This window comes from Pseudomonas sp. Pso3 (genome assembly GCF_055393275.1).
Genome location: NZ_AP043687.1, coordinates 1329877 through 1549870 on the forward strand (window position 1 = coordinate 1329877; position 219994 = coordinate 1549870).

Below are 219994 nucleotides of genomic sequence, written 5' to 3' on the forward strand. Positions count from 1 at the left end.
GGTGTCGAAGTCCGGGCAGCTGGCCGCCGCGGCGAAGGGCACGGGCTGGCCCTGCGCATCCGGTCGGTGGGCATCGAAATAGGCGTAGGACGAGGGATTGGCCACCACGTATCTCAGGCGAATGCCCTGGGCGGCGAGGGCCTGCTCGCCCTGGCCGAGCACGGCGTAGCGCTGCACCACCTGGCCACCGCCGGAATGTCCGGCGATCACCACCTCCTGCAGATTGGGTAGCAGCCGACGCTCCGCCAGGCGGGCGAGCAGGGCATCGAACACCGCGAAGCTGCTCAGCGGCTGCGGACCCAGGGCGGGCTCGCCGCCCATCCAGGCATTGCCCTGCCAGCGCAGCAGGGTGTCCGGCAGCCGATGACGCTGGATGTCCGCTTCATTGAGGAATTGCGGGGCGATCACCAGGGTGTCCGCCGTGGCGCCGGCCGCTGCCGTGGCCGTTTCGCCGGAGCGGAAATAGGTCGCGGCATTGCGCAGCCGGCCATGCACGATCACCAGGGCGCGGCGGATTTCCGGATGGGGCCGGTCCCAGTCGGTGGACAGCTGCAGCGCGGCCTGCGCCTGGCCGATCGGCAGCCGGTCGCTGACGATACGGGCGACCCCCTCATGGGGCGCCGCCAGGGCGGAGCCCCAGGCCAGGGCCAGGCACAGCGCGAGCAGGCGACGCATCGGGTATCTCCCGCTAGAGGTCAGAGCGCCTTGGCGGCGAAGGTGTCGCAGCTCTCCACCTTGCCACTGTCGAAGCCGGTGCGGAACCACTTGACCCGCTGCGCGGAGCTGCCGTGGGTAAAGGAATCCGGTACCACGCGGCCCTGGGACTGGCGTTGCAGGCGATCATCGCCAATGGCGTTGGCGGCGTTCAGCGCCTTCTCCAAGTCCCCCGGCTCCAGCCAGTTCAGCCGCTGCTGGGCGTCGTTGGCCCAGACCCCGGCATAGCAGTCGGCCTGCAGTTCCAGGCGTACCGACAACCCGGTGGCACCCTCGGTGGGAATGCCACGGCGGCGCGCCGCTTCCATCTTGCTGGTGGTACCGGTGAGGTTCTGCACATGGTGGCCGACCTCGTGGGCGATCACATAGGCACGGGCGAAGTCGCCGTCGGCGCCGAAACGCTGCTGCAGTTCCTGGAAGAAGGTCAGGTCCAGGTAGACCTTGCTGTCCACCGGGCAATAGAAGGGACCGCTGGCCGCGGTGGCGCCGCCGCAACCGGATTGCACCTGGCCGTTGAACAGCACCAGCTTGGGCGGCTGATATTGCTCGCCATGGGCCTGGAAGATGCGCGTCCAGGTGTTTTCGGTCTCGCCCAGCACCACGCGGACGAAGTCCACCTGGCGATTGTCGGCCGGGGCAGTGGTCTCCTGCTGGCTCGGCGCGCTCTGGCCGCTGAGGCTGATCAGGTTGCCGAGGATCTGCGTCGGACTCTGGCCGCTGAGCAGGCCGAACACCACCACCAGGGCCACGCCACCCAGGCCGAGGCCGCCGCCGATCTTCATGCCGCGTCCACCGCTGGCCTGTTGCACGTTGTCGCTACGTTGTCCCTTGTCCCACTGCATGGCGGCCGCCTCGTGATTGTCGTTATCGCTTGCTTCTACCCGAAAAGTGTCTGCGCTCGGTGATGCTTCGTTGAAAAGCCCTTCGGAATGCTCATTTACCGCTCGTAAATTCCGCTTCCTCAGGACTTTTCGCCTCGCCTGACCTTCGCTCGACGACTTTTCGGACAGAAGCTAGGACCGCGGGGCGCGCCAAAAATGCGTTACCGGAAATGACAACGCCCGCGACGGGCGCGGGCGTTGTCGGCGGAGCGGAACGCGGAATCAGGCCGCGGTCTGGCCCTGCTTGAGGCTCTGCATGTCGATCACGAAGCGGTACTTCACATCGCTCTTGAGCATGCGCTCATAGGCTTCGTTGATGTCCTGGATGGCGATCTGCTCGATGTCCGAGACGATGCCGTGCTTGGCGCAGAAGTCCAGCATCTCCTGGGTCTCGCGGATGCCACCGATGAGCGAACCGGCCAGCTGGCGGCGCTTCATCACCAGGTTGAAGACGCTGGGCGCCGGGTGTGGCTCGGCGGGTACGCCGACCAGGGTCATGGTGCCGTCCCACTTCAGCAGGGTGAGGAAGGCATCCAGGTTGTGCGGCGCGGCCACGGTGTTGAGGATGAAGTCGAAGCTGTTCGCGTGCGCGGCCATCTCGTCTTCGTTCTTCGATACCACCACCTCGTCGGCGCCCAGGCGCAGGGCGTCGTCCTTCTTGCCTGCGCTGGTGGTGAAGAGCACCACGTGGGCACCCATGGCATGGGCGATCTTGACGCCCATGTGGCCGAGGCCACCCAGGCCGACGATGCCGACCTTCTTGCCCGGGCCGACCTTCCAGTGGGCCAGCGGCGAGTAGGTGGTGATGCCGGCGCACAGCAGCGGCGCCACGGCGGCCAGGTTCTCGGTGTGGCTCACCTTGAGCACGAACTTCTCGTTGACCACGATGTGGTCGGAGTAGCCGCCCTGGGTGTTTTCGCTGCCACCGTAGAGGTTGCCGTTGTAGGTGCCGGTGAAGCCGTTCTCGCAGTAGGACTCTTCACCGGCGTCACAGGGGGCGCAGTGCTGGCAGCTGTCGACCATGCAGCCGACGCCGACGGTGTCGCCGACCTTGAAGTTCTTCACGTGGGCACCGACCGCGGTCACCTTGCCGACGATCTCGTGACCGGGCACGGACGGGTACAGGGTGTTGTTCCACTCGTTGCGGGCAGTGTGCAGGTCGGAATGGCAGACGCCGCAGAAGAGGATGTCGATCTGCACGTCGTGGGCGCCGGGTTCGCGCCGCTCGAAGGAGAAGGGCGCCAGGGGCTGGTCGGCGGACTGGGCAGCGTAGCCTTGGGCTTGGCTCATGAGATACCTCATCTAGGTGGTGGAACTGAGTGGTGGAGCAGGGCGGCCAGGTTGGCCTGGCCCGGTGACAAACCGTCGATCCTGCTGAGCCAGAGCCGACGGCACCAATCGATCGTCTCGATAATCGTCATGCCGCCCATCGATGGAACTCAGGGGCGAGCGGGCGTACGAGGGTTTACGACCGGGGTGCCCGAGCGGATGTTCCCTTCCGTGGCGCGGCAGTCGGGGCCACTGGTCGAGCGGTCGTGGCTAGCGCGAAAGCTTCGGCGACACCGTGGGCAGCAGGCGACTGGCCAGGTGCTCCAGCAGCAGCCGGACCCGCGGCAGACTCTCGCGACTGCGCGGCCACACCAGGTTGATCGGCGAGCCCTCGACGCCGTGCTCGGGCAGCACGTCCACCAGGGCGCCGCTGGCCAGGTGCGTGGCGATCAGCCAGGTCGGCAACTGGGCGATGCCATGCCCGGCCAGGGCGGCCAGCACCTCGCCTTCGCCATCACCCACCACCAGCCGCGGCTGGAAGATCCAGCGTTCGCTGTCGCCCGGCTGTTCGCCGCGCAGCTGCCAGGGGCTGATCAGGCCATCGGCCTGGCGAAAGCCGATGCACTGGTGATCGACCAGCTCGGCCGGAGTCCGGGGGCGGCCGTGCTGGGCGAGATAGGCCGGGGCGGCGCAGAAGACCTGGCGCTGGGTACCGAGGAAGCGATGCCCCAGGCTGGCCGGCCAGGCGTCGGAGCCGCCGATGCGCACCAGGATGTCGATGCCCTCGTGGACCGGATCGACGAAGCGATCCGACAGCGACAGATCCGGTTGCAACAGCGGATAGCGGTGCAGCAGTTCCAGGATCAGCGGCAGCACATGCAGGCGGCCATAGGAGGCGGGCAGGTCGATGCGCACCCGGCCGTGGGGCTCGCCGTCCTGGGCGGCCAGGCCCACTTCGGCCTGCTCCAGCTCGGCCAGTACCCCGGTGCAGGTGCGATAGAAGCGGGTGCCGGCTTCGGTCAGGCTCAGCCGGCGGGTGGTGCGCTGGAACAGCCGCACGCCCAGCCGGCTTTCCAGCCGGGCCACGCTCTTGCCGACGGCCGAACCGGTGAGATTGAGGCGCTCGCCAGCCGCCGTGAAGCTGCCGAGATCGGCCACGGTGACGAAGACGTCGAGGCCCTTGAGGCGTTCGGAGGAATACAAGGCGGGCTCCCGATTGCGGAATCTGATTCCGATTAAAAAGGAATTTATACCCAGGATACACCGTTAATTCTCCAATAGGCTGGAATCAACCCTGAGACAAGGCACTCCCTTATCTACAGCGCCTGCGACCGCCGCAGGCCGTCTCCCATCCCTATCTGGAGGTTTCATGCGCAAGGGCACCGCTCTCATCGTCGGCGTGACCGGCATTTCCGGCTACAACCTGGCCAATACCCTGGTCGCCTCGGGCTGGACCGTCTACGGTCTGGCGCGCAAGCCGGTGGCGCAGGAAGGCGTCATCCCGGTCGCCGCCGACCTGCTCGACGCCGAGTCCACCCGCCAGGCGCTGGCCGGCCTGCCGATCAGCCATGTGTTCTTCTGCACCTGGACCCGTCGCGCTACCGAGAAGGAAAACGTCGAGGCCAATGGCGCCATGATGGACAACCTCTGCCAGGCCCTGGACGGCGCGCCGCTCGAGCACCTGGCCCTGGTGACCGGCACCAAGCACTACCTGGGTTCCTTCGAGGAATACGGCAGCGGCAAGGCCGAGACGCCCTTCCGCGAAAGCGAGCCGCGCCAGGCCGGCGCCAACTTCTACTACACCCTGGAAGACATCCTCTTCGCCGCCGCCGAGCGCCATGGCTTCGGCTGGAGCGTGCACCGCTCCCACAGCATGATCGGCCAGGCCAAGGGTACCAACGCCATGAACATGGGCCTGACCCTGGCGGTCTACGCCTCCCTGTGCAAGGCCACCGGCCAGCCCTTCGTCTTCCCCGGTTCCCGTACCCAGTGGGACGGCATCACCGACGTCACCGACGCCGGCCTGCTCGCCGAGCAACTGGAATGGGCCGCCCTGGCGCCGGCCGCGCGCAACCAGGCGTTCAACACCGTCAACGGCGACGTCTTCCGCTGGCGTTGGCTGTGGGGCGAGATCGCCGCCTTCTTCGACCTGGAGCCGGCGCACTATCCCGAGCAGCCCATGCCGCTGGAAGCGCGGATGAAGGACGTGGCCCCGGCGCAGTGGCGCAAGCTCGCCGAGGAGCACGACCTGGTGGAAGCCGACGTCGACAAGCTGGCCTCCTGGTGGCACAGCGACGCCGACCTGGGCCGCGAGATCGAGTGCCTCAACGACATGACCAAGAGCCGCGACCTGGGCTTCTTCGGCTATCGCGACACCCGGGCGAGCTTTCTCGACCTCTTCACCCGGCTGCGGGCCCAGCGCCTGATTCCCTGAGCCGCTCTGGATCGCCGGTCCCCGTGAACGGGGGCGGCTGGCGGTTTTCAGAGGTTGCACGCGGGGCGCAGAATGCGAACTCTTCTCGCAGGATGCGCCCCCATGCTCGACTCTCTCGTTGCCCTCGTTCCCGCCTTCAGCCCGCTGGACTGGCTTTTCATCGAAGCCATCGTGGTCCTGGCCTATCTGATCTTTGGCGTCGCCGGCTTCGGCAGCGCCCTGGTCGCCGGTCCCTTGCTCACCAGCTGGATGCCGCTGTCACGCATCGTGCCCCTGCTGGTGATGCTGGATTTCCTCGCCTCCTTCCACAATTGGCTGCCGGATCGCCGCGCCATTGCCGAACGTGAACTCAGGCGCCTGCTGCCCATGCTGCTGCTCGGCGCGGCCCTGGGCACCTACCTGCTGATGCGCACCGATGCCCGGTTGCTGATGCTCTGGCTGGGGCTCTTCGTGGTGGCCTATTCCACCTACAGCCTGTTCAGTCCCAAGGGCTTTCGCCAACTGGCGCCGGCCTGGTCGATCCCGGCGGGCGGGGTAGGGGGCCTGTGCGGCGCCCTGTTCGGCAGTGGCGGTTTCCTCTATGCGCTCTATCTGAATGGCCGCCTGGAAGACAAGAACGCCATCCGCGGCACCCAGAGTTTCCTCATCGGCTGCAGTGCCTCCATCCGCATCGTCCTGCTGCTGATCGCCGGCGCCTACAGCGATGGCAGCCTGCTGCTCCTGGCGGTTTGCCTGCTGCCCGCCATGCTGCTCGGCGGCTGGATCGGCCGTCACCTGCAACGGCGCCTGTCGCGCGAACGCTTCACCCGCCTGGTGACCTGGCTGGTGCTGGTGTCGGGCGTGACCCTGATCGGGCGGTATCTGGCGGGGTAACCAACGAGCCTACGGTGGTCCGCTATCGAGTTTGGCGTTGTGATGATCGCGGCCATGCCGGTGCGCCGTAGCGACCGCTCCTACAGTGACCGGTGACTCCGTAGGAGCGGCCCATGGCCGCGATGCTCTCAGACGCCGTAGCCTGGTAGGGTGGAAAACCGCGTAGCGTTTTCCACGCGACGCTGCCACCTCGGGAACTCCCAAGCCGATCCACCTCTCCGCTCTACAACACCCGTGGCGGAGATCCCCCATGCTCACCTCCATCCAGGCCGGCGTCCTAGACGTCGCCTACCAGGTCCAGGGCCCGGACGCCGGCCATCCGGTCCTGCTGCTGCATGGCTTTCCCTATGACATCCACGCCTACGCCGAGGTGGCCGATGAACTGGCCGCCGCTGGCTGCCGCGTCCATGTGCCCTTTCTGCGCGGCTATGGCGCGACCCGCTACCTGAGCGCCGACACCCCGCGCTCCGGCCAACAGGCCGCCCTGGCCCATGACGTCCTGGCACTGCTCGACGCCCTGGGCCTGGAACGGGCGACCCTGGCCGGTTACGACTGGGGTGGTCGCGCGGCGGGTATCGTCGCCGCCCTCTGGCCCGAGCGGGTCGCAGGGCTGGTGCTGGGCGACGGCTATCCGATCCAGGACATCGCCCGCGCCGCGACCCAGCCTGCCGAACCGGCGGCGGAGCTGCGCTATTGGTACCAGTACTACTTCCATAGCGAGCGAGGTCGCGCCGGACTGGCGAAACATCGCCGCGAATTCTGTCGACTGCTCTGGTCGCTGTGGTCACCCAGCTGGCGCTTCAGCGACGCCACCTACGCCCTTACCGCCGCGGCCTTCGACAATCCCGATTTCGTCGACACCGTGATCCACTCCTATCGCCACCGCTACGGCCTGGCCCCGGACGACCCGGCCTATGCCGAGACCGAGCGCCGGCTCGCCGCTCAGCCACCCATCCGCGTGCCCACCACGGTATTGGCCGGTGCCGACGATGGGGTCACTGCGGTGCAGGATGAAGCCGAGGTAGCGCAGCACTTCAGCGGACCCTTCCGCTACGAGGTGCTGCCCGGCTGCGGCCATAACATCCCCCAGGAAGCCCCCGCCGCCTTCGCCGCCGCGGTAAGGGAGCGCTTGCCGTAGGTTGGGTTGAGACAGCTTCATCGTCGAAGTCCAACAGCGTTCAAGCCTGGACAATGTCGGGCTTCGCTGCGCTCAACCCAACCTACGAGGCGTGCGCCGCTTTTCCTCCCTCTCCCTCTGGGAGAGGGCTGGGGCGAGAGTGCAGGTTGTCGGGCTTCGCTGCGCTCAACCCAACCTACGAGGCGTGCGCCGCTTTTCCCCCTCTCCCTCTGGGAGAGGGCTGGGGTGAGGGTGCAGGTTGTCGGGCTTCGCTGCGTTCAACCCAACCTACGAGGAGTGCGCCGCTTTTCCCCCTCTCCCTCTGGGAGAGGGCTGGGGTGAGGGTGCAGTTGTCGGATTTCGCTGCGCCCAACAGAGCGCTACGTAGGGTGGATAACGGCGCAGCCTTATCCACGCGATCCACGCGCCCCCAAGCCTACCGCCCCAGCACCTCCGGATTGGCCAGGCCGGTCGGTTCGCCGCTGAAGAAGCCCACCAGGTTGGCGAAGGCCTCGCCGAAATAGAGCTCGTAGCTGTGCTTTTCCACGTAGCCCAGGTGCGGGGTGCAGAGCACCTGGGGGTGGGCGAGCAGGGGATCGTCCGGCGCCACCGGTTCCTGCTCGAAGACATCCAGCGCTGCCTGGCCAGGGTGGCCCAATTCCAGCGCCGTGAGCAGGGCACCGGGTTCGATCAGGCCGGCGCGGGCGGTGTTGACCAGCAGGGCGCTCTTCTTCATCCGCGCCAGGTCCTCGGCGCGCACGCAGCCGCGGCTGCGCTCGCTGTATCTGAGATGCAGGCTGATGACATCGGCCTCGGCGAAAAAGGCCTCCTGGCTGGTCGCCGCGCGATGGCCGTCGGCTTCGGCGCGGGCGCGCGAGGCCTCGCTGCCCCAGGCCAGCACCGGCATGCCGAAGGCCTGGCCGTAGCGCGCCAGGCGCTGGCCGATCTTGCCGTAGCCCCAGATGCCGAGGATCTGCCCGTCCAGTCGTTCGCCCAGATTGACCTGCCAGCGCCCGGCATAGAGGGCGTCGATGGCCGGCTTGAGCTTGCGGCGGGCCATGAGGATCAGCGTCCAGGTCAACTCGGCGGTGGAGACCGGCGAGCCACTGCCTTCGCACACCGCCACGCCCTGGCGGGTGCAGGCGGCCACGTCGAGGTGGGCGGTGGCCTTGCCGGTCTGGCTGATCAGCTTGAGCCGCGGCAGGTGCGCCAGCAGCTCGGCGTCGATGCGGGTGCGCTCGCGGGTCAGCACCAGGGCATCGGCATCGCGGAAACGCTCCACCAGCACCCTGGGATCGCGTTCGGCGTCGTGATAGAGCGTCACCTGATGCCCGGCGCGCTGGAGCAGGGGATAGCAATCCAGGGTTTCGACGACGTGCTGGTAGTCGTCCGGGATGACGATATGCATGGCGAGCTCCGTTGTTGTTCTGGATCGCCAGTGGAGCACCTGCGGGGTCGTCCGACAAGATGGGGCGCAACGGTGGACGAAGCTGTGCCCTTGTCCACCCTACCCGTAGCCTGGAAAACCGCGCAGCGTTTTCCGGGACGAGCCCTAGTAGGGAATCACCAGCGGCGTACCCGCCAGGGGATTCTCGATCACCGCGCATTTGAGGCCGTACAGCGCCTCGATCAACTCGGGGCTGACGATCTCCGCCGGCGGGCCCTCGGCGAGGATGCGGCCGGCGCGCAGGGCGATGATGTGGTCGGCGTAGCGACAGGCCTGGTTGAGGTCGTGCAGCACCGCCACCAGGGTGCGGCCGCCTTCGCGGTTGAGGCGGCAGAGCAGCTCCATCAGCTCCACCTGGTGGGCGATGTCGAGAAAGGTGGTGGGTTCGTCGAGCAGCAGCAGCGGGGTCTCCTGGGCCAGTGCCAGGGCGATCCAGACGCGCTGGCGCTGACCGCCTGACAGACTGTCCACCGCCCGCTCGGCCAGCTCCAGGGTGTTGGTGGCTTCCAGGGCGTGCAGCACCGCGCGCTCGTCGGCATCGGTCCAGCCGGCGAAGGCCTGGCGATGGGGATGGCGCCCGCGCGCCACCAGATCGCTGACCAGGATGTCGTCCGGCGCCACCGCGCTCTGCGGCAGCAGACCGATGCGGCGGGCCACCTCGCGGGTCGGCAGGTCCTGGATCAGCCGGCCATCCAGGCGTACCTCGCCGGCACTGGGACGGATCAGTCGCGCCAGGCTGCGCAGCAGGGTCGACTTGCCACAGCCATTGGGGCCGATGATCACGGTGAAGCGGCCATCGGGCAGCTGCACATCGAGGTCGGCGCAGATCGGCTGGCCGCCGTAGCCGACGGTGAGAACGTGGGCGGCGAGGCGACTGGAAGGGGCGTCTTGGCTCATGAGGTCCGCCGCCATTCGCGGCTCAGCAAAAAGATCAGATAGAGGCCACCCAGGGCGCCGGTCAGCAAGCCGACCGGAATCTGGAAGGGCGCCAGCAGCCGCTGGGCCAGCAGGTCGGCCAGGGCGGTGAGGCAGGCGCCGAGCAGGGCGGGGGCGAGGATGCCGAGATCGGCGCTGCGGGTCAGGCGCCGGGCCAGCTGGGGCGCCGCCAGGGCGACGAAGCCGATGGGACCGGCGGTGGCGATGGCCAGGGCGGCCAGGGCCACGGCGACCGCCAGCAGCAGATTCTGGCTGGGCAGCACGGCCAGGCCCAGGGCCCGGGCCAGGTCGTCGCCCAGCTCCAGCAGGCGCAGCCGCCGCGCCAGCCAGGCGGCCAGCGGCAGGAGCAGCAGGCAGCCGGCGAGCAGGGTCAGGGTGCGACTCCAGGTCAGCATGTCCAGGCTGCCGAACAGCCAGAGCCGGGCCTCCTGGGCTTCGTCCAGTTCGGCGCGGGTCAGCAGGTATTCGTTGAGCGAGGCGAGCAGGGCGCTGACGGCGATGCCCAGCAGGATCATCCGCTCGCCGCGGATCCCCGCCAGGGCCGCGAGGCCCGCTACCAGTACCGCGGCCAGCAGTCCGCCGCCGAGGGCACCCAGCATCAGCGCCGCGCCGCCCAGTTGCAGCCAGAGCAGGGTGATCAGGGCGCCACTGGCCGAGCCGACGGTGAAGCCCACCAGGTCCGGACTGGCCAGGGGATTGCGCGCCAGGCGCTGGAAGATGGCGCCGCTGGCGCCCAGGGCGGCGCCGACGCCAAAGGCCGCTAGCAGCCGCGGCAGGCGCAGATCCAGCAGGATCAGACTGGCCAGGGCATCGCCCCGGCCGAGCAGGGTGACCGCCACCCGGTGCGGTGCCGGGGCGAAGGCGCCGCCGGTGAGGGTCAGGGCGCAGATGCCGATGGCCGCCAGCAGGAGCAGCAACAGGCAGGCCTTGAAGCGCGCCGAGCGGCGGGGGGCGAAGCGATGACGACTCAAGGGCGCACCCGCCGGGCGGAACGGATGATCAGCGCGAGCAGCACCGGGGTACCGAGCAGGGCGCAGACGATCCCGGCTTCCAGCTCGCCTGGCAGGGCCACGCGGCGGCCCAGGGTGTCGGCCAGCAACAACAGATTGGCGCCGGCCAGGGGCGCCAGGGTCAGGATCCAGCGCCAGTCGGCGCCCACCAGCAGGCGCAGGGCATGGGGCACCACCAGGCCGAGAAAGCCGATGGGTCCGGCCACCGCGGTGGCGGCGCCGCACAGCAGCACGATGGCGACGAAGGCCAGCAGCCGCAGTTGCCCGGGGCGGGCGCCCAGGGCGCGACCCAGGTCGTCGCCCAGCGCCAGGGCATTGAGACGGCTGCCCAGGGGCAGACCCAGCGCCAGGCCGATCAGCAGCAACGGCAGGATGCCGAGGGCGCCGCCCGGCGTCTGGCCGCTCAGGGCGCCCACCGCCCAGAAGCGGTAGCTGTCGAACACCGCGCTGTCGAACAGGGTGATGATGCCGGTGCAGGCGTTGAGGCTGGCGCTGAGGGCGATACCGGCCAGGATCAACCGTATGGGCTGACCACGGGCCGGGGCACTGCCACCGAGCAGATAGACCAGGCCGGCGGCCAGGGCCGCTCCCAGCAGGGCACAGGCCAGGCGCGTCGGGGCATCGTCCAGCCCCACCAGCGACAACCCGGCCACCACGGCGAAGGCCGCCCCGGCATTGATCCCCAGCAATCCGGGATCGGCCAGCGGATTGCGCGTCAGCGCCTGCATCAGGGCACCGGCCAGGCCCAGGGCGGCGCCTACCAGCAGTCCGAGCAGGGTGCGCGGCAGGCGCAGCTGCCAGAGCACCACGGCGTCGGTAGAGTCATCGGGCGCGACGAGCAGGTGCAGGATCTGCGCCGCCGACAGCGACCGCGCCCCTATGCCCAGACTCGCCACCACCGCCAGCGCCAGGACGATCAGCAGCAGGACCAGTACCAGGCCACCGCGGGTCGCGGATGCTCGTTGCGCCAGAGGCGCGGGGCGGACCGGCGCGGTCATGTCACCCCCAGGGCGCTGGCGACCGTGCTGAGCACCTGGCGCGCGGCGAGGGGGCCGGCGTTGAGATAGAAGGCGTCGGTGTCCACGCGGATGGCTCGGGAATTGCTCACCGCAGTGAGCCGTAGCCACAGCGGCTGTCGCGCCAGGCTGGCCAGGGCGGTGCCCTGCTCGGCATAGAACAGCCAGTCGGCGTCGGCCAGGTCCAGCAACTCGGCGCTGACATCCCGCGAGGTGCCCTTGAAGCGCTGCGCCGCCGGACGGGTCATGCCCATGGCTTGCAGCAGTCCGCCGGCAAAGGAATCGGCCCCCATCAGGCGCAGTCGCGCGCCGCTGGAAAACAGCAGGGAGGCGGAGGGCGGCTGGGCGCCGAAGCGCTGCGCCAGGCCGGCCAGCTCAAGATCCAGGTCCGCCAGCAGGCGCTCGGCCTGCTGGCGACGGCCCAGGGCATCGGCCAGCAGCAGGAAATCCGGTCGCCAGTTGCCGCCGGTGCCGCGCGCCACCACCGTGGGGGCGATGCGCGAGAACAGCTCCAGCCCGCCGGCCTTGAGCACGGTGCGATTGAGCACGATCAGATCCGGCGCGAGGCGCGCCAGGGCTTCCAGATCCGGTGCCTGACGACTGCCCAGATCGACCATGGCCTCCAGCTCCGGCGCGCGATTGGCGAGGGCAGTGTGCAAATAGCCGGGCGCCAGTTCGCGATTGTCCACCCGGGTGGTGCCCGCCGGGATCACGCCCAGGCTCAGGGCGGCGTCCAGCTGGCCGGTGGAGATCACGGCCACCCGCTGGGGTTGGCGCGGGATCAGGGTGCTGCCCACCACATGCTCCACCTGCCGCGGAAAGTCGCCATCAACGACCGCTGCACGCGCGAACACCCGACCGGACAGGCCGGCGAGCAGGACGGTACCGGTGGCGAAGTGCAGAAGGGTGCGGCGATCGAGCATGAGGGGGACTGGCTGAAGACGGAAAGAGGCCCGCCAGGCGGGCCGAGGCCCCGTGGCGGGGCGGCTAGGATAGAGCATCAGCACCTGGCTGACATCCGCTGTCCATTGCCTCTTTCCGGCTCAGGGCGATTTTCTTCGCCCGCTCTCGGCGGTGCTGTCGCCTCCATCGTTCCGAGCCGCCAGATCGCGCGAAAGCCAAGGGACCCCGACGTCTGGGCAGGCAGGGATCCCGCGGCCGGGCGCCGGGCCCTAGCTGCCTATGCCGCGCGGACCGGCGGACACCGTACCGGCCACGTCCTGCAGATCCTGGATGCCCACCAGTTGGATCAGCGAATCGGCGGCGTCGATCTGACCGGTATCGCCCACGTTATGCAGAACGTAGGTGTCCGAGCCATAGTGAAAGACCGCGGCACGCTCGTTGTAGGCCATGGATTGCGCCACCTGTTGCAGTGCGCCGTACAGGCTGGTGGCGCCCTTCAGAGCCGCATCCTCCACCGTGGTGACCGCCTCGGGTTTCTGGATCGAAAAACCGAAGATGAGCTGGTCTTCACTGGCCTGGTAGTCGGTAATCGTTACGTGGTTGGCCGCCAGAGAGCGATTGGCGGCGGCGCTGCTGCTGCCATCGAAGTTGGCCAACGTGCCGTTGCCCAGGGTGTCGACGATGAGGTAGTCCCGGCCTTCACCCAGGGTGATGGTAGCGCCGTGACCGTAGTTGCCCCTTACGGTGGCATTGTGCGCCGCGACGCCCTTTTCGATGGACAGGTCGATGGAGTCTCCACCCGCACCGGCGTTGATGACCATATCGGCCTGCTGGATGTAGGCCGAGATATCGTCCCCACCGGCACCCGTGTCTATCGTCAACGGCTTCACCCTGGAATTGCCGAGCGCGGCGACGCTGTCCAACTCCGCTGCGGCGATGGTGCTGACATAGAGAAAATCGCCCGCGCTACCGGTCGTTACCGTCTTGAGAAAGGCGCTCTCGCTACGCACGTCGGGGCCATCGGTTCTGTAGGCATTGGTCAGGTCGATGAACAGGCCAACGGTGGACTGGGAGCCGTCGAACGTCTGCAGCCCGTCGAAGTTGCTCAGGTCGACGTGAGACCACAGGTTGAGGTCATTGGTGGGCACATCGGTGAGGCTGACGGTCAGCTTGGCAATGCTCGAATCCAGCGAGGTGTCTCCCGGTGTGGTGCCGCGGGTATGGCCATCCAGGAGCGTTCGTTGCTCTTCGTAGTGACCGATGAGGCTCACTTCATTCAACGTCGAGCCTGCCGTGTAGTGCGGGCCGTTGGCGTCGAAGGTCTTGGCGAAACCGACCTTGGCCGCGGCGGCGTTGATGTCGAGGGTAAGGCGCGGCTGGTTCTGGAAAGCGTAGTAGCTGACGCCGTCGAAGGTACCGGCCGGCGTGGCGGGTACGGCGGCCTGGGCTGCCCTGGCAAAGGCGGCGGATGGATTGGAGAGGGTCTGGCCAGCGTCTAGCGGATGTTGCTTGGCAGTCATGGCGTTCATCCTTGGTGAAAGTCAGGTTGAGCGCTCGCTGAACTTGCTCAGAAGAGCAAACGACTTGAACAAACGAACGTGGGCTGGACAGTGCCTGCCTTTCCACGCTCCGTCAGTGAACCATGCCTCATTCGTTGGCGCTGAAAGACGTTGCCGGGAGGGGGCATCGCACCTCTCAGCCCTCGGCCTGTTTCGCACGCTGAGGGCTAAGAGGTAGACGTATTCCCTGGATCAGAAGCTCACGCTGGCACTCAACCGCGCCGTCCGCGGCTCGCCTACTGCCACCTGCAGCGGGCTGTTGGCGCTCGATGGGTAGTACTGCTTGTCGAACAGGTTGTCGACGTTGAGCTGCAGGCGGGTCTGGTAGCCGGTCACCGGCAGGTCCCAGCGCAGGAAGGCGTCGGCCACGGTGTAGCTGCTCATGTAGAAGCTGTTGGCCGCATCGCCGGCGCGCTCGCCGACGTAGCGCGCGCCACCGCCGAGGTGCCAGCCACCCAGGTTGGACGGCACCAGCAGGTGGTGGGTCAGGTAGAGGCTGCCGCTGTGCTTGGGCGCCTGCGTCAGGCGATTGCCCTCGTTGCTGGGATCGTCGAGCACCTCGGTGTGATCGTAGGCATAGGTGGCGACGACGTCCCAGCGCTCGGCCAGGCGACCGGTGAGATCCACTTCCACGCCACGCGAGCCGACCTTGCCGGCGGCTTCGCCAATAGTCAGGCCGCGCTCGGTACGAGTGGTGACCACGTTCTTTTTCTCGATGTCATAGAGCGCGACGTTCAGGTTCAGCCCCGGCGCCAGGTCATACTTGGCGCCTACCTCGAAGCTGCGGCCTTCTTCGGGATCGAAAGTAGTACCCAGGTCGTCCACCGTGGTGTTGGGGACGAACGAGCGGCTGTAATTGCCATACAGCGATAGATCGTCGGTGGCCTTGAATACTAGTCCGGCCAGCGGTGTCACTGCGTGATCGCGCTTGTCCAGGTTGACCACATGGGGTGCCAAACCCTGAGCCGCGTACTGGTCGAACTGTTGATAGCGCCCGCCGAGGACCAGGATCCAGCGGTCGTTGAGGTGCCAGTTGTCCTTGAAGTACAGGGAGGTCGAGTCGAGGTCGCTATCCTGGTTGCTCTGCGTCGGACTGAGATCGCTCGGCGGCGCCAGGTTGCCATAGACGGGCGCATTGATATTGATGTTTCGCCGCGTGTTGGTGTTGCGATAGGTCTTGCCGCGGTACTGGCTGTTCTCTTCGTGGTCGATGCCTACCAGCAGCTCATGACGTTGGCCAAACACTTCCTGACTGCCGATGAAGTCCCAACTGGTGTACTGGGTCTCGTAGTCGTAGTGGGCGCCATTGGCCGCCCGCAGCAGGTTGCCATTGGCGGCTAGAGAGGCTGGCTGAGCGAAGTCCAGGCTGTACCTGTCATTGTTCCAGGCGTAGATCAGCCGCGTCTTCCAGTCGTCACTGAGCTGGTACTCGAAACGAGCACTGGCCGTCTCGGTGATGCCTTTGGTCTGGGCCCATTTCTCGTCGAGGCGCTTGTCGTAGCTGGCGCTGCTGGGATGCCCATTGACGAACACCGTCCCCCGATCCACCGGGCCGGTGTAATCATTGTAGGAATAGGCCAGCGTCAGGCTGGCGCGCTCGCCGGTCCAGGACAGCGACGGCGCCACCAGGGTGTGCTGATCCACCCCGTAGTTGCGCCAGTAGTCCTCGCTCTGCCGCTCGGCGATCAGCCGATAGGCGAAGCCGCTGTCGCCCAGGGGGCCGGTGGTGTCGACGCCGAGATTGCCGCCGCCCTCGCTGTAGGCCGAGCCGCTCAGGGTGGTGCGCTGTTGATACTGCGGCTGTTTGCTGACCACGTTGATCAGGCCGCCCGGCTCCAGGGCGCCATAGAGCAGAGAGGCGGGGCCCTTCAGAACTTCCACACGCTCGGCGGTGGCGTCGAAGTTATGCGACAGATTCGAGCGCACCCCGTCGCGGAAGATGGAGCCGTCGGCGTTGGTGCCGAAGCCGCGTTTGACGAAGGCGTCCTTGGTCCCAGCCAGGGTGTTGCTCTGGGTCACGCCGCTGACGAATTTCGAGGCATCGTCCAGGGTCCGCACCTCGTAGTCCTGGATCAGCTGCGGAGTCACGGTCTGCACCGACTGCGCCTCTTCCCTGATCGGCACATCGCTCTTGCTCGCGGTCGAGGCCCGGGTCGCGCGATAGCCCTGGTCGGCCTCGGTAGCCGGAGCGGAAATGTCCATGGGCGCGAGGCTGGCGTTTTCCGCGGCCAGCAGGCCCGAACTGGTCGCCAGGGCCAGGGTGCTGAAGGCGAAGGGCGCGAAACGGCGAAGGGCTCTGGGCGGCGTGTTCAAGGGCGTTCTCGGAAGGGGCGGGAAAAGTGGCGGCGATTCTATGTTGATAGTCATTCTCACGTAAATCGAATCCTCTTACCGTTGGTGTCCAGGTCCGTTGCCGCCCATCCCCAAGCACAGGTATAATGTCGCGCTCCTAAATTTTCCCGCCCGGGAGCGCCCGCCATGCTGCGCATCAGCCAAGAAGCCCTGACGTTCGACGACGTTCTCCTCATCCCCGGCTATTCGGATGTCCTGCCGAAAGACGTCAGTCTCAAGACCCGCCTGACCCGTGGCATCGAGCTGAACATTCCCCTGGTGTCCGCCGCCATGGACACCGTGACCGAGTCCCGTCTGGCCATCGCCATGGCCCAGGAAGGCGGCATCGGCATCATCCACAAGAACATGACCGTCGAGCAGCAGGCCGCGGAAGTCCGCAAGGTCAAGCGCTTCGAGGCCGGCGTGGTGAAGGACCCCATCACCATCGACGCCGACGCCAGCGTGCGCGACCTGTTCGACCTGACCCGTATGCACAACATCTCCGGCGTCCCGGTGCTGTCCGGTCGTGACCTGGTCGGTATCGTCACCTCCCGCGACGTGCGCTTCGAGACCCGTCTCGATGTGCCGGTGCGCGAAGTCATGACCCCCAAGGATCGCCTGGTCACCGTGCGCGAAGGCGCCGACAAGCAGGAAGTCCGCGAGCTGCTGCACAAGCACCGCATCGAGAAGGTGCTGATCGTCGACGAAGCCTTCGCCCTCAAGGGCATGATGACCGTCAAGGACATCGAAAAGGCCAAGGCCTACCCCAACGCCAGCAAGGACGACGCCGGTAGCCTGCGCGTCGGCGCAGCCGTCGGTACCGGTGCCGAGACCCCCGAGCGCGTGGCCGCCCTGGTCGCCGCCGGCGTCGACGTCATCGTGGTCGACACCGCCCACGGTCACTCCAAGGGCGTGATCGAGCGCGTGCGCTGGGTCAAGGAGACCTATCCGCAGGTCCAGGTCATCGGCGGCAACATCGCCACCGCCGAAGCCGCCAAGGCCCTGGCTGACGCCGGCGCCGACGCGGTCAAGGTCGGTATCGGCCCGGGCTCCATCTGCACCACCCGCATCGTCGCCGGTGTCGGCGTGCCGCAGATCTCCGCCATCGCCAACGTCGCCGCCGCCCTCGAAGGCACCGGCGTCCCGCTGATCGCCGACGGCGGCATCCGCTTCTCCGGTGACCTGTCCAAGGCCATCGTCGCCGGTGGCTACTGCGTGATGATGGGCTCCATGTTCGCCGGTACCGAAGAGGCCCCGGGCGAGGTCGAGCTGTTCCAGGGCCGCTCCTACAAGTCCTACCGCGGCATGGGCTCCCTGGGCGCCATGTCCCAGACCCAGGGCTCCAGCGACCGCTACTTCCAGGATTCCGCCTCCGGCGCCGAGAAGCTGGTCCCCGAAGGCATCGAAGGCCGCGTCCCCTACAAGGGCCCGCTGGCGGCGATCATCCACCAGCTGATGGGCGGCCTGCGCGCCTCCATGGGCTACACCGGTTGCGCCACCGTCGAGCAGATGCGTACCAAGCCGCAGTTCGTGCGCATCACCGGCGCCGGCATGGCCGAATCCCACGTCCACGACGTGCAGATCACCAAGGAAGCGCCCAACTACCGCGTGGGCTGATTTCCAACCTGTTTCTACGTTGCGATTCGGGGCTGTCTAGACAGCCCCGAATCGTCTGAACCTAGCGCTATCGAGACCTGGCCATGTCCCAAGACATCCACGCCCACCGCATCCTCATCCTCGACTTCGGCTCCCAGTACACCCAGCTCATCGCCCGCCGCGTGCGCGAACTGGGCGTCTATTGCGAGCTGCACCCCTTCGACATGGACGACGCCGACATCCGTGCCTTCGCTCCGCGCGGCATCATCCTCGCCGGTGGTCCCGAGTCGGTCCATGAGGCTGGCAGCCCCCGCGCACCCAAGGCGGTGTTCGACCTGGGCGTGCCCCTGTTCGGCATCTGCTACGGCATGCAGACCATGGCCGAGCAGCTCGGCGGCAAGGTCGAAGGCTCCAACATCCGTGAATTCGGCTATGCCAAGGTCGACGTGGTCGGCAAGAGCCGCCTGCTCGAAGGCATCGAAGACCACATCGACGACGACGGCGTGCTCGGCCTGGACGTCTGGATGAGCCATGGCGACAAGGTCGGCAAGCTGCCGGACGGCTTCCACATCGTCGCCAGCACCCCCAGCTGCGCCATCGCCGCCATGGGTGACGACGAGCGCGGCTGGTACGGCGTGCAGTTCCACCCCGAGGTGACCCATACCAAGCAGGGCGGTCGCATCCTCTCGCGCTTCCTCAAGGACATCTGCGGCTGCGAAGCCCTCTGGACCCCGGCCAACATCGTCGAGGACGCCATCGCCCAGGTGCGCGCCCAGGTCGGCAGCGCCAACGTGCTGCTGGGCCTCTCCGGCGGCGTCGACTCCTCCGTGGTCGCAGCCCTGCTGCACAAGGCCATCGGCGACCAGCTGACCTGCGTCTTCGTCGACAACGGCCTGCTGCGCCTGCACGAGGGTGACCAGGTGATGGCCATGTTCGCCGAGAACATGGGCGTCAAGGTGATCCGCTCCAATTCCGAGCAGCGCTTCCTGACCAACCTGGAAGGCGAAGCCGACCCGGAGAAGAAGCGCAAGATCATCGGCCGCACCTTCATCGACGTCTTCGACGCCGAAGCCAGCAAGCTGGACAACATCAAGTTCCTGGCCCAGGGCACCATCTATCCCGACGTCATCGAGTCGGCCGGCGCCAAGACCGGCAAGGCCCACGTCATCAAGTCCCACCACAACGTCGGCGGCCTGCCCGAGGAGATGAACCTCAAGCTGGTCGAGCCGCTGCGCGAACTGTTCAAGGACGAAGTACGCAAGATCGGCCTGGAACTGGGCCTGCCTTACGACATGGTCTATCGCCACCCCTTCCCCGGTCCGGGCCTGGGCGTGCGCATCCTCGGTGAAGTGAAGAAGGAATACGCCGACCTGCTGCGCCGCGCCGACGACATCTTCATCAGCGAACTGCGCAAGGCCGACTGGTACCACAAGGTCAGCCAGGCCTTCGTCGTCTTCCAGCCGGTGAAATCCGTTGGCGTGGTCGGCGACGGCCGCCGCTACGCCTGGGTCGTTGCTCTGCGCGCGGTGGAAACCATCGACTTCATGACCGCCCGCTGGGCCCATTTGCCCTACGAGCTGCTGGAAAAGGTCTCCAACCGCATCATCAACGAAATCGACGGCATCTCCCGCGTCACCTACGACGTCTCGAGCAAGCCGCCGGCGACGATTGAGTGGGAGTGATCCCGCGGCCGGTATAGACCGGTGCGTTTAGCAGAAAAAACAAAAGCCCGCGTAATTGCGGGCTTTTGGTTTTTTGATGAGGGTGAATCCTGACCGTCATTCATGACCGACCGCTAGCGGTTGGTCAGCACCAAAGGAAAGGGCGATTATCCGTCGAACGCTCCGCAGAAGGCCTAGGCGCTTACGTGGAAAATTGCATCTGACGTGACCAGCCATTTGCCTCGGATGTGACTAGCGCACGGGTAGGTCTTGACCGGCAGGAATCGACCCAAAGCAGACATTAACACTCATGACGTCGGCAAATCCGAAGCAGTGAATCATGTCATGTTTCTTATGTCTGTTTTCTCCGTTTCCGCATGTCCAAAGGTGACACCAAATCGGCCAGATAGCTCTTTTCTGCCTTTGGGTGTCAATGCAAGTGCTCGGCTATCGAGGTCTTGGATAACCCATTTGCGGTTCAACACTGTCTGAAGCAAAGCTGCTCCAAGCGCACCGCCCAAATGAGGGCGCCGCATGCTCCAGTCCAGACACGAACAAGCGAACATGCGCCGCTGTGCCTTTACTTTCGCTATTTCGATATCCAAACCAAGAATTGCTGCTTCGCCGCAGTCAGTCAGTTGATACGCACGGTCATCAGCGTCAGCGCTGGTCAACCAACCTGACTCGATGAAGTGATCATGCAGACGCACTGCCAAGGTTCCGGCCATGTGGTCATAGCACGTACGCGCAAACTGCAATCGGTTAGGAGCGGTTGATACAAACCTCGGGTTCACGGATTGGCCAACCACCATAAGGGCTTCAAGAGCTTGTGCCACTTGTATGTCCGCCAGACTGTAATAACGATGCCGTCCCTGCGTGTGCAGCTTGAGCAACCCGTCCTCTTTGAGTCTCGCCAAGTGCGCGCTTGCGGTGGACGCGCTTACGTCGGCGATGACGGCCATTTCGGTACTGGTTCGCGCGTGACCATCCATAAGCGAGCAAAGCATTTTCGTCCTCGCAGGTTCGGCAATAGCGCCGGCGATCCGAGAAAGGGCAAGCTCATTACCTCGGCAATCCATATTTCGTTCCTGAGCGAATCGTCAGTGTGGAAAGTAGCCGATAGTAACCGTTCTTTGTGAACCGGACTTGCAAATGACGCCGTTTGAAGCAGCCACCCATGGCGATCCCTATAGTTACTACGCCCTCCTCAGGCAACAGAAAGCATTGTTTTTCGATGCAGATCTTGGTTTATGGATTGCAAGTGGGGCCGAAGCGGTCGAGGCCGTTCTGGAGAGCCCCGATTGTCGGGTGCGCCCCCTGCACGAGCCAATTCCTCCCGCCATTGCACAAGGCGCCGCCGGAGATGTTTTTGGTCGGTTGATGCGTATGAATGAAGGCGCTCGACATAGGTGCCCGAGGATGGTGATTGAGCCCGCACTAGCATCTATCGAGATGAAAGGTATTGCCGACATGGTGGCACGTGTGGTCACGACCCTTGGTGATTCCCTCAAAACTACAGACGAATTGATGTTCACGTTGCCGGCTTGCGTGGTTGCTTCGTTGATTGGGCTGCCATCTTCCCGCATGCAAGAAGTCGCAAAGCTGACACGGGATTTTGTGGCCTGCCTGTCGCCACTAAGTGATGAAGCGCAGATCAACGAAGCTCATTCTGGTGCGACCCAGTTAAGCCGAATATTCAGCGTGCTGCTGCGCGACGATAGTAGTGAAAGTCTTTTTTTGGCTCGCATCCGCAGCGAGAGCAAGGCCATTGAATGGGCAGACGAGGAAGCGCTGATTGCCAATCTGATCGGCTTGATGTCTCAGACCTGCGAAGCGACTGCAGGCTTGATTGGCAACACGCTTGTGGCGCTCCACCGAAATCCAGACCTGATTGGACACGGACAGCCTGCGCGGAGCCTCGTTGGAGACCTGGTGGCTGAGGTAGCGCGCTACGATTCGCCGGTGCAAAACACCCGGCGATTCGTTGCAAAGCGGTGCACTGTTGGCGATACCATCCTGGAGGCGGGTGATACTGTTCTGGTGTTACTCGCTTCAGCAAACCGGGATCCCAGCCTGAACCCAGACCCCGATAGCTTCTTGCTCAAGCGAAGCCACAGACGAGCCTTTAGCTTCGGCTCAGGGCGACATGAATGCCCAGGTCAGCAACTGGCGTTGACGATCGCCTCTGAAGCGATATTGGAGTGGTTGCAACGTCAGCCTTCTTCCGCTGTTCGATTGGATAGATGGAGCTATTTGCCGTCGCTGAATGGGCGCATTCCTAAATTTTATCTCGCCGAGGAGGCCCGGTGATGATCGCTGTTATTTTTGAAGCCTGGCCACGCGAAGGGCAATACCAGCGTTACCTTGACCTCGCCGCTGAACTGAAACCATTACTGGCCGAGTTGGATGGCTTCATCTCTGTAGAGCGTTTCCAAAGCCTGAGTGAGCCAGAAAAAGTACTATCACTGTCATTTTGGCGTGACGAAGAAGCTGTCCAACGATGGCGCGGCCTTGAGTTGCATCGTGCGGCCCAATCAGCAGGCCGCGAGCAGGTTTTCAACGACTACCATCTGCGAATTGCCCACGTGGTACGAGACTACAGTCTTGAAGACCGGACCCAAGCGCCGCGCGATAGTAGGAAAGCTCATACCTGATCGTTTCCATTCCGCAAACCGTGCAACGCAAACGGGTGATGTGCTGAGTCCAAAGGGGCTACACCGTTTGCTTTTTGGCCCTATTTTCATGGCGGGAAGTGTCTGCACCTGGCCGATTGCGGCTCGTTGCCACCGGCTGCAATCGGCCAAAAGCGGACGTCTATTCTTCAGGCAATTACGAGCCGGCAGACCAATCGGCCGCCCCTCGCCTGAGGCGCCGATCGAGCGCAACGCAATCAAGTCGTTAAGGCTGGACAGTGTTCGGCGCGGACGGGCGTTCGCTCATTTTCTTGAAGATCAATGGCATCGCTTCTGCATTCAAAGCTTCCATGTCGACCAGACGTAACGACTTCACCATCGCCAACGTCGAGCTCTTATACTTCTGGAAATGGGGCGATTTTATATGCGCATCGTAAGCATCGTGGCTCGCATAAATTTCCAGAATCCTGATGAGCGTCGGATTGTCCTTTTCTGCGGTCGGAAAAATGCAAAGAACCCCGGGCTCGAGGCGCATGGAGACTTCGGCCTCTTCGTTCAAGATGCGCTGATATTCTTCCAGGTGCTGATTGAATATCTCGATTTCGGAGATCCTGACAAGCATTTTTGGCTCCTGTGCATAAAGATCACCCAACGGTAGCAGTGCGACCAAAACGACGAATAGAAAGATTGCTACGCTGCGGCGCTCCAGGAATAGACTCGACATAATCTGCTTCCAGCTTCGTTTTTTCCAACGAGCACAACGGGTCATGCATGAATCTTCCGTCTACAACGAAGGATTGCTCGCGCAAACGCGCATCTAGTAGCCAAGCGGCTTGATCTCCCGAATGTATTCGAGCAAAAGCTTCAGCCCCGTCGGCAGTTGCCGGCGACTTGAATAATAGATGTGGAATCCCTCTGCCAGCGGGGCCCATTCAGTAAGCACCAGACGAAGCCGCCCAGCGTTCACATAGGGCGCAACCAAAGGCTCCGGGAAATACATCAAGCCTGCCCCGCCCAGCACTGCGACCAACCCGGTCTCCGCTTGATCGACTGTCACGGAGGTCGGCACGGTGATCTGCAGCGCTTCTCCATCGCGCTCCAACTCCCATCGATAAACCCGGTCGTCGCCCAGACGGTTGCTAATGCAGCGATGGTTGAGCAGATCGTCCGGGTGTGAAGGGGAGCCATTGCGCTCCAAATAATCAGGAGACGCCGCAATAACCCAGCGGATGTCGGCCGACAGCCGCCGTGCCACCATATCCTCAGGCACCGTGCCGCCATACCGAATGCCGGCATCAAAACCCGCGTCGGTCACGTCAACCAGGCGATTGCTAGCCACGATATCGAGTTCGACGTCGGGATAGCGGTCCATGAAGCCGGGCAGGATCGGCGCAAGGAGCAGATTGGCCGCCTCGACAGCTGCATTGATTCGAATCCGTCCGCTAGGGGTGTCGCGAAACCGGTTGAGCGTTTCCAGAGCCTCATCGATAGCTTCGAGCGGCTGACCGATCGCTTCGATGAGCGCCTCCCCTGCCGTTGTCAGCGTAACGCTCTTGGTGGTCCGGTTGAGCAGTCGGACCCCAAGCCTGCTTTCCAGTCCCTTCAACGCATGGCTCAGTGCCGATGCGCTGACGCCAATCTCGACAGCCGCGCGGCTGAAGCTGCGATGGCGGGCAATGGTCCGGAAGTAAATCAGATCGGCAACATCAGCACGCTGGGTTTGCATAAAGGCCTTCCAAATCGAGGGTGTCTAGCTTGGCGCTCCGATCGGGGTATTCGCTCTGACAAATCTTCGGTCCGGGTCCCGCCGGGCGAAGCCCTTGAGTCGGTGAGCCATTAAACCGCCTCATTACAACGTCTGCTCATGAGAATTTCTCACAAGTCTGTGCAAGAGCAACCCGCTAATTCAGTCCCATGACGCGCGCTATCGTTGTTCACCTGCGTCAACCGGAGCAAAGGGCTCCGACGGGCGCCATCACGTCATGGAGCAAATGCATGGATTACACGCATCTCGGCCGAACAGGTCTCCAGGTCAGTCGCCTGTGCCTAGGCACCATGAATTTCGGCGACGTCTCCAACGAGACGACGAGCCATCGCATCCTCGACGAAGCGGTCGAGGCAGGCATCAATTTCATCGATACGGCCGACGTCTACGGGACGGAACAATCACCGAACATCCCGCAAGGCTCTGGCCTTTCCGAAAAGATCATCGGCCGCTGGCTTGAACAGGGCGGCCGACGTGATCGCATCGTCTTGGCCACCAAGGTCTATCAGCCCATGGGGCCGGGGCCGAACGATCGGCGGTTGTCGGCCTACCACATCCGCAAAGCATGCGAGGACAGCCTGCGTCGGCTGAAGACGGACCACATCGACGTTTACCAGATGCACCACATCGACCGTCACACGCCCTGGGAAGAGATCTGGCAAGCCATGGAGATTCTCGTCCAGCAGGGCAAGGTTCTCTATATCGGCAGCAGCAATTTTGCTGGCTGGGATATTGCCACCGCGCAGTCGATGGCCAGTGCGCGCAACTTCCTTGGGCTGGTGGCAGAGCAAAGCCTCTACAACCTGGCAGCCCGAACGGTGGAGTTGGAAGTGATTCCCGCCTGCAGACATTTCGGACTCGGCCTCATTCCGTGGAGCCCTCTTGCCGGCGGCCTGCTAGGCGGTGTTTTAAAAAAGGCCACCGGCGGCCGGCGCGCAAGAGTCGCGTTCACGAGCCTCATCGAACACCATCGGGTGCAGTTGGAAGCGTTCGAAAGCCTCTGTGAGGACTTGGGCGAGGCTCCCGCGGATATCGCGCTGGCCTGGCTGCTGCGCAACCCCGTCGTCACCGCCCCGCTGATCGGCCCCCGCACCGTGGAGCAACTTCAGGACGCGCTGCGTGCGACGACGATCACAGTGTCAGAAGACACCGTGCGTTGCCTGGAAGAAATTTGGCCGGGCCCCGGCGGAGAGGCGCCTCAGGCCTACGCCTGGTAGCCCTTTTCCATCCCACATGACACTGGGACCTTTAAGCTTATGAGTGAACACATTTCCGGCACTTTCTCCTCTGACGATTCGGTGTCCATGGATCGTCGCCATTTCATCGTTACTGGAACCAGCTTGCTGCTGGCGGCAAGCGCGTTCTGGAGGCCTGAAAATGCCTTAGCACAAACGATAAGTATCAGGAGCGGCAGCGCGCTATCAGCTGGAGTCCCCGTTGAGGAGCAGATCATGGGCACGCGTAGACTCGGCTCGCTGGAAGTCTCCAGCATGGGACTTGGATGCCTGCCGATGGTGGGCTACTACGGCGGAGGTCCACGCGACCGCAAAGCGATGGTCTCGCTCATCCGCGCCGCTTTTGAACAGGGGGTCACGTTCTTCGATACCGCCGAGGTCTACGGCCCCTACCTGAGTGAAAAGTTCGTCGGCGAAGCCTTGGGCCCCATCCGTGATCAGGTGGTGATCGCTACTAAGTTCGGCTTCGGCGTCGACGAAGGCCGACCCACAACGCTCAATAGCCGCCCTGAGCATATTCGCCGGGCCGTAGACGGTTCGTTGAAACGCCTGAAGACGGACCGAATCGATCTTCTATACCAGCATCGCCCCGATCCCAGCGTGCCGATCGAGGACGTAGCGGGTACGGTGAAGGAGCTGATCCAGGCAGGCAAGGTTACGCACTGGGGCCTCTCAGAGGCCAGTGCCACTACCATCCGCCGAGCCCACGCAGTGCTCCCTGTCACTGCCGTTCAGAGCGAATACGCCCTGTGGTGGCGGGAGCCGGAAAGTCAGATATTCCCGACGCTGGAGGAGCTGGGAATTGGCTTTGTTCCCTACTGCCCAACTGCTCGGAGCTTTCTTGCCGGTGCAGTCAACCCAAGCCAGCGTTTCGACAAGACTGATCGCCGGCATAACCTGCCGCGTTTCCAGCCCGACGCCCTGGCAGCCAACATGCCGCTTCTACATTTCGCACGGGGCTGGGCTCAGCGCAAGAACACCACCTGTGCCCAGTTCGCCCTCGCCTGGGTCATGGCCCAGCGTCCGTGGATCGTACCGATCCCTGGGACCACTCAATATCCGCATTTAATCGAGAACATTGGGGCGACCAAGACCCAACTGACGGCTGACGAATTGCAGGAGATCAACGCGAGCCTGGCTCACATCTCCATGCATGGCGGCCGCGCCGACCCGTACACCGAGAGCCAGTTCGACCACAGCTAACTATTCACTACGGGGCCTATATCCGGCTGTGAAGGGCCCGACAAACGTGAAATACCCGTCTCATTTGGCGCAGACGGCAATTTTCATTGTTTAAACGCCTTCACCCTGCCGACAGCCCCCGTATCACATACCACGCAATTGCAGGATCAGCTCCAGATCTGATCAATCACGCAATCCCTTATTTGGAGATAACTAGCATGAGTAAGAAAATTGTCGATGTTGTCCTGTGCGGAGCGGCCATGCAGGCTGCCGTTGCAAATGCCTCTGAGCCTGCAACTGTAGTTGCAAACACGCAACAGATCAGCCGTGCCGGGGCGCAGGCGTCGATAGCAGGTCCAGAGCAGTACTTTACGGGACGCGTACGGATCGATCCGGTCTGGCCGATCGACGATCAGATCAATGCCTCTGGTGGACTCGTCACCTTTGAGCCAGGTGCGCGTTCGGCCTGGCACACCCATCCGGCAGGCCAGCGGCTGGTAGTCACCTCCGGGGTTGGGTTGGTCCAGGAATGGGGCAAGCCGGTTCAGCTAATTCGTCCTGGCGATGTGGTCTGGTGCCCAGCGGGCATCAAGCATTGGCATGGCGCCGCACCCGGCACCGCTATGACCCACTTGGCGGTTACCGGCTCGGTAGATGGGAAAAATGTCGAATGGATGGAGAAAGTTACCGATGAACAGTACAACGCCGACCGGGCTGATTAACCCGTCCTGGGCGGCCCGCGTACTTGGGACTGCACTCTGCCTGGTTTGCGCACTGGGCTTCGTAACACAGACATTGGCTGCACAGGAGAACCAATCCATGGCCGATAACCAAACATTAACCCTTCACAGCAAAACGCTCGATAATCGTCAGCAAAGCATCGTTCCCATTGCCGCCTTCGCGGCAGCCGGCGATATTGCTGGTCTGAACCGCGCGATCAATCAAGCGCTTGATAACAGCCTGACCGTCAGCGAGGCACGCGAGGTACTGATCCAGTTGTACGCCTACGCAGGCTTTCCTCGTAGCCTAAATGCCCTGGGCGAGTTGATGAAAGTGGTACAAGCTCGCAGACAACAAGGAATCATGGACCAACCCGGGCGCGAACCCACCAAATCGATTCCAAAAGGCGATAATTTGCTGGCAGTCGGAACTACAAACCAAACCAGATTATCTGGCGGACCCGTCGAAGGTGCATTATTCGACTTTGCTCCAGTCGCTAATGAATACTTACGCACCCACCTTTTTGGCGATATATTCGAACGCGATAATTTGGACTGGCAAAGCCGGGAAATCGCCACCATCGCGATGCTTTCTGCGCTGGAAGGCGTGGCGCCGCAACTGCAAGCTCATATACGTATCGCAATTAACACTGGGGTAACTCCGCATCAACTCCTCCATCTTAATCAGGTGCTGTCCGAACACGTCAGCGCCGATGCATCGCGGCGTGCCAGCGACGCATTGGAGCTGTATATGGACGTGCAGTAGACGCGCTCCGCTTTGCCTGAGGCCAGAAGATTAATGGGGCTTTGCAATGTTCACTCCTCGATTAGAAATGTAGTCTTATAGGGCAGCTTTGGGTCGGTAGCGGTCGCTTGTCGACATGCGCTTCTTGCCGCCAGCGGCCACGGAATGATCAAAATGAAGTGGCATGAGTGCCTACGTAAACCCAGGCGAAGCAAGGTGTTGCGGGATTAAAGTTGTGAGCAGACGTGGCTGAACCAGCGGTCGCTGCTTGAATATGAGCTCGCGTCGCACCTGATACCCCCGCGAGTCAAACCGCCAACACCTCAGCCAACTGCTCCCCTTCCAACCACCCCCTAATATCACTCGCCCGCATGGGCTTGGCGAACAGATAACCTTGCGCCCTGGTACAACCAAGATTCTTCAGCGCACCCAGTTCCGCAGCCGTCTCCACCCCTTCCACGATGCATTCCAGCTGCATGTCCTGGCACAGGGCGATTAGGGATTTGACGATCTTGAAGCTGGCCGGGTCGAGGTGGAGGTTGGTGACGAAGGTGCGGTCCACCTTGAGTTTGGTCAGGGGTAGGGCGTGGATCTGGCTCAGGCTGGAATAGCCGGTGCCGAAGTCGTCGAGGGAGATGCCGCAGCCCAGTTCGCGGAAGCGGCTGATGGCGCGCTGGGTCTGGGGCAGGTCCTGGATGGCGGCGGTTTCGGTGATCTCCAGGTCGAGGCAGGCCGGGTCGAAGGGGCTGCGCTTGATCAGTTCGACGATCTGCTGGGCGGCTTCCTCGGAGGCACAGTCGTGGGCGGAGAGGTTGAAGGCCAGGCGGATGCCTGCAGGCCAGCGCGCGGCGGCGTTCAGGGCCTTGTTCAGCAGGGGCAGGGTGAGGCGATTGACCATGCCGACGCGCTCGGCGGTGGCGATGAAATCACCCGGCGGGACGTTGCCCAGCTCCGGGCTTTCCCAGCGGGCCAGGGCCTCGAAGGCCACGGTCTGCTTGCTGTGGATGTCCACGATGGGCTGGAAGACCATGTAGAACTCGCGCTCCAGGTCAGCCCGGCGCAGGGCCTGTTCGGTCAGGCCTTCGCGATTGAGCTGCTGGCGATGGGCGGTGCTGAACAGGCAGGCCGTGCCGGGGCGGTGGCGCTTGCTCTGGTACAGGGCGTAGTCGGCGTATTCATAGACGTCCGTGGCAGAAAAGGCCTGGTCGGGAAAGGTCGCGAGGCCTAGCGAGCCACTGATCTGGATGGGCAGGTCCACCAGTAGGAAGGGCTCGCGCAGGCTGACGCAGACCCTTTCGCCAAAGGCCCGCAGCTGCTCATCGTTCAGGACCCCGGTGATGATCAGGCTGAATTCGTCGCCGCCCAGGCGGGCCAGGTGGACGTCTTCGCCCAGCAGCGTGCTCAGGCGCTGGCCGACCTGATGGAGCAGCCGGTCGCCCACGCTATGGCCATAGAGATCGTTGACCGGCTTGAAGCCGTCCAGGTCGATCAGGCCCACGGCCAGGCGGGTCCCCTGGGCGCGCGCGTCGGCCAGCAGCGTATCGAGGCGGGAGAAGAATTGCCGCCGATTGGCCAGGCCGGTCAGGCTGTCCTGGTTGGCCAGCTTGAGATTTTCCTCGCTGAGTTTCGCCGTCTGCGCCTGCATGTTCACCAGGCGGGTGAAGTCGCCGTACTGCGCCTTGAGGATGACCAGCATGGCGATGGACACCAGCAGGACGTCGATCGCCGTGGCCACGAAGGTGCTGATGGTGGTGGAGGCGAAGAACACCACGAAGGCCGTGTTGACCACGGCGGTGGTGGCCAGGGCCGCGGGCAGCAGGTGCATCATGCAGAAGATGCAGCCGATCACGGTGATCGCCATGTAGAAGCCCACATGCGCCTGGGTATAGCTGTCGCCATAGGGAAACAGCGCCAGCGCCCAGGCGGTGAAGGCCGAGGCCACGAAGGGCGCCAGCCGGTTGGTGCGCTTCAGGGCCGTGAGCATCTGCGTCGGGCTGCGCGGCTGATTGCGCGTGCGGAACCATTCGGCCGCCCGGATCACACCGAACAGCGTCATGATCAGCGGGCAGTAGAGCACCAGCCAGCGTGGCGCGACGGCATAGTGGGTGCCGGCCAGCATCAGGGTGTTGGTCAGCAAGATGAAGTACATCATCGGCAGCTGGCGCGACAGCGCAAGGTATTGCGCCTTGACCAGGCCAGGATTGTCCCTGGGCACGGACATCAGGGCGCGCACGCCGAGCAGGAGTCTCTTCATCGGGCAGGGCTCTGAAAATACGACCAGGTAATAGCTTGCACGGAATATCCTTTCCAGCCTGGGCGGCGCAGGGCTAAGGCTGCGCTCATGAGAGGCTGTCGGCTGGCGCCAGGAATTCTGCAATCTTTACGACTAGTGGCACCTGGGCAGCAGAGCGGGGGCGCCGCGCGGAAAACTGCGGTGCGCAGGCGTTGGCGGGGCGCAGTAAAAAGCCCGCCAGTTGGCGGGCTTTTTCAGGTGCGCAGTTCCTAACCCAGCTTGGTCAGCAAGGCGTCTGCCGCGGCTTCCGAGCTGGCCGGATTCTGGCCGGTGACCAGGTTGCCGTCCTCGACCACGAACTCGCCCCAGTCCGGGCCCTTCTCGTAGCGGGCGCCGAGCTTCTTCAGTTCGTCTTCCACCAGGAAGGGCACCACGTCGGTGAGTTGCACGCCGGCTTCTTCGCTGTTGGTGAAGCCGGTGACGGTACGGCCCTTGACCAGCGGGGTGCCATCGGCGGCCTTGACGTGACGCAGCACGCCGGGGGCGTGGCAGACCAGCCCGAAGGGCTTGTTGGCCTGGGCGAAGGCTTCGAGCAGGGCGATGGAGTCGCGGGATTCGGCGAGGTCCCAGAGCGGGCCGTGGCCGCCGGGATAGAAGACGCTGTCGTAGTCCTCGGCCTGCACCTCGGCGAGCTTGACGGTGCTGGCCAGCGCCTGCTGTGCCTCGGGGTCGTTCTTGAAGCGTTCGGTGGACTCGGTCTGGGCGTCGGCGGCGTCGCTCTTGGGATCCAGCGGCGGTTGGCCGCCGGCGGGGGAGGCCAGGGTGATCTCGGCACCGGCGTCCTTGAAGACGTAGTAGGGAGCAGCGAATTCTTCCAGCCAGAAGCCGGTTTTCTTGCCGGTGTCGCCGAGCTGGTCATGGGAGGTCAGGACCATCAGGATCTTCATCTCGGTTTCCTCTTGCACGCGGGGTGGGTGTGGTTAGACAGACCCCGGATGCGTCCGGCTAGTGCCCCTGAGAGGCCAGCGCTGGGAACCAGCGCTCGCTGCCCTGCCCGGAGGAAGGAGCAGGGCAGCGTAGGGGATCAGCCCCAGTTGCCGATGCCGCGCTCGCCAGCGGCGACGGTGGAGGCCACGTCGGTGAGGTCGTGCGTACCCACCAGCTGGATCAAGGAGTCCGAGGCGTCGATCTGGCCGCGGTCGCTGCCGTCATGGAAGACGTAGGTGTCCTTGCCATAGTGGAAGACCGCAGCGTGCGCGTCGCCGGTGGTGTTCTGGACCACCTGCTGCAGGGCGGCATAGAGGCTGGTCGCGCCCTTGAGTGTGGCGTCCGCCACGGTGGTGACCGCCGAATCCACGAACAGCGAGGAGCCGAAGACGATCTGGTCATCCTTGGCGTTGTAGTCGGTCACGGTCACGTGGTTGGCTGCCAGGGAGCGGTTGGCGGCGGCGCTATTGGAACCGTCGAAGTTGACCAGGCTGGAGGTGAGCAGGCTGAGGGTGTCTCGGCCTTCACCCAGGGTGACGGTGGCGCCATGGCCATAGTTGCCGCGTACGGTGGCGTTGTGGGCAGCCACCCCTTCGGTGAACAGCAGGTCGACGAAATCGTTGCCTGCACCGGCCTTGATGACGATGTCGGCCTGCTGGATATGGGCACCGATCTGGTCGTTGCCGGCGCCGCTGTCGACGGTAAGGGTCTTGACCCGGCAGTTGCTCAGGGCGGCCACGCTGTCGAGTTCCGGCGCGGCGATGGTGCTGACCTGGAGCAGGTCGTTGCCGCTGCCAGTGGTCACGCTCTTGAGGAAGGCGCTCTGGCTGGAATAGAGGTGATCCAGGCCGTGCTCGTAGCCATTGAGGAAGTCGATCGACAGTCCGGCGGTGGACTTTGAGCCGTCGAAGGTCTGCAGGCCGTCGAAGTTGTCCAGGGTGATAATGTCGCCTTCGTGGAACTGGTTGTCAGCGGTGTCGGTGAGGCTGACGGTGAGCTTGGTGATGCTCGAATCCAGGGTGCTGTCGCTGGCGGTGGCGCCGCGGGTATGGCCGTCGAGGCGCGTCAGCTGGCCTTCCCAGTGACCGGTCAGGGTCAGTTCGTTCAGGGTCGAGCCGGCCGCGTAGTGGGGGCCCTTGGCATCGAAGGTCTTGGCGAAGCCGACGTATTCGGGGGTGGCGTTGATGTCGAGGGTCAGCCGCGGCTGGCTCTGGAAGGCGTAGTAGGTGACGCCGTCAGAGATGCCGGCCGGCTTGGCGGGCGCGGCGGCCAGCGGCGCCTTGGTGGTGGCGGCGGCGGTGAACAGGGGGGCAGCGGAGTCCAGGGGATTCTTGTAGGTCATTGCGGTCATCCTTAATGCATGTCAGGCCTTGCGCTCGCTGGACACGTTCTCGCGCAGGGCAAGACGTTTCACACAGCTGAACGTCACGCCGACAGTGCCTAGCTTTCCACGGACCTACAGCGAACCACGCCGCAATTTCATCGGGCCACTAGTGGGATGCCGCTAAACGGTAGTGCGCTAAAAGTTCAATAGACAGACGATTAAGGCGACCAATAGCGCGATCAGCACCGGTGACCAGCGGGTGCGCAAGAGCAGCGCCAGGGCCAGGGCCGCCAGGACGACATCTGTCAGGCTGCGGATCGCCCCCGTCCACACCGGATCGTAGAGCGCCGCGAGCAGCAGACCGACCACCCCGGCGTTGAGTCCGGTCAGCAGGCGTTGCCAGCCGGGGTGCTGGCGCAGCGTCTGCCAGAAAGGTAGGGCCGCGAGCAGCAGCAGGGCGCCGGGCAGAAAGATCAGCAGGGTCCAGAACAGGCCATTGAGCCAGGCGGGCAGGGCCGCGGGTACCAGGGTCCCCAGGTAGGCGGCAAAGGTGAACAGCGGGCCGGGCACCGCCTGGGCTAGGCCGTAGCCGGCCATGATCTGGCTATCACTGACCAGGCCGCTGGGCACCACCACCGCCTGCAGCAGCGGCAGCACCACATGGCCGCCGCCGAATACCAGGGCGCCGGCGCGATAGACACCCGCGGCCAGGTTGTCCCAGACGGGTAAGAGCAGCAGCGGCAGCAGGAACAGGAGCAGTGCGACGACACCCAGGCGCCGGGAGGTTCCCGTTTGCAGGCTCGGGGCCGGCGGCGTGGCGGCGGGTGCCAGGGCCAGGCGTCCGACCAGGGCGGCCAGACCCAGGCCCAGCAGCTGGCCCACCGAACCGGGCAGCCAGAGCGCCAGGCCGGCGGCGACCAGCGCCAGGATGCGGCGCGAGGTATCCGGGCACAGGCTGCGGCCCATGCTCCAGACCGCCTGGGCCACCACCGCCACGGCAAAGACCTTGAGCCCATGCACCGCGCCCGAGTCGGCCAATCCCGGAAAGTGGGCGAGGCCCAGGGCGAACAGGATCAGCAGCAGGGCGGAGGGCAGGGTGAAACCCAGCCAGGCCGCCAGCAGACCCCAGCCACCGGCGCGCCCCAGGCCCAGGGCCATGCCGACCTGGCTGCTGGTCGGACCGGGCAGCAGCTGGCAGAGCGCGACCAGCTCGGCATAGGCGGCTTCGTCCAGCCACTGGCGCCGCGTGACGAAGGCCTGGCGGAAATAGCCCAGGTGGGCGATGGGGCCGCCAAAGCTGGTGCAGCCCAGGCGCAGGAAGATCAGGAAGACCTGCCAGGCGCTGTCCTTATCGCGGGCGATGTCGCGCATGGCGGCCCCGATCAGCCGCGCGGCGCCGCAGAGGGAACTACTACCTCGCCATCCTCCTTGACGAAGGGACCGCGCTGCGGCTCGGGCAGGATCTCCAGTACCCGTTCCGAGGGCCGGCAGAGGCGGGTACCCAGGGGGGTCACCACGATGGGTCGATTGATCAGCAGGGGATGCTGCAGCATGGCGGCGATCAGGGCCGCGTCATCCAGCTGCGGATCGTCCAGGCCCAGCTCGGCGTAGGGCGTACCCTTCTGGCGCAGCAGCTCGCGCACCGGCATGCCCAGGTCGGCGATCAGCCGCTCCAGCTGCGCCTGGTCGGGCGGTGTTTCCAGGTAGTGGATGACCGTCGGCTCGACGCCGCTGTTGCGAATCAGGCCCAGCACGTTGCGCGAGGTGCCGCAGGCGGGGTTGTGGTAGATCGTGATGGTGCTGTTCATGGACGGTCTCGACGGTGGGAAGCGGCACCCCGTTCGTACCAGCCACGCGAGCCGTTCACCAGGCGCACGACCAGCAGCATCAGCGGTACCTCGATAAGAACGCCTACCACGGTAGCCAGGGCGGCGCCCGAGTGGAAGCCGAACAGGCTGATGGCGGCGGCCACCGCCAGTTCGAAGAAGTTGCTGGCGCCGATCAGCGCCGAGGGACAGGCCACGCTGTGGCTCTCGCCCACCAGGCGATTCAGCCAGTAGGCCAGGGCCGAATTGAACAGCACCTGGATCAGGATGGGCACGGCGAGCAGGGCGATCACCAGCGGCTGCGCCAGGATGGCCTCGCCCTGGAAGGCGAACAGCAGCACCAGGGTCGCCAGCAGGGCGGCCATCGAGAGAGGGCCCAGACGGGCCAGGGTACGCTCGAAGGCGGCCTGACCCTGGCGCAGCAGCGCCCGCCGCCAGAGCTGGGCGAGGATCACCGGCAGCACCAGGTAGAGAACCACCGAGAGCAGCAGCGTGGCCCAGGGCACCGTGATCGACGACAGGCCCAGCAACAGGCCGACGATGGGGGCGAAGGCGAAGATCATCAGGGTGTCGTTCAGCGCGACCTGGGACAGGGTGAACAGCGGATCGCCCTGGGTGAGTCGACTCCAGACGAAGACCATGGCGGTGCAGGGCGCCGCTGCCAGCAGGATGAGCCCGGCGATGTAGCTGTCCAGCTGCTCCGTCGGCAGCCAGGGCGCGAAGAGCTCGCGAATGAACAGCCAGGCGAGCAGCGCCATGGAGAAGGGCTTGACCGCCCAGTTGACGAACAGGGTGACGCCGATCCCGCGCCAGTGCTGGCGCACCTGGCCGAGGGCGCTGAAATCCACCTTAAGCAGCATCGGCACGATCATGATCCAGATCAGCAGGCCGACCGGCAGATTGACCTGGGCCACCTCGATCCGGCCGATAGCGCGGAACAGGCCCGGAGCCAGCTGGCCAAGGGCGATGCCGGCGAGGATGCAGAGCGCGACCCAGAGGCTGAGATAACGCTCGAAGGTGTTCATGGCGGGTGCTGCCGGGGGGCAGGCGGGGGGACTGTGCATGGCGGGCCTGGTCTTGTGGTTGGCGGTGGAGGGACGGAGGTCAGCAGGAGCAGCGCGGCGGTGCGCTGACCGCGCAGTCGCTGCCGGCGCAACAGTGCTCGGTCAGGTAACCGAGCAGGGCGTTCATCTGGTCATAGGCCGCGCGATAGATGAGATTGCGGCCCTGCTGTTCCACCGAAACCAGACCGGCATTGGCCAGTTCCTTGAGGTGGAAGGAGAGATTGCTACGGGCTACCTCGAGCTGATCGGCCAACTGGCTGGGGGTAAGGCCGATCGTGCCCGCGACCACCAGGGCGCGGAAGACCTTCAGGCGCTGGGCGTGGGCGAGGGCGGCGAGGGCGGAAACGGCAAGCTCTTCATTCATGGTTCAATAGTACAAGGATCGTTGAATCATTGAATGATAGGGCGTGGTGGGCGTCTGGTCGAGCCCCTATCAGCGGCGCAGCTGTCGCAACGCTTCCAGTACCTGCTGCAGCGGGCGACTCAGGGGTTTGTCGCGGCGCAGCACCAGGGCCAGGGTGCGGGTCAGGGGCGGCGTCAGTGACTGGACCTGTAGTCCGTGGCGATGGTGCTCGGTGGCCACGGCGATGCCGGGCACCAGGCTGTAGCCGAGGCCGGCGGCCACCAGTTCCTTGAGCGCTTCGATGCTGCCCAGCTCCATCACCGGTCGACTGGCCTGGCCGGCGCGGCGAAACCAGTCGTCGATCAGCAGCCGGGTGCTGCTGCCGGTCTCGAAGGCCAGCAGCGGCGTCTCGGCCAGGTCGGCTGGCGCCAGCGCGCGCGCTGGCAGGGGACTGGCGGGGGGCAGTAGGGCGACGAAGGCATCCTCCAGCAGGGGTTCCACCTGCAGGTTGCGACCGCTGGCGGGCAGGGTGACCAGGCCCAGGTCGAGGCGGTTGTCTTCCACCGCCCGCAGGACGTCCAGGGTGTTGCCGGTGCTGACCCGCACATCCAGCTGCGGAAAGCGCTGGCGCAACTGGCCCAGCAGTGGCGGCAGGAGATGGATGCAGGCGGTGGCGCCGGTACCGATGGCGACCCGGCCGGCGACCTTCTCGCCATGGCTGGCCAGGGCCTGTAGGGCCTGGTCCACCGCGGTCTGGATCCGTTCGGCGTGATCCAGCAGCAGACGGCCCGCGGCGGTGGGCTTGAGACCGCGCCCCAGGCGCTCCAGCAGCTTGAGACCCAGGCGTCGCTCCAGCTGGCGGATCTGCAGGCTGACCGCCGGCTGGCTCAGCCCCAGGCGATCGGCCGCGGCGGAAAAGCTGCCGGTGGCGACGACCTGGACGAAGGTCTCCAGCTGAGTGAGGTTGAGGTCGGCCATGCCAAGGTTTCGCTTATACCGGTGATAACCGAGCATAGCTTTATCTTTGGCTGGCCGTCCCGGCATGATCGCCCTATCGATCCCGTGAATGGACCTCTCCCGTGAACACCGCTCTGCTGTTGCGCGATGCCACCCCTGCCGATCTGCCGGCCATCCAGGCCATCTATGCCCCGCATGTCCTGCATGGCTGCGCCAGCTTCGAGCTGGAACCTCCGGACCTGGCCGAGCTGGGCCGCCGCCTGGCCGCGGTGCGCCAGGTCGGGCTGCCTTACCGGGTGGCCGAGCTGGAGGGCGAGGTGGTCGGCTATGCCTATGCGGTGCTCTATCGCCCGCGCCCGGCCTATCGCCACACCGCGGAAGACTCGGTGTACGTGCGCGACGGCCTGGGCGGCCAGGGCATTGGCCGCCGCCTGCTGGAAGAGATCGTCGCGGCCTGCACGGCAGCGGGCTTTCGCCAGCTGGTGGCGGTGATCGGCGACAGCGCCAACCAGGGCTCCATCGCCCTGCATCAGCGGCTGGGCTTTCGCACCGTCGGCACCTTCGAGGCGGTGGGCTTCAAGCACGGGCGCTGGGTGGACACGGTGCTGATGCAGCGCAGCCTGGGAGAGGGCGAGCAGACCCCGGGTACGCGCTGATGACGCCGATGCCGAGCGATCGCGCCATCTGGCAACTGGGGCTGATGCAGTTGCTGGCCTGGGGCCTGGCCTTCTATCTGCCCGGGGTCTATGGCCCGGCGATGGCCGCGGGCCTGGGCTGGGACGCGCGCTGGGTCTATGGCGGCTTTTCCCTGGCGATGCTGACCATGGGCCTGGTCTCGCCCTTCAGCGGCGCGGTGATCGAACGCCTGGGTGGCTGTCGCACCCTGCAACTCGGCCTGGTGCTCAATGCCCTGGGCTGCCTGGGCCTGGCCGCGGCCCAGTCGGCGCCGCTGTTCTACCTGGCCTGGGTGACCCTGGGCGTGGGCATGCGCCTGTCGCTGTACGACGCCGCCTTCGCCACCCTGGTGCGGCTGGCCGGTGAGCGGTCGCGGGCGGTGATGGTGCGCATCACCCTGCTGGGCGGGCTGGCCTCGGCGGTGTTCTGGCCACTGGGGCATTGGCTGCTGGAGTTGTTGGGCTGGCGCCTGGGGCTGGTGGTCTATGCCGGCATCGCCCTGGCCGGGCTGCTGTTGCTTCTGCCGCTGCCCAATGTGCGGGGGCGCCTGCCCAGTGCCGAGGTGCCCGTCGCGGCGGCGGCTGGTTCGCCACGCCTGGCCGGGGTGCTGTTCGCCACCGGGATGGCCTTGATCGGCTTTCTTTCGGCGGGACTGTCGGCGCATCTGCCGGCGCTGCTGGCTGAGCGTGGGGTGCCGGTGGGGGTGGCGGCGCTGTGGGGGATCGGTCAGGTCTGCGCGCGGCTGGCGGAACTGGCCTCCGGGCAGCGGCTTTCGGCGCGCCAGCTCAATCTGTTGCTGGGCCTGGGCCTGCCGCTGAGTTTCGCCCTGGCGCTGGCGAGCGAAGGCCACCTGGGCCTCACCGCCGGCTTCGTCTTTCTCTATGGCGCCCTCAACGGCCTGGTGGCGGTGCTGCGAGCCAGCCTGCCGCTGGAGCTGTTCGACCGGGCGCTCTATGCGCGGCTGACCGGCAAGCTGCTGGCGCCGAGCTTTCTGCTCTCGGCGGCCGCGCCCTGGTGCTATGCCCTGGCGCGGGAGAGTTGGGGGGATCGCGGTCTGCTCGGGCTGTGCCTGCTGGTCAGCCTGGGCGTGACCCTGGCCGCGCTAGGGCTGCTCGGCCGGCGGCGTCCGGCGCCGGCCTGAGACGGGCGCGCTAGTTGAGGCGGCGGGCGAACTGACCCACCGCGCCCACCACGCGCTGGGCGCCGTCCTGGATTTCGGTGATGCGGGTGCCGGCGGCGTTGGCCAGTTGCAGGCCCTGTTCCGCCTGGTGCTTGCTCGCCGCCATGTTGGCGACCGCGGTCTGCGCCAGCTGCTGGTTCTGCTGCACCACGCCGACGATCTCCTCGGTGGCCTTGCTGGTACGGCCGGCCAGTTGGCGGACCTCGTCGGCCACCACGGCGAAGCCGCGGCCCTGTTCACCGGCCCGCGCCGCTTCGATGGCGGCGTTGAGCGCCAGCAGGTTGGTCTGTTCGGCGATGCCGCTGATGGTCTTGACGATGGTGCTGATCACCAGTGACTGCTCGCCCAGGGCCTCGATGCCGTTGGAAGCCACCTGCAGCTCCTCGGCGATCTTGCGCATCACCGAGACGGTGTTCTGCACCACCTCGGCACCCTGGCGGGCGCTTTCGTCGGTCTGCTGGGAGATGTCGAAGGCGACCTTGGCCGCCTCGGCCACCGCCTGTTCCTGCTCCACCTGCTCGGTGATCACGGTGGCGAACTTCACCACCTTGTACAGCTCGCCACGGGTGTTGAGCACCGGGTTGTAGGAGGCTTCCAGCCACACGGTCCGGCCATGGCTGTCGACGCGCTTGAAGCGGCTGGCGATGAATTCGCCGCGATTGAGCCGTGCCCAGAACGCCTGGTAGTCGGCGGAATTGGCTTCTTCGCTGGTGCAGAACTGCCGGTGGTGCTTGCCCTGGATCTGCTGCAGCGAATAGCCCATGCCCTGCAGGAAGCGATCGTTGGCGGTGAGCACCTCGCCGGCCAGGTTGAATTCGATGACCGCGGTGGATCTCAGCAGGGCGTTGATCAGCCCGGAGTGTTCGGTGGAGGTCTCGACCTGTTCGGTACGGTCGTTGCCGTAGCAGATGGTCTTGTGGATGCGGCCGTCGGCGTCGCGCAGCGGCTGCCAGGTGGCATAGAGCCAGGCTTCCTGGCCGTTGGCGCGCAGCAGGCGGTACATGCCGCTGGTCTGCTGGCCCTGGCTGAGGGCGCTCTTGAGGTCGCGATAGCAGGGCAGTTGTTTGACGTATTCGGGAATGAAGGCGTCCAGCGGACGTCCCACCACGTTCTCGGCGCGATAGCCCATCTCGCGGCAGAAGCGCTCGTTCACCCGCTCGATGTTGCCGCGGTCATCCACGGTAAGACTTAGCGCCTGGCTTTCGAAACCGGCGTGCAGCTGACGCAATTCGGCGACCTCGGCGCGCAGTTGGGCGAGTTCGGTCTTGAGAGGGCGATTGAACATGGCAGGGCACCGAGAGGAGTGAAAGTATGACTTCCACTACTTCGACGGTGCCGGGATTTTCTTAAGGGAAGCGCAGCGACTTTCGACTAAAGCCGCAGCCGTCAGGCCTGGCGACTGGCGATGAAACGCCGGAAGACTTCCAGGGTGGCCTCGCTGACATGGTGCTCCATGCCCTCGGCATCGCGGCGGGCGGTATCGGCGTCCACGCCCAGGGTCAGCAGGAAGGTCTCCACCACATGGTGGCGGGCGCGACTGGCTTCGGCCAGGGCTTCGCCTTCGGGGGTGAGGAAGACGCCGCGATAGGGACGCTGCACGATCAGGCCGGCGGCGGCCAGGCGCTTGAGCATCTTGGCCACGGTCGGCTGGGCCACGCCGATGCGCGCGGCGATGTCGACCTGACGGGCTTCACCGCCGTCCCGGATGAGGTCGGAAATGAGCTCGACATAGTCTTCGATCAGCTCCTGACGATGCGCCTCGCGGACCTGTTGAAAACCTTCCATATGAATGGATGGATCGACCAACCGATTCAGCAGTTCGTCGTCCTTTGTCATGTTGCCCACCTGAATGACCTTCTCCGCAAAGACCTGAGGCGCGTCGAGAGGACGCGATCGGGCGCCATTTTGACCGAGTTGCGGGCGAATACCAAAGATTCCTTCGCCAATGGGCGTTATCGACGGATGAGATAGAGATTTTTTATTGCTGGATGTGTGAATTTTAGCCTAGGCTAAATTCTCCAAAGGGTAGTCCTACCTTGCCGCACGAGTCCGCCATGAAAGAATCCGCCAGCTACGTCGAGCCTGCCTGGCAGGAGCCTGCGCCGTCCGCCCGGCCCAGTCTGGGGCGGATGAATGCCAGCGTGCCGGTGCCCGAGGGCGGCAGCTGGTTGCGGCGGCTGCTGGCCTTTCTCGGCCCCGGCTACATGGTCTCGGTGGGCTACATGGATCCGGGCAACTGGGCCACGGACCTGGCCGGCGGCTCGCAATTCGGCTACCTGCTGCTGTCGGTGATCCTGCTCTCCAACCTCATGGCCATCCTGCTGCAGGCCCTGGCCGCACGGCTGGGCATCGCCACCGGGCTGGACCTGGCCCAGGCCTGCCGCGCGCGCTATTCGCGGCCGGTGAGCCTGCTGCTGTGGATCGCCTGCGAGATCGCCATCATCGCCTGCGACCTGGCCGAGGTGATCGGCACCGCCATCGCGCTGAATCTGCTGTTCGGCATCCCGCTGATGTGGGGCGCCATCCTCACGGCGCTGGACGTCTTTCTCATCCTGCTACTGATGAATCGCGGCTTTCGCTGGCTGGAGGCCTTCGTCATCGCCCTGCTGACGCTGATCTTCGTCTGCTTCGGTGTGCAGATGGTGCTGGCCCAGCCGTCCATCGCCGCGATCGCCGACGGCTTTCTGCCCAAGGCGGAAATCGTCACCAATCCGGCCGCGCTCTACCTGGCCATCGGCATCATCGGCGCCACCGTGATGCCCCATAACCTCTATCTGCATTCGTCCATCGTGCAGACCCGCGCCTATCCGCGGACCGAGGAGGGGCGCCGCATGGGCCTGCGCTGGGCGGTGGCCGACAGCACCCTGGCGCTGATGCTGGCGCTGTTCGTCAACGCGGCCATCCTGATCACCGCCGCGGCGGTGTTCCACAGCGCCGGGCGCACCGACGTGGCCGAGATCCAGGACGCCTACCACCTGCTGTCGCCGATGCTGGGCGTCGGCATCGCCTCGCTGCTGTTCGCGGTGGCGCTGCTGGCCTCGGGCATCAATTCCACGGTCACCGCGACCCTGGCCGGCCAGATCGTCATGGAAGGTTTCCTGTCGCTGCGCATTCCCGACTGGGCGCGGCGGCTGATCACCCGCGGCATCGCCGTGATCCCGGTGGTGGTGGTGACCGGTCTCTATGGGGAAAGCGGCACGGCCAAGCTGCTGGTGCTGAGTCAGGTGGTGCTGTCCATGCAGCTGCCCTTCGCGGTGATCCCACTGGTGCGCTTCGTCTCGGATCGCCAGCTGATGGGTAGCTTCGTGATCGGTCGGCTCACACAGGTGCTGGCCTGGGCGATCGCCGGGCTGATCGTGGTGCTCAATGTGAAGCTGCTGGCCGATATCCTTCTGGGATAGCGGATAACTGAGGTCTGACGACCTTTGGTGGCTCTGGAATGCTGGTCTGGGAACTTCTAAAAGCGTGACGGTATCAATCCGTTACCACAATAAGTTCTTCCCATAACCACCCTGGAGCACTAGCCATGTCCTATGACGCCCGCCACACCCCAGCCTATGCGGCCACCACGGCCACCGCTACCGCACCGCTGCTGAAGCGTATTTCCTGGAGTTCGATCATCGCCGGCGTGGTCATCGCCCTGACCGTGTCGCTGCTGCTGAGCCTGCTCGGCACCGCCATCGGCTCGGCTTCCATCGATCCGCAGCAGGAAGCCAATCCGTTGTCCGGCCTGGGCAAGGGCACCGGTATCTGGGTCGGCGTCAGCGCCGTGGTATCGGTCTTCGTCGGTGCCTGGATCGCCGGTCGCCTGGCCCAGCGCGAAGGCGCCTTGCACGGCATCCTGGTCTGGGCCAGCGTGACCCTGGTCAGCGTCTATCTGGTGTCCAGCGCCGTGAGCGGCGTGGTGCGTACCGGTCTGAACGTGGCGGGCAGCGGTCTGTCGATGATCGGCAGCGGCCTGTCCCAGGCGGCACCGGCGCTGACCAACCAGGTTCAGGACCAACTGCGTCAGCAGGGCATCCAGCTCGACCTGGGTGATCTGCAGAACGAACTGGAAACCGCGCTGCGCCAGACCGGCAAGACCGAACTGCAGCCGGAGAATCTGAAGCAGCAGGCTCAGGGCGCCGAACAGGATGCCAAGAACACCGCCCAGAACAGCGCCAACAATCCGCAGCAGACCGATGACCAGCTGAGTGCCCTGCTGGATCGTCTGAAGCAGCGTGGCGACCAGGCCTGGAACGCCGCCGACCGTCAGGCGCTGGTCAACCTGATCAAGGCCCGCACCGGCAAGAGCGACGCCGAGGCCAATGCCATCGTCGACAAGGCCCAGCAGACCTACCAGCAGGCCTATGCCAAGTACCAGGAACTCAAGGCCCAGGCCGAGCAGAAGGCTCGCGAAGCCGCTGACGTGGCTGCCCGCAAGGTCTCCCAGGCCAGCTGGGTCCTGCTGATCAGCCTGGTGATCGGCGGCATCGTCGGTGCCATCGGTGGTGCCCTGGGTCGTCGTACCCAGCCGGCCAACAAGGTGGTTGCCGCCTAAGCGCAGCATCCGCCGTATCCCGCGGGATACGCTGACCTAGCACGAGGCCCGGACTGGTGACAGTCCGGGCCTCGTCGTTCATGGATGACGCCTCGCCTAACGGTCTGGCCGCAGTACCCGGGCGAGCAGCTGCCGGCACAGCGCCAGGTCTGGGCGCTCGGCGCCGAACAGGGTGCGATAGATCAGCGGGGCGACCAGGCCATCGAGCAGGACGTCCAGGGTCGGAGCCGGTTCGCCACGGCGGTGGGCGCGTTCGAGCAGCAGCTCCAGGCGTTCCCGGGTCGGCTCGGTGCAGCGCACCGCGCAGCCCGGATCGGTGGCCGCCAGGGCGTCCCTGAGCATGGCCTGGCCGGGGGTGGAGGCGAGGTCGTCGACATAGTGTTCCAGCCAGCGTTCGAGATCGCCTCTCAGGCTGCCGGTGTCCTCGGGCGGCTGGTCCGGGCGCAGACGCTGCAGGTCGACGTCGGCCAGGAGACTGGGCAGATTGCCCCAGCGACGATAGAGGGTCGAGGGCGTGACCCCGGCGCGCGCGGCGATCAGGGGGACGGTGAGGGCTTCCCGGGGCTGCTCCTGCAGGAGCGCCAGGACGGCCTCGTGGATGGCTTGCTGAACGCGGGCACTGCGGCCACCGGGACGGGCTTGCTTGCTGGTCATGGTGACAGGATACCCGGCTCTTAACGCAAACGCATTGCTTTTGCTGCGGGAAGGGTTCAGGCTTTAAAGCAATTATTTAGCTTTAAGGTGCGGACATGTCTTCGCTGAACGGCTCCTCCTCTGCACGCCTGACGCTGCTGGGTTCAGTGCTGCTGACCTTCCTGGCCGCGTCCAGCGCGCCGACCCCCCTCTATGCCAGCTACCAGCAGGCCTGGGGCTTTTCCACCTTCTGGCTGACCTGGGTGTTCGCCGTCTATGCCTTCGCCCTGCTGGCCGCCCTGCTGGTGGGCGGGCGGCTGTCCGATCACCTGGGGCGGCGGCCGGTGATCCTAGCGGCGCTGCTGCTGGAGGCGGGTGCCATGCTGCTGTTCCACCAGGCGCATGACCTGGCGGATCTGGTGCTCGCCCGCGCCCTGCAGGGCCTGGCGACCGGGATCGCCACCAGTGCCCTGGGTGCGGCGCTGCTCGACGTGGATGCCGAGCGCGGTCCCTGGTTGAACAGCCTGACGCCGCTGCTTGGCATGGCGATCGGCGCGCTGGGCTGCGGCCTGCTGGTGGAATTCGCGCCGGCGCCGCTGCAACTGGTCTATCGGCTGTTCCTGGCGCTCTTTCTGCTGCAGGGCCTGGCGCTCTTGCGCCTGCCCGATAGCGGTCCGCGCCGACCGGGTCTGCTCGCCGCCTTGCGCCCCCAGCTGGCGGTGCCGCCCCAGGCCCGCGCCATGCTCTGGCGGGTCCTGCCGCTGGAGCTGGCGGTCTGGGCCGTGGGCGGCTTCTATCTGTCGCTGATGCCGGCGTTGGTCAAGGCGGCGACCGGTACGACGTCGATCCTGGTCGGCGGGGGCGTGGTGGCCGGCCTCACGCTCACCGGTGCGGCCTGTCTGCATGGCTTGCGCCTCTGGCCGGCGGCGCGCCTGCTGCGGCTGGGGGCGAGCACCCTGGTGGCCGGTCCGGCGCTGCTCTGGCTGGCGGTGGCCAGCGGTCAGCTGGGACTCTTCGCCCTGGGCACCCTGGTGACCGGCGTCGGCTTCGGCAGCGGCTTTCTCGGCGCCACCCGCAGTCTGCTGCCGCTGGCGGAAGCGACCCAGCGCGCCGGGTTGCTGGCCGCCTTCTATGTGCTCAGCTACCTGGCGTTCTGCCTGCCGGCCCTGGCGGTCAGCGCCCTGGTGCCACGGCTGGGCCTGACCGGCGCCGCCGAGCTCTATCTGGTCGGGGTGATCCTGCTGGCGCTGCTGGGGGTGCGCAATAGCCTGCCCCGTGCCTGCGTGCAGCCGGGATAGGCTTTGTCTGAAAAGTGCCTGCGCTCGGTCATGCTGCGTTAAAAATCCGTTCGGAATGCTCATTTACCATTCGTAAACTCCGCTTCCTCACGGATTTTTGCCTTGCCTGACCTTCGCTCGGCGACTTTACAGACAAGCCTTAGAGCAGGATGTCGGCGGGACCGAAAATGGCCCGCTCGACGGGGCTGCCGGTGACCCGCTCTTCATTGGAGAAGCCGTCGTGGTCGCGCAGCGGGCCGAAGTCGATGCCGGTCAGCTGCTCGATGCGCAGGACGCTGCACTGGTAGGTGCGCAGGCGACCGAAGGCGATGGAGAGCTCGTCCAGCTCGCGGCGCTGGTCGATGAGGTAGGCGCTGGCGGAGGGCTTGCCGTCGTCACCGAGAAAGGCCACCACCTTCCAGAAGGCTTCGGGGATCCGGGCGTCGCGATAGGCGCGGTCATCCGCACGCAGGACCGGGCCGCTGAAGACGCTGACCCGTGCCTGCCAGCGCTGGGTGTTGTCGAGAATGTAGTCCTCCAATTCCAACCAGGTCTTCTGGTTGAAGGCGGCCATCTGCGGCGCGCAGTTGGTGAAGTGGAAGGTGTCCTTATTGGCCTGGGCCGCGGCGGCGCCCCAGTTGGGATCCTGGCGCCGTACCAGATGGCCACGGTCGAGCAGGTTGTCGGCATAGAGCGCCTCGCCGAGCTGGGCCTCCAGCGGCACCCGGCCGTCGTAGGCCCAGGCGTCGCGACTGCGGGGCACCTCGACGTGCTGGTCGCCGTCGATATTGACCCCGACCCAGAGCGCCATCCGCCGGCTGCGCGAGAGGCTGACCGAGAAGTGGGTGTAGTCCAGGCGATCGCCCGAGGCGGGCAGGGGATAGACGTCGCCGGTCAGGGCCGCGCTCGGACGGGGCCAGGGGACCTGGTAATCGCCCAGGAAATCGGCCTGGTAACCCTGGCGATCGGCCAGGCTGGCGGCGGGGGTGATGCGCGGCTCGGCGCTTCTCAGACCGGCGGGTTGCGCCGGCAGCAGGGGGCGCAGGTCGGCGAGGCGCGGGCGATAGGCGAGATCGACGGCAAAGGGCTGGCTGGACATGGCGGAGCTCTGGCGAAAGGGGCGAACCGCCAGCGCAGCACAGGGAGGTTACCGGACGATGACGACGGTCAGCGAAGTGGTATGCACCGGCGCTAGCTGGCAAACTCGTTCGCGACCTAACGATTCCAACCCTTGAGTGAACCGCCCATGAAGCTATCGCTGTTTTCCCCCTTTGCCCGCCAGCGCGCCTGGCTGCTCGGCGTGCCCGGCCTGCTCCTCACCGGCGCCGCCCTGGCCAGTCAGCAGTCCGACGCCAAGGGCTTCGTCGAAGACGGTGACCTGACCCTTCTGCTGCGCAACTATTACTACCTGCGCCAGAACGAAGGCGACGGCCATGGCGCTGAAACGCGCAACAGTCGCGATCCGCGCAGCTGGACCCAGGCCTTCCTGCTCAACTACACCTCGGGCTTCACCCAGGGCACCGTGGGCGTGGGTGTGGATGCCTATGGCTATCTGGGTCTCAAGCTGGATGGCGGCGATGGCCACGCCAACACCCCGAACATGCCGGTGGACGGCGACGGCAGCCAGCGCAGCGAATTCAGCAAGGGCGGGGCGGCGGTCAAGCTGCGCGTCTCCAACACCGTGCTCAAGTACGGCGACCAGCAGCCCACGGCGCCGGTGCTGGCGGCGGGTGGCAACTGGCTGTTTCCCCAGACCGCCCGGGGCTGGAGCCTGGTGAGCCAGGAGGTCGATCACCTGATGCTCGAAGGCGGTCACTTCACCGCCGCCACGGCGCCGCGCACCACCGGTTCGGACGGCGGCATCTTCGCCGGTTACGCCGGCGTCGAAGCGGCTTCGGCCAGCTACGCCGGGGGCGTCTACAAGTTCAGCGATCACCTCAGCGCCTCGCTCTATGCCGGGCACTTCGAGGATGTCTGGGACCAGTATTACGGCAACCTCAACTATGTGGTGCCGCTGGCCGCCGAGCAGAGTCTGACCTTCGACGCCAACCTCTATCGCACCCTGGACGCGGGCAGCGCCAAGGCCGGCAGCATCGCCAATACCGCCGGCTCGCTGGCCGCCGCCTTCCAGAGCGGCGCCCACACCTTCACCCTGATCCACCAGCGTATCCATGGCGACCAGCCCTTCGACTATGCGGTCTTCGGCGCACCGGTGCCGGGGTCCTTCGGTGACTCCATCCTGCTCGGCAACTCGATGCAGTTCTCCGACTTCAACGGCCCGGGCGAGCGCAGCTGGCAGGCCCGCTACGACCTGAACATGGAAAGCTACGACGTGCCCGGCCTGAGTCTGATGGTCCGCCATACCCGCGGCAACGGCATCGACGGCACCCACCTGGCCGCCGACTCGGCCTATACCGGTCTCTATGGCGACGGCGACAAGGAACACGAGACCGATCTGGAAGCCAAGTACGTGCTGCAGAACGGCCCGGCCAAGGACTTGAGCTTCCGCCTGCGCCAGGCCTGGCATTCCGGCAGCCAGAGCACCGGCGGCACCGTGGCCGAGACGCGGCTGATCACCGAGTATCCGTTGAATATCCTGTGATGGGCGGCGCTCTGCAGGTTGGGTTGAGCGCAGCGAAGCCCAACGGTGCCGAGGTCATGCGCGGCTTGTTGGGCTTCGGCGATAAGGCCGCCTCAACCCAGACTACAGGGCTGGGCCTGGTGGGTTGGGTTGAGCGCCGCGAAGCCCAACAGTCCATTGGCCATTGGCATGTCCGGGAGTGCCCTCACCCCAGCCCTCTCCCAAGGGGAGAGGGGGCAGTTCGGTGTGATCGGGCACCGTGTAGGTTGGGTTGAGCGCAGCGATGCCCAACAGTCCGTTGGCCATCGGCATGTCCGGGAATACCCTTACCCCAGCCCTCTCCCATGAGGAGAGGGGGTAGCCGCGTAGAGTGGATAACGGCGCAGCCTTATCCACGCCCAGGTGCAAAGGGCAGTGGAAAACGCGGCGCGGTTTTCCACGCTACGGATACCCTGGCAGCGCGACACCAGGGGACAAGCTACCACCCGCGCCGGACCCAACCGCCCCCTCTCCCTCGGGGAGAGGGCTGGGGTGAGGGTTGCCCCCCCGCCAACGGTGCCAGGATCGAGCGCGGCTTGTTGAGCTACGGCGATGGAGTAGCCTCAACCTAGCTAAGGCCAACCTTGGCTACTTGCCACCTTTGGCCATCGGCATGCCCGGGGATACCCTCACCCCAACCCTCTCCCAAGGGGAGAGGGGGCAGTTCGGTGTGATCGAGTGCCGTGTAGGTTGGGTTGAGCGCAGCGAAGCCCATTTCAGACTTTCGCTCGCGATTCCTCCAGCAGCCGCTCGATCTCCCCATGCAGCCGCTCGGTGGCGCCAACCCGGTCGATCCACCATTCGGTGGACCAGACGCGCAGCAGCGTCCAGCCGAGGCCCTGGAGGATGGCGCTGCGGGTCTTGTCGCGGTCGCGGGCGGTGGCGGCGCTGTGGTAGGTGGCGCCGTCGCATTCGATGCCCACCAGGTAGTCGCCCGGACGGTCCGGATGGACGATGCCCAGGTCGATGCGGAAACGCGACACGCCGATCTGCGGCACCACCTGCCAGCCCTTGGCCTCTAGCGCCTGGGCCACGGCTTCCTCGAAGGGCGAATCGTGCCCGCCCAGCGAGCCCTTGACCGCCGCCGCCAGGGCCTGGGGGCCGCGCTGGGCGAATTCCAGGAACAGCTTGAGATCCCGTACCGCGCGGGCATTGGTGCGGTTGAGGTCGATCAGCCCCGGATCGAAGGAGGAGAACACCAGCATCTCCCGCCGCGCCCGGGTCACGGCCACGTTGAGGCGGCGCCAGCCACCGTCCTTGTTCAAGGGGCCGAAGTTCATCGACATGGTATTGGCGCCCGGCTCGGTGGGGCCGAAGCCGATGCCGAGCATGATCAGGTCGCGCTCGTCGCCCTGGACCGTTTCCAGATTCTTCACCACCACCGGCTCGGCCAGGTCTTCGGCGAAGTGCGCCTCGATCTCCGGGTGCTGCTGGCGCGCGCGGTCGAGCAGATCGGTGACCAGGCGCTGCTGTTCGCTGTTGAGGGTGATGATGCCCAGGCTGAGACCGGCGAAGGCCGGGTCGAGCAGGCGCTTGACCGCCTCGGCGACCATGGCCTGGGCTTCCAGGGCGTTGTGCCGTCCCTTGCCCTTGGCGTAGACGCCGTCCACCCGCCGCCATTCCACCGCGCTCGGACGGATTTCCGGGGCGGGAAAGGTGATGAGCTTGCCGTCGTAGTAGTGATGGTTGGAAAAGGCGATCAGGCTTTCGTGGCGACTGCGGTAGTGCCAGTTGAGGCTGTGGCTGTAGATGCCGGCGCCCAGGCATTCGTCGAGGATGCTCTCCAGGTCCTCGGCGGTGTCGTCCTCGCCGGCGGCGCGGTCGAAGAAGCGGGTCGGCGGCATCTGCCGGGGGTCGCCGGCGATCACCACCTGCACACCGCGGGCGATGGCGCCCACCGCGTCCCAGGGCGCGATCTGCGAGGCTTCGTCGAAGATCACCAGGTCGAACAGGCCGCCATCGGGCGGCAGGTACTGGGCGATGGACAGCGGACTCATCAGCATGCAAGGCGCCAGCCGCGCCAGGGCGTCGCCCATTTCCAGCGCCAGCTGGCGCAGCGGCTTGTGCCGGCGCTGCTTCTGCAATTCGTGCTTGAGCACGGCGAAGCCGCCACCCTGGCGCGCCGCGTCGTTCTTGGGCGGCAGGCCGTGGCAGAGCAGGGCGCGGATATGGCGCACGGCGAGGGTCTGCAGGCGATCGTCCAACCGGCGATAGGCCTGGATGTCGCTTTCGTGCTCGGCCGGGACGAAATCGCGCAGCAAGGGCTCGGCGTCCAGGGCGGTGGCGGCGAACCAGCGGGCATAGGCGGTTTCGAAGACGGCTGCGAGATCCTCGCCGGAGCCGACCGTGACACGGGCGATCAGCGCTGCCAGGCCGAGGGCGTCGGCTTCTTCGCGGACCCGCTGCCAGTCGCACCAGGCCTTGAGGCGACCGGGCTGGCGCAACAGGGCGGCGGCGGTGCGTACCAACTCGGCGGCCGGGGTGTCTGCCGGCAGTCCTGCCTGCTCGGCAAAGCTCTGGCGCGCGGCTTCGGCGGCCTCCAGGGCGGCGGCGAAGGCGCTGCTGGCCGGGGCCAGACTGGGGTCTGCCGGCTGGTCCTCGGAATGCTGCAATCGGCGTGCTGCGGCCTGGCGCAGGGCCAGCAGCTGCTCGGGCGTTTCCGCCAGGGTCGGCAGCGCCGTGCTCAGCCTTTCCGCCAGGGCGCGGCGTGCGAGCAGGGCCTCCAGGTCGCTGGTGACGCCCTGCCAACCGCTGATGCCGGCCAGGTTGGGCGTCAACTCGTCCAGTTCGGTGAGCAGGGTGCGCTGGCGCCGCAGGCGAGGCAGGTCGGCGGCCACATCGGGCTGGCCCTGGGTTTCGCCCTGGCGGGCGAGATCCTGGGTGACCTGGCGCTGGGCGCGGCTGGCGAAGATCCAGAAGCGCTGCCCGGCGGCGTCCCAGGCGGTTTCCAGCTGGGTCAGGGCGACGCGGCGACAGGCTTCGGCGGCATAGGGCACCGACAGCTCGCGCTCCAGCGTCTGGTAGTCCCGCAGCAACTCCAGGGCGCGCCCCAGCTGGCGCTGACGCTCGGCGGCGCCAGGCCCGAAGGCGAAGGCCAGGTCCTGGCCGGCGGCGTTCTGCAGCAGCTCGGCGAATTCCAGCAGGCGCCGGGGCGCCACCTGATCCGCCAGCGGCAGGCCAAGGACGTCGCGCAGGCGTTGCCGTGCCTGCTGCAGGGCCTGCTGGGTGTCGCGCAGCCGTTCGGCGGCGCCGACCAGGGCGTCCTGCCAGGCGTTGGACCAGGGATGGGCCGGCAGGAGGGCGAAATCCGCCGCCAGGCTGCGGCCGGTCTCGGCGTGCAGGGCCAGGCGGCGCACGGCGTTGCGCAACTCGGCCAGGGCCTCGGCGTCGTGGGCGTCGGCATTGGGCCAGGCCAGGCGCGGGGTATCGGGGGCGGCGTCGCGCAGGACGCGGCCAATGCTCTGCTGCAGGGTCAGGCCATTGGGCCAGCGCCGGTGCAGGCGCTCGACCACCGCATTGAGGCGATCGCGCAGGCGTTCCACCTCGGCGGCCTCGGCCAGCCATTCTTCTTCGTCGAGGCCGTCGCGGGTATCCCAGGCGCGCTCCAGCTGCTTGAGTACCTCGGCCTTGGACGCTTTGCTGGAATGCAGCTCCAGGCAGAATTCGCCCAGCCCCTGGGCCTCCAGGCGGCGATACACCACGTCCAGGGCCGCGCGTTTCTCGGCGACGAACAGGACCCGCCGACCGAGCGCCAGGTTGTGGGCGATCATATTGGCGATGGTCTGGGACTTGCCGGTGCCGGGCGGGCCGTCCAGCACGAAGTCCTGGCCACCGGCCGAGGCCAGTACCGCGGCCAGCTGCGAGGAATCCGCCGGCAGCGGGGTGAAGAGTTCGGCCGGGGTTACCTGGCGATCCAGCTCGCGCTCGCGGGGAAAGCTACCGCCGCTCAGGTAGGCGCCGGATTCCGTGGTGCGCTCCAGCAGGTGCCGCACCAGCGGGCTTTCCATCAGCTGGTCGCTGCGCTCGGTGAGGTCCTTCCACATCAGGTACTTGGCGAAGGAGAACTGGCCGAGCAGCAATTCGTTGCTGACCTCGAAGCCGGGCAGGTCGCGCACCGCGCGGCGGACCTTGGTCCAGATGCCATCCACGTCGATGCCGTTGCCATCGCCGGGTAGCGGGCCGTCGAGTCCGGGGATGTCCAGGTCGAAGTCGTGGCGCAGGAGCTCCAGCAGGGTCAGGTTGAAGCGTGGCTCGTCCTCGAACAGGTGCAGGGTGATGCCGCTGGCGGCGCTCTGTCGCTCCAGGCGCACCGGCAGCAGGATCAGCGGCGCCCGGTAGTGCTTGGGATCGTCGGCCGCCTTCTTCCAGCGCAGGAAGCCCAGCGCCAGGTAGAGGGTGTTGGCGCCGCCCTCGTCGAGATCACTGCGGGCGCGGCGATAGAGCTCCACCAGGGCCGCGTCCAGTTTGGTCGCATCCAGGGGCGCGACCACCTCGCCGCGGGCCAGGGCGCCGCGGGCGTATTCGTCGTCGAGATTCTCGTGCTCGCGGGCTTCGTGCAGCACGGCGTCGCGCCCGCTCACCGCCAGATCCGGCAGCGGCACCAGACGCAGTGCCCGGCCCTCGGCCAGGCGATCTTCCAGCGCCGCCGGCTCGGGGCAGAGCAGGGGCACGCTGCGGGCGTTGTCCGGCACATGCAGCAGGCGATTGCGGGTGGTGAGGTCGAGCAGTTTGCGCTGCCACAGCGCCAGGCGCCCGACCGGAGTGGTCGGCGCCGCCTCGACGTCCACGTCGAAGGCCGGCAGCGGCGGGGCTTCTTCCAGGGCTTCGCCGGGCAGCAGCAGGCCGTCCGCATGGATGGCCGGCTGGCCGGGCACCGCCAGCGGGCGAATGCGTTGCAGGCGGGCGCGGCGGATGTCCAGCGCCAGTACGAAGGACTCGTCGTCCAGCTGCCGCTCGGCCAGTTGCATGGCCTGGCTGAAGGAGGGCGGCGGCGAGGCGGTGGCCTGGGTGGTCTCGAAGACCAGCAGGTCCTTGAGCGCCACCCGCTTGCGCACAGGCTCGGCGTCGTCGGTGAGTAGCTGCGCGAATTCCTGGGGCTGCAGCCAGACCCCGGCGAAGGCATGGCCGCGGGTAATGACCAGCAGCGGATTGAGACCGGCCTGTTCCAGCGCCGCGCAGGCGAGCAGGGCCAGATCCAGGCAGGTGGCCAGGCCGCCGTCGAGGATGGCGCCCGGCGTGCGGATCTTCTGGCCCTGGCGCTCGAAACTAGCCGGCGGCACCGCATAGGTCAGCTGCAGACCGCACAGCGCAGACCAGAGTGCCGAACCCAGCTCCCAGACGCGTCGCCGCGAGCCGCTCTGGTACCCGTCCAGCGCCGTGGACTTGCCGGCGCGGCGCAAGACCTCGGCGGCCGCGCCCAGCAGGCGATCCACCGCCGGATCGTTGGGCATGACGAAGGCCGCGGCCAGTTCCGGCATGCTGTCCACGCCGCCCCACTGGTTGCGGGCCAGCAACTCGACCGGATAGCGCCGCGTCTGCAGGATCTCTTCGCCCTGACGCACCGTGAAGGTCAGCTGGGCGACCAGGCTTTCCTGCAGACTGCCGAGCAGGGCGGCGTCGAATTCGAGGTCGCGATCGTCGAGATAGAGGGTGCCCTGGGGGTCCAGGCGCTCCAGGTGCCAGGTGCGCGAGACCACGAAGGCCGGCTCGGCGGTCACCGTCAGGCTGACGTCGACCAGGGGTTCCTGGCCGCTATGGGTGAGGCGCAATTCGCGCAGCACGGGCACCGCGTTCTGGTGCGCCGCAAAACCGATCTTGCCGGCCAGCACCAGTTCGACATCCACGCTCATCGCCTACCACCCTTGCTTATTGCCTAAGGTAGATGAATGTACAGTAGTGGGAGTGTCGATGCAGCCCATAGCCGGCCTGGGCAAGCGGAAAAAGTCCTTTGGTGACGGGCGGTTGCGTGGTTTGAGGGATAGGTCGCGCTTCAGGCCGCCGGGGTCGGGAAGACCAGGCTGAAATGGATGCCCCGCTCATCCTGCTCGACCTCGGCGCGGCCGCCGTGCAGGCGCATGATGGCGGCGACGATGGCCAGGCCCAGGCCGTTGGAATCATGGGGCTGGTGGCGCGAGGGATCGGCGCGGTAGAAGCGGTCGAATAGCCGACGCAGGTGCTCCGGTGCCAGCGCCGGCCCGGCATTGCTGACGCGGATGCGCCCGCCGTCCGCCTGCAGGAGGATCTCGCCGTCCGGCTCGGCATAGCGGATGGCATTGGCCACCAGGTTGCTCAGGGCGCGGCGCAGCATCAGCGGATCGGCGACCACCTCGCCGCCGCCCGATACCACCAGGCGCAGGCCGCGCTCGTCGGCCGGCCCTTCGAAATAGTCGGCGATGCGCGCCAGCTCTTCGTCCAGCTGCAACGGCTGCGGGGTCAGCACCGCCTGGGCGTCGTCGGCGCGGGCGAGGAAGAGGATGCTTTCCACCAGCCGCGAGATGCGCTCCAGCTCCTCCAGGTTGGACGCCAGCAGCGCCTGGTAGTCCTCGGCACTGCGCACCTGGCGCAGGGCGACCTCGGTATGGCCCATGAGGGCATTGATCGGCGTGCGGATCTCGTGGGCGAGGTCGGCGGAAAACTGCACCAGTCGGCCATAGCCGTCGGCCAGTCGCGCCAGCATGGCGTTGTAGTTCTCCACCAGCGGTTGCAGCTCGCGCGGGGCATCGGCCAGCTCCAGGGGCGCGGCCAGGCGGGTCGGGGTGATGCCGCCGGCATGGCGGGCGATGCGCCGCAGCGGCGCCAGGCCGCGTCGCAGCAGCAGATAGCCGAGGCCAGCGGTACACAGGAAGGCCAGGGTCACCGCGCCGATCAGGCCCAGCCGGAAATCGGCCAGGGTGGTGTCTTCGTTGCGCAGCACATGGGCGGCGGTCAGCTCCACCGGGCCTTCGGGGGTGTTCACCGCGACCCGCGCCGCGCGCCAGCGGGTGCCGTCGGCCAGCTGGCCTTCGCGCAGATCGGCCCGGGTCGGTCGTCGGGTCTGGGGGATGACGGCCAGCTCGGGAAGGGCGATCTGCAGCGGATTGGAGGCGATCACCGGCTTGGCGCCCGGCGCGCCGATGAGAAAGACGTCCTGCTCGTTGCCCAGCATGTTGGCGAACAGCTGCGGACTGCGCCCCAGGGTCTCCAGCGACAGGTCGGCGCTGAGCAGGCTGCGAAAATGCGCCAGGCGACCGAGCAGGGCATAGTCGGCGCGCTCCAGCACCGTCCGTTCCAGGCTGTGGTAGAGAAAGACACCCGCGCCGCCCACGGCGAGCAACGCCACCAGGGCGAATCCCAGGGTGGCGCGCAGGATCAGCGAGGGTGAGCGGGCGCTCAAGGGCGGACCTCGCAGACATAGCCGATGCCGCGCACGGTATGGATCAGCTTGACCGGGTAGGGGTTGTCGACCTTGGCGCGCAGCCGCTTGATGGCCACGTCCACCACGTTGGTGTCGCTGTCGAAATTCATGTCCCAGACCTCGGCGGCGATCAGGGTGCGCGACAGCACCTCGCCTTCGCGACGCAGCAGCAGGTGCAGCAGGGCGAATTCCTTGTTGGTCAGCGTGATGAGGTCGTCGCCACGGGTCACCCGGCGGCGCAGGAGGTCCAGCTGCAGATCGGCCAAGTGGAAGTGCTCGGGCTCGCGCACCACGCCACGGCGCAGCAGGGTGCGGATACGCAAGAGCAGCTCGACGAAGGAGAAGGGCTTGACCAGGTAGTCGTCGGCGCCCAGCTCCAGGCCGCGGATGCGATCCTGCAGGCCATCGCGGGCGGTGAGAAAGAGCACCGGCACGTCGAGCTTCTTGCGCAGCACTTCCATGATCTGCCAGCCGTCGATGCCGGGCAGCATGACGTCGAGGATGATCAGGTCGTAACGGCCGTCCAGGGCCAGGTGCAGGCCGTCGGCGCCGTGCTGGGTCCAGTCGACCGCGTAGCCGGATTCGCCGAGGCCCTTCTTCAGGTACTCGCCGGTCTTCTGGTCGTCTTCGATGAGGAGAATGTGCATGACGTAATGGTAGGGCTTCCGGTCGCTCCGCTGGGTGACATTTTTGTCATTCGCCGGTCATCTTGCTGACCCCCCACGCGTCGCACTGTGGCGGGGCGATTCCCTATCCCAGGAGGCTCCATGCGTACCCAGACTCTGCTCCGCGGTTCCCTCGCCCTGCTGCTCGCCGGCAGTGCCCTGCTGGCTCAGGCCGCGCCCATGCCCACCGTCAAGCCCATGCGCGGCACGGTGGACAGCGTCCAGGGCGACACCCTGTCCTTCACCACCAGAAGCGGTGCCCACCAGACCCTGATGCTGGATGACAAGACCAGCTACCGCGCCGTGTCCAAGGCCAACCTGGATCGCATCGAGGCCAACAGCTTCATCGGCTCCGCCGCCACACCGCAGCCCGACGGCACCCTCAAGGCGCTGGAAGTGACTGTGTTCGAGGCCAGCCTGCGCGGCTCCGGCGAAGGCCACTACGGCTGGGAAAATGCCGATGGCAGCACCGGCACCATGACCAACGGCACCGTGGGCGAACTCAAGAAGGCCAACGGCCGCACCCTGACCGTGCAGTACAAGGGCGGCGAGAAGCAGCTGGTGGTGCCGGAAGACGTGCCCATCGCCTATGTCGAGAAGGGCGACCGCAGCCTGCTCAAGCCCGGTGCCAAGGTAGTGCTGTTCCCCGCCGAAGACGGCAAGCACGCCAAGGGCGTGGCCGTAGGCAAGGACGGTTTCACCCCGCCCATGTAATGAACTACCCAAAGCCAGCTGCGCGTCGGCCAAACGGCGTTGAAAAGCCCCTGGGTCGCCAGCCCGGTCGGAATGCTCATTTACCATTCGTAAACTCGAGCGCGAGTCCGATCCGCTTCCTCAGGGCCTTTCGCCTTGTTTGGCGCTAGCTCGCAAGGCTTTGAATAGTCCATGTAGTTAAGCGGTCGCCTGGCGACCGCGTCCAACTTTCCGTGGAGGGGAACCCCATGACCACCTCGCGACGGCGCCTGGTGCATCGCTGGCCGGTGCGCCTCACCCACTGGCTCAACGCCCTGGCGATGCCCTGCATGTTCATGAGCGGCTGGGCGATCTACAACGCCTCGCCGCTGTTCTCCTTCACCTTTCCCGCCTGGTCGACCCTCGGCGGCTGGCTGGGCGGCGCCATCGCCTGGCACCTGGCGGTGTTCTGGCTGCTGGCGGTGAACGGCCTGGTCTATCTGCTCTATGGCCTGTTCAGCGGCCACTTCCGGCGCGATTTCCTGCCCCTGTCGCCACGCGCCATCGGCCGCGATTTCATCGCCGCCGCACGTCTGCGGCTTGGCCACCAGCTGGGCACCTACAACGCCGTGCAGCGCCTGCTCTACTGGGGTGTGCTCGCCCTTGGGGTGCTGGTGGTGCTCTCGGGGCTGGCCATCTGGAAGCCGGTACAGCTGCAAGGGCTGGTCGCGCTGCTGGGCGGTTTCGACACCGCCCGCTACGTGCATTTCTTCGCCATGGCCGGCATCGGCGCCTTCGTCGTCGTGCACCTGGCCCTGGTCATCCTGGTCCCCCGCACCCTGCCGCCGATGATCACCGGCCGGGCGCACGAGGAGGTTGACGATGAGTCGGCGTGAACGGCTGCGCCTGGAACCGGCGCAACAGCGGCAGGTGGAAAATCTGCAACGACGCCTGCTGCTCAAGCAGGGCCTGACGGTGGGCGCCCTGGCCATGCTCAGCGGCTGCAACCTGCAGGACGGCGACCAAGTCGACAAGGTGCTCTGGTCCATGTCGCGCTTCAACGACCGGGTGCAGGCCTGGCTGTTCGGCCGCGAGCGCCTGGCGCCGACCTATGCCGCCAGCCAGATCACCAATCCCTTTCCCTTCAATGCCTTCTACCCCGAATACAACGTTCCGGAAGTGGACCTGAGCGACTATCGCCTGGAGGTCTCCGGCCTGGTCGCCCACAAGCAGGCCTGGACCCTGGAAGACCTGCGCCGCCTGCCGCAGCGCGCCGACATCACCCGCTTCATCTGCATCGAAGGCTGGAGCGCCATCGGCCAGTGGGGCGGGGTGCCGCTGCGCACCTTCCTCGAACGCATCGGTGCCGACACCACGGCCAAGTACGTCGGCTTCAAGTGCGCCGATCGCTACTACTCCAGCATCGACATGGCCTCGGCGCTACATCCCCAGACCCTGCTGGCGCTGGACTTCGGCCAAGTGGCCCTGCCGCCGGACTACGGCTACCCGCTGCGCCTGCGGGTACCCACCAAGCTCGGCTTCAAGAATCCCAAGCACATCCAGGCGCTGTTCGTGACCAACGACTATCCCGGTGGCTATTGGGAGGACCAGGGCTATAACTGGTTCAGCGGGATCTAGATCCCACTCAACGTCTGCTGCGCGTCGGCCAAACTGCGTTGAAAAGACCCTGGGTCGCCAGCCCGGCCTAGGCGGCCCCGTCGCAATGCTCATTTACCACTCGTAAACCCGAGCGCGGGTCCGATCCGCTTCCTCAGGTCTTTGATTCGCTAGCGCTCACCCTTCGGGCCAGGCTGCGCCTGTTACTCCCGCAGGTCGTTGCGCCTTGTCTGTCTCTAGCTCGCGAGACGTTGAGCGGGATCTAGCCGGCGGAACCCCCGTCGTCGGGGGCAGTCGAGATACCACCCATCCTTTACCCAGGAGTCTCGCCATGTCCGCCCATCCCTCGATCGGTTTCATCGGCTTCGGTGCCATGGCCCAGCGCATGGGCGCCAACCTGCGCGAGGCCGGCTATGCGGTCAGCGCCTATGCCGAGCACCAGCAGGACGGCGAGCGCCACGGCACGCCCATGGAGCCCCTGGCGACCCTCTTGCCCCAGGCGGAGGTGGTGATCGTCTCCCTGCCCAACGACGCCATCCTCGAACAGGTGCTGCTCGGCCCCGACGGCGTCCTCGCCCGGCTGGAGAGCGGTCGTCTGCTGATCAACACCAGCACCAACTCGCCGGCGCTGGCGCTGCGCCTGGAGGCGGCCGGTCGCGCCCGGGGTATCGCCGTGGTCGAGGCCCCGGTGTCCGGCAGCACGCCCGAGGCGGAAAAGGCGCAACTGGTGGTCCTGGCCGGTGGCGAACCCGAGGCGGTGGAGCGCGCCCGTCCCATCCTCGAGACCCTGGGCAAGACCGTGCACCACGTCGGTCCGACCGGACAGGGCGCCGCCATCAAGCTGGCCATCAACGGCCTGATGGGCGCCGGACTCGCCGCCCTGGCCGAGGCGCTGGCCTATGCCACCCGCGCCGGCCTGGATGCCGAGGTGCTGTTCGAGGTGTTCGGCGACCTGGCGGTGCTCTCGCCCCATCACCAGCGCAAGCTGGCGGCGCTGCGCGACGGCGACTTCGCCCCGCAATTCCCGGCGGCGCTGATGCACAAGGACATGGGCCTCCTGCTGGCCGAACTCAACGCCACCTACCAGGGCGCCCCGACCCTGGCCGCCGCGGCGCAGCAACTGGCGCTGGGCGCCGAATTGCACCCGGACGCCGACTACCTGATCACCGCCGACGTCCTGCTGGAGGAAGCCGAAGACGCTGCCACCCGCTGACGCCTGACTTTCCCCCTTCCGGGACGACGTCTAGACTGCTCCGGTCCGTCGTCCCGGAATCCCTGCCGCATGACCGCTACCGGCGCCGTCCCTGAGTTCTGGCGCGATCCCGCGCTGCCCTTTCTCGAAGCCCGTTCCATCCAGGACGGCCGCGCGCTCTGCTATGCCCCGCATTCCCACGAGACCTTTTCCATCGGCACCGTGCTGGGTGGGCGCAGTCGCTATCACAACGGCCGGACTCGCGAACTGGTGGGGGCGGGGACCCTGGTGCTGATGAATCCCGGTGACGTCCATGCCTGCAATCCCCAGGGCGAGGCTGCCTGGCGCTATCGCATGCTGCACGTGGATGCCGGCTGGCTGGCCGAGCTGCAGCGTCCGGGGCGCGACGACTTCCAGCCCCTGGCGGCGCAGCTGTCGCGGGACAGCCAGCTCTATACCGGCCTGGAAGCCCTGCATGCCTGCCTGGTGGATCCCGACACTCTCACCCTGCAGCGCCAGAGCCAGGCGCTGCTGTATTTCGAGGCCGTGCTGGCCCGCCTGGGTCGCACCCCGGTCGCGGCGGCGCCGGTGCGCGAGGATCGCCGGCTGAGGCGCGCTGCCGAATTTCTCGATGCCCATTGCGGCGAAGGGGTCAGCCTGGACCAACTCAGCCAGGTGGCGGATCTCTCGCCCACCCAGCTGATTCGCAGCTTTCGCCGGCGCTTTGGCCTGACGCCCCACGCCTATCTGATCGACCGACGCATCCGCCTGGCGCGGCAACGCCTGCGTCAGGGCGAGGGGCTGGCCGAGGTCGCCCTGGCCACCGGTTTCGCCGACCAGGCCCACCTGCAGCGCACCTTCAAGCGCCTGGTGGCGGCCACCCCCGGTCAGTATCGCGCCGCGTCAGCCCTCCCATAGCAGCGAAGCGGCGCACAGCACCAGCAACGCGGCGAGGGCGCGATTGAGCAGGCGCAGGCGACCTGGCGTCAGGGCGCGGCCACGCAGCCATTGACCGGCCACCGCCCAGCAGGCCAGGGAGGCGAAACAGATCACCAGGTAGAGGCCGGCGAACAGCGCCAGGCGGCCGCGATCCTCGCCCACGAACAGCGCCACCCCGGCCGCAGCGGCGAGCCAGGCCTTGGGATTGAGCCACTGCAGCAGGGCGCCGTCGCGAAAGCCCGGGCAGGCCGCCACTGCGCCGCTGCCCAGGTCCCCCGAGGCCCGTGTCAGTTTCCAGGCCAGGTACAGCAGGAAGAGGGCGCCCGCCACGCGCAGGATCCAGAGCAGTGCCGGCCAGGCGGCCAGCACCTCGTGCAGGCCGAGGCCGACCCCCAGCAGCAGGACGACGAAGCCCAGGGTGGCCCCGGCGACATGCCACAGGGCCGGTCGCCAGCCGTGGGTGAGGCCGGTGTTGAAGCCCACCAGATTGACCGGGCCGGGAGAGAGGGACGCCACCAGGGCAAAGGCGGCCATGGACAGGATCAGGGTCATCGCGAGGTCTCGACAGTTGTGGAGACCTGAACCTAGCGGGGATGCCCCCTGGCGGTATTGAAGAAAATGACCCTTGCAGCCCGACGAAAGGCGGGAATTCGCGGCGTTTCGCTAACGTCCATTACAGCGAGCCCAGCGCTCCCCCGGTGGTTTCAACGTCGCTGTCGGCCACCGGGGCTTTCCTTTCTCTCGTCCGGGTACGCTAGGGCGCGATGGGCAGGGTGAAGCGGAAGGTACTGCCTTCGCCCAGGGCGCTGGTGACGCTCAGCTCGCCGCCATGGGCTTCGACGATGCCCTTGGCGATATACAACCCCAGCCCATGACCGGTAGGGTTGTCTTCCTGGACATGCCAGAACCGCTCGAACACCCGCGCCTGCTGCGCCTGGTTCATGCCGCGACCGTTGTCCGTCACGCTGATCTCCGCCAGGTTGCCGACCTGCCGCATGCTGAGCTGTACCAGACCGCCCGGCGCGGTGAACTTGATGGCATTGCCCAGCAGATTCATCAGTACCTGGAAGATGCGTTCGGCTTCCACCAGGACCTGGAGCTCCGGATCGGCCGCGTATTCCAGACTGATGTTCTTGATCTCCGCCAGCGGGCGCGACAGCAGGATGGGCTGCGCGCAGACGTCGGCCAGGCGCGCGGGCTTCAGATCCAGCGCCAGGCGATCCGATTCGATCTTGGACAGGTCCAGCAGGTCGCTGATCAGGGCATTCATGCGATTGGCCGCGGTCTCTATCACCTCCAGCGAACCGGGCAGGCGATCATCGCCCGGGGCCAGCTTTTCCAGCTGGCGCTGCAGCATTCCGACCTTCATCAGGATGATGGTGATGGGGCTGCGCAGGTCATGGGAGACCGCCGCGACGATCTCGTCGCGGAGACGCACCGCCTGCCGCTCGCGTTCGACCTGGCGTGCCAGATCCAGCTCGATGGCCGAGCGGCGCAGGTCCTTGGCGGCGAACAGATCGGCCTGGCGCCAGCGTTCGGAACGCAGCCGTACCAGCTCCTTCCAGGCATCGAAGGAACGCCGCGGATGCGGATAGTTGAGCCCTGGACCCGGCATGGGCACCGTGGCTTCCAGCTTGGCCGGGTTACCGCTCCAGACCACCGTGGTAACGATCTCGGGGCGGAACCAGAGCACCAGGTTGCGCACCGGCTTGGGCAACGTCAGGGCCAGCACGCCACTGGCGCTGGCGCTGTAACGGCGGGCGTCGGGCAATTCGTCGGCCAGGCAGCGAGTCGCATAGATGCCCGAAGTGTCCATCTCGGCCGTGACCCAGGCGGCGAGGACGCGAATGTCCTCCGCGCCGGGGCACTCTCCCAGGGTGCAGAGCTCGTCCTCCACCAACACCGCGACCCCGGTGGCATCCACCAGCTCCAGGAGGTCGGTGGGTCTTTCGCAGAGTCCGCTGAGCACCTCGCCACGGCTGTCGCACATGCCCTGGATCAGGGCTGCCAACTGCGCCTCGCGGGCGTCGATCTCACGCTGCACCTGGCGATTCTCCAGAGCGCGGATCATCAGCGATACCAGCACCCCGACCGAGCGGCAGGCCATCCGCGTGCGATAGGGCAGATACAGGGGTTCGCGGTGGCCACAGCTGATCAGTCCCCAGAGCTTGTCGTCGCTGATCAGCGACACGCTCATGGAGGCGCGCAGACCCTGGTTGCGCACGTACTGGCAGTGGATGGGCGATACGCTCCGCAGCACCGCATGGGTCAGATCGATGGGGTCGCGCTCGGTGCCATGGAGAAAGGCCGGTACCAGCGGGATCGCCTCGTACTGGGCGTCGGGAATGTTGCGGATCCAGTTCTCGTGATAGAGCGCCCGGGCCTGGGCGGGGATATCGCTCGCTGGAAAGTGCATGCCCAGGTAGCTGTCGATGTCGTCGACCCGATCCTCGGCCACCACCTGGCCATCGCCGCCATCATCGAAGCGATAGACCACCACCCGATCGAAGCCGGTCAGGGCGCGCACCTCGCGTACCGCGCCTTCGCACAGCTCGGGCAGGGTACGCGCCTGTTGCAGGCGGGCCAGGGCACGGGCCAGCCCGGCGGGTTCGACACCGCCATGGTCGTCCGGCTCGAATTCCAGGAACACCAGGCCATGGCTGCGGTGCAGGATCACGTCCATGTCGCGGGCCGGGCGCGTCCAGCTCAGCGGATTGGCTTCTTCCAGATGCTCCAGGGTCAGCGCCTGCCGCACCTGTTCGTACAGCTCGAGGGGCAGCACCTGCTGCAGTGGTCGATCCAGCAACTCGACCTGGGGCTTGCCGAACAGCTCGGGGAGGTTGCGGCTGGCATGCTTGATCAGCCCTTCCGCCTCATCGAACGCGATAAGGTAGCCGTGTGCCTGGATGGCGCCTGGAATGCGGATCGGCTCGCTTTCGCAGCTTTGCAGGGACTGACCGGAGGGGGCAGCAATCATGCGACTGTCTCAGATGAACTCTTGAATAGGACCGCAACGAGCCGGTCCTGTTAAAGCTTTAGCACCGAATGGCTGTGAATGTGATGCCGTTCACGCGCTGCCAGCAGTCACCGCACCATTTTCGCATTCACAGTACCTGATAACCATTATCGCGATCATTTCTTGCCGAAGGGTTCATCTTTGGCCGCGGATCCTGCGACTGGTCTCGCGGGCTGACGGCGGTATCATGACGCTTTGTCCAGAGTTCAGTCATGGCCCGCTTCCGCCCCTTGCCCATCATCGACCGCAGCCGGGATGACCTGTTCATGCGCGAGGCCCTGGCCCTGGCGGAGCAGGGCGCCGCCCAGGGCGAGGTGCCGGTCGGCGCTGTGGTGGTGCTCGATGGCGAGGTCATCGGCCGCGGCTTCAATCGCCCCATCGGTGCCCACGATCCCAGCGCCCATGCCGAGATGCAGGCGATTCGCGACGCCGCCGCTCGGCTGGCCAACTACCGGCTGCCTGGCGCGACGCTCTATGTGACGCTCGAACCCTGCAGCATGTGCGCCGGCCTCATCGTCCACAGTCGCATCCAGCGCCTGGTCTATGGCGCCAGCGAGCCGCGCGCCGGCATGGCCCAGAGCCGCGGGCGCTTCTTCGAGCAGGACTTCCTCAACCACCGGGTGCTGGTGGAGGGTGGGGTGCTGGCCGAGGCCTGTGGTCAGGTGCTGACCGACTTCTTCCGCGCGCGGCGCAATCCCGCGGCTAGCGAAGGCTAGGCCGCCAGTTCGCGCATCCGCGTGAGCACGGCATTCAGGCCGTTGCTGCGCGATTGCGACAACTGCCGTTCCAGGCCGAGTTCGCCCAGCCAGCCGTGAATGTCGAGGCGGCCCAGCTCTTCGCGGGTCAGGCCATTGGCGCGCACCAGCACCACGGCGAGCAAGCCCTTGAGCACCCGGGATTCGCTGCTGGCACGAAAGAAATGACGCTCGCCCTGGGCTTCATGGGTCAGGCGTACCCGGCTCTCGCAGCCTTGTACCAGGTCTTCGTCGCGCTCCTCGAGCACCGCCGGCAGGCGCTCGGCCCACTGCAGCAGCAGTCGCGAGCGCCCCTCCCAGCCCTTGGCGATGACAAAGGCGCGGCGGGCTTCCGCCGCATCGGGAAGCAGATTCATCGCAAGAGCTCCAGGGCGTTGTCCAGGGCGGTGAAAAAGCGCTGCAGGTCCTCGGCATCGTTGTACAGGCCCAGGGAAACCCGCAGCGCACCGGGGGTCTGCAGGGTCTGGAACAGCGGCATGGCACAGTGCTGACCGGCGCGCACCGCGATGCCCTGTTCGCCCAGCAGATGGGAGAGATCGCCGACGTCCACGCCCGCGACCTGGAAGCTGGCCAGGGCGATCTGGGGTTCACCCAGCACCCGCACGCCGTCGCGGGCAGCCAGCCCGGCCAGCAGCTTCAGGCTCAGGGCCTGCTCGTGACCGCGGATCAGCGTCTCGTCCTGGCCCTGCAGCCAGTCGACCGCCGCGCCCAGGGCGATGGCCGCGCCTATGGGCGGCGTCCCCGCCTCGAAGCCCATGGGCGCGGCGTGGAAGCGGGCGTCGGTGAAGGTGGTGTGCTGCACCATCTCGCCGCCGAATTGCCAGGGCTTGAGGTGCGCCAGGCACTCGGCCTTGCCCCAGAGTACGCCGATGGCCTCCGGGGCATAGAGCTTGTGGCCGGAGAACACATAGAAATCGGCGTCGAAGTCTGCCGGGCGATGCCGCCCATGGACCGCGCCCTGGGCGCCATCCACCACCAGCCAGGCCGGCGAGCGTGCCCGGATCAAGACCGCGAGTTCCGCCAGCGGCTGCCAGGTGCCGAGCACGTTGGACAGCTGGCTGACCGCGACCACGCGGGTGCGCGGCCCCAGCAACCGCTCGGCGGCTGCCAGGTCCAGATGACCGCTCGGAGTCAGCGGGATGACCCTGAGCTCGAGGCCGCGACGCCGGGCCAGCTGCTGCCAGGGCAGCAGGTTGGCGTGGTGCTCCAGGGCACTGATGAGAACCTCGTCCCCGGCTGCGAAGGCGTCTTCCAGGCCATAGGCCAGCAGATTGAGCGCCTCGGTCGCGCCGCGGGTCAGCACCACCTCGTGCGGCGCGGCAGCGCCCAGCCAGGCGGCGATCCGCCCCCGGGCGCCTTCGTAGGCGGCGGTGGCGCGCTCGGCAGCCCAGTGCTGGGCCCGGTGCACATTGGCCGCGCCCAGGCTGTAGCTGGCCAGCAGGGCATCCAGCACTACCTGGGGCTTCTGCGCCGTGGCGGCGCTGTCGAGGTAGGTGATGCCGTCGGCGGCGAAGGCGGTGAAAGCCGGGAATTCGGCTCTCCAGGGGGAGGGTAGCGACATGGCGACAGCTCCGGGGTAGCCCGCGCGAGGCGGGCTGCCCGGTTGTGGACTCAGTTGTGCGCGTGCAGCGCTTCGTTGAGTTCGATGGCGGTCTTGTTGGTCTTGCACTCGACCGCGCCGGTTTCCGAATTGCGGCGCAGCAGCAGGTCGCTCTGACCGGCCAGCTCGCGCGCCTTGACCACCCGTACCAGCTGGTTCTGGTCATCCAGCACGGCGACCTTGGTACCCGCGGTCACATAGAGACCGGATTCCACGGTGCAGCGATCGCCCAGCGGGATGCCGATGCCGGCGTTGGCGCCGATCAGGCAGCCTTCGCCGACGCTGATGATGATGTTGCCACCGCCGGACAGGGTGCCCATGGTGGAACAGCCGCCGCCCAGGTCCGAGCCCTTGCCGACGAAGACGCCCGCGGAAACGCGGCCTTCGATCATGCCGGGGCCGGCGGTACCGGCGTTGAAGTTGACGAAGCCTTCGTGCATCACGGTGGTGCCTTCACCCACATAGGCACCCAGGCGTACGCGGGCGGTATCGGCGATGCGCACGCCGGCCGGCACCACGTAGTCGGTCATCTTGGGGAATTTGTCCACCGAGAAGACTTCCAGCAGCTTGCCGCGCAGACGGGCTTCCAGCTGCTCGGCCGGCAGTTCGGCCAGGTCCACGGCGCCCTGGTTGGTCCAGGCGACGTTGGGCAGCAGGGCGAAGATGCCGCTGAGGTTCAGGCCGTGGGGCTTGACCAGGCGGTGGGACAGCAGGTGCAGCTTCAGGTAGGCCTCGGGGGTGGAGGCGGGCGCGGCGTCTTCGGCCAGCAGGGTGGCCACCAGCGGCTTGGTGCTTTCCGCCAGGCGGGTCAGCAGCGCCGATTGCACGGCATCGATGCCCTTGAGGGCTTCGGCCAGACCGCGGGCCTGGGCCGGGGCGAAGGCGATGGCCTGGTTGCCGCCCTGGTAGTCCAGCAGCGGCGCGACTGCCTCGACCAGCGCCGCCGGGGGATTCAGCAGGGGCTGTGCATAGAAGACTTCCAGCCAGGCGTCCTGGCGATTCTGGGTGCCGACACCGAAGGCGATACTGAAGAGGGCATTCGACATGAGACTGTTCCTTTGCAGAGGCACCGATCCGGTCGGTGCGAGATGTTCGGTAGTAGGGGCGGTGGCCGCGGGGTCAGTTCAGGGCCGCGGCATAGAGCTCGGGCTTGAAGCCCAGCAGGGTACGGTCGCCGAGATCGAGCACGGGTCGCTTGATCATCGAAGGCTGCGCCAGCATCAGGTCGATGGCCTTGGCGGTGTCGAGGTCGGCCTTCTGGGCGTCGTCGAGCTTGCGGAAGGTGGTGCCGGCGCGATTGAGCACCTTGTCCCAGCCATGCTCCGCGCACCAGGCCGCCAGCCGCTCGCGGTCGATGCCGCTCTGCTTGTAGTCATGGAAGTGGTAGGCCTGGCCGTGCTCGTCGAGCCACAGACGGGCCTTCTTCATGGTGTCACAGGCCTTGATGCCGTAGAGGCTCAGGCCACTGGCCGCTGCGGGCATGGCGTTCTCCTGCGAAAGACTGCAACCGCGGATTATGCCATGACGGGCCGGAAAAGGGCCGGGCGTCGCGCCCTGAGTGAAGAGGGCGGAGGCCGGAAAGCAGAAGGCCGGGGAGTCCCCGGCCTTGGCGATCAACCGCGGCTTTTCACGCCGTAGGTTTCGTCGAGGGTGCCGGGGGTGCCGTCACCCTTGGGCGCGTAGTCCCGCGGCGCTTCGGTCGGACCGTCGATGCGCTCGCGACTGGAGGGGTAACGCTGCTCGGCGCTGTGCAGCGAGGCCAGCAGGTGCTGACGGGTCAGTTCGTCCTGGGCCAGGCGCTCGGCGCCTTCGGACAGGTGCGACTGCATGTCCTGGTAGGTCTGGGTGAGCTTGCGCACCAGGCCGGCGGTGGTACTGAAGTGGCTGGTGACCTCGTGCTGGTAGTCGTCGAACTTCTTCTGCAGATCATCCAGCTGGCGCTGCACCCGGCTCGGCGCGGCACCCGGCACCAGGCGTGCCAGCAGAAAACCTATCCCGACCCCGATCAGCAGCGCGACCAGGGGCAACAACCAGGTAGTGAGCGACTGTTCCACGAAACTTCCTCTATGAGCGGCTTTGCTTTACGGTAACGGCAGACCGGCGAGCCTGTACACTGGGTTGCGTCTTCTGCCATTCGCTGGGCGTCATCATACCCCGCACTCAGGCATCGCGCAGGATCGACCCTATCAAAATCAACTCCTTGGATGAGCACTGTTCGTCCGGGATCACGGAGTCAAGCGTGTCAGCCCGTGAACAACCCCTGCTGCTGGAGGGCCCCGCGGGCACTCTGGAGGCGCTGTACCAGAGCCCGGATGCCCCCACCGGCGCGGTATTGCTCTGTCATCCCCATCCGCTCCATGGCGGCGCCATGCAGAACAAGGTGGTCGCCACCCTGCAGCGCATCGCCCGGGATGCCGGCCAGGCCACCCTCAGATTCAATTTTCGCGGCGTTGGTGCCAGCACCGGCGTGCATGCCGGTGGCGAAGGCGAGATCGACGATGCCGCGGCCGCCGTGGCCTGGTTGCGTGAACGCCATCCCGACCTGCCCCTGACCCTCTGCGGCTTCTCCTTCGGCTCCTGCGTCGCCGCCTGCCTCGGCGGGCGCCTGGAAGGCGAGGGCGTGGCGGTGGAACGGCTGTTCATGCTGGCGCCGCCGGTGGAGCGTTTCGCGGTCGACGGCCGCCTGCCCCAGCGGGCGCGCCTCACCGTGATCCAGCCCGAGGCCGACGAGGTGGTGACCCCCGAGCGGGTCTATGCCTGGTCCGCGGCGCTCGAACAGCCGCACGAATTGCTCCGCGTCGCCGACTGCAGCCATTTCTTCCATGGCAAACTCGTCGAACTCAAAGATCTGGTCCTGCCCCGCCTGCAGGCCTGACCCTCGTTAGTCTCTCGGATTTCCAGCGCCTCCATGACCACTCGCATCCTCACTGGCATCACCACCACCGGTACCCCGCACCTGGGCAACTATGCCGGGGCCATCCGTCCCGCCATCCGCGCCAGCCTGGCCGACGATGCCGACTCCTTCTATTTCCTCGCCGACTACCATGCCCTGATCAAGTGCGACGACCCGGCGCGCATCCAGCGTTCGCGCCTGGAGATCGCCGCCACCTGGCTGGCCAGCGGCCTGGATCCGGAGCGGGTGACCTTCTATCGCCAGTCCGACATCCCCGAGATCCCCGAGCTGACCTGGCTGCTCACCTGCGTCGCCGGCAAGGGCCTGCTCAATCGCGCCCATGCCTACAAGGCCGCGGTCGACCGCAACCTGGAGCAGGGCGAGGATCCCGATGCCGGGGTCACCATGGGGCTCTACAGCTATCCGGTGCTGATGGCCGCGGACATCCTGATGTTCAACGCCCTGCGTGTGCCGGTCGGGCGCGACCAGATCCAGCACGTGGAGATGGCCCGCGACATCGGTCAGCGCTTCAACCATCTGTTCGGCAATGGGCGCGACTACTTCGCCCTGCCCGAGGCGGTCATCGAGGAAAGCGTCTCCACCTTGCCCGGCCTCGATGGCCGCAAGATGTCGAAGAGCTACGACAACACCATCCCGCTGTTCGGCAGCGCCAAGCAGCTCAAGGACGCCATCGCCCGCATCGTCACCGACTCGCGCCTGCCCGGCGAGCCCAAGGACCCCGACAGCGCCCACCTCTTCACCCTCTACCAGGCCTTCGCCACCCCCGAGCAGAGCGCGGCCTTCCGCGCGGCCCTGCTGGACGGCCTGGCCTGGGGCGAAGCCAAGGGCCAGCTGTTCGAGCTGCTCGACGCCGAGCTGGGCGAAGCACGCGAGCGCTATGCGGCGCTGATCGCCCGTCCCGATGATCTGGAAGACATCCTGCTGGCCGGTGCCGCCAAGGCCCGCCGCTATGCCACGCCCTTCCTCGGCGAGCTGCGCGAAGCCGTGGGCCTGCGCTCGCTCAAGACCCAGGTCGCCACCGGCGGCGCCAAGAAGAAGGCCAGCAAGACCGCCCGCTTCGTCAGCTTCCGCGAGAGCGACGGCAGCTTCCGCTTCCGCCTGCTCGACGCCGACGGCACCGAACTGGCCTTGTCGATCCCCTTCGCCGAAGCCAAGACCGCCGGCATCACCAGCAAGCAGCTGGTCACCACGCCGGCCAGTGTCGTGGCGGGAGAGGGCAACGGCTTCCAGTTGCTGCTGGCAGATCAGGTGGTGGCCGAGGGCGTCGCCAGCGATTCCCCCGCCGCGCGCGATGCGCTGATCGAGCGGACGCGCACCGCACTCGCACAATTGGCCGAGGGCTAAAGGGCACCCGCGGTCCCCGGCGTTGTCAACGCCAGGGACCGCCATTACAGTGACCACCCTTTTTTCCCACCCGACCAGAAGCCGCCATGACCCCCCTCGAGCGTTACCAGGCCGACCTCAAGCGCCCGGAGTTTTTCTACGATGCTGCCCAGGAAGAGGCCGTGCGCCATCTGCAGCGCCTCTATGACGAATTGCTCGCCGAGCCCGCGTCCAAGGGTGGCCTGTTCGGCAAGCTGCTCGGGCGCAAGACGGTCACGCCGGTCAAGGGTCTGTATTTCTGGGGTGGGGTAGGGCGCGGCAAGACCTATCTGGTCGATACCTTCTATGACGCCCTGCCGTTCAAGCAGAAGATGCGCACCCACTTCCACCGCTTCATGAAGCGGGTCCACGAAGAGCTGCGCACCCTCAAGGGCGAGAAGAATCCGCTGACCATCATCGCCCGGCGTTTCGCCGACGAGGCGCGGGTGATCTGCTTCGACGAATTCTTCGTCTCCGACATCACTGACGCCATGATCCTGGCGACCCTGCTGGAAGAGCTGTTTAAGAACGGCGTCAGTCTGGTCGCCACCTCGAACATCGTGCCCGACGGCCTCTACAAGGACGGTCTGCAGCGCGCGCGCTTCCTGCCGGCCATTGCGCTGCTCAAGGAGCACACCGAGATCGTCAACGTCGACAGCGGCGTGGACTATCGCCTGCGCGCCCTGGAGCAGGCGCAGCTGTTTCACTATCCGCTGAGCGACGAGGTCGAGGCGGCGATGGCCAAGAGCTTCCGTTCGCTCACCGTCGAGTGCAACGACCTCTGCGAAGACGTGCCGCTGATGATCGAGAATCGCGAGATCCGCGCGCGCCGCACCTGCGAAGACGTCGCCTGGTTCGATTTCCGCGCCCTCTGCGACGGTCCGCGCAGCCAGAACGACTACATCGAGCTGGGCAAGATCTTCCAGACGGTACTGGTCAGCAACGTCGAGCAGATGGACGCGCTCAAGGACGACATGGCGCGGCGCTTCATCAACCTGGTCGACGAATTCTACGATCGCCAGGTCAAGCTGATCCTGTCGGCCGAAGTGGAGCTCAAGGACCTCTATTCCGGTGGCCGCCTGGAGTTCGAATTCCAGCGCACCCTCAGCCGCCTGCTGGAAATGCAGTCCCACGAATACCTGGCCCGTCCGCACAAGCCGTGAACCCTGCCCGGGTTGAAGGATCAATCCTTTGACCCAGGTTTTCGGGAGGTACGTGTGAATTCCGATCCCTTTGCCGAATGGGACGGCTCGCCCGCCCAGGCGCGTATCCTGCAGAAGCAACTGGCCACCCAGGTCCTCTTGCACGACGACTTCGGCTCGCCGCGGCGTTACGCCGGGGTCGACGTGGGCTTCGAGGAGGGTGGCGAGATCACCCGTGCGGTCGCTGTCCTGCTGGATGCCGAGACCCTGCAGCCACTGGCCCATGCCGTCGCCCGCATCCCTACCGTGATGCCCTATGTGCCGGGCCTGCTGTCCTTTCGCGAATTGCCGGCGCTGCTCCAGGCCCTGGCGGAGTTGCCGGAGACGCCCGAGCTGGTGTTCTGCGACGGCCATGGCATCGCCCATCCGCGCCGGCTGGGCATCGCCGCCCATCTCGGGGTAGTCACCGGTCTGCCGACGATCGGCGTGGCCAAGAAGATTCTCACCGGTCACCACGGCGAACTCGCCGAGACGCGCGGCAGCCAGGTCGACTTGCGGGATCGCGAGGGTGGGGTGATCGGCACGGTGCTGCGCAGCAAGGACCGGGTCAAGCCGCTGATCGTCTCCCCCGGGCACCGGGTCAGCCTGGCCAGCGCACCCGCGCTGGTCATGGCCTGCGTCAGACGCCATCGGTTGCCGGAACCGACGCGGCTGGCCGATCACCTGGCCTCCCGTCGCCAGGGTTCGGCGGCGACCCAGACGCTATTTTCTTTCTAGCTTGCGGTTGCTTTTCTGGCGTGAACGGGTATCATGCCGCAGCTTTCTTGGCGGGGGATGCCTAAGCCTGCCGAGATCGCCGTAGCGGACGCCGACCCGAGCCCCCGAAGAGCGTCTGTTTCCGGCTGCCCCTGACTTGTCTGGGGTTGCACTGTTGTGTAGAATTTGCCGTCTTTTTACCAGGGCGGCCTCTGAGGCCATAGAGAATGAAAACTTTCACCGCAAAACCGGAAACCGTTAAGCGCGACTGGTACGTCGTCGACGCTGCTGGCCAGACTCTGGGTCGTCTGGCTACTGAAATCGCCACTCGCCTGCGTGGCAAGCACAAGCCCGAATACACCCCTCACGTTGACACCGGCGACTACATCGTCGTCATCAACGCCGAGCAGGTTCGTGTGACCGGTGCCAAGACTACCGACAAGATGTACTACCATCACTCCGGTTTCCCGGGTGGCATCAAGTCGATCAACTTCGAAAAGCTGATCGCCCGTGCTCCCGAGCGCGTCATCGAGACCGCCGTCAAGGGTATGCTGCCGAAGAACCCGCTGGGCCGCGACATGTATCGCAAGCTCAAGGTGTACAAGGGTGCGAACCATCCGCACACCGCTCAGCAGCCCCAAGAACTCAAGTTTTAATCGGGATAGTACAACATGTCGGCAACTCAAAATTACGGTACCGGCCGTCGTAAGACTGCCACCGCTCGTGTCTTCCTCCGTCCGGGCACTGGCAAGATCTCCATCAACGATCGCGCTCTGGACACCTTCTTCGGTCGCGAGACCGCGCGCATGGTCGTGCGTCAGCCCCTCGAGCTGACCGAGACCCTGGAGAAGTTCGACGTCTACGTTACCGTCGCTGGCGGTGGTGTGAGCGGTCAGGCCGGTGCTATCCGTCACGGCATCACCCGTGCGCTGATCGAGTACGACGAAGGCTACCGCAGCTCCCTGCGCAAAGCCGGTTACGTCACTCGTGACGCCCGTGAAGTCGAGCGTAAGAAAGTCGGTCTGCGCAAAGCGCGTAAGCGTCCGCAGTACTCCAAGCGTTAATCCTTCGGGATACGCTCGAAAAACCCAGCCAAGCGGCTGGGTTTTTTTATGCCTGGGATTTTTCGGCGAAGGGTGCGCAGGGCCAATGGTGTGGGTCCGCCGCCAAAGGTCGGCAGTCCGGTATCAGCCGAACGTTGGGCTTCGCTACACTCAGCGCCAACCTGCCTCGATTCCCATGGGTACCGTAGGCTGGGTTGAGGCAGCTCCACCGCCGAAGCCCGGCAATCAGCCCATCTCCCCGTGTTGGGCTTCACTACTCTCAGCGCTAACCTGCTTCGATTCCCTTGGGTCCGTAGGCTGGGTTGAGGCAACTTCACCGCCGAAGCCCAACATCAGGCCATCCTGTCCTTTGTTGAGCTTCGCCACGCTCAGCGCCAACCTACGTCGATTCCCTCGGGCACCGTAGGTTGGGTTGAGGCAACTCCACCGGCGAGGCCCAACAATCAGCCCATCTCCGAGTGTTGGGCTTCGCTACGCTCGGCGCTAACCTGCGTCGATTCCCTGGGCCCGTAGGTTGGGTTGCGGCAGCTCCACCGCCGAAGCCCAGCCAGGCAGGCCTTTATCGCGGGTAGGGCTCCAGTGCGTAGAGGGCTGGCCTGTATCGATCTATCGGGACCGGCTCGTCACCCTCGGTGCGCCATGCCCACTCGAATTCGAGGCATAAAAAAGGGGCGCCTAGGCGCCCCTTTTCATGGCTGGCGGAGATCAGCCGGGATGATTTTCCCGCGACTCCTTGAGCTTGCGATCGAGTTCGGCCTGGGTGGCTTCATCCTCTTTCACCGCATCGGCCTTGGGAGCCTCCGCAGGGGTGTCGGCTTCGCCGGTCAGGGCGACGGTAGCTGCTTCTTCCTGCGCAGGGCTGGGCACGATTTCCACGGGCTCTTCCACCACGATCGGCGCCGATTCGGCTTCGGCTGCAGGCAGCTCTTCAGCGATCGGGGCCGGCTGGACCTCGGGCGTCTGTTGCGGCTCGACGGTACCTACCGCCGCGGTGGCGAAGGTTTCCTCGGTTTCTGCAATGGCACCCAGGGCAGGGGCCTGAGCGTCCTGCTCGGCCTGCTTGGCGCGCGCGGCTTCGGCTTCACGTGCCAGGCGCTCGCGACGACGGCGCTCACGCGGATCGTTGGAGGCGCGACCGGCAGCCGATTCCGCAGCTTCGGTCTCGACCGGTGCCGCGGGAATGGGCGCGGTGGCTGTTACTGGAGCGGTCTGCTCGACCACCGGCGTGATGATCTCGACTTCCTGGTGCGGCGCACGCTCGTCCTGCAGCTGGCTCACCTGGGGGGTGAGGATCTCCGGCTGGGCAGGGGCGTCCGCTGCGGGCTGCTCCATTGCAGCCTCCTGGGTGGCTTCGGTGGCGGCCGGGGTTTCGGCGGTGGCTGCCGACTCCTGCTGGCGAACGTCACGAACCTCTTCCTGGGTGGCAATGGCGGTCACGCTTTCGCTGACCACGACGGCGGTACCCAGGGCGACCGCGGCCGGCGCGACAGGGGCGTCGGTGGCTGCAGTACCTTGCTCTTCGTCTTCGATGAAGTTGCCGTTGGCATCACGCTGACGCTCACGACGGTTGCTGCGACGACGCTGGCCGCGGGAACGGCGACGCGGACGCTCTTCGCCTTCTTCCAGCTCTTCGTTGCCTTCCAGCACCTCTTCTTCGTTCAGCTCTTCGGCGCTGGCCGCTTCCTGGCGCTCTTCGCGGGCCTTGCGTTCTTCGCGTGGCTGACGCTCTTCACGCGGCTTGCGCTCTTCACGCGGCTGACGCTCTTCGCGAGCCGGACGCTCTTCAGCGCTCACGCGCTCTTCGCGGGGTTGACGCTCCTCACGAGGTTGACGCTCTTCGCGGGGCTGACGCTCTTCACGCGGCTGGCGCTCTTCACGCGGCTGGCGCTCTTCGCGAGTGGCACGCTCCTCGCGGGGCTGACGCTCTTCGCGGGGCTGGCGTTCTTCGCGCGGTTGGCGCTCTTCGCGATTGGCGCGCTCTTCGCGGGGCTGACGCTCCTCGCGAGCCGGGCGGTCTTCACGAACCTGACGCTCTTCGCGCGGCTGGCGCTCTTCACGCGGCTTGCGCTCTTCGCGGGCCGGGCGCTCGCTGCGATCGGCGCGCGGCTGGCGTTCTTCACGCGGCTTGCGCTCGTCGTCACGGCGGCCTTCACGGCGGCGATTCTGCTGACGACCGTTGCGGCGCTCGTCCTGGCGACGCTGCTCGTCGCTGCTCTTGGGCGCTTCCGGAGTGGCAGCGGTCTTCTCGACCATGGGCTGCTCTTCGGTCTTGCCGGCGAACAGGCTGACCAGGGACTTCACCAGACCCTTGAACAGGTTCGGCTCGGCGGTGGTTTTGGCGGCAGGGGCAGCAGGAGCGACCACTTCGGCGGCGACCGGGGTGGGGGCGGGTGCGCGCTCGGGCGCCACCTTCACGGCCGCTTCCTGGCGCACCAGGGTACGGGTGGAGCTGACCGGCTGCACCTCTTCGGCTTCGGTGTTGGCCATCTCGTAGCTGGACTGGCTGTTCAGCAGCTCGGGATTGTCGTCACGCAGACGCTGCACTTCGAAGTGCGGGGTCTCGATGTGATCGTCCGGCAGGATGATGATGCGCACGCGGGTGCGCAGCTCGATCTTGGTGATGCTGTTGCGCTTCTCGTTGAGCAGGAAGGACGCCACCTGGATGGGTACGTGGGCGCGCACCTCGGCGGTGCGATCCTTGAGGGCTTCTTCCTCGATCAGGCGCAGGATGGCCAGCGACAGGGATTCCACGTCGCGGATGATGCCCTGGCCGTTGCAACGGGGGCAGACGATGCCGCTGGTTTCGCGCAGGGAAGGGCGCAGGCGCTGGCGGGACATTTCCAGCAGGCCGAAGCGGGAGATGCGACCGATCTGCACGCGGGCGCGGTCGGCTTCCAGTGCTTCGCGGACGCGATCTTCCACGGCGCGCTGGTTCTTGACCGGGGTCATGTCGATGAAGTCGATGACGATCAGGCCGCCGATGTCGCGCAGACGCAGCTGACGGGCGATTTCCTCGGCCGCTTCCAGGTTGGTCTGCAGGGCGGTTTCTTCGATGTCGCCACCCTTGGTGGCGCGCGCCGAGTTGATGTCGATGGACACCAGGGCCTCGGTGGGATCGATGACGATGGAGCCGCCGGACGGCAGCTTCACTTCACGCTGGAAGGCGGTCTCGATCTGGCTTTCGATCTGGAAGCGATTGAACAGCGGGACACTGTCCTGATAGAGCTTGATCTTGCTGGCGTACTGCGGCATCACCTGACGGATGAAGCTCAGGGCTTCTTCCTGGGCTTCGACGCTGTCGACCAGGACTTCACCGATGTCCTGACGCAGGTAGTCGCGGATGGCGCGGATGATGACGTTGCTTTCCTGATAGATCAGGAAGGGGCCCTTGCGCTCACCCGAGGCTTCGGTGATGGCGGACCAGAGTTGCAGCAGGTAATCGAGGTCCCACTGCAGTTCTTCGGTGCTGCGGCCCAGGCCGGCGGTGCGTACGATCAGGCCCATGTCGCCCGGGGCGTTCAGGCCGTTCAGGGCTTCGCGCAGTTCGTTGCGCTCTTCACCCTCGATGCGACGGGAGATGCCGCCGGCACGGGGATTGTTGGGCATCAGCACCAGGTAGCGACCGGCGAGGCTGATGAAGGTGGTCAGGGCGGCGCCCTTGTTGCCGCGCTCTTCCTTTTCGACCTGGACGACTACTTCCTGGCCTTCGGAGAGCACTTCCTTGATGTTGACGCGGCCTTCCGGGTTCTTCTTGAAGTATTCCCGGGAGATTTCCTTCAGCGGGAGGAAGCCGTGGCGATCGGCGCCGAAGTCGACGAAGGCGGCTTCCAGACTGGGTTCGATGCGGGTGATGCGGCCTTTGTAGATGTTGGCCTTTTTCTGTTCGCGGGCTCCGGACTCGATGTCCAGGTCGAACAGCCGTTGACCGTCGACCAGGGCAACCCGCAATTCCTCGGGCTGGGTCGCGTTGATGAGCATTCTCTTCATGTAATACCACTACGTTCCGGGCTCTCGGCCCGCAGGGTGGCAACAGGATTCAAGAGAAGGGTGCACGGGGTCGTATCGAAGCCGGGCAAAGCCGGCCTTCGTGTCCAGCAGCAGGCCCTGGGGCGTGCCGCGACTACGTCTCCTGCAGGCGCTTGAGCGACTGCCGTTGCAGCTCCACAGGAGGAGGAATCAACCAGGCATGGTGCGGGCGTGACAGCCGAAAGGCTCGGGCAGCCGGGTCGTCGCGGGATTCGTGTCAGGTGTCGCTCGGTTGGAGCATCGGCCGTTGGCCTTGAGGCTTCCACCTGCGATCGTCACCTTGGCCGAAGCTGGGCGCGAAGCGGGCTGCAGGCGTACTGTCAGGCTACGCGATACGCTGGTTGTGCATCTCCATCCTGCACACAATCTTCAGGAATCAGGTGCCGCCCGCAAGGTCCGGAGCGGTTGTCGTTTTACAGCTGGCACCCTGGGTGCCGCTGCCTTGGTTACCAGGCGGATCGCAGATCGCCACTCACCCCCTTGGGCAGAGTCGGCGTTCTGCTGGACGGCCAGACGTCCAGTGACTATTGCATTTGCAGCCTATATTCGCGGGCGGAATCTACGGCCTCGCGAGCGGTGCCATCCAGACAGGACTGATAACCGCCTCCGGACTATAGCAGCAAGCTTTAAGTGCTTCAAATAAGGGAAAATTGCTATCATCTGCCGATGACTAAGCCTCCTTCTCCCAGCACCGGCGTTCAACTGCTCGACGTGCCTGCCGACTATGCCGGCCAGCGCATCGACAACTTCCTGCGTACCCACCTCAAGGGTGCGCCCAAGACCCTCATCTATCGCATTCTGCGCAAAGGCGAAGTGCGGGTGAACAAGGGCCGCATCAAGCCCGACTACCGCCTGCAGGCCGGCGACCAGATCCGCGTACCGCCGCTGCGTCTGTCCGAGCCCGACGAGCCTGCACCCCTGGCCAGGGGTCTGCTCGAGCGCCTGGAGGATTCCATCGTCCACGAGGACAAGGCCCTCATCGTCATCAACAAGCCGGCCGGTATCGCCGTGCACGGCGGTAGTGGCCTGTCCGGTGGGGTCATCGAGGTCTTTCGCCAGCTGCGTCCCGACGCCCGCGACATCGAGCTGGTCCATCGTCTCGACCGGGATACCTCGGGCCTGCTGATGATTGCCAAGAAGCGCAGCATGCTGCGCTTCCTGCACGAGGCCCTGCGCGGCGACGGCGTCGACAAGCGCTATCACGCCCTGGTGCGCGGCCATTGGCCGGCGGCCAAGAAGAAGATCAGCGCGCCCCTGCTCAAGAACACCCTCAGATCCGGCGAGCGCATGGTCGAGGTCAATGACGAAGGCAAGGAGGCGCTCACCGAATTCCGCGTGCTGCGGCGCTATGGCGAATTCGCCACCCTGGTCGAGGCGCGGCCGGTGACCGGGCGTACCCACCAGATCCGCGTCCATGCCCGCCACGCCGGGCACGCCATCGCCGGCGATCCCAAATACGGCGACGAAGACTTCTCCCAGGAGATTCGCGAGCTGGGCGGCAAGCGGCTGTTCCTGCACTCGGCGAGTCTGGTGATTCCGCTGCCCGAAGGCGGCGAGTTGCGCCTGGAGGCGCCGGTCGACAGCACCTGGAGTCAGACGCTGGAGCGTCTGGATGCCTGATTACCAGCTGCTGATCTTCGACTGGGACGGCACCCTGGCGGATTCTATCGGCCGGATCGTCGAGGTGATGCACGTGGCGGCCGAGCAGCTGGGCTTGCCACCGCGCAGCGACGTGGCCGTCAAGGGCATCATCGGCCTGGAGCTGGTCGCGGCCATCCAGACGCTCTATCCGCATCTGGTCACTCCGGCGCAGATCGAGGGATTCCGCGATGCCTACAGCGCCGAATTCGTCCGTCGCGAACAGCAGGCGTCGCCCCTGTTTCCCGAGGTGTTGAGCGGGCTGCAGCGCTTTCGCGCCCTGGGTTACCAGATGGCCGTGGCGACGGGTAAGAGCCGGCGCGGCCTGGCCCGTTCGCTGCAGCAGCATGGCCTGAGCGAGTTCTTCGACATCACCCGTTGCGCCGACGAGGCCGCCGGCAAGCCCGATCCGCAAATGGTCGAGGAGATTCTCGCCCATTGCCGTGTGGCGCCGGAGCGCGCCCTGCTGATCGGGGATGCGGTGTTCGACCTGGAAATGGCCCGCCGCGCCGGGGTCGCTGCGGTCGGGGTGGCCTATGGTGCCCAGCCGGCCGAGGTGCTGAGGGATTTCGGGCCGCGCCTGGTGATCGAAGCTTTCGCGGACCTGGCGCTATGGCTGGGTGACAACGTTGTGGTCAGGAGTGAGGTTGGGCATGGCTGACGAGTGGAAGGAAGACAGCGGACGTACGCGTCCAGCGGACGACAAGACCTGGGACCTGATCGAGAAGACCATGCTCGCCAGTGTGCGCGAGCAGCGGCGGGCGCGGCGCTGGGGCATCTTTTTCAAGCTGCTGACCTTCGCCTACCTGATCGTCATGCTGGTGCTGTTCACGCCCCTGCTGTCGCTGGGCAAGAAGGGTGGGGTGACCGAGTCCGGCGCCCATACCGCGCTCATCGAACTCAAGGGCGTGATCGCCGACGACGAGAAGGCCAGTGCCGACAATGTGGTCACGGCCCTGCGCAAGGCCTTCGACGACAGCAACACCCGTGGCGTGGTGCTGCGCATCAACAGTCCGGGCGGCAGTCCGGTGCAATCCGGCTACATCTATGACGAGATCAAGCGCCTGCGCGGTCTGCATCCGGATATCAAGCTGTATGCGGTGATCACCGACCTGGGGGCCTCCGGCGCCTACTATGTGGCCAGCGCGGCCGACGCCATCTATGCCGACAAGGCCAGTCTGGTCGGCTCTATCGGCGTGACGGCGGCTTCCTTCGGTTTCGTCGGCACCATGGAAAAGCTGGGTGTGGAGCGCCGGGTCTACACCTCGGGCGAACACAAGGCCTTCCTCGATCCCTTCCAGCCGCAAAAGCTGGAAGAGACCCGATTCTGGCAGCAGGTGCTGGATACCACCCATCAGCAGTTCATCGACAGCGTCAAGAAGGGGCGTGGCGACCGGCTCAAGGTCGAGGGTCATCCGGAGCTGTTCTCCGGGCTGGTCTGGTCCGGCGAGCAGGCGCTGTCCCTGGGGCTGATCGATGGCCTCGGCAGCGCCAGCTATGTGGCGCGCGATGTGGTCAAGGAAGAGCGCTTGGTCGACTACACCCAGGAAGACTCGCCCTTCGACCGTTTCGCCAAGCGCCTGGGCGCCAGTGTCGCCGAGCGCCTAGCGCTCTACATGGGCTGGCAGGGTCCGGCGCTGCGCTAGGGCGACAGCCTGCAGATCTCAAGGGACCTGCAGGCCAGCCTCCCGCAACAGTGCGGCGAGGCGGATGAGGGGGAGGCCGATCAGGCTGGTCGGGTCGTCCCCTTGCATGGCCTCGAACAGGGCGATGCCCAGGCCCTCGGCCTTGAAGCTGCCGGCGCAATCGTAGGGCTGTTCCGCCAGCAGGTAGCGGTCGATGGTCGCAGCCTCGAGCGGGCGAAAGCGCACCTGGAAATCCACCACCTCGCTGCGGCACTCCCCGGTGCGGCTGTCCAGCACGGCCAGTCCGGTATGGAACACCAGGGTGCGACCGCTGGCCCGGGCCAGTTGCTGCCGGGCTCGCTCATGGGTCAGGGGCTTGCCGAGAATCTCGCCGTCGATGGCGGTCGCCTGATCCGAGCCGATGATCAGGGTCGGCTCCGGCTGGTCGGCCAGGGCAGCGGCCTTGGCCCGGGCCAGGCGCTCCACCAGCGCCCTCGGGCTTTCTCCAGGCCTTGGCGTTTCGTCGATGTCCGGCGACCGATGAGCAAAGGGCAGCTGGAGTCTTTCCAGCAATTGGCGGCGGTAAGGCGAGCTGGAAGCGAGTAGAATGAGAGGCATCAGTTTGTTCTCGGGCGAGATCGACCAGAGGTCGGTCGGAGTCGCTTCGGGGTTAATTTCCTTTGACAGCCGTAAGGCCGTCCCTATAATGGCGCGCTTATGTTGAATGGGCCAATTCCACCTCAGGTCGATCCTCGCAAATTGGCGGATCGCGGCGTAACCCTCAAGGGTGAGCTGCCTCTCGCGAACATGCGGCGTGTCGGCGAGCAGCTCGTGAAGTCCGAAGGCGCGGTAGCCGTCGTCCTCGACTTCGGGCGTGATCAACAGCGGCAGTTCGTCATCCACGGTGTCCTCGATACCGCGGTCGAGATGATCTGCCAGCGTTGTCTGGAGCCGGCAGTGCTTCCCATCCACAGCGAATTCGATTTCGCCGTGCTCTGGGAGGGGCAGTCGGCCGATGCCTTGCCACAGGGTTACGATGCCCTGGAGGTTGGCGAAGATCCGCTGGATCTGCATAGCCTGATCGAAGAAGAGCTGTTGCTCGCTCTGCCGATCATCCCTGTGCATCCGGAAGGGGATTGCCAGCATCCGGAAGGTTTCGAGGCGCCCGAAGAGCCGGCGGACGAGGAAAAGCGACCCAACCCGTTCAGTGTACTTGCGCAGTTGAAGCGTGACCCAAACGTTTAGGAGTTAAATCATGGCTGTTCAGCAGAACAAAAAATCCCGTTCCGCTCGCGACATGCGTCGTTCGCACGACGCCCTCGAAGCGAACGCTCTGTCCGTGGAAAAGAGCACCGGTGAAGTTCACCTGCGCCACCACGTGTCGCCCGACGGTTTCTACCGCGGTCGCAAAGTGATCGACAAGGGTTCCGACGAGTAATCCTCGATCGAAATCGTCATCGCGATCGATGCAATGGGCGGGGACTTCGGTCCCCGCTGCATTGTTCCTGCTTCATTCGACGCTCTCGAGCGTTTCCCCGCCCTACATCTTCTCCTCTGTGGTCAGCGCGACGCCCTGTCGGCCTGGTCACCGCCTGCCTCCCTCGCCAATCGCCTGCAGTTCGACTACGTCGATGCCCTTGTCGGGCCCGATGAACGCCCCGCTGCCGTGGTGCGGAGTCGTACCCGGACGTCCATGCATGCTGCGCTCGACGCGGTCCGACAGGGGCGTGCCCAGGGCTGTCTGAGCGCCGGCAATACCGGGGCCTGGATGGCGCTCGCGCGACAGCTGCTGGGAACGCTGCCGGAAATCGATCGACCCGCGATGATGTCGGCGTTGCCTGGACGGGGAGAGCACCAGACGCTGCTGCTCGATCTCGGCGCCAATCTCGACAGCTCTGCCGAACAGCTGGTGCAATTCGCCTATCTGGGGGCGGGTGCGGCCCAGGCGCGTGGCCTGGTGCGGCCAAGGGTCGCGCTACTCAATGTCGGGCGCGAACCGGGCAAGGGCACGCCGGTGATCCAGGAGGCGGCACGGCGCCTCGCCCAGAGTCAGGCCTTCGATTTTATCGGCTTCGTCGAGGGCAGCGATCTCTATGCCGCCGTCGCGGACGTGGTGGTCTGCGATGGCTTCACCGGCAATGCGGTGCTCAAGTCCGGCGAGGCGTTGCTGCGCCTGCTGGTCGAGCGCAGCGGCACGGCCTCCTGGCTCGAGCGTCAGTTGCTGCAGCCCTGGCTGGCCCGGCGTTTCCGCCACTGGGATCCGGAGCTGCGCAACGGCGCGAGCTTTCTCGGCCTGAATGCGGTGGTGGTGAAAAGCCATGGCGCGGCAGGCGAAGTCGGTCTCGTTCAGGCCATCGAGCGCGCCCTGCGCGACGTGGAGACTGATCTCCCCGGGCGGATCCGGTTAAACTTGGCGGCTCTGAAAGCGGTGTGACCGACCGGTCGACACCGACATCTCAGTCTGTCAGTGGCGGAACCGCGGTTTCGCCAGCAATGGACCTACAAGAGACCTGCCTATGTCTGCCTCTCTCGCTTTCGTCTTTCCCGGTCAGGGCTCCCAGGCCCTGGGCATGCTGGGTGAGCTGGCCACGCACCACGCACTGATCGGCGAAACCTTCGCCGAAGCCTCCGCCGTCCTCGGCTACGACCTCTGGGCGCTGACCCAGCAGGGCCCGCAGGAGTCGCTCAACCAGACCGACCGTACCCAGCCCGCCATCCTGACCGCCGCCATCGCGCTGTGGCGTCTGTGGCTGGCCGAGGGCGGCGCCAAGCCGGCCTATGTCGCCGGGCACAGCCTGGGCGAATACTCGGCACTGGTCGCCGCGGGCAGCCTGCCGTTCGCCGAGGCGGTACGCCTGGTGGCGCGCCGGGGTGAGCTGATGCAGCAGGCGGTGCCGGCCGGGCAGGGCGGCATGGCCGCCATCCTCGGTCTGGAAGACGCCCAGGTGCTGGCCGCCTGTGCCGAAGCCGCCCAGGGCGAGGTCGTCAGCGCAGTCAACTTCAATGCCCCGGGTCAGGTGGTGATCGCCGGTGCCGCCGTGGCGGTGGAGCGCGCCATCGAGGCCTGCAAGGCCTTGGGCGCCAAGCGCGCCGTGGCCCTGCCGGTCAGCGTGCCCTCCCACTGCGAACTGATGCGCCCGGCGGCCGAGCGCTTCGCCGAGGACGTGCGTGGCTGCACCTGGAGCCAGCCGCAGATTCCGGTGGTGCAGAACGTCAATGCCGGCGTCAACACCGACCTGGACAGTCTCCAGCAGGATCTGCTGGCCCAGCTGTACAGCCCGGTGCGCTGGGTCGAATCCGTGCAGTACCTGGCGGCCCAGGGCGTCACCCACCTGGTGGAGTGCGGCCCCGGCAAGGTGCTGGCCGGTCTGAACAAGAGATGCGTCAAGGGCGTGGAAACGCTGGCCCTGGACACCCCCGACGCCTTCGCCGCCGCTCGCGCGGCTTTTTGAATCGAGGAAAACGAGATGAGTCTGCAAGGTAAGGTCGCCCTGGTCACGGGCGCTACCCGTGGTATCGGTCAAGCCATCGCCCTGGAACTGGGTCGGCTGGGCGCCACCGTGATCGGCACCGCGACCAGCGAGGCGGGCGCCCAGCGCATCGCCGAGTCGCTCAAGGCCAACGGCATCGAAGGCACCGGCCTGGTGCTCAACGTGTCCGACAACGCCTCTGTCGCGGCCGCCCTCGAGCAGGTCCAGACCCAGTTCGGCGCCCCGTCGATCCTGGTCAACAACGCCGGCATCACCCGCGACAACCTGATGCTGCGGATGAAGGACGATGAGTGGTTCGACGTGATCGATACCAACCTCAACAGCCTGTTCCGCCTGTCCAAGGCCTTGCTCAAGGGCATGACCAAGGGCCGCTGGGGTCGCATCGTCAGCATCGGCTCGGTGGTGGGTGCCATGGGCAACGCCGGCCAGGCCAACTATGCCGCCGCCAAGGCCGGTCTCGAGGGCTTCACCCGGGCACTGGCCCGCGAGGTGGGTTCGCGCAACATCACCGTCAACGCCGTGGCTCCGGGTTTCATCGACACCGACATGACCCGTGAACTGCCGGAAGCCCAGCGCACCGCGCTGCTGACCCAGATCCCGGCCGGTCGCCTCGGCCAGGCCGACGAGATCGCCAAGGTGGTCGGCTTCCTGGCGGGCGAGGGCGCGGCCTATGTGACCGGCGCCACGATCCCCGTCAACGGCGGAATGTACATGAGCTGACCGGCGTTACCCCCGCGCGGCTATTGCGCTAAGCTGGTAAACTGTCGGACCAGCAATGGCCGCGCATACGTCTTGATGTCGCGTCAGCTTGAAATACGGAAATCCCTTTCTATACACTTACGCGCAATCCGTTGTGCGGATTTTTCCTTTAGGAGTGAGAACACGGTATGAGCACCATCGAAGAACGCGTTAAGAAGATCGTCGCTGAGCAGCTCGGCGTGAAGGAAGAGGAAGTTACCAACAGCGCTTCCTTCGTCGAGGATCTGGGCGCCGACTCCCTTGACACCGTCGAACTGGTGATGGCTCTGGAAGAGGAATTCGAGACCGAAATCCCGGACGAGCAGGCTGAGAAGATCACCACCGTCCAGGAAGCTATCGACTACATCGTTGCTCACCAGCAATAAGTAGTCGCCAGTTTCGGACACAAGAAGCCGCACGTCCTGTAGGGCGTGCGGCTTTTCTTTAGGTCCAAGGTCAAGATCGATGGAATCGGCTTTTTTTAAGAGGGGTGGCCGCCCCGGAAGGACAAGAGGAGTTGGGTGTGTCGCGTAGACGTGTCGTGATCACGGGTATGGGCATGGTATCGCCGCTTGGCGCCGATGTGGCGAGCAGCTGGGAAGGCATCCTGGCCGGTCGCAGCGGTATCGCGCCGATCGAGCATATGGACGTCTCTGCCTTCAGCACGCGGATCGGCGGATCGGTCAAGGGATTCGACGTGGAGCAGTACCTGTCCGCGAAGGAAGCCCGCAAGCTGGATCTGTTCATCCAATACGGTCTCGCTGCCAGCTTCCAGGCCATGCGTGACAGCGGTCTCGAGATCAACGATGGCAATCGCGAGCGCGTGGGTGTCGCCATGGGTTCCGGCATCGGTGGGCTGACCAATATCGAGGCGAATTGCCAGTCGCTGCTCGCCCAGGGTCCACGCCGTATTTCCCCCTTTTTCGTACCGGGCTCCATCATCAACATGGTGTCCGGCTTCCTGTCGATCCATCTGGGTCTGCAGGGTCCCAACTATGCCATCGCCACCGCCTGTACCACGGCGACGCACTGCATCGGCATGGCGGCGCGCAACATCGCCTACGGTGAGGCCGATGCCATGGTCGCCGGCGGTTCGGAGATGGCGACCTCGGGTCTGGGTCTGGGCGGCTTCGGCGCGGCGCGTGCCCTGTCGACCCGCAATGACGATCCGACCCGTGCCAGCCGTCCCTGGGATCGCGACCGTGACGGCTTCGTGCTGTCCGATGGGGCCGGTGCCCTGGTGCTGGAAGAGTACGAGCACGCCAAGGCGCGGGGCGCCCGCATTTATGCCGAGCTGATCGGTTTCGGGATGAGCGCTGACGCCTTCCACATGACCGCCCCGCCGGAAGACGGCGCGGGTGCCGCGCGCTGCATGAAGGCGACCCTCAAGGACGCCGGTATCGCGCCGGAAGCGGTCGATTACGTCAATGCCCATGGCACCTCCACGCCGGCCGGCGACCTGGCCGAAGTGGCGGCCCTGAAGCAGGTGTTCGGCGAGCAGGCCAAGCGCCTGAGCGTGAGTTCGACCAAGTCCATGACTGGTCACCTGCTGGGTGCCGCCGGCGCGGTGGAGGCCATCTTCACGGTGCTCGCCCTGCGCGATCAGGTGGCGCCGCCCACCATCAATCTGGACAATCCCAGCGACGGCTGCGATCTGGACTTCGTGCCCCACGAGGCGCGGCAGCGGCCCATCGAAGTGGCCCTGTCCAACTCGTTCGGCTTTGGTGGCACCAACGGCAGTCTGGTGTTCCGGCGCTTCGACGCTTGATCCAGGACTGGCTCAATGGCCAACCGCTGGATCCCGGTCTGCAACGCGACCGGGGTCTGGCCTATGGCGATGGGCTGTTCGAGACCATCGCGGTTCGCCGGGGCCAGCCACGTCTGTTGGACCGTCATCTGCAGCGGCTGGCCACCGGTTGCCAGCGACTGCGCCTTCCCTGCGATGTCGCTCAGCTGGACGCGGAGATCCGCGCCTATGCGGCGCTGCTGGGGGAGGGCGTCGCCAAGCTGCTGCTCACCCGCGGTGACGGACTGCGCGGGTATGCCCCGCCCGCCGAGCCCGAGGTGCGGCGCCTGTTGCTGGGCTCTCCCGTCCCGGCCTATCCGGCGGCCCACGCCACCGAAGGCATCGACCTCTATCCCTGCACCACCCGCCTGGCCCGCCAGCCGTTGCTGGCCGGACTCAAGCACCTGAATCGACTCGAGCAGGTCCTGGCGCGGGGGGAGTGGAATGACCCCCGCTATGCCGAAGGCCTGATGCTGGATCAGGACGGCAGGCCGATCGAGGGCGTATTCAGCAATCTGTTCCTGGTCCGCGCCGGGCGGCTGCTGACCCCCGCGCTGGACGGCTGTGGCGTGGCCGGCGTGCTGCGCGGTCTGCTGCTCGATATCGCTGCTCTGGAAGGCATCCAGGCCGAGGTCCTGCCGCTGACGCTGGACGATCTGCTGGCGGCCGACGAAGTTTTCCTCTGCAACAGCCAGTACGGTATCTGGCCCGTGCGCCGGTACGCAGCCGCGAACTGGTCCGTGGGGCCGGTGACCCGTAAACTGCAAGGTTCGATAAACGAGATTCTGGAATAGCCGATGCGCAAGGCGAGAGCTCTGCTTACGGCGCTGCTGGCCGCTGGCGGCCTGCTGCTGGTCCTGGCCGGTTGGCGCCAGCACCAGGCGCTGATTCAGCCGCTGAAGGTCGACGGCGAGCAACTGATCGAGATCCCCAAGGGCGGAACCCCGGGGGGCAGTCTGCTGCGCCTGGAAGAGCAGGGCGTGCTTGATGGCGCCTTCTGGCTGCGCCTGTACTGGCGCTTCAATCTGGCCGGGCAGACGCTGCACAGCGGTGAATACCGCCTGACCCCCGGCATGACGGTGGAGCAGTTGTTCAGCCTCTGGCGCAAGGGCGACGTGGTGCAGTACGGCCTTACCCTGGTGGAAGGCTGGAATGTCCGTCAGGTACGCGCCGCCCTGGCGCGGCAGCCCAAGCTCGAGCACGACACCGCCGAGCTGGACGATGCCGCCCTGATGAAGCGCCTGGGCCTGGACGGCCAGCACCCCGAAGGGCGTTTCTTTCCCGATACCTATCGCTATGTGAAGGGTCAGCGCGAATCCGACCTGTTGCGCCAGGCCAATCAACGCCTGCAGGCCGTGCTCGATCAGGAGTGGCAGGCACGCGATCCCGCGGTGCCCTACAAGGATGCCTACCAGGCACTGATCATGGCCTCGCTGGTGGAGAAGGAGACCGGCGTGCCCGAGGAGCGCGACGAGATCGCCGGGGTCTTCGTCCGTCGCCTGGCGGCCGGCATGCTGCTGCAGACCGATCCTACGGTGATCTACGGCATGGGCGAGCGCTACAACGGCCGCATCACCCGCGCCGATCTGCGCGAGCCCTCGCCCTACAACACCTATCTCAACGCGGGACTACCGCCGACGCCGATTGCCATGCCCGGTCGCGAGGCCATCCATGCGGCGCTGCATCCCAAGGACGGCGACAGCCTGTACTTCGTCGCCCGTGGCGACGGCAGCCATGTCTTTTCCAAGGACCTGGAGGCGCACAACCAGGCGGTTCGCGACTTCCAGCTCAAGCGGCGCTCCGACTACCGCTCCAGTCCCGCTCCGCAGACGCCCGACAGCAAGGAAACCCCATGACGGCAAATGGCCTGTTCATCACCCTCGAAGGCCCCGAGGGCGCGGGCAAGAGCACCAACCGCGACTATCTCGCCGAACTCCTCGGCAGCGGTGGGCGCGAGGTGGTGCTGACCCGTGAGCCGGGCGGCACGCCACTGGCCGAGCGCATCCGCGAGATCCTGCTGGCGCCGGCCGCCGAGCCCATGGCGGTGGATACCGAATTGCTGCTGATGTTCGCCGCCCGCGCCCAGCACCTGGCCCAGGTCGTCCGGCCCGCCCTGGCGCGCGGTGCCCTGGTGCTCTGCGATCGTTTCGTCGATGCGACCTATGCCTATCAGGGCGGCGGCCGCGGTGTGCCCGTGGAACGCATCGCCACCCTGGAAGCCTTCGTGCTGGGCGACCTGCAACCCGACCTGACCCTGGTCTTCGACTTGCCGGTGGAGATCGGCCTGGCGCGGGCAGCCCGGCGCGGCGCCCTGGATCGTTTCGAACAGGAGCAGCGCGCCTTCTTCGAGGCGGTGCGCCAGACCTACCTGGACCGTGCCCAGGCCGTGCCGGCGCGCTATCGCCTGATCGATGCCTCGCGCAGTCTGGCCGAGGTGCAGGCGGAGCTGCGCGCCCTGGTCGCCACCCTGGAGCCGACGCCAGGTGGCTGACGTCTATCCCTGGCAGGAGGAGCTCTGGGCGCGGATCTGGCCCCGGCGACAGCATCCCCATGCCTATCTGCTGCATGGCCCGCGCGGCATCGGCAAGCGCGACCTGGCCGAGCGCCTGGCCGCGCTGCTGCTGTGCCAGGCGCCCCAGGGCGCTGCCGCCTGCGGCCAGTGCAAGGCCTGCGCCCTGCTCAGGGCGGGGACCCATCCCGATTACTGCGTGATCCAGCCGGAAGAGGCCGAAAAGCCCATTCGCGTCGATCAGATCCGCGGGCTGGTGGACTTCGTCTCCCAGACCGCCCAGCTGGGCGGGCGCAAGCTGATCCTGCTGGAGCCGGTCGAGGCGATGAACCTCAATGCCGCCAACGCCCTGCTCAAGAGCCTGGAAGAGCCCTCGGGCGCTACCGTGCTGCTGCTGGTGAGCCACCAGCCGAGTCGCCTGCTGCCCACCGTGCGCAGTCGCTGCGTGCAACAGGCCTGTCCGGTGCCCTCGCGGGCCGAAAGTCTCGCCTGGCTGGGCGAGCGTCTGCCGGACCTCGAGGCGGAGGTCCGTACCCAGTTGCTGGTGCTGGCCGGCGGCTCGCCGCTGGCGGCCCTGCGTCTGCATGGCGAGGACGTGCTGGCCCGCCGGGCCCTGGTGGTGGAGGGGGTCAAGCGCCTGCTCAAGCGCCAGGCGGCGCCCAGTCAGCTGGCCGAGAGCTGGAATGCCGTGCCCCTGCCGCTGCTGCTCGACTGGTTCTGCGAATGGACCCATGGTGTCCTGCGCCAGCAGTGGGGTGGCGCCGATGCCGAGGCTGCGCCGGACATGGCCAAGGTGCTGGGTTATCTGGCGGAGAAGAGCGCGCCGCACGAGGTGCTGGCCCTGCAGGAATGGCTGCATGCCGAGCGGCAGAAGGTGCTGGGCAAAGCCAACCTCAACCGCGTATTGTTGCTGGAATCGCTGTTGATCCGCTGGGCCGGTCTGGTGCCCGGACGCTAGCGATCCGCGCGTCCGTCTTGCCTGTGTCGAGAGAATCTCATGAGTTTGCCGCAGAACCTGGGCCCCCGTAATGGCATCCTGTCCCTCACCATCAAGGACAAGTCGGTGCTTTACGCCGCCTACATGCCCTTCATCCGCAACGGTGGCCTGTTCATCCCGACCGGCAAGACCTACAAGCTCGGCGACGAGGTCTTCATGCTGCTCAACCTGATGGACGAGCCGGACAAGATCCCGGTCGCCGGCAAGGTGGTCTGGATCACACCCAAGGGCGCCCAGGGCAACAGAGCCGCCGGGGTCGGCGTGCAGTTCAACGAAGGCGACAATACCGCGCGCAACAAGATCGAAACCTATCTGGCCGGCTCGCTGAAGTCGGACCGTCCCACCCATACCATGTGACGCCTGCGCCGTCCCGCTCGGGGCGGGGCGTCGCTGCTGATTCAAGGCTATTTCTCGTGCACTTCGTCGACTCCCACTGTCACCTGGATCGACTCGATCTTTCCCTTCATGACGGCTCCCTGGATGCAGCGCTCGATGCCGCGCGCGCCCGGGGTGTCAGCCAGTTCCTCTGCATCGGCGTCGATGCCGGCAATGCCCCCACGGTGCAGGCCCTGGCCGAACGCTATGCCGACGTCCACTGCGCCGTGGGCATCCATCCGCTGGATGCCGCTCAGGGCAGCGCCATCGATCTCGACTGGCTGCTGGCGCGGCTGGCCCATCCGCGCGTCGCCGCCATCGGCGAGACCGGCCTCGACTATCACTATCAGCCCGACACCGCCGAGATCCAGCAGCGCTCCTTCGGCCTGCACCTCGAGGCGGCTCGGCGCACGGGGCTGCCGCTGGTGATCCACACCCGCGAGGCGCGCGCCGATACCCTGGCCATGCTGGGGGCCGCCGACCTGCCGGGCGCCGGGGTGCTGCACTGCTTCACCGAGGACTGGGCAACGGCCAAGGCGGCGCTGGATCTGGGCTTCTACATCTCCTTTTCCGGCATCCTGACCTTTCGCAATGCCGCCGATCTGCGCGACGTCGCGCGCCAGGTGCCGGCCGATCGCCTGCTGGTGGAAACCGATTCGCCCTATCTGGCGCCGGTGCCCCACCGCGGCAAGGCCAACCTGCCGCAATTCGTGGTCGAGGTCGCCCAGTGCCTGGCCGACGTGCGCGGGGTGACCCTGGAAACCCTCGCCGAGCAGACCACCGCCAACTTCCACCGGCTGTTTCCCCGCGCCACCCTTTAGGTCCTGTACGGAAAGTGCCTGCGCTCGATGATGCTTCGTTGAAAAAGGCTTCGGAATGCTCATTTACCATTTGTAAACTCCGCTTCCTCAGCCTTTTTCGCCTCGCCTGATCGTCGCTCGGCGACTTTTCGTACAGGACCTAGGCAAAAAATGGCCCGGGTATCCTGGGATACCCGGGCCGGACCAGCGGTTCGCCCAGACGGAGAGCCGCCTCCCTGGCCCGCGCCGCGGGGGTCGACGCGACCAGTCACTTGAGTATTGGCCAGCTCGGGGAAAGGTCCAGTCGGGATTGGACGTTTTTTAAACAGTTTTGGAATAGCGCCGTCCCGACACTGGCTATCTCGGGCCTTTCAGGCCCTTAGAAGCGTGCCAGCGCCCCGATCAGATCCAGCGTCTGCTCCAGCACGTGCTCGCTGGTATAGAAATGCGGCGACAGGCGGATGCCCGGACCGCGCTGGGCGCAGACCACGTCGGCGGTCTTGAGTCGCTCGAACAGCTGCCGATTGTCCCAGCCCTCGAGCGAGAAGGTGAGGATGCCCGAGCGGCGCTCGGCAGCGACCGGTGAATGCAGGACAGCACCGGGGAGACGGCGGATATGGCTGTCGAGCAGCTCGATCCGTGCCAGCAGGTCTTTGCCCACCTGTTCCATGCCGGCATCTTCCAGCAGCGACAGACTCGCCTCCAGGGCCACCGCGCCAAGCATGTTCGGGCTGCCGCACTCGAAGCGCATCGCCGTCTTGGCGGGTTGCCATTCGCGCTGGCTGTAGTCGCCGGCGTTGTCCAGCATGTGCCAGCCGTATTCGTGCAGCTTCAGCTGCTCGCGCAAATCGGCGCGGCAATAGAACACCCCCAGGCCTTCCGGGCCGAGCATCCACTTGTGGCCGTCGGCCATGGCGAAGGCGCAGTTGCAGGCCTGGGCATCGAAGGGCAGGGCGCCCAGTTGCTGGATGGCATCGACGCACAGCAGCACGCCCTTGGCGTCGCAGCCCTGGCCCAGCTGGGGCAGGTCCAGGCGCAGGCCGCTGGCGTACTGCACGGCGCTGATGGCCATCAGGCGGGTGCGCGGACCGCAGGCGGCCAACAGATTGGCCTCGGGGGTGTCACCCAGACTGACCTCCACCACCTCGACGCCAAAGCGCGCCAGGGCTTCCCAGACCACCCGGTTGGAGGGGAACTCCTCGTCGCTGATCACTACCTGGTCGCCGCTCTGCCAGTCGAGGCCGAAGGCGACGAAGGAGAGAGCCTCGGAGGTGTTCTTCACCAAGGCGATGTCGCTGCTGGACGGCGCATTGAGCAGGCGGGTCAGGCGCTCGCGCAGGCGCTGTTCCATGACCAGCCAGGTCGGATAGTTGCGCGCACCGTACTGGCAGTTTTCGGCGGCGAATTCGGTGACGGCCTGCGCGGCGCGCTTGGGCCACGGGGCCACGGCCGCGTGGTTGAGGTATCTCATGGCGTAGGCCTGAGGGAATTCGTGCTTCCAGGAAGACATTGACTCGATCCGTACAATCTGGGTGTGATGGGGCATAATAAGGGGCGCGCCCGCGCGGTTCACCGATGCTTTCGGTGCAGCTCGCCCAAGGTGTGACGAAGTGCCGGTATGCCGAGGGGTGACTGGCGATTCGAAGGCCCTATCCCTTTTCAAAACAACAAGTGGGCTGCCATGCAGAAAGAATCCCGCAAAGTCCGCGAGTTCCGTCGCCGCGAACAGGAAATCCTCGATACCGCCCTGCAGCTGTTTCTCTCCGAAGGAGAAGACAGCGTCACCGTCGAGATGATCGCCGAGGCGGTCGGTATCGGCAAAGGCACCATCTACAAACACTTCAATTCCAAGGCCGAGATCTATCTGCGGCTGATGCTGGATTACGAACGGGACCTGGCCGAGCTGTTCCAGTCGGACAACGTTGCCCGCGACCGCGAAGCGCTCTCCCGCGCCTATTTCGAATTCCGCATGAGCGATCCGCAGCGCTACCGCCTGTTCGATCGCCTCGAGGAGAAGGTGGTCAAGACGCGGCAGGTGCCCGAACTGGTCGAGCAGCTGCACAGCATCCGCACCTCCAACTTCCAGCGGCTGACCAGCCTGATCGAAGGCCGCATCGACGAAGGCAAGCTCGAGGACGTGCCGCCCTATTTCCACTACTGCGCCGCCTGGGCGCTGGTGCACGGGGCCGTGGCCCTTTACCATTCGCCGTTCTGGCGCGACGTGCTGGAGGATCAGGAAGGCTTCTTCCAGTTCCTCATGGAGATCGGCGTTCGCATGGGCAACCGGCGCAAGCGAGACGTCGAAACGCCTGTCCGATCCTAGGGTCCGATAGAGGCGAGGGATGCCGCGCCATCCCTTTTCTCTTGTCCCACTGGAGTAACCCCCAAGATGATCGTTGACCGCCAGGGTAGGGCGTTTCGCAACTTGCGGATCAGCCTCACGGCGGCCTGCAACTATGCCTGTACGTACTGCGTGCCCAACGGCAAGCGGCTCGTGGCTGCGCAGGACGAACTCAGTGCCGAAACCATGGCACGGGGCGTGGAATACCTCATCGATGCCGCCGGTATCGAACGGCTGCGCATCACCGGGGGCGAACCCCTGGTCACGCCGCGGCTGGAACCCTTTCTCGCCCGCGTCTCCCAGCTCGGTCTCAAGGACATCAGCCTGACCACCAATGGTCAGCTGCTGCCGCGCAAGCTGGATTTCCTCATCGACCACGGCATCCGCCGGCTCAACGTCTCCCTGGATACCCTCGATGCCGAGGCCTTTCCGCGTCTGGCGCGGGGGGGCGATCTTGCAACAGTGCTGGCCGGACTCGAAGCGGCCCGTGCGGCCGGTCTCAAGATCAAGCTCAACATGGTGCCCCTGCGTGGCCAGAATCTCGATCAGGTGCTGCCGTTGCTGGACTACTGCCTGGAGCGCGGCTTCGAACTCAGATTCATTGAGCTGATGCGCATGGGCCACCTGGCGAAGGATCCGGTCGCGTTCAACAACCAGTTGGTCTCCCTGGCCGAGTTGCTGGAGATCATCGGCTCGCGCCACGCCTATGTGCAGGCCGATGCGCCGGTGGACTCCACCGCGCTGCGCTATCGCGTCGAGTCGGGCGGGCATTTCGGCGTCATCGCCAATGAAAGCGTGCCCTTCTGCCGGACCTGCTCGCGACTGCGGCTGTCGTCCACGGGCTGGCTGCACGGCTGCCTGTCGTCGAGCAACCGCCACTATGTCGGCGATCTCTTGGACAAGCCGCGGCACCTGGCGCTGCCGGCGTTGCAGCGGCTGCTGGTCAAGGCGCTGGGCGACAAGCAGGACGTGGCCTTCTCGGGGGGCGTGACGGTCATGAAGATCATCGGCGGCTGATCTACCCGCTGCGCCTCAAGCTGGCGCGAAAGCTGCTAAGGCCCCTGTATCGACGGCAACTTGGCGCCGGACAGGGGTCTGCTTTCCATGGTCACACTGCGTTTTCTGTTCATTTCCGTGCTGCTGGCCGCTCTGGGTGGCTGCATGAACGTCAGCGACATGGCGTCCGGGGTCGAGTACCACCTGCGCGATGCGGGGCTGCTCGACTACAGCAAGACCCAGCGGCTGAACAACTTTCGGCTGCAGGCCGACTCCTACATCTACATAGCCCAGGGCGCCTTCGTGCCCCTCGGCCATCCCTATGCCCGCCCGAACGTGGTGGCGGAAGAGGCCTTCAAGGGCTTCGTGGAGTATTTCCCCCGGGTGCGTCGGGCGGACAAGCCGGAGGGCTTCGACGAGGCCATGGCCAAGGCCCGCCAGCTTGGGGCCCATTATGTGCTCTACACCCGCTTCGCCGGTGCGGACGATCGCATCGGGACTTGGGAAGAGTGGGAAGACCAGGACGACATCGGCCGGGTAGGGCGCGATCGCAGCGTCGTGCAGATGATGCTGGTGGAGGTCGCCACCTTCCGCCTGGTGGACACGGCGCGGATCCGCAGTCGTGGCGGCTTCCTGACGTTCTATGACGAGCGTCCGGAAGACCTGCTCGGACCGGCGCTCAACCAATACGCTCAACGCCTACTGGGGTTGGGCAGCCGCTAGAGGAGAAGGACGTGAGCCAGGTCGATGTGACGCGCAACCTGCTGGCGCAGTTGCCAGCTGCGGAAGAGGGCCGGCTGCCGCCCGTGGAGCTCTGGCATCCGCCCTTCTGCGGCGACATCGACATGCGCATCGCCCGGGACGGCACCTGGTATCACCAGGGCACCCCCATCACCCGACCGGCCATGGTGCGGCTGTTTTCTACCATCCTGCGCCGCGATCCCGAGCGCTTCGTACTGGTGACGCCAGTGGAATGCGTGGGCATCCAGGTGGAAGACGCACCCTTTCTGGCCGTGGACGTCGAATGGCGTGGCAGTGGCCAGGAGCAGATCCTGGATCTGGTTACGAACGTGGGCGACAGGGTCGCCGTCGATGCCGAACATCCATTGCGCTTTGAGGAGCAGGATGACCAGCCGGCACCCTATGTGCGCGTGCGTGGCGGTCTGGAGGCGCGGCTCAATCGGGCGGTGTTCTACCGGCTGATGGAGAGGGTCGAGGAGAGTGACCACGAGGGCCGTTCCTGGCTCGGTCTCTGGAGCCGTGGCAGCTTCTTTCCCGTAGCGCCCGCTGAATGAAGAAAGGGCCCCTCGGGGCCCTTTTTTACGCTTACATGTTGGGGTAGTTGGGGCCCCCGCTGCCTTCCGGCGCCACCCAGGTGATGTTCTGCGCCGGGTCCTTGATGTCGCAGGTCTTGCAGTGGACGCAGTTCTGGGCATTGATCTGGAAGCGCGGCTCGCCGCCATCGCGGACCACCTCGTAGACGCCGGCCGGGCAGTAGCGCTGGGCGGGTTCGTCATACAGCGGCAGGTTCTGCGCGATGGGAATCGAGGGATCCCTGAGCCTCAGGTGAACCGGCTGGTCTTCCTCGTGGTTGGTGTTGGAGAGGAACACCGAGGACAGCTTGTCGAAGCTCAGCTTGCCATCCGGCTTGGGATAGCTGATGCGTGGCGCCTCGTCGGCCTTCTTCAGGCAGGTGTGGTCCATGCGCCGATCGTGCAGGGTGAAGGGCAGGGCGCCCCCCAGCAGGTTGTGCTCGACGAAGGCGAAGGCCGGGCCGAGCAGCGGACCGAACTTGTGCATGGCCGGACCGAAGTTGCGGCTGGCATGGAGTTCCTCCTGCAGCCAGCTGCCCTTGAAGCCATCGACGTAGCCCTGAAGTTCATCACCTTCGCGACCGGCCGCCAGCGCGGCGACGATGGCGTCGGCGGCGAGCATGCCGGACTTCATGGCGGTATGGCTGCCCTTGATCTTGGCCGGGTTGAGGGTGCCCAGGTCGCAGCCGATCAGGGCGCCACCGGGAAAGACCATCTTCGGCAGGGAATTCAGGCCGCCCTTGACCAGGGCGCGGGCGCCGTAGGAGACGCGCTTGCCGCCTTCCAGGTACTGGGCCACCACCGGGTGGTGCTTGTAGCGCTGGAACTCGTCATAGGGCGAGAGGTGCGGATTGCTGTAGGCCAGATCGACGATCAGCCCGACCACCACCTGATTGTCTTCCAGGTGATAGAGGAAGGAACCCCCCGGGTTCTCCTTGTCCAGCGGCCAGCCGGAGGTGTGGATCACCAGGCCCTGCTCGTGCTTGGCCGGGTCGATCTCCCACAGCTCCTTGATGCCGATGCCGTAGTGCTGCGGATCGGCGCCTTCGCCGAGCTTGAATCTCTGGCCCAGCTGCTTGCCCAGATGGCCACGGCAGCCCTCGGCGAACAGGGTGTACTTGCCGCGCAGTTCCATGCCGGGGGTGTAGACCCCCTCCTTGGGCTGGCCTTCGCGATCCACGCCCAGGTCGCCGGTGATGATGCCGCGCACCACGCCGTGCTCATCGATCAGCGGCTCCTGGGCGGCAAAGCCCGGATAGATCTCCACGCCCAGGGCTTCGGCCTGCTGGCCCAGCCAGCGGCAGAGGTTGCCCAGGGAGATGATGTAGTTGCCCTCGTTGTGCATGGGCTTGGGCACGAAGAAATTCGGTACCTTGGTCGCCTGACGCTCGTCCTTGAGCAGGTAGATGTCGTCGCGCTTGACCGGGGTGTTCAGGGGCGCGCCCAGTTCCTTCCAGTTGGGAAAGAGCTCGTCCAGGGCGCGCGGTTCGAAGACCGCACCGGAGAGAATGTGGGCGCCGACCTCGGAGCCTTTCTCGACCACGCAGACGCTGATCTCCTGGCCTTTCTCGGCCGCCTGCTGCTTGAGACGACAGGCCGCGGACAGGCCCGCGGGGCCGGCCCCGACGATCACCACGTCGAATTCCATGTATTCGCGTTCCACGGCTCACTCTCCTCAGGCAAAGCTCACGATCTGGTTATTTATGTAGGGGTGCAACAAAAGACTTCATTATATCCCGCGTGCTCCCTGGCACCCATTCAAACGTTTGTTTAAATTTTCTGCAAGCCTGTTAGACTCGGGAGTTACTGGCCCCTGACGGACTGTCGCGTTGACCCCTGCTGCCGTGGAGGTCAACATAAGAAGAATTTGCAACAAGGTTGGAGCGGCAGGGGTCGTGTCCAACGCAAGGCCGCCTTGGCGTCCTGTTTATTCACCAGAATAAATCGAGGGATTCATGAAGGTTCTCGTAGCTGTCAAACGCGTGGTGGACTACAACGTCAAGGTCCGCGTCAAGGCCGACCAGACCGGTGTCGACCTGGCCAACGTCAAGATGTCCATGAACCCCTTCTGCGAGATCGCCGTGGAAGAAGCGGTGCGCCTGAAGGAAAAGGGTATCGCCAGCGAGATCGTGGTCGTGACCGCGGGTCCCGCCCAGGCGCAGGAGCAACTGCGTACCGCCCTGGCACTGGGCGCCGATCGCGCCGTGCTGATCGACACCGGCACTGCCGAGCTGTCGTCGCTGACCACTGCCAAGCTGCTCAAGGCCGTGGTGGACAAGGAACAGCCCCAGCTGGTGATCCTGGGCAAGCAGGCCATCGACAGCGACAACAACCAGACCGGCCAGATGCTGGCGGCCCTGACCGGCTTCGCCCAGGGCACCTTCGCCTCCAAGGTGGAGCAGGCCGGTGACGGCCTCAACGTGACCCGCGAGATCGATGGCGGTCTGCAGACCGTGGCGCTCAAGCTGCCGGCGGTGGTGACCACCGACCTGCGCCTCAACGAGCCGCGCTACGCCTCGCTGCCCAACATCATGAAGGCCAAGAAGAAGCCGCTGGAAACCCTGACCCCGGACGCCCTCGGCGTGGCGGTGAAGGCCTCCTACGAGGTGGTCAAGGTGGAAGCCCCGGCCGGTCGTCAGGCGGGCATCAAGGTCAAGTCCGTGGCCGAACTGGTCGAAAAACTCAAGAACGAAGCGAAGGTGATCTGATGGCCATTCTCGTCATTGCCGACCACGACAACGCCAACCTCTTCGGCGCTACCCTGAACACCGTCGCCGCGGCCCAGGCCATCGGTGGCGATATCCACGTGCTGGTCGCCGGCCAGAATGCCCAGCCGGTCGCCGACGCCGCCGCCAAGGTCGCCGGTGTCAGCAAGGTGCTCCTGGCCGACAACGCCGCCTACGCTCACCAGCTGCCGGAAAACGTCGCGCCGCTGGTGGTCGAGCTGGCCGCCAACTACAGCCACGTCCTGGCCGCTGCCAGCACCAATGGCAAGAACTTCCTGCCGCGCGTCGCCGCACTGCTCGACGTCGACCAGATCTCCGAGATCATCGCCGTCGAATCCGCCGACACCTTCAAGCGTCCGATCTACGCCGGCAACGCCATCGCCACCGTGCGCTCCACGGCGCCGATCAAGGTGATCACCGTGCGCGCCACCGGTTTCGATCCGGTCGCCGCCGAGGGCGGTTCCGCCGCCATCGAAGGCGTGAGCCTGGTAAAGGACGTCGGCATCTCCAGCTTCGTCGGCGAAGAGCTGGCCAAGTCCGACCGTCCGGAGCTGGGCGCCGCTAAGGTGGTGGTCTCCGGTGGTCGCGGTCTGCAGAACGGCGACAACTTCAAGATCCTCTACGCCCTGGCGGACAAGCTGGGCGCTGCCGTGGGTGCCTCGCGCGCCGCGGTGGACGCCGGCTTCGTGCCCAACGACATGCAGGTCGGCCAGACCGGCAAGATCGTCGCGCCGCAGCTGTACATCGCGGTGGGCATCTCCGGTGCCATCCAGCACCTGGCGGGCATGAAGGACTCCAAGGTGATCGTCGCCATCAACAAGGACGAGGAGGCGCCGATCTTCCAGGTGGCCGACTACGGCCTGGTGGGTGACCTGTTCGAATTGATCCCCGAGCTGGAAAAGGCCATCTGAGGCCCACCCCCGTGCAAGAGCCCGCCCCTTGGCGGGCTTTTTCATGGGCGCGGCAAGCCCTCTGGCAGAGCCCCTGGCGTCAAGGAGGGGTGCGCCGGTTCCTTGTCGTTTTTGGACATTGCCGCCCCGGGAAGGGAAGGGTTAAGGTCAGGCCTAGCTGTACCGGTATACCTTCAGGGTAGCCTGCTACTGTTCCGCTTTCGTCCAGGAAGACGCCATGACCAATCTGTTGCTCTATCAGCGCATCGCCCAGCAACTGGCGAACGACATCCGCACGGGGGTCTACAAGCCCGGCGAACGGGTGCCTTCGGTGCGCAAGCTGAGTCAGCAGCTGGGCGTCAGTCATGCCAGCGTCCTGCAGGCCTATGCCACCCTGGAAGACCAGGGGCTGATCCGCGCCCGGCCGCAGTCGGGCTTCTATGTGCACCAGACCCCGGCGCTGACCGCGCCGACGCCGGACATCGCCACGGTGGAGCGGCCCAGTCTGGTGACCCGTGCCGGCATCATCAACCAGGTGCTGGCGGAATCACGGCGGGAAGGCGTGGTGCCCCTGGGCATGGCGGTGCCCCAGCCCGACTATCTGCCGCTGCGGGCCCTGCACCAGCAGCTGTCCAAGGTCACCCGTTTCCAGGCCCGCGCGGCCTTTTCCTACCTGCACAGTCCCGGCTACGAGCCCCTGCGCCGCCAGGTCGCCATTCGCCTGCGCGATGCGGGGGTGGTGGTGGGGCCGGAAGAGGTGGTGATCACCCATGGCTGCGTGGATGCGCTGCAGATGTCGCTGCGGGTGCTGACCAAGCCGGGCGACCTGATCGCCACCGAATCGCCGTCCTACTACGGGCTGCTGCAATTGGCCGAGGTGCTGGGCCTCAAGGTGATCGAGATCCCCTGCGATCCGGATACCGGGCTCAGCGTGGAAGCACTGCAGCTGGCCGCGAGCCAGTGGCCGGTCAAGGCCCTGGTAGTGGCTGCCCGCCTGAGCAATCCCCTGGGGGGCAGCATGCCGGAGGCGCGGCAGAAGCAGCTGCTCAGGCTGGCCGCCGAGCGCAACATCGCCATCGTCGAGGACGACATCTATGGCGAGCTGACCTACGACAGTGGCTCCAAGGCACTCAAGGCCCTCGACAAGCAGGGGCGGGTCATCTACTGCTCGAGCTTTTCCAAGACCATCTCGCCGGGCGTCCGCATCGGCTGGGTGGTGGCCGGGCCCTACCAGGAAGACATTTGCCGCCTGCAGACCTTCACCACCCATTCCGCCTGCAGCGTGACCCAGATGGGCGTCTCGGCCTATCTGGAGAACGGCGGCTACGACCGCCACCTGCGCGCCATCCGCCAGGAATACCGCCGCAACATGACCGCCTTCCAGCTGGCGATCCAGGAGCATTTCCCCGAGGGTACCCAGATGAGCCGGCCCAATGGCGGCTTCATCCTCTGGGTCAGTCTGCCCGTGCGGGTGGATACCCGGCTGCTGCACCAGCGCGCCCTGGATCAGGGGGTGAGCATCGCGCCCGGCATGATCTTCAGCAACACCGACCAGTTCAATCACTGCATCCGCCTCAATTGCGGTCTGCCCTGGGGGCGCGATGCCCAGCGGGCTCTGATGACCCTGGGCCTGCTCGCCCGTCAACTCTGCCAGGAAACCCTGGCCGCCTAGCGGCAGGCCTGGAACCCGCCGTGGGGCAGCGGAGTCGGTTGTAGAGACTGACCCCTGTCGCCCCCGATGCTCCGCTCCGGGCGCGATACCCTGAGTGTGGTGAGCCCATGCGTGGATACCTGGCAACGACGGCGCTGGCCGTGACCCTGCTGTTGGCGGGCTGCGATAACGAGTCACCGCCTGCCACAGCCAAGACGCCTCCGGCACCAGCGCCAGTGCCAGAGGCACCGAAGCCGCCGGTGGCCGCCGAGCCCCAGGGCAGCGCCGCCGATCTGCGCGCCTACCGCCTGGATCCACTGCCCGGCAAGGCCTTCGTGTTGCCGGCCCCGCCCCCGAAAAAGCAGGACCTGGCCAAGAACAGCCAGGTCAAGAAGCCCGCCGTGCCCAAGCCGGCATCGGCTGCAGCCCATCCCCTCGATCTCAGCGTACCCGGAGAGGCGGCCACGCCCCAGGCGGTGAGCACGCGTCACCTGGGCGCAGGCAAGGCCGACAGCAGCGTCGCCGAGGCGGGTCTGCTGCCGCAGCTGTTTCGCAAGGCGGACGATCCCGGGCGTTTCGAATTGGGCGGGCGGGTGATCAGCCGGGATCGCAGCGACGATTTCGAAGGCGCGGAAGTCGAGTTGCGCTTTCGCCGCTAGCCTGACGCGGGCGCAGTGCCGTCGTTGTACGGCTGTCCGGAACTTCCTGGCCGCAACGCTTGCCGACAGTTCAGGTGGCGGACACGTCGTCTGCCTGGATTCGGGAGCGTTCCATGCCCAGCGCAACAGGCAAGATTCGTTATGCAGTGGTAGCAGGTGGCTGGATTTCCCAGGGCGCCTTCATGCCCGGGGTCGGCCAGACCAGCAATTCCGAGATGACCGCCCTGGTCACCGGCGATCCCGTCAAGGCGCGGGATCTGGCCGCCAAGTACGGCCTCAAGAGCTACAGCTACGAAGAATTTCCCAGCTTGCTCACGTCGGGCGAGATCGATGCCATCTACCTGGCCACGCCGAACTTCCGCCATCTGGAGTTCGCGGTGCCGGCGCTGGAGGCCGGTATCCATGTCCTGCTGGAAAAGCCCATGGCCATCAGCGAGGAAGAATGCCAGGCGATCAACGCCGCGGCCGCGCGCTCCGGCGCCAAGTTGATGATCGCCTATCGACTGCACTGCGAGCCGGGCACGGTGGAGATGATCGAGCGGGTGCGCAATGGCGAGATCGGCGATCCGCGTCTGTTCACCTCGACCTTCACCCAGCCGGTCGACACGGCCAACCACCGCGCCCAGAGCGGCTTCTGGGCCGGTCCCGTCACCGACATGGGGCCCTATCCGCTCAATGCCGTGCGGGCGCTCTTCGCTGACGAGCCCATCGAAGTCAGTGCCGTGGGGGTCCAGACGCCTGGGCGTGACGTCACGACCTGGGATGCCGTGACCGTGACCCTGCGCTTTCCTGAAGAACGGCTGGCGAGCTTTACCGTCAGTTTCAGCGGCCCTAATACCGAGCGTTTCCAGCTGATCGGCCGCAAGGGCGAGATCGAAGCCTCGCCGTGCTTTGGCTTCGGTGAAGGCGTCGCCATCGGCTATCGCCTGACCGTGGACGGAGAGACCGAGGAATTCAAGGCGCCGGTGGTGGATCACTTCGGCGGCGAGACGGCCTATTTCTCCGATTGCATCCTGCAGGATCGGCAGCCGGAAATGGACGGGGAGGAGGGCTGGCGCGACGTGCGTGTGCTGGCGGCCATCGAGCGCGCCCTGGAAAGCGGTCAGCCGCAATCCCTGGAACCGCTGCCCAAGCGTCAGGGACCGACCCGTGAGCAGGTGCGCAGCCTGCCACTGGCGGAGGTGCCGGAGTACGTCAATACCAAGGCACCGCTGGAGTCCTGATGCTACAGAGCCCTGCCACCCAGAGGGTGACAGGGCTCTGCCTGGACGCCCGGGGCGCGCGATCAGCGGTCCTGGGCCTCCTTGGCATCCATCTCGGCATTGCGCTGCCGGATCTTGGTTTTCTGTTCGTCGGTCAAGGGCACCTTGCGCGCCGTGTCCTTGAGCATGAGCAGGCTGCCGACCACCGAGCCAATGGCAACCAGCAGGATCAACCAGGCATACCAGGGCATCTGTCTTCTCCTTGAGTGGCTATATCGCTTCGACCACGGACAAGGCTATCAGTGCGCCCGGCAGGTCGCATTCGTGCGCCTGAGCCAGGCGGCGTAACCCAGGTCGTAGAGCCAGTTGAAGGCCAGGGTGTAGGGCAGGAAGAACAGGATCAGTCCCAGGTCCAGCAGCAGCGCCTGCCACAGGCTGATGGACAGCCACCAGGCGGCCAGCGGCACCAGCACCAGGATCAGTCCGCCTTCGAAGCCGAGGGCGTGCAGCAGGCGGACACCCAGGCCACGGGTGAAGCCCAGGCGCTGTTGCAGCCGATCGAAACCCAGGTTGAACACCAGGTTCCAGAGCATGGCGATGGCCGAAAAGGCGGCGGTGAGCAGGCCCATGTGCCCCAGGGAGCGATCCAGCAGCCAGGCCAGGGTCGGAGTGGCGAGCAGCACGGCGATCCCCTCGAACAGCAGGGCATGCAGGATGCGGGCACTGACGGGACGCTGGGTGAGGGGGCCGGACATGAGGTGACTCCACGATGGACAGGTCCTCAGTCTCATCGGTTAAGCTGGGGAGATCAAAATGGATTCCATAGGGTAAGCCGATATGTATCCCAATGCCGAAGCCCTCGAGGCCTTCGTCGAGGCGGCCGCGGCCGGCTCCTTCAGCGCCGCGGCACGGGTGCTGGGCAAGCGGCAGTCCAGTATCAGCGAGAGCATCGCCCGGCTGGAGGACGACCTGGGGGTGTCGCTGTTCGATCGCCAGGGCCGCTACCCGCTGCTGACGGCGGCCGGCGAGCAACTGCTCGACCAGGCCCGCGCCGTGCTCTCGGCCCACGACCGCCTGGCCAATCGCGCCACCCAGCTGGCGGCCGGGGTGGAGCCGCGCCTGACCCTGGTGATCTCCGATACCTATCAGCCCACCCGTTACGAGGCGCTGCTGACGGAGCTGGACCAGCGCTATCCGGATCTCGAATTCGAATGCCTGATCGCCGAGGACGCCGATGTGCTCAGCCTGGTGCAGGGACGCGCGGATCTGGGCCTGCTGGCCGGTCAGCCGCCCTATCCGGCGGACATCGAGGCGGCCACCCTGGATGGTCTGGTCACCTTCGGTCTCTATGTCGCCGTCGATCATCCGCTGGCAGCGCTGGAGCGGGTCACACCGGCCGACCTGGCGCCCTATCGGCTGCTGCGCCTGAGCACCGTGACCGAAGCCTCTCCCCAGGTCAGCCGCCTGCCGGACACCCGCGGCCGCTGCTGGTCGGCGCCCGACTACCTGCTGCTGCTGGACATGGCGGTGCAGGGCTTCGGCTGGGCCGAACTGCCGCTGTGGCTGGTGACGACCTTTGGCCAGGGGCGGCTGGTGGAGCTGGCCGTACCGGGCTGGCCGCAACGGGTGGCGGTGGACGTGGTCTGGTCACGGCGACGGCCGCTGGGTCCGGCTGGCAACTGGCTGCGCGAACGCCTGCTCAGGCCGAGCTGACGGACGAGAACGGCCAAGTGCCGGCGCGGCGCTTTTCTGCGAAAATGCCGGCCTTTGCCGTTTTGCCGAGAGCTCCCATGTCCGCCTGCCAGTCTCCCATCATCGTTGCCCTGGATTTCCCTTCGTCGTCCGCCGCCCTGGCGCTGGCCGACCGCCTCGACCCCGCCACCTGCCGGGTCAAGGTCGGCAAGGAGCTGTTCACCGCCAGCGCCGCCGGGGTGGTGGAGGCTCTGCGCACGCGCGGCTTCGAAGTCTTCCTCGACCTGAAATTCCACGACATCCCCAACACCACCGCCATGGCGGTCAAGGCCGCGGCGGAGATGGGCGTCTGGATGGTCAATGTCCACTGCTCGGGCGGCCTGCGCATGATGACCGCCTGTCGCGAGACTCTGGAGGCCTTCCAGGGTCCCAAGCCGCTGCTGATCGGTGTCACCGTGCTGACCAGCATGGAGCGCGAGGACCTGGCGGACATCGGCCTGGACGTGGATCCCCAGGAGCAGGTACTGCGCCTGGCCGGTCTGGCCGCTCGCGCCGGGCTGGATGGCCTGGTCTGCTCGGCTCAGGAGGCCTCCGCGCTCAAGGCTGCGCAACCGGCGCTGCAACTGGTCACCCCCGGCATCCGGCCGGCCGGCAGCGCCCTGGATGACCAGCGCCGCATCCTCACCCCGCGCGAGGCCCTGGACGCCGGCTCCGATTACCTGGTGATCGGCCGGCCCATCGCCCGCGCCGCCGATCCGGCCCGCGCCGTGGAAGAGATCCTGGCCACCCTGAAATAAGCGGTAAAGCTCCGGGGCGGCGGTCGCCGGCAAAAGGTGCTGCTATTCTCGTCTTGCAGGCCGACGCCTTCTCATGTCGGCGCAAGGCGAGAGACCTCAGGGCATGCACGATAGGTTGAACGCCTGTCTCAAGGCGGTAGACGGCGTTTTGTTGGGCAAGGAAACCCAGGTCAGGCTGGCGCTGGCCTGCCTGCTGGCGCGAGGGCACCTGCTGATCGAGGACCTGCCCGGCATGGGCAAGACCACCCTCAGCCATGCCCTGGCCAGGGTGCTGGGACTGTCCTTCCAGCGCATCCAGTTCACCTCCGACCTCCTGCCCGGCGATATCCTCGGCACCTCGGTGTTCGATCGCGACAGCGGCCAGTTCGTCTTCCATCCCGGGCCGGTGTTCGCCGAGTTGCTGCTGGCCGACGAGATCAATCGCGCCACGCCCAAGAGCCAGAGCGCGCTGCTCGAGGCCATGGAGGAGGGGCAGGTGACCATCGAGGGTGCCACCCGGCCCTTGCCCGATCCCTTCTTTGTCATCGCCACCCAGAATCCCATCTCCCAGGGCGGCACCTTCGCCCTGCCGGAATCCCAGCTCGACCGCTTCCTGATGCGCCTGTCGCTCGGCTATCCCGGACGCGCCGCCGAGCGCGCGCTGCTGCTTGGCGGTTCCGGGCGCGAGCAGCTGCCGCGCCTGGAGCCCCTGCTGGATCATGCCCAGTTGCGGCTGATCCAGGCCGAGGTGCCGCGCATCCATGCCAGCGAGGCGGTGGTGGACTACGTGCTGCGTCTGGTGGAGGCCACCCGCACCCAGACGTCCTTCGCCCTCGGCCTGTCGCCGCGCGGCAGTCTGGCCCTGCTGGCCGCGGCGCGCGCCTGGGCGCTGCTGGCGGGGCGCGACCATGTGCTGCCCGAGGATGTCCAGACGGTGCTGCCGGCGGTGGCGGGACATCGCCTGCGCGACATCGCCGATCCCGCCGGGCATGGCGGTGGCGCCCTGGTGCAGTGGCTGCTGCGCGAAGTCCCGGCGCTGTGACCGGCGGCGCCTGGCAGCGCTATCGAGACGGCTGGCTGGCGCGGCGGATTCCCCCGGCCAATCGCATCACCCTCGATCAGCGGCGCATCTTCATCCTGCCCACCCGCCAGGGGGGCGCCTTCGCCATCGCCCTGCTGCTGATGCTGCTGGCCGGCATCAACTACCAGAACAGCCTGGCCTATGGCCTGACCTTCCTGCTGTTTTCCCTGGCGCTGGTGGCCATGCTGCACACCTATCGCAACCTGGCCGGTCTGCAACTGGTCGGCGGCGGCGCCAGTCCGGTGTTCGCCGGCGAGGCCGCCGGCTTTCGCCTGCGCCTGGAGAGCGAGCGCCGCGCGCACCAGGGCATCGCCCTGGGCTGGCGCAACGAGCCGCTGGTGCTCAGCGACGTACCGGCGGGGGAGAGCGTCGCCTTGCAGATCTTCCACCCGGCGCCAGATCGCGGCTGGCTCAGACCCGGGCGGCTGCGGGTGGAGAGCCGTTTTCCCCTCGGCCTGTTCGTCGCCTGGAGCTGGCTGGACCTGGACGTGCGCGCCCTGGTCTATCCGCAGCCCATGGCGACCACGACGCCGCTGCGCAGCGGCCAGGATGCCGGCAACGAGGAAGGCCAGCGCCAGACGGGACAGGGGGCCGACGACTTTCAGGGGTTGCGGTCCTATCAGCCGGGCGACTCGCGTCGGCGGCTGGACTGGAAGGCCTTTTCCCGCGGGCAGGGCCTGCTGGTCAAGGACTTCACCGCCCTGGCCGGCAGCGAACTCTGGCTGGATTTCAGCGTGCTCGATGGCGACACCGAAACGCGGCTGTCCTGGCTGTGCCAGGCGGTGCTGGATTGCAGCGCCCGCCAGCTGCGCTTCGGCCTCAGGGTGCCCGGGGTGGAGCTGGCGCCGGCCAGCGGCGAAAGCCAGCGTGACGCGGCGCTGCAGGCCCTGGCCCTGTTCGGGCGGCCATCATGAGCACCGCCGTGCCGCAAGCCATTCCGCGCATCGCCCTGATCTGGCTGCTGGTGGCCCAGGCGCTGGTGATCCTGCCGCACCTCACCCATCTGCCGCCCTGGGTCGGCCTGCTCTGGGCCTTTTGCGCCGGCTGGCGGGTGCTGCTGTTTCGCATGCGGGTGCGGGCGCCGACGCGGATCGAGAAGGGCGGTCTGCTGCTGCTGACCATGGGCGGCATCTGGCTGTCGCGTGGCTCCTTCATCGGCCTGGATGCCGGCGCCGTGCTGCTGCTGGTGACCTTCGCCCTCAAGCTGATCGAGATGCACAGCCGCCGCGATGCCCTGGTGGTGATCTACCTGGGGTTCTTCGCGGTGGTGATCGCCTACCTGTTCGAGGATGGCCTGCTCGCCGCGCTCTACAGCCTGCTGCCGGTGACCGCCCTGGTGGCGGCGCTGATCGGCCTGCAGCAGAGTGCCCTGGCCAGTCGGCCGCTGGCGACGCTGAAAGTCGCCGGCACCCTGCTGCTGCAGGCGGTGCCGCTGATGCTGCTGCTGTTCCTGGTGTTTCCCCGTATCGGCCCGCTGTGGTCGTTGCCACAACCGGGCGACCAGGCGCGCACCGGACTGGGCGACAGCATGGCGCCGGGGGAGATCGCCCAGCTCTCGCAATCCGCCGAGCGGGTGTTTCGCGTCAGTTTCGCCGGCGACCGGCCGGCGCAGCGTGATCTCTACTGGCGGGCCACCACCTACGAGCGCTTCGACGGCGCGCGCTGGTCGGTGGATCCCGACACGGCCTGGAGTCCGGAACCGGCCTGGACGCCGAGCGGCCCCCGACTGGACTACCAGGTAGTCATGGAGCCGAGCGGTCGGCCCTGGCTCTACGGCCTGGACGTGGCGCGCAGCGATCAGCGCGACGTGCGCCTGGCCAGCGACTTCCATCTGCAGCGCCGCCGCCCGGTGGATCAGGCGCTGCTCTATCAGGTATCCAGCTGGCCGCAGGCCACTCGCGAGCCGGAGCGGCTGTCCGCCTCCAGCCAGAGGCGCGCGCTGCAGCTGCCCAGTGGCGGCGAGCCGCGCACCCGTGCCTGGGTGGCCGGGCTCAAGGCTCGCGCGCCAACGCCCGAGGCCCTGGCCCAGGCGATCCTGGCCTATTTCCGCCAGCAACCCTTCGTCTACACCCTGCAACCGCCCACGGCAGGCGTCGATGCCATCGACGCCTTTCTCTTCGACAACCATCGCGGCTTCTGCGCCCACTATGCCGGCGCCATGACCTTTGCCCTGCGGGTGGCGGGCATTCCGGCGCGGGTGGTGGCGGGCTACCAGGGCGGTGAATTCAATGCCGCGGGCGGCTATCTGCTGGTGCAGCAATTCGATGCCCATGCCTGGGTGGAATACTGGCTGCCGGGGCGCGGGTGGGTCAGCGTCGACCCTACCGCCCAGGTGGCGCCCGAGCGTATCGAGCGGGGTCTGCAGGAGGCCCTGGCGGCCCAGGGCGCGGCCAACGAATTCCTCGCCGACAATCCCTTCGCCGCCAATCGCTATCGCAACCTGGCCTGGCTCAATGACCTGCGTCTGGGCTGGGACCGCCTCAACTACGGCTGGCAGCGCTGGGTGCTCAACTACCAGGAGGATACCCAGGGCGAACTCTTCAAGCGGCTGCTCGGCGAGGGTTCGCTGCAACGCCTGGGGCTGCTGCTGGCGCTGGTGGTGTTGAGCGTGCTCGGGGTGATGGCGCTGCTGGTGCTCAAGCCCTGGCAGCGGACGCGGGATCCCCTGTTGACGCGTTTCGACCAGTTCGAGCGGCTGCTGGCGCGGCAAGGCGTCAGGCGTCGAAGCGGCGAGGCGGCGGGCAGCTTCGCCGGACGCGCCATGGCCGAGCTGCCGGCGGCGCGCGCAGCGATCTCGGCCTTTTCCCAGGAATTCCAGGCGCAGCGCTATGCCGGTCGGCCGCAGGATCCTGCGGCTCTGACCAGGACGCTGAAGCTATTGAAACGTCAGCTGCGTGGCCGTCAGGCGCGCAGCGACTGAGGCACGGGGAGGGCGTCAGGCTCTTGCAGGGCGAAGGCCACCAGGCAGACGACGGCCGCCAGGATCAGCGGTTGTGGATGGGGGTTGCCGAGCGCCTGGGCGATGCAGCCCAGGCCCAGCAACAACAGCACGGCGGAAGTGAAGGTGGTGACCGAGCGCATGACGGTTCTCCGAAAAACGTGCGGGCATCTTGCCGCCTGTCGGGCAACCGCGCGAATGCGCTCTCGCTATGGAGGCTATAGGCGCAACTGGCGAATCGCCTGATTCAGGGTTCCTGCGAGGGCGGCCAGTTCGGTGCTGGTGCTGGCCGACTCCTGCGTCAGCAGCATGGTCCTTTCCGTGACATCGCGGATGCCTACAACCGACCTGCTCATCTCTTCCGCCACCTGGGCCTGCTGTTCGGCGGCCACGGCGATCTGGGTGTTGCTGTCGCGCATCAGGGTCACGGCGGCGGTGATGTCGGCCAGGGCCTGCCCGGCAGCGCCGGCCTGGACCACGCAATCATCGGCCTTGAGCGAGCTTTCGCGCATGAATTCCACGGCATCGCGGGTGCCGGCCTGGAGGCCGTCGACCATGCGGGTGATCTCGTCGGTGGAACCCTGCACCCGCTTGGCCAGGTTGCGCACCTCGTCGGCCACCACGGCGAAGCCGCGGCCGGCCTCGCCGGCGCGGGCCGCCTCGATGGCAGCGTTGAGCGCCAGCAGGTTGGTCTGCTCGGCGATGCCATGGATGACGTTGACCACGCTGGTGATGCGCTCGCTGTTTTCGGCCAGCTCCTGGATCATCACCGCGGTCTGCTGCACGCCCTGGGAGAGGTCGGCGATGGAATGGCTGACGCGCTCCACGGCCTGCTGGCCGGCGCCGGCCAGGCGGTCGGCTTCCTGGGACTGGTCACGGGTGCCGGCGGCGTGCTCGGCGATCTGCTGCACGGTGGCGCTCATCTCGTTGATGGCGGTGGCCGCCTGGTCGGTCTCGTGCTGCTGATCCTGCATGCCGCCCCGCACGCCCTGCATGCCGCTGGCCAGGCGTCCGGCGCCTTCGTCCAGGCGCGCGGCGCTGGCGGCCACGGTACCGACGACGCGGGTGTAGCTGTCCTGCATGGCGTTGAAGGCCTGGGTCATCTGCCCGACCTCGTCGTGCCCGCGCACCTCGACCCGGGCGGTGAGGTCGCCGTCGCGCTCCACCCGCAGCATGGTGTCCTTGAGGCGTTGCAGATTGCCGAGGATGAAGCGGATCAGGAGCTGCGAGGCCACCAGCAGCACCAGCATCAGCACGCCCACGGCCAGGGCGTATTCCGGCGCCCGGGCCACGAAGATGTCGGTAAAGGTCGGGGCGCTCAGGCTGGCAGCCGCCTCACCCACGACGGCCTTGACCGCCTTGAGTTGCTCGGCGCGGCCGGAGACCTCCAGTTGCATGGCGAACAGCACCAGCAGGAGGCTGGTGACGAAGGCAACGGCGTTGACCGCCCAGAATTTGTACTTGAGGGAAATATCGCGCAGCCAGGCAAACATAGGGGGCATCCAGTCGGCGGGGCCGCACAGCCTGGCAGGCCGGCGCGACCCGGATCTTGACTGGCGTCAATGTCCTGCGAGAAGACGTCTGACGCCGTGGAATAAGCCCAAAGGTTAACGGCTTGCACGGGTCTGACTTTAGCGAAACGGCAACCCTGCCTAGTCGAATTCCTCGATCCGCTCTGGCACGGCGATCTCCGGCAGCCCGAAGAAGGCGCGGGCGGTGGCACTGGTGTGCAGGGCGGTCTGCTCGGGCGTTTCGTTGCGCAGGCGCGCCACGGTGCGCAGGATCTCCGGCAGGAAGGCCGGCTCGTTGTGGCCATGGCGCGGCTTGGGTCTGAGGGTGCGCGGCAGCAGGTAGGGGGCATCGGTTTCCAGCATCAGCCGACCGACCGGGATCTGCCCGACCAGCTCGTGCAGGTGCAGGCCGCGGCGCTCGTCGCAGATCCAGCCGGTGATGCCCAGGTGCAGGTCCAGATCCAGGTAGCCATAGAGCGCCTTGCGCTCGCCGGTGAAGCAGTGCACCACGGCGGCCGGCAGGTGGTCGCGATAGTCGCGCAGGATCGCCAGCATCCGCTCGCTGGCGTCGCGCTCGTGGAGAAACACCGGGCGGCGCAATTCGGCGGCCAGGGCCAGCTGTTCCTCGAAGCAGCGCTCCTGCTGCGGCCGCGGGGTGAAGTCGCGATTGAAGTCCAGGCCGCATTCGCCCAGGGCCCGTACCTTGGGCTGGCTGGCCAGGTCGCGCAGGGTCCTGGCGGCGGCCGCGTTCCAGGTCGAGGCTTCGTGGGGATGGACGCCCGCGGTGCTGAACAGCGCCTCGCCCGCATCCAGGCGCAGGCAGAGATTGAGGGCGTTCTCGCTGTCTTCGAGGGTGGTGCCGGTCAGCACCAGTTGCATCACACCGGCGGCCTGGGCCCGCTCGATCACCGCGTCCACCTGCTTGAGCAGACTGGGGTGGGTGAGGTTGACGCCGATGTCGATCAATTGCATGGTGCGGACCTTCCACAGATTTTGTCCCTTCATTCTATCCGTAGTCCGGGTGCTATCGGCGCTGTCCCGGCCAGGTCAGGAGTCCTGGATGCCGTTTCGATTCACCCTTGTCCTTGTTGGCTGCCTGCTCGCCTGCTCCGCCCAGGCACGGCTCGGTGCCCTGCCACCCGAAGCACCACGCCATGTCGCGGCGCGCGACCTGACCGCCATCGAGCGGGCCGGCGAGTTGCGCGTCCTGGTCAACCAGAGTCGGCACAGCTCCGGCGAATGGAACGGCCAGGCGCTCGGCATCGAGTATCGGCGCCTGCAGGCCTTCGCCCGTTACCTGCAGCACCAGCCCGGGGGCCGGCCGCTGCGCCTGGTCTTCGTGCCCAAGGCCAAGGACGACCTCCTGGCGGCGCTGCAGCGCGGCGAGGGCGATCTGGTGGCGCCCGGCGAAACCCTGCTACCGCCGCCGCATTCGGCGCTGATCGCCGCGTCGGTGGCTGCGCCCACCAGTCTGGTGGTGGTGGGTGGGCGCGGCCAGCGCCTGCCCCGCCATCTGGAGCAATTGGCCGGGCGGCGGGTGGTGCTGCCCCAGGGCAGCGCGGCCGGTCCGGCCCTGGCCCGGCTCAACGCCCAGCTGGAGAAGCGCAGGCTGCGGCCGGTGCAGGTCGAGTGGGCCGATCCGACCCTGGCGGTGGAAGACGTCCTGGAGCTGACCCAGGCCGGCATCTATCCGCTCAGCGTCGTCGAGTCCGGCCTGGCCCATCGCTGGGCGCGGGTGCTGCCGCGCCTGCGGGTGGCCGATCGGCTGGTGGTGGCCCATGACCAGGCGCAGCTCTGGTATCTGCGCGCCCCGGCGCACCAGCTCGCCGAGCGGATCCGGACCTTCGGCCGGCAACCCCAGGCGCGCGACGACGACCAGGCCTTTCGCCAGGCCTATGCGCGCCGCTACCAGGTGCGCGATCCGCTGCAGGCCCATGACCGCAAGCGCCTGGCCCAGGTGCGGCCGCTGCTGCAGCGCTACGCCAAGGCCTACGACTTCGACTGGCTGACCCTGGCCGCCATGGCCTACAAGGAATCCGGCCTCGATCCCCATGCCCGCGGTGCCGGCCGCGCCGCGGGGCTGTTGCAGATCACTCCGCGGGCGGCGCGCAGCGTCGGGGTGCGCAACCTGCATTCCGCCGAGGACAACGTCAAGGCGGCCACCCGCTATCTGGCGCGCCTGCGCCGCGAATTCTTCTCCAGTCCGCGGCTCGCCGAGCGCGAGCGCCGCGCCTTTACCCTGGCGGCCTACAACCTTGGCCCGGAGCGCGTCCAGGCGCTTCGGGCCAAGGCGCGCAAGCAGGGGCTGGACGGCGATCGCTGGTTCTTCCAGGTCGAGCGCATCGCCGCCGAGGAGGTGGGTATCGGGGTGGTCAACTACGTGGCCAGCGTCAACAAGTACCGGGTGGCCTTCAGTCGCGAACGGGCCCGGCTGGAAGCGCCGGCCGTAGCGGCGACCGGTGTCAGGGAGACCGGCCGCGGCGACGGTTGAAGCCCGCTTGACAGGGCGGTCGAGCCCTCCCTAGGATGATCCCGCGCCGATTTAAACAGCAACTTGCGGGGCGCTCCCAAATACCGCTAAAGCGCTGGACGGAACAGGCCTCGTACTACCGCCCAGCTGGATCTACGAGGCGGAATTTCGTCCATGCTACCGCTCCCGCTACGCCTGACGCCCCTGACCCAGGGCAAACTCGCCAGTCATCCCGCCATCCTCCTCGGCGGTCCCGACCAGCCCACCCTGCTGCGTTATCTCGAAGGCTGGCCCAAGCGCTGGCCGCACAGCCGCACCCTGCAGATCCGCTTCGCCGACCGGGCCGAACAGCTGCGCGCCTTTGGCGACGACAGCTTCGACTTCGCCGTGGTGCAGTCGCCGGGCCAGGCCGGTCTCGAATCCCTGGTGCGGGAACTGACCCGCGTGGCGCGGCAGGGCGTGATCACCCGTCGCCGCTAGCCGTCATTCCTCGGGATAGGCGATCTCGACGATGTACCAGCGCTGTTCGCCAGCCGGCGTCTGCAGGCGGACCTCGGCGTCCAGCGCCTTGCCGACCAGCGCCCGCGCCAGGGGCGAGTCGATGCTGATGAGGTTCTGCCGGAGGTCGAGTTCGTCCGGGCCGACGATGCGATAGCGCTTCTCGGCGCCCTCGTCGTCTTCCAGGGTGACCCAGGCGCCGAAATAGACCTTGGTCGGATCGGCCGGGCGCTCGCGGATCACCTTGAGATTCTCCAGCCGCTTGCGCAGGAAGCGCACCCGGCTGTCGATCTCCCGCAGCATCTTCTTGCCGTAGATGTACTCGGCGTTTTCCGAACGATCGCCCAGCGCGGCCGCCTCGCTCACCGCCTGGGTGACCTGGGGCCGGCGCACGTTCCACAGGTCGTGGAGTTCGGCGCGCAACCGGGCTTCGCCGGCGGCGGTGATCAGGGGCGTGCCGGCGGTGCGCGGCGGACGGTAACGACTCATGGATCAGCTTTCTCTCAGGATCAGTAACGGACTGGCGGTGAGGGCCCGCCGCGTGCCCAGCAGGCCCGCCGCCCCGACCAGCAGGGCGCCCAGCACCGGCAACAGCAGCAGCCAGGGATGGGGTTGCCAGTCCAGGTCGAAGGCCAGCCGGTAGAGCAGGGCGCTGACGATCTCGCAACCGAGCGCCGCGAGCAAGCCGCTGGCGCCGCCGAGCAGGATGAATTCGGTGCGCCGCGCCCGTTGCAGCAACTCGCGCCGGGCACCCAGGGCACGCAGCAGGGCGCCCTGGCGGATGCGTTCGTCGAGGGTCGCCTGCAGGCCGGCCAGCAGCACGGCGATGCCGGCGGCCAGCACGAACAGCAGCACGAACTCCACCGCCACGCTGACTTGGCGCAGGATGCTGCGCAGCTGATCGAGCAGGGCGTCGATGGGCAGCAGGGTCACCGCCGGGAATTGCCGGGCCAGGGCCAGCAATTCGCGATCGTGCCCGGGCGGCAGGTAGAAGCTGCCCAGGTAGGTGAAGGGCACGTCCTGCAGGGCGCCCGGGGCGAAGATCACGAAGAAGTTCGGCTGGAAGTTGTCCCAGCTGACCTGCCGCAGGCTGGTGACTCGCGCCTCGATCTGGCGATCGCCGATGACGAAACCCAGGGTGTCGCCCAGGCCGACGCCGAGGCTGCGTGCCAGCTCGCTTTCCAGGGACACCCCGGGCAGGTCGCCGGTGGGCAGCGCATCCCACCACTGACCGCCTTCCAGGCGGTTGCCGTCCGGCAACCCAGCCGACCAGGTCAGGTTGAGATCGCGCCGGGTGGCACGGCCACCGCGGGAGTCGTCTTCCAGGCCTTCCTGGGCCGGATGCCCCTTCACGCTGACCAGGCGGCCCTGCACGATCGGATAGAGCGGACTGGCGTGGGGCGAGAGACCGGCCACCGCCGCGGCGAAGGCCTGGCCCTCGTCCGGCAGCACATTGAGGGCGAAGTGGTTGGGCGCCTCGGCCGGCAGTTGCGCCTGCCAGCGTTCCAGCAGCTCGCCCCGCAGCAGCACCACCAGACTCATGGCCAGCAGGATCAGGCCGAAGGCCAGGGTCTGGCCCACCGCCGCCAGGGGATGCCGGAGCAGCTGACCCAGACCCAGCCGCCAGGCCAGGGGCGCACCCTGCATGGCCCGGCGCAGGCCACGCAGGGCCAGGTAGAGCAGACTGCCGAACAGCAGTCCCGCGACCAGGCCACCCACCAGTAGCGCCAGGGTCAGGCGCAGATCCAGCGACAGGCGCCACATGATCAGCCCCAGGGCGAGCAGGGCGCAGCCATAGACCAGCCAGGTGCGCAGGGGGACGGGCTGCAGATCGCTGCGCAACACCCGCAGCGGCGGGACCCGCCCCAGGGCGGCCAGCGGCGGCAGGGCGAAGCCGACCAGGGCGACCAGGCCGGTGCCCATGCCGGCCAGCGCCGGGCCGATCCCGACCGCCGGAAGGCGCGCCGGCAGGAGGCCATGCAGCAGCTCGAACAGCACCAGCTGCGCCAGCCAGCCGAGCAGGGCGCCGAGCAGACTCGCCGCCAGCCCCAGCAACCCCAGTTGCAGGCCATAGAGCACCAGGGCGTCGCGGCGGGTCAGACCCAGGCAGCGCAGCAGGGCGCTGGCGTCGAAGCGCCGCGCGGCGAAGCGATTGGCCGACAGCGCCACGGCCACGCCGGCCAGCACCACCGCCACCAGGCTGGCCAGCCCCAGATAGCGCTGGGCACGTTCCAGGGCATTGCCCAGCTGGCGATTGCCATCGCCCGGGCCTTCGAAGCGCTGGTTGGCGGCCAGGGCCGGGGTGAGCGCCTGACGATAGGCGTCCAGGGCCTGGGGCTCGCCGCGCCAGAGTTCGCGATAGCGCACCCGACTGCCAGGCTGGATGACGCCGGTGGCGGCCACGTCGTCGAGATTGATCAGTACCCGCGGCGTCAGGCTGTAGAAGTCACCCGCCCGATCCGGTTCGTAGGTGAGCACCCGGGTGATGGTGAGGGCCTTGCGCCCGATGTCCAGGCGATCACCGACCTTGGCGTCCAGGGCCAGCAGCAGGCGCGGCTCGACCCAGGCCTCCCCGGGCGCCGGAGCGCCGCCCGGCTGGTCGGGCGCGTCCGGCGCCGCGGCGCTGCGCACCTCGCCGCGCAGGGGAAAGTTGGCCTGGACCGCCTTGACGCTGGCCAGCTGCAGAGCCTCGGCACCTGCGGCCATGGTGCTGAAATTGAGCGAGCGACTGTGTTCGAGGCCCCGCTGCAAACCAGCGTCTACCTGTTCCGGACGTGGTGGTTCGCTGCCCAGCAGCACCAGGTCGGCGGCGAGGAATTCGCTGGCGCGATTTTCCATGCCCGCGCCCAGGCGGGCGGTGAAGTAGCCGATGGCGACGCTGGCGGCGACGGCCACCACCAGTGCCAGGCAGAGCATGCGGATCTCGCCGGCGCGGAGCTCTCTCAGACTCTGGCGCCAGGCCAGGCCGAACAGCCGGGTGAAGGGCAGACCGGTACGCCTCATGCCGCGACCTGCCGGCCGCCTTCCAGGCGCAGTTGGCGGGCGCAGCGCGCGGCCAGGCGCTCGTCATGGGTCACCAGTACCAGCGTCGTGCCGCGCTCACGATTGAGTTCGAACAGCAGATCGCTGATATGGGCACCGGTACGGCTGTCGAGGTTGCCGGTGGGTTCGTCGGCGAAGAGGATGCTCGGGCGCGGCGCGAAGGCGCGCGCCAGGGCAACCCGCTGCTGCTCGCCGCCGGAGAGCTGCCGGGGATAATGGCGCAGCCGTTCGCCCAGGCCGACCCGTTCCAGCAGGGCCACCGCCTGGTCGCGGGCCTGGCGCACGCCCTCCAGCTCCAGCGGCAGCATGACGTTTTCCAGCGCCGTGAGGCTGTCCAGCAGCTGGAAGGACTGGAACACGAAGCCCACCCGTTCGGCGCGCAGGCGGGCACGGGCGTCTTCGTCGAGGGTATCCAGGCGCTGACCGGCAAGATGGACCTCGCCGCCGCTGGGCAGGTCGAGACCGGCCAAGAGACCGAGCAGGGTGGACTTGCCGGAACCCGAGCTGCCGACGATGGCCAAACTGTCGCCGGCCTGCAGTTGCAGATCCAGCGCCTGGAGGATCGGCAGCGCGCCTTCCGCGCCCGTGACGACCTTGCTAAGGTCGCGTGCCAGCAGTATGACTTCGCTCATGAGGTATCCGATGCCGTATTCGAAGGGCCCGCATGCGGGCGGCTGTGGCGAGTTAGAGTCAAAAAAGCGGGCGAAGTCCAGCGCGCCTTTGCGGCAAGGCATTGCCTGGCTGCTGGCGCTGCTCTGCCTGACCCTCACGCCCCTGGCCATGGCGCGCACCCTGCTGGTGGTGGGCGACAGCATCAGCGCCGGCTACGGCCTCGCCGAAGGGCAGGGCTGGGTACGCCTGCTGGAGCGGCGCCTGCAGGCGCAGCGGCTCGACTACCAGGTGGTGAATGCCTCCATCAGCGGCGACACCACCGCCGGCGGCCTGGCGCGCCTGCCACGGTTGCTGGCTGAGCATCGACCCGACGTGGTGGCCATCGAGCTGGGCGGTAACGACGGCCTGCGCGGCCAGCCGCTGGCGCAGTTCGAGCGCAACCTCACCGCCCTGGTGGAACAGGCCAAGGCCCGAGGCGCGCGCGTCCTGCTGCTGGGCATGCGCCTGCCGCCCAACTACGGGCCGCGCTATACCGATGGCTTCGCCCAGGTCTACACGGACGTGGCCAAGGCCCAGCAGGTGGCCCTGGTGCCCTTCCTGCTGGAAGGGGTAGGCGGCGATCCGGGCTATATGCAGCCGGATGGCATCCACCCCCAGGCCAATGCCCAGCAGCGCCTGCTGGACAACGCCTGGCCCCAGTTGCAGCCGCTGCTGCGCGACTGAACGCCGGACTTTTCCCCGACGGGGCTTTCCGCTAAGGTTGCGCGCCCCGCCGGTCCGGCCAATCGACCGCCCGGCGGAACCGCCCCTGGAGTATCCCGATGTCCCGCCTTTCCCGGTCCATGCACGGCTATCAGCTGATCCAGCCCGATGCCCAGCTCGACCTGTTCGCCTGCCGCGAGGGCCGAGTCCATATCGTCGCCCGGCAGCTGGAGCTGGGCTCGCCGACCGACCGGACGCTGTGCGGTACCCTGCTGCCGGCGCGTCCCCGCCTGCATCCGCTGAATCGCCGGGCGCTCGGCCTCAAGACCCTCTGTCCGGCCTGCATGCAGCGGCTGCAGGGCGCCAAACAGGGATTGCCGAATCCGTTACAGGTCTTTTGAGAGCCTGCCCAAAGTCTGCTGCGCGTCGGCCAAACGGTGTTGAAAATCCCTTCGAAATGCTCATTTACCCCTTGTAAACTCCGCTTCCTCAGGTCTTTTCGCCTAGTTTGGCGCTAGCTCGCGAGCCTTTGAGCAGGCCCTAGGCCCTGCCGGACGCCGATCGAGGCGTGTACAATTCGCGCCGTCACCTTTTTGCTCCTTGCAAGGATTCATCCCATGCCCGCGCGCGTTTCGACCCTGGTCGGTTCCCTCTCGCTGTTTGGTCTGTTGAGCGCGGGTACGGCGCAGGCACTGGAGTTGCCGCTGCCGCCACCCGGTGAAGACATGGTCGGCGAGGTTCAGGTCATCAAGGCCGCCTACGAAGACACCTTTGCCGATCTCGGCCAGAAGTACGATCTGGGCTACACCGAGATGGTGGCCGCCAACCCGGGCGTCGATGCCTGGCTGCCGGGTGCCGGCACCGAGATCGTGCTGCCCACGCGCTTCATCCTGCCGCCCGGCCCGCGCGAAGGCATCGTCATCAACATCGCCGAATACCGCATGTACTACTACCCCAAGGGTGGTCACACGGTGTTCACCTACCCGCTGGGCATCGGCCGCGAAGGCTGGGGTTCGCCCATCGGCGTGACCAAGGTGGTGGACAAGATCAAGGATCCGTCCTGGTATCCGCCGGAGTCGGTACGCGCCGAGCACGCCGCCGAAGGCGATCCGCTGCCCAAGGTGGTGCCGCCCGGTCCGGACAATCCCCTGGGGCCCTACAAGATCCGCCTGACCCTGCCGGGCTATCTCATCCACGGCTCGGACAAGAAATTCGGCATCGGCATGCAGGTCAGCCATGGCTGCTTCCGCATGTACAACTTCAACGTGACCGAACTGGTCGGCATGCTGCCCGTGGGCACGCCGGTGCGCATCATCGACGAGCCCTACAAGTTCGGCGTGAGCCAGGGCAAGCTCTACCTGGAAGCCCACCAGCCGGTGACCGTGAAGGGCGATCCGACCGAGATCGACCGTCAGGCCGCGGTGGTCAATGCGCTGATCAAGCGTGACGACCTGCTGCAGGCCAATAGCGCGGTGAACTGGAACACGGTGCGTGACGTGGTCCAGGGCCAGGACGGCCTGCCAGTGGAAATCGCCGACCTGCCGGCCGGGATGACGCCGGGTGCGGTGGCCAAGGCGCCTGCCAAGACCCTGTGATCGCGACCGGCCGAGCGCGCTCGGCCGGCCAGACAAACAAAAAGCCCGCCATCTGAGATGGCGGGCTTTTTGTTTGCTCCGGGAAAGGCGACTGTTGCCACTCGCCTTTCCAGCCGAGGCGCTTACTTGCGGCTGGCTTTTTCCAGCATACGCAGGGCGCGCTCGTTGGCTTCGTCAGCGGTCTGCTGAGCTTTCTGAGCGGCGGCCAGGGCCTCGTCAGCGTGACGGTAGGCTTCGTCAGCACGAGCCTGAGCACGGGCAGCGGCGTCTTCGGTAGCGGTCAGGCGAGCTTCGCTTTCCTTGTTAGCGGTGCTGCAACCAGTGGCCAGAGCAGCGGCCAGAGCCAGGGCGGCGAATTTCAGAGCGTTGTTCATCGTAAACCCCTTGAGGTAGACATCCTGTTTTAAGATCAATTTCCCAGGTGGAAAATTGCGGCTACATACTACTCATTACCGGTCGTAAGTAAACTGAGCGAACCCGTTGAAGAAGGATTTTTTGCGGAAAATCCTTCTCGGCTCCCCGTGTTCGTCCCGGAATCCCTGCGCACCCGGTATCAGCAACTGCTTGGATGGCTGAAAGTCGCGAACGTTTCAAAACGTTAGAGGATGAGCGGAAGTTGTCAAGCGCCGAGCCGCGCCTGCTCCCGCGCAGGCGGCCCTGATATAGTGTGTCTTCTCGGTGCGACGGCTGGTCAGAACCTGCTTCTTCCGGAGGGGTCTGACGCGCTGTGGCTCAGTCCCGCACAGGAAGGGTGCGTTCTCGTCTTCGGGTATCATCGATAACAATGGATAAGGCGGAGCCAAACCGCCAAGGAGTAGTCATGAACGAGTCCCTGCACGTGGAACACGATGAGGCCAATCATCAATTCCACCTTTCTGTCGACGGCCAGCGCGCCTATCTCGCCTACATGGATCTGGGCAAGCAGACCATGGATTTCTATCGCACCTTCGTCCCCGATGCCCTGCGTGGGCGCGGCCTGGCAGCGCGGCTGACTGAGTACGCGCTGAACTACGCCGAGAGCCGCGGCTACAGCGTCATTCCCTCCTGCTCCTATGTGGAGCACTACCTGGAACGTCGTGGCCAGGTGACGCCGCTGGCCTGAATGGCCACGCCAAGAAAAACGCCGGGCTGAGCCCGGCGTTTTCGTATCTGCTGCAGGATCAGCTGCGCGCGCGGCGCGGCAGCACATCCTTGAGCTTGCGGTGCATGTCGAGAATGCTCTTCTCGGTCATGGCCCAGTCGATGCAGGCGTCGGTCACCGAGACGCCATACTGCAGCTGCGACAGATCCGCCGGAATCGGCTGGCTGCCAAAGCCCAGGTGGCTTTCCACCATCAGGCCGACGATGGAGTTGTTGCCTTCGACGATCTGGTTGGCGACGTTGTCCATCACCAGCGGCTGCAGGGCGGCGTCCTTGTTGGAGTTGGCGTGGCTGCAGTCGACCATGATGTTCGGCTTGACCTTGGCCTTGACCAGCGCCTGCTCGCACAGGGTGACGCTGACCGAATCGTAGTTGGGCTTGCCGTTGCCACCGCGCAGCACAACATGGCCATAGGCGTTGCCCTTGGTCATGACCACGGATACCTGGCCGCGCTGGTCGATACCCAGGAAGCGGTGTGGGCTGGACACCGACTGCAGGGCGTTGATGGCCACGGTCAGGCTGCCGTCGGTGCCGTTCTTGAAGCCGACCGCGGAGGAGAGGCCCGAGGCCATTTCCCGGTGGGTCTGGGATTCGGTGGTGCGGGCGCCGATCGCCGACCAGCTGATCAGGTCCTGCAGGTATTGGGGGGAGATGGGGTCCAGCGCCTCGGTGGCGGTGGGCAGGCCCTTTTCCGCCAGGTCCAGCAGCAGCTGGCGACCGATGTGCAGGCCGTCCTGGATCTTGAAGGAGTCGTCCAGGTAGGGATCGTTGATCAGGCCCTTCCAGCCCACGGTGGTGCGGGGCTTCTCGAAGTAGACGCGCATGACCAGATAGAGGCTGTCGCTGACCTGGGCGGCCAGGGCCTTGAGGCGCTCGGCGTATTCGTGGGCGGCCTTGATGTCATGGATGGAGCAGGGGCCGATCACCACGAACAGGCGATGGTCCTTGCCGTCGAGGATGTCGCGGATGACCTGGCGGCCCTGGGCGACGGTGTCGGCGGCGAGATCGCTCAGCGGGATCTCCTGCTTGAGCTGCTCGGGGGTGATGAGCGGCTCGTTGGCTTCGATGTTGAGGTCGTTAAGGCGGGGCTGTGCGGCCATGGTGCTACTCGTCGGTCACGGCGCTGCGACAGGTCAGGGCCCGTGCAGGCAAAATACGATGGAGAGGGTGGGGCACCTTAACGCTTGTACCGCCTGCTCACAATGGCTACGACGCTATCGACGCGCCCGAAGGCGTGCTTTGGCGATGATCGCGACGAGGAAAGCATGGAATTGGACGATGGGACGGCCGATGCCGTCCTGCTGGCGGCGCCGGGGCGCTCCCTGCTGATCTTTACCAGCGCCGGTTGCGCCTCCTGCCGCCTGGCGCGCCAGGTGCTGCCGACGGCGGCGCTGCCGGTCGAGCGGCTGTACTGGGTGGATGCCGAACGCAGTGGCGGTCTGGTACAGCGCTATGGGGTCTTTCATCTGCCGGCGCTGTTCCTGATCGGGGATGGCGACTTCTTCGGCCCGGTGCAGGCGCCCCTGCGCGAGCCGGCCCTGGTGGCGGCGATCCAGGCCGCGGCGGCGCGGGAGCCCGAGGAAATACCCTGAAAGGCCTCTAACGCGCGCTTCGCAGCGCAAATGTCTTTCCCCTGCTACGCTGGAAAGGGCTATCCCGCATTGCACCGGTCAGGTCGCCTGATCTGGCCAGGAGGAATCGTGATCCGCTCGCTGCTCTACGCCACGGACCTGGGCCTGTGTTCGTCCTATGTCTTTCAGCATGCCTTGAATCTCGCCCGCATCCATCAGGCCCGGCTGTATGTCGTCCATGTGGTGGAGCCGCTCGGCCTGCTGGCCTCCACGCTGCTGCAACAGCATCCGAATGGTGAATCCCTGGATCGCCTGCGCAATGGCGGTCTGGAGCTGGTGCTGGAGACCATCGAGCAGCAGGTGTTCGAATCGCTGCGCGAGGACCTGCTGGAGACCCCGGCCACCGCGGGTCTGATCCGGGCCGTGCGGGTGGTGCAGGGCGATCCGCCGGCCGCCATTCTCAAGCAGGCCCAGGACTTCGCCGCGGATCTGCTGGTGATCGGCAGTCGCAGCCAGGGCGACGCCCAGGTCGCCCCGCTGGGACGTACCGCCAGCCGCCTGCTGCAGACCGCACGCATCCCGGTGTACCTGGTGCCGCTGCGACAGGGCTGATCCGTAAGCGTCAGTCTTACTCCTCCGCGACTTAATTCGATTTCGGTCTAGAAAAACCTTAAGGCCTGCTTTACTGTTATATGCTTGCGCATGGGTCAGCGAGGAGCCGGCATGAAGCTGCAACAGTTGCGATATATCTGGGAAGTCGCCCACCACGATCTGAACGTTTCCGCCACCGCCCAGAGCCTCTATACCTCGCAGCCTGGCATCAGCAAGCAGATCCGCCTGCTCGAGGACGAGCTGGGGGTCGAGGTTTTTGCCCGCAGCGGCAAGCACCTGACCCGGGTGACCCCGGCCGGCGAACGCATCATCCAGACCGCCGGCGAGATCCTGCGCAAGTGCGAGAGCATCAAGCAGATCGCCCAGGAATTCTCCAACGAGCGCAAGGGCACCCTGTCCATCGCCACCACCCACACCCAGGCGCGCTATGCGCTGCCGGACGTGATCAGCGAATTCATCAAGCAGTATCCGGACGTGGCCCTGCACATGCACCAGGGCTCGCCGACCCAGATCGCCGAGATGGCCGCCGACGGCACCGTCGACTTCGCCATCGCCACCGAGGGTCTGGAACGCTTCAACGATCTGGTGATGATGCCCTGCTATCGCTGGAACCGCTGTGTCATCGTGCCCCAGGGTCACCCCCTGGCCAAGGTGGAGCACCTGGCCCTGGAACATCTGGCGGAACAGCCGCTGGTGACCTACGTCTTCGGCTTCACCGGCCGCTCCAAGCTCGACGAGGCCTTTGCCCGCCAGGGTCTTGAGCCCAACGTGGTGCTGACCGCGGCGGACGCCGACGTCATCAAGACCTATGTCCGCCTCGGCCTGGGCGTGGGCATCGTCGCCGACATGGCGGTGGATCACAAAGCCGATGCCGACCTGGTCTGCCTGGACGCCAGCCACCTCTTCGAAGCCAGCGTGACCAAGATCGGCCTGCGCCGCGGCACCTTCCTGCGCGGCTTCATGTGCGACTTCATCGGCCGCTTTGCGCCGCACCTGACCCGCGATGTCCTCACCGAGGCCATGCAGACGCCCTCGCGGCAGGAGCTGGAGACCCTGTTCCACGGGGTGACGCTGCCGACGTATTGAGGGCTTCCTCTCGCTGAAATCATCGCGGCCGCAGCAGCACGTAGCGTGGAAAACGGCGTAGCCTTTTCCACTGGAGACTGCGCTGAAGGGGACACCCTCACCCCAACCCTCTCCCGAGGGGAGAGGGGGCTATCCGAGCAGGCGTTCAGTCACGTCAGCCTCGGCGAAATCGCAACAAGCCGTCGTGCTTCCATCTGTAGGAGCGGCCGCATCGGCGAACCGCCATGGCCACGATGCGTTACCTCACCCCGCCAACCGCCACTGCTCCAGCAGCAACTGCGCGGCCGCCGACAATCCCGCGCCCTGGCGGACCAGGATCGAATAGGGTTCGTTGCGGGTGCGCTGGACCACCGGCAGGCGGCGCAGCAGGCCGTGTCTTTCGCCGAACTGGGCGATGTCGCTGGGCAGCATGGCCACCTGGTTGGCGTCTTCCTGCAGCAGGCCGAGCAGGGTGAAGGTCGAGGAGGTTTCCACCGGATAGCGGGGAAACTCCAGCTCCGCCGCGCGAAATTCCCGCTCCAGGGTCAGGCGCATGGGCAGGTTGGCCGGATAGACGATCCAGCGGCTGTCGACCAGTTCGGCCAGGCTCAGCGTCTCGGACTCCGCCAGCGGATGGCGGGGATGGCAGACGATCTCCAGCCGCTCTTCGCGCACCTCCAGGCAGTCGTAGGCATCCGGCCGGCGGCTGACGCTGCTGCGGCAGATGGCCAGTTCGATGCGACCGGCGTCGAGCAGGTCGAGCAGGCGCACGCTGGTGTCTTCGATGATCTCGATCCCCAGCTGGGGCTGCGCCGCACCCAGGCGCGACACCGCGGCGATCAGCCGAGGCACGGCGCCCATGATCACTCCCACCGCCAGCCGACCGCCTTCGCCCTGCAGGATACCGAGCATCTCTTCGCGCAGATGGGCCAGGTCGCTTTCGATCAGCCGCGCATAGCGGATCACGCAGCGGCCCAGGTCATTGGGCTGCAGGCCCTGGTGGGTGCGCAGGAAGAGGGTGGCGCCCAGGGTGCTCTCGATCTCGTGCAGGGCCTTGGTGGCGCCGGGCTGGGAAATGGCGATGCGCTCGGCGGCCTTGTGCAGCGAGCCTTCCTCGTCGAGGGCGATCAGCAGGCGCAGTTGCCGCAGGCGCAGACGGGAGGCGATGGAGTCCAGGGATGGCAGCATGGGAATAACCGTAGGTTATCGCGGGATAGGGAGCTCTCATTAGGCAGGCCCCATGGCGCCGAGTAAAGTCTCCTGCAGGCGATAACCAACAAGGAGAATGCCATGCACCTGATTCAGTTCGAAGACCAGCAGGGCCAGCGCCGCGTCGGCGTGGTCGAGCGCGGTGAAGTCCAGCAGGTCCGCGGCGCGACCAGCACCCGGACCCTGGCGCTGCAGGCCATCCGTGCCGGCGTTTCCCTGGAATCTCAGGTGCAGACCCTGGGCCTGGAGCCCGGCCCGGCCTATGCCGAGCTGCTCGAGGCCGGTCGCCTGCTGCCGCCGCTGGACCATGAGGATCCCGCGCACTGCCTGGTCACCGGGACCGGTCTGACCCACCTGGGCAGCGCCGCCACCCGGGACAAGATGCACCAGCAGAACAGCCAGGAAGAGGCCAAGCTGACCGACTCCATGCGCATGTTCAAATGGGGCGTGGAGGGCGGTCGGCCTGCGGCGGGGAGCGCCGGTGCACAGCCGGAATGGTTCTACAAGGGCGACGGCGGCATCCTGGTGCGTCCGGGCGGCGACATCCCGCTGCCGGAATTCGCCGAGGACGCCGGGGAAGAGCCGGAGCTGACCGGTCTCTATGTGATCGGTGACGACGGCAAGCCCTACCGCCTGGGTTATGCGGTGGGCAACGAATTCTCCGACCACGTGATGGAACGCAAGAACTATCTCTACCTGGCCCATTCCAAACTACGCTACTGCAGCTTCGGTCCGGCGTTACGCACCGGTGAGCTGCCGCGCCATCTGGCGGGCACCAGCCGGATCCGTCGCGGCGAGCAGGTGATCTGGGAGAAGGAATTCCTCTCGGGCGAGGACAACATGTGCCACAGCCTGGAGAACCTCGAGTATCACCACTTCAAGTACGCGCAGTTCCTCCGGCCGGGCGATGTCCATGTACATTTCTTCGGCACGGCGACCCTGTCCTTCGCCGATGGGGTGCGGGTCGAGCCGGGCGACAGATTCGAGATCGCGGTGCCGGAATTCGGCGAGCCGCTGAGCAATGGCGTCAAGGCCGGCGCGGCAGCTTTCCAGCCCGGGCAGGTCCGTCAGCTCTGATGGTTGTATGATGACTGCTGACTATGCGAATGCTAGAGTGGGTATCGCACAGGCTGGCCCGGCCGCTCGGACACCGAGCGTGCCACCCTTTCGAAGACCTCCCCGTAGCGGGTGGTCTTCCCTGAACCCCTAGGTATAAGGAGTCGAGAACAATGCAGATCCAAGGCAAGAACTACATCGGTGGCGCTCGTAGCGGCGAGGGCGAGGTGCGGGTCTACAGCATCGACGCCACGACCGGCGAGAAGCTGCCCTACGAATTCTTCCAGGCGTCCACGGCCGAGGTCGATGCCGCCGCCCGCGCCGCCGAGCAGGCCGCGCCCCTGTACCGCAAGCTGAGCGCCGAAAAGCGCGCCACCTTCCTCGACGCCATCGCCGACGAACTGGATGCCCTGGGTGACGACTTCGTCCAGCTGGTCTGCCAGGAAACCGCGCTGCCGGCTGGCCGCATCCAGGGTGAGCGCGGCCGTACCAGCGGCCAGATGCGTCTGTTCGCCAAGGTGCTGCGCCGCGGTGACTTCCACGGTGTGCGCATCGACACCGCGCTGCCCGAGCGCAAGCCGCTGCCGCGTCCCGACCTGCGCCAGTACCGCATTGGCCTGGGGCCGGTGGCCGTGTTCGGCGCCAGCAATTTCCCGCTGGCCTTCTCCACCGCCGGTGGCGACACCGCCGCGGCCCTGGCCGCCGGTTGCCCGGTGGTGTTCAAGGCCCACAGCGGCCACATGGTCACCGCCGAATACGTGGCCGACGCCATCATTCGCGCTGCCGAGAAGACCGGCATGCCCAAGGGCGTGTTCAACATGATCTATGGCGGTGGCGTGGGCGAGCAGCTGGTCAAGCACCCGGCCATCCAGGCGGTGGGCTTCACCGGCTCCCTGCGCGGCGGTCGCGCCCTGTGCGACATGGCCGCGGCCCGTCCGCAGCCGATCCCGGTGTTCGCCGAGATGTCCAGCATCAACCCGGTGGTGGTCCTGCCCGAGGCGCTCAAGGCCCGTGGCGACGCCATCACCGGCGAACTCGCGGCCTCCGTGGTTCTGGGTTGCGGCCAGTTCTGCACCAATCCGGGCTTGGTCATCGGCCTGCGTTCGCCTGAATTCAGCGCCTTCCTCGAGCGCCTGGCCGGTGCCATGAACGAGCAGGCGCCCCAGACCATGCTCAATCCGGGCACCCTGAAGAGCTACGAAAAGGGCGTCGCGGCGCTGTTGGCCCATTCCGGCGTGAAACACCTGGCCGGTGCCAGCCAGGAAGGCAACCAGGCGCGTCCGCAGCTGTTCAAGGCGGATGTGAGCCTGCTGCTGGAAAACGACGAACTGCTGCAGGAAGAAGTCTTCGGCCCCACCACCGTGGTGGTCGAGGTGGCCGACGAGGCCCAGCTGCAGCAGGCGCTGCAAGGCCTGCATGGCCAGCTGACCGCCACCCTGCTGGCCGAGCCGGCCGATCTGCAACGCTTCGAGGCCATCATCGGCCTGCTGGAGCAGAAAGCCGGGCGCCTGTTGCTCAACGGCTATCCCACCGGTGTGGAAGTCTGTGACGCCATGGTCCACGGCGGTCCCTATCCGGCGACCTCCGATGCTCGCGGCACCTCGGTCGGCACCCTGGCCATCGACCGCTTCCTGCGCCCGGTGTGCTACCAGAACTATCCGGACGCCTTCCTCCCGGAAGCCCTGCAGAACGCCAACCCGCTGGGCATCCAGCGCCTGGTGAACGGCGAGAATACCAAGGCCGCGATCTGATCGCGCGGTCCTGAGTGGTTGAGAACCCGGCGTCGCGAGACGCCGGGTTTTTTATTGGGTGGTGGAAGGGGGGTGGCAGGACAGTGGAAAAGGCTGCGCCGTTTTCCACGCTACTGAAGAGCCAAGCGCGTGCCGGAACAACCCCCTCTCCCTCCGGGAGAGGGTTGGGGTGAGGGAAGCCGCATGCACAGTCCCCAAAGAAGAAGGCCGCTCCTGGGAGCGGCCTTGCGTGCAGCGGCAATCGCCTTACTTGGCGGCGAACTTGAAGATGGTCGTCTGGGTGTAGGTCTGGCCGGGATCCAGGCGGGTGGTGGGGAAGTTCGGCTGGTTGGGGGCGTCCGGGTAATGCTGGGTTTCCAGGGTGAAGGCACCCCAGTGGCCGTAGGTCTTGCCGGCCTTGCCCTTGATGTTCCCCTCCAGGAAGTTGCCGGTATAGAACTGCACGCCCGGTTCGGTGGTGTAGAGGGTCAGGGTGCGGCCGGAGCCCGGATCGGTCACCACGGCGGCGGCCTTCTGCAGATCGCCCGCGGTGTTGAGCACCCAGTTGAAGTCATAGCCACCCTGCTTGGGTTCGGCGTACTTCAGCTGCTGGTTGTCGTCGGCGATGTGCTTGCCGATGGCGGTCGGCTTGCGGAAGTCCAGGGGCGTGCCGGCCACGGGCGGCAATTCGCCGGTGGGAATCAGCTTGGCGGTCACCGGCGTGTATGTGTCGGCATTGAGCATCGCCACCTGCTTGAGCACGGTGCCACTGCCGGCGCCCGCCAGGTTGAAGTAGCTGTGGTTGGTCAGGTTGAGCACCGTCGGCTTGTCGGTGGTGGCGCGGTACTTGAGGGTCAGCTGGTTGTGTTCGTCCAGCTGGTAGGTCACCTGGGTGGTCAGGGTGCCGGGAAAGCCCATCTCGCCATCGGGAGACACATAGCTCAGGGTCACGCCGACCCAGCCGTCGCCCTTGGCCGGCTCGGCCTTCCACACCTTGGTGTTGAAGCCCTGGGGACCGCCGTGCAGGGCGTTGGTCTTGTCGTTCTGCGGGATCTGGTAGCTCTTGCCGTCGAGGCTGAAACGACCGTCGGCGATGCGGTTGCCGAAGCGGCCGATGGTGGCGCCAAAGAATACCGTGGGGTTGTCGAGATAACCCTGGACGTCATCGAAGCCCAACACCACGTCTTCGCTGTGGCCCTTGCGGTCGGGTACCTTGAGCGCCTGCAGCACGCCGCCGTAGGTGATGACGGTGGCCTGCATGCCGTGGCTGTTGGTCAGGACGAACTTCTCGATGGGGGTGCCATCGGGCAGCTTGCCAAAGCTCGACTGCTGGCTGCTGAGGCCGGCCGCCTGGGCGGTAAGGGTGCTGATCATGAGTGACAGTCCAAGTCCGGTGAGGGCTAACGTGCGTTTCATCTCGACCACCTTTTCGGTTTGTTGTTGTGCAAGGGTGGGTCAGGCGACCCGGAAGCCGGAGGAGGGGCGGTAAAGCCTCCTCACCCCAACCCGCTCCCGAAGGGAGAGGGGGTAGAAGCGGATCAATGGGAGTGGCGGGGCACCTCGGCGCCGCGGCAGCCGACCAGGAAGTCGAAGTCGCAGCCTTCGTCGGCCTGCAGCACATGGTTGACGTAGAGGCGGCGATAACCGCCGGCCAGCAGCTGATCGGCCGGCGGTTGCCAGTCGGCCAGACGCGCGGCCAGTTCTTCGTCGGGGATATCCAGGTGCAGGCGCCCGGAGGCGCAGTCCAGTTCGATCATGTCGCCTTCGCGCACCACCGCCAGCGGGCCGCCGGCCGAGGCCTCGGGTGCCACGTGCAGCACTACGGTGCCGTAGGCGGTGCCGCTCATGCGGGCGTCGGAGATGCGCACCATGTCGGTGATGCCCTTGGCCAGCAGCTTGGGCGGCAGACCCATGTTGCCCACCTCGGCCATGCCCGGATAACCCTTGGGCCCGCAGTTCTTCAGCACCATCACGCAGGTCTCGTCGATGTCCAGATCCGGGTCGACGATGCGCGCCTTGTAGTCTTCGAGGTTCTCGAACACCACGGCGCGACCGCGATGCTGCATGAGCGCCGGGGTCGCGGCCGAGGGCTTGAGCACCGCGCCCTTGGGCGCCAGGTTGCCGCGCAATACGCAGATGCCACCGTCGGCGCGCAGGGGGTTGTCCAGGGCGCGGATGACCTCGTCGTCGCCGTAGATGGGCGCCTCGGCGCAGTTCGCCCAGATTGTCTTGCCGTTGGCGGTCAGGGCCTCGGGATGGGGCAGCAGATTGGCTTCGCCCATGCGGCGGATCACCGCCGGCAGGCCGCCGGAATAATAGAACTCCTCCATCAGGAAGCGTCCGGAGGGCTGCAGGTCGACGATGGTGGGGGTGCCGCGACCGACCCGGGTCCAGTCGTCCAGCTCCAGGTCCACGCCGATACGGCCGGCGATGGCCTTGAGGTGGATCACCGCGTTGGTGGAACCGCCGATGGCGGCGTTGACGCGGATAGCGTTCTCGAAGGCTTCCTTGGTGAGGATCTTCGACAGCCGCAGGTCTTCTTCCACCATTTCGACGATGCGCATGCCGGACAGGTGGGCCAGCACGTAGCGCCGCGAATCCACCGCCGGGATGGCGGCGTTGTGCGGCAGCGAGGTGCCCAGGGCCTCGGCCATGCAGGCCATGGTCGAGGCGGTGCCCATGGTGTTGCAGGTCCCGGCCGAACGCGACATCCCGGCTTCGGCGGAGAGGAATTCGTTGAGGTCGATGGCACCCGCCTTGTAGGCCTCGTGCATCTGCCAGACGATGGTGCCGGCGCCGATGTCGCGGCCGTGGTGCTTGCCGTTGAGCATGGGGCCACCGGTGACGACGATGGCCGGCACGTCGCAGCTGGCGGCGCCCATCAGCAGCGCCGGCGTGGTCTTGTCGCAGCCGGTCAGCAGCACCACGGCGTCCACCGGGTTGCCGCGAATGGCTTCTTCCACGTCCATGCTGGCCAGGTTGCGGGTCAGCATGGCGGTGGGTCTGAGGTTGGATTCGCCGTTGGAGAACACCGGGAATTCCACCGGGAAGCCGCCGGCTTCGTAGATGCCGCGCTTGACGTGTTCGGCGATCTTCCGGAAATGGGCGTTGCAGGGGGTCAGCTCGGACCAGGTGTTGCAGATGCCGATGACGGGCTTGCCCTGGAATTCATGGTCCGGGATGCCCTGGTTCTTCATCCAGCTGCGGTACATGAAGCCGTTCTTGTCGTTGCTGCCAAACCACTGGGCGGAGCGGAGCGGGCGTTTGGGCGTGGTCATTGTTTGGTCCTCGGGCATTTCACGGGCAAAGCGGTCCCCGGCACGGCGCGCCTGGCGCCGCGGGGGAGGGCAGAGTCTGGGTTTAGCGCTGCTTGAAGCGGTCGATGACCACGGCCAGCAGCAGGATGGTTCCGCGGATGACGTACTGGTAGAAGGTGTCGATGTTCTTCAGGTTCATGGCGTTCTCGATGATCGCCAGGATCAGCACGCCGGCGATCACGTGGCGGATCATGCCGATGCCGCCGGCCAGGGAAACCCCGCCCAGCACGCAGGCGGAGATCACCGTGAGTTCGAAGCCCTGGCCGATCATCGGCTGGCCGGAGGTCATGCGCGAGGCCAGCACCACGCCGGCCAGGGCGCCGATCACCCCGTGCATGGCGAAGATGATGATCTTGGTGCGGTCGACGTGGACGCCGGCCAGCAGCGCGGCCTCCTCGTTGCCGCCGATGGCCATGGTGTTGCGGCCGAAGGTTGTGTAGTTGAGCAGCCAGCCAAAGAACAGGATGCACAGCAGGGTGATGACGATGGGCACCGGCAGGCCGAACAGCTGGCCGTTGCCGAACACGAAGAACTGCTCCTGGGAGACGCCCACGGCCTTGCCGTCGGAGAAGATGTAGCCCAGGCCGCGCACGATCTGCATGGTCGCCAGCGTGGTGATCAGGGCGTTGATCTTGAGCTTGGCGATCACCAGGCCGTTGATCAGACCCACCACCAGGCCCATGGCCAGGGCGGCGGCGACGCCGAGAAAGACGCTGTCGAATTCGCGCATCACCACTGCGGCGACCACCCCGGCACAGGCGATGACCGACCCCACCGAGAGGTCGAAGTGGCCGGAGGCCAGGCAGAACAGCATGGTGCAGGCGGCGATGCCCACGGTGGAGATCGCCAGACCCAGACCGCGCATGTTCAGCGGCGAGAGGAAGTTCTGCACGAACAGCGCGCAGAGGGTGAAGATGACGACGGCGGCCAGCATCATGGCCCAGTCGTCGAGGAAGCGGCGGGTGTCGAAACCGCGGCGCGGCGGGGTCAGGCTGTGGGGTTGGGCGGACATGGACGTGACCTCTTTTCTTGTTTTCATCAGGCCCGGGTACGGGGCAGGGCGAGCTGCAGCAGGCGCTCGTCGTTGAACTCGGCGCGGGCCACCTCGCCGGTGATGGCGCCTTCGCTCATCACCAGGATGCGATCGGCCACGCCCATGACTTCCATCAGGTCGCTGGACACCACCACCACGGCGATGCCGCGGGCGGCGAGGTCATGGATGATGGCGTAGATCTCCGACTTGGCGCCCACGTCGATGCCGCGGGTGGGTTCGTCGAGCAAGAGCACCTGCATGGGCATCGACAGCCAGCGCCCGAGGATGGCCTTCTGCTGGTTGCCGCCGGAGAGATTCTTGATCTTCTGCCCGGCGTGGGGCGTCTTCACGTTCAGCGCGCGAATCTGCTTTTCGGCATTGGCCTTTTCCCAGCGACCCTGGATCAGGCAGCCGAGGCTGGCGTGATGGGCGCGGGCGCTGATGTTGATGTTCTCGGCCACGCTGGCCAGGGGCACGATGCCTTCCTTCTTGCGATCTTCCGGGCACAGCAGGATGCCGGCGGCGATGGCGTCACGCGGCGACTTCAGGCTGACCGGGGCGCCCTTGAGACTCAGGCTGCCGGCCTTGTGCTTTTCCAGCCCCGCCAGCAGGCGCAAGAGCTCGGTGCGACCGGCACCGACCAGGCCGAACAGGCCGAGGATCTCGCCCTGGCAGACCTCGAAGCCCACCGGCTGCTGCAGGCCCTGGCCGAGCAGACCCTCGACCTTGAGGCAGCCACCGCCGATCTCGCGCGGGCGGTAGTCGTAGATGTCGGCGAGATCGCGGCCGACCATCAGGGTGATCAGCTGGTCGGGGGTGATGTCGGCCAGGCGCTCGATGGTGCGCACGTGGCGGCCGTCCTTGAACACCGTGACCGCGTCGCAGATGCGGAAGACTTCTTCCATGCGGTGGGAGACATAGAGCACCACCCGGCCTTCGTCGCGTAGCCGGGCGATGATGGTCATCAGCCGATCGGTCTCGCGGGCGGACAGGGAGCTGGTCGGCTCGTCGAAGGCGATGACGCGGGCGCCCCGGGAGAGCGCCTTGGCGATCTCCACCAGCTGGCGCTGACCGAGCGACAGGCGCCCGACCTTGGTGTTGGGGTCGATCTCTTCGGCCAGGCCCTTGAGCAGGTCCAGGGCCTGGCGGCGCAGGTGGCCGCGATTGACGATGCCATAGCGCGCCGGCAGGTGCCCGAGAAAGAGATTTTCGGCGACGGTCATCTCCGGCACCAGCTGCAGCTCCTGCTGGATCACGGCGACGCCGGCGCGGATGGCTTCGGCGGTGCTCCTGAACACCAGCTCCTGGCCGTCGATGTTGAGGTGGCCGGTGGTGGGGGCGTGGTAGCCGCTGAGGATCTTCAGCAGGGTCGACTTGCCGGCACCGTTCTCGCCCATGAGGGCGTGCACCGAGCCGGGACGCACGTTGAAGGAGATGTCGGCGAGCGCCTTGACGCCGGGAAAGGTCTTGCCGATGCCGACGAAACCGAGGCTGTCGGCGCTCTGGGCGGTGGTTTGTTCCAGGGCTGCCATGGGGCACTCCTGTCAGACGAAAGAGGAGGGCGGCGCCAGCAGAGGCGCCGCCGGGGTCATCACTTCCAGAGGCCGATCTTTTCCAGCTCCTGCTGGAAATTGGCGCGGGTGATGAGGGTGACCTTGTCCATCGCGGTGTACTTGGGCGGTTCCTTACCGGTGGTCACCCATTCGTACATCATGCTGGCGGTCTGGTAGCCCTCTTCGTGGGGGCTGGGCAGCATGGAGCCGAAGAAGCCGCTGTTGGGTTTCTTCAGTTCGCCGATGGCGTCGGTGCCGTTGATGCCGATGCCGATCACCTGCTCGGCCTTGAAGCCGGCGCTTTCGGTGGCGCGGACGCCGCCCAGCACGGTGTTGTCGTTCATGCCGCCGATGATCAGGTGCTTGGCGCCCGAGGGCAGCTTGACCAGCGCGGAGGTGGTGGAGTCCATGCTGCCGGGCACGTCCAGGGTCTTCTGCGGCGCGAAGATGATGTGATCGGCGGGCAGACCGGCCTTCTTCAGGGCTTCCACCGAACCGTCGGTGCGCTTCTTGCCGGTGTCCAGCTCGTTGTAGGTGTTGATCACCGCATAGGTGTCATCCCACTTCCAGCCACGCTTCTCGGCTTCGGCGGCCATGGCGGCGCCCTGCTGCTGGCCGACCTCGAAGGCGGCCATGCCCAGGTAGGGCACGTCTTCCATGAACTTGCCCTTGGCGTCGACGAAGCGGTCGTCCACGGCCATGACCTTGAGGTCGTTGAGCTTGGCCTTGGCCACGATGGCCGGGCCGAGGGAGACGTCGGGCGGGCAGATCACGAAGCCCTTGGCGCCGTTGGCGGCCAGGCTGTCGATGGCGGCGAGGGTCTTCTCGCCATCCGGCACGGCGATCTTGAGCAGGGTGAAGCCCTTGTCCTTGGCGGCTTTCTCGGCGAAGGCCCACTCGGTCTGGAACCAGGGTTCCTCGGGTTGCTTGACCAGGAAACCGATCTTGACCGGATCGGCAGCGAAAGCGGAGAGAGACAGGCTGACGGCACCGGCGGCGAGGGCGGCACGCAGCAGAGAACGAACTCCCGGAACACGGAACATAGCTGGAACTCCTTGTTTTTATTGGTGTGGCCAGGCAATGCGAGGCGGCGGGTTGCCGTCGTGGAGGTCAGACGACACCGCTCTTCATTGATATTATGATTGGATGGGTGCGGGTGCAAGGAAAAGGTGACGAGATTTTTCGTCACCTCTGTCACCAAGCTGTTACATAGGGGCTGGAACGGAAAGGCGCCGCAGAGGGGCGCCTGGGTCGGTAGGATGAATCAGCCAGCGAACCTATGGCAGGGCATGCCGGCTACCGGTGCGGTGGCCTTGAGCAGGGCGCCGTCGAGGGCGCCATCGGCGGCGGCGCTGGTGACGTACAGGGTGCGCAGATCCGGTCCGCCGAAGACGCAGCTGGTGGGGCGCTGGACGGGCAGTTCGACGATCTCCAGCAGCTCGCCCTCCGGCGAGAAGCGCAGCAGGCAGTTGCCATCCCAGCGCGCATTCCATACGCAGCCTTCGCTGTCGATGGCCGAGCCGTCCGGCGAGCCGCGCTCGTGGGGGCCGGCCCAGACGGTGGGGGTCCCCAGGTTGCCATTGGCATCCAGCGGGTAGCGATAGAGGGTGTCCTTCAGGGTATCGGCGCTGATGACGTGGTTGTCCGCCGCGCTCCACACCAGGGTGTTGGCGATGCCGAGATCGCTGGCGTGACGACTGACGCTGCCGTCCGGATCGATGCGGAACAGCCCGCCCGAGTGGCGGTCGATGGCCACGTCGCCACCCTGGGCATCGAGATTGTTCTGCATGGTGCCCAACCAGAGCCGCCCCTGGGCATCGCAGCGGGCTTCGTTGCCGCGATTGCCCGGATCGGGATCGGCGACGCAGAAGCGTTCCAGGGCAGGACGGTCCGGTGGCGAATCCAGGTCAAGACGGAAGACGCCGTCTGGCAGGGTCACCAGGGCGTCGCCGCGCACCGTGGGCACGAAGGCGGAACAGGGCCGATCCAGTTGCCATTCCTGATAGTGCTCGCCGCTCAGGCGGCAGGCCTTGAAGCCGGCGATGTCAACCCAGTAGAGCGCCTGGGTCTCCTGGTCCCAGAAGGGGCCCTCGGCCAGTTTGAAGCGCTGGGGAAGCAGCGGCTGCCAATCCATCGTTCACCTCTCTTGTTGTGGCAGTACGGGAAGTCCAGGCATGGGAACCTGCGGCGACGCCAAGGTTGCCGACCGAAACGTCAGTCCGTATAGCGCGCCAGGGTCACCGCCGCGCTGTCGATCAGCATCATGCAGGCCCAGACGGCGCGCGCCGCATCGCGCGAGGCGATGCCGTCGGCGAGGGTCTTGTGCAGGGGGAGGGTACGTCGCAATTCGGCGGGATCGGCCGACGACAGGGTAAAGGAGGCCGCCAGCAGGGCGCCCAGGGCGGGCACCATCTGCTCGATGAACTGATTGTGGCTGGCCGCCAGGACGCACTCGTGGAAACGCTGGTCGGCGGTGTTGTAGTCGCCGCCCTCGAGGGAGGCTTCCAGATGCTGGTAGGCGACCTGGATCGCCTGCACCTGCTCAGGGGTGGCTCTTTCGCAGGCCCAGCGGACCGCCGCGGGCTCGATGGCGTGGCGCAGATCCAGCAAGTCCTTTACGAAATGGGCAGGCAGACCGCCCGTGGCCAGCCAGCCCACCACCTGGGTATCGAACAGATTCCAGCGACTCAGCGGCAGGACCCGGGTACCGACCTTGGGGCCGACTTCCAGCATGCCCTTGGCCGCCAGGGTCTTGATCGCTTCGCGCAGGATGGTGCGGCTGACGCCCAGCTCCTGGCAGAGATCCGCCTCTACCTTGAGGGCGCTACCGGGTGGAAATTGCCCGGCCGCGAGGCGCTGGCCGAGTTGTTCTACGGTAGAGGCATGGTAGCTGCTGGACATGAGGGCATACCGCGAGTGGGTTCTTGCCCTCAATGATCATACGAAATTTCACCTTCAGACAAGGGCTGCGGCCGGAAGGCCTCGGCGACCATGTCATTGACACCGGCCAGCTGGGCGATGGCGGCGTGGCGAGCGGTCAGCGGGTCGCGGTGCTGGATGGCGGTGAGGATAGCCTTGTGCCGGGAGACCAGCAGGTTGAGGCTGTCGCCGGCGGCGAACAGCGCCGAGGAGCGTTCCAGGTAGTCCCGCACCGGCAGCAACATGATGCTGTAGAGGTGAGTCAGCAATTCGTTGTGGGTGGCCGTGGCGATGGACAGGTGAAAGGCCATGTCCGGTTCGGCCATGTTGGCGATGTCCACGGCCTGCTCCATCCGCTCGTAGGCGTCTTCGATGGCCTTCACGTCTTCGGGCTGGGCATTGGCAGCCGCCATGGCGGCGACCTCCGGCTCGATGATGTTGCGCACCTTGACCAGGGTCTCGTAGAAGCTGTGCCGCGAATCGCTCTCCAGCAGCCAATGCAGGACGTCGGGATCGAGCAGATGCCACTCGTTGCGTGGTTTGACCACGGTTCCGACCTTGGGCTTGGACCTGACCAGGCCCTTGGCCACGAGCACCCGGGTAGCCTCACGCAGGACAGGGCGGCTCACTTGGTACTCTTCGCACAGCTGCGCCTCGGGGGGCAGGCGCTGGTCTGGCAGAAAGTGTCCAGACACGATCTGGGTACCGAGCTCATGAACGATGCGAGCGTGTCTGCTTTTGCGCGGCAGCGGTGTCTTGTAATTCATCGAAAGGCATCCGAAGTCGTCGTGCCATCACTATAACACCATCAGCGCGATAACCGATCTTATCGTGGGCCAGGCGGCTCTGTAATGGGGATCAGCGGAAAGCAAGAGGTAAGATTTCCTACTTCGTAACATTGTTTTAATAGTACCAAATTTACCTTAAGTGCCGATTAATGGCGGCTTATGGCTATTTAACGTCTCAATGATATTACGTTAGACTTTAGGGCGATCTGCGCTTCAACCGCACAAAAACAACAAGTCGGAGAACGCCATGCACCCCGAATCCGTCCTCATTCGCCGGATCACGCACAAGCTGATTCCCTTTCTCGTCCTGCTCTATCTGGTCGCCTACATCGACCGCTCTGCCGTGGGCTTCGCCAAGCTGCACATGGGCGCCGACGTCGGCATCGGCGACGCCGCCTACGGCCTCGGTGCCGGCCTGTTCTTTATCGGTTACTTCCTCTTCGAAGTACCCAGCAATCTGCTGCTGGAGCGCTTCGGTGCCCGGCGCTGGTTCGCCCGCATCCTGATCACCTGGGGCGCCATCACCATGGGCATGGCCTTCGTCCAGGGTCCCACCAGTTTCTATGTCATGCGCTTCCTGCTGGGGGTGGCCGAGGCCGGCTTCTTTCCCGGGGTGCTCTACTACCTCACCCAGTGGTTCCCGGTGCGTCACCGCGGCAAGATCATGGGGCTGTTCATCCTCTCCCAACCCATCGCCATGCTGGTGACGGGGCCGCTGTCGGGCATGCTGCTGCAACTGGATGGCGCGCTCGGCCTGCACGGCTGGCAGTGGCTGTTCCTTTGCATCGGCGCGCCGGCGGTGCTGCTGGCCTGGCCGACCCTGACCCGGCTGCCGGATGGTCCGCAACAGGTCGCCTGGCTGAATGCCGAGGAAAAGCGCTGGCTGGCCACGGAGCTGGAAAAGGACCTGCACCTCTTCGACCAGACCCGCCATGGCAACCCCCTGCATGCGCTCAAGGACCGCCGGGTGCTGCTGCTGGCGCTCTACTATCTGCCGGTGACCCTGAGCATCTATGGCCTGGGGCTGTGGCTGCCGACGCTGATCCACCAGTTCGGCGGCAGCGATCTCACCACCGGCTTCATCTCGGCGATCCCCTATGCCTTCGGCATTCTCGGCCTGCTCATCGTGCCGCGCAGTTCGGATCGCCTGGGCGATCGCTACGGTCACCTGGCGGTGCTCTATGCCGTGGGCGCCCTGGCCATGGCCGGCAGCGCCTGGTTCGGCACCGCCGTGCTGCAACTGGCGGCGCTATCGGTCGTGGCCTTCTGCCTGTTTTCCCTTACCGCGCTGTTCTGGACCCTGCCCGGACGCTTCTTCGCCGGGGCCAGTGCCGCCGCCGGCATCGCCCTGATCAATTCGGTGGGCAACCTCGGCGGCTATCTCGGCCCCTATGGCATCGGCGCGCTCAAGGCGGCGACCGGGACCCTGGCCTCGGGTCTCTATCTGCTGGCCGCGGTGCTGGTGTTTGGCCTCCTGCTGACCGGCATCGTCTACACCCGCCTGGAGCGCAAGAACCGTCGGGAAGAGGGTTACGCCGCGGAGCGTTCCGCCGGCTGACGCCCCGGGCAGGTCTCGGCGGCGAACCAGGCGGCGCCGAGGCAGACCAGATTGGCCACCAGCAGATAGCCGGCCGGCGCCATGCGATCCCCGGTGGCGCCGATCAGCCAGGTCACCACGATCTGGGCGGTGCCGCCGAAGGCCGCCACCCCCAGCGCATAGACCAGCGAGAAGCCGGTGGCCCGTACCCGCTGCGGAAAGCTTTCCACCAGGAGCACGATCAGGGCGGCGCCGCTCATGCCGTGCAAGCCGGAGAGCACGGCCAGGGTCAGCAGGAAGGTGCCCGGGCCGGGTGCCTGGGTGATGAGCTCCAGCGCCGGATAGAGCAGCACCAGCAACAGCAGTCGCGGCAGGATTAGCACGATGCGCCGACCATAGCGATCGCTGAGCACCCCGCCCAGGATCGAGCAGACCGCCATGGCCGCGCCCATCACCAAGGTGGCGAGCATGGCGATCCCGGCCGGCAGCTTGAGCTCCACCAGGGCGAAGGTGGTCATGTAGTTGAGAAAATACTGGGTGATGGTGCTGCCGGAGAGGATCAGCAGCCCCAGCAGCAGTGGCCGCCGCTGGGTGGCCAGCACCTCGCCCAGCACCGCGCCGGTGCCCCGGGTTTCACCGACGTGAGTATCCACCAGGCCGCGACGGATGTAGAGACCGATGGGCAGGATCGCCAGGCCGAGCAGGAAGGGTAGACGCCAGCCCCAGGCCAGCAGCTGCTCCGGTGTCAGCCAGAGGGTCAGGCCATAGCCGATCAGGCCGGCCGCCACCGCGGCCAGGCCCTGGGCCACCACCTGCCAGCAGGCGTAGGTGCCCCTCTTGTGCAGTGGCGCCGCCTCCAGGATGTAGGTGGTGGCCGGGCCGGCTTCGCCACCCCAGGCCAGGCCCTGCAGCAGCCGGGTCAGCACCAGCAGGATGGGGGCGGCGATGCCGATCTGCTCGTAGCCCGGCAGCACGGCGATGCCGCCGGTGCCCAGGGCCATCAGCACCATGGTCAGCAGCATCGCCGGCTTGCGCCCGACCCGATCGGCCCAGGCGCCGATGAGGATGGCGCCCAGCGGGCGGACGACGAAGCCGACGCCAAAGGTGATGACGCTGGCCATGAGGCTGGCGAAGGCGTTCTGCGAGGGAAAGAACACCTGGCCGATCAGCACGGCGAAGGTGGCGTAGACGCCGAAGTCGAAGAACTCCACGGCGTTGCCGAGCACCACGGCAAAGACGCCCTTGCGGGAGTGGATAGGGCGGGAAGCGGTCATGGGCGAGCTATCAGCAGGAGCAGGGCGCGCGCCCGGGAGCGGACGCGCGAAAGGCACGGACTCAGTGGGCGAGGTGCAGGCCGCACTCGCGGTTCTCGTCACCCTTGGTGGGGTCGAAGTAGTCGAACTCGTTGGGCAGGTCGTGGGCGGTGAGGTACTGGTAGAGATCCTTGGAGGTCCAGTGCAGCAGCGGCGCGACCTTGATCAGGCCGTCCGGGTTGACGCTGACCGGGTCCATCTGGGCGCGCACCGCGGTGTCGGTGGCACGCAGGGCGGTGAACCAGACTTCCGGGGCCGTCTCGCGCAGGGCGCGGGCGAAGGGTTCCAGCTTGACCTCTTCGGTGAAGGCGGCGTGGCGCGGATCGTCCAGCCCGGGTACCGGGCCGTCGATGGCCTCGCGGTGGGCGCGCGAGCGCTTGGGCAGGTACGTCACCAGGTTGAGATTCAGCTTGCGCACGATCTCGTCGGCGCAGCGGTAGGTGGCGGGGGTGTTGTAGCCACTGTCCATCCAGACCACCGGGATGTCCGGCTTGACCTGGCTGACCAGGTGCAGGATCACCGCCTCGAAGGGGCGGAAGTTGGTGGTGACGATGGCGCTCTTGCCCAGGCCCAGGGCCCAGGCGACGAGCTTTTCGGGATCGCGGCCGAGGTCGGCGTTGATGCGGGCGAGATCGAGAGACATGGCGGACTCCAGCCGGGTAAGGGATGAGGCCATGGTAGCAAAGCCGGATCAGCTGTGGGCTGCCAGCGTCTCCAGCAGCACTCGCACCTTGGCCAGGGACTCGGCGTATTCGTCGGCCCAGTGGGAATCCATGACGATGCCGCCGCCGCCCCAGCAGCTGAGCACGCCGTCTTCGGCGAGCAGGCTGCGGATCAGGATGGAGCTGTCGCTCTCGCCGCGCACGTCCAGATAGAGCAGCGAGCCGCAGTAGGGGCCGCGGCGGGTCTCTTCCAGCTCGTCGATGATCTGCATGGCGCGGATCTTCGGCGCCCCGGTGATGGAGCCACCGGGAAAGCTGCCGGCCAGGAGATCCAGGGCGTCCAGCCCTGCGGCCAGTTCGCCGGTGACGGCGCTGACCAGGTGGTGGACGTTGGGATAGCTCTCCAGGGCGAACAACTCGGGCACCCGTACCGAGCCGATCCGGCAGCTGCGCCCCAGGTCGTTGCGCAGCAGGTCGACGATCATCAGATTCTCGGCGCGATCCTTGGGGCTGGCCAGCAGGGTGTTGGCCTCGGCGGCATCGGCGGCCGGATCGGCGCGGCGCGGACGGGTACCCTTGATCGGTCGCGTTTCTACCTGACCGCGGCTGACCTGCAGGAAGCGCTCCGGTGAATGGCTGAGCAGGGCGCCCCTGTCCAGCGCCAGATAGCCGGAGAAGGGCGTCGGGCAGGCCGCGCGTAGCGCCTGGTAGGCGGTCCAGGGCGAACCCTGGAAGGGCGCGCGAAAGCGCTGGGCGAAGTTGACTTGGTAGCAATCGCCGGCGGCGATATAGGCCTGGATGGCCTCGATGCGCTGGCGATAGGTGGACTCGTCGATATCGGCGACGAAGGGGGCGGTCAGCCGGAAGCCTTCGGCCTCGGGCGCCGCCCCGGCGTCGAACAGGGCGATCAGTCGCTGGCGTTCCCCTGCGTCCAGCGCCGGATGGCAGACCAGCTGGCTGGTCCGCGCCTGGTGATCGCTGATCAGCGCCCAGGCATAGAGGCCCAGGCGGCTATCGGGCAGTTGCAGATCGGCGTGGGCGCCGTCTGGCAGCCGTTCCAAGCGCCGGCCGAAGTCGTAGCCGAGATAGCCCAGCAGGCCACCGGCGAAAGGCAGCTCCACCTCGTCCGGCAATTCCGCCCGGCCCAGTTTGACCAAGGCGGTACGCGCCCGGGCGAAGAAAGCGCGGCCATCTTCGTCGGCTGCCGGTTGCAGCACCGCCAGCGGCCAGGCCGCCATGAGGTCGTAGCGACCCCGCTCGGCCACCGGCCGCCCGGAATCCAGCAGCACCGCGCCGGGCTCGCCCTGCAGTAGAGCGAAACGCGCCGTGGGATCGGCGTGATAGGGCAGGGGATGCAGGTGGCAGAGGGGCATGGCGAGTTCGGCAGGGAGGGCGGCGCGCTAGTGTAGCGAACCGCCTCTGGCGGAGCGAGATACAGGCTGTCACAGCTGGATTGTCGACAAAGATTGACGGGAAAGGCGTTCAGGCGTAGTTATTCAGCCCATAAACACAAAAGGTGTCGACAATGATCGATAGCCCCCTCCAGGCCGAAGCGCCCGAGACCGACAGTGGGACCCTCTCCGAGCAGGTGTTCCGCCGGATCCGCGAGGCCATCGTCCGCGGTGACGTGGCGCCGGGCAGCAAGATTTCCGAGCCCGAGCTGGCGCGCACCTATGGCATCAGCCGCGGGCCGCTGCGCGAAGCCATCCATCGTCTGGAAGGCCAGCGCCTGGTGGTGCGGGTGCCCCATGCCGGCGCCCGGGTCGCCGCCCTGAGCCTGGCCGAACTGGTCGAACTCTACGAAATCCGCGAATCCCTCGAAGGCATGGCCTGCCGCCTGGCGGCCGAGCGGCTCACGCCCCAGGGCATCGAGGAATTGCGCCAGCTGCTGCATACCCACGAACGCGATCCGGCGTTCCAGGCCGGCACCGGCTACTACCTGCAGGAAGGCGACCACGACTTCCACTACCGCATCATCCAGGCCAGCGGCAACGGCATGCTGGTGCGGCTGCTCTGCGGCGAGCTCTATCACCTGGTGCGCATGTACCGACTCAAGGTCTCCGCCACCCCCAATCGACCGCGCCAGGCCTTCGCCGAGCACCATCGCATCCTCGATGCCCTGGCCGAGGGCGACGGCGAACTGGCCGAGCTGCTGATGCGCCGCCACATCGCCGCCTCCAAGCGCAATCTGCAGCACCATCCCCTAGTCCAAGCTCAGTCGAGGTAACGCCATGCCTGCCGTCAGTCCCGGCCAGAAATTCCGCGCCGCCGTCGCCGCCGAACGCCCGCTGCAGGTGGTCGGCACCCTCAACGCCAATCACGCGCTGCTGGCCAAGCGCGCCGGCTTCCAGGCCATCTACCTGTCCGGCGGCGGGGTCGCGGCCGGCTCCCTGGGGCTGCCGGACCTGGGCATCAGCGGCCTGGAAGACGTGCTGATCGACGTCCGCCGCATCACCGATGTCTGCGACCTGCCGCTGCTGGTGGACGTCGACACCGGCTTCGGCGCCTCGGCCTTCAACGTGGCCCGCACCACCCGTGCCCTGATCAAGGCCGGCGCGGCGGCCATGCACATCGAGGATCAGGTCGGCGCCAAGCGCTGCGGTCATCGGCCGGGCAAGGAGATCGTCAGCCAGCAGGAGATGGTCGATCGCATCAAGGCCGCAGTGGATGCCCGCACCGACCCGGACTTCGTCATCATGGCGCGCACCGACGCCCTGGCGGTGGAAGGCCTGCAGGCCGCCATCGATCGCGCCTGCGCCTGCGTCGAGGCCGGCGCCGACATGATCTTCCCCGAGGCCATAACCGAATTGCCCATGTACCGCCAATTCGCCCAGGCGGTGAAGGTGCCGATCCTGGCCAACATCACCGAATTCGGCGCCACGCCGCTGTTCACCACCGAGGAGCTGGCCGGTGCCGATGTCGGCCTGGTGCTCTACCCATTGTCGGCCTTCCGCGCGGCCAATCGCGCCGCCGAAAACGTCTATACGGCGATCCGCCGCGACGGCAGCCAGCAGGCGGTGGTCGACACCATGCAGACCCGCGCCGAGCTCTATGACCGCATCGACTATCACCGCTACGAGGACCAGCTGGATCGCCTGTTCCAACAACAGAAACACTGACGCTCCACCCTGAACGCCCGCTTTTTCGCACAACAACTCCAAGAGGAGCGAGACGATGGCAGACAGTAAAACCCTCGGCGGCGCCGGCCTGCGTGGCCAGGTCGCCGGCCGGACCGCGCTTTGCACCGTCGGCAAGACCGGCGCCGGCCTCACCTACCGGGGCTACGACATCCGTGAGTTGGCCGCCGGGGCCGACTTCGAGGAAGTCGCCCACCTGTTGCTCCATGGCGAGCTGCCGACGCAAGCGCAACTGGACGCCTATCGCCAGCGCCTGGCGGCCCTGCGCGACCTGCCGCAGCCGCTCAAGGAAGGCCTGGAGCGCATCCCCGCCAGCGCCCACCCCATGGACGTGATGCGTACCGGCGCCTCCTTGCTGGGGACCCTGGAGCCGGAGCACAGCTTCGCCGACCAGCAGCAGGTGGCCGATCGCCTGCTCGGCGCCTTTCCGGCGATCCTGCTGTATTGGCACCACTTCAGCCAGAGCGGCACCCGCATCGACTGCACCAGCGACGCCCCGGACATCGCTAGCCACTTCCTCACCCTGCTGCACGGCAAGGCGCCCAGCGAGTTGCATGCCCGGGTGATGAACGTCTCGCTGATCCTCTATGCCGAGCACGAATTCAACGCTTCCACCTTTACCGCCCGGGTCTGCGCCTCGACGCTGTCGGATCTCTATTCCTGCGTCACCGGCGCCATCGGCTCCCTGCGCGGCCCGCTGCATGGCGGCGCCAACGAGGCGGCCATGGCGTTGATCGAGCGCTTCGCCTCGCCCGAGGAGGCGGTCACCGGCCTCAAGCAGATGCTCGAACGCAAGGAAAAGGTGATGGGCTTCGGCCACGCCATCTACCGCGACAGTGATCCGCGCAACGAGGTGATCAAGGACTACGCCCGGCAACTGGCGGCGGAAATGGGCGACCGGGTGCTGTTCCCGGTCTCGGAAGCCATCGACCGCACCATGAAGGAAGAGAAGGGGCTGTTTCCCAACGCCGACTTCTACCACGCCTCGGCCTACCACTTCCTCGGCATTCCGACGCCGCTCTTCACCCCGATCTTCGTCTGCTCGCGGACGGCGGGCTGGTGCGCCCACGTCTTCGAGCAGCGCGCCGACAACCGCATCATCCGCCCCAGTGCGGACTACATCGGCGTCGAGCAGCGGCCGTTCACCCCCATCTCCAATCGTTGATTGTTTGATCGCGGCCATGGGTCGCTCCTACAAGGGCGGGAGCGTCCTGTAGGAGCGGCCCATGGCCGCGATGAACCTAACCCCGTACAGCGGCCGCATCGGCAGACCGCCATGACCGCGATAAGACGCTATATAAAGGAACCTCCATGAGCGCCAACGTCGATCTCAACAACCGACCCGATTACGACCAGGTCATCCAGGACCTGGCCGATTACGTGCTGACCTACCAGGTCACCTCCCGCGAGGCCCTGGACACCGCCCGCAACTGCCTGATGGACACCCTCGGCTGCGGCCTGCTGTCCCTGCGTTTCCCCGAGTGCACCAAGCTGCTCGGCCCCCAGGTGGAGGGCACCGTGGTGCCCCAGGGCGCGCGGGTGCCGGGCACCAGCTATCGCCTGGACCCGGTCAAGGCCGCCTGGGACATCGGCTGCATCATTCGCTGGCTGGACTACAACGACACCTGGCTGGCCGCCGAGTGGGGCCACCCCTCCGACAACCTCGGCGCCATCCTGGCGGTGGCCGACCACCTCTCCCAGCGCCGCGTGGCCCAGGGCGAAGCGCCCCTGACCATGCGCGAGGTGCTGGAGGCCATGGTCATGGCCCACGAGATCCAGGGCGTCTTCGCCCTGGAGAACTCCTTCAACCGCGTCGGCCTGGACCACGTCTTCCTGGTCAAGCTGGCCTCCACCGCGGTCAGCGCCAAGCTGATGGGCGCCAACCGCGAGCAACTGCTGGCGGCGCTGTCCCACGCCTTCGTCGATGGCCAGGCGCTGCGCACCTATCGCCATGCACCCAATGCCGGCAGCCGCAAGTCCTGGGCCGCCGGTGATGCCTCGAGCCGTGGTGTACGCCTGGCCGACATCGCCCTGCGTGGGGAGATGGGTATCCCGGGCGTGCTCAGCGCGCCCCAGTGGGGCTTCTACGACGTGCTGTTCAGTCACACCAACAAGGACCTGGCCACCAAGCCGGCGGACCAGCGTCAGTTCAGCTTTCCCCAGGGCTTCGGCAGCTACGTGATGGAAAACGTGCTGTTCAAGATCAGCTTCCCGGCGGAATTCCATGCCCAGACCGCCGCCGAGGCCGCGGTGATCCTGCATCCCCAGGTGCGCGACCGGGTGGATCAAATCGAGAAGATCGTGGTGACCACCCACGAATCGGCCATCCGCATCATCTCCAAGCAGGGTCCCCTGGCCAACGCCGCCGACCGCGACCACTGCCTGCAGTACATGATCGCCGTGCCGCTGCTGTTCGGCGACCTGGTCGCCGAGCACTACGAGGACGCCTTCCACCAGGCTCATCCGCGCATCGATCAGCTGCGCGAGAAGATGGAGATCGTCGAGGACGAGCGCTACAGCCGCGAATACCTGGAAGCCGACAAGAGATCCATCGCCAATGCCCTCCAGGTGTTCTTCACCGATGGCAGCAGCACCGAGAAGATCGCCGTGGAATATCCCATCGGCCATCGCCGGCGCCGCGAAGAGGGCATTCCGCTGCTGGAGCGCAAATTCCAGAGCAACCTGGCGACGCGCTTCCCAGCCGGTCGCTGCGCCCAGATCTTCGCGCTGTGCAAGGACCAGGCAGGCCTGGAAGCCACCCCGGTGCATCGCTTCGTGGACCTGTTCGTGCTGTAAACGGAAGAGGCGACTCGCTCGATCCGGGAGGGCCATCCAGGATCAGGCGAGTCGCCTCGAAGGTGGGGCAGGGCGCGGCGGGTGGTCAGCTACCCGCCGCGCCCTTTTTCATGGCTAGCAGTAGCGATCCACGTAGGCCGGCTGCTGCTGCCGACCGGCCAGGCGCCAGTGCTCCTGCAGGGCGGTGTGGACGCTTCGGATGAAGTTGTCGTCCGCCGCTGCCGACTTGCCGACGTAGCCGCCGCCCTTGTTGTAGGTCTTGAAGCGGATGCGCAGGCTGGGATGGCGCTCTTCGAACTGCTCGGGCGTCTCGCCGCCGGGCAGGCGGTCGACGTGCACCGCGCCGCTCTCGCAGACCCAGAGGATGTGGTTGTGGTTCTTGTCCTTGAGCCGGCCGAAGAGTTGCTTGAGATCGTCCAGGCTGGGGTTGTCGTTCAGGTTCATGAGCGTGTCCTCCGCAGTGGCCGTGATCAATGGAACTGGTTCATGGTGTTGTCCTTGCCCGCCGCCTTGAGCGCGGCCTCGCCGGCAAAGTATTCCTTGTGGTCGTCGCCCATGTCCGAGCCGGCCATGTTCTGGTGCTTGACGCAGGCGATGCCCTGGCGGATCTCCTGGCGCTGCACGCCCTTGACGTAGGCCAGCATGCCTTCCTCGGCGAAGTAGCCCTTGGCCAGGTTGTCGGTGGACAGGGCCGCGGTGTGGTAGGTGGGCAGGGTGATCAGGTGGTGGAAGATGCCTGCCTCGCGCGCCGCATCGCGCTGGAAGCTCTGGATCCGTGCATCTGCCAGGCGCCCCAGTTCGGTGTCGTCGTAGTCCACGCTCATGAGCTTGGCGCGGTCGTAGGCGGAGACGTCCTTGCCCTCGGCCTGCAGGGCGTCGAACACCTGCTGGCGGAAGCTCAGGGTCCAGTTGAAGGAAGGGCTGTTGTTGTAGACCAGCTTGGCGTTGGGCACGACCTCGCGGATGCGGTCGACCATGGCCTTGATCTGGCCGACGTGGGGCTTCTCGGTCTCGATCCACAGCAGGTCGGCGCCGTTCTGCAGCGAGGTGATGCAGTCCAGCACCACGCGATCCACACCGCTGCCGGCACGGAACTGGAACAGGCCGCTGGCCAGGCGCTTGGGCCGCAGCAGCTTGCCGCCACGGCTGATCAGCACATCGCCGTTGCCCAGCTGGCTGGCGTCCACCTCGTCGCAGTCGAGGAAGCCGTTGTACTGGTCACCCAGGTCGCCCGGCTGCTTGCTCACGGCGATCTGCTTGGTCAGGCCGGCGCCCAGGGAGTCGGTGCGGGCGACGATGACGCCCTCGTCCACGCCCAGTTCGAGGAAGGCGTAGCGCACGGCGTTGATCTTGGCCAGGAAGTCCTCGTGGGGCACCGTGACCTTGCCGTCCTGGTGGCCGCACTGCTTCTCGTCGGAGACCTGGTTTTCCAGCTGGATGCAGCAGGCGCCGGCCTCGATCATCTTCTTGGCCAGGAGGTAGGTGGCCTCGGCGTTGCCGAACCCAGCGTCGATGTCGGCGATGATCGGCACCACATGGGTTTCATGGTTGTCGATCTTGGCCTGGATAGCGGCGGCCTTGGCGTTCTCGTCGGCGGCGCGGGCGGCGTCCAGCTCGCGGAACAGCATGCCCAGCTCGCGGGCGTCGGCCTGGCGCAGGAAGGTGTAGAGCTCTTCGATCAGTGCCGGCACGCTGGTCTTCTCGTGCATGGACTGATCCGGCAGCGGGCCGAATTCCGAGCGCAGCGCGGCGATCATCCAGCCGGACAGATAGAGGTAGCGGCCTTTAGTGCTGCCCAGGTGCTTCTTGATGGCGATCAGCTTCTGCTGCCCGATGAAGCCGTGCCAGCAGCCCAGCGACTGGGTGTAGGCACTGCTGTCGGCGTCGTAGGCGGCCATGTCCCGGCGCATGATGGCCGCGCAGTGGCGGGCGATGTCGAGACCGGTCTTGAAGCGATTCTGCAGGCGCATCCTCGCTGCGTACTCCGGATTGATGGCGCTCCAGTGATTGCCGATGCTGTTCTTGAGGGCGGCGATGGCCTTAACGTCGTTCTCGTAAGCGGACATGAGTCGATCCTTCTCGATGAGGTTGGCTTGGGTACCAGTCTTTTCCCAACGTCCGGCAGCGGGATGGCGGTTGCCACCCGGATGCCGGTCGCGAAGGCGAAAGGTCAGCCCAGCTGTCGAGTCATGTCGCCGTACGTTCCTGCATGGATCCGGACGTCACCTCTGGCGACGCTGCCTCGAGCAGCGCGGCATTTCAGTCGTCTTCTCTTGTAGTGCCTCTTGAGCATCACTACGCAAGACGGCCCGAGGGTCACCCGGAGCCCAGGCGCGACCCGCATGGATAGGGGGTTCGCGTCCGGTGCAGCTAGAGATTTGCAGGAGATAAGGGCGTCGTCAACTCAGTTTTGTAGTGCTTTCGTATAGTCACTACAAAAGTCGTAGACGCGGCTGGGAGCGGGTTTGGGGCGTCTATTGCTGACCCATGGGTCGCCGATGAGGGCAAAACAGGGCCGCAAGCCACGGCGCTGGCCGTGACCCTGCGGTCACTCAAGGGGTGAGTCGGCGGCCTCCGGTCGCCCCTCCTGGTGAGGGGCGGCGGCGCGGGAAGAGGGCGGGACTTGCCGGTCAGTGCCGACGAACGGTAAGTCCCCTGCAGCCTAGGACGAGGTGGCGGCGGTGAGGCCGGTCAGGGTGTCGGCGATGTCCTTGGTGCGATGGGAGGTCTGGGCGGTGAGGCGACCGGACTCGCGCAGGACGGCGAGCAGCTCCTGCAGCGAACCCACGTCCTGGGCCTGGCCGGCGATATGGGCACCGACCTCGCTGATGGCGCGCGACAGCTGGTCGATGTCGGCGCCGATCTCGGCGGCGTTCTTGTGGGTGATGGCCGCCAGGTTGCGCACCTCGTCGGCCACCACCGCGAAGCCGCGACCGCTCTCGCCGGCGCGCGCCGCCTCGATGGCCGCGTTGAGCGCCAGCAGGTTGGTCTGGCCGGCGATCTGCTGGATCACTTGGACGATGGACTGGATGCGCAGACTCGACTGGCTCAGCTCGTTGGCGCTGCGCACCACGTCCTCGGCCTGTTCGGTGAGGTGCTGCACGGTGCTGTCGGCCTGGCGGGTGACCTCGCCCTGCTGCAGGATGTTGCCTGCCAGATCGTCCATGCTGCTGTGCAATTCGCCGGAGTAGTGCCGCAACTGCTCGCCGATCTCCTGGCGACTCTGGTGCGCCTGGCGCAGCACCTGGCCAAGGTCGGCGAGGCCGCCGAACACCGCCTGGATGGAGTCGTCGAGGCCCTGGGCATCCACCACACCCGTGAAGTTCTGCCGCTTGAATTCGTTGATCTGGTTGACCACCACCTGGCTCAGACCGGCCAGCTTCTTGATCTGCCGGCGCAGGAAGAAGGCCTTGAACTCGCCGTAGTGGGCGGCGAAGTTGTCGACGTAGTCGTCGCGGAAGGGCGCACCCTCCGGGGTACGGAAAAAGAACACTGCGGTGAGCGTCTGGTTGAGGTTCAGGCCGAGGATCTCGCCAAAGGTGGAAAAGCCCACCACCGGCGTCTGGCCGAACACCTCGCCCATGCGCGGCAGCTCGGCGCCGTTGTTGGCGCGGCGCAGGATGCAGTCGTTGAGCACGCCCACCAGCGGGGTGCCGCTCTTGCCCTGCAGGAAGCGGGCGAAATCCTCGCGGGTGGCGTCCACCAGGGAGGTGCGCTTGACCATCACCAGCTCTTCGCCGGGCGCCACGTCGCAGAACAGGTGGATGCGCTCGCGCTCGTAGTCGATGCGAGCGATGGAGCGGACGAACAGCTCCTCGCCCACGCGGATGGCGAAGGAATAGTCCGCCAGGCGCTGCTCCAGCTGCTCGGCGCGGCAGCTCAGGGCCTCGCAGAGGGCCGCCACCATGCTCTTGATCTGGCCGCGGCTGTCGACCACCTGGCTGATGTAGCGCTCTTCCAGGGAGGCGGTGAGGACACTGAGGCTGAGCGGCGTGGCGCTGAAATTCTGGCTCTTGAACACCCCAAAGCGGGTGTTCCGGGCCATCTTCAGGAAGACCAGCTGGGCATGGTTTTCATAGGCCTTGCGGCCATCGTGCAGCAGCGTCTGGCGGAAGTCGCCCTTGCCGCCGGCGGAGCCGCCGACGAACAGGCAGGGAAAGCGGCCGGACTCGTACAGCGCCTCCATGAAGAAGGATTCCGAGGCGGACAGGCCGTCGAACAGCACGAAGGCCAGGGTATCGCGGTGATCGATGGGCGTGCGCACCTGCAGGCGCTTGAGCGACTCGGTCAGGCGGGCGAGGCGCTCCTTCATGCTGCGCCGCGGTCCGCCACGGCGGATGTCCTCGCTGTCCAGCGGAACGTGCACCACCTCGGCCGAGGCGATGACCGAGGCGTCGAAGAATTGCAGCACCAGCCGGTCCCAGGCGCCATCGGCGGCGCAATACAGGCGCTGCTCGCTGCCGCAGAGTTCGCCGGAGGTGGTGCACAGGCTGATGGATGCGCCGGGAAAGCGCCCCGCCAGCTGCCGGGCGATGGCGTCCAGGTCCAGGTGTGGCGAAATGAAGCCGGCGATATAGGTGGGCTTGAGGGCGACGCCGCCGAGGCGGTCGCCGAGTTCGCGAGCGGAGCAGGTCAGGCTGAACACGCCGCTACCGCCCTGTCGGGCACGCGCGCCGAAGCGTTGCAGAAACCCCATGATTGTTCCTCTTGTCTGGCAGGCTGGGAAAGGGAGCTCACCCAGGCATCGGCGCGTTTGCCAGCGGCTTGATAGGGGTGTGCGCCCAGGCCGCAGGCGACCGGGCGCAACGGATCAGGGGGGCGGCAGAGGCCGGGGCTCTGGCATGAGCCTTGGCGTGATAACGAGCGTGCGCAGGACCCCGAGGTCGCCCGCAGCGAGGCGACCGGTGGTCATGGCTGGCGCCGGAAGGCGACTAGTCCTGTTCGCCGTGCTCGGCGATGGCCTCGGCGCCGGTCAGCTGGCGGGTCTGGTTGGCGAAGCAATACCAGGCCGGCTTTTCTTCGATGAAGATCTCGCTGTCCAGCAACCAGTCGCTGCCCTCGAGCAGGCCCACCGGAATGGCGTAGTAAGGCTCGGCCTTGAGGCGATAGAACAGGTGAGTGCCGCAGTGGCGACAAAAGCCGCGCTCGGCCCAGTCGGACGAGGCATGGACGGCCAGGGCATCGCCACCGCCGATCACCGGTGGCTGAGCACAGTCCACTGCCAGCAGCGGGCCACCGCTCCAGCGGCGACAGGTCCGGCAATGACAGGCCGAGACGGCAAGGCTGTCGAGGCGACAATCCAGCTGGACGGCGCCGCACAGGCACTGACCGTGACGTTCGAGGGGAAGGGACATGGCACTATCCTCGTGAGACAGGAGGTCTGCAGGATAGCCGGTCGGGCGCAGGGAAGGGAGGTGCCCCCGCTGCGAGCGAGAGCACCGGCGCGATCAATCTTCGCGGCTGGTGACTTCCACCAGGTGATAGCCGAACTGGGTCTTTACCGGACCCTGGACCTGATGCAGCGGCGCGCTGAACACCACGGTGTCGAATTCCTTGACCATCTGGCCCGGGCGGAAGGTGCCCAGGTCACCGCCCTGGCGGCTGGAGGGGCAGCTGGAGTTGTCCTTGGCCACCTGGGCGAAATCGGCGCCCCCTTCGATGGCGGCTTTGAGTTCGTTGCACTTGGCTTCGCTGGAAACCAGGATGTGGCGGGCAGAGGCTTTGGCCATGGGAGAGACTCCTGTTGAATGAGCCGGCGAGCCTACTCCAATCACCCTTGCAAGCAAACTGCCATCCGTTCCTCGGCTGGCCACCGGTCTGGCTTGCGCCCTGGATTCAGGCCGGGTACATAGCGCTTCCGTCTTTTCCGGATCCGCTCGCGCATGTCCCGTTTCCCCGCCTTGTCCCTGCTGCTGACCACGACCCTGCTGACCCAGGCTGCCCTCGCCGCGACGCCCGAGGAGGCGCGTCTGGTCAGTCTGATCAACGCCTATCGCGCCGCCCCCCAGGGGTGCCCGGGCACCCGCGCCGCGGCGCCGCTCGCCGCCGACAGTCGCCTGGCGGCGGTGCGCCTGACCGGTCGCGATCGACTGCAGGGCGATCTGCGCGCCGCGGGTTATCAGGCATCGGCCGTGCAGGTGATCATGCTGGCGGGCGCCCCCACCGCCCAGGCGGCCATGGCCGGACTGCGCCAGCAGTATTGCCGGCCGCTGGCCAGCAGCGACTATGCGCAGATCGGGGTGAGTCAGCAGGGGCCGCGCTGGCAGCTGGTGCTGGCGCGTCCGGTGGTGAGCGCCGGCCTGGGCGACTGGCAGAGCGCCGGCAAGGCGGTCCTCGCCGAGGTCAATCGCGCCCGGGCCCAGGCGCGCACCTGCGGCACCCGGCGTTTTGCCGCGACCACCCCGCTGCGCTGGAATCCGGCGCTGGCCAATGCCGCCCTGGCCCACAGCCAGGACATGGCCGGTCGCGACTACTTCTCCCATACCGCCCCCGGCGGCGGCACCGTGGCCGAGCGGGTGGGCAAACAGGGCTACGGCTGGACCCGCATCGGTGAAAACATCGCCGCGGGCGCCGGTTCGGTCAGCCAGGCCATGCAGGGCTGGCTGGCGAGTCCGGGCCACTGCGCCAATCTGATGAATCCGGAATTCACCGAAATGGGCGCGGCCTATGCCCTGAATCCGCGGAGCACCCACAGCCTCTACTGGACCCAGGTGTTCGGTCGGCCGCGCTAGGCTCTGTACGAAAAGTGCCTGCACTCGGTGATGCGTCGTTGAAAACGCCTTCGGAATGCTCATTTACCACTCGTAAACTCCGCTTCCTCAGGCTTCTTTTCGCCTCGCCTGACCTTCGATCGGCGACCTTTCGCGCAGAGCCTAGGCCGGGTACTCGGCGATCTCGATCAGGTTGAGGTCGGGATCGCGGACATAGACCGAGCGAATCGGTCCGGTGGCGCCGGTGCGAGCCACCGGGCCTTCGATGATCGGCCAGCCCTCGCGCTGCAGATGGGCGATCACCTGGTCCAGCGGCTCCCGGGCGATGAAGCAGAGATCGAGGGCGCCCGGCACCGGCAGGTGCGCCTTGGGTTCGAATTCGTACCCCCGCTCGTGCAGATTGATCTTCTGGTTGCCATAGCGCAGCGCCTTGCGCCCCGCGCCAAACGTCTCCAGGCGCATACCCAGCACCCGGGTGTAGAAATCCTCGCAGGCGGCGAGGTCGATGGTGGTCAGGACCAGATGATCCAGATGGTCGATCAGCATGGTGGACTCCGCTTCGGGCCTGGCGTCCCACTGTGCCAGTCCCGGATGCGGTGCGCCATTACTTGCCGTGGGCCTTGATCCAGCGATTGAGCTGGTCGATTTCCTTCTGCTGGGCCTGGATGATGTCCTCGGCCAGCTTGCGCATCTCCGGGTCCTTGCCGTGCTGCAGCTGATAGCGGGCCATGTCGACGGCGCCCTCGTGATGGGCCAGCATGCCCTTGGCGAAGGCCAGGTCCGGGTCCTTGGCCTTGAGGCCTTCTTCCATGCCCTGGTGCATGGTCTCCATGCTCTTCTGCATGTCCTGGTGGGCCGGGTGCTGGGTCTCGGCGGCCTGGGCGACGCCGCCGGCGAGCAGACTGAGGGCGAGCAGGGTGGAGGAGAGGACGATACGCATGGGGGAGGCTCCTGACTGGGCTGGTGACGCCGAGGCTAGAGCTTGCCCCTGGGGTAAGGTCAATCATCCGGCGCGTTTCGCTCGGAGCTTCGTCCAGGCAAAAGGTTTCGCGATGTTTTGTCGCAGCGCCAGGCGATCGGCGTGCTGCTCCCGGGTAAAAAAGCGCCACCGATCAGGCGGTTGGCCGCTTCGGCCAGGCGATTGCCGCTGTCAGGCGCAACTGCGGGAGGTTGTGATGGTCCGAATCGACAGCGTAGAATTTTTACTACATTCAATTCCAATCCCTACCTACGGCAGACTTCTCGCTCGCGACCCGGCGTCGCAGGCGGGCCAGGCCTTTGCTCGTGGGTTTTTGTCGTCGGCTTTCTGACCGAGAGTCGCCATCCACCCTTTCGCTCTGGAGTAGAAGACCCCCCATGGATGCTACCGCCGAAGCCCGGAAGCCCAGCTGGTCCGGTGTCATCGCCCTGGCCCTGGCCGCCTTCATCTTCAACACCACGGAATTTGTTCCGGTGGCGCTGCTCAGCGACATCGGGCGCAGCTTCGACATGCGCCCCTCGCAGGTCGGCTTGATGCTGACCATCTATGCCTGGGTGGTGGCCCTGATGTCGCTGCCGATGATGCTCGCCACCCGCTCCATCGAGCGGCGCCGGCTGCTGGTGTTCGTCTTCATCGTGTTCATCGCCTGCCACGGCCTCTCCGGGGTGGCCTGGAGCTTCGAGGTGCTGGTGGCCAGCCGCATCGGCATCGCCTTCGCCCATGCGGTGTTCTGGTCGATCACCGCCTCGCTGGCGGTGCGTATCGCCCCGGCCGGCAAGCAGACCCAGGCCCTCGGCCTGCTGGCCACCGGCACCTGCCTGGCCATGGTGCTGGGCATCCCGCTGGGCCGGGTGCTGGGTGAATTGCTGGGCTGGCGCTACACCTTCGTCGCCATCGCGGCGCTGGCGGTGGGCACGGTGCTCTGGCTGGCGCGCAACCTGCCGCTGCTGCCCAGCGAGAATTCCGGTTCCCTGGCCAGCCTGCCGGTGCTGTTCAAGCGCCCGGCGCTGCTGTGCATCTACCTGCTCACTACCCTGGTGGTGACCGCCCATTTCACCGGCTACAGCTACATCGAGCCCTTTGCCGTGGAGGTGGCGGGCATGGGTGGCATGCAGATCACCGCCTTGCTGCTGCTGTTCGGCGGCTCCGGCGTCATCGGCTCGCTGCTGTTCAGCCGCTACAGCCTGAGATTCCCCAATGGTTTCCTGATCGCGGCCATCGCCGGCATCGCCCTGTCGCTGCTGTTGCTGCTGCCGTTCGCCTGGAAGAGCTTCATGCTGGAGGGTCTGAGCGTCATCTGGGGCATCGCCATCATGAGTTTCGGCCTGGCGCTGCAATCCAAGGTGCTGGCCCTGGCCAAGGACGCCACCGACGTCGCCATGGCGCTGTTCTCCGGCATCTACAACGTCGGCATCGGCGGCGGCGCCCTGCTCGGCAGCGTGGTGGGGACCCATGTCGGCATGCCCTACGTCGGCCTGGTGGGCGGCAGCCTGGCGGTGGCCGGTCTGCTGTTCGCGGTGTTCATGACCCGGCGCTACGCCGAGCAACTCAACGCCAATCCGCTATAAGGCCCGCGGGCGCCTCTTCGGCGAGGCGCCCCGGCCGCGCGACCCGGGGGTCGCGAACTGTCTACCGGGCCGCGTCCGCCAGCCATGGAGCGGCCCGGGGCGAAGCGCTAAGCTGCGGGCACCTGGCGCTCCGGCCAGGCTGCCGGATGCGCTCGCCATGAATCGACTGCTGTTCAATCTCTTCGTCTGGACCAAGGTGCCCATCGCCAAGATCGCCGGCCTGCGCCTGCGCCACCTGGACGATGCCGGCTGCCAGATGCAGGTCACCCATGGCTGGCTGAACCAGAATCCCTTCAAGAGCATGTTCTGGGCAGTGGAGGGCATGGCGGCGGAATTTTCCACCGGCATCCTCGCCGACCGGCACATCCGTCTTTCCGGCAGCCGCTACGCCATGCTGGTGGTGGCCATGAGGGCGACCTTCAGCAAGAAGGCCGTGGGCACCATCGTCTTTCGCTGCGACCAGGGCGCGGCCATCGCCGCGGCGCTGGTGCGCGCCCGGGAGACCGGCGAGCCGCAGCAGGTCGAGCTGCGCAGCGTCGGCACCGACGAAAGCGGTGAGCAGGTGGCGGAATTCTTCTTCACCTGGAGCTTCAAGGCGCGGGCGCCGCTGGGGACGTCCCGGTAGGAGCGACTGTCTTTCTTTATCGCGGCCATGGCGGTCCGCCGATGCGGCCGTTCTGGCTTGGACTATCGCGGCCATGGGCCGCTCCTACAGGAGCGTCATTTCCCTGTAGGAGCGGCCCATGGCCGCGATCGGTAGCGCGACCGCTGGCAACTTTCCGCGCCGCCTAGCGCCCGAACCGTCCACCTCGGCGTTCGCCCCGTCCCTGGCGGCGCTCGCCTTTGCCCTTGCCCTGGCCCTTTTCCTGGCCACGCGGCCATGATCGCGGCCATGGCGGTCCGCCGATGCGGCCGTTCTGGCTTGGACTATCGCGGCCATGGGCCGCTCCTACAGGAGCATCATTTCCCTGTAGGAGCGGCCCATGGCCGCGATCGGTAGCATGACCCTCGGCGACTCCCGATCCGCTTAACGCCCGAAGCGCCCACCGCGCCGCTCGCCGCGACCCTGGCGGCGGCCGCCCTTGCCCTGGCCCTTTTCCTGGCCACGCGGCCGGCGTCGACGGGACAACTCCCGGGTGATGGCGTCGTTGAGCAGGTCGCGATGGTCCTGGCCGCGTTCCAGGGCCGGAAACAGCCCGGGCAGGCTGCGGGACAGGTGCAGATAGGTCTCCACCACGTGCAGGGCGCTTTCCAGTCCGGCGAGATCGGTGCCCATGGGAATGCGCGGCAGATCCACCGGCTCGCCGCGGGCGACGCTGCGCAGCCAGCGCTGGGCCTGGCTGCTGGCCGGGCCTTCCAGGCCGCCACGGATCGGGGTGCAGGCGAAGATCCAGCGCAGCTGGAAGTCGATACCGGGCAGGTCGATCAGCTTGATCCACTCGGCCAGCTCGTCGGGCAGTACCGAGACGAAGGCGTCGCCATAGTTGATGTTGCGATTGAAGGTCAGCCAGGTGCGCAGCAGGCTGGGCTCCTCCATGAACTCGGACAGCGCGCGCAGGTGTTCCAGGCTCGGTCGCACCTGGAACTGGTGCAAATCCACCGGATCGTCCGGGCTGTGGAACAGCCGCTTGATGTTGCGCAGTACATGGGGCTCCAGCGCGGTGATTTCCCCTTCGGCATGATGACCGAACCGTCCGGCGCGCCCACCGATCTGCTTGACCTCCTGCACCCGCAGCGGCCGGTTCTCCACCCCGTCGAATTTCTCGTCGGTGTAGAAGCACAGGGTATGGGCCGGTAGGTTGAGGCCCATGCCCACGGCATCGGTGGCGACCATGATCTCGGTCTCGCCTTCGCGGAAGCGCCGCGCCTGTTCCCGCCGCACTTCCGGCGAGAGGGCGCCATAGACCACCGACACCCGGCGGCCGGCCATTTCCAGCAGGCCCTTGAGTTCCAGCACCACCCGGCGGCTGAAGGCCACCAGCAGCGAACCCGGTTCCAGGCGCTCCAGGGTGGTGGCGTGGCGCGCCACCGTGACCGGCGACAGGCGTTTGGTGGGCTTGATCTCCAGGCGGTCCTCGCACAGCTCGCAGAGGGTGCGCAGCGAGGGTTCGATCAGCGCCGGGCCGGTCATCAGCAGGCGCTTGGTGTGGGCGCTGACCAGGGCATCGACCCAGGCCCAGCCGCGCTGCGGATCGGCCAGCATCTGCACCTCGTCGACCACCACCACTTCCCACTGCTGGCGGCGGAAGCGGGCGAATTCCTCCACGGTGCAGCAGAAGTGGGTGGCGCCCGGGCGGATGATCTCCTCCTCGCCGGTGACCAGCGAGCAGGGTACGCCAAGGGATTCCAGGCGCTCCTGATTTTCCAGGGCCATCAAGCGCAGCGGCGAGAGGTAGATGGCATGGGTCACCGCCGCCATGGCCTCGATGGACCTGTGGGTCTTGCCGCTGTTGGTAGGGCCGAGCAGGGCGGTCCAGGTGCGGGTCAGGCGGCGGGCCGGATAATTCTGGTGGTACTGGCCGAAGCGCGGATTGTTTTCCAGCAGCACCGCGAAGGCCATCTTCTCGCGCTGCTGGGTCACGGCGTGGCGCAGCGCGCGGCGCAGCTTGTCGGCTTCCAGGCGCATCAGCTCCTGCAGGCGCGGCGTGCCCAGCTGGTGCAGATCGAAGTCCAGGGCATCGGCTTCGCCCACCAGCACGGCGAAACGCTCGCGCAGGTCCGCCTCGGCTTCGGCCCTTAGCGCGGCGACATCGGCGTCACTCAGCAGTCGGCCCTGGTTGGCCGCCAGCCGCCGGGGGATCTCCAGGCGAATGTCCTCGTGGGTCAGCACCACGTTGAATCTCAATTCGTGGCGCGTTTCGTTGAGCACCTCCACCGCCCGCGGCAAAAAGTCGTCCAGGCGGATCAACGCCTGGGGCACCCGCTCCAGCACCCGCTGGCGATCCTCGTCCGCCATTTCGGCGAAGGGCGCCGCCAGGAGGCCGAGCCGCTCGCGCACGGCATTGCCCAGACGCTCGCTGACCGCGGCGGCAAAGGCCTCGGCCGAAGCGCTGTCGGCCAGATTCAGCGCCCAGTGGGGTTCGAGCAATTCGCTCGCCGCGCCGCCGGTAAAGAGCTTTTCGCTGCCGAAGACATCCACCGGATAGCCGAAGGTCTTGCCGGCATTGAGCAGCGTCTGGCCCAGCAGGCTGTCGGGATCGGGCGCGCTGCCGACGGCGACCGCGGTGGCTTCGTCGAGACCCAGCCAGAAGGCCTTGGCGATACGACCCAGGTGCGGCAGGGGATAGCCCGAGTAGGGTTTGAACCAGAGTTCCTGGTGCTGCTGCTTGGCGACGAAGTCGGGATGGGTGCGGCCGGCCCAGTCGAGGAAGCGCTGCAGGCGTTCGAGGCGGCGTTGCTTGCGGAGGCGGTGATCGCTCATGCGGGTAGGGGCTTTCCTTGGGACTATAGGGCATGGGACCCCGGCCAGGGCCACGGGGTCACCCGGAGGCGCGCCATTCGGCAGATAGGGGGCACGTGGCTACGTCGGCGCAGTCTCCATCAGAAGGGTGACGTCTGCTACCCGCTCTTCCTTCTCTGTTCTGGATCACGCTACCCACATGACTTTTCTCGTCTGGGTCGGGGTATTGGGATCGCTGTTGATGATCCTCGCCCTGACCTCCGCCTATCTGCGCTGGCTGCCGGTCACCACCTCGGTGGTCTGCCTGGCCTTCGGCATGCTCATCAGTCCCATCGGCCTGGGCCTGGCCGAGGTCGACTTCCAGCAATCGGCGACCTGGATCGGCCACCTCACCGAGGTGGCGGTGCTCTTTTCGCTGTTTGTCAGCGGCCTCAAGCTGCGCCTGTCCTTTCATCGCTCTTCCTGGCACGGCGCCTATCTGCTGGCCGGGCCGGTGATGATCTTCAGCATCGCCGGGGTCTGCCTGGTCGCCCACTACCTGCTCGGTCTGCCCTGGGGCGTGGCCCTGCTGATCGGCGCCATCCTCGCGCCCACCGACCCGGTGCTGGCCGGGCTGGTGCAGGTCAACCACGCTCAGGATTTCGATCGGGTGCGCTTCGGTCTCTCCGGCGAGGCGGGCCTCAACGACGGCACCGCCTTTCCCTTCGTGCTGCTCGGTCTGCTACTCCTGCAGCATGGCGAACTCCAGTGGGGCTGGACCCTGGAGTGGTTTCTCAAGAATGTGGTCTGGGGCGTACCGGCGGGCCTGCTGCTGGGCTATGCCATGGGCAAGGGGGTCGGGCGGCTGATGATCTTCCTGCGCACGCGGCATGGCGACAGCACCATCTCGCCCAACGATTTCCTCGCCCTGGCGCTGATCGCCCTGTCCTATGTGCTGGCCGACGAGATCGGCGCCTTCGGCTTTCTCGCGGTGTTCGCCGCCGGCCTGGGCCTGCGCCAGGCCGAGGTACAGACCTCCGGTAATGCGGAAACGCCTTCCGAGCAACTGGCGCAACCGGTGATCGGGCATCTCACCGGAGCGCCGGAGCGTGCCACCGTGGCCAACGCCGAGGACATCGAGGAGCCGCGCATGGCCGCCGGGGTGATGATGGGCGACATGCTCGCCTTCGGCAGCCTGGTGGAGCGCTCCTTCGAGGTGCTGCTGGTGACCCTGCTCGGCGTGGTGCTGATCACCCACTGGGACAGCCGCGCGCTGCTGCTGGGCGCCTTGCTGTTCGTGGTGATCCGCCCGCTGGGCGTGGCGAGCATGCTGCCCTTCACCCGCATCGATCGCCACCAGGGTGCGCTGATCGGCTGGTTCGGCATCCGTGGCATCGGTAGCCTGTATTATCTGTGCTACGCGCTCACTCATCAGGTCACGGCCGACTGGGCCGGGACCATCGTCGACCTGACCCTGTCGGTGGTGGCCTTGAGCATCGCGGTCCACGGGATTTCCATCCAGCCGCTGCTCGACCGCTACGAGCGCCTCACTGCCCGTCGCGAGGGCTCGGCGAGACCCTGAGCCCATTTGCGACCTACACCGGAGGACGCATGTACTACGGCGAACGTCTCAATGCCTGGACCCATCTGGTCGGTGCCCTGCTGGCCATGGCCGGCGCCATTGCCCTGGTGGTACTGGCCAGCCTGCAGGGTGATCCCTGGCGCATCGTCAGCGTGGCCATCTATGGGGTCGCGCTGGTGATCCTCTACAGTGTCTCGACCCTCTACCACAGCGTGAAGGGGCGGGCGAAACGCCTGTTGCAAAAGCTCGATCACCTGTCGATCTATCTGCTCATCGCCGGCAGCTACACGCCGTTCTGCCTGGTGACCCTGCGCGGTCCCTGGGGCTGGACGCTGTTCGGCATCGTCTGGGGGCTGGCGCTGATCGGCATGGCGCAGGAGCTCAAGCCGCGTTCGGAGGCGCGCATCCTGTCGCTGGTGATCTACGCCACCATGGGCTGGATCGTGCTGGTGGCGGTGGGACCACTGCTGGATCGCCTGGGCGGCGAGGGCTTCGCCTGGCTGGCGGCCGGCGGGGTGCTCTATACCGTCGGCATCCTCTTCTTCGTCTTCGACGATCGCTTTCGCCACTGGCATGGCATCTGGCACGGCTTCGTCATGGCCGGCAGCGCCCTGCATTTCGTGGCCATCCTCAGGTACGTGCTGCCGGCGCCCTAGGGCGGTCTTGAGGGGCTCGTCACAGATGGGCTGGCCGCTGGCCATCCCTGGCGAACCTCCCGGGGGCGCCCGGGTTCAGAGCTAGCTGAATCCACTCCCCGAGCGTTGCTTTCCCGAAAACCAAGAAAAAGAGGAAGGTGAAACGTGTTCATCCGTCCCAGATCCCTCGTGTTGCTTCTGATACTTGCCTGCACCGCCTGCCAGGAAAAGGACGCCAAGACCGTCGCGGCACCGGTCAAGAAGGAAGCCGGCTTCGAACAGCGCGGCAAGGCCTCCTTCTACTCGCGCAAGTTCCACGGCAAGGAAACCGCCAGTGGCGAGACCTTCAACAACAACGAACTGGTCGCCGCCCACAAGACCCTGCCGCTCGGCACCCGGGTCAAGGTGACCAACCTGGAAAATGATCGCGCCGTGGTGGTGCGGATCAACGACCGCGGGCCCTATATCCGCGGCCGCATCATCGATCTCTCCCGCGCCGCTGCCCGGCGGGTGGACATGGTCGACGACGGCACCACCGCGGTTAAGGTGGAAAAGCTGGAGTAGCGGTCCTCAGCGGATCCAGACTACCTGGTCCTTGCCCTGGCGCTTGGCCTGGTAGAGACCTTCGTCCGCCTGGCGCAGCAGCTCGTTGAGCGACAGCTCCGGCGCAAGGCGAAGCGCCCCGGCGCTGAAGCGGATGCCCAGGGGGGCGGCCTCGGCCAGGCGCGCGCGCAGGGTTTCCAGCAGGTGGCTGATCCTTGCCTCGTCGAGGCCGCGGATCAGCAGGCCGAATTCCTCGCCGCCCAGGCGGCCGCCCTCCAGCCGCGGATCGAGTCGATCGAGTTCCCGCGCCGTGGCGACCAGCACCTCATCGCCCACCTGATGGCCGTGCCGGTCGTTGATCTCCTTGAAGTTGTCGATGTCGAGCATGACGAAATGCCTGGCTTCCCATCCGCTCTCGCCCCGCGCCGCGTCCAGCTGTTGCAGGAGCTTGCGGCGGTTGGCGATCCGGGTGAGTTCATCGGTTTCCGCGAGAATCCGATAGCGCTCCTTGAGCCTGAAGGTCCGTAGCATCCACTGGCTGTTGGCGTGGTTGTAGGCGATGCCGATGGCCAGGGCGACACTGACCAGCAGCCCGACCAACTGCTCCGGCATCGCGCTGGGTATCAACCGGTCCTGACCGATGAAGAGGATGAAGCCGGCGCCGGCCAGGGTGATGAGGTAGTGGGAGAGGCGGTAGGTCAGGCCGCAGGTGCCCAGGATGATGATGAGGGCGACGGGCAGATTCCAGTAGTGACCCACGGCGCCGCCATCCTGGATCTGGATGCGGAAGGCGAGGGCGAATGCCCAGATGTTGCCGGTAAAGGTCAGACTCATCATGCGTGCGCTGCGCGCCACGCTGAGCAGGGCGCTGATCGCCAGCAACAGCAGCATCAACGCGAAATAGCGTGCCTTGTAGGGACTGCCGATCAGCGGATTGCACCACAGGGTCAGCGGCCACATCGCCAGCATCAGCGGCTGCAGCACCAGCAGGGGCGTGCGCAGCACCCGCCGGACGTGCTGTTCATAACGAATCTCGTTGTCCATCGACATCTCGAAAGGGGGTAAGGCCGATGGGCGATGACAAATCGGCCGGTGGCTCGGCCAGGGTGTGTCACTGTAATGGCTAAGTGCCATGGCTTCCAGTGCTCCAGCGTCGTCGTTGCCCGGCTTAGAGCGGTTTGCCGATGATTGGCATGACTGTATGGCCAGCCCGGTGCGGCACTGTATCTGGTCGAACGGCAGAGTCGCGGCCAAGAATCCTTGGATCGACAGCAAGCCCTTGGTAGCTCCCATGCACCTCGCCATCCTCACCTTCGAAGGCTTCAACGAACTGGACTCCCTCATCGCCCTGGGCCTGCTCAATCGCATCAAGCGGCCGGACTGGCGGGTCTCGCTGATGGCGCCCACGCCTTTCGTGACCTCCATGAACGGTGTTCGCCTGGAACGTCAGGCCGGCTTCGACGAACTGACGGACTGCACCGCCGTGCTGGTGGGCAGTGGCAGCCGTACCCGGGAACTGGCGCGAGACGCCGCGCTGCTGGAACAGCTGGCGGTGCTCGATCCCGGGCGCCAGCTGATCGGTGCCCAGTGCTCCGGGACGCTGCTGCTGGCGCGCCTCGGCCTGCTCGACGGCGTACCCGGCTGCACCGATCTCACCACCAAGCCCTGGGTGCAGGAAGCCGGCATCGAGGTGCTGAATCAGCCCTTCTTCGCCCGCGGCAACCTGGCCACCGCTGGCGGCTGCCTGGCTTCCAGCTACCTGGCGGCCTGGGCCATCGCGAGGCTGCTGGGCCGCGACGCGGCGGCCGAGGTGCTGCATTACGTGGCACCGGTGGGCGAGAAGGAGGACTATGTGCAGCGCGCGCTCGGCAATATCGAGCCCTATCTCAGCCATCCATCCCGGGAGGTCGCCTCGGCATGCTGAAGATTCTTGGTCGCGTCTCTTCGATCAACGTACGCAAGGCGCTCTGGTGCCTCGATGAACTGGGCCTGGGCTATGAGCGCGAGGACTGGGGCGCCGGCTTTCGCTCAGCGCAATCCGCCGAGTATTTGCAGTGGAATCCCAATGGCCAGATCCCGGTCCTGCTGGACGGCGACTTCGTGCTCTGGGAGTCCAACAGCATCCTGCGCTACCTGGCCAACGCCCATGGCGGCGAGGCGCTGTATCCCACCACACCGCGCGCCCGGGCGCGGGTCGATCAGTGGCTCGACTGGCAGGCCTGCGAACTCAATCCGGCCTGGAGCTATGCCTATCTGGCGCTGGTGAAGCAGCAGCCACCGGAACCCGATCCGCAACGCCTGGCGCAAGGCATCGCCGCCTGGAACGAGCGCATCGCCATTCTGGAAGCCCACCTGGCGCAGCACGGCCCCTATGTGGCCGGCGAGTCCTTCAGCCTGGCCGACATCGCCCTGGGCCTGTCGCTGCACCGCTGGCGCAGCACCCCGATGGAGCGCATCGCCGCGCCGGCCATCATGGCCTATCTCGAACGCCTGGCCACCCGCCCGGCCTGGGCCTGCTATGCGAGCGATGCCACGCCCTGAGGCCTAGAGCCGCGCGGCGACCTCGGTGGTCGCCAGCAGATGCTGGAAGCCTTCCAGCAGTGCGGTTTCCGCCTGGGTCATGCGCTGTTCGCGGTGCCAGAGCAGGTGCACGTCGACATCGGCCACGCCCTCGCTGGGCGGCAGGCGCCAGAGTTCGCCGGCGGCCACCTCGTCGGCCACCACATGCTGGGGCAGACAGCCGATGCCGTAACCGGCGCCGACCAGGCGGCGGATTTCTTCGAGGCTGGGCGAGGAGGCCACGATACGTCCGGTGAAGCCCTGCTGATCGCGAAAGATGGTGAGCGGCGAGAGGCTGCCGCCAATCTGGTCGCTGGTGAAGCTGACGAAGTTTTCGCCCTGCAGATCGGCCAGCGACAGGCCACTGCGCCCGAACAAGGGGTGGCGGCGTCCGCAGAAGAAGGCGTAGCGCTGCTGCAACAGCACGCGCTGCTCCAGCTTGGGCTGAGGAATACGGCAGAGGGCGAGGCCCAGGGTCGCGGTCTTCTGCAGCAGGGAGCTGATGATGTCCGAGCTGCGCATCACGTCGATCTCCAGTTCCACCCGTGGAAAGCGACGGTGGAAGTCGGCGAGGAAGTCGTCGTAGCAGCGCGACTGGATGCGGCTGATGGTGAGCATCCGCACCTTGCCCACCACGGTTTCCGTCGAGCGCTCCAAGGCAGCGCCAAGGCGGGAGACGTTGCCATAGAGGTCGCTGGCGATCCGGGCCACCTCTTCGCCGGCCTCGGTGAGGGCGAAGCGCGGCCCACGGCGAATGATCAGCGCGCGATCGAGTTGTTCCTCCAGCCGCTTGAGGGCCTGGCTCACGGCTGGCTGAGTCAGGTGCAGCCGTGCGGCCGCACGGCTCACGCTGCCTTCCTGGACGATCACCAGATAGGTACGCAGGAGATTCCAGTCCAGCCGATCGTTGAGAAAACGCCGGCCCTCGGGCAAGGGCGCGGGGGAGAGCGGTTCATCCTGATTATTAGCCATGCTTATAGATAAGTATAAGAATTAGAAAATTGACTAATCTTAGCCCGCCAAGGGATAACGACGTCAAGGCGCCCTAGAGCGTCCTCGATCCTTCTTCCTCTCCTGCCCAACAAGAACGATACCCCCAGGAGTGCTGCGTCCATGTCGCCCTGATCGCCCCTGCCCATTGCTCTCCGTGCGTCCGGCCTTCCAATCCGCCGCGCCGCCTCTCTTTCCGGCAGTCGATAGGAGCACCCTGCATGCCGTCCACCTCTCCTCGTCGCCAACCCAGACGCGCCGCCGCCGCTGCCTTCGTGGGCACCACCATTGAGTGGTACGACTACTACATCTTCGCCACGGCCGCCGCGCTGGTCTTTGGTCAGTTGTTTTTTCCTTCCGAAGACCGCTTGCTGAGCACCCTGGCTGCCTTCGGGACCTTCGCCGTAGGCTTCTTTGCCCGACCTCTGGGTGGCCTGGTCTTCGGCCATATTGGCGACCGCATCGGCCGCAAGAAATCCCTGATCGTCACCCTGCTGATGATGGGCGTGGTCACCGTGCTCATCGGCATTCTGCCCACCTATAGCCAGGCTGGCGTCTGGGCACCGATCCTGCTGATCCTGTTGCGGGTGGTGCAGGGCATTGCCGTGGGGGGCGAATGGGGCGGCGCCGTGCTGATGGCCGGCGAGCATGCACCTGCGGGCCGTCGTACCTTTTTCGCTTCCTTCGCCCAATGGGGCAGCCCGGCCGGCCTGATTCTGTCGATCATTGCCTTTCGTAGCGTCACCAGCCTGCCGGAAGAGGACCTGCTCAGCTGGGGCTGGCGCCTGCCGTTTCTGGCCAGCGCGCTGCTGCTGGTGGTCGGGCTGGCCATCCGCCTGGGCGTGGATGAATCCCCCGAATTCGCCGAGATGAAGGAGCGCCAGGAAACGGTCAAGGCGCCGGCGGCCGAGGTGCTGCGCAGCGCCTGGCGTCCGTTGCTGCTGTGCATCGGTGCCAATACCCTGGGCATCGCCGGCGTCTATTTCACCAACACCTTCATGCTCAGCTACACCACCCAGGTGCTGGAGTTGTCGCGCTCGCTGATCCTCGATTGCCTGCTGTTCGTCGCCCTCATCCAGTTTCTGGTCCAGCCGCTGGCCGCATTGTTCGCCGAGCGCCTGGGCAGCGCCCGTTTCCTGCTGTTGATCGCAGCCCTGGCCATGGCCTCGCCCTATCCGATGTTCGTGCTGGTCAAGACCGGCTCGGCGCCGCTGATCGTGCTGGGAATCGCCCTGGCGGCGGCCTGCATGGCGTCCTTCTATGCGGTGATCGCCGGTTTCGTCAGTGGTGTCTTCGCTACCCGGGTGCGCTACACCGCCATCTCCATGGCCTACCAGATCTGTGGCGCCATCGCCGGTGGCCTCACACCCATGATCGGCACCTTGCTGGCTCACCGCTTCACGGGCGAGTGGTGGCCACTGGCGGTCTTCTACTCCCTGCTGGCCGGTCTGTCGCTGCTGTGCGTGGCCGCTCTGGCGCGCCGTCGGGAAGCGACCGCCCATGTCTCTCCCGCCTGAACACAAGGAATCCACCATGTATCGAATCGATGGCGAGCGTCTCTGGCAGAGCCTTGCCGCCATGGCCGAGATTGGCCCTGGCGAAGCCGGCGGCAGCAGCCGGCTGGCCCTGAGCGAAGAGGATCGCCAGGGACGGGCACTGTTCGGCCAGTGGTGCGCGGCCGCCGGTCTCAGTCTGACGGTGGACCGCATCGGCAACCTGTTCGCCCGTCGTCCGGGCCGTGATGACCAGGCCGCGCCGGTGGTCATGGGCAGTCATCTGGACACCCAACCCAAGGGTGGGCGCTTCGATGGCGTCTATGGCGTGCTGGCCGGTCTCGAAGTGATGCGCAGTCTGAACGATGCGGACATCCAGACCGACCGCCCCGTGGAAGTCGCCGTCTGGACCAACGAGGAGGGCGCCCGCTTCACCCCGGCCATGCTGGGCTCCGCGGTCTTCACCGGGCAACTGCCGCTGGCCGAGGCCCTGGCGACCTGCGACCGGGACGGCATCTCCGTGGCTACCAGCCTGGAGCGCACCGGCTATGCCGGCGACCAGCCGCTGGGGCGGACCTTCGACGCCTATTTCGAGGCCCATATCGAACAGGGTCCGGTCCTCGAAGACGAGGGCCTGGCCGTGGGCGTGGTGACCGGGGGTCAGGCGATCTGCTGGCTCGACGTGTGCGTCCGGGGCACCGCGGCCCACGCCGGGACCACCCCTATGGCCCGGCGCCGGGATGCCCTGTTCGGCGTCGGCCGGATGCTGGCCGCGCTGGAGGATCTCGCATCTCGCTTCGGCGAAGGACTGGTCACCGTGGGGCAACTGGATGTGGCGCGCTCCTCGCGCAACACCATCGCCGGCGAGGTGCACTTCACCCTGGACCTGCGTCATCCCCAGGACCAGACCCTGGCGGCGCTGGAAGCCGCCGCGCGGGAATGCCTGGCCGCCGTGGCCGCCGAGCGCGGCTTGTCGCTGGACGTCCGGCGGCACTGGCTGAGTCCTGCTACCCCCTTCGCCACCGACTGCGTCGCCGCCGTGCGCAATGCGGTCCAGGCGCTGGGCTATCCCCACCGCGACATCATCAGCGGCGCCGGTCACGACGCCATCCACCTGGCCAAGCACTGCCCCACGGCGATGATCTTCATCCCCTGTGCCGGCGGCCTGAGCCACAACGAGGCCGAGTCGGCCAGCTTCGATGACGTCCGCCGCGGCGCCGACGTCCTGTTCAATGCCGTGCTGGCCCGCGCGGGCCATCAGGAGAGATGACATGAAGACCTTTTTCCATCCCGATCAGCGCCTGCACCATCCGCGCAGCTACCTGTCCCGTGGCCAGATGCGCACCCCCCAGGAGGTGCCGGCCCGCCTCGACGCCTTGCTGGCCGCGGTGGAGCGGTTGGGCTATCCCCTCGAACAGCCGGCGGATCACGGTCGCGCGCCGCTGCATGCCGTGCACGGCGAGTCCTATGTGACCTACCTGGAGAATGCCTATCGCGACTGGCACCTGGTACCCGAGGACTGGGGTGACGAGGTGATGTCGAACATCTATATCCGCGAGAACAACCCGCTGCGTGGCATCCTCGGCCAGACCGCCCGCTACCTGGCAGACGGCAGTTGTCCGATTGGCGCCCAGACCTGGGCCGCCGTCTATGGCTCCGCCCAGAGCGCGGTCGCCGCGGCGCGCTGCGTACGAGATGGCGCGCCAGCCGCCTATGCCCTCTGTCGTCCACCCGGGCACCATGCCCGTGCCGAGGCGGCCGGTGGCTTCTGCTACCTGAATGGCGCCGCCATCGCGGCCCAGGAGTTGCGCGCGCGCTTCGCCCGGGTCGCCATCCTCGATACCGACATGCACCACGGCCAGGGCATCCAGGAAATCTTCTACGACCGGGATGACGTCTGCTACCTGTCGATCCATGGCGATCCGACCAACTTCTATCCGGTGGTGGCCGGTTTCGCCGATGAACGCGGCAGCGGGCCGGGCGAGGGCTGCAACCTCAATCTGCCAATGCCCCACGGCGCCTCCGAGGCGGACTTCTTTGCCCGGCTGGATGAGGCCGAGACGGCACTGCGTGAATGGGCGCCGGACGTGCTGGTGCTGTCCCTCGGCTTCGACATCTACGAAAACGATCCGCAGTCCAAGGTGGCGGTGAGTCAGGCGGGATTCGGCCTGCTGGGCGGAAGGATCAAGGCCCTCGGGCTGCCCACGGTGATCGTGCAGGAAGGGGGATACGACCTGGAAACCCTGAGCGACAACGCCGAGCGCTTCTTCCGCGGTTTCGACGGTCGATGACAGCCGGCCCCCGACGCCAGTGCCGGGGGCTCACCTGATCAGGCAAACACGAAATACTTGCGCACCGTCTCGACCACTTCCCAGGTGCCTTTCATGCCGGGTTCGACGACGAAGATGTCGCCGGCTTTCAGGTGGATGGGCTCCTGGCCATCGGGGGTGATGATGCAGTAGCCCTCTTGGAAGTGGCAGTACTCCCACTTCACGTAGTCGACGCGCCACTTGCCGGGGGTGCAGATCCAGGTGCCCATGATCTTGCTGCCGTCATCGGAGGTGTAGGCATTGAGGTTGACGGTATGGGGCTCGCCTTCGATGCGCTCCCATTTGCAGGCATCGACCACGGGCAGGGGTTGGGTGTCGCGCAGAACGGTGATGGGCGGGTTGGCCATGGCGGCTCTCCTGGTGATGGAAGCCGCCAAGGGTGAAGGGTCGCCCCGAAGCTGGGTTGTCCAGGGTCGACACCTAACGGCGCATTTGCGCTATCAGAGCGACTAGCGCTCCACCTGCCGATTCCAGCGGGCGTTCCACTGCGGCCGCACCTTGTTCACTTCGTCCCAGTCGATGGTCACGGCGGTCTTCAGGTAGTTCTGCATGGCTTCCACCTGGCCGCGGGTCTTGTCGGTGGTGGGGGTGTTGGGGTTGGACGGGATCTGGTCGCCCAGTTCCAGCGCCGGCGCCTGGGCCTCGGGGGTCAGCAGGTATTCCGCCAGTTGCTGGGCCAGCTCGGGCTGGTCGTTGTTGGCGGTCACGCATTCGGCGACGTTGAGCACCACGGCGCCTTCCTTAGGCGGGGCGTATTCCACCGGGATGCCCTTGAGCTTGAGCGCGGTAACCTGGGTGGGCGTCAGCGGGAACAGCGCCGCCTCGTCGGTCTGCACCATTTCCGAGAGCTTGGCCGAGCTGGGGATGTACTCCAGCACATTGGGGCCGACGGTGGTGGGCCAGGCCTTGAAGCCCGGATCGACGTCCTGCTCGGTGCCGCCCTTGAGGCGGTTGAACATCAGGAAACCGTGCAGGCCGAAGGTGGACGAGGACAGCGACTGGAACACCACCTTGCCCTTGTACTTGGGATCGGCGAGGTCCGCCCAGGAGGTCGGCGCCGCCCAGCCCTTGTCCTTGAACAGCCGGCTGTTGTAGGCGAGACCGGTCACGCCCAGGCTGACGGCGGCTGCCTGGTCCTTGATCTTGGCCTTGTCGGGGATCTGCGCCAGGGCCGCGCTGGGCTTGAGCGGACTGCACAGATTCATGCCGATGGCGCGGTACATGATGCCGTCGTCGAGAAACATCACATGGATCGGCGGCTTCTGCGGACTGGCCTGGACCTTGGCGAGGATGTCCGCCGAGGTGCCGGGCACGATCACCACCTTGACGTTGTGCGCCTTCTCGAAGGCGGGCAGCACGCTGTCGGCATAGAGGCGCTCCATGGTGCCGCCATTCATGCCGAGGTAGAGCGTCGGTTCGGCCACGGCGGCCAGGGGCAGGCCGGCGAGGGCCACGAGCAGGGCAGGGGTCAGGCGCATGTTTGGGAACTCCTGGGCTGGGATGGGAAACGGGCGATGGAAAAGGCCTGCAGGCTGTGCCGGGGGGCGCCCTGCAGGATGCACTCGGCCAGGGCTTCGCCAGCCGCCGGCCCGATCTGGAAGCCCGCGCCGGCAAAGCCGAAGCCGTGCAGCAGGCCGGGGGTGGTGAGACTGGGGCCGAGCACCGGCTGGTGATCCGGCAGATAGCCCTCGACGCCGCTCCAGGTGCGGATGGCCTGGGCACCGCTGAGGGCCGGATAGAGTTCGGCGGCGTTTCTCAGGATGTCGAGGATGGCCAGCTGGCCGGGGCGGGCGCGGTCGGCGTCGAGGGCGAAACCGCGCCCGCCGCCCAGCACGCAATTGCCCCGCGCCACCTGGCGGGCATAGATGCCGCCGCCTTCCACGCCGGTGCTCGCGGTCATGAAGAGAGGCAGCGGTTCGGTCACCAGCATGGCCGGATGGGCCGCGGTGAGAGGGACCGGCTCGCCGAAGCGGGCGGCCAGCTCCGCGGCCCAGGCACCCGCGCAATTGAGCAGCCAGGGCGCGCTCAGGATCAGGCCGCTGTCGGTGCGGATCTGGAAGCGCTGGCCGTCGTGCTCGACCGCGGTCACGGCGGTCCGTTCGAGGATGCGGGCGCCGGCGCGGGCAGCCGCCTGGGCGAAGGCCGGGGAGACCAGGCGCGGATTGGCGTGGCCATCTTCCGGGCAGAAGGAGGCGCCCACGGCGATGTCGCCGACCCAGGGAAAGCGCCGGCGCAATTCGCCCCGGTCGAGCAGTTGCAGATCGAGGTCGAAGCCCTGACTGGCCTGGGCATAGGCCTGCAGGGAGGCGAAGTCGGTATCACTGCGAGCGAGCTTCAAGTGGCCGGATCTGAGGTATTCGCCATCGGTACCCAGCAGGTCCCGTAGACCGCCCCAGATCTGATGGGCGCGACTGGACAGCGGCAACTGCACCAGCGGGCGGCCCTGGCGGCGCACCCCGCCGTAGTTGACGCCACTGGCCTGGGCGCCGCAGAAGTTGCGTTCCAGCAAGGCGACGCGCTGGCCGCCCTGGGCCAGGAACAGCGCCGCGCTGCTGCCGACGATGCCGCCGCCGATGATCAGGACATCCACGTCCAGCCGACTCATGGCGCCAGCTCCACGCCAAAGGGCAGCGGCTTGATCGGCGCCTGGGCGCGCAACCGGCCGATCTGGTCCAGCGGGCGACCACTGGCGCAGGCGATCAATTCGGCCGCCGCCGCGCCGCAGATGCGCCCCTGGCAGCGACCCATGCCGACCCGGCAGGTGGCCTTGACCCTGTTGATTTCCCAATGGCCCTGGGCCACGGCGGCGCGGATCTCGCCGGCGCTGACCTGTTCGCAGCGACAGACCGTGACTTCGTCCGGCGCCTTGGCCGCCCAGTCCGCGGGGAAGGGAAAGGCCCGCTCCAGGCCCTGGCGAAACACCTCGAAGCGCACCAGGCGTGCCTGCAGGGCCTGGATGCGCGTCCTGTCCACCGGCACGCCGCGATCGTCCAGCAGACTCAGGGCCGCCAGTTCGCCCGCCAGCTCGGCGGCGTCGGCGCCCTGGATACCGGCGCCGTCGCCGGCCAGGTAGACCCCGGTTTGACTGCTGCGCCCACCCGGATCCCGCACCGGCAACCAGGCGCGATTGAGGTCACTCCAGGCGAAGTCGCAGCCCAGCAGGTCGGCCAGCTGGGTCTCGCTGCGCAGCGTCTGGCCAAAGCCCAGGGCGTCGCACTCCAGCCGGTGCGCCTCACCATCGGCGGCGCGCCAGCGCACGGCGTCTACTCTGCGCTCGCCTTCGACCGCCAGGAGCTCGGCGCCCTGGTGCACGGGTACGCCGTGCAGTGCCAGCCAGCTGCGGTAGTAGAGGCCCTTGGCGAAGGTGGCCGGTTGACCGAGCAGGGCCGGGGTGGCAGCGGCCTGGTCGCGGAAGGGCGCGCTGTCCAGCACCGCCAGCGGCTTGGCCCCGGCCTTGGCGTATTGATAGGCGACCAGATAGAGCAAGGGGCCGGTACCGGCCAGCACCGGGCGGCTGCCGATGGCGCAGCCCTGGAACTTGAGCGCCACCTGGGAGGCCCCCAGGCTGTAGACGCCGGGCAGCGTCCAGCCCGGTACCGGCAGGATGCGGTCGGTGGCGCCGGTGGCGACGATCACCTGGTCGAAGGCCAGGCGATCGACATAGCGGCCCTGGCTCAGGGTATCCAGGGCGCGTGCTTCGGCATTCCACACCAGGGTGTCGGGTCGATAGTCCAGCTGTGCCTGCACGGCTTCCAGCGCGCCGTGCAGCGCCTGGGCCTTGCCGGCTTCGAAGCCGTACAGCGCCTTGCTCGGCCGCCGGAAATTGCCCGGTTGCTGGCGATAGATCTGGCCGCCGCCGCGGGCGCTTTCGTCGAGCAGCACCGGCTCGAGGCCATGGGCGACCAGGGTCTGGGCCGCGCGAATGCCCGCCGGTCCGGCGCCCACCACCACGACGGCGCTCACAGCGGCCGCCCCGGATCGCGGCTGACCTGCTGGCCCGCTTCGAGAAAGGTGGCGCAGGCGCGCACCCGGCGACCGTCGGCCAGGCGCACCCAGCAATCCTGGCAGGCGCCCATCAGGCAGAAACCGGCACGGGGTTCGCCGCCGAAGTCGCTACCGCGCAGGTGATCGCTCTGGGTCAGGATGGCGGTGAGCAGGGTATCGCCCTGCAGGCCCTCGGCCGGCTGGCCGTCGAGGGTGAAGGCCAGGGTCGGGCGGTCGCGTTCGGCCACCCGCTTGAGCAGTGCCATGGAGGGGTCTCGGCTGTTCATTGTTTGCCCACCAGCACGCGATCCAGGCCATAGATGCGGTCGAGCAGGATCATGGTGGCCGCGGTGAGGGCGATCACCAGGGCCGACACCGCCGCCATCATCGGGTCGATGGATTCGGTGGCGTAGACGTACATCCGCACCGGCAGGGTCTGGGTCGCCGGGGAGGTGACGAAGATCGACAGGGTCACCTCGTCGAAACTGTTGATGAAGGCCAGCAGCCAGCCGCCGGCCACCCCGGGCAGGATCATCGGCAGGGTGATGCGGCAGAACAGCGTGGTGCGACTGGCGCCCAGGCTCTCGGCGGCCTGCTCGGCGCTGCGGTCGATGCCGATGGCGGCGGCGATCACCAGGCGCAGCACATAGGGGGTGATCACCACCACGTGGGCCAGCACCAGCCAGCTGAAGCTGCCGTTCACCCCCAGCAGGGCGAACAGCCGCAGCATGGCCACGCCCAGCACCAGGTGCGGGATGATGATCGGCGAGAGGAACAGGCCGTTGAGAAAGCCCTGGCCGGGAAAGCGGTAGCGGGTGATGGCCAGCCCCGCCGGCACCGCGATCAGCGTCGCCAGGGTGGCCGACAGCGCCGCCAGCTGCAGGCTGTTGTAGAAGGCGGTGAGGAAGTCCGCCCGCTCGAAGACGGCGGCGAACCAGCGCAGCGAGAAGCCGGCGGTGGGCAGGCTGAGGGTATTCTCCGGGGTGAAGGCCACCAGGCAGACCACCACCAGCGGCGCCAGCATGAAGATCATCACCAGGGTATGGAAGGCGAGCCCGAGCGGGCCGTTGCGGGTCATGAGGTCAGACTCCCAGGGCACGTTTGTAGCGGCGTTCCACCAGGCGATTCCAGCCCAGCATCACCAGCAGGTTGAGCAGCAGCAGGGCCACCGCCAGGGTGGCGCCCATGGGCCAGTTGAGTTCGGCCAGGTACTGGTCGTAGATCAGGGTGGCGACCATCTTCAGCCGGCGTCCGCCGAGCAGGCCGGGGATGGCGAAGGAACTGGCGGCCAGGCCGAAGACGATCAGCGTTCCGGAGAGCACCCCGGGCATCACCTGGGGCAGCACGATGCGGCGCAGCACCGTCAGGTGACTGGCGCCCAGGGACAGCGCGGCCTGTTCGGCGGCAGGATCGAGTTTCTGCAGCGAGGTCCACACCGGGATGATCATGAAGGGCAGCATCACGTGGACCAGGCCGACGACTACCGCGAAGGGGGTGTAGAGCAGCTTCAGCGGGCGCCCGCCCAGGGCCACGATGGCCTGGTTGACCAGGCCGTCGGCGCCCAGCAGCAGACTCCAGCCGAAGGCGCGCACCACCACCGAGATCAGCAGCGGCGTCAGCACCAGGATCAGGAAGATCGAGCGCCAGGGCGCGCCCATGCGACTGAGGACGATGGCCTCCGGCACTCCGATCAGCACGCAGAGCAGGGTGACCAGGGCGCTGATCCAGAAGGTGCGCAGGAAGATCTCGTAGAAATAGGGATCACCCAGCAGGCTCAGGTAGTGGGCCAGGGTGTAGCTGCCTTCCTTGATCCCGGTTTCGTAGTCGAAGACGTTGAAGGACAGCGCCAGGGTCAGCGCCAGGGGCGCCAGCAGCAGTCCGGCAAACAGCACCAGCGCCGGGGCGCTGAGCAGATAGGCGCGGCCGGTGCCGCGCAGCAGGGTGCTCATGCCGCGGCCTCCGCGGCTTCCAGGCGGCGCAACAGACCGTCGTCCCAGTGCAGGCCGACGCGCTGGCCCTCGTCCAGCGGCGGCAGTCCGTCGTTGCTGCGCAGCACCGACACCTCGCCCAGCGCCGTCTCCAGGCGATACAGCCACTGGCTGCCAAGGAAGAAGCGGGTCAGCACCCGCCCTTGCAGACGCCCCTCACCAGCAGGACGCAGCTCGATCTTTTCCGGCCGCAACGAGATCGCCAGGGCGCCACCGGCGGCGATCTGCGGCCGGCCCTGGGCATCCAGGCTGCCCGGCAATAGGTTGGCCTTGCCGACGAAGTCGGAGATGAATCTGTTGCGCGGATGCTCGTAGAGCCGATAGGGCGCGTCCACCTGGGTGATGCGCCCGGCCTCCATCACCACCACCCGGTCGCTGATGGACAGCGCCTCGGACTGGTCGTGGGTCACCATCAGGGTGGTGATGCCCACCTCGCGCTGGATGCGGCGGATCTCGAACTGCATCTCTTCGCGCAGATGGGCGTCCAGGTTGGACAGCGGCTCGTCCAGCAGCAGCACCGGCGGGGCTATCACCAGCGCCCGCGCCAGGGCCACCCGCTGGCGCTGGCCACCGGAGAGTTCGCGCGGATAGCGCTCGGCGTGCTGGCCCAGGTGCACCAGGCCCAGGGCTTCCTCGACGCGGCGGGCGAGTTCGGCGCCCGCCACCTTGCGCATGCGCAGGCCGAAGGCGACGTTGTCGCGCACCGTCATGTGCGGGAACAGCGCATAGCTCTGGAAGACCACCCCGAGGCCGCGACTGGCCGGCTTGGCGTGGGTGATGTCCTGGCCGTCGAGCAGGATGCGCCCGCTGCTGACCTCGACGAAGCCGGCGATCATCTGCAGGGTGGTGGTCTTGCCGCAGCCGGAGGGGCCGAGCAGGGAGACGAATTCGCCGCGCTCGATGGCCAGGGTCGAACCGGCCACCGCGTAGCTGTCGCCGTAGCGCTTGCTGAGATTGTCGAGAGTCAGGAAAGCCATGGCCGCAATGCTCCTCCGGTCGCGCCCACGGGGACGGTGGGCAAGGTTTTGGCAGGGCGAAAGACAGCCTGGATCTGGACGTTGGCGCTCGCTCGAATGGCGGCGTCCGGTGATTGTGAGTATCGCCCTATGGACCTGAAGGTAAGGGCGACCTAGGATGCAGGACAAGCAGGTTTTTCACTGAATGAACTCTTTTTTCGGATTTATTCATTCAGTGAAATATTTCGGAGTAGTGCCGATGGAAGATTCCATTGAAAGAAAGGCAGCGGCAGCTGAGCCAGGCGTCGGCGCCATTAGCCGGGTGTTCGCCGTGGTGCGCGCCCTGGGCGAGGGGGATCCCGAAGGGGAAAAGGTCACCCGCCTGGCCGAGCGCGTGGGCCTGTCGCAACCCACCACCCACCGGCTGCTGCGCGGCCTGGTGGAAGAGGGCATGGTCGAGCAGTGCGCCCGCAGCAAGAGATACCGCCTGAGCCTGGACTTCTTCGCCCTGGCGGCCCGGGCCGGCCAGGTCGGCAACCTGCGCGACCTGGCGCGGCCGAGTCTGCTGCGGCTGTCGGCGTCCCTCGGCGATTCGCTGTTCCTGCTGGCGCGCAGCGGCTTCGACGCCATGTGCCTGGATCGTAGCGAAGGGCCCTATCCGATCCGCACCTTCACCGGCGACATCGGCGGTCGCGTGCCCCTGGGCGGTGGCCAGGGCGCCTTGGCGATCCTGGCCTTCCTGCCCGAGGAAGAGCGCGAAGAGGTGATCCGCTACAACCTGCCGCGGCTGCGCGACGCCCATCATTACGACGAGGTGCTGCTGCGCGCCGAGATCGACAACGTCCGCCAGCAGGGCTACGCCGCGCGCAACACCGGGGTGCTGGCCGGCATGGCGGGCCTCGCCGTGCCCATCCTCGACCGCAACGGCCGGGCAATGGCGGCCCTGAGCGTGGGCACCCTCAGCGAACGCCTCAACGCCCAGCGCCTGCCCACGGTGATCGAACTGCTCCGCCGCGAAGCCGGGGTGATCGCCGCGCGCATCAACCCCTTCGATCCGGTCTTGCGCCGGCCGACCCAGGGGTTTGGTTAAAAAAGCGGACCGGAGCGGGTGTTATTACCCTTCGCCAGGCGGTCATAGAGCACCACGTTGACCGTGGCCGCCAGATTCATGCAGCCCTGGGTGGGGATGTACACCACGTCTTCGCACCAGTCGCGCAGCTCCTGGCTCAGGGAGCCGTCCTCGGCGCCGAACAGGTAGAGGGCGCGATCGGGATGGGTGTACTCGGGCAACGGTCGGGCGCCATCCACCAGCTCCACCGCCACTGGCACGCAACCCAGCGGCAGGATGCGGCGCAGGTCGTCGATGTTGATCAGCGGGATGTCCTGGTGGACCTTCTTGGTGTCGGTGACGAAGTCCTTGGCGCGATCGTAGCGGGTGCCGGTATAGAACACCGAGGCCACTCCATAGCAACCCGCCGCCCTCATGATGGAGCCGACGTTGGACGGCGACTTGGGGTTGCTCAGGCCGATGCAGGCGTATCTCTTGTTGCTCACGTCAGGGGACTCTCGGGAAAACCGCCAGTATAAAGGCTCGACCGTCGCGAAAACCGACTAAGATGCGCGCCCGCGTCTCCCGCCCCGAGCCCCTGCGATGTCCGCCACCGCCCTCTACACCGACCTGTCGGCCTACTACGACCTGCTCTGCGCCGACATCGACTACCAGGCGCAGAGCCAGGCGGTGCTGCGCCTGCAGCGGCTGTTCGGCAACGGCGGCAGCCGTCACCTGGACCTCGCCTGCGGCACCGGTCCCCATGTGCGGCATTTTCTCGATGCCGGCTTCCAGAGCAGCGGGCTGGACCTCAATCCGCCGATGCTGGCCCAGGCCGCGCTGCGCTGCCCCGAGGCCCAGTTCTCCTGCCAGGACATGTGCGCCTTCGAGCTGGAGCAGCCGGTCGATCTGATCACCTGCTTTCTCTACTCCCTGCATTACAGCGGCAGCCTCGCACGGCTCCAGGCGTGCCTGGTGCGGGTCCAGGCGGCCCTGACCCCGGGCGGCCTGTTCTGCTTCAACGCCGTCGACAAGCGCCGCATCGACAATGGCTCCAGCGTCGGCCACAGCGTCGCGCGGGCCGAGGGCCACTTCAGCTTCGCCTCCGCCTGGCACTACCCGGGCGAGGGCGAGCACCAGCAACTCCGTCTGCGCATCGAACGCCGTCACGCCGGCCAGCAGCAGACCTGGCAGGACGAACACCCCATGGTGGCGGTGGCCTTCCCCGAATTGCTGGCCCTGCTGGAACCGCACTTCGAGGTCCAGGTGCTGGAGCACGACTACCAGCGCATCGAACCCTGGGCCGGTGAGGCGGGCAATGCGCTGTTCGTCTGCGTCAAACGCTAGAGGGTGTTAGTGGGCATGGGCATGCATCCCGCCATCCACCGCGATCACATCACCGGTGAGGTAGCGCGCCAGCGGTGAGGCGAGAAAGGCCACCACCTGGCCCACGTCTTCCGGCTCGCCGAAATAGCCGATGGGAATGTGCCGGGCGATAAAGGCCTGGCGCGCCTCGGGCGTCGGGTGCAGCCGCTGCAGGATCTGCTCGGAATTGATCCGCCCCGGGGCGATGGTGTTGACCGTGATGCCCTCGGCCGCCAGTTGACTCGCCAGCCCCTTGGACCAGAACTGGATGGCCGCCTTGGCCGCCCCGGCGCCGTTCACGTCCCGCGGCTCCATGCTGCCGCTGAAATTGACGATGCGTCCCCAGCGCCTTTCGTGCATCCCGCCCAGCAGCGCCTGGGTCAGGCGGCGGGTCGCGGTGAAGTTGAGATTCCAGGCTTCGTCCCAGGCCGCATCGTCCGCCGTTATCGAAAGCGGTCTTGTGCCGCCGGCGTTATTGACCAGGATATCCACCCGACCCAGCCCGTCCTCGGCTTCCCGCGCCAGGCGCTGGACGTCTGCGGCGTCGGTGATATCCGCGGCGATCACCAGCGGCCGGGCATGACCCGCCGCCACGATCTCCTCGGCCAGGGCCTCCAGGGCGTCCCGCCGCCGCGCGGTGATCGCCAGTCGAACGCCTTCGGCCGCCAGGACGCGGGCGATGCCCGTGCCTATGCCCATGCTCGCGCCGGTCACCAGGGCGGTACGGTCGTGCAGTTGCAGATCCATGATCGATTCTCCACTTCAGGGTCGTAGGGTGGAAAACGGCGCAGCCTTTTCCACGGGTTTGGCTGAGTGCAGCGAAGCCCAACACTTCGCCACCTCACCCACGCCACTAGCCTCAACCACCACCCAGATGAGATAAACACCCTCCCAGTGCGAGGATTCCTTAGCAGGAGTGTGGAATGGATCTGCTCGACAGCATGCAGGTGTTCGTCGCCGTGGTGGAGCGCGGCAGCCTGGCCGCGGCGGCCCAGGCCCAGGGCATCTCGCCGACCATGGCCGGCAATCACCTGCGCAGCCTGGAAAAGCGCCTGGGCCTGCAACTGCTGGTGCGCACCACCCGGCGCCAGCGCCTGACCGCCTTTGGCGAGGGCTACTACGCCCGCTGCCGCGAGATTCTCGCCCTGGTCGCCGACACCGACCGCCAGGCCGAAACCCAGCGCCTGGCACCCGCCGGCATCCTGCGCGTGTCGGCGCCGGTGTCCTTCGGCACCTACGGCCTCACGCCACGGCTGGGCGACTATCTGGCGCGGCATCCCCAGGTCACCCTCGATCTGGTGCTGAGCGACCGGGTCCAGGACCTGGTGGAGGAGGGTATCGACATCGCCATCCGCATCGGCGAACTGGCCGATTCCTCCCTGGTGGCGCGACCCCTGGCGCCCTATGTGATGTGGTGCTGCGCCGCGCCCGGCTATCTCGCCCAACGCGGCACGCCCGAGCGACTGGCCGATCTGGAGGCCCACGACTGCCTCGGCATGGACCCTCGCGCCCTGAGCCAATGGCGCGCCCAGACCGGCACCCCCTTCGGCCCGCTGCCACCCGGTCGCTTGCACCTCAGCAACGGCCCCGCCCTGCGCCTCGCCGCTCTGCAGGGCCTCGGCGTCATCCTGCAGCCGGCCTTCCTGCTGCAGGATGACGTCGCCGCCGGCAATCTGGTCCGCCTCTTCCAGGGCCAGGAACTCACCCGCCCCCTGACCGCGCTCTATCCCCAGACGAGATGGCGCTCGGTGACGGTGAGGAGCTTCGTGGAATTCCTGTTAACGGAGTTCGCTGACTCGTAATGTGGGACCGGTGTAGTCCTTCTACTTACTTGGTAAGTTAATGCTGGGAGCCGGTATGCGAGATATTAAGATTTAATCTTGAGGTTTGGATTTTATTTCTTCTTCATAGGTTATGGTTTTTTCGTTATCGGTATAGGTGTACCGTTTGGGGCTTGTTTTTTCAACCAAAAAGAATTTGTCTTTTGACGAGAGTAGTATGTTGGCTTGCGCATTGTAAATTTTTGATGAGAAATGCAAAGGCTTTTCCTCCATGATTTTTTCGTATCTGAAGATTCCTGAGTAGAAGGAAAATACCAATGCAAGGCCGGTTCCGCTTCTTATTAGCAGTTGGGCTAGCTGTTTTCTAAATCTAACCCTCTTTTTGTCGGAGATCCTTCGTATTGTTTCAATGGGATTTCGGTTCAGAAAGCCTGCTTTAAAGACTACTGAGGTTATAATGGCTGAGATTATTAACCAAGATGTGCTTCCGATTCCGTTTAAGCTTATTTTGAAATAGGAAAAGTTTAGGGTAAATAGGAGGGCAATAATTAAGATTAACCAGTAAGAAAAATTTTCGAGCTTTGAGTTCTCTTTGAAAGCTCTTATGCCGAATTTGTTAAACTTTCCAGGCCAGTGTCGTCGTAATCTAAGCGATAGTACAGCAAGCGCTGAGGTTTCTGAAGATACAACTTGAGATAGCGAAAACGCTATGACACGTGACATGGTCAGGCTTAATGTCGCATAGAATACGAAAGTAAGTATAAAGTCTGCGAGGAATTTCTCAGCTATTACGCTAAGCATCTCAAATGGTATATGCATCAGGAACCCTAGGTAGTGGGCTGATGCCGCTGACAGCATTAGTGCTATAAGGCTTAACAGATTTTTCAGGTCTGGCACATGTGTTTTGGGTCTTTTCATATGTGGATGTTTGCCAGTGGGTGGTCAGTTTCGTTAGTCTTCATAATGGATTACATCAGGCTGTTCTTTTTAGCCGCTATGGAATGCTAGAGCTTTTCCTGCTGGCTTAACTAGCAAAGCACACAAGCTGCCTCTCCATAAATATACTTAACGGATCATCTAGATACCCACCAAAAGGCCCGCGTCGTTCGTAACCCGCTGCCCCGTACAAAGCCAATGCCTCGGGTTGGCAAGGACCGGTCTCCAGCATCGCTCGCTCGCAGCCCGTCTTAACCGCCTCAGCCTACAGCCGGGCGAGCAAACGCCTACCCAATCCCTGCCCGCGCCCCCCCGGGCCTCACATACATCCGCTTGATCTCGCCATAGCCGTCCTGCAGCACCATGGCCCCACAGCCCAGGGCAGTGCCGCTATCATCCCGGGCGACCAGGAACAGCACGTTCGGCTGCATGAGCGACGTCAGATCCAGGGCATGACGACTCTCGGGCGGATAGAGGCCGTCCTGATAGGCGTCCAGTTCGGCGATCAGGGCGATCACCTCGGGTTGGTCGGGGGATTCGAGGGCGATGGTCATGGCGGCTCCGGTCAGGCGATCGCCCAAGCCTAAGCCATCAGCGGGGCCTTATCCCAGGCTCATCCGCAATCCATCCCGCCCGCCGCGCTTGGCGGCGTAGAGGGCACCATCCCCGCGTTCCAGCAGGGCCGCCAGACTTTCCGGCGGCTGATCGAACAGCACGGCGCCGATGCTCAGGGTGACGGGCTCGGGCGTCCGCAGGCGCTGCGCCGCCAGCTGGTTGAAGCGCTGGCGCAGGGTGTCTGCCAAACGCACGACATCCGCATCCGCCGCCTCGCCCAGCAGCACCACGAATTCATCACCTCCCAGCCGGGCGGCCAGCGCCTGGCGGGGCAAGGTAGTGCGCAGCAGGTCGCTCAGGGCGATCAGCAGGCCGTCACCGGCCGCGTGGCCATGGAGGTCGTTCACCAGCTTGAAGTTGTCCAGATCGATCAGCAGCAGGGCGCCGGGTCGAGCCGGTGTCGCCTGGCCGAACAGTCGCGGCGCCTCGGCTTCCAGCGCGCGGCGGTTATAGAGGCCGGTCAGGGGATCGCTGCCGGCCAGGCGCTCGATATGCTGCTCGCGGCGATAGCGCACCGTGCCGGTCATCGACAGGGCGATCAGCATCACCGCCATCACCCCCTCCACCAGGGAGATCTGGATGATGGCGCCGCGATAGACCGCCAGATCGATCAGGGTGCCGGGGGTGAGCGGCGGAATCATCTTGATCAGGTAGAAGAGGCCATGGATCAGCAGCACCGCACGCAGTTGCCGTTCTCCGGCATTGCGCCGCCGCAGCATCAGGCTCGCCCGTATCGCCAGGACGCCGATCAGGAACGACTGCACCACCAGCATCACCTTGGACCACCAGGGCTCGTTGGGCAGCAGCAACAACCCCAGCCAGACGGCGGCCATGGCCCACCAGCCCAGACTCAGCCGGCGCCCGGTGAAGCGCGCCACGCCGAGCAGAAAGAGCCCATGCACGAAGATCAGCAGCCCATTGGCGAACCAGATGCCCACCAGCAGCAGCCCCTGGCTGCGCAACAGCGCCAGGATGCAACCCACGCTGATGAGCGCAAAACCCAGGCTCCAGTACAGCAGCGCCGACTCGCGCACCGACCGCCACTCGATGGCCAGATAGCCCGCCGCGGCAGCCGCCAGGGCGATGGTGAGGGTCAGCATGGTGGGGGCATCGAGTGCCATGGGCGAATCGGACCTGTCTGAATACGAGAAGGGCGCTCCCTGCCTGGGACGAGCGCCCGCCAAAGCGGAGCCGCACCGCAGTCTTATCGACACGGCAGGCGCGGGCTTGAGGCAGAGGATTGCGCGCCATGATGACGGGCAGATAACGCTAATTCAAACCTGACCTTTGGTGGGCCTAGGCGGCACGCCAGTTACTGGGGCTTCACCAGCGCCCGAATCGCCGCCGCCGGCAAGCGCGCCGTGCTGCCATCCGCCAGCCGCAGGACGAAGGCCTCGCCCAGCGACCAGACCACCTGTACCTCCTTGAGCACGCACTGGTCATCGGTGGGCAGCACCCTGGCCTGATCCTTGGTGCAATAGGAGGTATCGAGCACGATCGCCTTGGCCTGGTAATTACCCAGCCCCAGCGTCTTGACCATGGTCTCGGGCAGGGTGGTGAGCACACCGCTATAGCCGGCCAGAAAGAGGGCGAAGAACAGCGAAAACATCATCGCCGCCTTCCAGCCAGCGATGAACAGCATGGAAGTCATGGTCGTGACGAAGGCAATGATGAAGGGGGCGATGGCCAGAGCGCCCCACTTGAGCAGCGGCTGCCAATCGCTCACCAGTGGATAGGCCTGCGCCAGCATCCAGAAGATGAACAGGCCGACGACCATCGTCGGCAGGTAAGCCTCCCAGACGAACTTCAGGAAGCTGAAGCGGCGCAAGTCGAACAGCCCCTGAATGGCCATGCCCGCCAGTAGCGTGATGGCGATGGGCGCTAGGAAGGCAACGCTGAGGAACAGCTCAGGATCGACCAGGAGAATGGCCGCATCGCTGAACCCTGCCAGCAGATAGGGCACGAAGAACACCAGCGTCATCAACAGCATGATCTTGCGAAAGCGCCCCTCGCCGCGATAGGGCAGGGCGTAGGTGATGTCTTCCTTGATCGCCGCCGTATTGATGAAGCGGTAATAGACCCAGGCCCCAGGCAGAAAGAGCGCGGCAACGAAGGCGCCTATGGTCAGGAAGCCCAGGCAGGCTGCCGCCAGCAGCAGCGACGAAAACTGGAAGAGATCGAAGCTGGGATAGAAGTGATTGCGGGCGAAATAGGCCAGGAACATCCCGAAGCCCAGGGCCGGCGGCAGTACTTTTGCCAGCAACGAAGCATGACGCCGCAGGAAGGTGCCGGAGAACTCAAGGATGAAATCGAAGACGGCATCCGTGTCGGTCGCGGGTTGGTCGGTCCAGCGGGGCATGAGTCGTCCTTGAGTGAAAATACCTCTTGTTTTAAAAGAGTTTCGATCTAACAGGAAAATTTAGTGAGGGTTGATTCTAATCGTATTTATAGGGTGCAAGCTTGATCTGGTAGATGGCACAGGGTGAGCAACGCGCTTGATCACCCCGTGCTGCGTGGCACTTTAAATGTGTGCAATAACGTCGCTGACTGCTGCCATGCACTCATCTACGCGATCAGCATTCACCTTTACCTGAGTTCCGTGGACTGAGTGATAGCCTTGAGATAGCTTAGATAACGGCTTCCCTAAATGGGCTGCAACTACCCCTGCGGTATTGAAATCCCTTAATGCGACAGAATACTGATCACGAAATTCTTGAATTGTTGAGGCCGATTTTGCTCTGGGTGTAAAGTAAGAAGGGTGGCTTGAGTAAGCTGTGAGAAGTGTGTCAGCAGTCGCATCTGACAATGCCATAAACGCAGTGGCGGCACCATCGTATTGAGTGAGCCGATTTCCAACTATTGTGTGTATGGTCGGTATGTTAATGCCGTGGCGTTGTGCTTGAGCTGCATAAGTCCAAGAGCCATATATGGGATGGGGTGGGGTCTGGCCATGCAGTAGAATAAACATTGCGTTGGTTGCAACGCGCGATGAGTCGTCTGCGTTAACAGGTGTTATTATTCTATCGGCGGCTGAAATTGCTAATTCTGTATAAATTGAGAAGCTTGGATTTGTGTCTATGAATATCATCCAGTCTTTCTCTGAATCATTAGAAAGATTTCTAATTAATTCTTTGAATATGAGGTGTATCCATTTCCAAGGTTGTACTGTTGGGGTAAGTGCTGGTGCTGCAGCTGCCCCTGAAATAGCAGGAGCCATTGGCTCTAGATTGCCATCGCCACATAGTAAGAATACATTTTTTTCTATATTCTTGTTGAAGTCACTTACGTTAACAAGGAAGTCGTCTGGAGAAGGTAGGGTGGCTCCTGAGCCTCGTGATATTACTTGGCTCAGATAGCCTACAACTGTTCTTGGGGTTGCTTCACTACAAAGATTAAGTGTGTTTGTCTCGCCGATAGTGCCGCCCCCAAGTAGCATCATGCTGGAATTGGATTGTGGGCAAAGATCTATAACCAGCACATTTCGATCTGGGTGTTCCTCAGCATAAGCAGTTGCGAGGTGGAAAGTGATAGTGCTTTTTCCAACTCCACCCTTGTTATTCCATATCGCATAGCTGTTGATGAGAGACATCGAATTTCCTGTTGTGTAAGGTCTTTTAGGGGCGGTTTTACTTTCTTCGGCTTCTAACTTTATAATCAATCCCAGCTCAACGCCCCACCGGTCTGATACTCGATCACGCGGGTCTCGAAGAAGTTCTTCTCCTTCTTGAGGTCCATGATCTCGCTCATCCAGGGGAAGGGGTTGGTGGCGCCCGGGTATTCTTCCTTGAGGCCGATCTGGGTCAGGCGGCGGTTGGCGATGAATTTGAGGTAGTCCTCCATCATCGCCGCGTTCATGCCCAGCACGCCGCGGGGCATGGTGTCGCGGGCGTATTCGATCTCCAGCTGGGTGCCCTGGAGGATCATCTGGGTGGCTTCGTCCTTCATCTGGGCATCCCAGAGGCTCGGGTTCTCGATCTTGATCTGGTTGATCATGTCGATGCCGAAGTTCAGGTGCATGGACTCGTCACGCAGGATGTACTGGAACTGCTCGGCGGTGCCGGTCATCTTGTTGCGGCGGCCCATGGAGAGGATCTGGGTGAAGCCACAGTAGAAGAAGATGCCTTCCAGTACGCAGTAGTAGGCGATCAGGTTCTTGAGGAACTGGCGATCGGTCTCCGGCGTGCCGGTCTTGAACTCGGGGTCGGAGATGGAGCGGGTGTACTTCAGGCCCCAACTCGCCTTCTTCGCGACGCTCGGGATCTCGTGGTACATGTTGAAGATCTCGCCTTCATCCATGCCCAGCGACTCGATGCAGTACTGGTAGGCGTGGGTGTGGATCGCCTCTTCGAAGGCCTGGCGCAGGATGTACTGGCGGCACTCGGGGTTGGTGATCAGGCGGTAGACGGCCAGCACCAGGTTGTTGGCGACCAGGGAGTCGGCGGTGGAGAAGAAGCCGAGGTTGCGCTTGACGATGCGGCGCTCGTCCTCGGTGAGGCCGTCCGCGCTCTTCCAGGTCGCGATGTCGGCGTTCATGTTCACTTCCTGGGGCATCCAGTGGTTGGCGCAACCATCCAGGTACTTCTGCCAGGCCCAGTCGTACTTGAAGGGTACGAGCTGGTTGAGGTCGGCGCGGGCGTTGATCATCTGCTTGTCGCCGACGTGCACGCGGGCGGAGGAGCCTTCCAGGTCGTCCAGGCCTTCCTGGATGTCCAGCTCGTTCAGCGCGGCCTTGGCGCGGGCCACGGCATCGGAGTCATCGGCGGACAGGGCGCGGGCGTCGTGGACCAGGGCATCGCCCTCGGAGTCCAGGCGCTCGGTCTGGGCGGGGGCCTGCTGGCCGGCGGCCTGGGCGGGCTTGGCGGGGGTGGCGTCGTCGTCTTTGTCGAATTCTTCCCAGTTCAGCATGGGATGTCTCCTGGGTGGCTGTGTGGTGGGGGCGGGGCGGTGGGGCCCTCACCCTAGCCCTCTCCCCGAGGGAGAGGGGATAAGAGCAGCCCTCTGCTAAGAGAGGGCTTGATTACTTACTGGCAGGCTTCGCACTCGGGATCGTCGAGGCTGCAGGCCTTGGGCACCGGAGCCGGTGCCGCGGCGGGCGCCGCTTCGACCTTCTGCGCCGGGGCGGGCGCGGCGCTGGCCTGGACGCCGGTGATGGGGTCGGCGCTCACGGCGTTCAGCTTGCCGGTGTTGATGGTGGACTTCTCGGTGCTGGTGGCGGCCAGGGCACGGAGGTAGTAGGTGGTCTTCAGACCGCGGAACCAGGCCATGCGGTAGGTCACGTCGAGCTTCTTGCCCGAGGCGCCGGCGATGTACAGGTTCAGCGACTGGGCCTGGTCGATCCACTTCTGGCGACGGCTGGCGGCCTCGACGATCCACTTGGTCTCCACTTCGAAGGCGGTGGCGTACAGGTCCTTCAGATCCTGCGGGATGCGCTCGATCTGCTGCACGGAGCCGTCGTAGTACTTGAGGTCGTTGACCATCACCGAGTCCCACAGGCCGCGGGCCTTGAGGTCGCGTACCAGATAGGGGTTGATGACGGTGAATTCGCCCGAGAGGTTCGACTTCACATAGAGGTTCTGGTAGGTCGGCTCGATCGACTGGGACACGCCGGTGATGTTGGCGATGGTCGCGGTCGGCGCGATGGCCATGATGTTGGAGTTGCGGATGCCCTTCTTGGCACGCTCGCGCAGCGGGGCCCAGTCCAGGGTCTCGGACAGGTCGACCTCGATGTACTTGGCGCCGCGCTCTTCGATCAGGCGCTTCTCGGAGTCGATCGGCAGGATGCCCTGGGACCACAGCGAACCCTGGAAGCTGGAGTAGCTGCCACGCTCTTCGGCCAGGTCACAGGAAGCCTGGATGGCGTAGTAGCTGATCACTTCCATGGAGGTGTCGGCGAACTGCACGGCGGCATCCGAACCGTAGGCGATGTGCTGCAGGTACAGCGCATCCTGGAAGCCCATGATGCCCATGCCGACCGGACGGTGCTTGAGGTTGGAGTTCTCCGCCTGGGGCACCGAGTAGTAGTTGATGTCGATGACGTTGTCGAGCATGCGCACGGCGGTCTTGACGGTGCGGGCGACCTTGGCGGTGTCCAGCTTGCCGTCGACGATGTGGTTCACCAGGTTCACCGAACCCAGGTTGCACACGGCGATCTCGTCCTTGTTGGTGTTCAGGGTGATCTCGGTGCAGAGGTTGGAGCTGTGCACCACGCCCACGTGCTGCTGCGGGCTGCGCAGGTTGCACGGATCCTTGAAGGTCAGCCACGGGTGGCCGGTCTCGAACAGCATCGACAGCATCTTGCGCCAGAGGTCCTTGGCCTTGATGGTCTTGTGCAGCTTGAGCTTGCCGTACTCGGTCAGGGCTTCGTAGTACTCGTAGCGTTCTTCGAAGGCCTTGCCGTAGAGGTCGTGCAGATCGGGCACGTCGGCGGGGGAGAACAGGGTCCAGTTGCCGTCCTCGAAGACACGCTTCATGAACAGGTCGGGGATCCAGTTGGCGGTGTTCATGTCGTGGGTACGACGACGGTCGTCACCGGTGTTCTTGCGCAGCTCGAGGAATTCCTCGATATCCAGGTGCCAGGTTTCCAGATAGGCGCAGACCGCGCCCTTGCGCTTGCCGCCCTGGTTGACCGCCACGGCGGTGTCGTTGACCACCTTGAGGAAGGGCACGACGCCCTGGCTCTTGCCGTTGGTGCCCTTGATGTAGGAGCCCAGCGCACGTACCGGGGTCCAGTCGTTGCCCAGGCCGCCGGCGAACTTCGACAGCATGGCGTTATCGTGGATGGCGCCATAGATGCCGGACAGGTCGTCGGGCACGGTGGTCAGGTAGCAGCTGGACAGCTGCGGACGCAGGGTGCCGGCGTTGAATAGCGTCGGGGTGGACGCCATGTAGTCGAAGCTGGCCAGCAGGTTGTAGAACTCGATGGCGCGGGCTTCCTTGTCCTTTTCCATGTGCGCCAGGCCCATGGCCACGCGCATGAAGAACAGCTGCGGCAGCTCGAAGCGGGTGCCGTGGCTGTGCAGGAAGTAGCGGTCGTACAGGGTCTGCAGACCCAGGTAGGTGAATTGCTGGTCGCGCTCGTGATCGATGGCGGCGCCCAGCTTGGCCAGGTCGAAGGTGGCCAGTTTCGGGTCCAGCAGCTCCAGCTCCACGCCCTTGGCGACGTAGGCGGGCAGGGCCTTGGCGTAGAGGTCGGCCATCTCGTGGTGAGTGGCGGACTCGGCCACGCCGAGGAAGCTCAGGCCTTCGGCGCGCAGGCTGTCCAGCAGCAGGCGGGCGGTGACGTAGGAGTAGTTGGGCTCGCGCTCGACCAGGGTGCGGGCGGTCATCACCAGGGCGGTGTTGACGTCCTTCTCGGCCACGCCGTCGTACAGGTTCTTCAGGGTTTCCTTCTGGATCAGCTCGCCGTTCACCTCTTCGAGGCCTTCGCAGGCTTCGCTGATGATGGTGTTCAGGCGGCCCATGTCCAGCGGCTGGGTGGTGCCGTCGGCCTTGGTCACGCGGATGCTCGGGTGCGGCTCGGCGATGTCGCTGGCGGCGCCCTGCTTGCGCTCCTGGCTGCGGGCTTCACGGTAGATCACGTAGCTGCGGGCGACCTTCTGCTCACCGGCGCGCATCAGGGCCAGTTCGACCTGGTCCTGGATCTCTTCGATGTGGATGGTGCCACCGGAGGGCATGCGGCGCTTGAAGGTGCTGCTGACCTGGTCGGTGAGCTGCTTGACGGTGGTGTGGATGCGCGAGGAGGCCGCGGCGGTACCGCCTTCCACGGCGAGGAAAGCCTTGCTGATGGCCACGGTGATCTTGTCGTCGGTGTAGGGGACGACGGTACCGTTGCGCTTGATGACGCGCAGTTGACCGGGGGCGGTGGCGCCCAGGTCCTGGCTGGCATCTTGCGCCGGGCGGCCCTGCTGGGCTTGCTCGCGGGTCAGGTCGGTGTGCATGCGGAACTCCCTTGATCGGAAAGAGGGGATCGTCGGCAAGCCGGCGATCCGGAAGAGTGTCGGCCCGTGGGCCTGCGCGACGACTGCCTGTCGCGCCATTACCAATGAAGATTCCAACGAAAAGCCGTACCAGCGCCGATTCCCGCAGGAGCCGGCGTTCGGGGTCAGGGACCCTGGAAATTCATAATTCGGGCGACAGGATAAGCCCTCCTCGTTAGGGAAGACAGTCTTGACAGAGGGGTGTTTCGCCGTCCCAAGGCATACCGACGAACTGCTATATATGGTGGTGCGGTGCTGCAAGGGCCACTAGATGTCGCGTTTGTCACGTTTCCGGCTGTGGATAAGACGTGGATAAGCTGTTCGGGACTGGGGGGTATCCTGGGGGTGGTGCCCAGCCAGTGCGCGTGGAGGCTAGGATCAGAGCGAAGTGGTCAAATAACGTACAACGTGACTGGGCGGGTGAGACAAAAGCGTCACGGGATATACCGGTTCGCTATGAGTATTTTCTCCACCATAAGAAAACGTTCGATAGCCGCTGCGACGTTCTGCCCCGGCCAGCGTTTGTGCACCCGATCGACCGGACGACCCTTTCTCTATATAGGAGAGCCTCAGCGACGGGGCGCGATCAGCGTGAGCAACCGCCGTTCTTCGTCCAGGCGGTAGTGACCGCGCAGTGAGGTCCCGGCGGACCAGCGCGGCGACAACTCGATCAGCAGCCGAATATCGAAGGTCCCGCCGGGATCGGTGCCAAGGATCTCGGCATCCTGGAAGAAGAACATCTGCCCGACCTGGGGATGCAGCGCCTTGAACAGACTCTCCTTGGCGGAGAAGGCCAGGGTGATGGCAAAGGCCTGCTGCTCTTCGTCCAGCGCCTGCACGCTTTCCCGTTCGGCCGGGGTGAGGATCTGGTCGGCCAGACGCAGGGCCTTGGCCGGTTCGAGCAGGGTTTCCACATCCAGGCCGAGACCCAGGTAGTCCTGGGCGCTGCCCACCGCCGCGGCTGCCCAGCCGTGACTGTGGGTGATGGCGCCGACCCAGCCGGCGGGCCAGGCGGGGCCACGATCCTCGCGGCGATGACCGGGTACCGCCGGCGCGCCACTGAGCTGCCGCAGGGCCTCGCGGGCGCAGAGACGCCCGGCCAGGTATTCGGCCTGGCGCTTGGCCACGGCGCGACGGATGTTGTCCGGCGGCAGGGCGCCCAGGCGCAGGGCGTCGCGCTCGAAGCTCACCTGGGCGGGATCGAAGCGGCAGTGCAGCAGGGCCAGGGCGTCGAACTCCTCCGCCAGCGGCGGCAGCGGCGCGGGCGCTGTGCAGCAGCCGGGCAGGTCGGTAGGGGGCAGGGCGGGCATCTCGGCCGGATACTCCTCGAAGGCGGCAACGGATCAGGGCAGGCGCCGCTGGAAAGGCGCGCAAAGGATAGCCGACTACCGACGGCGACTGGCGGAAAACCGCCTCGCGCGGTGGGGGATTTCCGCCCCTTTTCGTCGGGTGGCGGGGTTCCGCCCACCGCTGACAACTAGACTTTCGACTGAAAGGTGCATGAAAGCTGGCCCTTTGATTGCGCACCAAGAAGTGGAACGGCGATTGCTTATATCCAGCCAGATACTGGTGTCACCGTCGCGCGGCCGCCAGGTCCACAACAAAAAGCTCTCAGGATGAGAGAGCCAACTTCAGTCAGGTGCCCACTCAGACAGGACGTCAGGTAGTGGCCACAAGGGAAAGAGCCATGACAGCAACCGTCGACACAACAACAACTACCACAGCTCCCGCGCCCAAGCGTCCCGTCAAGCAGCCGCTCTACAAGAGTCTCTATTTCCAGGTGATCGTGGCGATCGTCCTGGGTGTGCTGCTCGGCCACTTCTATCCCCAGACCGGCGCTGCCATGAAGCCGCTGGGTGACGGTTTCATCAAGCTGATCAAGATGGTCATCGCGCCCATCATCTTCTGCACCGTGGTGACCGGTATCGCCGGCATGCAGAACATGAAGGCCGTGGGCAAGACCGGCGGCATGGCGCTGCTGTACTTCGAGATCTTCTCCACCATCGCGCTGCTGATCGGCCTGATCGTGGTCAACGTCGTCCAGCCGGGCGCCGGCATGAACGTCGACGTCAGCACCCTGGACACCAAGGGCATCGCTGCCTACGCCGCGGCTGGCGAGAAGCAGAGCACCATCGACTTCCTGATGAACATCATCCCGTCGACGGTCGTCAACGCCTTCGCCACCGGTGAGATCCTGCAGGTCCTGTTCTTCGCCGTGCTGTTCGGCTATGCCCTGCATCGCCTGGGCGAGACCGGTCAACTGGTGTTCAACTTCATCGACCGCATCTCCCACGTCTTCTTCAACATCATCAACGTCATCATGAAGCTCGCCCCCATCGGCGCCTTCGGTGCCATGGCGTTCACCATCGGCAAATACGGCGTCGGCACCCTGGTGCAGCTGGGCTACCTGATGGCCTGCTTCTACATCACCTGCCTGCTGTTCGTGCTGGTGGTGCTGGGTGCCGTGGCGCGCATGCACGGCTTCAGCATCCTCAAGTTCATCAAGTACATCCGTGAAGAACTGCTGATCGTGCTGGGTACCTCGTCTTCCGAGTCCGCCCTGCCGCGCATGCTGACCAAGATGCAGAAGCTGGGCGCCGAGAAGTCGGTGGTCGGCCTGGTGATCCCCACCGGCTACTCCTTCAACCTCGACGGTACCTCCATCTACCTGACCATGGCTGCGGTGTTCATCGCCCAGGCCACCAACACCCAGATGGACATCACCCACCAGATCACCCTGCTGCTGGTGCTGCTGATCTCCTCCAAGGGCGCTGCAGGCGTCACCGGTAGCGGCTTCATCGTGCTGGCCGCCACCCTGTCCGCCGTCGGTCACGTACCGGTCGCCGGCCTGGCGCTGATCCTGGGTATCGACCGTTTCATGTCCGAAGCCCGCGCCCTGACCAACCTGGTCGGCAACGGCGTGGCCTCCATCGTGGTCGCCAAGTGGTGCGGCCAGCTGGACGAGCAGACCCTGAAGACCGAACTCGCTCGCGGCCCGAACGCCGTCGAAGTCGAGGAAGCTCGCCAGCCTGCCTGAGCCTGACGCGAGGGCCGCGCCTGGAGCGGTCCCTGCGGTAACGACAAGACGCCCGTATCGAAAGATACGGGCGTTTTCTTTTGCCTGGGATCTGGCCGGAGCAGGGTGGCCGCGCCGCGTCAGACCGTAAGGTCAGGCCCTTCGATTGGTAGGTATGGGAGAGCCCTCCCGGCCGTCTTGGCTACGCCGAGAGCGAAGGGCAAGGCAGGGCCCTCCAGACGGCCTCTGCCGATGCTGCATGGCGAAAGGTGCGGGGATGGCGCAGGGTGGGTCAGATCGCGCGTGCAGGGTTGTACAGCCCGCTATCCGGCAGGTGTGCAGGTCAGTCGGTCAGGCGGGAGATAAGGAGGGAGGAGAGCGGAGGGGTAGCGGAAGGGACGAAGCGCTGGCAGGCCGCCAGCGCTTCGGGGTGGATCAGCGACGCAGGGTGGGGCGATAGCCCATTACGCCGTAGAACAGGATGTAGAGGTAGCAGACCAGCGGGATCAGGAAGGAGGGCAGCAGGCCGATGGTGTCGGCGAAGTAGCCCTGGATGGCCGGCACCAGTGCGCCACCGACGATACCCATGCACAGCAGGCCCGAACCCTTGGAGGTGAACTTGCCCAGGCCCTTGAGCGCCAGGGAGAAGATGGTCGGGAACATGATGGAGTTGAAAAAGCCGATGGCCAGCAGCGCCCACATGGCGACCTTGCCACCCTGCAGCACGGCCACGGCCAGCAGCACGCCAATGGCGATGGCGTTGAAGGTCAGCACCAGGTTCGGCCGCACCTTGGTCATGATCACGCCGCCGATGAAGCGACCGACCATGGCGCCACCCCAGTACAGAGACAGGTACTTGGCGGCGGTGGCGGCGTTCAGGCCGGCCACGTCCGGGCTTTCCATCAGGCTCACCAGGTAGCTGCCGATGGACACTTCCGCACCCACGTACATGAAGATGCCGACCACGCCGAGCAGCAGATGGCGATAGGCCCAGACGCTGTTGGCGGTCAGGGCGTTCTCGTCGGTGGCGTTGTCCTGCTCGGTGTCCTTGATCTGCGGCAGGCGGAAGAGGCCGATGATCACCGCCAGGGCGACCAGCATGCCGGCCAGGATCAGGTAGGGCAGCTGCACCGAATGGGCGGCGGAGTCTTCACCGACCAGCGCCAGAATGGTCACCGCGCCCACCAGCGGGCCGACGGTGGTACCCAGGGAGTTGAAGGCCTGGGTCAGGTTGAGGCGCGAAGCCGCGGTTTCCGGCTTGCCGAGGATGGTGACGTAGGGGTTCGCCGCCACCTGCAGCACGGTGATACCGGCCGCCAGCACGAACAGGGCGGTCAGGAAGAAGCCGTAGGAGTGGGCTCCGGCGGCGGGGTAGAACAGCACGCAACCAACGCCGGCGGTGAGCAGGCCGACGATGATGCCCTTCTTGTAGCCCAGGCTTTCCACCAGGCGACCGGCCGGGAAGGAGACGATGAAGTAGGCGGTGAAGAAGCAGAACTGGATCAGCGAGGCCTGCAGATAGCTGAGGGTGAAGACCGCCTTGAGGTGGGGAATCAGGATGTCGTTCAGCGAGGTGATCAGACCCCACATGAAGAACAGCATGGTGAGGACGATCAAGGGTCCGCGGTAGCTCTGGTTTTGATTGTGCATTGGGGCTCCATGGGTACAACAGTTTCTTGTTTCTGCCCGCTAGTTCGGACAGCGCTGTCTATGGCGGCTGCGCAGGTACAGCGAAGCGGCGCGAGATTAAGCTATTCGTGCTGCTGAATCCATTCTTCCTGGAGGTTCGCAGGCGAAGTGCCGGCGCCTTCGACCGCGGGGCCCGTGCCCGGTTCAGCGGGGCAGGGAGCAGAAATGAAAAACGGCGCCAGAGGCGCCGTTTGGGTCACACAAGCGAGGGCTATCAGCCCTGCCAGCGCTTGAGTACCAGGGTGGCGTTGGTGCCGCCGAAACCGAAGCTGTTGCTCATGATGAGGTCCAGCTTCGCGTTTTCCTTGGTCTCGCGCAGGATCGGCAGGTCGGCGACTTCCGGATCCAGTTCGTCGATGTTGGCCGAACCGGCGATGAAGTTGCCTTCCATCATCAGCATGCAGTAGATGGCCTCATGTACACCGGCAGCGCCCAGGGAGTGGCCCGACAGGCTCTTGGTGGAGCTGATGGCCGGAGCCTTGTCGCCGAACACGGCGCGCACGCCCTTGATCTCGGCCACGTCGCCCACCGGGGTGGAGGTGCCGTGGGTGTTCAGGTAGTCGATCTCGCCGTCGACGGTGGACAGCGCCTGCTGCATGCAGCGGATTGCGCCTTCGCCGCTCGGGGCGACCATGTCGTAGCCGTCGGAGGTCGCGCCGTAGCCGACGATCTCGGCATAGATCTTGGCGCCGCGGGCCAGGGCGTGTTCGAGCTCCTCGACCACCACCATGCCGCCGCCGCCAGCGATGACGAAGCCGTCACGCTTGCTGTCGTAGGCACGGGAAGCTTTTTCCGGCGTCTCGTTGTAGTCGCTGGAGAGCGCGCCCATGGCATCGAACAGCATGCTCTGGGTCCAGTGCTCTTCCTCGCCGCCACCGGCGAAGACCACGTCCTGCTTGCCGAGCTGGATCTGCTCCATGGCCAGGCCGATGCAGTGGGCGCTGGTGGCGCAGGCCGAGGCCACGGAGTAGTTCAGGCCCTTGATCTTGAAGGGGGTGGCCAGGCAGGCGGAGACCGTGCTGCTCATGGTCCGGGTCACGCGGTAGGGACCGACGCGCTTGACGCCCTTCTCGCGCAGGATGTCCAGGGCTTCCATCTGGTTGAAGGTGGAAGCGCCACCGGAACCGGCGATCAGGCCGGTGCGGGGGTTGGAGACCTGCTCTTCGGACAGACCGGAGTCCTTGATCGCCTGCTCCATCGCCAGGTAGGCGTAGGCGGCGGCATCGCCGACGAAGCGCTTGACCTTGCGGTCGATCAATTCTTCGAGGTTCAGGTCGATGGAACCGGAAACCTGGCTGCGCAGACCCATCTCGGCATATTCCGGATTGTGACGGATGCCGGCACGACCCGCGCGCAGGTTGGCGGAAACGGTGTCTTTATCATTGCCCAGGCACGAAACGATACCCAGACCGGTAATGACGACGCGACGCATGCGAAAAGCCCTTAGAAGCTATCGGTGGAAGTGAACAGGCCGACGCGCAGACCTTCGGCGGAGTAGATCTCGCGGCCGTCCACGCTAACGGTGCCATCGGCGATGGCCAGAATCAGCGACCTGTTGATGGTGCGTTTGATATGGATATTGTAGGTGACCTTCTTGGCGGTCGGCAGTACCTGGCCGAAGAACTTCACTTCGCCAGAGCCCAGGGCGCGACCGCGACCCGGATTGCCCTGCCAGCCAAGGTAGAAACCGACCAGCTGCCACATGGCATCCAGGCCCAGGCAGCCCGGCATCACCGGGTCACCCTCGAAATGGCAACCGAAGAACCAGAGGTCGGGACGGATATCGAGTTCCGCCACCAGTTCGCCCTTGCCGTATTTCCCGCCTACCTCACTGATATGCGTGATCCGATCGATCATCAGCATGTTCGGTGCGGGCAATTGGGCATTGCCCGGACCGAAGAGCTCGCCACGGCTGCAGCGCAGCAAGTCTTCGTAGGTAAAGGCGTGTTGTTTGGTCATGCAAGCTCCTGTAGCTGGCCTAGGTCCAGGCTCTGGCGACTCCGAAGGTCGCTCTGGGTATGGCTTCGTGTAGCAGTAGACTGCCGGGGCATCGGGAAAGTCACAGGCCAGCGCCCCGCTCGTTAACGGACCATTGTGCACTTTTCGCAGTCAATTCTCCATCCTGGGCTCCCGCTCGGGGTCGCGCGCGCCCTGGGGCGACGCGGCGGGCAGTACCGGGAAAGGGGTGTTTGCCACCCTAGATAAGTATTCCTCGGGCGTTTTCAATACCGTTCGGCCGATACGCGGCAGACCGTGAACCGGCCCTGAGGCCGGCGCGCGGCTACCGTATACTGAGCGACGAGGCCGCGCGATCGCGGTGAAGCCGAGAGTTTCGATGACAGTCCAATCCCCCATCGCCGTCCTGGGCGGCGGCAGCTTCGGTACCGCCCTGGCCAATCTGGTCGCCGAGAACGGGCTGCCGGTGCGCCTGTGGATGCGCGATCCGCAACAGGCCGAGACCATCCGCCGCGAGCGCGAGAATCCGCGCTATCTGAAGGGTATCAAGGTGCACGCCGCGGTCGAGGCCACCAGTGACCTGCAGGGCGCCATCCAGAGCTGCGAGCTGATCCTGGTGGCCCTGCCGTCGAGCGCGCTGCGCCAGGCCCTGGCACCCATCGCCCGGCAACTGGAAGGGCGTTTCCTCGTCAGCACCACCAAGGGCATCGAGGCGCATTCCTTCATGCTGATGAGCGAGATCCTCGCGGAAATCGTACCGCGGGCGCGCATCGGCATCATCTCCGGGCCCAACCTCGCCCGCGAGATCGCCGAGCACCAGCTCACCGCCACCGTGGTGGCGAGCGAGGACGAGGAGGTGTGCCGGCGGGTCCAGGCGGCGCTGCACGGCCGCACCTTCCGCGTCTATGCCAGTGCCGACCGTCTCGGCGTGGAGCTGGCCGGCGCCCTGAAGAACGTCTACGCCATCATCGCCGGCATGGCCGCGGCCCTGGCGATGGGCGAGAACACCCGCAGCATGCTGATCACCCGGGCCCTGGCCGAGATGACCCGCTTCGCCGTGCAGCGCGGCGCCAATCCCATCACCTACCTGGGCCTGGCCGGGGTAGGGGACCTGATCGTGACCTGCTCGTCGGAGAAGAGCCGCAACTACCGAGTCGGCCATGCCCTGGGGCGAGGATTGACCCTGGACGAGGCGGTGGCCCAGATCGGCGAGACCGCGGAAGGCGTCAATACCCTGCGCGTGCTCAAGGAAAAAGCGGACGAGCTGGGCGTCTACATGCCCCTGGTCAACGGCCTCTATGCGATCCTGTTCGAGGGCCGCAGCCTGGGGCAGGTGATCGAGGCCCTGATGGGCGGCGAGCCCAAGACCGATGTGGATGTGGCGGACGCCCCCTTCAATTGAGCCGCTACACTGTCTGAAAAGAGGAATTCCCATGTCCCAACCCGAACATTCCCGCGAGCTGCTAGGCCTGCGCCTGATCTGGATGCTGCTGTTCCTGTTCGTCTGGCTGGGTGCGCAGTACGTGCTGGCGGTAGTGGTGCTGGTGCAACTGGTGGTGCGCCTGATCAAGGGCGAAGCCAATCCCGGTTTGACCGCCTTTGGCGCGGCCCTGGGCAGCTATCTGGCGCAGATCGTCCGCTTCGGCACCTTCGCCAGCGAAGTGAAGCCCTGGCCCTTCGCCGACTGGCCGGCCACTGAGCAACCCGACGACCGCTCCGCCACCGCGCCATGAAGCTCTGGCTGCTGCGGCATGGCGAAGCCGAGGCGCGGGCGCCCAGTGATGAGGTGCGCGAGCTGACCGCTACCGGTCGCGCCGAGGTGCTGCGCAGCGCCCTGCAGCTCAAGGGTGCCAAGTTGCAGCTCATCCTCGCCAGTCCCTATGTGCGCGCGCAGCAGACGGCGGCCCTGGTGCAACAGCAGCTGGGCTGGCCGGGCGAGTTGCGCAGCGTTTCCTGGGCCACGCCCGACGGCGAGCCGGAACGCGCCCTGGCGGAGCTGGCGCGACTGGAGGTGGAGGAGCTGCTGCTGGTGACCCACAATCCCTTCGTCGGTGAACTGGCCGGCTGGTTGCTGCACGGTCATCGGCAGGCGCCGGTGCCCATGAGTACCGCGTCCCTGCTGTGCCTGGAGGCGCCGCTGCCCCTGGCCGGCGGTTTCGATCTGGTCAGTCGCTTCCACGGCTGACGTCCTTGCAAGGAAAGTACATGAGCATCTGGCAGACCCTTCCGGATCCTGAGGACCTCGGGCGTGCGCTCGAGAACACCCTGGCCGAACACCTGGACATGCGGATTGAGGCCTGGGACGACAGCAGCCTGACCGCCAGCATGGTGGTCGACCGCCGCACCCACCAGCCCATGGGGCTGTTGCATGGCGGCGCTTCGGTGGCCCTGGCGGAAACCGTGGGCTCGATCGCCAGCATGCTCTGCGTGGATCGCTCGCGCTTCTATTGCGTGGGTCAGGAAATCAATGCCAACCACCTGCGGGGCGTGCGCTCCGGGCGGGTGACGGCGGTGGCGCGTCCCCTGCACCTGGGGCGCAGCAGCCATGTCTGGGACATCCGCCTGAGCGATGAAGAGGGGCGCCTGACCTGTGTCTCGCGGCTGACGGTAGCCGTGGTGCCCTTGCAGCGGGATGCCTCCCCGGCATGAAGCGCGCACTGGCACCCGCGAAGCAGAATTCATGACTGCCCAGGTGCAGGAATTGCGGCTGGAATTGCCCCATATCGAGTTGAGCGCCCGGGCCTTCGGTCCGGAAGATGGCTATCCGGTGCTGGCGCTGCATGGCTGGCTGGACAATGCCATGACCTTCGCCCAGCTCGCGCCACGGCTGCACGGCCTGCGCATCGTGGCTCTGGACCTGCCGGGTCATGGTCTGTCAGCCCATCGTCCCGCAGGCGTTGGGTATGCGATTCAGGACTATGGGCTGGATGTGCTCGCGGCCGCGCGGCAACTGGGCTGGGATCGCTTCGGTCTGCTTGGCCATTCGATGGGCGCCATCGTCGGCGTCATCGCGGCCGCGGCCCTGCCGGAGCAGATCGAGCGCCTGGCGCTGATCGATGGCCTGTTGCCCTATACAACGCCGGCAGAGGAGATCGCCGAGAAACTCGGCAAGGCGCTGCTGGCGGAGCTGGAGCTACCCAACCGGCGCAAGCCGGTCTACGCCACGGTGGAAGACGCCGTGGCGGCGCGGCTGAAGGGATCGTTGACGGTCAGTCGGGAAGCCGCCGAGCTGCTCGCCGAGCGTGGCTTGATGGCGGTGCCCGGTGGCTACACCTGGCGCTCTGATCCCCACTTGAGGCTGCCCAGTCGAATGAGGTTCACCCCGGAGCAGGCCGAGGTCTGTCTTCGCGCCGTGCGCTGTCCCACAGCCCTGGTGGTGGCCGCGGGTGGCCTGGTGGCGCCCCACGCCGAGGCCATGCGCCTGGCGCGAGAACAGCCGAACTTCAGCCTTCACGAGTTGCCGGGCGGGCACCATCTGCATCTGGACGATGGAGCGGGCGCCCAGGCCGTCGCAGATTGTTTCAATGCCTTCTTTGCCGCCGGCACCGGGCACGACGAATAATGCGGCATGCCTAGCCGTCTGTTCTGCCCGCGCTCCCGCTCCCTGCGACGCCTCCTGCTGATCGGCCTGCTGCTGTCCCTTGGGACGACGCAGGCGGAGGTGCTGCCGGAGATCGGACCCATGGACCATGCCCAATTGGTGCGCGAAAGCGGACCGGCAACCGCCGAACGCCTCTATCCGCTGGGGCCAGTCAGTCGCATCGGCGGTCGCCTGCGCCTGGAGGATTCGCTGCAGGTGGAGGGCCAGCTCCAGACCCAGACCTTCGAGCTGGCCAGCGGCCATCCGCCGCTGGCACGGCTGGACAGCGAGCGGCAGCGCGTGCAGCAGCAGGGCGCGACGCTGCTCTACTGGTGCGAAGGGCGTGATTGCGGCGCCAGCAACGTCATCGCCAACAGCCTGCTGGGCGAGGCCATGCTCTATGGACCGGACGATCAGCAGGGGCTGCTGGTGCTGCAACTGGCGGAGCCGCAGACTGTGCTGACGCTCTATGGCATCACCCGCGGCAACCGTCGCGGCTACCTGCATGCCGAGCGACTGCAGGCAGGCCAGCCCCTCCCTGAACTGTTGCCGAGCGCCGCTACCCTGCTCAAGGAGTTGCAGCGCGACGGCCAACTGCTCCTGCCCGCCCTGGAGCGAGCCCCGGAGCAACCCTGGATCGCCCGGCTGGCGGCGGCCCTGGCGCTCAATGGCGATGTGGCGGTAACGCTGGGCGGCGACCAGGCAGACGCCTGGCAGCGTGCCCTGCGCGAAGCGGGTATCCGCGCGCCGCGGCTGCAGACCGAGGCCAGTCGAGCCGCCGGACTCTATCGCCGCTAGACGTCGTTGACGTAGCGGGTCCGCCCCGCACCCAGGCCGAACAGCGTGGCCAGCACGGCGATCAGGGTGAAGAGCACGCCCATGGGGGCCCAGCCGTGGGTGGCGTCGTGGATGATGCCCACCAGCAGCGGACCGAGCGAGGCCAGGCTGTAGCCCGCGCCCTGGGCCATGCCCGATAGCCGTCCGGCGGTTTCCGCATCCCGCGAGCGCAGCACCAGCAGGGCGAGCGCCAGGCTGAAGGTCCCGCCCTGGCCCAGGCCGAGTATCACCGCCCACAGCCAAAGACTGCCGACCGGGGCGTAAAGGCAGCCCAGCAGGCCGGCGAGGGTCAGACTCATCACCACCACGATGGCCAGGCGCTGGTCCTGGCCCCGCGTCGCCAGCCAGGGGGCGGTGAGGGCGCTGACCAGCTGGGTCATCACCGAGCCCGACAGCATCAGGCCGGCCTGCACCATGCCCAGGCCGCGATCCATCAGCAGGGTCGGTAGCCAGCCGAAGACGATATAGGCCAGCGACGACTGCAGGCCCATGTACAGGGTGATCTGCCAGGCCAGCCGATTGCGCCACAGCGAACCGCCAGCCCCGCGGCGCGGTGCGATGGTGGGTGGCTGGCGCAGTTGCGGCAGCCAGACCAGCAGGGCCACCACGGCGACCAGGGCCCAGGTGGCGAGGGCCGGTTGCCAGCGGCCGTCGAAGGCCTCGGCGAGCGGCGCGGTGGCCCCGGCGGCCACGGCGGCGCCTATGCACAGCATCATGGTGTAGAGCCCCATCAGCTGGCCGGCCTGGGCGGGGAAATCGCGCTTGACCAGGGCCGGCAACAGGACGCCGAGGATACCGATGCAGGCGCCGGCGATCAGGCTGCCGAGAAACAGGCCCAGGGGCGGCAGCAGGCTGCGCAGGACGATGCCAGCGGCCAGCAATGCCAGGATGGCGCCGAGCGTGCGTTCGCTGCCCCAGCGGCGGGCCAGGCGCGGAGCCAGGGGCGCGAACAGCCCCAGGCAGAGCACCGGCAGGGTGGTGAGCAGACCGATGGCGCTGCTGGAAAGACCCGTGCTGGCCTCGATCTGCCGCAACAGGGGCGCCAGGCTGGAGAGCGCCGGGCGCAGGTTGAGGGCGATGAGCATGAGGCTGGCGAGCAGCAGGCCGCGTTGCCAGGGGGTAAGGGGGGAGGAGGCTGGAGAAGACATGAGTACGGCTATGACCGGGGGAACTGGCAATGCTAGCGCACCCTGGCCATAACGCACGGCGCTTCCGTTCGCTACCCTTCAACGGGAAAAAATAGTTGGCGGACCGGCTAAAAAATCGCCAGTTCGTCCATCGCCGCACCGCCGCTCGCTTGTCCGGGGTCGGTTGAAGGTTTTCCACGAGGTTATCCACAGCAACTGTGGATTACCGCCAGAAAACAGCCCTTTTGCTTTGGCTGGCGATCTGTTAGGCGCGGTCGGTGCCCGCCGGCTGACGGGCATTTGCTACTATTACGCCCCTTCGCGCTGGCTGTCGAACCAGCGCCCACGCTGAACCGGAGTAACGATGACCGATCCCATTCGCCTCACCCAATACAGCCACGGCGCCGGTTGTGGTTGCAAGATCGCCCCCAAGACCCTGGAGACCATCCTGGCCGGCAGCGGCGCCCAGCACCTGGATCCACGGCTGTGGGTGGGCAATGCCTCGCGCGACGATGCGGCGGTCTATGGCCTGGACGAAGAGCGCGGCGTGGTCTCCACCACCGATTTCTTCATGCCCATCGTCGATGATCCCTTCGATTTTGGGCGCATCGCCGCCACCAATGCCATCAGCGACATCTACGCCATGGGCGGCGATCCCCTGCTGGCCATCGCCATCCTCGGCTGGCCGGTCAACGTGCTGCCGCCGGAAGTGGCGCGCGAGGTCATCGCCGGCGGTCGCCGCGTGTGCGACGAAGCCGGCATTCCCCTGGCGGGCGGTCATTCCATCGACGCGCCCGAGCCGATCTTCGGCCTGGCCGTGACCGGGATCGTGGAAAAGCGCCATCTCAAGCGCAATGACACCGCGACCCTGGGCAGCCGACTCTATCTGACCAAGCCGCTGGGCATCGGCATCCTCACCACCGCCGAGAAGCGGGCCTTGCTGCGCCCCGAGGATCGCCATCTGGCGCGTGACACCATGTGCCAGCTCAATCGTCCCGGCAGCCGCTTCGGCCGCCTGGCCGGCGTCACGGCGATGACCGACGTCACCGGCTTCGGGTTGCTCGGCCACCTGGTGGAGATGGCCGACGGCAGTGGCCTCACCGCCGAACTCGACTTCGCCGCCATTCCCCGCCTCGAAGGCGTGGATTTCTATCTGCAGCAGGGCTGCGTGCCTGGCGGGACTGAGCGCAACTTCGACAGCTACGGCAGCCGTATCGCCCCGCTGGACGAAGGCCGCCTCCAGCTGCTGTGCGACCCCCAGACCAGTGGCGGCCTGCTGGTGGCCGTGGCACCCGAGGGCGAGGCGGAGTTTCTCGCCGTGGCGGCGGAGCTGGGCCTGGCCCTGCAACCCATAGGGCAGCTGGTGAGCCGGCGCGCCCATGCGGTCGAGGTGGCCTGATGAGCCAGCGTGAGGATGCCCGCGACCTGCGGGCGCTGTTCCTGAGCGATGTCCCCCTGGTCGATGTCCGCGCCCCCGTGGAATTCGCCAAGGGCGCCTTTCCCCAGGCCACCAACCTGCCGCTGATGAATGACCTGGAGCGCCAACGCGTCGGCACCCGCTACAAGCAGCAGGGTCAGCAGGCGGCGCTGCAACTGGGTCACCAGCTGGTGTCCGGGACGGTGAAGGAAGCGCGCATCCAGGCCTGGGCCGACTTCGCCCGGGCCCATCCGGAGGGCTACCTCTATTGCTTCCGCGGTGGCTTGCGCTCCCAGATCAGTCAGGAATGGCTGCGCAGCGAAGCCGGCATCGCCTATCCACGGGTGGTGGGCGGCTACAAGGCCATGCGTACCTTTCTCATCGACACGCTGCAGCAGGCCCTGGCCGAGTGCGGCTTCGTGGTGGTGGGGGGCATGACCGGCACCGGCAAGACCGAGGTGGTGGCCCAGCTCGACAACGCCGTCGACCTCGAAGGCCATGCCAATCACCGCGGCTCCAGCTTCGGCAAGCGGGCCACGCCCCAGCCGGGCCAGATCGATTTCGAGAACAGCCTGGCCATCGACCTGCTGCGCCGCCGTCATGGGGGGCAGGCGCAATTCGTGCTTGAAGACGAATCGCGCCTGGTCGGTCGCTGCTCCCTGCCGCTGGAATTGCACCAGGGCATGCAGCAGTACCCGCTGGTCTGGCTGGAAGACAGCCGGGAAAACCGCATCGAGCGCATCCTGCGCGACTATGTCATCGACCTGGCGGCGGAATTCGTGGCCCTGCACGGCCCCGAACAGGGCTTCGGCCTGTTCGCCGAACAGCTGCGCAAGAGTCTCTCCGGCATCGCCAAGCGTCTGGGGGGCGAACGCTTCCAGCGCCTGTCGGCCATTCTCGAGGACGCCCTCGCCGAGCAGGAGCGCTCGGGCGACGTCGCGGCGCATCGCGGCTGGATCGAGGGTCTGCTGGCGGAATACTACGATCCCATGTACGCCTATCAGCGCGAGAGCAAGGCGTCCCGGGTGATCTTCAGCGGCGACCAGGCCGCTGTGGTCGAGTTTCTGCGCAACCGGCGCTGAACAGTGCTTGGGGTTGGCGGTCTACGCTGCGGTTATCCGGCCGTTCCGGCCGGTTGCAGGTGCAAGGAGAAAGAGAGATGAAAGCGAAACTGGTTCCCGTCCTGGCCGCTACGCTGGCTGCCGTGGTGCTCGCCGGCTGTTCGGGCAAGGTGGTCAATCGCGACAGCTGCGCCGCCCAGACCCGTTCCGCCTGGCAGGAACTCGACCTGGCCAAGGCCGAAGGCTTTTCCGGCACGGTGAGCTACTCCAAGGCGCTGGCCTTGCTGTCCACCGCCAAGACGCAGCAGCAGGTCGAGGCCTACACCGGTTGCGTGAAGAACGCCGAAAAGGCGCGCTTCTACATTCGCGAGTCCCGCGCCGGCCGCTGATGGCTCGTCCCCTGGCCAACGGCCGCCGTCCAAAGCGACGCCGACATAACCGCGCGCGACGGATAGTGGCGGTTTGCTCCGCACCCTCTCAAGAATCGGCTTCTGCAGACGACAGCGTCGGTAGAACTCATTTTGTCGGGGTGCGGTATGAAAGGGATTGCGCGCTATCGCCTGGCCAATTGGCGAACCGCGACCAAGCTGGCGGTGGGCTTCGGGCTGGTGCTGCTGCTGACCCTGGTCGTGGCCCTGCAGGGCGGGCTCGCACTCAAGGATGTCGAGCATAGATTCGGCTCCCTGCGCGACATGGCGGCGATCAACCGGCAGGTGATGCAGGTCCGCGCCCTGGAGCAGGGCTTTCGCCTGAGTGGCGAGGCCGCCCAGGCCGAGCACCTGCGGCAGGCCCTGCCGGCCGTGCTCGAGCGGTTGGGACAGCTGGAGGCCGAGGTGGGCAGTGCCAACGCTGTCGACCTCGGCGCCGCCCGTGAGGCCATCCAGGCCTATGGCGCTGCCTTCGCCGACTTCGAACGACTCCACACCTCGCGCCGTCTGGCCATGGAGGGGGCCGCCTTTCTGGTAGAGGGCGCGGCCAACAGCCTGGACATCCTCCAGTCCGGTCTGCTGGATGACGGCGCCTATGCCCTCAAGGATTCCGGCGGCAAGCAGGGCGCCGAACTCCTGACCCTGTCGCAGCAGGTCGGCGAACTCTATCGCCTGATGCTCAAGAGTCTTGACGAAGCCCAGGCGCGAGCCGGCAAGAGCACGGTGGACGACCAGCCGCTGCCCTCGGCCAGTGCTGCCCTGGAATTGCTGGCCAAGGTCGAGCCGCAACTGAGCGATCCGGCCTATTCCTCGGTCATCCAGGACGTCTCCACCAACATCAAGGAATTCATCCGCCGCCTCGGCGACTATGCCGCCGCCCTGGCCCAGGAGCAGACCGCCGGTGCGCGGATGACCAGCTTGGCGGAGACCGCGGTGCAGCGGGTCGATGCCCTCTATGGGCAACAGGAGACCGAACTGCAGGCGATGATGACCAAGCGCCTGCTGACCATCGGCGGCGTGGCCCTGCTGGCGCTGATCGTCGGCGCCCTGGCTGCGCTGATCATCACCCTGGCCATCGTCCGGCCGCTGCGCAAGGTGATCGCCGCCGCCGAGCGCATCGCCCAGGGCCAGCTGGATGTCGAGTTGACGGTGGATCGGGGCGACGAGATCGGCCAGTTGCAGCGTTCCAGCGCCAGCATGGTGGCGGCGCTGCGCGGCATGGTCCTGCAGCTGCAGAGCGGTATCGGCCGGCTCGGCCAGTCCGCCGCCGCCCTGGCCGAACAGGCCCGCGAGGCGCAGCGGGGCGTGACCCGGCAGCGCGAGGAAACCGATCAGGTAGCCGCGGCCATGGCCGAACTGGCCGCCACGGCCCAGGGGGTCGCCGCGGACGCCGAGGCCGCCGCCGGTGCCGGCGATCAGGCCGAGCGCCAGGTCAGCGATGGCCAGGCGGTGATCGGTCGCAGTCTGGCCGGTATCGAGACCCTGGGGGTGGATGTCCGGTCCGCGGCGGAGCGCCTCGAAGGCGTTTCCCACGACAGCCAGGCGATCAGCAGCGTGCTGGACGTGATCAAGGCGGTGGCCGAGCAGACCAACCTGCTGGCGCTCAACGCGGCCATCGAGGCGGCGCGTGCCGGTGAGCAGGGGCGGGGGTTCGCCGTGGTCGCTGACGAAGTCCGGGCCCTGGCGCGCCGTACCCAGCAGTCGAGCGTCGAGATCGAACGGCTCATCGTGGTGTTGCAGAAGGGCAGCGGCGAAGCGGTCGCACGGATGCAGCAGAGCGAGACCCTGCTCGTCGACACCCTGGACAGTGCCGGCGATACCCGGCGCGCCTTTGCCGGTATCGCCACGGCGGTGGCCAGCATCCAGCAGAGGAATCAGCAGATCGCCGCGGCGGCCGTGCAGCAGCGCGGGGTGGCCGAAGAGGTGGCGGTCAATGTCACCCGGATTCGCGACGGCGCCGATCAGTCCAGCCAGGCGATGGCGGCCACGGCCTCAGCCAGCCGCGAGCTGGCCGAACTGGGTGACGAGCTCGCGCGCCTGGTGCAGCGCTTCCACGTCTGATCGACTCCGCTACTGGGCGTTGAGCGCCTGGCCAGTGGTGCCCCGGCTGGCCGGACCGAGCAGATAGAGATAGACCGGCAGGATGGCCTCCGCCGCGGGCACCCGGGCCGGGTCCTCTTCGGGATAGGCCGCCGCCCGCATGGCGGTGCGGGTACCGCCCGGGTTGACGCTGTTGACCCGGATGCCGTCCTCGGCCAGCTCCTCGGCCCAGACCTGCATCAGGCCCTCGGTGGCGAACTTGGACACCGAATAGGCGCCCCAGCCGCCCCGGCCCTTGCGACCGACACTGCTGGACGTGAAGATCAGCGAGGCCTCACCGGCCGCCCTGAGCAGCGGCAGCAGGGCCTGGGTCAGGGCGAAGCCGGCGTGCACATTGACCTGCATGACCTGGGTCAGCGCCGCGGCCGGAGTCTGTTCCAGCAGTACCCGTGGCCCGAGCAGGCCGGCGTTGTGCACCAGGCCATCGAGACGCCCGAAGTCCCGCTGCAGGCGCGCGGCGGCGGCCGCATAGGCGCTGGCGTCAGCCTGCTCGAGATCCAGCACCAGGGGCTCGGCCGCCTGGCCACCGCTGGCCAGGATCTCCTGACACACCTGATCCAGCGCCGCGGCATCGCGACCCTGGAGGATGACGCTGGCGCCCAGGGCGGCGCAGCCCTTGGCGAGGGCGGCGCCGATGCCGCGATTGGCACCGGTGACGAGGATGACGCGGTCCTCGAGCAGCTCGGCCGGAGCCTGGTAGTCGAACATCTGAACCTCTAGCAGCCGCACAGCGCGCGATCGAGCAGGGCGCGCAGTTCCAGCGGATGGTCGATGATGGCGTCGGCGCCCCAGTGCTCGGGGCGGTCGTCCGGATGGATGTAGCCGTAGCGCGCTGCCACCGTCTTGCTGCCGGCGGCGCGACCGGATTCGATGTCGCGCAGGTCGTCACCGATGAACAGGGCGGTCTGCGGATCCACGTCCAGTTGCCGGCAGGCCAGCAGCACCATCTCCGGATCCGGCTTGCTGTGCGTGACATGGTCCGGGCAGACCAGGCAGGCCGAGCGCTCGGCCAGGCCCAGGCGCTGCATGATCGGCTCGGCGAAGCGCACCGGCTTGTTGGTCACCACGCCCCAGCGCAACCGGGCGGCGTCGAGATCGCGCAGGATTTCGTCCATGCCGTCGAACAGCCGGGTGTGGACCGCGCATTGCGTCTGGTAGCGCTCGAGAAACTCCAGGCGCAGGGGTTCGAGTTCGACGCCCAGGGGGTCGATCTCGAAGCCGGCCAGGATCATCGCCTTGGCACCACCGGAGATGACGCCGCGCAGGCGGGCCTCATCGGCGGGCGCGAGGCCCCTGTCCTGGCGCATGCCCTGGATGATGGCGATGAAGTCCGGCGCCGTGTCGAGCAGGGTGCCGTCCATGTCGAAGAGGACCGCTTGCAGACGCATGGCCTAGTCCTCGCGCTGGGTGCGCACCATGTAGTTCACCGTCACGTCGCCTTCGAGCTTGTATCTCTTGGTCAGCGGGTTGTATGTGAGGCCGATGACGTCGCGCAGGTTGAGGCCGGCGGCACGGGCCCAGGCACCCAGTTCCGAGGGGCGGATGAACTTGCGGAAATCGTGGGTGCCCCGCGGCAGCAAGCGCAGCACGTATTCGGCACCGACGATGGCGAACAGATAGGCCTTGGGATTGCGGTTGATGGTGGAAAAGAACACCTGGCCGCCCGGCTTGACCAGATCGTGGCAGGCCTTGATCACCGAGGAGGGATCCGGCACGTGCTCGAGCATCTCCAGGCAGGTCACCACGTCATAGGTGCCGGCGTGCTTGCGCGCGTGGTCCTCGGTGGTCTCCTGGATGTACTCCACCGGCACGCCGGATTCCAGCTGGTGCAGGCGGGCGACGGCCAGGGGCGCCTCGGCCATGTCGATGCCGGTCACCTGGGCACCGCGCTGGGCCATGGCCTCGCTGAGGATGCCGCCACCGCAGCCGACGTCCAGCACCTTCTTCCCGGCCAGGCCCGCGTGCTGGTCGATCCAGTTGACGCGCAGCGGATTGATGTCGTGCAGCGGCTTGAATTCGCTCTCGCGGTCCCACCAGCGGTAGGCGAGGGCCTCGAACTTGGCGATCTCGGCGTTATCGACGTTGGACATGGGGTTCTCCAAAGGCAAGGGAGCGGGGCGCGTCAGGCGCCCTGCTGGATACGGGTGGCCCACTGCTGCGCATTGGCTATGAGTTCGGCCTCGTCCAGGCGCACGAGTTCGCTCTGGCGCAGCAGCGGCACGCCGCCGACCCAGACGTCGCTGACGCGGTCGCGGCCGGTGGCATAGATGAGTTGCGAAACGGGGTCGTAGAGCGGCTGCTGGGCGAGGCCGCTGAGGTCGACGGCGGTCAGGTCGGCGGCCTTTCCGACTTCCAGCGAGCCCAGGCAGCGCTCGAGACCCAGGGCGCGGGCACCGTTCAGGGTGGCCAGGCGCAGCGCACGGTGGGCATCCAGGGCAGTGGCCGAGCCGGCCACGGCCTTGGCCAGCAGGGCGGCGGTACGGGTCTCGCCGAGCAGATCGAGATCGTTGTTGCTGGCCGCGCCGTCGGTGCCGATGGCGACGTTCACGCCGGCCTGCCAGAGCCGCTCCACCGGGCAGAAGCCGCTGGCCAACTTGAGATTGGATTCTGGACTGTGGATGACATGGCTGTTGGTCTCGACCAGGTTTTCCAGATCCTCGTCGTCCACCTGGGTCATGTGCACCGCCTGGAAGCGCGGCCCGAGCAGGCCCAGTCGCCGCAGCCGGCTGAGCGGCCGCTCACCGGTCTGCTGCAGCGCCTGCTCCACCTCGAAGGCGGTCTCGTGGACATGCATCTGGATCGGTGCCTGCAGTTGCTCGGCCAAGACCAGGATCTGTTCGAGCTTGGCGTCGGCCACGGTATAGGGCGCATGGGGGCCGAAGGCCACGCTGATGCGCTCGTGCAGCTTCATGTCGTCGAACAGTTCCAGGCCACGGCGGATCATGTCGTCCGCAGTGCGGGCGCCGGGAATGGGGAAGTCGAGGATCGGCAGACAGACCTGAGCGCGCACCCCGGTGCGATGGATCGCCTCGCAGGCCACCTGGGGGTAGAAATACATGTCCGAGAAGCAGGTGATGCCGCCGCGGATCTGCTCGGCGATGGCCAGGGTGGTGCCGTCGCGGACGAAGTCCTCGTCGACCCAGCGCCCTTCGGCGGGCCAGATGTGATCCTGCAGCCAGGTCTGCAGCGGCAGGTCGTCGGCCATGCCGCGAAACAGGGTCATGGCGGCGTGACCATGGGCGTTGATCAGCCCGGGGATCAGCACCTTGCCCGGCAGCTCCAGGGTCTCCTTGGCCGGCTGGCGCAGGGCCTCGCTACGTGGCGCGAGCAGGGCGATGCAGCCGTCGCGCACGCCCAGGGCGTAATCGCGCAGGACTACTCCGGCAGGCTCCACCGGCACGATCCAGCTGGGGAGCAACAAGAGGTCCAGGGGCGCGGGGGTGGGCATCGGCGGCGGTTCCAAGGGGGGCGAGCCGGCAGTATAGCGGTCCTTGCGGCGCTACCGCTAAATCCGCACGCCGATGCCGGTATACTGGCTGGCTACAGATTCAGGTCGAGGAGAGATCATGCGAGAGCGTCTGCTGGCGGCGGAAAAGATCAAGGCGATCGAATGGCGGGACGGTGCCCTGCACCTGCTCGACCAGCGCCTGTTGCCGCTGCGCGAACACTGGGTCGCCTGTCACAGCGCCGCCGAGGTGGCCCAGGCCATCCGCGACATGTTGGTACGCGGCGCGCCGGCCATCGGCATCAGCGCCGCCTATGGCGTGGTGCTGGGTGCCCGGCAGCGTGCCGCGGCGGGTGAGGACTGGCAAGCCACCGTCAGTGCCGACTTCGAACTGCTGGCCGCTTCGCGTCCCACCGCCGTCAATCTGTTCTGGGCGCTCAACCGGATGCGCGAGCGCCTGACGCGCATGGCCGGGGAGGGCGCCCTGGCGGCGCTGGAAGCCGAGGCGGTGGCCATCCACCTGAGCGATCGCGAGGCCAACCTGACCATGGCCCAGCTGGGCGTCGAGCTGATCCGCAAGCACGACGCCAGCAAGCAGACCTTCCTTACCCACTGCAACACCGGCGCCCTGGCCACCGGTGGTTTCGGCACCGCCCTGGGCGTCCTGCGCGCCGCGCACCTGGACGGCCTGGTGGAATGCGTCCACGCCGACGAGACCCGCCCCTGGCTGCAGGGCTCGCGCCTGACCGCCTGGGAGCTGGCCGGCGAGGGCATCCCGGTCAGCCTCAACGCCGATGCCGCCGCGGCGCACCTGATGAAGACGCGCAACGTCGCCTGGGTGATCGTCGGCGCCGATCGGATCACCGCCAACGGCGACGTGGCCAACAAGATCGGCACCTACAACCTGGCGGTCATCGCCATGCACCACGGCGTGCGCTTCATGGTGGTGGCGCCCAGCTCCACCATCGACATGAATCTGGCGTCCGGTGACGACATCCCCATCGAGGAGCGCGCCGGTCACGAGTTGCTGGAAGCCGGTGGCCAGCGCATCGCCGCCGAGGTCGAGGCCTTCAATCCGGTGTTCGACGTGACCCCGGCCGATCTCATCGACGCCATCGTCACCGAGCGCGGGGTGGTGGAGCGTCCGGACGCCAAGAAGATGGCCGAGCTGATGAATCGGCGCCGCCTGCATTGAGGTGATCGCCAGGGGCGGATACATCCCTGAATGTGTTAGAATTTCGCTCTTTGCACAGGCTTTGTTCGAAAGCCCTCGGCAGGCGGCGATGCAGTGCTGAAAACCGGCTGGAGCGCCTTCGCGCCGCCGGTGGCAGGCGCCGCCAGACGGGCTTTCGCCTCTCCTATATCAGGCTCGGCCGACATGCGGACGAGCCCTAGCGCTTTTCAGATCAGAAGGAACCAGGCTTCTCATGGGTGAACTGGCCAAAGAAATCCTCCCGGTCAATATCGAAGACGAATTGCGGCAGTCGTATCTCGACTACGCGATGAGCGTCATCGTCGGCCGGGCCCTGCCGGATGTGCGCGACGGCCTCAAGCCGGTGCACCGGCGCGTGCTCTACGCCATGAGCGAGCTGGGCAACGACTGGAACAAGCCGTACAAGAAATCCGCCCGTGTGGTGGGTGACGTCATCGGTAAGTACCACCCCCACGGCGACACCGCCGTCTACGACACCATCGTGCGGATGGCCCAGCCCTTCTCGCTGCGCTACATGCTGGTGGATGGCCAGGGCAACTTCGGGTCGGTCGACGGCGACAACGCCGCGGCCATGCGATACACCGAAGTGCGGATGTCCAAGCTCGCCCACGAACTGCTGGCCGACCTGGACAAGGAAACCGTCGACTGGGTGCCCAACTACGACGGCACCGAGCAGATCCCGGCGGTGATGCCCACGCGCATCCCCAACCTGCTGGTCAACGGCTCCAGCGGCATCGCGGTCGGCATGGCCACCAACATCCCGCCGCACAACCTCGGCGAGGTCATCGATGGCTGTCTGGCGCTGATCGAGAACAGCGAGCTGACCGTCGACGACCTGATGCAGTACATCCCCGGTCCGGACTTCCCGACCGCGGGCATCATCAACGGTCGCGCCGGCATCATCGAGGCCTATCGCACCGGTCGTGGCCGCATCTATGTGCGGGCCCGCGCCGAAGTCGAGGACATCGACAAGAGCGCCAATCGCCAGCAGATCGTCATCACCGAGCTGCCCTACCAGCTCAACAAGGCACGGCTGATCGAGAAGATCGCCGAGCTGGTGAAAGAGAAGAAGATCGAAGGCATCACCGAGCTGCGCGACGAGTCCGACAAGGACGGCATGCGCGTGGTCATCGAGCTGCGTCGCGGCGAAACCCCCGAGGTGGTGCTCAACAACCTCTACGCCCAGACCCAGCTGCAGACGGTGTTCGGCATCAACGTGGTGGCCCTGCTCGACGGCCAGCCGCGGACCCTGAACCTCAAGGAACTGCTGGAAGCCTTCATTCGCCACCGTCGCGAAGTCGTCACGCGACGCACCGTCTACGAACTGCGCAAGGCGCGTGAGCGTGGCCACATCCTCGAAGGCCAGGCGGTCGCCCTGTCCAACATCGATCCGGTCATCGAGCTGATCAAGAGCTCGCCGACCCCGGCCGAAGCCAAGGAACGCCTGATCGCCACGCCCTGGGAATCCAGCGCGGTACGCGAGATGGTCGAGCGCGCCGGCGCCGATTCCTGCCGTCCGGACGAACTGCCCGAGCAGTACGGCCTGCACGAGGGCAAGTATCACCTCTCGCCCGAGCAGGCCCAGGCCATCCTGGATCTGCGTCTGCACCGCCTGACCGGCCTGGAGCACGAAAAGCTCATCGCCGAGTACCAGGAGATCCTGCTGCAGATCGGCGAGCTGATCCGCATCCTCACCAACCCTGAGCGGCTGATGGAAGTCATCCGCGAGGAGCTGGAAAAGGTCAAGGCCGAGTTCGGCGACAAGCGTCGCACCGAGATCATCGCCTCCCAGGTGGACCTGACCATCGCCGACCTCATCACCGAGGAAGACCGCGTCGTCACCATCTCCCATGGCGGCTACGCCAAGTCCCAGCCGCTGCACGCCTACCAGGCCCAGCGCCGGGGCGGTCGCGGCCGCTCGGCCTCGGCGGTCAAGGAAGAGGACTACATCGAACACCTGCTGGTCGCCAACAGCCATACCACCCTGCTGCTGTTCTCCAGCCTGGGCAAGGTCTACTGGAAGCGCACCTACGAGATCCCCGAGGCCTCCCGCGCCGCCCGTGGCCGTCCGCTGGTCAACCTGCTGCCGCTGGCCGAAGGCGAGCGCATCACCGCCATGCTGCCGGTCGATCTGGAAGCCATACGTCAGCAGGCGCCGGCCGGTGACGAGGACCTGGGCGAGCAGGACGACAACCTGGACATCGAAGACGCTGTGCTGGTGGAAGACGATGTCGAAAGCGAAGGCGAAGAGGGCGAACTCCTCGATGCCGACCAGGACGAGCCCACCGGCGCCTATATCTTCATGGCCACCCGCAACGGCACCGTGAAGAAGACCCCGCTGGTGCAGTTCAGCCGTCCGCGCAGCAACGGCCTGATCGCGCTGAAGCTGGAAGAGGGCGACAGCCTGATCGCCGCCGCCATCACCGATGGGGCCCGCGAGGTCATGCTGTTCTCCGACGGTGGCAAGGTCATCCGCTTCAAGGAACGCCATGTGCGCACCATGGGCCGTACCGCCCGCGGCGTGCGGGGCATGCGTCTGGCCGAGAACCAGCGGCTGATCTCCATGCTGATCCCCGAGCCGGGCGCCGAGATCCTCACCGCCAGCCTCAACGGCTTCGGCAAGCGCACCGCCATGGCCGAATACCCGCAGCGTGGTCGTGGCGGCCAGGGCGTGATCGCCATGGTCATCAACGAGCGCAACGGCCCCCTGATCGGCGCCATCCAGGTGCTGGACGGCGAGGAGATCATGCTGATCTCCGACCAGGGCACCCTGGTGCGGACGCCGGTCGAGGGCATCTCCCGTACCGGCCGCAACACCCAGGGCGTCACCCTCATCAAGCTCGGCAAGGGCGAGAAGCTGGTGGGCCTGGAGCGGGTGCAGGAGCCTTCGGTGGACGAAGAGCTGCTGGATCACGAAGCCGAGCTCGACGACGAGGTGCTCGACAAGGAATTGCCGGTCGACAGCCACGAACCCGACCAGGACGATGTGCTGCCCGGTGCCAGCGACGTGCCGAGCGATGATCTGCCCAACGAGGATGACGAGTGATGAGCAAGCGTGCCTACAACTTCTGCGCCGGCCCGGCGGCCCTGCCTGAAGCTGTGCTGCGCCAGGCCCAGGCCGATCTGCTGGATTGGCAGGGCCGTGGCCTGTCGGTGATGGAGATGAGCCACCGCGGTGAAGACTTCACCGCCATCTCGAACCAGGCCGAGGCCGACCTGCGCGAGTTGCTGGCCATCCCCAGCAACTACAGGGTGCTGTTCCTGCAGGGCGGCGCCAGTCTGCAATTCGCCCAGCTGGCGATGAACCTGATGCCCGAGGGCGGCAAGGCCGACTACATCGACACCGGCATCTGGTCGCGCAAGGCCATCGAGCAGGCGCGGCACTATGGCACCGTCAACGTCGCCGCCAGTTCCAAGGGCTACGACTACTTCGCCATTCCGGGGCAGCACGAATGGCAGCTGTCCAAGGACGCCGCCTACGTCCACTACACCCCCAACGAAACCATCGGCGGTCTGGAGTTCGACTGGATTCCGGACGTGGGTGACGTGCCCCTGGTGGCGGATGCCTCTTCCGACATCCTCTCGCGCCCGCTGGACGTCTCGCGTTTCGGGCTGATCTACGCCGGCGCGCAGAAGAACATCGGGCCCAGCGGCCTGGTGGTGGTGATCGTCCGCGAAGACCTGCTGGGTCGCGCCCGCGCCGCCTGCCCGACGCTGCTCGACTACAAGGTCGAGGCCGACAACGGCTCCATGTACAACACCCCGGCCACCTTCTCCTGGTACCTGTCGGGCCTGGTGTTCAAGTGGCTGAAGGAGCAGGGCGGTCTGCCCGCCATGGAGCGCCTGAATCGCCAGAAGAAGGAGCTGCTGTACGGCTTCATCGACGCCAGCGACTTCTACAGCAACCCCATCGCCAAGAACGACCGCTCCTGGATGAACGTGCCCTTCCGCCTGGCGGACGAGCGCCTCGACAAGGCCTTCCTCGAGGGCGCCGAAGCGCGCGGTCTGCTGTATCTGCAGGGCCATCGTTCGGTGGGTGGCATGCGCGCCTCCATCTATAACGCCGTGACCCTGGAAGCCGTCCAGGCGCTGGTGACCTATCTGGCCGAATTCGAGAAGGAGCACGGCTGACCATGTCCGAACACGAGCTCAAGGCCCTGCGCCTGCGTATCGACAGTCTGGACGAACGCATCCAGGAGCTGATCAGCGAACGTGCCCGCTGCGCCCAGGACGTGGCCCGGGTCAAGATGGGAACGCTGGCGGAGGGCGAAAAGCCCGTGTTCTACCGGCCCGAGCGCGAGGCCCAGGTGCTCAAGCGGGTGATGGAGCGCAACGGCGGTCCGGTCCGTGACGAAGACATGGCGCGACTGTTCCGCGAGATCATGTCCTGCTGCCTGGCCCTGGAAGAGCCGTTGCACGTGGCCTACCTCGGCCCGGAAGGTACCTTCTCCCAGGCCGCGGCGCTCAAGCACTTCGGCAAGGCCGTGGTGACCCGGCCCATGGCGGCCATCGACGAGGTCTTCCGCGAGGTTGCCGCCGGCGCCTCCAACTTCGGCGTGGTGCCGGTGGAAAACTCCACCGAAGGGGCGGTCAACCACACCCTGGACAGCTTCCTCGAGCACAACCTGTCGATCTGCGGGGAGGTGGAGCTGCGCATCCACCACCACCTGCTGATCGGCGAGAATACCAAGGCCGACAGCATCACCCGCATCTATTCCCACGCCCAGTCGCTGGCCCAGTGCCGCAAGTGGCTGGACTCCTACTACCCCAGCGTCGAGCGGGTGGCGGTGGCCAGCAATGCCGAAGCGGCGCGGCGGGTGAAGGGGGAGTGGAACAGCGCGGCCATCGCCGGCGACATGGCGGCCTCGCTCTATGGCCTGACCCCGGTGCAGCAGAAGATCGAGGATCGCCCGGACAACTCCACGCGCTTCCTCATCATCGGCAACCAGGAGGTGCCGCCCAGCGGCGACGACAAGACCTCCATCATCGTCTCCATGCAGAACAAGCCGGGTGCCCTGCACGAGCTGCTGCTGCCGTTCCACACCAACAACATCGACCTCAGCCGGATCGAGACGCGGCCCTCGCGCAGCGGCAAGTGGACCTATGTCTTCTTCATCGATTTCCTCGGCCACCAGGCCGATCCGCTGATCCGCGACGTGCTGGAGCGCCTGTCCACCAGCGCCGTGGCGCTCAAGGTCCTCGGCTCCTACCCCCGCGCCGTGCTCTGACGCGGTGCCAGCCGGTTGCGGGCGTCAGCGTCGACGCACGCAACCCTGGTCGTCGAAGGTCACCAGGCGCGAGCGTTCCTTGCGCTGGCGCGCCTCGTAGTGATAGCGAGTCAGGGCGTCCAGCTGGGAGATCCGCTGCGGTGGTCCCAGGGCGTTCTCCACGTCCGCCCGGCTCATGCCGACCCTGACCTGTCCCCGGATGATCGCCTGCCGCCTTTCGCTGGGGCTGAGCAGATCACCGCACCCATCCGTTCTGGCTGCCACCACTGTTGGTGGGCGTTGCGCCTCCTTGCGCGGAGGGGCCTTGGGTTTCGCCATCAGCGTGGGCCTGGCGCCGCCCGGGCGGGGATTGTCCGCGCGTTGCAGGCGGCTGTCGCTGTCCGAAGCACAGCCGCTGGTGGAAAAGGTGAGGTGGCCGGTGGCATCTTCGCAACGATAGACCGTGGCCGCCTGGGCAGAGGCGCAGCCCAGCAACAGGCCGAGCACGACGAGCTTCTTCATGGGACGTCCTCCTTGACGTAGCGCTCAAGCTTAGCGGGTTAACGACCGCGGGACGAGCGTTGCAAGCGCGGCTTCGATACCGGCCCAGAGCCCTTGCAAATAGCTGTTTTGAAAACCTTTTGCGTTCGCACCCGTAACCGGTCCGGTGTATCATCCCCGCCGTCAGCCCCGCCGGGGCAGTGGTCATCCCCCCTTATGGACTTACCCAGTCAACACTCAATCGCCTTTTTCGTCCCGTTGTTGAGATAGGGTTCGTCGGTGCGCTCCGCCGGCGGGCCGGAGTGCGCTATGACCGTAGTGAACGAAGCAGAAATCAGAAAGCCCCACGAGACGCTGCAGGAGCGTCTCGCCCAGGTCGTCGAGTTGCTGGAGCGCTACGACCTCGCCGTCGAGGCGCGTGAAGACCACGATCGCGCCCCCGTATCCCCCGCCGATATCCCCGAAGAGGGCCTCGAAGAGCTGCGTGCCCGGCTGGACGAGCTGCACCCGGCCGACGTCGCCTTCATCCTCGAAGCCCTGCCGCAGGAAGACCGCCTGACCGTCTGGGGGCTGGTCAAGACCGAGCGTGACGGCGAGATCCTGCTGGAGGTCTCGGACGCCGTCCGTGAAACGCTGATCGCCGACATGGACGATCAGGAAATCCTCGCGGTGGCCGGTCAGCTCGACGCCGACGAACTCGCCGACCTGGCGCCGGACCTGCCGCGCGACGTCGTCCATGAACTGATGGAGGCCCTCGACGCCCAGCAGCGCGAGCGGGTGCGCTCCGCCCTGTCCTACGAAGAGGACCAGGTGGGCGCGCTGATGGACTTCGAGATGGTGACCATCCGCGATGACGTCGCCCTGGAAGTGGTGCTGCGTTATCTCCGCCGGCTGAAAGAGTTGCCCGACCACACCGACAAGCTGTTCGTGGTCGACAACGACAGCATCCTCAAGGGGGTGCTGCCGATCAAGCGACTGCTGGTCAACGATCCGGAAAAGCTGGTGGTCGAAGTCATGGCGAAGGAGGCGGTGGCCTTCCATCCGGACGGCGACGCCTATGACGCGGCCCAGGCGTTCGAACGCTACGACCTGGTTTCGGCACCGGTGGTGGACAAGAACGGCAAGCTGATCGGCCGTCTCACCATCGACGAGATGGTCGACCTGATCCGCGAGGAAAGCGAAAGCGAAGTCCTCAACATGGCCGGTCTGCGCGAAGACGAAGACGTCTTCGCCTCGGTGTGGAAATCGGTGGGCAACCGCTGGACCTGGCTGGCCACCAACCTCATCACGGCCTTCATCGCCTCGCGGGTCATCGGCCTGTTCGAGGGCTCGATCGAGAAACTGGTGGCCCTGGCTGCGCTCATGCCCATCGTCGCCGGCATTGGCGGCAACTCGGGCAACCAGGCCATCACCATGATCGTGCGCGCCATGGCGCTGGGGCAGATCAGTGTGACCAGCACCGCGCGCCTGCTGCGCAAGGAGATGGGCGTCGCCCTGTGCAATGGCGTCATCTGGGGTGGGGTGATAGGGCTGGTGGCCTTCTATCTCTACAGCAGCTGGTCCCTGGGCCTGGTGATGATGGGGGCCATGACCCTGAATCTGCTGCTGGCGGCGTTCATGGGCGTGCTGATTCCCATGACCCTGCAGCGCTTCGGTCGCGACCCGGCCATGGGGTCGAGCGTCCTGATCACCGCGGTCACCGACAGCGGCGGCTTCTTCATCTTCTTGGGACTCGCCACCCTGTTCCTGATGTAGGGCAGGGCAGGGCAGGGTGCAGCGGGCTGCCCAGGCGCAGGGCAGCCCGGACGCCGTCAGGATGCGGCGTCGATGTCGTGGGCGATCAGCGAGATCAGGGCGTTCTGCTGGCGACCCGACAGTTGCCGAAAGCGCTGCAGCAACTCCCGCTCGCTGGCGGTGATCTCCGGACTGTCCAGGCGAAGCCCGGGTTCGTCCCCAAGGGCGCCCTCTTGCTGCAAGCTCTGCTCGAGACGCGCGATGATTTCGGAGTTCATGCTGCGATGATGGTTGCGGGCCACATCCGCGATGCGCTCTCGCATGCCCTCGGGCAGACGCACGACGAATTTGTCAGCGGTACGGCTTGAGTAGGATC

206 protein-coding genes and 2 pseudogenes (2 of these 208 running past the window's edge) are annotated in these 219994 nt (G+C 66.2%); 107 read left to right on the forward strand and 101 right to left on the reverse strand.

Going from position 1 to position 219994, the window contains the following annotated elements:
* The 4 genes from ACZ5R1_RS06235 to ACZ5R1_RS06250 form a co-directional block, all read right to left on the reverse strand.
* Positions 1 to 675: the 5' portion of an alpha/beta hydrolase gene (locus tag ACZ5R1_RS06235; RefSeq protein ID WP_464712888.1), read on the reverse strand. 363 nt of this gene lie to the left of the window's left edge; 675 of the gene's 1038 nt are visible here — the first part of the coding sequence; its start codon is at positions 673 to 675; the stop codon falls past the left edge of the window.
* Positions 676 to 695: 20 nt separating this feature from the next.
* Positions 696 to 1556: a KPN_02809 family neutral zinc metallopeptidase gene (gene ypfJ, locus ACZ5R1_RS06240; protein WP_027598306.1), complete on the reverse strand. Its 861-nt coding sequence runs from the start codon at positions 1554 to 1556 to the stop codon at positions 696 to 698.
* A 261-nt stretch (positions 1557 to 1817) separates the two neighbouring features.
* Entirely contained in the window at positions 1818 to 2885 is a 1068-nt protein-coding gene (locus tag ACZ5R1_RS06245) for an NAD(P)-dependent alcohol dehydrogenase (protein WP_027598305.1), read from the reverse strand.
* 249 nt (positions 2886 to 3134) lie between these two features.
* The gene (locus ACZ5R1_RS06250) at positions 3135 to 4067 is read right to left on the reverse strand and encodes a LysR family transcriptional regulator (RefSeq protein WP_464712889.1); all 933 of its coding nucleotides are present in this window, start codon (positions 4065 to 4067) and stop codon (positions 3135 to 3137) included.
* A 166-nt stretch (positions 4068 to 4233) separates the two neighbouring features.
* Here ACZ5R1_RS06250 and ACZ5R1_RS06255 point away from each other — a divergent pair, with 166 nt between their 5' ends.
* The 3 genes from ACZ5R1_RS06255 (at position 4234) to ACZ5R1_RS06265 (ending at position 7309) form a co-directional block, all read left to right on the forward strand.
* Positions 4234 to 5298: an SDR family oxidoreductase gene (locus tag ACZ5R1_RS06255; RefSeq protein WP_464712890.1), complete on the forward strand. Its 1065-nt coding sequence runs from the start codon at positions 4234 to 4236 to the stop codon at positions 5296 to 5298.
* A 102-nt stretch (positions 5299 to 5400) separates the two neighbouring features.
* The gene (locus ACZ5R1_RS06260; RefSeq protein WP_464712891.1) at positions 5401 to 6171 is read left to right on the forward strand and encodes a sulfite exporter TauE/SafE family protein; all 771 of its coding nucleotides are present in this window, start codon (positions 5401 to 5403) and stop codon (positions 6169 to 6171) included.
* 250 nt (positions 6172 to 6421) lie between these two features.
* Positions 6422 to 7309, forward strand: coding sequence for an alpha/beta fold hydrolase (locus ACZ5R1_RS06265; protein WP_464712892.1), 888 nt, complete (start codon positions 6422 to 6424; stop codon positions 7307 to 7309).
* 415 nt (positions 7310 to 7724) lie between these two features.
* Here the strand turns inward: ACZ5R1_RS06265 and ACZ5R1_RS06270 are convergent, their stop codons facing one another.
* The 7 genes from ACZ5R1_RS06270 to ACZ5R1_RS06300 form a co-directional block, all read right to left on the reverse strand.
* Positions 7725 to 8696: a D-2-hydroxyacid dehydrogenase family protein gene (locus ACZ5R1_RS06270; RefSeq protein WP_464712893.1), complete on the reverse strand. Its 972-nt coding sequence runs from the start codon at positions 8694 to 8696 to the stop codon at positions 7725 to 7727.
* Between the two features lie 144 nt (positions 8697 to 8840).
* The gene (locus tag ACZ5R1_RS06275; protein ID WP_464712894.1) at positions 8841 to 9647 is read right to left on the reverse strand and encodes an ABC transporter ATP-binding protein; all 807 of its coding nucleotides are present in this window, start codon (positions 9645 to 9647) and stop codon (positions 8841 to 8843) included.
* On the reverse strand, positions 9629 to 10642 hold the full coding sequence (locus ACZ5R1_RS06280; protein ID WP_027598299.1) for a FecCD family ABC transporter permease: 1014 nt from the start codon (positions 10640 to 10642) through the stop codon (positions 9629 to 9631). The genes ACZ5R1_RS06275 and ACZ5R1_RS06280 overlap by 19 nt, the downstream gene beginning before the upstream one ends.
* Positions 10639 to 11679 (reverse strand): FecCD family ABC transporter permease, encoded by a 1041-nt coding sequence (locus tag ACZ5R1_RS06285; RefSeq protein ID WP_464712895.1) that lies wholly within the window; start codon positions 11677 to 11679, stop codon positions 10639 to 10641. Before ACZ5R1_RS06285 ends, ACZ5R1_RS06280 begins: the two co-directional genes overlap by 4 nt.
* Complete coding sequence (locus tag ACZ5R1_RS06290; RefSeq protein WP_464712896.1) at positions 11676 to 12620, reverse strand: ABC transporter substrate-binding protein; 945 nt, start codon at positions 12618 to 12620, stop codon at positions 11676 to 11678. The genes ACZ5R1_RS06285 and ACZ5R1_RS06290 overlap by 4 nt, the downstream gene beginning before the upstream one ends.
* A 249-nt stretch (positions 12621 to 12869) precedes the next feature.
* Complete coding sequence (locus tag ACZ5R1_RS06295; protein ID WP_464712897.1) at positions 12870 to 14120, reverse strand: hypothetical protein; 1251 nt, start codon at positions 14118 to 14120, stop codon at positions 12870 to 12872.
* Positions 14121 to 14351: 231 nt separating this feature from the next.
* Complete coding sequence (locus tag ACZ5R1_RS06300) at positions 14352 to 16472, reverse strand: TonB-dependent siderophore receptor (protein ID WP_464712898.1); 2121 nt, start codon at positions 16470 to 16472, stop codon at positions 14352 to 14354.
* 165 nt (positions 16473 to 16637) lie between these two features.
* Between ACZ5R1_RS06300 and guaB the strand changes: the two genes are divergently transcribed.
* Both guaB and guaA read left to right on the forward strand, forming a co-directional pair.
* Complete coding sequence (gene guaB, locus ACZ5R1_RS06305) at positions 16638 to 18107, forward strand: IMP dehydrogenase (protein ID WP_007160653.1); 1470 nt, start codon at positions 16638 to 16640, stop codon at positions 18105 to 18107.
* Positions 18108 to 18190: 83 nt separating this feature from the next.
* A complete protein-coding gene (gene guaA / locus ACZ5R1_RS06310; RefSeq protein ID WP_064309367.1) occupies positions 18191 to 19768 on the forward strand; it encodes a glutamine-hydrolyzing GMP synthase in 1578 nt (525 codons plus the stop codon).
* Positions 19769 to 20085: 317 nt separating this feature from the next.
* Here guaA and ACZ5R1_RS06315 read toward each other — a convergent pair whose 3' ends face one another.
* Positions 20086 to 20826: an ArsR/SmtB family transcription factor gene (locus ACZ5R1_RS06315; protein WP_464712899.1), complete on the reverse strand. Its 741-nt coding sequence runs from the start codon at positions 20824 to 20826 to the stop codon at positions 20086 to 20088.
* Positions 20827 to 20899: 73 nt separating this feature from the next.
* On the opposite strand from ACZ5R1_RS06315, the gene ACZ5R1_RS06320 reads away from it, so the two are divergent.
* Together ACZ5R1_RS06320 and ACZ5R1_RS06325 are read left to right on the forward strand one after the other, a co-directional pair.
* Complete coding sequence (locus ACZ5R1_RS06320) at positions 20900 to 22057, forward strand: cytochrome P450 (protein WP_464712900.1); 1158 nt, start codon at positions 20900 to 20902, stop codon at positions 22055 to 22057.
* Entirely contained in the window at positions 22057 to 22401 is a 345-nt protein-coding gene (locus ACZ5R1_RS06325; RefSeq protein WP_081320917.1) for an antibiotic biosynthesis monooxygenase family protein, read from the forward strand. Before ACZ5R1_RS06320 ends, ACZ5R1_RS06325 begins: the two co-directional genes overlap by 1 nt.
* A 244-nt stretch (positions 22402 to 22645) precedes the next feature.
* Here the strand turns inward: ACZ5R1_RS06325 and ACZ5R1_RS06330 are convergent, their stop codons facing one another.
* The gene (locus ACZ5R1_RS06330; RefSeq protein WP_464712901.1) at positions 22646 to 23149 is read right to left on the reverse strand and encodes a putative quinol monooxygenase; all 504 of its coding nucleotides are present in this window, start codon (positions 23147 to 23149) and stop codon (positions 22646 to 22648) included.
* A gap of 48 nt (positions 23150 to 23197) precedes the next feature.
* Positions 23198 to 24106: a LysR family transcriptional regulator gene (locus ACZ5R1_RS06335; RefSeq protein ID WP_464712902.1), complete on the reverse strand. Its 909-nt coding sequence runs from the start codon at positions 24104 to 24106 to the stop codon at positions 23198 to 23200.
* A 269-nt stretch (positions 24107 to 24375) separates the two neighbouring features.
* Here ACZ5R1_RS06335 and ACZ5R1_RS06340 point away from each other — a divergent pair, with 269 nt between their 5' ends.
* The 4 genes from ACZ5R1_RS06340 (at position 24376) to ACZ5R1_RS06355 (ending at position 28047) form a co-directional block, all read left to right on the forward strand.
* Positions 24376 to 25362, forward strand: coding sequence for an aldo/keto reductase (locus ACZ5R1_RS06340; protein WP_464712903.1), 987 nt, complete (start codon positions 24376 to 24378; stop codon positions 25360 to 25362).
* 234 nt (positions 25363 to 25596) lie between these two features.
* Complete coding sequence (locus tag ACZ5R1_RS06345; RefSeq protein WP_464713266.1) at positions 25597 to 26583, forward strand: aldo/keto reductase; 987 nt, start codon at positions 25597 to 25599, stop codon at positions 26581 to 26583.
* A 197-nt stretch (positions 26584 to 26780) separates the two neighbouring features.
* Entirely contained in the window at positions 26781 to 27284 is a 504-nt protein-coding gene (locus ACZ5R1_RS06350; RefSeq protein ID WP_464712904.1) for a (R)-mandelonitrile lyase, read from the forward strand.
* 97 nt (positions 27285 to 27381) lie between these two features.
* Positions 27382 to 28047 carry a carboxymuconolactone decarboxylase family protein gene (locus ACZ5R1_RS06355; protein WP_464712905.1) on the forward strand — a complete coding sequence of 222 codons (666 nt, stop codon included), beginning with the start codon at positions 27382 to 27384 and terminating at the stop codon, positions 28045 to 28047.
* 286 nt (positions 28048 to 28333) lie between these two features.
* Here ACZ5R1_RS06355 and ACZ5R1_RS06360 read toward each other — a convergent pair whose 3' ends face one another.
* The 8 genes from ACZ5R1_RS06360 to ACZ5R1_RS06395 all read right to left on the reverse strand — a co-directional run bounded on the left by ACZ5R1_RS06360 (position 28334) and on the right by ACZ5R1_RS06395 (position 36817).
* Positions 28334 to 30280: a putative bifunctional diguanylate cyclase/phosphodiesterase gene (locus ACZ5R1_RS06360; RefSeq protein WP_464712906.1), complete on the reverse strand. Its 1947-nt coding sequence runs from the start codon at positions 30278 to 30280 to the stop codon at positions 28334 to 28336.
* A 248-nt stretch (positions 30281 to 30528) separates the two neighbouring features.
* Entirely contained in the window at positions 30529 to 31206 is a 678-nt protein-coding gene (locus ACZ5R1_RS06365) for a type 1 glutamine amidotransferase domain-containing protein (protein ID WP_077172314.1), read from the reverse strand.
* Between the two features lie 137 nt (positions 31207 to 31343).
* Entirely contained in the window at positions 31344 to 32588 is a 1245-nt protein-coding gene (locus ACZ5R1_RS06370; RefSeq protein WP_464712907.1) for a hypothetical protein, read from the reverse strand.
* Between the two features lie 177 nt (positions 32589 to 32765).
* Positions 32766 to 33941, reverse strand: a complete 1176-nt coding sequence (chrA, locus tag ACZ5R1_RS06375) for a chromate efflux transporter (protein ID WP_464712908.1) — start codon at positions 33939 to 33941, stop codon at positions 32766 to 32768.
* An 11-nt stretch (positions 33942 to 33952) separates the two neighbouring features.
* Complete coding sequence (arsC, locus tag ACZ5R1_RS06380) at positions 33953 to 34378, reverse strand: arsenate reductase (glutaredoxin) (protein ID WP_464712909.1); 426 nt, start codon at positions 34376 to 34378, stop codon at positions 33953 to 33955.
* Positions 34375 to 35421 (reverse strand): ACR3 family arsenite efflux transporter, encoded by a 1047-nt coding sequence (arsB, locus tag ACZ5R1_RS06385; RefSeq protein ID WP_464713267.1) that lies wholly within the window; start codon positions 35419 to 35421, stop codon positions 34375 to 34377. Before arsB ends, arsC begins: the two co-directional genes overlap by 4 nt.
* Positions 35422 to 35500: 79 nt before the next feature.
* Positions 35501 to 35824, reverse strand: coding sequence for an ArsR/SmtB family transcription factor (locus ACZ5R1_RS06390; RefSeq protein WP_464712910.1), 324 nt, complete (start codon positions 35822 to 35824; stop codon positions 35501 to 35503).
* Positions 35825 to 35893: 69 nt separating this feature from the next.
* Positions 35894 to 36817, reverse strand: coding sequence for a LysR family transcriptional regulator (locus tag ACZ5R1_RS06395; RefSeq protein ID WP_464712911.1), 924 nt, complete (start codon positions 36815 to 36817; stop codon positions 35894 to 35896).
* Positions 36818 to 36882: 65 nt separating this feature from the next.
* Between ACZ5R1_RS06395 and ACZ5R1_RS06400 the strand changes: the two genes are divergently transcribed.
* Positions 36883 to 37416, forward strand: coding sequence for an N-acetyltransferase family protein (locus ACZ5R1_RS06400; RefSeq protein ID WP_464712912.1), 534 nt, complete (start codon positions 36883 to 36885; stop codon positions 37414 to 37416).
* Entirely contained in the window at positions 37416 to 38576 is a 1161-nt protein-coding gene (locus ACZ5R1_RS06405; protein WP_464712913.1) for an MFS transporter, read from the forward strand. The genes ACZ5R1_RS06400 and ACZ5R1_RS06405 overlap by 1 nt, the downstream gene beginning before the upstream one ends.
* 10 nt (positions 38577 to 38586) lie before the next feature.
* Here the strand turns inward: ACZ5R1_RS06405 and ACZ5R1_RS06410 are convergent, their stop codons facing one another.
* Together ACZ5R1_RS06410 and mntR are read right to left on the reverse strand one after the other, a co-directional pair.
* Positions 38587 to 39900: a methyl-accepting chemotaxis protein gene (locus ACZ5R1_RS06410; protein WP_464712914.1), complete on the reverse strand. Its 1314-nt coding sequence runs from the start codon at positions 39898 to 39900 to the stop codon at positions 38587 to 38589.
* Positions 39901 to 40001: 101 nt separating this feature from the next.
* On the reverse strand, positions 40002 to 40451 hold the full coding sequence (gene mntR / locus ACZ5R1_RS06415) for a manganese-binding transcriptional regulator MntR (RefSeq protein ID WP_027598278.1): 450 nt from the start codon (positions 40449 to 40451) through the stop codon (positions 40002 to 40004).
* Between the two features lie 218 nt (positions 40452 to 40669).
* Between mntR and ACZ5R1_RS06420 the strand changes: the two genes are divergently transcribed.
* A complete protein-coding gene (locus ACZ5R1_RS06420; RefSeq protein ID WP_027598277.1) occupies positions 40670 to 42016 on the forward strand; it encodes an Nramp family divalent metal transporter in 1347 nt (448 codons plus the stop codon).
* A gap of 125 nt (positions 42017 to 42141) precedes the next feature.
* Positions 42142 to 43155 (forward strand): YrzE family protein, encoded by a 1014-nt coding sequence (locus ACZ5R1_RS06425; protein ID WP_027598276.1) that lies wholly within the window; start codon positions 42142 to 42144, stop codon positions 43153 to 43155.
* Positions 43156 to 43251: 96 nt separating this feature from the next.
* On the opposite strand, the gene ACZ5R1_RS06430 is transcribed toward ACZ5R1_RS06425, so the two are convergent.
* Positions 43252 to 43809 carry a TetR/AcrR family transcriptional regulator gene (locus tag ACZ5R1_RS06430; RefSeq protein ID WP_074584601.1) on the reverse strand — a complete coding sequence of 186 codons (558 nt, stop codon included), beginning with the start codon at positions 43807 to 43809 and terminating at the stop codon, positions 43252 to 43254.
* Between the two features lie 95 nt (positions 43810 to 43904).
* Between ACZ5R1_RS06430 and ACZ5R1_RS06435 the strand changes: the two genes are divergently transcribed.
* Positions 43905 to 45086: an MFS transporter gene (locus ACZ5R1_RS06435; RefSeq protein WP_027601540.1), complete on the forward strand. Its 1182-nt coding sequence runs from the start codon at positions 43905 to 43907 to the stop codon at positions 45084 to 45086.
* Between the two features lie 139 nt (positions 45087 to 45225).
* Here the strand turns inward: ACZ5R1_RS06435 and ACZ5R1_RS06440 are convergent, their stop codons facing one another.
* Complete coding sequence (locus ACZ5R1_RS06440; protein WP_464712915.1) at positions 45226 to 46164, reverse strand: DNA/RNA non-specific endonuclease; 939 nt, start codon at positions 46162 to 46164, stop codon at positions 45226 to 45228.
* Positions 46165 to 46311: 147 nt separating this feature from the next.
* Between ACZ5R1_RS06440 and ACZ5R1_RS06445 the strand changes: the two genes are divergently transcribed.
* On the forward strand, positions 46312 to 47667 hold the full coding sequence (locus ACZ5R1_RS06445; RefSeq protein WP_464713268.1) for an OprD family porin: 1356 nt from the start codon (positions 46312 to 46314) through the stop codon (positions 47665 to 47667).
* A gap of 734 nt (positions 47668 to 48401) precedes the next feature.
* On the opposite strand, the gene ACZ5R1_RS06450 is transcribed toward ACZ5R1_RS06445, so the two are convergent.
* The 3 genes from ACZ5R1_RS06450 to ACZ5R1_RS06460 form a co-directional block, all read right to left on the reverse strand.
* Positions 48402 to 53534, reverse strand: a complete 5133-nt coding sequence (locus ACZ5R1_RS06450; protein WP_464712916.1) for a DUF4011 domain-containing protein — start codon at positions 53532 to 53534, stop codon at positions 48402 to 48404.
* 140 nt (positions 53535 to 53674) lie between these two features.
* Positions 53675 to 55057, reverse strand: a complete 1383-nt coding sequence (locus tag ACZ5R1_RS06455) for a heavy metal sensor histidine kinase (protein WP_464712917.1) — start codon at positions 55055 to 55057, stop codon at positions 53675 to 53677.
* A complete protein-coding gene (locus ACZ5R1_RS06460) occupies positions 55054 to 55725 on the reverse strand; it encodes a heavy metal response regulator transcription factor (RefSeq protein WP_007160627.1) in 672 nt (223 codons plus the stop codon). Before ACZ5R1_RS06460 ends, ACZ5R1_RS06455 begins: the two co-directional genes overlap by 4 nt.
* 120 nt (positions 55726 to 55845) lie before the next feature.
* On the opposite strand from ACZ5R1_RS06460, the gene ACZ5R1_RS06465 reads away from it, so the two are divergent.
* The 5 genes from ACZ5R1_RS06465 to ACZ5R1_RS06485 all read left to right on the forward strand — a co-directional run bounded on the left by ACZ5R1_RS06465 (position 55846) and on the right by ACZ5R1_RS06485 (position 60142).
* Positions 55846 to 56457, forward strand: a complete 612-nt coding sequence (locus ACZ5R1_RS06465) for a hypothetical protein (RefSeq protein ID WP_150339227.1) — start codon at positions 55846 to 55848, stop codon at positions 56455 to 56457.
* A gap of 227 nt (positions 56458 to 56684) precedes the next feature.
* Entirely contained in the window at positions 56685 to 57311 is a 627-nt protein-coding gene (locus ACZ5R1_RS06470; RefSeq protein WP_007160625.1) for a cytochrome b/b6 domain-containing protein, read from the forward strand.
* Positions 57298 to 58053 carry a molybdopterin-dependent oxidoreductase gene (locus tag ACZ5R1_RS06475; protein ID WP_074584606.1) on the forward strand — a complete coding sequence of 252 codons (756 nt, stop codon included), beginning with the start codon at positions 57298 to 57300 and terminating at the stop codon, positions 58051 to 58053. The genes ACZ5R1_RS06470 and ACZ5R1_RS06475 overlap by 14 nt, the downstream gene beginning before the upstream one ends.
* Before the next feature lie 310 nt (positions 58054 to 58363).
* Positions 58364 to 59245 (forward strand): NAD(P)-dependent oxidoreductase, encoded by an 882-nt coding sequence (locus tag ACZ5R1_RS06480; RefSeq protein WP_007160623.1) that lies wholly within the window; start codon positions 58364 to 58366, stop codon positions 59243 to 59245.
* 69 nt (positions 59246 to 59314) lie between these two features.
* Positions 59315 to 60142 carry an AraC family transcriptional regulator gene (locus ACZ5R1_RS06485; protein ID WP_464712918.1) on the forward strand — a complete coding sequence of 276 codons (828 nt, stop codon included), beginning with the start codon at positions 59315 to 59317 and terminating at the stop codon, positions 60140 to 60142.
* Here the strand turns inward: ACZ5R1_RS06485 and ACZ5R1_RS06490 are convergent.
* On the reverse strand, positions 60128 to 60715 hold the full coding sequence (locus ACZ5R1_RS06490) for a LysE family translocator (RefSeq protein ID WP_027598266.1): 588 nt from the start codon (positions 60713 to 60715) through the stop codon (positions 60128 to 60130). The two genes, ACZ5R1_RS06485 and ACZ5R1_RS06490, sit on opposite strands and share 15 nt — an antisense overlap.
* A gap of 202 nt (positions 60716 to 60917) precedes the next feature.
* A complete protein-coding gene (locus ACZ5R1_RS06495) occupies positions 60918 to 63140 on the reverse strand; it encodes an ATP-binding protein (RefSeq protein ID WP_197851472.1) in 2223 nt (740 codons plus the stop codon).
* A 251-nt stretch (positions 63141 to 63391) separates the two neighbouring features.
* On the opposite strand from ACZ5R1_RS06495, the gene tadA reads away from it, so the two are divergent.
* A complete protein-coding gene (tadA, locus tag ACZ5R1_RS06500) occupies positions 63392 to 63895 on the forward strand; it encodes a tRNA adenosine(34) deaminase TadA (RefSeq protein ID WP_007160619.1) in 504 nt (167 codons plus the stop codon).
* Here tadA and ACZ5R1_RS06505 read toward each other — a convergent pair.
* The 5 genes from ACZ5R1_RS06505 to ACZ5R1_RS06525 form a co-directional block, all read right to left on the reverse strand.
* The gene (locus tag ACZ5R1_RS06505; protein WP_464712919.1) at positions 63892 to 64290 is read right to left on the reverse strand and encodes a SufE family protein; all 399 of its coding nucleotides are present in this window, start codon (positions 64288 to 64290) and stop codon (positions 63892 to 63894) included. The two genes, tadA and ACZ5R1_RS06505, sit on opposite strands and share 4 nt — an antisense overlap.
* Entirely contained in the window at positions 64287 to 65495 is a 1209-nt protein-coding gene (locus tag ACZ5R1_RS06510; protein ID WP_464712920.1) for an aminotransferase class V-fold PLP-dependent enzyme, read from the reverse strand. Before ACZ5R1_RS06510 ends, ACZ5R1_RS06505 begins: the two co-directional genes overlap by 4 nt.
* A gap of 50 nt (positions 65496 to 65545) precedes the next feature.
* Positions 65546 to 66580, reverse strand: coding sequence for a 2,3,4,5-tetrahydropyridine-2,6-dicarboxylate N-succinyltransferase (gene dapD, locus ACZ5R1_RS06515; protein WP_042137936.1), 1035 nt, complete (start codon positions 66578 to 66580; stop codon positions 65546 to 65548).
* 73 nt (positions 66581 to 66653) lie between these two features.
* The gene (locus ACZ5R1_RS06520; protein ID WP_007160615.1) at positions 66654 to 67016 is read right to left on the reverse strand and encodes an ArsC family reductase; all 363 of its coding nucleotides are present in this window, start codon (positions 67014 to 67016) and stop codon (positions 66654 to 66656) included.
* 131 nt (positions 67017 to 67147) lie between these two features.
* Positions 67148 to 67588 carry a Z-ring associated ZapG family protein gene (locus ACZ5R1_RS06525; RefSeq protein ID WP_007160614.1) on the reverse strand — a complete coding sequence of 147 codons (441 nt, stop codon included), beginning with the start codon at positions 67586 to 67588 and terminating at the stop codon, positions 67148 to 67150.
* Positions 67589 to 67773: 185 nt separating this feature from the next.
* On the opposite strand from ACZ5R1_RS06525, the gene ACZ5R1_RS06530 reads away from it, so the two are divergent.
* From ACZ5R1_RS06530 to rpsI, 6 genes are all read left to right on the forward strand, one after another.
* On the forward strand, positions 67774 to 68409 hold the full coding sequence (locus ACZ5R1_RS06530) for an alpha/beta hydrolase (protein WP_027598261.1): 636 nt from the start codon (positions 67774 to 67776) through the stop codon (positions 68407 to 68409).
* Positions 68410 to 68442: 33 nt separating this feature from the next.
* The gene (locus tag ACZ5R1_RS06535) at positions 68443 to 69792 is read left to right on the forward strand and encodes a tryptophan--tRNA ligase (protein ID WP_464712921.1); all 1350 of its coding nucleotides are present in this window, start codon (positions 68443 to 68445) and stop codon (positions 69790 to 69792) included.
* Positions 69793 to 69878: 86 nt separating this feature from the next.
* Positions 69879 to 70973: a cell division protein ZapE gene (zapE, locus tag ACZ5R1_RS06540; RefSeq protein ID WP_007160611.1), complete on the forward strand. Its 1095-nt coding sequence runs from the start codon at positions 69879 to 69881 to the stop codon at positions 70971 to 70973.
* 54 nt (positions 70974 to 71027) lie between these two features.
* The gene (gene nfi / locus ACZ5R1_RS06545; RefSeq protein ID WP_464712922.1) at positions 71028 to 71729 is read left to right on the forward strand and encodes a deoxyribonuclease V; all 702 of its coding nucleotides are present in this window, start codon (positions 71028 to 71030) and stop codon (positions 71727 to 71729) included.
* Positions 71730 to 71935: 206 nt separating this feature from the next.
* Positions 71936 to 72364 carry a 50S ribosomal protein L13 gene (rplM, locus tag ACZ5R1_RS06550; protein WP_007160609.1) on the forward strand — a complete coding sequence of 143 codons (429 nt, stop codon included), beginning with the start codon at positions 71936 to 71938 and terminating at the stop codon, positions 72362 to 72364.
* A 15-nt stretch (positions 72365 to 72379) separates the two neighbouring features.
* On the forward strand, positions 72380 to 72772 hold the full coding sequence (gene rpsI, locus ACZ5R1_RS06555) for a 30S ribosomal protein S9 (protein WP_007160608.1): 393 nt from the start codon (positions 72380 to 72382) through the stop codon (positions 72770 to 72772).
* A 705-nt stretch (positions 72773 to 73477) separates the two neighbouring features.
* On the opposite strand, the gene rne is transcribed toward rpsI, so the two are convergent.
* Positions 73478 to 76759 carry a ribonuclease E gene (rne, locus tag ACZ5R1_RS06560; RefSeq protein WP_464712923.1) on the reverse strand — a complete coding sequence of 1094 codons (3282 nt, stop codon included), beginning with the start codon at positions 76757 to 76759 and terminating at the stop codon, positions 73478 to 73480.
* 705 nt (positions 76760 to 77464) lie between these two features.
* Between rne and rluC the strand changes: the two genes are divergently transcribed.
* Genes rluC through sppA form a run of 3 tightly spaced genes read left to right on the forward strand, consistent with a single transcriptional unit; the run spans position 77465 to position 80082 of the window.
* A complete protein-coding gene (rluC, locus tag ACZ5R1_RS06565; protein ID WP_007160606.1) occupies positions 77465 to 78418 on the forward strand; it encodes a 23S rRNA pseudouridine(955/2504/2580) synthase RluC in 954 nt (317 codons plus the stop codon).
* Positions 78411 to 79097 (forward strand): HAD-IA family hydrolase, encoded by a 687-nt coding sequence (locus ACZ5R1_RS06570; protein WP_288505510.1) that lies wholly within the window; start codon positions 78411 to 78413, stop codon positions 79095 to 79097. Before rluC ends, ACZ5R1_RS06570 begins: the two co-directional genes overlap by 8 nt.
* Complete coding sequence (gene sppA / locus ACZ5R1_RS06575; RefSeq protein ID WP_464712924.1) at positions 79090 to 80082, forward strand: signal peptide peptidase SppA; 993 nt, start codon at positions 79090 to 79092, stop codon at positions 80080 to 80082. Before ACZ5R1_RS06570 ends, sppA begins: the two co-directional genes overlap by 8 nt.
* 18 nt (positions 80083 to 80100) lie before the next feature.
* Here sppA and ACZ5R1_RS06580 read toward each other — a convergent pair whose 3' ends face one another.
* Positions 80101 to 80679, reverse strand: a complete 579-nt coding sequence (locus tag ACZ5R1_RS06580) for a Maf family protein (protein ID WP_044341765.1) — start codon at positions 80677 to 80679, stop codon at positions 80101 to 80103.
* A gap of 99 nt (positions 80680 to 80778) precedes the next feature.
* Here ACZ5R1_RS06580 and ACZ5R1_RS06585 point away from each other — a divergent pair, with 99 nt between their 5' ends.
* From ACZ5R1_RS06585 to ACZ5R1_RS06645, 13 genes are all read left to right on the forward strand, one after another.
* Entirely contained in the window at positions 80779 to 81306 is a 528-nt protein-coding gene (locus tag ACZ5R1_RS06585; RefSeq protein ID WP_027599034.1) for a YceD family protein, read from the forward strand.
* Between the two features lie 10 nt (positions 81307 to 81316).
* The gene (rpmF, locus tag ACZ5R1_RS06590; protein ID WP_007160601.1) at positions 81317 to 81499 is read left to right on the forward strand and encodes a 50S ribosomal protein L32; all 183 of its coding nucleotides are present in this window, start codon (positions 81317 to 81319) and stop codon (positions 81497 to 81499) included.
* Between the two features lie 33 nt (positions 81500 to 81532).
* The gene (gene plsX, locus ACZ5R1_RS06595; RefSeq protein WP_464712925.1) at positions 81533 to 82495 is read left to right on the forward strand and encodes a phosphate acyltransferase PlsX; all 963 of its coding nucleotides are present in this window, start codon (positions 81533 to 81535) and stop codon (positions 82493 to 82495) included.
* Positions 82496 to 82577: 82 nt separating this feature from the next.
* Positions 82578 to 83513, forward strand: a complete 936-nt coding sequence (gene fabD, locus ACZ5R1_RS06600) for an ACP S-malonyltransferase (RefSeq protein ID WP_464712926.1) — start codon at positions 82578 to 82580, stop codon at positions 83511 to 83513.
* 15 nt (positions 83514 to 83528) lie between these two features.
* On the forward strand, positions 83529 to 84272 hold the full coding sequence (gene fabG / locus ACZ5R1_RS06605; protein ID WP_464712927.1) for a 3-oxoacyl-ACP reductase FabG: 744 nt from the start codon (positions 83529 to 83531) through the stop codon (positions 84270 to 84272).
* 167 nt (positions 84273 to 84439) lie between these two features.
* The gene (acpP, locus tag ACZ5R1_RS06610) at positions 84440 to 84676 is read left to right on the forward strand and encodes an acyl carrier protein (RefSeq protein ID WP_007160597.1); all 237 of its coding nucleotides are present in this window, start codon (positions 84440 to 84442) and stop codon (positions 84674 to 84676) included.
* Positions 84677 to 84813: 137 nt separating this feature from the next.
* Entirely contained in the window at positions 84814 to 86058 is a 1245-nt protein-coding gene (gene fabF / locus ACZ5R1_RS06615) for a beta-ketoacyl-ACP synthase II (RefSeq protein WP_007160596.1), read from the forward strand.
* The gene (gene pabC, locus ACZ5R1_RS06620) at positions 86058 to 86870 is read left to right on the forward strand and encodes an aminodeoxychorismate lyase (RefSeq protein WP_464713269.1); all 813 of its coding nucleotides are present in this window, start codon (positions 86058 to 86060) and stop codon (positions 86868 to 86870) included. Before fabF ends, pabC begins: the two co-directional genes overlap by 1 nt.
* Positions 86871 to 86873: 3 nt before the next feature.
* The gene (gene mltG / locus ACZ5R1_RS06625) at positions 86874 to 87932 is read left to right on the forward strand and encodes an endolytic transglycosylase MltG (protein ID WP_464712928.1); all 1059 of its coding nucleotides are present in this window, start codon (positions 86874 to 86876) and stop codon (positions 87930 to 87932) included.
* Positions 87929 to 88567 carry a dTMP kinase gene (gene tmk / locus ACZ5R1_RS06630; RefSeq protein ID WP_027599029.1) on the forward strand — a complete coding sequence of 213 codons (639 nt, stop codon included), beginning with the start codon at positions 87929 to 87931 and terminating at the stop codon, positions 88565 to 88567. The genes mltG and tmk overlap by 4 nt, the downstream gene beginning before the upstream one ends.
* Positions 88560 to 89543: a DNA polymerase III subunit delta' gene (locus ACZ5R1_RS06635; RefSeq protein WP_027601562.1), complete on the forward strand. Its 984-nt coding sequence runs from the start codon at positions 88560 to 88562 to the stop codon at positions 89541 to 89543. Before tmk ends, ACZ5R1_RS06635 begins: the two co-directional genes overlap by 8 nt.
* A gap of 39 nt (positions 89544 to 89582) precedes the next feature.
* Positions 89583 to 89939, forward strand: a complete 357-nt coding sequence (locus ACZ5R1_RS06640) for a PilZ domain-containing protein (RefSeq protein WP_017641886.1) — start codon at positions 89583 to 89585, stop codon at positions 89937 to 89939.
* Between the two features lie 56 nt (positions 89940 to 89995).
* Positions 89996 to 90778, forward strand: a complete 783-nt coding sequence (locus ACZ5R1_RS06645; protein WP_132831911.1) for a TatD family hydrolase — start codon at positions 89996 to 89998, stop codon at positions 90776 to 90778.
* Positions 90779 to 91136: 358 nt separating this feature from the next.
* Here ACZ5R1_RS06645 and ACZ5R1_RS06650 read toward each other — a convergent pair whose 3' ends face one another.
* Positions 91137 to 92267, reverse strand: a complete 1131-nt coding sequence (locus ACZ5R1_RS06650) for an aminotransferase class V-fold PLP-dependent enzyme (protein WP_442441189.1) — start codon at positions 92265 to 92267, stop codon at positions 91137 to 91139.
* Between the two features lie 171 nt (positions 92268 to 92438).
* Between ACZ5R1_RS06650 and ACZ5R1_RS06655 the strand changes: the two genes are divergently transcribed.
* From ACZ5R1_RS06655 to ACZ5R1_RS06670, 4 genes are all read left to right on the forward strand, one after another.
* A complete protein-coding gene (locus ACZ5R1_RS06655; protein WP_007160588.1) occupies positions 92439 to 93080 on the forward strand; it encodes a TetR/AcrR family transcriptional regulator in 642 nt (213 codons plus the stop codon).
* Between the two features lie 66 nt (positions 93081 to 93146).
* On the forward strand, positions 93147 to 94115 hold the full coding sequence (locus ACZ5R1_RS06660; protein ID WP_027599025.1) for a GTP 3',8-cyclase MoaA: 969 nt from the start codon (positions 93147 to 93149) through the stop codon (positions 94113 to 94115).
* A gap of 87 nt (positions 94116 to 94202) precedes the next feature.
* The gene (locus tag ACZ5R1_RS06665; RefSeq protein WP_115946467.1) at positions 94203 to 94817 is read left to right on the forward strand and encodes a DUF4823 domain-containing protein; all 615 of its coding nucleotides are present in this window, start codon (positions 94203 to 94205) and stop codon (positions 94815 to 94817) included.
* Positions 94818 to 94828: 11 nt separating this feature from the next.
* On the forward strand, positions 94829 to 95389 hold the full coding sequence (locus tag ACZ5R1_RS06670) for a DUF1285 domain-containing protein (protein WP_464712929.1): 561 nt from the start codon (positions 94829 to 94831) through the stop codon (positions 95387 to 95389).
* 31 nt (positions 95390 to 95420) lie between these two features.
* On the opposite strand, the gene ACZ5R1_RS06675 is transcribed toward ACZ5R1_RS06670, so the two are convergent.
* Positions 95421 to 97070, reverse strand: a complete 1650-nt coding sequence (locus ACZ5R1_RS06675) for an electron transfer flavoprotein-ubiquinone oxidoreductase (protein WP_464712930.1) — start codon at positions 97068 to 97070, stop codon at positions 95421 to 95423.
* A gap of 292 nt (positions 97071 to 97362) precedes the next feature.
* Between ACZ5R1_RS06675 and ACZ5R1_RS06680 the strand changes: the two genes are divergently transcribed.
* From ACZ5R1_RS06680 to ACZ5R1_RS06700, 5 genes are all read left to right on the forward strand, one after another.
* Positions 97363 to 98115 (forward strand): electron transfer flavoprotein subunit beta/FixA family protein, encoded by a 753-nt coding sequence (locus ACZ5R1_RS06680; RefSeq protein WP_027599021.1) that lies wholly within the window; start codon positions 97363 to 97365, stop codon positions 98113 to 98115.
* A complete protein-coding gene (locus ACZ5R1_RS06685; protein ID WP_464712931.1) occupies positions 98115 to 99044 on the forward strand; it encodes an electron transfer flavoprotein subunit alpha/FixB family protein in 930 nt (309 codons plus the stop codon). The genes ACZ5R1_RS06680 and ACZ5R1_RS06685 overlap by 1 nt, the downstream gene beginning before the upstream one ends.
* Positions 99045 to 99261: 217 nt before the next feature.
* A complete protein-coding gene (locus tag ACZ5R1_RS06690) occupies positions 99262 to 100695 on the forward strand; it encodes an aminotransferase-like domain-containing protein (RefSeq protein ID WP_027601567.1) in 1434 nt (477 codons plus the stop codon).
* Positions 100696 to 100934: 239 nt separating this feature from the next.
* Positions 100935 to 101333, forward strand: a complete 399-nt coding sequence (locus tag ACZ5R1_RS06695; protein ID WP_027599018.1) for a hypothetical protein — start codon at positions 100935 to 100937, stop codon at positions 101331 to 101333.
* A 113-nt stretch (positions 101334 to 101446) separates the two neighbouring features.
* Entirely contained in the window at positions 101447 to 102556 is a 1110-nt protein-coding gene (locus ACZ5R1_RS06700) for a Gfo/Idh/MocA family protein (protein WP_058790547.1), read from the forward strand.
* Between the two features lie 62 nt (positions 102557 to 102618).
* Here the strand turns inward: ACZ5R1_RS06700 and ACZ5R1_RS06705 are convergent, their stop codons facing one another.
* Together ACZ5R1_RS06705 and ACZ5R1_RS06710 are read right to left on the reverse strand one after the other, a co-directional pair.
* Entirely contained in the window at positions 102619 to 102786 is a 168-nt protein-coding gene (locus tag ACZ5R1_RS06705) for a DUF2897 family protein (RefSeq protein ID WP_007160578.1), read from the reverse strand.
* 48 nt (positions 102787 to 102834) lie between these two features.
* Positions 102835 to 103290, reverse strand: coding sequence for a multidrug/biocide efflux PACE transporter (locus ACZ5R1_RS06710; protein ID WP_145248449.1), 456 nt, complete (start codon positions 103288 to 103290; stop codon positions 102835 to 102837).
* A gap of 82 nt (positions 103291 to 103372) precedes the next feature.
* On the opposite strand from ACZ5R1_RS06710, the gene ACZ5R1_RS06715 reads away from it, so the two are divergent.
* The 5 genes from ACZ5R1_RS06715 (at position 103373) to ACZ5R1_RS06735 (ending at position 109004) form a co-directional block, all read left to right on the forward strand.
* A complete protein-coding gene (locus ACZ5R1_RS06715; protein WP_027601571.1) occupies positions 103373 to 104248 on the forward strand; it encodes a LysR family transcriptional regulator in 876 nt (291 codons plus the stop codon).
* Between the two features lie 77 nt (positions 104249 to 104325).
* Complete coding sequence (gene pyrF / locus ACZ5R1_RS06720) at positions 104326 to 105024, forward strand: orotidine-5'-phosphate decarboxylase (RefSeq protein ID WP_027599014.1); 699 nt, start codon at positions 104326 to 104328, stop codon at positions 105022 to 105024.
* Between the two features lie 103 nt (positions 105025 to 105127).
* Positions 105128 to 106045: an AAA family ATPase gene (locus ACZ5R1_RS06725; RefSeq protein ID WP_027601572.1), complete on the forward strand. Its 918-nt coding sequence runs from the start codon at positions 105128 to 105130 to the stop codon at positions 106043 to 106045.
* The gene (locus tag ACZ5R1_RS06730; protein WP_464712932.1) at positions 106015 to 106998 is read left to right on the forward strand and encodes a DUF58 domain-containing protein; all 984 of its coding nucleotides are present in this window, start codon (positions 106015 to 106017) and stop codon (positions 106996 to 106998) included. Before ACZ5R1_RS06725 ends, ACZ5R1_RS06730 begins: the two co-directional genes overlap by 31 nt.
* A complete protein-coding gene (locus ACZ5R1_RS06735; RefSeq protein WP_464712933.1) occupies positions 106995 to 109004 on the forward strand; it encodes a transglutaminase TgpA family protein in 2010 nt (669 codons plus the stop codon). Before ACZ5R1_RS06730 ends, ACZ5R1_RS06735 begins: the two co-directional genes overlap by 4 nt.
* Here the strand turns inward: ACZ5R1_RS06735 and ACZ5R1_RS06740 are convergent.
* The 3 genes from ACZ5R1_RS06740 to ACZ5R1_RS06750 form a co-directional block, all read right to left on the reverse strand.
* Positions 108986 to 109165: a hypothetical protein gene (locus ACZ5R1_RS06740; RefSeq protein ID WP_108582313.1), complete on the reverse strand. Its 180-nt coding sequence runs from the start codon at positions 109163 to 109165 to the stop codon at positions 108986 to 108988. The two genes, ACZ5R1_RS06735 and ACZ5R1_RS06740, sit on opposite strands and share 19 nt — an antisense overlap.
* A gap of 75 nt (positions 109166 to 109240) precedes the next feature.
* Positions 109241 to 110515, reverse strand: coding sequence for a methyl-accepting chemotaxis protein (locus ACZ5R1_RS06745; protein WP_464712934.1), 1275 nt, complete (start codon positions 110513 to 110515; stop codon positions 109241 to 109243).
* Between the two features lie 159 nt (positions 110516 to 110674).
* Entirely contained in the window at positions 110675 to 111505 is an 831-nt protein-coding gene (locus ACZ5R1_RS06750; RefSeq protein ID WP_027601574.1) for a TatD family hydrolase, read from the reverse strand.
* A gap of 88 nt (positions 111506 to 111593) precedes the next feature.
* Here ACZ5R1_RS06750 and ACZ5R1_RS06755 point away from each other — a divergent pair, with 88 nt between their 5' ends.
* Together ACZ5R1_RS06755 and ACZ5R1_RS06760 are read left to right on the forward strand one after the other, a co-directional pair.
* Positions 111594 to 113024 carry an MltF family protein gene (locus ACZ5R1_RS06755; RefSeq protein WP_314583381.1) on the forward strand — a complete coding sequence of 477 codons (1431 nt, stop codon included), beginning with the start codon at positions 111594 to 111596 and terminating at the stop codon, positions 113022 to 113024.
* A 153-nt stretch (positions 113025 to 113177) separates the two neighbouring features.
* Positions 113178 to 113483 carry a hypothetical protein gene (locus tag ACZ5R1_RS06760; protein ID WP_042137989.1) on the forward strand — a complete coding sequence of 102 codons (306 nt, stop codon included), beginning with the start codon at positions 113178 to 113180 and terminating at the stop codon, positions 113481 to 113483.
* Positions 113484 to 113486: 3 nt separating this feature from the next.
* Here ACZ5R1_RS06760 and greB read toward each other — a convergent pair whose 3' ends face one another.
* From greB to ACZ5R1_RS06775, 3 genes are read right to left on the reverse strand one after another with little or no spacing between them, the layout of a single operon-like run.
* The gene (gene greB, locus ACZ5R1_RS06765) at positions 113487 to 113990 is read right to left on the reverse strand and encodes a transcription elongation factor GreB (RefSeq protein WP_027601576.1); all 504 of its coding nucleotides are present in this window, start codon (positions 113988 to 113990) and stop codon (positions 113487 to 113489) included.
* Positions 113991 to 113993: 3 nt separating this feature from the next.
* The gene (locus tag ACZ5R1_RS06770; protein ID WP_464712935.1) at positions 113994 to 116504 is read right to left on the reverse strand and encodes an ABC transporter permease; all 2511 of its coding nucleotides are present in this window, start codon (positions 116502 to 116504) and stop codon (positions 113994 to 113996) included.
* On the reverse strand, positions 116501 to 117175 hold the full coding sequence (locus tag ACZ5R1_RS06775) for an ABC transporter ATP-binding protein (protein ID WP_108582317.1): 675 nt from the start codon (positions 117173 to 117175) through the stop codon (positions 116501 to 116503). The genes ACZ5R1_RS06770 and ACZ5R1_RS06775 overlap by 4 nt, the downstream gene beginning before the upstream one ends.
* Before the next feature lie 148 nt (positions 117176 to 117323).
* Between ACZ5R1_RS06775 and ACZ5R1_RS06780 the strand changes: the two genes are divergently transcribed.
* The 3 genes from ACZ5R1_RS06780 to ACZ5R1_RS06790 all read left to right on the forward strand — a co-directional run bounded on the left by ACZ5R1_RS06780 (position 117324) and on the right by ACZ5R1_RS06790 (position 119452).
* Positions 117324 to 117878: an arylesterase gene (locus ACZ5R1_RS06780; RefSeq protein WP_241495322.1), complete on the forward strand. Its 555-nt coding sequence runs from the start codon at positions 117324 to 117326 to the stop codon at positions 117876 to 117878.
* A 98-nt stretch (positions 117879 to 117976) separates the two neighbouring features.
* On the forward strand, positions 117977 to 118258 hold the full coding sequence (locus ACZ5R1_RS06785) for a hypothetical protein (RefSeq protein ID WP_027601578.1): 282 nt from the start codon (positions 117977 to 117979) through the stop codon (positions 118256 to 118258).
* Positions 118259 to 118474: 216 nt separating this feature from the next.
* Positions 118475 to 119452, forward strand: a complete 978-nt coding sequence (locus tag ACZ5R1_RS06790; protein WP_464712936.1) for a L,D-transpeptidase family protein — start codon at positions 118475 to 118477, stop codon at positions 119450 to 119452.
* 122 nt (positions 119453 to 119574) lie between these two features.
* Here ACZ5R1_RS06790 and ACZ5R1_RS06795 read toward each other — a convergent pair whose 3' ends face one another.
* Positions 119575 to 119826 carry an Lpp/OprI family alanine-zipper lipoprotein gene (locus tag ACZ5R1_RS06795; RefSeq protein ID WP_007160560.1) on the reverse strand — a complete coding sequence of 84 codons (252 nt, stop codon included), beginning with the start codon at positions 119824 to 119826 and terminating at the stop codon, positions 119575 to 119577.
* A 446-nt stretch (positions 119827 to 120272) separates the two neighbouring features.
* Between ACZ5R1_RS06795 and ACZ5R1_RS06800 the strand changes: the two genes are divergently transcribed.
* Positions 120273 to 120554 carry a GNAT family N-acetyltransferase gene (locus ACZ5R1_RS06800; protein WP_007160559.1) on the forward strand — a complete coding sequence of 94 codons (282 nt, stop codon included), beginning with the start codon at positions 120273 to 120275 and terminating at the stop codon, positions 120552 to 120554.
* A gap of 58 nt (positions 120555 to 120612) precedes the next feature.
* Here ACZ5R1_RS06800 and ACZ5R1_RS06805 read toward each other — a convergent pair whose 3' ends face one another.
* A complete protein-coding gene (locus tag ACZ5R1_RS06805) occupies positions 120613 to 121692 on the reverse strand; it encodes a 3-deoxy-7-phosphoheptulonate synthase (RefSeq protein ID WP_007160558.1) in 1080 nt (359 codons plus the stop codon).
* A gap of 165 nt (positions 121693 to 121857) precedes the next feature.
* On the opposite strand from ACZ5R1_RS06805, the gene ACZ5R1_RS06810 reads away from it, so the two are divergent.
* The 3 genes from ACZ5R1_RS06810 to cysB all read left to right on the forward strand — a co-directional run bounded on the left by ACZ5R1_RS06810 (position 121858) and on the right by cysB (position 123861).
* Complete coding sequence (locus ACZ5R1_RS06810) at positions 121858 to 122184, forward strand: thioredoxin family protein (protein ID WP_007160557.1); 327 nt, start codon at positions 121858 to 121860, stop codon at positions 122182 to 122184.
* A 108-nt stretch (positions 122185 to 122292) separates the two neighbouring features.
* A complete protein-coding gene (locus tag ACZ5R1_RS06815; RefSeq protein ID WP_042137995.1) occupies positions 122293 to 122775 on the forward strand; it encodes a universal stress protein in 483 nt (160 codons plus the stop codon).
* Between the two features lie 111 nt (positions 122776 to 122886).
* Complete coding sequence (gene cysB / locus ACZ5R1_RS06820; RefSeq protein WP_464712937.1) at positions 122887 to 123861, forward strand: HTH-type transcriptional regulator CysB; 975 nt, start codon at positions 122887 to 122889, stop codon at positions 123859 to 123861.
* A 243-nt stretch (positions 123862 to 124104) separates the two neighbouring features.
* Here the strand turns inward: cysB and ACZ5R1_RS06825 are convergent, their stop codons facing one another.
* Entirely contained in the window at positions 124105 to 125028 is a 924-nt protein-coding gene (locus tag ACZ5R1_RS06825) for a LysR family transcriptional regulator (RefSeq protein ID WP_464712938.1), read from the reverse strand.
* Between the two features lie 102 nt (positions 125029 to 125130).
* Here ACZ5R1_RS06825 and araD1 point away from each other — a divergent pair, with 102 nt between their 5' ends.
* Together araD1 and ACZ5R1_RS06835 are read left to right on the forward strand one after the other, a co-directional pair.
* Entirely contained in the window at positions 125131 to 126126 is a 996-nt protein-coding gene (araD1, locus tag ACZ5R1_RS06830; RefSeq protein ID WP_464712939.1) for an AraD1 family protein, read from the forward strand.
* A gap of 152 nt (positions 126127 to 126278) precedes the next feature.
* Entirely contained in the window at positions 126279 to 127856 is a 1578-nt protein-coding gene (locus tag ACZ5R1_RS06835) for an aldehyde dehydrogenase (NADP(+)) (protein WP_074584635.1), read from the forward strand.
* Positions 127857 to 128102: 246 nt separating this feature from the next.
* On the opposite strand, the gene ACZ5R1_RS06840 is transcribed toward ACZ5R1_RS06835, so the two are convergent.
* From ACZ5R1_RS06840 to ACZ5R1_RS06875, 8 genes are all read right to left on the reverse strand, one after another.
* On the reverse strand, positions 128103 to 129251 hold the full coding sequence (locus ACZ5R1_RS06840; RefSeq protein ID WP_027599000.1) for an aldose epimerase family protein: 1149 nt from the start codon (positions 129249 to 129251) through the stop codon (positions 128103 to 128105).
* Positions 129252 to 129373: 122 nt separating this feature from the next.
* The gene (locus ACZ5R1_RS06845) at positions 129374 to 131113 is read right to left on the reverse strand and encodes an IlvD/Edd family dehydratase (protein ID WP_007160550.1); all 1740 of its coding nucleotides are present in this window, start codon (positions 131111 to 131113) and stop codon (positions 129374 to 129376) included.
* An 82-nt stretch (positions 131114 to 131195) separates the two neighbouring features.
* Complete coding sequence (gene araH, locus ACZ5R1_RS06850; RefSeq protein ID WP_027598999.1) at positions 131196 to 132164, reverse strand: L-arabinose ABC transporter permease AraH; 969 nt, start codon at positions 132162 to 132164, stop codon at positions 131196 to 131198.
* Positions 132165 to 132190: 26 nt separating this feature from the next.
* A complete protein-coding gene (araG, locus tag ACZ5R1_RS06855) occupies positions 132191 to 133717 on the reverse strand; it encodes an L-arabinose ABC transporter ATP-binding protein AraG (protein WP_144948401.1) in 1527 nt (508 codons plus the stop codon).
* A 59-nt stretch (positions 133718 to 133776) separates the two neighbouring features.
* Complete coding sequence (locus ACZ5R1_RS06860) at positions 133777 to 134781, reverse strand: substrate-binding domain-containing protein (protein ID WP_007160547.1); 1005 nt, start codon at positions 134779 to 134781, stop codon at positions 133777 to 133779.
* A gap of 221 nt (positions 134782 to 135002) precedes the next feature.
* Positions 135003 to 135872, reverse strand: a complete 870-nt coding sequence (locus ACZ5R1_RS06865) for an SMP-30/gluconolactonase/LRE family protein (RefSeq protein ID WP_464712940.1) — start codon at positions 135870 to 135872, stop codon at positions 135003 to 135005.
* Between the two features lie 80 nt (positions 135873 to 135952).
* Complete coding sequence (locus ACZ5R1_RS06870) at positions 135953 to 136639, reverse strand: FadR/GntR family transcriptional regulator (RefSeq protein WP_007160545.1); 687 nt, start codon at positions 136637 to 136639, stop codon at positions 135953 to 135955.
* Between the two features lie 29 nt (positions 136640 to 136668).
* The gene (locus tag ACZ5R1_RS06875) at positions 136669 to 137424 is read right to left on the reverse strand and encodes a FadR/GntR family transcriptional regulator (RefSeq protein WP_007160544.1); all 756 of its coding nucleotides are present in this window, start codon (positions 137422 to 137424) and stop codon (positions 136669 to 136671) included.
* 268 nt (positions 137425 to 137692) lie between these two features.
* On the opposite strand from ACZ5R1_RS06875, the gene ACZ5R1_RS06880 reads away from it, so the two are divergent.
* Entirely contained in the window at positions 137693 to 139003 is a 1311-nt protein-coding gene (locus ACZ5R1_RS06880; RefSeq protein WP_042138006.1) for an MFS transporter, read from the forward strand.
* Here the strand turns inward: ACZ5R1_RS06880 and ACZ5R1_RS06885 are convergent.
* The 3 genes from ACZ5R1_RS06885 to pabB form a co-directional block, all read right to left on the reverse strand.
* Positions 138976 to 140256 (reverse strand): MFS transporter, encoded by a 1281-nt coding sequence (locus tag ACZ5R1_RS06885; RefSeq protein WP_042138008.1) that lies wholly within the window; start codon positions 140254 to 140256, stop codon positions 138976 to 138978. The two genes, ACZ5R1_RS06880 and ACZ5R1_RS06885, sit on opposite strands and share 28 nt — an antisense overlap.
* Before the next feature lie 61 nt (positions 140257 to 140317).
* A complete protein-coding gene (locus ACZ5R1_RS06890; protein ID WP_017641933.1) occupies positions 140318 to 140938 on the reverse strand; it encodes a phosphoadenosine phosphosulfate reductase domain-containing protein in 621 nt (206 codons plus the stop codon).
* Between the two features lie 48 nt (positions 140939 to 140986).
* Positions 140987 to 142330 carry an aminodeoxychorismate synthase component I gene (gene pabB / locus ACZ5R1_RS06895; protein WP_464712941.1) on the reverse strand — a complete coding sequence of 448 codons (1344 nt, stop codon included), beginning with the start codon at positions 142328 to 142330 and terminating at the stop codon, positions 140987 to 140989.
* A 152-nt stretch (positions 142331 to 142482) separates the two neighbouring features.
* On the opposite strand from pabB, the gene ACZ5R1_RS06900 reads away from it, so the two are divergent.
* The 4 genes from ACZ5R1_RS06900 (at position 142483) to prpD (ending at position 146890) form a co-directional block, all read left to right on the forward strand.
* Positions 142483 to 143184, forward strand: a complete 702-nt coding sequence (locus ACZ5R1_RS06900) for a GntR family transcriptional regulator (protein WP_115946486.1) — start codon at positions 142483 to 142485, stop codon at positions 143182 to 143184.
* A gap of 4 nt (positions 143185 to 143188) precedes the next feature.
* Positions 143189 to 144076, forward strand: a complete 888-nt coding sequence (prpB, locus tag ACZ5R1_RS06905; protein WP_077172357.1) for a methylisocitrate lyase — start codon at positions 143189 to 143191, stop codon at positions 144074 to 144076.
* A gap of 55 nt (positions 144077 to 144131) precedes the next feature.
* On the forward strand, positions 144132 to 145259 hold the full coding sequence (gene prpC, locus ACZ5R1_RS06910; RefSeq protein WP_464712942.1) for a bifunctional 2-methylcitrate synthase/citrate synthase: 1128 nt from the start codon (positions 144132 to 144134) through the stop codon (positions 145257 to 145259).
* A 146-nt stretch (positions 145260 to 145405) separates the two neighbouring features.
* On the forward strand, positions 145406 to 146890 hold the full coding sequence (gene prpD, locus ACZ5R1_RS06915) for a 2-methylcitrate dehydratase (protein WP_464712943.1): 1485 nt from the start codon (positions 145406 to 145408) through the stop codon (positions 146888 to 146890).
* A gap of 114 nt (positions 146891 to 147004) precedes the next feature.
* Here prpD and ACZ5R1_RS06920 read toward each other — a convergent pair whose 3' ends face one another.
* From ACZ5R1_RS06920 to ACZ5R1_RS06945, 6 genes and pseudogenes are all read right to left on the reverse strand, one after another.
* Positions 147005 to 147334, reverse strand: a complete 330-nt coding sequence (locus ACZ5R1_RS06920; protein WP_007160535.1) for a hypothetical protein — start codon at positions 147332 to 147334, stop codon at positions 147005 to 147007.
* Positions 147335 to 147360: 26 nt separating this feature from the next.
* Positions 147361 to 148956: an isocitrate lyase gene (locus tag ACZ5R1_RS06925; protein WP_464712944.1), complete on the reverse strand. Its 1596-nt coding sequence runs from the start codon at positions 148954 to 148956 to the stop codon at positions 147361 to 147363.
* Between the two features lie 596 nt (positions 148957 to 149552).
* Complete coding sequence (locus ACZ5R1_RS06930) at positions 149553 to 150473, reverse strand: methyl-accepting chemotaxis protein (RefSeq protein WP_371099732.1); 921 nt, start codon at positions 150471 to 150473, stop codon at positions 149553 to 149555.
* Positions 150474 to 150476: 3 nt separating this feature from the next.
* Positions 150477 to 151586 (reverse strand): annotated as a pseudogene (locus ACZ5R1_RS06935) (FIST signal transduction protein); the annotation flags it as partial.
* Between the two features lie 235 nt (positions 151587 to 151821).
* The gene (locus ACZ5R1_RS06940) at positions 151822 to 152244 is read right to left on the reverse strand and encodes a GFA family protein (protein WP_027598988.1); all 423 of its coding nucleotides are present in this window, start codon (positions 152242 to 152244) and stop codon (positions 151822 to 151824) included.
* A gap of 93 nt (positions 152245 to 152337) precedes the next feature.
* Positions 152338 to 152619 carry a peptidylprolyl isomerase gene (locus ACZ5R1_RS06945; protein ID WP_007160531.1) on the reverse strand — a complete coding sequence of 94 codons (282 nt, stop codon included), beginning with the start codon at positions 152617 to 152619 and terminating at the stop codon, positions 152338 to 152340.
* Positions 152620 to 152772: 153 nt separating this feature from the next.
* On the opposite strand from ACZ5R1_RS06945, the gene ACZ5R1_RS06950 reads away from it, so the two are divergent.
* Positions 152773 to 153621: a CAP domain-containing protein gene (locus ACZ5R1_RS06950; RefSeq protein ID WP_007160530.1), complete on the forward strand. Its 849-nt coding sequence runs from the start codon at positions 152773 to 152775 to the stop codon at positions 153619 to 153621.
* A 141-nt stretch (positions 153622 to 153762) separates the two neighbouring features.
* Here the strand turns inward: ACZ5R1_RS06950 and ACZ5R1_RS06955 are convergent, their stop codons facing one another.
* Together ACZ5R1_RS06955 and copM are read right to left on the reverse strand one after the other, a co-directional pair.
* Positions 153763 to 154143: a VOC family protein gene (locus ACZ5R1_RS06955; RefSeq protein WP_027601598.1), complete on the reverse strand. Its 381-nt coding sequence runs from the start codon at positions 154141 to 154143 to the stop codon at positions 153763 to 153765.
* A gap of 61 nt (positions 154144 to 154204) precedes the next feature.
* A complete protein-coding gene (gene copM, locus ACZ5R1_RS06960; protein ID WP_027598986.1) occupies positions 154205 to 154540 on the reverse strand; it encodes a CopM family metallochaperone in 336 nt (111 codons plus the stop codon).
* 416 nt (positions 154541 to 154956) lie between these two features.
* On the opposite strand from copM, the gene ACZ5R1_RS06965 reads away from it, so the two are divergent.
* The 3 genes from ACZ5R1_RS06965 (at position 154957) to ACZ5R1_RS06975 (ending at position 157031) form a co-directional block, all read left to right on the forward strand.
* The gene (locus tag ACZ5R1_RS06965) at positions 154957 to 156147 is read left to right on the forward strand and encodes a sugar transporter (RefSeq protein WP_007160527.1); all 1191 of its coding nucleotides are present in this window, start codon (positions 154957 to 154959) and stop codon (positions 156145 to 156147) included.
* Between the two features lie 157 nt (positions 156148 to 156304).
* On the forward strand, positions 156305 to 156772 hold the full coding sequence (locus ACZ5R1_RS06970; protein ID WP_074584645.1) for a DUF4442 domain-containing protein: 468 nt from the start codon (positions 156305 to 156307) through the stop codon (positions 156770 to 156772).
* Positions 156773 to 156890: 118 nt separating this feature from the next.
* Positions 156891 to 157031, forward strand: a complete 141-nt coding sequence (locus ACZ5R1_RS06975) for a hypothetical protein (protein ID WP_464712945.1) — start codon at positions 156891 to 156893, stop codon at positions 157029 to 157031.
* 143 nt (positions 157032 to 157174) lie between these two features.
* Here ACZ5R1_RS06975 and ACZ5R1_RS06980 read toward each other — a convergent pair whose 3' ends face one another.
* Positions 157175 to 159568, reverse strand: a complete 2394-nt coding sequence (locus tag ACZ5R1_RS06980) for a DEAD/DEAH box helicase (RefSeq protein ID WP_464712946.1) — start codon at positions 159566 to 159568, stop codon at positions 157175 to 157177.
* Between the two features lie 178 nt (positions 159569 to 159746).
* Here ACZ5R1_RS06980 and ACZ5R1_RS06985 point away from each other — a divergent pair, with 178 nt between their 5' ends.
* The 3 genes from ACZ5R1_RS06985 (at position 159747) to ACZ5R1_RS06995 (ending at position 162307) form a co-directional block, all read left to right on the forward strand.
* Positions 159747 to 161108 carry a cation:proton antiporter gene (locus ACZ5R1_RS06985; protein ID WP_027598983.1) on the forward strand — a complete coding sequence of 454 codons (1362 nt, stop codon included), beginning with the start codon at positions 159747 to 159749 and terminating at the stop codon, positions 161106 to 161108.
* 29 nt (positions 161109 to 161137) lie between these two features.
* The gene (gene trhA / locus ACZ5R1_RS06990) at positions 161138 to 161764 is read left to right on the forward strand and encodes a PAQR family membrane homeostasis protein TrhA (RefSeq protein WP_464712947.1); all 627 of its coding nucleotides are present in this window, start codon (positions 161138 to 161140) and stop codon (positions 161762 to 161764) included.
* 144 nt (positions 161765 to 161908) lie between these two features.
* Entirely contained in the window at positions 161909 to 162307 is a 399-nt protein-coding gene (locus tag ACZ5R1_RS06995; protein WP_007160522.1) for a septal ring lytic transglycosylase RlpA family protein, read from the forward strand.
* A 6-nt stretch (positions 162308 to 162313) separates the two neighbouring features.
* Here ACZ5R1_RS06995 and ACZ5R1_RS07000 read toward each other — a convergent pair whose 3' ends face one another.
* Positions 162314 to 163330, reverse strand: coding sequence for a GGDEF domain-containing protein (locus ACZ5R1_RS07000; protein WP_464712948.1), 1017 nt, complete (start codon positions 163328 to 163330; stop codon positions 162314 to 162316).
* Between the two features lie 247 nt (positions 163331 to 163577).
* Here ACZ5R1_RS07000 and ACZ5R1_RS07005 point away from each other — a divergent pair, with 247 nt between their 5' ends.
* Together ACZ5R1_RS07005 and ACZ5R1_RS07010 are read left to right on the forward strand one after the other, a co-directional pair.
* Complete coding sequence (locus tag ACZ5R1_RS07005) at positions 163578 to 164210, forward strand: DJ-1/PfpI family protein (protein WP_074584648.1); 633 nt, start codon at positions 163578 to 163580, stop codon at positions 164208 to 164210.
* Entirely contained in the window at positions 164204 to 164827 is a 624-nt protein-coding gene (locus ACZ5R1_RS07010) for a glutathione S-transferase family protein (RefSeq protein ID WP_464712949.1), read from the forward strand. The genes ACZ5R1_RS07005 and ACZ5R1_RS07010 overlap by 7 nt, the downstream gene beginning before the upstream one ends.
* A gap of 3 nt (positions 164828 to 164830) precedes the next feature.
* Here the strand turns inward: ACZ5R1_RS07010 and ACZ5R1_RS07015 are convergent, their stop codons facing one another.
* Positions 164831 to 165817, reverse strand: a complete 987-nt coding sequence (locus ACZ5R1_RS07015; RefSeq protein WP_051119454.1) for a LysR family transcriptional regulator — start codon at positions 165815 to 165817, stop codon at positions 164831 to 164833.
* A gap of 239 nt (positions 165818 to 166056) precedes the next feature.
* Between ACZ5R1_RS07015 and ACZ5R1_RS07020 the strand changes: the two genes are divergently transcribed.
* The 3 genes from ACZ5R1_RS07020 to ACZ5R1_RS07030 are packed head-to-tail and all read left to right on the forward strand — an operon-like array spanning position 166057 to position 169619.
* The gene (locus ACZ5R1_RS07020) at positions 166057 to 167352 is read left to right on the forward strand and encodes an MFS transporter (protein WP_007160515.1); all 1296 of its coding nucleotides are present in this window, start codon (positions 166057 to 166059) and stop codon (positions 167350 to 167352) included.
* 16 nt (positions 167353 to 167368) lie between these two features.
* Complete coding sequence (locus tag ACZ5R1_RS07025) at positions 167369 to 168598, forward strand: Zn-dependent hydrolase (protein ID WP_464712950.1); 1230 nt, start codon at positions 167369 to 167371, stop codon at positions 168596 to 168598.
* 1 nt (position 168599) lies between these two features.
* Entirely contained in the window at positions 168600 to 169619 is a 1020-nt protein-coding gene (locus ACZ5R1_RS07030) for a histone deacetylase family protein (protein WP_464712951.1), read from the forward strand.
* Positions 169620 to 169657: 38 nt separating this feature from the next.
* Here the strand turns inward: ACZ5R1_RS07030 and ACZ5R1_RS07035 are convergent, their stop codons facing one another.
* The 8 genes from ACZ5R1_RS07035 to ACZ5R1_RS07070 form a co-directional block, all read right to left on the reverse strand.
* Positions 169658 to 170005, reverse strand: a complete 348-nt coding sequence (locus tag ACZ5R1_RS07035) for a cupin domain-containing protein (protein WP_007160512.1) — start codon at positions 170003 to 170005, stop codon at positions 169658 to 169660.
* Between the two features lie 102 nt (positions 170006 to 170107).
* Positions 170108 to 171136, reverse strand: a complete 1029-nt coding sequence (locus ACZ5R1_RS07040; protein WP_115946498.1) for an ABC transporter substrate-binding protein — start codon at positions 171134 to 171136, stop codon at positions 170108 to 170110.
* Positions 171127 to 172263 (reverse strand): NAD(P)/FAD-dependent oxidoreductase, encoded by a 1137-nt coding sequence (locus tag ACZ5R1_RS07045; RefSeq protein ID WP_464712952.1) that lies wholly within the window; start codon positions 172261 to 172263, stop codon positions 171127 to 171129. Before ACZ5R1_RS07045 ends, ACZ5R1_RS07040 begins: the two co-directional genes overlap by 10 nt.
* The gene (locus tag ACZ5R1_RS07050) at positions 172260 to 173621 is read right to left on the reverse strand and encodes an FAD/NAD(P)-dependent oxidoreductase (RefSeq protein WP_144948444.1); all 1362 of its coding nucleotides are present in this window, start codon (positions 173619 to 173621) and stop codon (positions 172260 to 172262) included. The genes ACZ5R1_RS07045 and ACZ5R1_RS07050 overlap by 4 nt, the downstream gene beginning before the upstream one ends.
* On the reverse strand, positions 173618 to 173908 hold the full coding sequence (locus ACZ5R1_RS07055) for a (2Fe-2S)-binding protein (RefSeq protein WP_007160508.1): 291 nt from the start codon (positions 173906 to 173908) through the stop codon (positions 173618 to 173620). Before ACZ5R1_RS07055 ends, ACZ5R1_RS07050 begins: the two co-directional genes overlap by 4 nt.
* A gap of 17 nt (positions 173909 to 173925) precedes the next feature.
* Positions 173926 to 174720: an ABC transporter permease gene (locus ACZ5R1_RS07060; protein ID WP_464712953.1), complete on the reverse strand. Its 795-nt coding sequence runs from the start codon at positions 174718 to 174720 to the stop codon at positions 173926 to 173928.
* Between the two features lie 4 nt (positions 174721 to 174724).
* A complete protein-coding gene (locus ACZ5R1_RS07065; protein ID WP_027598974.1) occupies positions 174725 to 175591 on the reverse strand; it encodes an ABC transporter permease in 867 nt (288 codons plus the stop codon).
* Entirely contained in the window at positions 175588 to 176607 is a 1020-nt protein-coding gene (locus ACZ5R1_RS07070; RefSeq protein ID WP_027601612.1) for an ABC transporter ATP-binding protein, read from the reverse strand. Before ACZ5R1_RS07070 ends, ACZ5R1_RS07065 begins: the two co-directional genes overlap by 4 nt.
* A 238-nt stretch (positions 176608 to 176845) precedes the next feature.
* On the opposite strand from ACZ5R1_RS07070, the gene ACZ5R1_RS07075 reads away from it, so the two are divergent.
* Positions 176846 to 177676 (forward strand): IclR family transcriptional regulator, encoded by an 831-nt coding sequence (locus tag ACZ5R1_RS07075; RefSeq protein WP_464712954.1) that lies wholly within the window; start codon positions 176846 to 176848, stop codon positions 177674 to 177676.
* Here ACZ5R1_RS07075 and ACZ5R1_RS07080 read toward each other — a convergent pair.
* A complete protein-coding gene (locus ACZ5R1_RS07080) occupies positions 177673 to 178140 on the reverse strand; it encodes an RNA methyltransferase (RefSeq protein WP_007160503.1) in 468 nt (155 codons plus the stop codon). The genes ACZ5R1_RS07075 and ACZ5R1_RS07080 overlap by 4 nt on opposite strands.
* Positions 178141 to 178237: 97 nt before the next feature.
* Here ACZ5R1_RS07080 and ACZ5R1_RS07085 point away from each other — a divergent pair, with 97 nt between their 5' ends.
* Complete coding sequence (locus ACZ5R1_RS07085) at positions 178238 to 178981, forward strand: class I SAM-dependent DNA methyltransferase (RefSeq protein ID WP_464712955.1); 744 nt, start codon at positions 178238 to 178240, stop codon at positions 178979 to 178981.
* Positions 178982 to 178987: 6 nt separating this feature from the next.
* Here the strand turns inward: ACZ5R1_RS07085 and ACZ5R1_RS07090 are convergent, their stop codons facing one another.
* Positions 178988 to 179746 carry an SDR family NAD(P)-dependent oxidoreductase gene (locus ACZ5R1_RS07090; RefSeq protein WP_464712956.1) on the reverse strand — a complete coding sequence of 253 codons (759 nt, stop codon included), beginning with the start codon at positions 179744 to 179746 and terminating at the stop codon, positions 178988 to 178990.
* Between the two features lie 176 nt (positions 179747 to 179922).
* Between ACZ5R1_RS07090 and ACZ5R1_RS07095 the strand changes: the two genes are divergently transcribed.
* On the forward strand, positions 179923 to 180801 hold the full coding sequence (locus ACZ5R1_RS07095; protein WP_464712957.1) for a LysR family transcriptional regulator: 879 nt from the start codon (positions 179923 to 179925) through the stop codon (positions 180799 to 180801).
* A gap of 72 nt (positions 180802 to 180873) precedes the next feature.
* Here ACZ5R1_RS07095 and ACZ5R1_RS07100 read toward each other — a convergent pair whose 3' ends face one another.
* The 8 genes from ACZ5R1_RS07100 to ACZ5R1_RS07135 form a co-directional block, all read right to left on the reverse strand.
* Complete coding sequence (locus ACZ5R1_RS07100) at positions 180874 to 181698, reverse strand: hypothetical protein (RefSeq protein WP_464712958.1); 825 nt, start codon at positions 181696 to 181698, stop codon at positions 180874 to 180876.
* A 305-nt stretch (positions 181699 to 182003) separates the two neighbouring features.
* Entirely contained in the window at positions 182004 to 182270 is a 267-nt protein-coding gene (locus ACZ5R1_RS07105; RefSeq protein ID WP_464712959.1) for a GNAT family N-acetyltransferase, read from the reverse strand.
* Between the two features lie 48 nt (positions 182271 to 182318).
* On the reverse strand, positions 182319 to 183452 hold the full coding sequence (locus ACZ5R1_RS07110) for a GGDEF domain-containing protein (RefSeq protein WP_464712960.1): 1134 nt from the start codon (positions 183450 to 183452) through the stop codon (positions 182319 to 182321).
* A 191-nt stretch (positions 183453 to 183643) separates the two neighbouring features.
* Positions 183644 to 184690: a hypothetical protein gene (locus ACZ5R1_RS07115; RefSeq protein ID WP_464712961.1), complete on the reverse strand. Its 1047-nt coding sequence runs from the start codon at positions 184688 to 184690 to the stop codon at positions 183644 to 183646.
* Between the two features lie 162 nt (positions 184691 to 184852).
* Complete coding sequence (locus tag ACZ5R1_RS07120; RefSeq protein WP_464712962.1) at positions 184853 to 185920, reverse strand: ParA family protein; 1068 nt, start codon at positions 185918 to 185920, stop codon at positions 184853 to 184855.
* Between the two features lie 65 nt (positions 185921 to 185985).
* Positions 185986 to 187236: a ribonucleotide-diphosphate reductase subunit beta gene (locus ACZ5R1_RS07125; protein WP_017641969.1), complete on the reverse strand. Its 1251-nt coding sequence runs from the start codon at positions 187234 to 187236 to the stop codon at positions 185986 to 185988.
* A 116-nt stretch (positions 187237 to 187352) separates the two neighbouring features.
* On the reverse strand, positions 187353 to 190268 hold the full coding sequence (locus ACZ5R1_RS07130) for a ribonucleoside-diphosphate reductase subunit alpha (protein ID WP_044340963.1): 2916 nt from the start codon (positions 190266 to 190268) through the stop codon (positions 187353 to 187355).
* Positions 190269 to 190876: 608 nt separating this feature from the next.
* The gene (locus ACZ5R1_RS07135; RefSeq protein ID WP_074584340.1) at positions 190877 to 191617 is read right to left on the reverse strand and encodes a 4'-phosphopantetheinyl transferase family protein; all 741 of its coding nucleotides are present in this window, start codon (positions 191615 to 191617) and stop codon (positions 190877 to 190879) included.
* Positions 191618 to 191994: 377 nt separating this feature from the next.
* On the opposite strand from ACZ5R1_RS07135, the gene ACZ5R1_RS07140 reads away from it, so the two are divergent.
* Positions 191995 to 193344: a dicarboxylate/amino acid:cation symporter gene (locus ACZ5R1_RS07140; RefSeq protein WP_027598064.1), complete on the forward strand. Its 1350-nt coding sequence runs from the start codon at positions 191995 to 191997 to the stop codon at positions 193342 to 193344.
* Between the two features lie 414 nt (positions 193345 to 193758).
* On the opposite strand, the gene ACZ5R1_RS07145 is transcribed toward ACZ5R1_RS07140, so the two are convergent.
* From ACZ5R1_RS07145 to fabA, 3 genes are all read right to left on the reverse strand, one after another.
* Positions 193759 to 194973 (reverse strand): sugar MFS transporter, encoded by a 1215-nt coding sequence (locus ACZ5R1_RS07145; RefSeq protein ID WP_027601621.1) that lies wholly within the window; start codon positions 194971 to 194973, stop codon positions 193759 to 193761.
* 253 nt (positions 194974 to 195226) lie between these two features.
* Positions 195227 to 196444 carry a beta-ketoacyl-ACP synthase I gene (gene fabB / locus ACZ5R1_RS07150; protein ID WP_027598063.1) on the reverse strand — a complete coding sequence of 406 codons (1218 nt, stop codon included), beginning with the start codon at positions 196442 to 196444 and terminating at the stop codon, positions 195227 to 195229.
* A gap of 11 nt (positions 196445 to 196455) precedes the next feature.
* On the reverse strand, positions 196456 to 196971 hold the full coding sequence (gene fabA, locus ACZ5R1_RS07155; RefSeq protein WP_007160484.1) for a 3-hydroxyacyl-[acyl-carrier-protein] dehydratase FabA: 516 nt from the start codon (positions 196969 to 196971) through the stop codon (positions 196456 to 196458).
* Positions 196972 to 197347: 376 nt separating this feature from the next.
* On the opposite strand from fabA, the gene ACZ5R1_RS07160 reads away from it, so the two are divergent.
* The 6 genes from ACZ5R1_RS07160 to ACZ5R1_RS07185 are packed head-to-tail and all read left to right on the forward strand — an operon-like array spanning position 197348 to position 201346.
* Positions 197348 to 198370, forward strand: coding sequence for an NAD(P)H-dependent glycerol-3-phosphate dehydrogenase (locus ACZ5R1_RS07160; RefSeq protein WP_464712963.1), 1023 nt, complete (start codon positions 197348 to 197350; stop codon positions 198368 to 198370).
* 31 nt (positions 198371 to 198401) lie between these two features.
* Entirely contained in the window at positions 198402 to 198701 is a 300-nt protein-coding gene (locus tag ACZ5R1_RS07165) for a DUF4389 domain-containing protein (protein WP_007160482.1), read from the forward strand.
* Positions 198698 to 199153, forward strand: a complete 456-nt coding sequence (gene sixA, locus ACZ5R1_RS07170; RefSeq protein ID WP_042132878.1) for a phosphohistidine phosphatase SixA — start codon at positions 198698 to 198700, stop codon at positions 199151 to 199153. Before ACZ5R1_RS07165 ends, sixA begins: the two co-directional genes overlap by 4 nt.
* Before the next feature lie 20 nt (positions 199154 to 199173).
* Complete coding sequence (locus ACZ5R1_RS07175) at positions 199174 to 199617, forward strand: hotdog fold thioesterase (RefSeq protein WP_017641977.1); 444 nt, start codon at positions 199174 to 199176, stop codon at positions 199615 to 199617.
* A 31-nt stretch (positions 199618 to 199648) separates the two neighbouring features.
* Positions 199649 to 200530, forward strand: a complete 882-nt coding sequence (locus ACZ5R1_RS07180; RefSeq protein WP_464712964.1) for an alpha/beta fold hydrolase — start codon at positions 199649 to 199651, stop codon at positions 200528 to 200530.
* A gap of 6 nt (positions 200531 to 200536) precedes the next feature.
* On the forward strand, positions 200537 to 201346 hold the full coding sequence (locus ACZ5R1_RS07185; protein WP_464712965.1) for a DUF4892 domain-containing protein: 810 nt from the start codon (positions 200537 to 200539) through the stop codon (positions 201344 to 201346).
* On the opposite strand, the gene ACZ5R1_RS07190 is transcribed toward ACZ5R1_RS07185, so the two are convergent.
* Positions 201343 to 202533 (reverse strand): CynX/NimT family MFS transporter, encoded by a 1191-nt coding sequence (locus tag ACZ5R1_RS07190; RefSeq protein WP_464712966.1) that lies wholly within the window; start codon positions 202531 to 202533, stop codon positions 201343 to 201345. The genes ACZ5R1_RS07185 and ACZ5R1_RS07190 overlap by 4 nt on opposite strands.
* A 343-nt stretch (positions 202534 to 202876) precedes the next feature.
* Here ACZ5R1_RS07190 and selD point away from each other — a divergent pair, with 343 nt between their 5' ends.
* The 5 genes and pseudogenes from selD (at position 202877) to ACZ5R1_RS07215 (ending at position 207479) form a co-directional block, all read left to right on the forward strand.
* Positions 202877 to 203911 carry a selenide, water dikinase SelD gene (selD, locus tag ACZ5R1_RS07195; RefSeq protein ID WP_464712967.1) on the forward strand — a complete coding sequence of 345 codons (1035 nt, stop codon included), beginning with the start codon at positions 202877 to 202879 and terminating at the stop codon, positions 203909 to 203911.
* The gene (mnmH, locus tag ACZ5R1_RS07200) at positions 203911 to 205011 is read left to right on the forward strand and encodes a tRNA 2-selenouridine(34) synthase MnmH (RefSeq protein ID WP_150339129.1); all 1101 of its coding nucleotides are present in this window, start codon (positions 203911 to 203913) and stop codon (positions 205009 to 205011) included. The genes selD and mnmH overlap by 1 nt, the downstream gene beginning before the upstream one ends.
* A 77-nt stretch (positions 205012 to 205088) precedes the next feature.
* Positions 205089 to 205379, forward strand: coding sequence for a hypothetical protein (locus ACZ5R1_RS07205; protein WP_007160474.1), 291 nt, complete (start codon positions 205089 to 205091; stop codon positions 205377 to 205379).
* 1026 nt (positions 205380 to 206405) lie between these two features.
* Positions 206406 to 206546 (forward strand): annotated as a pseudogene (locus tag ACZ5R1_RS07210) (hypothetical protein); the annotation flags it as partial.
* A gap of 219 nt (positions 206547 to 206765) precedes the next feature.
* Positions 206766 to 207479, forward strand: a complete 714-nt coding sequence (locus ACZ5R1_RS07215; RefSeq protein ID WP_420030754.1) for a methyl-accepting chemotaxis protein — start codon at positions 206766 to 206768, stop codon at positions 207477 to 207479.
* Positions 207480 to 207488: 9 nt separating this feature from the next.
* Here the strand turns inward: ACZ5R1_RS07215 and ACZ5R1_RS07220 are convergent, their stop codons facing one another.
* From ACZ5R1_RS07220 to ACZ5R1_RS07235, 4 genes are read right to left on the reverse strand one after another with little or no spacing between them, the layout of a single operon-like run.
* Positions 207489 to 208226, reverse strand: a complete 738-nt coding sequence (locus ACZ5R1_RS07220; protein ID WP_464712968.1) for a YciK family oxidoreductase — start codon at positions 208224 to 208226, stop codon at positions 207489 to 207491.
* Between the two features lie 8 nt (positions 208227 to 208234).
* Positions 208235 to 208906 (reverse strand): N-acetylmuramic acid 6-phosphate phosphatase MupP, encoded by a 672-nt coding sequence (gene mupP / locus ACZ5R1_RS07225; RefSeq protein WP_316857668.1) that lies wholly within the window; start codon positions 208904 to 208906, stop codon positions 208235 to 208237.
* 3 nt (positions 208907 to 208909) lie between these two features.
* Positions 208910 to 209608, reverse strand: coding sequence for a bifunctional 2-polyprenyl-6-hydroxyphenol methylase/3-demethylubiquinol 3-O-methyltransferase UbiG (gene ubiG, locus ACZ5R1_RS07230; RefSeq protein ID WP_007160470.1), 699 nt, complete (start codon positions 209606 to 209608; stop codon positions 208910 to 208912).
* Between the two features lie 32 nt (positions 209609 to 209640).
* Complete coding sequence (locus ACZ5R1_RS07235; RefSeq protein WP_007160469.1) at positions 209641 to 210966, reverse strand: TRZ/ATZ family hydrolase; 1326 nt, start codon at positions 210964 to 210966, stop codon at positions 209641 to 209643.
* Positions 210967 to 211084: 118 nt separating this feature from the next.
* Here ACZ5R1_RS07235 and mtnA point away from each other — a divergent pair, with 118 nt between their 5' ends.
* From mtnA to pheA, 4 genes are all read left to right on the forward strand, one after another.
* Positions 211085 to 212158 carry an S-methyl-5-thioribose-1-phosphate isomerase gene (mtnA, locus tag ACZ5R1_RS07240; protein WP_007160468.1) on the forward strand — a complete coding sequence of 358 codons (1074 nt, stop codon included), beginning with the start codon at positions 211085 to 211087 and terminating at the stop codon, positions 212156 to 212158.
* Positions 212159 to 212390: 232 nt separating this feature from the next.
* The gene (gyrA, locus tag ACZ5R1_RS07245; RefSeq protein ID WP_027601631.1) at positions 212391 to 215222 is read left to right on the forward strand and encodes a DNA gyrase subunit A; all 2832 of its coding nucleotides are present in this window, start codon (positions 212391 to 212393) and stop codon (positions 215220 to 215222) included.
* Complete coding sequence (gene serC, locus ACZ5R1_RS07250; RefSeq protein WP_044340945.1) at positions 215222 to 216307, forward strand: 3-phosphoserine/phosphohydroxythreonine transaminase; 1086 nt, start codon at positions 215222 to 215224, stop codon at positions 216305 to 216307. Before gyrA ends, serC begins: the two co-directional genes overlap by 1 nt.
* Before the next feature lie 2 nt (positions 216308 to 216309).
* Positions 216310 to 217404, forward strand: a complete 1095-nt coding sequence (gene pheA / locus ACZ5R1_RS07255; protein WP_027598051.1) for a prephenate dehydratase — start codon at positions 216310 to 216312, stop codon at positions 217402 to 217404.
* A 24-nt stretch (positions 217405 to 217428) separates the two neighbouring features.
* On the opposite strand, the gene ACZ5R1_RS07260 is transcribed toward pheA, so the two are convergent.
* The gene (locus ACZ5R1_RS07260; protein WP_340245902.1) at positions 217429 to 217905 is read right to left on the reverse strand and encodes a DUF4124 domain-containing protein; all 477 of its coding nucleotides are present in this window, start codon (positions 217903 to 217905) and stop codon (positions 217429 to 217431) included.
* Between the two features lie 288 nt (positions 217906 to 218193).
* Here ACZ5R1_RS07260 and mgtE point away from each other — a divergent pair, with 288 nt between their 5' ends.
* Complete coding sequence (gene mgtE, locus ACZ5R1_RS07265) at positions 218194 to 219639, forward strand: magnesium transporter (RefSeq protein WP_186354089.1); 1446 nt, start codon at positions 218194 to 218196, stop codon at positions 219637 to 219639.
* Positions 219640 to 219695: 56 nt separating this feature from the next.
* Here mgtE and ACZ5R1_RS07270 read toward each other — a convergent pair whose 3' ends face one another.
* A protein-coding gene (locus ACZ5R1_RS07270) for an Arc family DNA-binding protein (protein WP_007160462.1) crosses the window boundary here: on the reverse strand, positions 219696 to 219994 show its 3' portion. It continues 16 nt past the right edge of the window; 299 of the gene's 315 nt are visible here — the last part of the coding sequence; its start codon lies beyond the right edge, outside the window; the stop codon is at positions 219696 to 219698.

Bases quoted from the DNA above. Each gene is read 5' to 3' on its own strand.
- cysB (WP_464712937.1), top strand. From the start codon at position 122,887: ATGAAGCTGCAACAGTTGCGATATATCTGGGAAGTCGCCCACCACGAT.
- mtnA (WP_007160468.1), top strand. From the start codon at position 211,085: ATGCGAGAGCGTCTGCTGGCGGCGGAAAAGATCAAGGCGATCGAATGG.
- trhA (WP_464712947.1), top strand. From the start codon at position 161,138: ATGTACTACGGCGAACGTCTCAATGCCTGGACCCATCTGGTCGGTGCC.
- ACZ5R1_RS06840 (WP_027599000.1), bottom strand. From the start codon at position 129,251: ATGAAACGCACGTTAGCCCTCACCGGACTTGGACTGTCACTCATGATC.
- ACZ5R1_RS06470 (WP_007160625.1), top strand. From the start codon at position 56,685: ATGACCACCTCGCGACGGCGCCTGGTGCATCGCTGGCCGGTGCGCCTC.
- ACZ5R1_RS06475 (WP_074584606.1), top strand. From the start codon at position 57,298: ATGAGTCGGCGTGAACGGCTGCGCCTGGAACCGGCGCAACAGCGGCAG.
- ACZ5R1_RS06870 (WP_007160545.1), bottom strand. From the start codon at position 136,639: ATGTCCAGCAGCTACCATGCCTCTACCGTAGAACAACTCGGCCAGCGC.
- ACZ5R1_RS06265 (WP_464712892.1), top strand. From the start codon at position 6,422: ATGCTCACCTCCATCCAGGCCGGCGTCCTAGACGTCGCCTACCAGGTC.
- ACZ5R1_RS06320 (WP_464712900.1), top strand. From the start codon at position 20,900: ATGACGCCGTTTGAAGCAGCCACCCATGGCGATCCCTATAGTTACTAC.
- tmk (WP_027599029.1), top strand. From the start codon at position 87,929: ATGACGGCAAATGGCCTGTTCATCACCCTCGAAGGCCCCGAGGGCGCG.
- ACZ5R1_RS06350 (WP_464712904.1), top strand. From the start codon at position 26,781: ATGAGTAAGAAAATTGTCGATGTTGTCCTGTGCGGAGCGGCCATGCAG.
- ACZ5R1_RS07015 (WP_051119454.1), bottom strand. From the start codon at position 165,817: ATGGCTAATAATCAGGATGAACCGCTCTCCCCCGCGCCCTTGCCCGAG.
- pyrF (WP_027599014.1), top strand. From the start codon at position 104,326: ATGTCCGCCTGCCAGTCTCCCATCATCGTTGCCCTGGATTTCCCTTCG.
- fabB (WP_027598063.1), bottom strand. From the start codon at position 196,444: ATGCGTCGCGTCGTCATTACCGGTCTGGGTATCGTTTCGTGCCTGGGC.
- ACZ5R1_RS06430 (WP_074584601.1), bottom strand. From the start codon at position 43,809: ATGACCAGCAAGCAAGCCCGTCCCGGTGGCCGCAGTGCCCGCGTTCAG.
- ACZ5R1_RS06705 (WP_007160578.1), bottom strand. From the start codon at position 102,786: ATGCCCTGGTATGCCTGGTTGATCCTGCTGGTTGCCATTGGCTCGGTG.
- ACZ5R1_RS06655 (WP_007160588.1), top strand. From the start codon at position 92,439: ATGCAGAAAGAATCCCGCAAAGTCCGCGAGTTCCGTCGCCGCGAACAG.
- mnmH (WP_150339129.1), top strand. From the start codon at position 203,911: ATGAGCCAGCGTGAGGATGCCCGCGACCTGCGGGCGCTGTTCCTGAGC.
- ACZ5R1_RS06410 (WP_464712914.1), bottom strand. From the start codon at position 39,900: ATGTTCAATCGCCCTCTCAAGACCGAACTCGCCCAACTGCGCGCCGAG.
- ACZ5R1_RS06275 (WP_464712894.1), bottom strand. From the start codon at position 9,647: ATGGCGGCGGACCTCATGAGCCAAGACGCCCCTTCCAGTCGCCTCGCC.
- ACZ5R1_RS07085 (WP_464712955.1), top strand. From the start codon at position 178,238: ATGTCCGCCACCGCCCTCTACACCGACCTGTCGGCCTACTACGACCTG.
- ACZ5R1_RS06950 (WP_007160530.1), top strand. From the start codon at position 152,773: ATGTCCCGTTTCCCCGCCTTGTCCCTGCTGCTGACCACGACCCTGCTG.
- rluC (WP_007160606.1), top strand. From the start codon at position 77,465: ATGACTAAGCCTCCTTCTCCCAGCACCGGCGTTCAACTGCTCGACGTG.
- ACZ5R1_RS06925 (WP_464712944.1), bottom strand. From the start codon at position 148,956: ATGTCCGCTTACGAGAACGACGTTAAGGCCATCGCCGCCCTCAAGAAC.
- ACZ5R1_RS06740 (WP_108582313.1), bottom strand. From the start codon at position 109,165: ATGCGCTCGGTCACCACCTTCACTTCCGCCGTGCTGTTGTTGCTGGGC.
- ACZ5R1_RS07260 (WP_340245902.1), bottom strand. From the start codon at position 217,905: ATGAAGAAGCTCGTCGTGCTCGGCCTGTTGCTGGGCTGCGCCTCTGCC.
- ACZ5R1_RS06510 (WP_464712920.1), bottom strand. From the start codon at position 65,495: ATGTCGCTACCCTCCCCCTGGAGAGCCGAATTCCCGGCTTTCACCGCC.
- arsC (WP_464712909.1), bottom strand. From the start codon at position 34,378: ATGAACAGCACCATCACGATCTACCACAACCCCGCCTGCGGCACCTCG.
- araD1 (WP_464712939.1), top strand. From the start codon at position 125,131: ATGCACCTGATTCAGTTCGAAGACCAGCAGGGCCAGCGCCGCGTCGGC.
- ubiG (WP_007160470.1), bottom strand. From the start codon at position 209,608: ATGTCCAACGTCGATAACGCCGAGATCGCCAAGTTCGAGGCCCTCGCC.
- ACZ5R1_RS06970 (WP_074584645.1), top strand. From the start codon at position 156,305: ATGAATCGACTGCTGTTCAATCTCTTCGTCTGGACCAAGGTGCCCATC.
- rpsI (WP_007160608.1), top strand. From the start codon at position 72,380: ATGTCGGCAACTCAAAATTACGGTACCGGCCGTCGTAAGACTGCCACC.
- ACZ5R1_RS06535 (WP_464712921.1), top strand. From the start codon at position 68,443: ATGACCACTCGCATCCTCACTGGCATCACCACCACCGGTACCCCGCAC.
- ACZ5R1_RS06665 (WP_115946467.1), top strand. From the start codon at position 94,203: ATGGTCACACTGCGTTTTCTGTTCATTTCCGTGCTGCTGGCCGCTCTG.
- ACZ5R1_RS06930 (WP_371099732.1), bottom strand. From the start codon at position 150,473: ATGGGCGAGGTGTTCGGCCAGACGCCGGTGGTGGGCTTTTCCACCTTT.
- ACZ5R1_RS07095 (WP_464712957.1), top strand. From the start codon at position 179,923: ATGGATCTGCTCGACAGCATGCAGGTGTTCGTCGCCGTGGTGGAGCGC.
- ACZ5R1_RS07000 (WP_464712948.1), bottom strand. From the start codon at position 163,330: ATGGACAACGAGATTCGTTATGAACAGCACGTCCGGCGGGTGCTGCGC.
- pheA (WP_027598051.1), top strand. From the start codon at position 216,310: ATGTCCGAACACGAGCTCAAGGCCCTGCGCCTGCGTATCGACAGTCTG.
- ACZ5R1_RS07165 (WP_007160482.1), top strand. From the start codon at position 198,402: ATGTCCCAACCCGAACATTCCCGCGAGCTGCTAGGCCTGCGCCTGATC.
- ACZ5R1_RS07120 (WP_464712962.1), bottom strand. From the start codon at position 185,920: ATGTCTCTCATCAACAGCTATGCGATATGGAATAACAAGGGTGGAGTT.
- ACZ5R1_RS06460 (WP_007160627.1), bottom strand. From the start codon at position 55,725: ATGCACATTCTCCTCATCGAAGACGACCAGAAGACCGGCGAGTACCTG.
- rne (WP_464712923.1), bottom strand. From the start codon at position 76,759: ATGAAGAGAATGCTCATCAACGCGACCCAGCCCGAGGAATTGCGGGTT.
- ACZ5R1_RS06290 (WP_464712896.1), bottom strand. From the start codon at position 12,620: ATGCTCGATCGCCGCACCCTTCTGCACTTCGCCACCGGTACCGTCCTG.
- chrA (WP_464712908.1), bottom strand. From the start codon at position 33,941: ATGCGCGACATCGCCCGCGATAAGGACAGCGCCTGGCAGGTCTTCCTG.
- ACZ5R1_RS06745 (WP_464712934.1), bottom strand. From the start codon at position 110,515: ATGTTTGCCTGGCTGCGCGATATTTCCCTCAAGTACAAATTCTGGGCG.
- guaA (WP_064309367.1), top strand. From the start codon at position 18,191: ATGTCCCAAGACATCCACGCCCACCGCATCCTCATCCTCGACTTCGGC.
- ACZ5R1_RS06325 (WP_081320917.1), top strand. From the start codon at position 22,057: ATGATCGCTGTTATTTTTGAAGCCTGGCCACGCGAAGGGCAATACCAG.
- ACZ5R1_RS06330 (WP_464712901.1), bottom strand. From the start codon at position 23,149: ATGACCCGTTGTGCTCGTTGGAAAAAACGAAGCTGGAAGCAGATTATG.
- ACZ5R1_RS06965 (WP_007160527.1), top strand. From the start codon at position 154,957: ATGGATGCTACCGCCGAAGCCCGGAAGCCCAGCTGGTCCGGTGTCATC.
- guaB (WP_007160653.1), top strand. From the start codon at position 16,638: ATGCTGCGCATCAGCCAAGAAGCCCTGACGTTCGACGACGTTCTCCTC.
- ACZ5R1_RS06390 (WP_464712910.1), bottom strand. From the start codon at position 35,824: ATGAATGAAGAGCTTGCCGTTTCCGCCCTCGCCGCCCTCGCCCACGCC.
- ACZ5R1_RS07065 (WP_027598974.1), bottom strand. From the start codon at position 175,591: ATGAGCACCCTGCTGCGCGGCACCGGCCGCGCCTATCTGCTCAGCGCC.
- ACZ5R1_RS07045 (WP_464712952.1), bottom strand. From the start codon at position 172,263: ATGAGTCGGCTGGACGTGGATGTCCTGATCATCGGCGGCGGCATCGTC.
- selD (WP_464712967.1), top strand. From the start codon at position 202,877: ATGACCGATCCCATTCGCCTCACCCAATACAGCCACGGCGCCGGTTGT.
- fabA (WP_007160484.1), bottom strand. From the start codon at position 196,971: ATGACCAAACAACACGCCTTTACCTACGAAGACTTGCTGCGCTGCAGC.
- ACZ5R1_RS06945 (WP_007160531.1), bottom strand. From the start codon at position 152,619: ATGGCCAAAGCCTCTGCCCGCCACATCCTGGTTTCCAGCGAAGCCAAG.
- mupP (WP_316857668.1), bottom strand. From the start codon at position 208,906: ATGCGTCTGCAAGCGGTCCTCTTCGACATGGACGGCACCCTGCTCGAC.
- ACZ5R1_RS06260 (WP_464712891.1), top strand. From the start codon at position 5,401: ATGCTCGACTCTCTCGTTGCCCTCGTTCCCGCCTTCAGCCCGCTGGAC.
- ACZ5R1_RS07160 (WP_464712963.1), top strand. From the start codon at position 197,348: ATGACAGTCCAATCCCCCATCGCCGTCCTGGGCGGCGGCAGCTTCGGT.
- ACZ5R1_RS06370 (WP_464712907.1), bottom strand. From the start codon at position 32,588: ATGACCTACAAGAATCCCCTGGACTCCGCTGCCCCCCTGTTCACCGCC.
- mltG (WP_464712928.1), top strand. From the start codon at position 86,874: ATGCGCAAGGCGAGAGCTCTGCTTACGGCGCTGCTGGCCGCTGGCGGC.
- ACZ5R1_RS07190 (WP_464712966.1), bottom strand. From the start codon at position 202,533: ATGTCTTCTCCAGCCTCCTCCCCCCTTACCCCCTGGCAACGCGGCCTG.
- ACZ5R1_RS06805 (WP_007160558.1), bottom strand. From the start codon at position 121,692: ATGGCCGCACAGCCCCGCCTTAACGACCTCAACATCGAAGCCAACGAG.
- sixA (WP_042132878.1), top strand. From the start codon at position 198,698: ATGAAGCTCTGGCTGCTGCGGCATGGCGAAGCCGAGGCGCGGGCGCCC.
- ACZ5R1_RS06835 (WP_074584635.1), top strand. From the start codon at position 126,279: ATGCAGATCCAAGGCAAGAACTACATCGGTGGCGCTCGTAGCGGCGAG.
- ACZ5R1_RS06520 (WP_007160615.1), bottom strand. From the start codon at position 67,016: ATGCCCGCAGCGGCCAGTGGCCTGAGCCTCTACGGCATCAAGGCCTGT.
- ACZ5R1_RS07135 (WP_074584340.1), bottom strand. From the start codon at position 191,617: ATGCCCGCCCTGCCCCCTACCGACCTGCCCGGCTGCTGCACAGCGCCC.
- ACZ5R1_RS07140 (WP_027598064.1), top strand. From the start codon at position 191,995: ATGACAGCAACCGTCGACACAACAACAACTACCACAGCTCCCGCGCCC.
- tadA (WP_007160619.1), top strand. From the start codon at position 63,392: ATGGCCCGCTTCCGCCCCTTGCCCATCATCGACCGCAGCCGGGATGAC.
- ACZ5R1_RS06425 (WP_027598276.1), top strand. From the start codon at position 42,142: ATGTCCTATGACGCCCGCCACACCCCAGCCTATGCGGCCACCACGGCC.
- ACZ5R1_RS06770 (WP_464712935.1), bottom strand. From the start codon at position 116,504: ATGAGGCGTACCGGTCTGCCCTTCACCCGGCTGTTCGGCCTGGCCTGG.
- ACZ5R1_RS06490 (WP_027598266.1), bottom strand. From the start codon at position 60,715: ATGACCCTGATCCTGTCCATGGCCGCCTTTGCCCTGGTGGCGTCCCTC.
- ACZ5R1_RS06365 (WP_077172314.1), bottom strand. From the start codon at position 31,206: ATGAAGATCCTGATGGTCCTGACCTCCCATGACCAGCTCGGCGACACC.
- ACZ5R1_RS06505 (WP_464712919.1), bottom strand. From the start codon at position 64,290: ATGAATCTGCTTCCCGATGCGGCGGAAGCCCGCCGCGCCTTTGTCATC.
- ACZ5R1_RS06660 (WP_027599025.1), top strand. From the start codon at position 93,147: ATGATCGTTGACCGCCAGGGTAGGGCGTTTCGCAACTTGCGGATCAGC.
- ACZ5R1_RS06450 (WP_464712916.1), bottom strand. From the start codon at position 53,534: ATGAGCGTGGATGTCGAACTGGTGCTGGCCGGCAAGATCGGTTTTGCG.
- ACZ5R1_RS06755 (WP_314583381.1), top strand. From the start codon at position 111,594: ATGCCGTTTCGATTCACCCTTGTCCTTGTTGGCTGCCTGCTCGCCTGC.
- ACZ5R1_RS07030 (WP_464712951.1), top strand. From the start codon at position 168,600: ATGAAGACCTTTTTCCATCCCGATCAGCGCCTGCACCATCCGCGCAGC.
- ACZ5R1_RS06295 (WP_464712897.1), bottom strand. From the start codon at position 14,120: ATGACTGCCAAGCAACATCCGCTAGACGCTGGCCAGACCCTCTCCAAT.
- zapE (WP_007160611.1), top strand. From the start codon at position 69,879: ATGACCCCCCTCGAGCGTTACCAGGCCGACCTCAAGCGCCCGGAGTTT.
- ACZ5R1_RS06345 (WP_464713266.1), top strand. From the start codon at position 25,597: ATGGGCACGCGTAGACTCGGCTCGCTGGAAGTCTCCAGCATGGGACTT.
- sppA (WP_464712924.1), top strand. From the start codon at position 79,090: ATGGCTGACGAGTGGAAGGAAGACAGCGGACGTACGCGTCCAGCGGAC.
- arsB (WP_464713267.1), bottom strand. From the start codon at position 35,421: ATGAACACCTTCGAGCGTTATCTCAGCCTCTGGGTCGCGCTCTGCATC.
- ACZ5R1_RS07215 (WP_420030754.1), top strand. From the start codon at position 206,766: ATGGCCGAACTGGCCGCCACGGCCCAGGGGGTCGCCGCGGACGCCGAG.
- gyrA (WP_027601631.1), top strand. From the start codon at position 212,391: ATGGGTGAACTGGCCAAAGAAATCCTCCCGGTCAATATCGAAGACGAA.
- ACZ5R1_RS06780 (WP_241495322.1), top strand. From the start codon at position 117,324: ATGGCGCGCACCCTGCTGGTGGTGGGCGACAGCATCAGCGCCGGCTAC.
- ACZ5R1_RS07105 (WP_464712959.1), bottom strand. From the start codon at position 182,270: ATGACCATCGCCCTCGAATCCCCCGACCAACCCGAGGTGATCGCCCTG.
- prpD (WP_464712943.1), top strand. From the start codon at position 145,406: ATGAGCGCCAACGTCGATCTCAACAACCGACCCGATTACGACCAGGTC.
- ACZ5R1_RS06725 (WP_027601572.1), top strand. From the start codon at position 105,128: ATGCACGATAGGTTGAACGCCTGTCTCAAGGCGGTAGACGGCGTTTTG.
- ACZ5R1_RS06750 (WP_027601574.1), bottom strand. From the start codon at position 111,505: ATGCAATTGATCGACATCGGCGTCAACCTCACCCACCCCAGTCTGCTC.
- pabB (WP_464712941.1), bottom strand. From the start codon at position 142,330: ATGCCCCTCTGCCACCTGCATCCCCTGCCCTATCACGCCGATCCCACG.
- ACZ5R1_RS06650 (WP_442441189.1), bottom strand. From the start codon at position 92,267: ATGTCTTCCTGGAAGCACGAATTCCCTCAGGCCTACGCCATGAGATAC.
- ACZ5R1_RS06680 (WP_027599021.1), top strand. From the start codon at position 97,363: ATGAAGGTTCTCGTAGCTGTCAAACGCGTGGTGGACTACAACGTCAAG.
- ACZ5R1_RS07110 (WP_464712960.1), bottom strand. From the start codon at position 183,452: ATGGCACTCGATGCCCCCACCATGCTGACCCTCACCATCGCCCTGGCG.
- ACZ5R1_RS06360 (WP_464712906.1), bottom strand. From the start codon at position 30,280: ATGAAGAGACTCCTGCTCGGCGTGCGCGCCCTGATGTCCGTGCCCAGG.
- ACZ5R1_RS06255 (WP_464712890.1), top strand. From the start codon at position 4,234: ATGCGCAAGGGCACCGCTCTCATCGTCGGCGTGACCGGCATTTCCGGC.
- ACZ5R1_RS06585 (WP_027599034.1), top strand. From the start codon at position 80,779: ATGTTGAATGGGCCAATTCCACCTCAGGTCGATCCTCGCAAATTGGCG.
- ACZ5R1_RS07040 (WP_115946498.1), bottom strand. From the start codon at position 171,136: ATGCGCCTGACCCCTGCCCTGCTCGTGGCCCTCGCCGGCCTGCCCCTG.
- araH (WP_027598999.1), bottom strand. From the start codon at position 132,164: ATGTCCGCCCAACCCCACAGCCTGACCCCGCCGCGCCGCGGTTTCGAC.
- ACZ5R1_RS07005 (WP_074584648.1), top strand. From the start codon at position 163,578: ATGCACCTCGCCATCCTCACCTTCGAAGGCTTCAACGAACTGGACTCC.
- ACZ5R1_RS06775 (WP_108582317.1), bottom strand. From the start codon at position 117,175: ATGAGCGAAGTCATACTGCTGGCACGCGACCTTAGCAAGGTCGTCACG.
- ACZ5R1_RS06405 (WP_464712913.1), top strand. From the start codon at position 37,416: ATGACGCCGATGCCGAGCGATCGCGCCATCTGGCAACTGGGGCTGATG.
- ACZ5R1_RS06700 (WP_058790547.1), top strand. From the start codon at position 101,447: ATGCCCAGCGCAACAGGCAAGATTCGTTATGCAGTGGTAGCAGGTGGC.
- dapD (WP_042137936.1), bottom strand. From the start codon at position 66,580: ATGTCGAATGCCCTCTTCAGTATCGCCTTCGGTGTCGGCACCCAGAAT.
- ACZ5R1_RS07100 (WP_464712958.1), bottom strand. From the start codon at position 181,698: ATGAAAAGACCCAAAACACATGTGCCAGACCTGAAAAATCTGTTAAGC.
- ACZ5R1_RS06340 (WP_464712903.1), top strand. From the start codon at position 24,376: ATGGATTACACGCATCTCGGCCGAACAGGTCTCCAGGTCAGTCGCCTG.
- ACZ5R1_RS07020 (WP_007160515.1), top strand. From the start codon at position 166,057: ATGCCGTCCACCTCTCCTCGTCGCCAACCCAGACGCGCCGCCGCCGCT.
- ACZ5R1_RS06975 (WP_464712945.1), top strand. From the start codon at position 156,891: ATGGCCGCGATCGGTAGCGCGACCGCTGGCAACTTTCCGCGCCGCCTA.
- ACZ5R1_RS06885 (WP_042138008.1), bottom strand. From the start codon at position 140,256: ATGACCGCTTCCCGCCCTATCCACTCCCGCAAGGGCGTCTTTGCCGTG.
- ACZ5R1_RS06335 (WP_464712902.1), bottom strand. From the start codon at position 24,106: ATGCAAACCCAGCGTGCTGATGTTGCCGATCTGATTTACTTCCGGACC.
- ACZ5R1_RS06570 (WP_288505510.1), top strand. From the start codon at position 78,411: ATGCCTGATTACCAGCTGCTGATCTTCGACTGGGACGGCACCCTGGCG.
- ACZ5R1_RS06845 (WP_007160550.1), bottom strand. From the start codon at position 131,113: ATGACCACGCCCAAACGCCCGCTCCGCTCCGCCCAGTGGTTTGGCAGC.
- serC (WP_044340945.1), top strand. From the start codon at position 215,222: ATGAGCAAGCGTGCCTACAACTTCTGCGCCGGCCCGGCGGCCCTGCCT.
- ACZ5R1_RS07060 (WP_464712953.1), bottom strand. From the start codon at position 174,720: ATGACCCGCAACGGCCCGCTCGGGCTCGCCTTCCATACCCTGGTGATG.
- ACZ5R1_RS07145 (WP_027601621.1), bottom strand. From the start codon at position 194,973: ATGCACAATCAAAACCAGAGCTACCGCGGACCCTTGATCGTCCTCACC.
- ACZ5R1_RS07075 (WP_464712954.1), top strand. From the start codon at position 176,846: ATGGAAGATTCCATTGAAAGAAAGGCAGCGGCAGCTGAGCCAGGCGTC.
- ACZ5R1_RS06985 (WP_027598983.1), top strand. From the start codon at position 159,747: ATGACTTTTCTCGTCTGGGTCGGGGTATTGGGATCGCTGTTGATGATC.
- ACZ5R1_RS06690 (WP_027601567.1), top strand. From the start codon at position 99,262: ATGACCAATCTGTTGCTCTATCAGCGCATCGCCCAGCAACTGGCGAAC.
- acpP (WP_007160597.1), top strand. From the start codon at position 84,440: ATGAGCACCATCGAAGAACGCGTTAAGAAGATCGTCGCTGAGCAGCTC.
- ACZ5R1_RS07010 (WP_464712949.1), top strand. From the start codon at position 164,204: ATGCTGAAGATTCTTGGTCGCGTCTCTTCGATCAACGTACGCAAGGCG.
- ACZ5R1_RS06790 (WP_464712936.1), top strand. From the start codon at position 118,475: ATGCCCGCGCGCGTTTCGACCCTGGTCGGTTCCCTCTCGCTGTTTGGT.
- ACZ5R1_RS06760 (WP_042137989.1), top strand. From the start codon at position 113,178: ATGCTACCGCTCCCGCTACGCCTGACGCCCCTGACCCAGGGCAAACTC.
- ACZ5R1_RS06880 (WP_042138006.1), top strand. From the start codon at position 137,693: ATGCACCCCGAATCCGTCCTCATTCGCCGGATCACGCACAAGCTGATT.
- ACZ5R1_RS06485 (WP_464712918.1), top strand. From the start codon at position 59,315: ATGACCGCTACCGGCGCCGTCCCTGAGTTCTGGCGCGATCCCGCGCTG.
- rpmF (WP_007160601.1), top strand. From the start codon at position 81,317: ATGGCTGTTCAGCAGAACAAAAAATCCCGTTCCGCTCGCGACATGCGT.
- ACZ5R1_RS06580 (WP_044341765.1), bottom strand. From the start codon at position 80,679: ATGCCTCTCATTCTACTCGCTTCCAGCTCGCCTTACCGCCGCCAATTG.
- ACZ5R1_RS06710 (WP_145248449.1), bottom strand. From the start codon at position 103,290: ATGTCCGGCCCCCTCACCCAGCGTCCCGTCAGTGCCCGCATCCTGCAT.
- rplM (WP_007160609.1), top strand. From the start codon at position 71,936: ATGAAAACTTTCACCGCAAAACCGGAAACCGTTAAGCGCGACTGGTAC.
- ACZ5R1_RS07090 (WP_464712956.1), bottom strand. From the start codon at position 179,746: ATGGATCTGCAACTGCACGACCGTACCGCCCTGGTGACCGGCGCGAGC.
- ACZ5R1_RS06440 (WP_464712915.1), bottom strand. From the start codon at position 46,164: ATGTCCAGCCAGCCCTTTGCCGTCGATCTCGCCTATCGCCCGCGCCTC.
- ACZ5R1_RS06900 (WP_115946486.1), top strand. From the start codon at position 142,483: ATGATCGATAGCCCCCTCCAGGCCGAAGCGCCCGAGACCGACAGTGGG.
- greB (WP_027601576.1), bottom strand. From the start codon at position 113,990: ATGAGTCGTTACCGTCCGCCGCGCACCGCCGGCACGCCCCTGATCACC.
- ACZ5R1_RS07205 (WP_007160474.1), top strand. From the start codon at position 205,089: ATGAAAGCGAAACTGGTTCCCGTCCTGGCCGCTACGCTGGCTGCCGTG.
- copM (WP_027598986.1), bottom strand. From the start codon at position 154,540: ATGCGTATCGTCCTCTCCTCCACCCTGCTCGCCCTCAGTCTGCTCGCC.
- ACZ5R1_RS06940 (WP_027598988.1), bottom strand. From the start codon at position 152,244: ATGTCCCTTCCCCTCGAACGTCACGGTCAGTGCCTGTGCGGCGCCGTC.
- ACZ5R1_RS06435 (WP_027601540.1), top strand. From the start codon at position 43,905: ATGTCTTCGCTGAACGGCTCCTCCTCTGCACGCCTGACGCTGCTGGGT.
- ACZ5R1_RS06245 (WP_027598305.1), bottom strand. From the start codon at position 2,885: ATGAGCCAAGCCCAAGGCTACGCTGCCCAGTCCGCCGACCAGCCCCTG.
- ACZ5R1_RS06355 (WP_464712905.1), top strand. From the start codon at position 27,382: ATGGCCGATAACCAAACATTAACCCTTCACAGCAAAACGCTCGATAAT.
- ACZ5R1_RS07025 (WP_464712950.1), top strand. From the start codon at position 167,369: ATGTATCGAATCGATGGCGAGCGTCTCTGGCAGAGCCTTGCCGCCATG.
- ACZ5R1_RS07220 (WP_464712968.1), bottom strand. From the start codon at position 208,226: ATGTTCGACTACCAGGCTCCGGCCGAGCTGCTCGAGGACCGCGTCATC.
- ACZ5R1_RS06285 (WP_464712895.1), bottom strand. From the start codon at position 11,679: ATGACCGCGCCGGTCCGCCCCGCGCCTCTGGCGCAACGAGCATCCGCG.
- ACZ5R1_RS06685 (WP_464712931.1), top strand. From the start codon at position 98,115: ATGGCCATTCTCGTCATTGCCGACCACGACAACGCCAACCTCTTCGGC.
- ACZ5R1_RS07175 (WP_017641977.1), top strand. From the start codon at position 199,174: ATGAGCATCTGGCAGACCCTTCCGGATCCTGAGGACCTCGGGCGTGCG.
- ACZ5R1_RS06640 (WP_017641886.1), top strand. From the start codon at position 89,583: ATGAGTTTGCCGCAGAACCTGGGCCCCCGTAATGGCATCCTGTCCCTC.
- ACZ5R1_RS07035 (WP_007160512.1), bottom strand. From the start codon at position 170,005: ATGGCCAACCCGCCCATCACCGTTCTGCGCGACACCCAACCCCTGCCC.
- ACZ5R1_RS07185 (WP_464712965.1), top strand. From the start codon at position 200,537: ATGCCTAGCCGTCTGTTCTGCCCGCGCTCCCGCTCCCTGCGACGCCTC.
- ACZ5R1_RS06465 (WP_150339227.1), top strand. From the start codon at position 55,846: ATGCGTACCCAGACTCTGCTCCGCGGTTCCCTCGCCCTGCTGCTCGCC.
- ACZ5R1_RS06735 (WP_464712933.1), top strand. From the start codon at position 106,995: ATGAGCACCGCCGTGCCGCAAGCCATTCCGCGCATCGCCCTGATCTGG.
- ACZ5R1_RS06715 (WP_027601571.1), top strand. From the start codon at position 103,373: ATGTATCCCAATGCCGAAGCCCTCGAGGCCTTCGTCGAGGCGGCCGCG.
- ACZ5R1_RS06395 (WP_464712911.1), bottom strand. From the start codon at position 36,817: ATGCTCGGTTATCACCGGTATAAGCGAAACCTTGGCATGGCCGACCTC.
- fabG (WP_464712927.1), top strand. From the start codon at position 83,529: ATGAGTCTGCAAGGTAAGGTCGCCCTGGTCACGGGCGCTACCCGTGGT.
- ACZ5R1_RS06480 (WP_007160623.1), top strand. From the start codon at position 58,364: ATGTCCGCCCATCCCTCGATCGGTTTCATCGGCTTCGGTGCCATGGCC.
- ACZ5R1_RS06270 (WP_464712893.1), bottom strand. From the start codon at position 8,696: ATGCATATCGTCATCCCGGACGACTACCAGCACGTCGTCGAAACCCTG.
- ACZ5R1_RS07130 (WP_044340963.1), bottom strand. From the start codon at position 190,268: ATGCACACCGACCTGACCCGCGAGCAAGCCCAGCAGGGCCGCCCGGCG.
- ACZ5R1_RS07235 (WP_007160469.1), bottom strand. From the start codon at position 210,966: ATGCCCACCCCCGCGCCCCTGGACCTCTTGTTGCTCCCCAGCTGGATC.
- prpB (WP_077172357.1), top strand. From the start codon at position 143,189: ATGCCTGCCGTCAGTCCCGGCCAGAAATTCCGCGCCGCCGTCGCCGCC.
- ACZ5R1_RS07125 (WP_017641969.1), bottom strand. From the start codon at position 187,236: ATGCTGAACTGGGAAGAATTCGACAAAGACGACGACGCCACCCCCGCC.
- ACZ5R1_RS07070 (WP_027601612.1), bottom strand. From the start codon at position 176,607: ATGGCTTTCCTGACTCTCGACAATCTCAGCAAGCGCTACGGCGACAGC.
- ACZ5R1_RS06420 (WP_027598277.1), top strand. From the start codon at position 40,670: ATGAAAGAATCCGCCAGCTACGTCGAGCCTGCCTGGCAGGAGCCTGCG.
- ACZ5R1_RS06795 (WP_007160560.1), bottom strand. From the start codon at position 119,826: ATGAACAACGCTCTGAAATTCGCCGCCCTGGCTCTGGCCGCTGCTCTG.
- ACZ5R1_RS06800 (WP_007160559.1), top strand. From the start codon at position 120,273: ATGAACGAGTCCCTGCACGTGGAACACGATGAGGCCAATCATCAATTC.
- ACZ5R1_RS06920 (WP_007160535.1), bottom strand. From the start codon at position 147,334: ATGAACCTGAACGACAACCCCAGCCTGGACGATCTCAAGCAACTCTTC.
- ACZ5R1_RS06315 (WP_464712899.1), bottom strand. From the start codon at position 20,826: ATGGATTGCCGAGGTAATGAGCTTGCCCTTTCTCGGATCGCCGGCGCT.
- ACZ5R1_RS06810 (WP_007160557.1), top strand. From the start codon at position 121,858: ATGGAATTGGACGATGGGACGGCCGATGCCGTCCTGCTGGCGGCGCCG.
- ACZ5R1_RS06445 (WP_464713268.1), top strand. From the start codon at position 46,312: ATGAAGCTATCGCTGTTTTCCCCCTTTGCCCGCCAGCGCGCCTGGCTG.
- ypfJ (WP_027598306.1), bottom strand. From the start codon at position 1,556: ATGCAGTGGGACAAGGGACAACGTAGCGACAACGTGCAACAGGCCAGC.
- mgtE (WP_186354089.1), top strand. From the start codon at position 218,194: ATGACCGTAGTGAACGAAGCAGAAATCAGAAAGCCCCACGAGACGCTG.
- ACZ5R1_RS06865 (WP_464712940.1), bottom strand. From the start codon at position 135,872: ATGGATTGGCAGCCGCTGCTTCCCCAGCGCTTCAAACTGGCCGAGGGC.
- plsX (WP_464712925.1), top strand. From the start codon at position 81,533: ATGGGCGGGGACTTCGGTCCCCGCTGCATTGTTCCTGCTTCATTCGAC.
- ACZ5R1_RS07115 (WP_464712961.1), bottom strand. From the start codon at position 184,690: ATGCCCCGCTGGACCGACCAACCCGCGACCGACACGGATGCCGTCTTC.
- ACZ5R1_RS06980 (WP_464712946.1), bottom strand. From the start codon at position 159,568: ATGAGCGATCACCGCCTCCGCAAGCAACGCCGCCTCGAACGCCTGCAG.
- araG (WP_144948401.1), bottom strand. From the start codon at position 133,717: ATGGCAGCCCTGGAACAAACCACCGCCCAGAGCGCCGACAGCCTCGGT.
- ACZ5R1_RS07055 (WP_007160508.1), bottom strand. From the start codon at position 173,908: ATGGCACTGCTCAAGCGGGTGGCCGAACGCGACCGCCCGACCCTGGCC.
- ACZ5R1_RS06890 (WP_017641933.1), bottom strand. From the start codon at position 140,938: ATGTCTCTCGATCTCGCCCGCATCAACGCCGACCTCGGCCGCGATCCC.
- mntR (WP_027598278.1), bottom strand. From the start codon at position 40,451: ATGACAAAGGACGACGAACTGCTGAATCGGTTGGTCGATCCATCCATT.
- ACZ5R1_RS06825 (WP_464712938.1), bottom strand. From the start codon at position 125,028: ATGCTGCCATCCCTGGACTCCATCGCCTCCCGTCTGCGCCTGCGGCAA.
- prpC (WP_464712942.1), top strand. From the start codon at position 144,132: ATGGCAGACAGTAAAACCCTCGGCGGCGCCGGCCTGCGTGGCCAGGTC.
- ACZ5R1_RS06495 (WP_197851472.1), bottom strand. From the start codon at position 63,140: ATGATTGCTGCCCCCTCCGGTCAGTCCCTGCAAAGCTGCGAAAGCGAG.
- fabD (WP_464712926.1), top strand. From the start codon at position 82,578: ATGTCTGCCTCTCTCGCTTTCGTCTTTCCCGGTCAGGGCTCCCAGGCC.
- ACZ5R1_RS06785 (WP_027601578.1), top strand. From the start codon at position 117,977: ATGTCCCGCCTTTCCCGGTCCATGCACGGCTATCAGCTGATCCAGCCC.
- ACZ5R1_RS06860 (WP_007160547.1), bottom strand. From the start codon at position 134,781: ATGTTCCGTGTTCCGGGAGTTCGTTCTCTGCTGCGTGCCGCCCTCGCC.
- ACZ5R1_RS07180 (WP_464712964.1), top strand. From the start codon at position 199,649: ATGACTGCCCAGGTGCAGGAATTGCGGCTGGAATTGCCCCATATCGAG.
- ACZ5R1_RS06875 (WP_007160544.1), bottom strand. From the start codon at position 137,424: ATGAATTACAAGACACCGCTGCCGCGCAAAAGCAGACACGCTCGCATC.